This window comes from Pseudomonas sp. FDAARGOS_380 (assembly GCF_002591235.1).
Taxonomy (GTDB): Bacteria; Pseudomonadota; Gammaproteobacteria; order Pseudomonadales; family Pseudomonadaceae; genus Aquipseudomonas; species Aquipseudomonas salmasensis.
Genome location: NZ_CP023969.1, coordinates 2740590 through 2950000, shown reverse-complemented (window position 1 = coordinate 2950000; position 209411 = coordinate 2740590). Strand labels below are relative to the sequence as shown.

170 protein-coding genes, 2 tRNA genes, 1 other RNA gene and 3 pseudogenes (2 of these 176 cut by a window edge) are annotated in these 209411 nt (G+C 57.9%); 79 read left to right on the top strand and 97 right to left on the bottom strand.

Annotation, left to right across the window (positions count from 1 at the left end):
• The 9 genes from msrQ to mrcB all read right to left on the bottom strand — a co-directional run.
• On the bottom strand, positions 1–591 hold the 5' portion of the coding sequence (gene msrQ / locus CRN80_RS13890; protein WP_056785095.1) for a protein-methionine-sulfoxide reductase heme-binding subunit MsrQ. It extends 30 nt beyond the left edge of the window; the window shows 591 of its 621 coding nt (coding positions 1–591); it begins with the start codon at positions 589–591; the stop codon falls past the left edge of the window.
• Positions 591–1604: a protein-methionine-sulfoxide reductase catalytic subunit MsrP gene (gene msrP, locus CRN80_RS13885; RefSeq protein ID WP_098950362.1), complete on the bottom strand. Its 1014-nt coding sequence runs from the start codon at positions 1602–1604 to the stop codon at positions 591–593. Before msrP ends, msrQ begins: the two co-directional genes overlap by 1 nt.
• Positions 1605–1667: 63 nt before the next feature.
• Positions 1668–2525, bottom strand: a complete 858-nt coding sequence (gene pssA / locus CRN80_RS13880; RefSeq protein ID WP_032895300.1) for a CDP-diacylglycerol--serine O-phosphatidyltransferase — start codon at positions 2523–2525, stop codon at positions 1668–1670.
• A 145-nt stretch (positions 2526–2670) separates the two neighbouring features.
• A complete protein-coding gene (gene ilvC / locus CRN80_RS13875) occupies positions 2671–3687 on the bottom strand; it encodes a ketol-acid reductoisomerase (protein WP_003194132.1) in 1017 nt (338 codons plus the stop codon).
• A gap of 46 nt (positions 3688–3733) precedes the next feature.
• A complete protein-coding gene (gene ilvN, locus CRN80_RS13870) occupies positions 3734–4225 on the bottom strand; it encodes an acetolactate synthase small subunit (RefSeq protein ID WP_003176102.1) in 492 nt (163 codons plus the stop codon).
• 2 nt (positions 4226–4227) lie between these two features.
• Positions 4228–5952 carry an acetolactate synthase 3 large subunit gene (locus CRN80_RS13865; RefSeq protein ID WP_003194133.1) on the bottom strand — a complete coding sequence of 575 codons (1725 nt, stop codon included), beginning with the start codon at positions 5950–5952 and terminating at the stop codon, positions 4228–4230.
• Between the two features lie 431 nt (positions 5953–6383).
• Positions 6384–6713, bottom strand: a complete 330-nt coding sequence (locus CRN80_RS13860; protein ID WP_098950361.1) for a YqcC family protein — start codon at positions 6711–6713, stop codon at positions 6384–6386.
• A complete protein-coding gene (locus tag CRN80_RS13855) occupies positions 6713–7447 on the bottom strand; it encodes a M48 family metallopeptidase (protein ID WP_069558114.1) in 735 nt (244 codons plus the stop codon). Before CRN80_RS13855 ends, CRN80_RS13860 begins: the two co-directional genes overlap by 1 nt.
• Positions 7448–7463: 16 nt before the next feature.
• Positions 7464–9788, bottom strand: a complete 2325-nt coding sequence (mrcB, locus tag CRN80_RS13850) for a penicillin-binding protein 1B (RefSeq protein WP_098950360.1) — start codon at positions 9786–9788, stop codon at positions 7464–7466.
• 118 nt (positions 9789–9906) lie between these two features.
• Between mrcB and CRN80_RS13845 the strand changes: the two genes are divergently transcribed.
• The 3 genes from CRN80_RS13845 (at position 9907) to CRN80_RS13835 (ending at position 12376) form a co-directional block, all read left to right on the top strand.
• On the top strand, positions 9907–11463 hold the full coding sequence (locus tag CRN80_RS13845; protein WP_098950359.1) for a bifunctional aminoglycoside phosphotransferase/ATP-binding protein: 1557 nt from the start codon (positions 9907–9909) through the stop codon (positions 11461–11463).
• A gap of 92 nt (positions 11464–11555) precedes the next feature.
• Positions 11556–11900 carry a pentapeptide repeat-containing protein gene (locus CRN80_RS13840; RefSeq protein ID WP_098950358.1) on the top strand — a complete coding sequence of 115 codons (345 nt, stop codon included), beginning with the start codon at positions 11556–11558 and terminating at the stop codon, positions 11898–11900.
• A gap of 203 nt (positions 11901–12103) precedes the next feature.
• Positions 12104–12376 (top strand): TfoX/Sxy family protein, encoded by a 273-nt coding sequence (locus tag CRN80_RS13835; RefSeq protein ID WP_044268551.1) that lies wholly within the window; start codon positions 12104–12106, stop codon positions 12374–12376.
• Positions 12377–12619: 243 nt separating this feature from the next.
• Here the strand turns inward: CRN80_RS13835 and CRN80_RS13830 are convergent, their stop codons facing one another.
• The 3 genes from CRN80_RS13830 to CRN80_RS13820 are packed head-to-tail and all read right to left on the bottom strand — an operon-like array spanning position 12620 to position 15299.
• Positions 12620–13387 carry a heme ABC transporter ATP-binding protein gene (locus tag CRN80_RS13830; protein ID WP_047711787.1) on the bottom strand — a complete coding sequence of 256 codons (768 nt, stop codon included), beginning with the start codon at positions 13385–13387 and terminating at the stop codon, positions 12620–12622.
• Positions 13387–14424: an iron ABC transporter permease gene (locus tag CRN80_RS13825; RefSeq protein ID WP_032895292.1), complete on the bottom strand. Its 1038-nt coding sequence runs from the start codon at positions 14422–14424 to the stop codon at positions 13387–13389. Before CRN80_RS13825 ends, CRN80_RS13830 begins: the two co-directional genes overlap by 1 nt.
• A complete protein-coding gene (locus CRN80_RS13820) occupies positions 14421–15299 on the bottom strand; it encodes a hemin ABC transporter substrate-binding protein (RefSeq protein ID WP_032895291.1) in 879 nt (292 codons plus the stop codon). The genes CRN80_RS13825 and CRN80_RS13820 overlap by 4 nt, the downstream gene beginning before the upstream one ends.
• Before the next feature lie 156 nt (positions 15300–15455).
• Here CRN80_RS13820 and CRN80_RS13815 point away from each other — a divergent pair, with 156 nt between their 5' ends.
• Positions 15456–15773, top strand: a complete 318-nt coding sequence (locus CRN80_RS13815; protein ID WP_032895290.1) for a Rieske (2Fe-2S) protein — start codon at positions 15456–15458, stop codon at positions 15771–15773.
• On the opposite strand, the gene sfsA is transcribed toward CRN80_RS13815, so the two are convergent.
• Positions 15770–16483, bottom strand: a complete 714-nt coding sequence (sfsA, locus tag CRN80_RS13810) for a DNA/RNA nuclease SfsA (protein ID WP_014719939.1) — start codon at positions 16481–16483, stop codon at positions 15770–15772. The two genes, CRN80_RS13815 and sfsA, sit on opposite strands and share 4 nt — an antisense overlap.
• Positions 16483–17655 carry a pyridoxal phosphate-dependent aminotransferase gene (locus CRN80_RS13805; RefSeq protein WP_014719940.1) on the bottom strand — a complete coding sequence of 391 codons (1173 nt, stop codon included), beginning with the start codon at positions 17653–17655 and terminating at the stop codon, positions 16483–16485. The genes sfsA and CRN80_RS13805 overlap by 1 nt, the downstream gene beginning before the upstream one ends.
• A gap of 320 nt (positions 17656–17975) precedes the next feature.
• Between CRN80_RS13805 and dksA the strand changes: the two genes are divergently transcribed.
• The 13 genes and pseudogenes from dksA (at position 17976) to CRN80_RS13735 (ending at position 36679) form a co-directional block, all read left to right on the top strand.
• Positions 17976–18419, top strand: a complete 444-nt coding sequence (gene dksA / locus CRN80_RS13800) for an RNA polymerase-binding protein DksA (RefSeq protein WP_003194150.1) — start codon at positions 17976–17978, stop codon at positions 18417–18419.
• An 83-nt stretch (positions 18420–18502) separates the two neighbouring features.
• Positions 18503–19390, top strand: a complete 888-nt coding sequence (gluQRS, locus tag CRN80_RS13795) for a tRNA glutamyl-Q(34) synthetase GluQRS (protein WP_098950357.1) — start codon at positions 18503–18505, stop codon at positions 19388–19390.
• A 62-nt stretch (positions 19391–19452) separates the two neighbouring features.
• The gene (locus tag CRN80_RS13790) at positions 19453–19629 is read left to right on the top strand and encodes a hypothetical protein (RefSeq protein WP_003176118.1); all 177 of its coding nucleotides are present in this window, start codon (positions 19453–19455) and stop codon (positions 19627–19629) included.
• Positions 19613–22567: a sensor histidine kinase gene (locus tag CRN80_RS13785; protein ID WP_178081020.1), complete on the top strand. Its 2955-nt coding sequence runs from the start codon at positions 19613–19615 to the stop codon at positions 22565–22567. The genes CRN80_RS13790 and CRN80_RS13785 overlap by 17 nt, the downstream gene beginning before the upstream one ends.
• Before the next feature lie 22 nt (positions 22568–22589).
• Positions 22590–24026 (top strand): sigma-54 dependent transcriptional regulator, encoded by a 1437-nt coding sequence (locus CRN80_RS13780; RefSeq protein ID WP_003194155.1) that lies wholly within the window; start codon positions 22590–22592, stop codon positions 24024–24026.
• Between the two features lie 696 nt (positions 24027–24722).
• A complete protein-coding gene (locus CRN80_RS13775) occupies positions 24723–26126 on the top strand; it encodes a polynucleotide adenylyltransferase PcnB (RefSeq protein ID WP_098950355.1) in 1404 nt (467 codons plus the stop codon).
• Positions 26127–26128: 2 nt separating this feature from the next.
• Positions 26129–26614 carry a 2-amino-4-hydroxy-6-hydroxymethyldihydropteridine diphosphokinase gene (folK, locus tag CRN80_RS13770; RefSeq protein ID WP_098950354.1) on the top strand — a complete coding sequence of 162 codons (486 nt, stop codon included), beginning with the start codon at positions 26129–26131 and terminating at the stop codon, positions 26612–26614.
• Between the two features lie 364 nt (positions 26615–26978).
• Positions 26979–27779 carry a 3-methyl-2-oxobutanoate hydroxymethyltransferase gene (panB, locus tag CRN80_RS13760; protein ID WP_098950353.1) on the top strand — a complete coding sequence of 267 codons (801 nt, stop codon included), beginning with the start codon at positions 26979–26981 and terminating at the stop codon, positions 27777–27779.
• The gene (gene panC, locus CRN80_RS13755) at positions 27776–28627 is read left to right on the top strand and encodes a pantoate--beta-alanine ligase (RefSeq protein WP_032895282.1); all 852 of its coding nucleotides are present in this window, start codon (positions 27776–27778) and stop codon (positions 28625–28627) included. The genes panB and panC overlap by 4 nt, the downstream gene beginning before the upstream one ends.
• Before the next feature lie 224 nt (positions 28628–28851).
• Positions 28852–30516, top strand: a complete 1665-nt coding sequence (gene pgi, locus CRN80_RS13750) for a glucose-6-phosphate isomerase (protein ID WP_003194166.1) — start codon at positions 28852–28854, stop codon at positions 30514–30516.
• A gap of 105 nt (positions 30517–30621) precedes the next feature.
• Positions 30622–32560: pseudogene (gene acs / locus CRN80_RS13745) on the top strand (acetate--CoA ligase).
• Positions 32561–32652: 92 nt separating this feature from the next.
• The gene (locus tag CRN80_RS13740) at positions 32653–33669 is read left to right on the top strand and encodes a class I SAM-dependent rRNA methyltransferase (RefSeq protein ID WP_089042459.1); all 1017 of its coding nucleotides are present in this window, start codon (positions 32653–32655) and stop codon (positions 33667–33669) included.
• Between the two features lie 88 nt (positions 33670–33757).
• Complete coding sequence (locus tag CRN80_RS13735) at positions 33758–36679, top strand: DUF748 domain-containing protein (RefSeq protein ID WP_098950352.1); 2922 nt, start codon at positions 33758–33760, stop codon at positions 36677–36679.
• A gap of 415 nt (positions 36680–37094) precedes the next feature.
• On the opposite strand, the gene CRN80_RS13725 is transcribed toward CRN80_RS13735, so the two are convergent.
• The 17 genes from CRN80_RS13725 to rlmE form a co-directional block, all read right to left on the bottom strand.
• On the bottom strand, positions 37095–38396 hold the full coding sequence (locus CRN80_RS13725) for an IS4 family transposase (RefSeq protein ID WP_098952610.1): 1302 nt from the start codon (positions 38394–38396) through the stop codon (positions 37095–37097).
• Positions 38397–38990: 594 nt separating this feature from the next.
• Positions 38991–39611 carry a BON domain-containing protein gene (locus CRN80_RS13720; protein ID WP_047711795.1) on the bottom strand — a complete coding sequence of 207 codons (621 nt, stop codon included), beginning with the start codon at positions 39609–39611 and terminating at the stop codon, positions 38991–38993.
• A gap of 295 nt (positions 39612–39906) precedes the next feature.
• A complete protein-coding gene (gene pnp / locus CRN80_RS13715) occupies positions 39907–42012 on the bottom strand; it encodes a polyribonucleotide nucleotidyltransferase (RefSeq protein WP_003194180.1) in 2106 nt (701 codons plus the stop codon).
• A gap of 196 nt (positions 42013–42208) precedes the next feature.
• Positions 42209–42478, bottom strand: coding sequence for a 30S ribosomal protein S15 (rpsO, locus tag CRN80_RS13710; protein WP_003177875.1), 270 nt, complete (start codon positions 42476–42478; stop codon positions 42209–42211).
• A 115-nt stretch (positions 42479–42593) separates the two neighbouring features.
• Positions 42594–43511 (bottom strand): tRNA pseudouridine(55) synthase TruB, encoded by a 918-nt coding sequence (gene truB / locus CRN80_RS13705; RefSeq protein WP_014719950.1) that lies wholly within the window; start codon positions 43509–43511, stop codon positions 42594–42596.
• 3 nt (positions 43512–43514) lie between these two features.
• On the bottom strand, positions 43515–43910 hold the full coding sequence (rbfA, locus tag CRN80_RS13700) for a 30S ribosome-binding factor RbfA (protein WP_098950351.1): 396 nt from the start codon (positions 43908–43910) through the stop codon (positions 43515–43517).
• A 159-nt stretch (positions 43911–44069) separates the two neighbouring features.
• Positions 44070–46586, bottom strand: coding sequence for a translation initiation factor IF-2 (gene infB / locus CRN80_RS13695; RefSeq protein WP_003194185.1), 2517 nt, complete (start codon positions 46584–46586; stop codon positions 44070–44072).
• 27 nt (positions 46587–46613) lie between these two features.
• A complete protein-coding gene (gene nusA, locus CRN80_RS13690; RefSeq protein WP_003194187.1) occupies positions 46614–48095 on the bottom strand; it encodes a transcription termination factor NusA in 1482 nt (493 codons plus the stop codon).
• Between the two features lie 47 nt (positions 48096–48142).
• Positions 48143–48601 carry a ribosome maturation factor RimP gene (rimP, locus tag CRN80_RS13685; RefSeq protein WP_032897769.1) on the bottom strand — a complete coding sequence of 153 codons (459 nt, stop codon included), beginning with the start codon at positions 48599–48601 and terminating at the stop codon, positions 48143–48145.
• Between the two features lie 140 nt (positions 48602–48741).
• Positions 48742–48818, bottom strand: a tRNA-Met gene (locus CRN80_RS13680).
• A gap of 96 nt (positions 48819–48914) precedes the next feature.
• A tRNA-Leu gene (locus CRN80_RS13675) sits at positions 48915–49000 on the bottom strand.
• Positions 49001–49022: 22 nt separating this feature from the next.
• Entirely contained in the window at positions 49023–49406 is a 384-nt protein-coding gene (gene secG, locus CRN80_RS13670; RefSeq protein WP_003194191.1) for a preprotein translocase subunit SecG, read from the bottom strand.
• A gap of 4 nt (positions 49407–49410) precedes the next feature.
• Positions 49411–50166 carry a triose-phosphate isomerase gene (tpiA, locus tag CRN80_RS13665; RefSeq protein WP_003194193.1) on the bottom strand — a complete coding sequence of 252 codons (756 nt, stop codon included), beginning with the start codon at positions 50164–50166 and terminating at the stop codon, positions 49411–49413.
• Positions 50167–50232: 66 nt separating this feature from the next.
• Positions 50233–51570: a phosphoglucosamine mutase gene (glmM, locus tag CRN80_RS13660; protein WP_003194195.1), complete on the bottom strand. Its 1338-nt coding sequence runs from the start codon at positions 51568–51570 to the stop codon at positions 50233–50235.
• A 16-nt stretch (positions 51571–51586) separates the two neighbouring features.
• A complete protein-coding gene (gene folP / locus CRN80_RS13655; protein ID WP_032895274.1) occupies positions 51587–52438 on the bottom strand; it encodes a dihydropteroate synthase in 852 nt (283 codons plus the stop codon).
• An 8-nt stretch (positions 52439–52446) separates the two neighbouring features.
• Positions 52447–54357, bottom strand: a complete 1911-nt coding sequence (gene ftsH / locus CRN80_RS13650; RefSeq protein ID WP_032895273.1) for an ATP-dependent zinc metalloprotease FtsH — start codon at positions 54355–54357, stop codon at positions 52447–52449.
• Positions 54358–54557: 200 nt separating this feature from the next.
• Entirely contained in the window at positions 54558–55208 is a 651-nt protein-coding gene (rlmE, locus tag CRN80_RS13645) for a 23S rRNA (uridine(2552)-2'-O)-methyltransferase RlmE (RefSeq protein WP_003194199.1), read from the bottom strand.
• 107 nt (positions 55209–55315) lie between these two features.
• Here rlmE and CRN80_RS13640 point away from each other — a divergent pair, with 107 nt between their 5' ends.
• Positions 55316–55624 (top strand): YhbY family RNA-binding protein, encoded by a 309-nt coding sequence (locus tag CRN80_RS13640; RefSeq protein ID WP_003176146.1) that lies wholly within the window; start codon positions 55316–55318, stop codon positions 55622–55624.
• Positions 55625–55633: 9 nt separating this feature from the next.
• Here the strand turns inward: CRN80_RS13640 and CRN80_RS13635 are convergent.
• The 8 genes and pseudogenes from CRN80_RS13635 to grpE all read right to left on the bottom strand — a co-directional run bounded on the left by CRN80_RS13635 (position 55634) and on the right by grpE (position 66107).
• A pseudogene (locus CRN80_RS13635) lies at positions 55634–56038 on the bottom strand (MFS transporter).
• Positions 56039–56066: 28 nt separating this feature from the next.
• Positions 56067–56543 (bottom strand): transcription elongation factor GreA, encoded by a 477-nt coding sequence (greA, locus tag CRN80_RS13630; protein ID WP_003194203.1) that lies wholly within the window; start codon positions 56541–56543, stop codon positions 56067–56069.
• Positions 56540–59761, bottom strand: coding sequence for a carbamoyl-phosphate synthase large subunit (carB, locus tag CRN80_RS13625; protein WP_003194205.1), 3222 nt, complete (start codon positions 59759–59761; stop codon positions 56540–56542). Before carB ends, greA begins: the two co-directional genes overlap by 4 nt.
• 105 nt (positions 59762–59866) lie before the next feature.
• Entirely contained in the window at positions 59867–61003 is a 1137-nt protein-coding gene (carA, locus tag CRN80_RS13620) for a glutamine-hydrolyzing carbamoyl-phosphate synthase small subunit (RefSeq protein ID WP_032895270.1), read from the bottom strand.
• 259 nt (positions 61004–61262) lie between these two features.
• On the bottom strand, positions 61263–62069 hold the full coding sequence (gene dapB / locus CRN80_RS13615; protein ID WP_032895268.1) for a 4-hydroxy-tetrahydrodipicolinate reductase: 807 nt from the start codon (positions 62067–62069) through the stop codon (positions 61263–61265).
• 10 nt (positions 62070–62079) lie between these two features.
• The gene (gene dnaJ, locus CRN80_RS13610; RefSeq protein WP_032895267.1) at positions 62080–63204 is read right to left on the bottom strand and encodes a molecular chaperone DnaJ; all 1125 of its coding nucleotides are present in this window, start codon (positions 63202–63204) and stop codon (positions 62080–62082) included.
• A gap of 317 nt (positions 63205–63521) precedes the next feature.
• Positions 63522–65444 carry a molecular chaperone DnaK gene (gene dnaK, locus CRN80_RS13605; RefSeq protein WP_098950350.1) on the bottom strand — a complete coding sequence of 641 codons (1923 nt, stop codon included), beginning with the start codon at positions 65442–65444 and terminating at the stop codon, positions 63522–63524.
• Between the two features lie 102 nt (positions 65445–65546).
• A complete protein-coding gene (gene grpE, locus CRN80_RS13600; protein ID WP_003194215.1) occupies positions 65547–66107 on the bottom strand; it encodes a nucleotide exchange factor GrpE in 561 nt (186 codons plus the stop codon).
• 254 nt (positions 66108–66361) lie between these two features.
• On the opposite strand from grpE, the gene recN reads away from it, so the two are divergent.
• Entirely contained in the window at positions 66362–68035 is a 1674-nt protein-coding gene (recN, locus tag CRN80_RS13595; RefSeq protein ID WP_098950349.1) for a DNA repair protein RecN, read from the top strand.
• A gap of 85 nt (positions 68036–68120) precedes the next feature.
• On the opposite strand, the gene fur is transcribed toward recN, so the two are convergent.
• Positions 68121–68525, bottom strand: coding sequence for a ferric iron uptake transcriptional regulator (gene fur, locus CRN80_RS13590; protein ID WP_003194220.1), 405 nt, complete (start codon positions 68523–68525; stop codon positions 68121–68123).
• A gap of 98 nt (positions 68526–68623) precedes the next feature.
• Here fur and CRN80_RS13585 point away from each other — a divergent pair, with 98 nt between their 5' ends.
• The gene (locus CRN80_RS13585) at positions 68624–69151 is read left to right on the top strand and encodes an outer membrane protein assembly factor BamE (protein ID WP_098950348.1); all 528 of its coding nucleotides are present in this window, start codon (positions 68624–68626) and stop codon (positions 69149–69151) included.
• Between the two features lie 564 nt (positions 69152–69715).
• Here the strand turns inward: CRN80_RS13585 and CRN80_RS13580 are convergent.
• Together CRN80_RS13580 and CRN80_RS13575 are read right to left on the bottom strand one after the other, a co-directional pair.
• Positions 69716–70018: an RnfH family protein gene (locus CRN80_RS13580; RefSeq protein WP_034133693.1), complete on the bottom strand. Its 303-nt coding sequence runs from the start codon at positions 70016–70018 to the stop codon at positions 69716–69718.
• Positions 70011–70445 (bottom strand): type II toxin-antitoxin system RatA family toxin, encoded by a 435-nt coding sequence (locus CRN80_RS13575; protein WP_005791512.1) that lies wholly within the window; start codon positions 70443–70445, stop codon positions 70011–70013. The genes CRN80_RS13580 and CRN80_RS13575 overlap by 8 nt, the downstream gene beginning before the upstream one ends.
• A 167-nt stretch (positions 70446–70612) precedes the next feature.
• On the opposite strand from CRN80_RS13575, the gene smpB reads away from it, so the two are divergent.
• Complete coding sequence (gene smpB / locus CRN80_RS13570; protein ID WP_003176160.1) at positions 70613–71095, top strand: SsrA-binding protein SmpB; 483 nt, start codon at positions 70613–70615, stop codon at positions 71093–71095.
• A gap of 27 nt (positions 71096–71122) precedes the next feature.
• Here the strand turns inward: smpB and CRN80_RS13565 are convergent, their stop codons facing one another.
• Positions 71123–71890, bottom strand: coding sequence for an FCD domain-containing protein (locus tag CRN80_RS13565; protein WP_032895263.1), 768 nt, complete (start codon positions 71888–71890; stop codon positions 71123–71125).
• Positions 71891–72141: 251 nt separating this feature from the next.
• On the opposite strand from CRN80_RS13565, the gene CRN80_RS13560 reads away from it, so the two are divergent.
• The 7 genes from CRN80_RS13560 to CRN80_RS13530 all read left to right on the top strand — a co-directional run bounded on the left by CRN80_RS13560 (position 72142) and on the right by CRN80_RS13530 (position 81744).
• Positions 72142–73836 carry a lactate permease LctP family transporter gene (locus tag CRN80_RS13560; protein WP_098950347.1) on the top strand — a complete coding sequence of 565 codons (1695 nt, stop codon included), beginning with the start codon at positions 72142–72144 and terminating at the stop codon, positions 73834–73836.
• Positions 73837–73906: 70 nt separating this feature from the next.
• Positions 73907–76717, top strand: coding sequence for an FAD-binding and (Fe-S)-binding domain-containing protein (locus CRN80_RS13555; protein WP_098950346.1), 2811 nt, complete (start codon positions 73907–73909; stop codon positions 76715–76717).
• Positions 76718–76853: 136 nt separating this feature from the next.
• Positions 76854–77132 carry a hypothetical protein gene (locus tag CRN80_RS13550; protein ID WP_003194233.1) on the top strand — a complete coding sequence of 93 codons (279 nt, stop codon included), beginning with the start codon at positions 76854–76856 and terminating at the stop codon, positions 77130–77132.
• Between the two features lie 94 nt (positions 77133–77226).
• Positions 77227–77623: a transfer-messenger RNA gene (ssrA, locus tag CRN80_RS13545) on the top strand.
• A 185-nt stretch (positions 77624–77808) separates the two neighbouring features.
• Positions 77809–79065, top strand: coding sequence for an integrase domain-containing protein (locus CRN80_RS13540; protein WP_016973786.1), 1257 nt, complete (start codon positions 77809–77811; stop codon positions 79063–79065).
• 519 nt (positions 79066–79584) lie between these two features.
• Positions 79585–80610: a hypothetical protein gene (locus CRN80_RS13535; RefSeq protein WP_098950345.1), complete on the top strand. Its 1026-nt coding sequence runs from the start codon at positions 79585–79587 to the stop codon at positions 80608–80610.
• A 135-nt stretch (positions 80611–80745) separates the two neighbouring features.
• Positions 80746–81744 (top strand): DUF4238 domain-containing protein, encoded by a 999-nt coding sequence (locus CRN80_RS13530; RefSeq protein ID WP_016973788.1) that lies wholly within the window; start codon positions 80746–80748, stop codon positions 81742–81744.
• 217 nt (positions 81745–81961) lie between these two features.
• Here CRN80_RS13530 and CRN80_RS13525 read toward each other — a convergent pair whose 3' ends face one another.
• A complete protein-coding gene (locus CRN80_RS13525; protein WP_016973789.1) occupies positions 81962–82639 on the bottom strand; it encodes a hypothetical protein in 678 nt (225 codons plus the stop codon).
• Between the two features lie 313 nt (positions 82640–82952).
• Between CRN80_RS13525 and CRN80_RS13520 the strand changes: the two genes are divergently transcribed.
• The 4 genes from CRN80_RS13520 to CRN80_RS13505 all read left to right on the top strand — a co-directional run bounded on the left by CRN80_RS13520 (position 82953) and on the right by CRN80_RS13505 (position 91837).
• Positions 82953–85106 carry an AAA family ATPase gene (locus CRN80_RS13520; RefSeq protein ID WP_016973790.1) on the top strand — a complete coding sequence of 718 codons (2154 nt, stop codon included), beginning with the start codon at positions 82953–82955 and terminating at the stop codon, positions 85104–85106.
• 525 nt (positions 85107–85631) lie between these two features.
• Positions 85632–86252: a tyrosine-type recombinase/integrase gene (locus tag CRN80_RS13515; protein ID WP_098950344.1), complete on the top strand. Its 621-nt coding sequence runs from the start codon at positions 85632–85634 to the stop codon at positions 86250–86252.
• Between the two features lie 201 nt (positions 86253–86453).
• Positions 86454–89468: an RNA-directed DNA polymerase gene (locus CRN80_RS13510; RefSeq protein WP_098950343.1), complete on the top strand. Its 3015-nt coding sequence runs from the start codon at positions 86454–86456 to the stop codon at positions 89466–89468.
• A gap of 83 nt (positions 89469–89551) precedes the next feature.
• Positions 89552–91837 (top strand): P-loop NTPase fold protein, encoded by a 2286-nt coding sequence (locus tag CRN80_RS13505; protein WP_098950342.1) that lies wholly within the window; start codon positions 89552–89554, stop codon positions 91835–91837.
• Positions 91838–91895: 58 nt separating this feature from the next.
• Here CRN80_RS13505 and CRN80_RS13500 read toward each other — a convergent pair whose 3' ends face one another.
• Together CRN80_RS13500 and CRN80_RS13495 are read right to left on the bottom strand one after the other, a co-directional pair.
• Positions 91896–93002, bottom strand: a complete 1107-nt coding sequence (locus CRN80_RS13500; RefSeq protein WP_232620348.1) for an ImmA/IrrE family metallo-endopeptidase — start codon at positions 93000–93002, stop codon at positions 91896–91898.
• Positions 93003–93053: 51 nt separating this feature from the next.
• Positions 93054–93704 carry a hypothetical protein gene (locus tag CRN80_RS13495; RefSeq protein ID WP_031320347.1) on the bottom strand — a complete coding sequence of 217 codons (651 nt, stop codon included), beginning with the start codon at positions 93702–93704 and terminating at the stop codon, positions 93054–93056.
• Between the two features lie 297 nt (positions 93705–94001).
• Between CRN80_RS13495 and CRN80_RS31660 the strand changes: the two are divergent.
• Both CRN80_RS31660 and CRN80_RS13485 read left to right on the top strand, forming a co-directional pair.
• A pseudogene (locus tag CRN80_RS31660) lies at positions 94002–94305 on the top strand (integrase); the annotation flags it as partial.
• A 307-nt stretch (positions 94306–94612) separates the two neighbouring features.
• Entirely contained in the window at positions 94613–94900 is a 288-nt protein-coding gene (locus CRN80_RS13485) for a cytochrome c5 family protein (RefSeq protein ID WP_098950341.1), read from the top strand.
• 87 nt (positions 94901–94987) lie between these two features.
• On the opposite strand, the gene CRN80_RS13480 is transcribed toward CRN80_RS13485, so the two are convergent.
• The 4 genes from CRN80_RS13480 to CRN80_RS13460 all read right to left on the bottom strand — a co-directional run bounded on the left by CRN80_RS13480 (position 94988) and on the right by CRN80_RS13460 (position 99657).
• Positions 94988–97165, bottom strand: coding sequence for a TonB-dependent siderophore receptor (locus CRN80_RS13480; protein ID WP_098950340.1), 2178 nt, complete (start codon positions 97163–97165; stop codon positions 94988–94990).
• Positions 97166–97262: 97 nt separating this feature from the next.
• A complete protein-coding gene (locus CRN80_RS13475; RefSeq protein ID WP_016973800.1) occupies positions 97263–97676 on the bottom strand; it encodes a DUF2946 domain-containing protein in 414 nt (137 codons plus the stop codon).
• Positions 97676–98314 (bottom strand): putative natural product biosynthesis protein, encoded by a 639-nt coding sequence (locus CRN80_RS13470; RefSeq protein WP_098950339.1) that lies wholly within the window; start codon positions 98312–98314, stop codon positions 97676–97678. The genes CRN80_RS13475 and CRN80_RS13470 overlap by 1 nt, the downstream gene beginning before the upstream one ends.
• 611 nt (positions 98315–98925) lie before the next feature.
• A complete protein-coding gene (locus CRN80_RS13460; RefSeq protein WP_016973801.1) occupies positions 98926–99657 on the bottom strand; it encodes an SDR family NAD(P)-dependent oxidoreductase in 732 nt (243 codons plus the stop codon).
• Between the two features lie 755 nt (positions 99658–100412).
• Here CRN80_RS13460 and CRN80_RS13455 point away from each other — a divergent pair.
• Positions 100413–100913, top strand: a complete 501-nt coding sequence (locus tag CRN80_RS13455) for a GNAT family N-acetyltransferase (protein ID WP_016973803.1) — start codon at positions 100413–100415, stop codon at positions 100911–100913.
• A 278-nt stretch (positions 100914–101191) separates the two neighbouring features.
• Here CRN80_RS13455 and CRN80_RS13450 read toward each other — a convergent pair whose 3' ends face one another.
• The 5 genes from CRN80_RS13450 to CRN80_RS13430 form a co-directional block, all read right to left on the bottom strand.
• Complete coding sequence (locus CRN80_RS13450; RefSeq protein ID WP_090234666.1) at positions 101192–102523, bottom strand: IS4 family transposase; 1332 nt, start codon at positions 102521–102523, stop codon at positions 101192–101194.
• 143 nt (positions 102524–102666) lie between these two features.
• Positions 102667–104172: an efflux transporter outer membrane subunit gene (locus CRN80_RS13445; RefSeq protein WP_031320350.1), complete on the bottom strand. Its 1506-nt coding sequence runs from the start codon at positions 104170–104172 to the stop codon at positions 102667–102669.
• 14 nt (positions 104173–104186) lie between these two features.
• Positions 104187–107372, bottom strand: coding sequence for an efflux RND transporter permease subunit (locus CRN80_RS13440; RefSeq protein WP_016973805.1), 3186 nt, complete (start codon positions 107370–107372; stop codon positions 104187–104189).
• Between the two features lie 175 nt (positions 107373–107547).
• Positions 107548–108723, bottom strand: coding sequence for an efflux RND transporter periplasmic adaptor subunit (locus tag CRN80_RS13435; RefSeq protein ID WP_098950338.1), 1176 nt, complete (start codon positions 108721–108723; stop codon positions 107548–107550).
• A gap of 163 nt (positions 108724–108886) precedes the next feature.
• A complete protein-coding gene (locus tag CRN80_RS13430; RefSeq protein WP_098950337.1) occupies positions 108887–110161 on the bottom strand; it encodes an MFS transporter in 1275 nt (424 codons plus the stop codon).
• A gap of 356 nt (positions 110162–110517) precedes the next feature.
• Between CRN80_RS13430 and CRN80_RS13425 the strand changes: the two genes are divergently transcribed.
• The 4 genes from CRN80_RS13425 (at position 110518) to CRN80_RS13410 (ending at position 113967) form a co-directional block, all read left to right on the top strand.
• Positions 110518–111507, top strand: coding sequence for a GlxA family transcriptional regulator (locus CRN80_RS13425; RefSeq protein WP_016973808.1), 990 nt, complete (start codon positions 110518–110520; stop codon positions 111505–111507).
• A gap of 264 nt (positions 111508–111771) precedes the next feature.
• On the top strand, positions 111772–112512 hold the full coding sequence (locus CRN80_RS13420; protein ID WP_016973809.1) for an SDR family oxidoreductase: 741 nt from the start codon (positions 111772–111774) through the stop codon (positions 112510–112512).
• Positions 112513–112879: 367 nt separating this feature from the next.
• Entirely contained in the window at positions 112880–113485 is a 606-nt protein-coding gene (locus CRN80_RS13415; protein ID WP_016973810.1) for an SCO family protein, read from the top strand.
• Complete coding sequence (locus CRN80_RS13410) at positions 113485–113967, top strand: copper chaperone PCu(A)C (RefSeq protein WP_098950336.1); 483 nt, start codon at positions 113485–113487, stop codon at positions 113965–113967. The genes CRN80_RS13415 and CRN80_RS13410 overlap by 1 nt, the downstream gene beginning before the upstream one ends.
• Before the next feature lie 339 nt (positions 113968–114306).
• On the opposite strand, the gene CRN80_RS13405 is transcribed toward CRN80_RS13410, so the two are convergent.
• Positions 114307–114693, bottom strand: a complete 387-nt coding sequence (locus CRN80_RS13405) for a nuclear transport factor 2 family protein (RefSeq protein ID WP_016973812.1) — start codon at positions 114691–114693, stop codon at positions 114307–114309.
• Between the two features lie 433 nt (positions 114694–115126).
• Here CRN80_RS13405 and CRN80_RS13400 point away from each other — a divergent pair, with 433 nt between their 5' ends.
• Positions 115127–116095, top strand: a complete 969-nt coding sequence (locus tag CRN80_RS13400) for a GlxA family transcriptional regulator (RefSeq protein WP_016973813.1) — start codon at positions 115127–115129, stop codon at positions 116093–116095.
• 296 nt (positions 116096–116391) lie between these two features.
• Here the strand turns inward: CRN80_RS13400 and CRN80_RS13395 are convergent, their stop codons facing one another.
• A complete protein-coding gene (locus tag CRN80_RS13395) occupies positions 116392–117123 on the bottom strand; it encodes a DJ-1/PfpI family protein (RefSeq protein ID WP_016973814.1) in 732 nt (243 codons plus the stop codon).
• 68 nt (positions 117124–117191) lie between these two features.
• Here CRN80_RS13395 and CRN80_RS13390 point away from each other — a divergent pair, with 68 nt between their 5' ends.
• From CRN80_RS13390 to radC, 6 genes are all read left to right on the top strand, one after another.
• Positions 117192–118193: a helix-turn-helix domain-containing protein gene (locus CRN80_RS13390; RefSeq protein WP_016973815.1), complete on the top strand. Its 1002-nt coding sequence runs from the start codon at positions 117192–117194 to the stop codon at positions 118191–118193.
• A 557-nt stretch (positions 118194–118750) separates the two neighbouring features.
• Positions 118751–119080: a hypothetical protein gene (locus tag CRN80_RS31655; RefSeq protein ID WP_008436736.1), complete on the top strand. Its 330-nt coding sequence runs from the start codon at positions 118751–118753 to the stop codon at positions 119078–119080.
• A 66-nt stretch (positions 119081–119146) separates the two neighbouring features.
• Positions 119147–120115, top strand: coding sequence for a DUF932 domain-containing protein (locus tag CRN80_RS13380; RefSeq protein ID WP_016973816.1), 969 nt, complete (start codon positions 119147–119149; stop codon positions 120113–120115).
• A gap of 112 nt (positions 120116–120227) precedes the next feature.
• Positions 120228–121232, top strand: coding sequence for a YqaJ viral recombinase family protein (locus CRN80_RS13375; RefSeq protein ID WP_098950335.1), 1005 nt, complete (start codon positions 120228–120230; stop codon positions 121230–121232).
• Positions 121233–121338: 106 nt separating this feature from the next.
• On the top strand, positions 121339–122262 hold the full coding sequence (locus CRN80_RS13370) for a hydrolase or metal-binding protein (protein WP_098950334.1): 924 nt from the start codon (positions 121339–121341) through the stop codon (positions 122260–122262).
• A 46-nt stretch (positions 122263–122308) separates the two neighbouring features.
• Entirely contained in the window at positions 122309–122806 is a 498-nt protein-coding gene (radC, locus tag CRN80_RS13365; RefSeq protein WP_016973819.1) for a DNA repair protein RadC, read from the top strand.
• 99 nt (positions 122807–122905) lie between these two features.
• On the opposite strand, the gene CRN80_RS13360 is transcribed toward radC, so the two are convergent.
• Together CRN80_RS13360 and CRN80_RS13355 are read right to left on the bottom strand one after the other, a co-directional pair.
• Positions 122906–123562: an inovirus-type Gp2 protein gene (locus CRN80_RS13360; protein ID WP_098950333.1), complete on the bottom strand. Its 657-nt coding sequence runs from the start codon at positions 123560–123562 to the stop codon at positions 122906–122908.
• 349 nt (positions 123563–123911) lie between these two features.
• On the bottom strand, positions 123912–124112 hold the full coding sequence (locus CRN80_RS13355) for an AlpA family transcriptional regulator (protein WP_098950332.1): 201 nt from the start codon (positions 124110–124112) through the stop codon (positions 123912–123914).
• A 321-nt stretch (positions 124113–124433) separates the two neighbouring features.
• Here CRN80_RS13355 and CRN80_RS13350 point away from each other — a divergent pair, with 321 nt between their 5' ends.
• The 3 genes from CRN80_RS13350 (at position 124434) to CRN80_RS13340 (ending at position 129272) form a co-directional block, all read left to right on the top strand.
• On the top strand, positions 124434–125285 hold the full coding sequence (locus CRN80_RS13350) for a hypothetical protein (protein ID WP_098950331.1): 852 nt from the start codon (positions 124434–124436) through the stop codon (positions 125283–125285).
• A gap of 385 nt (positions 125286–125670) precedes the next feature.
• A complete protein-coding gene (locus CRN80_RS13345; RefSeq protein ID WP_098950330.1) occupies positions 125671–127512 on the top strand; it encodes an ATP-dependent endonuclease in 1842 nt (613 codons plus the stop codon).
• A complete protein-coding gene (locus CRN80_RS13340; protein ID WP_098950329.1) occupies positions 127509–129272 on the top strand; it encodes an ATP-dependent helicase in 1764 nt (587 codons plus the stop codon). Before CRN80_RS13345 ends, CRN80_RS13340 begins: the two co-directional genes overlap by 4 nt.
• Positions 129273–129978: 706 nt before the next feature.
• Here the strand turns inward: CRN80_RS13340 and CRN80_RS13335 are convergent.
• On the bottom strand, positions 129979–132681 hold the full coding sequence (locus tag CRN80_RS13335) for a DEAD/DEAH box helicase (protein ID WP_098950328.1): 2703 nt from the start codon (positions 132679–132681) through the stop codon (positions 129979–129981).
• 3 nt (positions 132682–132684) lie between these two features.
• Positions 132685–134466 carry a site-specific DNA-methyltransferase gene (locus CRN80_RS13330; protein WP_098950327.1) on the bottom strand — a complete coding sequence of 594 codons (1782 nt, stop codon included), beginning with the start codon at positions 134464–134466 and terminating at the stop codon, positions 132685–132687.
• A 398-nt stretch (positions 134467–134864) separates the two neighbouring features.
• Between CRN80_RS13330 and CRN80_RS13325 the strand changes: the two genes are divergently transcribed.
• Entirely contained in the window at positions 134865–135182 is a 318-nt protein-coding gene (locus CRN80_RS13325; protein WP_098950326.1) for a hypothetical protein, read from the top strand.
• Positions 135183–135334: 152 nt separating this feature from the next.
• Here CRN80_RS13325 and CRN80_RS13320 read toward each other — a convergent pair whose 3' ends face one another.
• Together CRN80_RS13320 and CRN80_RS13315 are read right to left on the bottom strand one after the other, a co-directional pair.
• Positions 135335–136270: a DMT family transporter gene (locus CRN80_RS13320; protein WP_169918608.1), complete on the bottom strand. Its 936-nt coding sequence runs from the start codon at positions 136268–136270 to the stop codon at positions 135335–135337.
• Positions 136271–136328: 58 nt separating this feature from the next.
• Positions 136329–137252, bottom strand: a complete 924-nt coding sequence (locus tag CRN80_RS13315; protein WP_098950324.1) for a hypothetical protein — start codon at positions 137250–137252, stop codon at positions 136329–136331.
• Positions 137253–137563: 311 nt separating this feature from the next.
• Between CRN80_RS13315 and CRN80_RS13310 the strand changes: the two genes are divergently transcribed.
• The 6 genes from CRN80_RS13310 (at position 137564) to CRN80_RS13285 (ending at position 142971) form a co-directional block, all read left to right on the top strand.
• Positions 137564–138082 carry an isochorismatase family protein gene (locus CRN80_RS13310; protein ID WP_098950323.1) on the top strand — a complete coding sequence of 173 codons (519 nt, stop codon included), beginning with the start codon at positions 137564–137566 and terminating at the stop codon, positions 138080–138082.
• Positions 138083–138703: 621 nt separating this feature from the next.
• On the top strand, positions 138704–138955 hold the full coding sequence (locus CRN80_RS13305; RefSeq protein WP_098950322.1) for a DUF6124 family protein: 252 nt from the start codon (positions 138704–138706) through the stop codon (positions 138953–138955).
• 128 nt (positions 138956–139083) lie between these two features.
• Entirely contained in the window at positions 139084–139617 is a 534-nt protein-coding gene (locus CRN80_RS13300; protein ID WP_050516280.1) for a hypothetical protein, read from the top strand.
• 417 nt (positions 139618–140034) lie between these two features.
• On the top strand, positions 140035–140289 hold the full coding sequence (locus CRN80_RS13295) for a DUF6124 family protein (protein WP_098950321.1): 255 nt from the start codon (positions 140035–140037) through the stop codon (positions 140287–140289).
• A gap of 106 nt (positions 140290–140395) precedes the next feature.
• A complete protein-coding gene (locus tag CRN80_RS13290) occupies positions 140396–141421 on the top strand; it encodes a hypothetical protein (RefSeq protein ID WP_098950320.1) in 1026 nt (341 codons plus the stop codon).
• Positions 141422–141537: 116 nt separating this feature from the next.
• The gene (locus CRN80_RS13285; protein WP_098950319.1) at positions 141538–142971 is read left to right on the top strand and encodes a glycosyltransferase family 39 protein; all 1434 of its coding nucleotides are present in this window, start codon (positions 141538–141540) and stop codon (positions 142969–142971) included.
• A gap of 15 nt (positions 142972–142986) precedes the next feature.
• Here CRN80_RS13285 and CRN80_RS13280 read toward each other — a convergent pair whose 3' ends face one another.
• The gene (locus CRN80_RS13280; RefSeq protein ID WP_098950318.1) at positions 142987–143475 is read right to left on the bottom strand and encodes a TIGR00645 family protein; all 489 of its coding nucleotides are present in this window, start codon (positions 143473–143475) and stop codon (positions 142987–142989) included.
• Between the two features lie 162 nt (positions 143476–143637).
• Between CRN80_RS13280 and CRN80_RS13275 the strand changes: the two genes are divergently transcribed.
• Positions 143638–145461, top strand: a complete 1824-nt coding sequence (locus CRN80_RS13275; protein WP_098950317.1) for a hypothetical protein — start codon at positions 143638–143640, stop codon at positions 145459–145461.
• A 59-nt stretch (positions 145462–145520) separates the two neighbouring features.
• Here the strand turns inward: CRN80_RS13275 and CRN80_RS13270 are convergent, their stop codons facing one another.
• Positions 145521–145838, bottom strand: coding sequence for a hypothetical protein (locus CRN80_RS13270; RefSeq protein WP_003194269.1), 318 nt, complete (start codon positions 145836–145838; stop codon positions 145521–145523).
• A 400-nt stretch (positions 145839–146238) separates the two neighbouring features.
• The gene (locus CRN80_RS13265; RefSeq protein ID WP_003194272.1) at positions 146239–148677 is read right to left on the bottom strand and encodes a Lon protease family protein; all 2439 of its coding nucleotides are present in this window, start codon (positions 148675–148677) and stop codon (positions 146239–146241) included.
• Between the two features lie 263 nt (positions 148678–148940).
• Between CRN80_RS13265 and CRN80_RS13260 the strand changes: the two genes are divergently transcribed.
• From CRN80_RS13260 to CRN80_RS13235, 6 genes are all read left to right on the top strand, one after another.
• Positions 148941–149429 (top strand): DUF3015 domain-containing protein, encoded by a 489-nt coding sequence (locus tag CRN80_RS13260; RefSeq protein ID WP_010206666.1) that lies wholly within the window; start codon positions 148941–148943, stop codon positions 149427–149429.
• A 90-nt stretch (positions 149430–149519) separates the two neighbouring features.
• Complete coding sequence (locus CRN80_RS13255) at positions 149520–151373, top strand: DUF4105 domain-containing protein (protein ID WP_094774586.1); 1854 nt, start codon at positions 149520–149522, stop codon at positions 151371–151373.
• 175 nt (positions 151374–151548) lie between these two features.
• Complete coding sequence (locus CRN80_RS13250) at positions 151549–151848, top strand: chorismate mutase (RefSeq protein ID WP_044268754.1); 300 nt, start codon at positions 151549–151551, stop codon at positions 151846–151848.
• Between the two features lie 210 nt (positions 151849–152058).
• Positions 152059–153144 carry a type I restriction endonuclease gene (locus CRN80_RS13245; RefSeq protein WP_057711063.1) on the top strand — a complete coding sequence of 362 codons (1086 nt, stop codon included), beginning with the start codon at positions 152059–152061 and terminating at the stop codon, positions 153142–153144.
• A 198-nt stretch (positions 153145–153342) separates the two neighbouring features.
• On the top strand, positions 153343–153699 hold the full coding sequence (locus tag CRN80_RS13240) for a hypothetical protein (protein WP_098950316.1): 357 nt from the start codon (positions 153343–153345) through the stop codon (positions 153697–153699).
• Between the two features lie 95 nt (positions 153700–153794).
• Positions 153795–154292 (top strand): GreA/GreB family elongation factor, encoded by a 498-nt coding sequence (locus CRN80_RS13235; RefSeq protein WP_098950315.1) that lies wholly within the window; start codon positions 153795–153797, stop codon positions 154290–154292.
• Here the strand turns inward: CRN80_RS13235 and gdhA are convergent.
• Both gdhA and CRN80_RS13225 read right to left on the bottom strand, forming a co-directional pair.
• Positions 154289–155626 (bottom strand): NADP-specific glutamate dehydrogenase, encoded by a 1338-nt coding sequence (gene gdhA / locus CRN80_RS13230; RefSeq protein WP_032895242.1) that lies wholly within the window; start codon positions 155624–155626, stop codon positions 154289–154291. The genes CRN80_RS13235 and gdhA overlap by 4 nt on opposite strands.
• A gap of 303 nt (positions 155627–155929) precedes the next feature.
• The gene (locus tag CRN80_RS13225; RefSeq protein ID WP_098950314.1) at positions 155930–157123 is read right to left on the bottom strand and encodes an MFS transporter; all 1194 of its coding nucleotides are present in this window, start codon (positions 157121–157123) and stop codon (positions 155930–155932) included.
• A gap of 95 nt (positions 157124–157218) precedes the next feature.
• Between CRN80_RS13225 and CRN80_RS13220 the strand changes: the two genes are divergently transcribed.
• Entirely contained in the window at positions 157219–158148 is a 930-nt protein-coding gene (locus CRN80_RS13220) for a LysR family transcriptional regulator (RefSeq protein ID WP_098950313.1), read from the top strand.
• Between the two features lie 66 nt (positions 158149–158214).
• On the opposite strand, the gene ettA is transcribed toward CRN80_RS13220, so the two are convergent.
• Positions 158215–159879, bottom strand: coding sequence for an energy-dependent translational throttle protein EttA (gene ettA / locus CRN80_RS13215; RefSeq protein WP_014720011.1), 1665 nt, complete (start codon positions 159877–159879; stop codon positions 158215–158217).
• Between the two features lie 285 nt (positions 159880–160164).
• On the opposite strand from ettA, the gene CRN80_RS13210 reads away from it, so the two are divergent.
• Both CRN80_RS13210 and glyA read left to right on the top strand, forming a co-directional pair.
• Positions 160165–164016, top strand: a complete 3852-nt coding sequence (locus CRN80_RS13210) for a bifunctional diguanylate cyclase/phosphodiesterase (RefSeq protein WP_098950312.1) — start codon at positions 160165–160167, stop codon at positions 164014–164016.
• A gap of 268 nt (positions 164017–164284) precedes the next feature.
• Positions 164285–165538 (top strand): serine hydroxymethyltransferase, encoded by a 1254-nt coding sequence (glyA, locus tag CRN80_RS13205; RefSeq protein ID WP_003194304.1) that lies wholly within the window; start codon positions 164285–164287, stop codon positions 165536–165538.
• Positions 165539–165664: 126 nt separating this feature from the next.
• Here the strand turns inward: glyA and yjiA are convergent, their stop codons facing one another.
• The 3 genes from yjiA to CRN80_RS13190 form a co-directional block, all read right to left on the bottom strand.
• Positions 165665–166624 carry a GTPase gene (gene yjiA / locus CRN80_RS13200; protein WP_098952608.1) on the bottom strand — a complete coding sequence of 320 codons (960 nt, stop codon included), beginning with the start codon at positions 166622–166624 and terminating at the stop codon, positions 165665–165667.
• A gap of 156 nt (positions 166625–166780) precedes the next feature.
• Positions 166781–166978, bottom strand: a complete 198-nt coding sequence (locus CRN80_RS13195) for a YbdD/YjiX family protein (RefSeq protein WP_003194308.1) — start codon at positions 166976–166978, stop codon at positions 166781–166783.
• 15 nt (positions 166979–166993) lie between these two features.
• Positions 166994–169060, bottom strand: a complete 2067-nt coding sequence (locus CRN80_RS13190; protein WP_003194310.1) for a carbon starvation CstA family protein — start codon at positions 169058–169060, stop codon at positions 166994–166996.
• Positions 169061–169234: 174 nt separating this feature from the next.
• On the opposite strand from CRN80_RS13190, the gene CRN80_RS13185 reads away from it, so the two are divergent.
• Positions 169235–169603 carry a PilZ domain-containing protein gene (locus CRN80_RS13185; RefSeq protein ID WP_094774581.1) on the top strand — a complete coding sequence of 123 codons (369 nt, stop codon included), beginning with the start codon at positions 169235–169237 and terminating at the stop codon, positions 169601–169603.
• A gap of 128 nt (positions 169604–169731) precedes the next feature.
• Here CRN80_RS13185 and radA read toward each other — a convergent pair whose 3' ends face one another.
• The 3 genes from radA to katB are packed head-to-tail and all read right to left on the bottom strand — an operon-like array spanning position 169732 to position 173273.
• Positions 169732–171099, bottom strand: coding sequence for a DNA repair protein RadA (gene radA, locus CRN80_RS13180; RefSeq protein ID WP_003194313.1), 1368 nt, complete (start codon positions 171097–171099; stop codon positions 169732–169734).
• A gap of 35 nt (positions 171100–171134) precedes the next feature.
• Entirely contained in the window at positions 171135–171674 is a 540-nt protein-coding gene (locus CRN80_RS13175; RefSeq protein WP_032895235.1) for an ankyrin repeat domain-containing protein, read from the bottom strand.
• Positions 171675–171731: 57 nt separating this feature from the next.
• Positions 171732–173273, bottom strand: a complete 1542-nt coding sequence (gene katB, locus CRN80_RS13170) for a catalase KatB (protein WP_098950311.1) — start codon at positions 173271–173273, stop codon at positions 171732–171734.
• A 287-nt stretch (positions 173274–173560) separates the two neighbouring features.
• Here katB and mscL point away from each other — a divergent pair, with 287 nt between their 5' ends.
• Positions 173561–173977, top strand: a complete 417-nt coding sequence (gene mscL, locus CRN80_RS13165) for a large-conductance mechanosensitive channel protein MscL (protein WP_019818024.1) — start codon at positions 173561–173563, stop codon at positions 173975–173977.
• Between the two features lie 42 nt (positions 173978–174019).
• Here mscL and CRN80_RS13160 read toward each other — a convergent pair whose 3' ends face one another.
• Positions 174020–174796, bottom strand: coding sequence for a ferredoxin--NADP reductase (locus CRN80_RS13160; RefSeq protein ID WP_056792028.1), 777 nt, complete (start codon positions 174794–174796; stop codon positions 174020–174022).
• Positions 174797–175242: 446 nt separating this feature from the next.
• Between CRN80_RS13160 and CRN80_RS13155 the strand changes: the two genes are divergently transcribed.
• Together CRN80_RS13155 and CRN80_RS13150 are read left to right on the top strand one after the other, a co-directional pair.
• On the top strand, positions 175243–175953 hold the full coding sequence (locus CRN80_RS13155) for a LuxR family transcriptional regulator (RefSeq protein ID WP_032895231.1): 711 nt from the start codon (positions 175243–175245) through the stop codon (positions 175951–175953).
• A gap of 140 nt (positions 175954–176093) precedes the next feature.
• A complete protein-coding gene (locus tag CRN80_RS13150) occupies positions 176094–177218 on the top strand; it encodes a class I SAM-dependent methyltransferase (protein WP_003194326.1) in 1125 nt (374 codons plus the stop codon).
• A 130-nt stretch (positions 177219–177348) separates the two neighbouring features.
• Here the strand turns inward: CRN80_RS13150 and CRN80_RS13145 are convergent, their stop codons facing one another.
• Genes CRN80_RS13145 through CRN80_RS13135 form a run of 3 tightly spaced genes read right to left on the bottom strand, consistent with a single transcriptional unit; the run spans position 177349 to position 179974 of the window.
• Positions 177349–177513, bottom strand: a complete 165-nt coding sequence (locus CRN80_RS13145; RefSeq protein WP_003194328.1) for a DUF2474 domain-containing protein — start codon at positions 177511–177513, stop codon at positions 177349–177351.
• A gap of 12 nt (positions 177514–177525) precedes the next feature.
• Positions 177526–178533: a cytochrome d ubiquinol oxidase subunit II gene (gene cydB, locus CRN80_RS13140; protein WP_098950310.1), complete on the bottom strand. Its 1008-nt coding sequence runs from the start codon at positions 178531–178533 to the stop codon at positions 177526–177528.
• Between the two features lies 1 nt (position 178534).
• Positions 178535–179974, bottom strand: coding sequence for a cytochrome ubiquinol oxidase subunit I (locus CRN80_RS13135; protein WP_003194330.1), 1440 nt, complete (start codon positions 179972–179974; stop codon positions 178535–178537).
• 316 nt (positions 179975–180290) lie between these two features.
• Between CRN80_RS13135 and CRN80_RS13130 the strand changes: the two genes are divergently transcribed.
• Positions 180291–181529: an MFS transporter gene (locus CRN80_RS13130; RefSeq protein WP_032895226.1), complete on the top strand. Its 1239-nt coding sequence runs from the start codon at positions 180291–180293 to the stop codon at positions 181527–181529.
• A gap of 129 nt (positions 181530–181658) precedes the next feature.
• Here the strand turns inward: CRN80_RS13130 and CRN80_RS13125 are convergent, their stop codons facing one another.
• From CRN80_RS13125 to CRN80_RS13110, 4 genes are all read right to left on the bottom strand, one after another.
• Positions 181659–183842: a xanthine dehydrogenase family protein molybdopterin-binding subunit gene (locus tag CRN80_RS13125; RefSeq protein WP_098950309.1), complete on the bottom strand. Its 2184-nt coding sequence runs from the start codon at positions 183840–183842 to the stop codon at positions 181659–181661.
• The gene (locus tag CRN80_RS13120; RefSeq protein ID WP_020301733.1) at positions 183839–184828 is read right to left on the bottom strand and encodes a xanthine dehydrogenase family protein subunit M; all 990 of its coding nucleotides are present in this window, start codon (positions 184826–184828) and stop codon (positions 183839–183841) included. Before CRN80_RS13120 ends, CRN80_RS13125 begins: the two co-directional genes overlap by 4 nt.
• On the bottom strand, positions 184825–185349 hold the full coding sequence (locus CRN80_RS13115) for a (2Fe-2S)-binding protein (protein WP_032895224.1): 525 nt from the start codon (positions 185347–185349) through the stop codon (positions 184825–184827). The genes CRN80_RS13120 and CRN80_RS13115 overlap by 4 nt, the downstream gene beginning before the upstream one ends.
• 96 nt (positions 185350–185445) lie before the next feature.
• Positions 185446–185892, bottom strand: coding sequence for a DUF4879 domain-containing protein (locus tag CRN80_RS13110; protein WP_098952607.1), 447 nt, complete (start codon positions 185890–185892; stop codon positions 185446–185448).
• A gap of 188 nt (positions 185893–186080) precedes the next feature.
• On the opposite strand from CRN80_RS13110, the gene CRN80_RS13105 reads away from it, so the two are divergent.
• Positions 186081–187376: an NCS2 family permease gene (locus CRN80_RS13105; RefSeq protein WP_003194342.1), complete on the top strand. Its 1296-nt coding sequence runs from the start codon at positions 186081–186083 to the stop codon at positions 187374–187376.
• Positions 187373–188452, top strand: a complete 1080-nt coding sequence (trmA, locus tag CRN80_RS13100) for a tRNA (uridine(54)-C5)-methyltransferase TrmA (protein ID WP_098950308.1) — start codon at positions 187373–187375, stop codon at positions 188450–188452. The genes CRN80_RS13105 and trmA overlap by 4 nt, the downstream gene beginning before the upstream one ends.
• Positions 188453–188566: 114 nt before the next feature.
• On the opposite strand, the gene CRN80_RS13095 is transcribed toward trmA, so the two are convergent.
• From CRN80_RS13095 to CRN80_RS13055, 9 genes are all read right to left on the bottom strand, one after another.
• Complete coding sequence (locus tag CRN80_RS13095) at positions 188567–189031, bottom strand: DUF2442 domain-containing protein (protein ID WP_098950307.1); 465 nt, start codon at positions 189029–189031, stop codon at positions 188567–188569.
• A complete protein-coding gene (locus CRN80_RS13090) occupies positions 189028–189456 on the bottom strand; it encodes a DUF4160 domain-containing protein (RefSeq protein ID WP_032895219.1) in 429 nt (142 codons plus the stop codon). Before CRN80_RS13090 ends, CRN80_RS13095 begins: the two co-directional genes overlap by 4 nt.
• A 134-nt stretch (positions 189457–189590) precedes the next feature.
• Positions 189591–190919, bottom strand: a complete 1329-nt coding sequence (locus CRN80_RS13085) for a TolC family outer membrane protein (protein WP_098950306.1) — start codon at positions 190917–190919, stop codon at positions 189591–189593.
• Positions 190916–192238, bottom strand: coding sequence for an HlyD family type I secretion periplasmic adaptor subunit (locus CRN80_RS13080; RefSeq protein ID WP_098950305.1), 1323 nt, complete (start codon positions 192236–192238; stop codon positions 190916–190918). Before CRN80_RS13080 ends, CRN80_RS13085 begins: the two co-directional genes overlap by 4 nt.
• On the bottom strand, positions 192235–193983 hold the full coding sequence (locus CRN80_RS13075; RefSeq protein WP_098952606.1) for a type I secretion system permease/ATPase: 1749 nt from the start codon (positions 193981–193983) through the stop codon (positions 192235–192237). Before CRN80_RS13075 ends, CRN80_RS13080 begins: the two co-directional genes overlap by 4 nt.
• Positions 193984–194153: 170 nt before the next feature.
• Complete coding sequence (locus tag CRN80_RS13070) at positions 194154–194774, bottom strand: heme acquisition protein HasA (protein WP_003194354.1); 621 nt, start codon at positions 194772–194774, stop codon at positions 194154–194156.
• 81 nt (positions 194775–194855) lie between these two features.
• Positions 194856–197510 (bottom strand): TonB-dependent receptor, encoded by a 2655-nt coding sequence (locus CRN80_RS13065; RefSeq protein WP_098950304.1) that lies wholly within the window; start codon positions 197508–197510, stop codon positions 194856–194858.
• Between the two features lie 200 nt (positions 197511–197710).
• Positions 197711–198709, bottom strand: coding sequence for a FecR family protein (locus CRN80_RS13060; protein WP_098950303.1), 999 nt, complete (start codon positions 198707–198709; stop codon positions 197711–197713).
• A gap of 63 nt (positions 198710–198772) precedes the next feature.
• On the bottom strand, positions 198773–199294 hold the full coding sequence (locus CRN80_RS13055) for an RNA polymerase sigma factor (protein ID WP_032895209.1): 522 nt from the start codon (positions 199292–199294) through the stop codon (positions 198773–198775).
• Between the two features lie 206 nt (positions 199295–199500).
• On the opposite strand from CRN80_RS13055, the gene aroQ reads away from it, so the two are divergent.
• Entirely contained in the window at positions 199501–199947 is a 447-nt protein-coding gene (gene aroQ, locus CRN80_RS13050) for a type II 3-dehydroquinate dehydratase (protein ID WP_003194361.1), read from the top strand.
• Positions 199947–200795, top strand: coding sequence for a shikimate dehydrogenase (locus CRN80_RS13045; protein ID WP_098950302.1), 849 nt, complete (start codon positions 199947–199949; stop codon positions 200793–200795). Before aroQ ends, CRN80_RS13045 begins: the two co-directional genes overlap by 1 nt.
• Positions 200796–200974: 179 nt before the next feature.
• Here CRN80_RS13045 and CRN80_RS13040 read toward each other — a convergent pair whose 3' ends face one another.
• Together CRN80_RS13040 and quiC are read right to left on the bottom strand one after the other, a co-directional pair.
• Positions 200975–201640, bottom strand: coding sequence for a TetR/AcrR family transcriptional regulator (locus CRN80_RS13040; RefSeq protein ID WP_014720036.1), 666 nt, complete (start codon positions 201638–201640; stop codon positions 200975–200977).
• A gap of 77 nt (positions 201641–201717) precedes the next feature.
• Positions 201718–203619, bottom strand: coding sequence for a 3-dehydroshikimate dehydratase QuiC (gene quiC / locus CRN80_RS13035; RefSeq protein ID WP_098950301.1), 1902 nt, complete (start codon positions 203617–203619; stop codon positions 201718–201720).
• Between the two features lie 226 nt (positions 203620–203845).
• Here quiC and CRN80_RS13030 point away from each other — a divergent pair, with 226 nt between their 5' ends.
• A complete protein-coding gene (locus CRN80_RS13030; protein ID WP_003194368.1) occupies positions 203846–205180 on the top strand; it encodes an MFS transporter in 1335 nt (444 codons plus the stop codon).
• Here the strand turns inward: CRN80_RS13030 and CRN80_RS13025 are convergent, their stop codons facing one another.
• On the bottom strand, positions 205181–206059 hold the full coding sequence (locus CRN80_RS13025; RefSeq protein WP_098950300.1) for a DMT family transporter: 879 nt from the start codon (positions 206057–206059) through the stop codon (positions 205181–205183).
• Between the two features lie 199 nt (positions 206060–206258).
• Here CRN80_RS13025 and CRN80_RS13020 point away from each other — a divergent pair, with 199 nt between their 5' ends.
• From CRN80_RS13020 to CRN80_RS13010, 3 genes are read left to right on the top strand one after another with little or no spacing between them, the layout of a single operon-like run.
• Positions 206259–206672 carry a lipoprotein gene (locus tag CRN80_RS13020; protein ID WP_032895205.1) on the top strand — a complete coding sequence of 138 codons (414 nt, stop codon included), beginning with the start codon at positions 206259–206261 and terminating at the stop codon, positions 206670–206672.
• A 45-nt stretch (positions 206673–206717) separates the two neighbouring features.
• Positions 206718–207605 carry a neutral zinc metallopeptidase gene (locus CRN80_RS13015; RefSeq protein WP_056791996.1) on the top strand — a complete coding sequence of 296 codons (888 nt, stop codon included), beginning with the start codon at positions 206718–206720 and terminating at the stop codon, positions 207603–207605.
• Positions 207606–208580: a hypothetical protein gene (locus CRN80_RS13010; RefSeq protein WP_098950299.1), complete on the top strand. Its 975-nt coding sequence runs from the start codon at positions 207606–207608 to the stop codon at positions 208578–208580.
• Between the two features lie 133 nt (positions 208581–208713).
• On the opposite strand, the gene CRN80_RS13005 is transcribed toward CRN80_RS13010, so the two are convergent.
• On the bottom strand, positions 208714–209301 hold the full coding sequence (locus tag CRN80_RS13005) for an HAD family hydrolase (RefSeq protein ID WP_098950298.1): 588 nt from the start codon (positions 209299–209301) through the stop codon (positions 208714–208716).
• Positions 209298–209411 carry the 3' end of an acyl-CoA thioesterase II gene (gene tesB, locus CRN80_RS13000; protein WP_032895201.1) on the bottom strand. The gene runs 756 nt beyond the window's last position, so the window shows 114 of its 870 coding nt (coding positions 757–870); its start codon lies off the right edge, out of view; its stop codon occupies positions 209298–209300. The genes CRN80_RS13005 and tesB overlap by 4 nt, the downstream gene beginning before the upstream one ends.

Genomic DNA, 209411 nt, shown 5'->3' with positions numbered 1-209411 from the left:
AGCAATAAGGCGAGGGATCCGGCGCATTACTGGGGGCACCCGCAGCAATAGAAGCAGCGCACCTATAGAAGCGTAGATAGCCCACTCCTTCAGATCCGCTCGCACTATCCATAACATGTGCAGCAAACCGAGCCCAAGAATCACATAGACCAAGCGGTGCAGCTTCTTCCAGCGGCTCCCCAACCGGCGCTGGCTGTAGCGGTTCGATGTGACGGCCAGCATCAGGAGAGCAACAAACCCCAGCGCACCCACAATGATGTAGGGCCGCTTGCTCAACTCTACACCGAGCTGCGACCAATCCAGCCCCAGGACAAACACGCAATAGGCCGCCAGGTGCAGCACGACATAAGCAAAGCACCACAGCCCCAACTGTCGACGCACCGCTATCCACCCCGCCCAACCGCTCAACTTCTGCAGCGGCGTCATGGCAAGTGTGATCAGCAATAGAATCAACGTGCCCAAACCCAGGCGATCAACCAGCACCTTGCCAGGGTCAGGCCCTAGCGCAGAACTCCACGCCTCATACAACCAGAGCAATGGCCACACTGCGGCGGCTACAAACACGCCGATGCGCCAGATGGGATAGCGCATCAGTAGTTCTTCCGCAGATCGAGACCGGTATATAAAGAAGCGACCTCATCTGAATAGCCATTGAACATCTGCGTCTCGCGCACATTCGGACTAAACAGGCCGCTCGGCAGACGGCGCTCACGCGCCTGGGTCCAGCGTGGATGATCGACCGTAGGGTTCACATTCGCATAAAACCCATACTCATCAGCCGCAATACTCTGCCAGGTGGTTTTCGGCTGCTCACTGACCAGACTGATCCGCACGATGGACTTCACACTCTTGAAGCCATACTTCCACGGCACCACCAGGCGCAACGGCGCGCCGTTCTGGTTAGGCAACTCCCGCCCATACATACCCACAGCAAGGATCGCCAGCGGATTCATCGCCTCATCCAGGCGCAGCCCTTCTACATAAGGCCAGTCGATCAAGCCGAAACTTGAGCGTTGCCCAAGCATGCTCTTGGGATCCTGAAGGGTTTCAAAACGGATGTACTTGGCTTTAGAGGTAGGCTCGACCTGCTTGAGCAACGCCGAGATGGGAAAGCCTATCCACGGAATCACCATGGACCATGCCTCGACACAGCGCAGACGGTAGATGCGCTCTTCCAGCTCATAGGGTTTCATGAAGTCCTCCAGGGCATAGCGCCCAGGCTTTGCGACTTCACCATCTATCACCACGCTCCAGGGCTGCGTCTTGAGCGAGCCCGCATTCGTCGCCGGGTCGCCCTTGCCTGTCCCGAACTCATAGAAGTTGTTGTAGTGGGTGGCGTCCTTGAAAGGCGTGATGGCCTCATCTTTGACCGTTACGGCCTGCCACTTCGTATTCGGAAGTTTTCCCGTAAACCAGTCGGGCGCCTTCCCCGGCTCGACGTCGGCATAACGCGAAGCATCACCCGCACTGGCCCAACGCGGCAAGCTGCTGGCGGCAATACCGGCAAGCGCACCGCCGAGCAGGCTGCGGCGAGAGAGGTAGAAGGATTCAGGCGTGACATCCGATTCGTGACAATCGGACGCTTTGGGTAATTTGATTAACATGGTAACTCCGCAGCGTTGGAGAACTGATGCACCAATAGACTGCGGAGTATGGGGGAAATTACATTAAGGCAATGTTTTGTCCCGACGCAGACGCAACAAGTACTGAATCGGACCCGAAGCGGCATAGGCCAGGAACGCCAGCAGCAAAATACGCGGCGGATCACTGAACACCACCGCAAACACCAGCACCACCACAAGGATGGCCACGAAAGGCACGCGCCCCTTGAGGTCGAACTCCTTGAAGCTGTTGTACTTGATGTTGCTGACCATCAGCATGCCGGCCGCCGCCACCATCAGGGCAACCAGGAACGACATCTTCGACCCCTGAATCCCGTAGTCGCTGAACGCCCAGACAATCCCCGCGACAACACCCGCCGCTGCCGGGCTGGCAAGGCCGATGAAGTAGCGTTTGTCGGCAGTCCCCACCTGGGTGTTGAAGCGTGCCAGGCGCAAAGCGGCGCCCGCGACATAGATGAAGGCAACCATCCAGCCGACCTTGCCCATGTCACCCAACGCCCAGGCAAACGCCAGCAGTGCGGGAGCGACACCAAAGGCAACCATGTCCGACAGCGAGTCGTACTCGGCGCCGAAGGCACTTTGGGTATTGGTCATACGCGCCACACGCCCGTCCAGGCCGTCGAGCACCATGGCCACGAAGATTGCGATCGCGGCAAAACCGAAGTATTTGCTGGCACTCGCCGCATCACCCGCCGCCAGCGCACTCTGGGCACTCATGGAGTTGATGATGGAGTAGAAGCCGGCAAACAGATTCGCCGTGGTGAACAGGTTAGGCAGCAGATAGATGCCACGATGCCGGACCTTGCGGCCTTCGGCGTCATGCCCTTCTTCGACATGTTCATCGATCGGCAGCATGCTTTCGGCGTCGGAAGCCTGGTTTGGCTCTTCGGGACGTTCGCTCATGGACTTTACCTTGCAACGGTGTGAAAAAAATTCGACAGATACTTGCAGCGAGTGTTCGCCTGCAAACGATGCAGCTTTATACCAGAACCGGCCCTCCAAACGAAAAAACGCGGCCTAAGCCGCGTTTTCCCTTGATGCGTTCGACTTAGTTCTTGGCTTTGTCGACGATCTTGTTGGCACCGATCCACGGCATCATGGAGCGCAGTTGCTCGCCGATAACTTCGATACCGTGAGCGGCGTTGTTACGGCGCTTGGCGGTCATCGAAGGGTAGCCGGTAGCGCCTTCGCTGATGAACATTTTGGCGTATTCGCCGTCCTGAATACGTTTCAGGGCGTTGCGCATGGCCTGGCGAGACTCGGCGTTGATTACTTCAGGGCCAGTCACGTACTCGCCGTATTCGGCGTTGTTGGAGATCGAGTAGTTCATGTTGGCGATGCCGCCTTCGTACATGAGGTCAACGATCAGCTTCAGTTCGTGCAGGCATTCGAAGTAGGCCATTTCCGGCGCGTAGCCAGCTTCAACCAGGGTTTCGAAACCAGCTTTTACCAGCTCAACGGTACCACCGCACAGAACGGCTTGTTCGCCGAACAGGTCGGTTTCGGTCTCGTCCTTGAAAGTGGTTTCGATGATGCCGGTACGACCGCCACCTACGCCAGCAGCGTAGGACAGTGCAACGTTCTTGGCATTGCCCGACGCGTCCTGGTAGATCGCGATCAGGTCAGGGATACCGCCGCCTTTGACGAACTCGGAACGCACGGTGTGGCCCGGTGCTTTCGGCGCGATCATGATCACGTCGAGGTCAGCGCGTGGCACAACCTGGTTGTAGTGAATCGCGAAGCCGTGGGAGAAGGCCAGGGTGGCGCCCTTCTTGATGTTCGGCTCGATTTCGTTCTTGTACAGCGAGGACTGGAACTCGTCCGGGGTCAGGATCATGACCAGGTCGGCAGCCGCAACAGCAGAAGCAACGTCAGTCACTTTCAGGCCATGAGCTTCAGCCTTGGCAACAGTGGCCGAGCCTTTACGCAGGCCAACAGTCACGTCAACGCCGGAATCTTTCAGGTTGCACGCTTGGGCGTGGCCCTGGGAACCGTAGCCGATGATGGCGACTTTCTTGCCCTGGATGATCGACAGGTCACAATCTTTATCGTAATAAACTTTCATGAGGTTCCTCTATATATCCAGGCCGTAAGGCCATTCGCTAATTGGGTTAGATGCTGAGTACTTTGTCGCCACGGGCAATCCCGGTGACACCACTGCGTACGGTTTCCAGAATCGAGGCCGTCCCGATCGACTGGATGAAGCTGTCCAGTTTGTCGCTGGTACCGGTCAGTTGAACGGTATAAACGCTGGCGCTCACATCGACGATCTGCCCGCGATAAATATCGGTAGTGCGTTTGATCTCGGCACGTTGGGCACCCGTGGCCTTGACCTTGACCAGCATCAGTTCGCGCTCGATGTGAGCGCTTTCCGACAAGTCGACCAGCTTGACCACTTCGATCAGCTTGTTGAGGTTCTTGGTGATCTGCTCGATCACCTCATCGTGGCCCACGGTGGTCAACGTCAGGCGCGACAGGGTCGGGTCTTCGGTTGGGGCCACGGTCAGGCTTTCGATGTTGTAGTTGCGTTGCGAAAACAGGCCGACAACACGAGACAGAGCGCCGGGTTCGTTCTCCAGAAGCAGGGAGATAATATGCCGCATGATTAAGTACGCTCCGTCTTGTTCAGCCACATGTCGCGCATAGAGCCGTCTTTGATCTGCATCGGGTAGACGTGCTCGCTGGTATCCACCTGAATATCGATGAACACCAGGCGGTCCTTCATGGCGAACGCCTCTTCCATTTTCGGCTTCAGATCTTTCAGATCGTTGATGCGAATGCCGACGTGGCCATAGGCTTCAACCAATTTGACGAAGTCTGGCAACGATTCCATGTAGGAATGGGAGTGACGGCTACCGTAGCTCATGTCCTGCCACTGACGAACCATGCCCAGTACGCCGTTGTTCAAGCAGACGATCTTCACCGGAAGGCCGTACTGCAGGCACGTCGACAGTTCCTGGATGTTCATCTGGATGCTGCCTTCGCCCGTCACACAGGCAACGTCGGCATCCGGGAAGCTCAGCTTCACACCCATGGCCGCAGGGAAACCAAAGCCCATCGTGCCCAGGCCACCGGAGTTGATCCAGCGGTTAGGCTTGTCGAACTTGTAGTACTGCGCCGCGAACATCTGGTGCTGGCCTACGTCGGAGGTCACAAAGGCGTCGCCCTTGGTCACTTCGCACAGGGTTTCGATTACGGTTTGCGGCTTGATGATGCTGCCGTCGCCCTTGTCATAAGGGAACAGGCCGCGATCACCGCGCCATTCGTCGATCTGCTTCCACCAGCTGGCAACGGATTCCTTGTTCGGCGTTTCGCCGATGTCCTTGAGCGCAGCGACCATTTCGGTCAACACGCTTTCAACAGGACCCACGATTGGCACATCGGCCTTGATGGTCTTGGAGATGGACGCCGGGTCGATGTCGATGTGGATGATCTTGGCATTCGGGCAGAACTTGCTCGCACCGTTGATCACCCGGTCATCGAACCGTGCGCCCACGGCCAGGATCACATCGGCGTGGTGCATGGTGAGGTTGGCGGTGTAGCTGCCGTGCATACCGAGCATGCCGACGAACTGACGGTCCGAACCCGGGAATGCGCCGAGGCCCATCAGGGTGTTGGTCACCGGCAGGTTGAGCAACTTGGCCAGTTCGGTCAACGGAGCGGAACCGCCGCCCAGAATCACGCCACCGCCGGAGTACAGCACCGGGCGCTTGGCCGCCAGGAGCATTTCTGCTGCCTTGCGGATTTGCCCCGAGTGCCCACGCACGGCCGGGCTGTAGGAACGCAGCTTGGCTTTTTTCGGGAAGACGTATTCGAACTTCTCGGCCGGGTTGGTCATGTCTTTCGGGATATCGACCACCACCGGGCCCGGGCGACCGGACTGAGCGAGGTAGAACGCCTTTTTCATGACATCCGGGATTTCCGAGGGATGCTTGATCATGAAGCTGTGTTTCACGATCGGCCGGGAAATACCGATCATGTCGGTTTCCTGGAATGCATCGGTACCGACCATGGTGCTAGGCACCTGGCCAGAGATGATTACCATCGGAATGGAGTCCATATAGGCAGTCGCGATGCCGGTAATGGCATTGGTTGCGCCTGGGCCAGACGTTACCAGTACCACGCCGGCTTTACCGGTGGCACGGGCGTAACCGTCAGCCATATGGGTCGCGGCCTGTTCGTGGCGAACCAGGATGTGGGTAACAGCCGGTTCCTTGAACAGTGCGTCGTAGACATGCAGCAGAGCACCACCTGGGTACCCGTAGATATAGTCGACGCCTTCGTCACGCAAAAAGCGGACGAGCATCTCACCGCCAGATAAAAGCTCCACGTTGTTCACCTCTAAAACGCCAGAATACCGTCCGTTAAAAACCGACGGGTCTTAATAGGTTTACTTCTCAACAGAGCATGAGCGACGGTGGTCGCCGACTACGTCAGCACTGACTGAGCAAGTATTGGGATCGTCCCAAGTGTTGCGGGCTTTTCCCACCCAGCGCGAGGTAACGCGTTGCGGGTGTTACAGGTCGGCGCGGATGTGCGCCTCATGATCTGCTGAGCGGGCCTGCTTCTGGCAGTCCCGATACAGCGGACTTTGGATTCTTCTGTTTCACGCCCTTCAAGTCAAGCAATAATTGCGCTTTTTTCCAACTAAGCGCATGAGAACGTAGAAGAAAGGGCTTTGAGGAGGGATAAAACTCGCCTGAATGTCGTCAAGCGGTAGAAATGTGCGCAAGACTGCCGGAAAAACCGGCAGTCAGGCAATTAACGAGCGTCGACGATCAATTGATCGAACTTTTTCAGCGCGTTACGCAAGCCGAGGCTCTCCCGCGGTCGGTCGGCGTAGACCATCTCGGCCATTTCCAGGATCCCTGACGCACTCGGCAAGGGCAGGTCCTGTTCAAGGATCTGCTTCATACGTGAGAGGAAGATCCATTGCAGCCACTGGTGGAAGTCTAGGGTATCGACGGAAAAGGGCTCGGCACTGCTGAGGGCTTCAACACTGGGGGAGACTTCATCCCACCAGCCCTGCACGCGCAGTTCGCGCTCGATCAGCAATAACTGCTCGGCAATCGCGGGGAAACGTGCATCCATCAGAGGCTGACCTTGGCTTTTTGCCGCGCCTGGGCTGCACCGGCTGCATCCCCTTGGGCGGCACGTGCATCACCGATCAAGGCCCACAGGCTGGCTTGCAGGTCTGGACGGCCATTGGCCAGGCTCAGGCCGCGACGAGCGAACTGCTCCGCCTGGGGCGCATCGCCCTGGGCCATGCGCACCTGGGCCAGGCGATAGAGCACTTGCGGCTCACGCGGCGCCACGCGCTGGGCACGTTCAAGGCTCGACGAGGCGCCATTCAAATCGCCACCCGCCTGCTGCTGCTGAGCGGTGGTGAGCAACGCCAGCACCGGGCCATCGAGTTGTTCGTCTGCCGACAACCCGCCCGTATTGGACGATGACGGAATACCGCTCGGCGTCGAAGGCATGTTGTAGGTGCCTTGGTTGACCGGCGCGGTTTGAATCGGCGTGGAGTTCACCGGCCCGGAAGTGCTCGGGCCAGGGGTCCATGGCTCGGCACTGATAGGCGCCGAGGTTGCAGCCCCACTGCCGGGCACCATCACCACGACGCCGGAATCCTGGGGAATTGCCTGGGTTGCAGCTTGGGCAGGCCGTTTGACCACGGTCTGACGGAAGCCGCCATTGGCCGAAATGCGGTCGTTATTGGAGACGGACGTGCTTGAGTCCACCACAGGGATAGAGCCGCGCTGCACGCTGGAGCAACCGCCGAGCAAAGCCAGAGCCGTAATTGCTGGAATCCACAACTTGTTCACTTGAAACCCTCTTTGCTTAATTCATCCAGCCCTTGACCCAATCCATCACCGAATCCGCGTCAGCAGGGGCACTGACACCGCACGCAGGGCCGGGTGGTGGTTCGCTGCCGCGAATATACGGCATCTGCACCGCGCCCGGACAGTTGGCATCGGAGCCTTGGCCGGTGTGCGGATCAATCCAGGCCTGCACGATATTGTCCGGCTGCGGCATGTTGAGCGGCAACGGGTCAGCCTTGCGCATGAAACTGGTCCATACCTGCAACGCGCCGGTCGCACCGGTGAACGGCGTCTTGCCGTTATCGTCGCGCCCCAGCCACACCACGGCCAGTACATCCTGGCCGAACCCTGCGAACCAGCTGTCGCGGGAGTCGTTACTGGTACCGGTCTTGCCCGCCAGGGTCAGGTTCGACGGCAGCACGCTGTAGACCGAACGCCCCGTACCCTCACGCATCACGCGCTGCATGGCGTTCTGGATCAGGTAAATGGAGCCCGCATCGAAGCGCTGCTGAATCTGGAACGGGTAGCGCTTGAGCGGCTCGCCATCGGCGGTCAGCACACTGCGAATACCGCGCATCGGCGTATTGAAGCCACCATTGGCCAGGGTCTGGTACATGGTGGTCACTTCCATCGGCGTCATGGCCGCAGCGCCCAAAAGCATGGATGGGAATGCAGGGAACTCACGCTCCACCCCCAGTCGCGCTATGGTTTTCAGGACATTTGGCACACCGACCTCAAGCCCCAGGCGCGAGGTCGAGATGTTGTAGGAATGCGCCAACCCTTGATACAGGAACACCGTGCCATGGGAGCGGCGGTCGAAGTTCTTGGGGGTCCACACTTGGCCATCCGCACCTTTGACCGACAGCGGGTCATCGGACAGCCAACTGGTTAGCGTGTACTTGCTGGGTTTTTCCAGTGCAGTGAGGTAAACCGCGGGCTTGACCAGCGAGCCAATCGGCCGCACGGCATCCAGTGCGCGGTTGAAACCGGCGAAACTGGCCTGGCGGCTGCCGATCATGGCCTGGACTTCGCCGGTTTCCGGATTGGTCACGACCATGGCGGCTTCGACTTCATCCGAACCTTTACGGCCGGTCAGGCGCTTGAAGGTGTCGTTGACCGACGCTTCGGCCTTCATCTGCAGGATGGGGTCGAAGCTGGTGAAGATCCGCAGGCCCTCTTCGGTCAAGTCTTCGTCGCGGTAGTCTTCGCGCAGTTGGCGCTTGACCAAATCGATAAAGCCAGGGAATGAGCTATCCGCCAGCTTGCCGCGAGTGGTCACACCCAGTGGCATTTTCTTCGCAGCGGCCACCTGTTCAGCGGTGGCGACGCCCTGCTGTTCCAGCACATCGAGCACCAGGTTGCGACGTTCAAGCGCACGCTCCGGGTTGCGGCGCGGGTTGTAATAGGACGGCCCCTTCACCATCCCCACCAGCAACGCGACCTGATGCAACTTCAACTCGGACAACGGCTGCCCGAAGAAGAACTGGCTGGCCAGGCCGAAACCGTGCACGGCGCGCTGGCCATCCTGCCCGACGAATACCTCGTTGAGGTAGGCCTCGAGGATTTCCTGCTTGCTGTAATGCAGCTCCAGCAACATCGCCATCATGGCTTCGGTGAGTTTACGGGTGAGGCTGCGTTCGTTGGTCAGGTAGAAGTTCTTGACCAACTGCTGCGTCAACGTACTGCCGCCCTGGGTCATCTTGCCGCCGGAGGTGTTGACCCAGATAGCGCGGGCGATCGACTTCGGCGAGACACCCCAGTGGCTATAGAAATCGCGGTCTTCGACAGCGACCAGGGTTTCCAGCAGGTACGGCGGCACCTGATCGAGCTTGATCAGGATGCGATCTTCAAGGTTTTTCGGGTAAATACCGCCGATCAGCAACGGTTCAAGACGCACCACCGGCAGCTTGGAGCCATTGAGCGACGACAGCTCAGCCACATAGTCGCCAGAGAAACGCACGCGCACCGGCTGGGCTTTTTCCAGGCCTTCGTAGAACTGGAAACCACGGGTGTTCAGGTCGACGGTATTACCGCTGACCGCCGCAGCGCCGGGGCCATTGCTCACAGGTTCGCGGCGGTAGCCCAGCGCGTCGAGTTCGGTGAGGAAATCTTCCTTGCTGAGCTTCTGGCCAGAGAACAGTTCCAGCGGGCGTGCATACACCTTGGCCGGAATGGTCCAGCGCTTGCCGGAGAATTTTTCCTGCACCACGGCATCGAGGTACACCGCAAGGCCGGCGACCGCCACAAGGCCCACCAGGCCAAGCTTGATCACCCAGCCCAGCCAAGGGCGCGGGCCGCGGGAAGGAGGTTTTTTACGGGAACGGGGAGATCGGGTTCGAGTCATGGCGGCGGATTATACGCACTTTATTGATGATCAACATGAGCCGGACAGCGGTTTGCACGACTGGCATCAGCAGCCATAATGCCCCCCATGATTTTCCCCAGACTTTGAAGGATCGCCCGTGAGCCAGACCCTGATCGCTGCCCTGCAAAACCCGGCCTTGTACCCTCATCCGGTTGACGCGTTTCAAGTCATCGAGACCCATATTTCCTGGGTGATACTGACGGGCCCCTATGCATATAAGCTGAAGAAACCGATGAACTTCGGCTTCCTGGACTTCACCAATCTGGACGACCGCGGGCATTTCTGCCGCGAGGAACTGCGCCTCAACCAGCGCCTGACCGAAGATTTGTATCTTGAAGTGTTGCCGATTACCGGCACTGCCGAGGCGCCGCAACTGGGTGGCGACGGCCCGGCCATCGAGTACGCGCTGAAAATGCGTCAGTTCCCGCAAAGCCAGATGCTCAGCACCCTGCAAGCCAATGGCGAACTGACCAGCGCGCACATCGATGAGATGGCCAAGCAGATTGCGCAGTTCCACCTCAGTGCCCCCAAAGTCCCGCAAGATCACCCGGCCGGCACGCCGCAGGAAGTAATGGCGCCGGTACGCCAGAACTTTGACCAGATCCGCCCGTTCCTCAGCGACAAGGCCGACCTGACGCAACTGGAGGCTCTGCAAGCCTGGGCCGAAAGCAGCTTCGAACGCCTCAAGCCTCTGCTTTCCCAGCGCAAGCTAGAGGGCTATACCCGTGAATGCCACGGCGATATCCACCTGGGCAACGCCACCCTGATCGATGGCCGCGTGGTGATCTTCGACTGCATCGAGTTCAACGAGCCTTTCCGCTTTACCGACGTGTACGCCGACACCGCCTTTTTGGCCATGGACCTGGAAGATCGCGGCCTCAAATGCCTGGCACGGCGTTTTATCAGCCAGTATCTGGAACTGACCGGTGACTACCAGGGCCTGGAACTGCTGAACTTCTATAAAGCCTACCGTGCGCTGGTGCGCGCCAAGGTTGCGCTGTTCAGCATGCCGAGCGAAGCCAACCCGGTACAACGCGCTACCACCCTGCGCCAATACCGCAACTACGCCAACCTGGCGGAAAGCTACAGCACCATTCCCTCGCGCTTCCTGGCAATTACCCATGGTGTGTCAGCCGTGGGCAAGAGCCACGTGGCCATGCGCCTGGTCGAAGCCCTGGGCGCGGTACGCCTGCGTTCGGATGTAGAGCGCAAGCGCCTGTTTGGCGAACAGCAGGTAGAGAACACCCTGCAGGCCGGCATCTACAATCAGGATGCCAGCGCTGCCACCTACGCACGCCTGAATGAGATTGCCGAGACGGTGCTGCGCGCCGGCTACCCGGTGGTGCTGGATGCCACGTTCCTGAAACGCGCACAACGTGACGCCGCTGCCCAGGTTGCCGAAGCCACTGGGGCGCCGTTCCTGATCCTGGACTGCAACGCCCCGCAAGCCGTTATCACCAGTTGGTTGGCACAACGCCAGGCGGATAAAAACGATCCTTCCGACGCCACGCTGGCCGTTATCGAAGAGCAACAAGCCAGTCGTGACCCGCTGACCGCCGAGGAGTTGTTGTTGAGCAAGCGTGTGGAGACCAATGAAAGCGGGACGCTCGACGCCTTGGTCGGGCATATCCGCCAGCGCCTGCCGGGCCTGTAAGAAATATTTCTTGGTCGCGTCGCCGTCTTCGGCGCGCGACCTCGCGATAGTGGCACTATACTGGCTCCATAACGCCAGCCAGAGTCGCGATCATGAGTCAGCCCAAGCTTCTTGATACCCCGCTCTACGCCCTCCTGCACAAGGACGACATTCGCGGTTTCAACCAGGAACGTCCTGAAGGCGGCACCATCGATATGCGCGGTGGTGACTTTCACGGGCTGGACCTGCGCGACCTGAACGCCACCGGTATTGACTTCACCGACGCCTATTTTCGCTCTGCCGACCTGCGCGGCCTGGACTTGCGTGGCTGCTCACTGGAAGGCGCCAGCCTGGCCCATGCGCAGATTTCGGGTGCTTATTTCCCGCCAGAACTCACGGCTGACGAAATACTCATGTCGGTCAATTTCGGTACTCGCCTGCGCTACCGCACCAAGTAACCCCACACACCGCGTGCTGACCACATCCCCGCCTGGCGGGCGCTTTGCGCCTGCCTGCGAGCGAGCGCCGTCGCGCCATTCTTATAAGCTTTTCAGCCCTTCCTGACCAAAGAACCACGCTTTTCCTACTGAGCGCTACACTCATTTTCAGGCTGCCTGGTCACGACACCCACCGCACCATTCAGCCAACGCAAGGAGGCTTGATGAACGATGAGCTGCAACACCTGAAAAACCTTGGCAAGACGTCAGCGCAGTGGCTGCATGCGGTGGGCATCCACAGCGCGTCCGACTTGCGTCGGCTGGGGGCGGTCGATGCCTACCGAGCCGTGCGCACGCGCGGGTTTCGAGCCTCGAAGGTTCTGCTGTATGCGATTGAAGGGGCATTGATGGATGTGCACTGGAACGACATACCCGCGGAGCGCAAGGAGGCCTTGAACCGTCAGTTGGAAGCGATTTCAGTGCATCAGAAGAACTAGAGCGGCACTCAAACCCAATGTTTACGGGCATTACAAACGAGCGTTTGAGAAAACTGGATGAGGCAGAAAAACAAATGTTGACTCTCAAATGAGAATCGTTATGATTATCACAACTGGTCGCGAGATCAGCCGATAACTGAAAGACCATTGGTTCGGACTCTCAGATTATCTCCTCATCAGGCTAATCACGGTTATTTGACCCGGCTCTTGCCGGGTCTTTTTTTGCCCGTGAATTAACCGGCCTCAGCGCGCAATGATCAGCGGATGCCCACGCTCCGGATGCGGCTGAACCAGCACATCCAGACCAAATACAGCCTTGAGCGGCTCAGGTTGCAGGACTTTGGAGGGCGTATCCAACGCGTGGGGGCGGCCGTTTTCCAGCAATAGAATCCGGTCGCAGTAACGCGCTGCCAGGTTCAAGTCATGCAGGATGACCAGCACCGCAGCGCCTCTGTCGGCGAAATGTCGGATAGCTTGCAAGGTGGTGTGTTGGTGCAGAGGGTCGAGCATCGACGTGGGTTCATCCAGCAACAATGTCTGCCCCGCTTCACCCGGCCATAACTGTGCCAATACCCGCGCCAGGTGCACACGTTGCCGCTCGCCGCCGGACAACGCCAGGTAACTGCGGCCACTCAGGTGGCCCACATCCGCCGCTTGCAGGGCCGCGCTGATGATTTCGTCGTCGCGCACTCGCCCGGTCTGATGAGGCAAGCGGCCCATGCCCACCACCTCCTCGACACGGAAGGCAAAATCCAGGGTGGAAGATTGTGGCAGCACCGCCAGGCGCTGGGCACGCTGCGCGCCGGTCATGTGCTTGAGCGCCTGCTGATCCAGCCAGACCTTGCCCTGATCCGGCTGCAGCTCCCCGCACAGCGCCCCAAGCAAGGTACTTTTGCCGGCGCCATTGGGGCCCAGAACGCCCAGCACTTCGCCTGGCAATAGGTCCAAGGTGATATCGGCCAGCACGGTCTTACCACCGCGCCGGATCTGCAACGCTTCTACCCGCAACATCAGGCGCGCCCTCGTAATAATAAATAGAGGAAAAACGGCGCACCGATAAACGCAGTGACAATGCCAATCGGCAGTTCCGCCGGCGCCAACGCCAGGCGCGCCACCAGGTCTGCAAACAACAGCAAACTGGCGCCAGCCAACACCGAGGCCGGTAACAACACCCGATGATCCGGCCCCGCCAGCAACCGCACCAGATGGGGTACCACCAACCCGACAAAACCAATCATGCCCGCCGCCGCCACTGCAGCGCCAACACCTAAAGCCGTACAGAACACCAGCTCACGCTTGAGCCTTTCAACATCAATACCCAGATGATTGGCCTCAGACTCCCCCAACAGCAGCGCGTTCAGCGCCTTGGCCCGGCGCGGCAACCACAGCGCCACGCCCGCACTCACCAGCAGCAAGGGCCACAACCGCGAGTAGTTTGCGCCATTGAGGCTGCCCAGGTTCCAGAACGTCAGCGTGCGCAAGGTGGCGTCGTCAGCCAAATAGGTAAAGAGCCCCACCGCAGAACCGGCCAGGGCCGTCAGCGCGATACCGGCAAGCAACATCGTCGCGACATTGGTCTGGCCATTGCGACGCCCCAGCCGATAGACCAGCGCCGTGACGCCCAAGCCACCAAGGAATGCACACAGCGACAACAGGTAGGGCCCGAAAGCATCCGGCAGCCCGCCAAAGAACGAACCACCGACAATTGCCACCGCCGCCCCCAGCGCGGCACCGCTGGACACACCGACCAAGCCAGGATCGGCCAGCGGGTTGCGGAACAACCCCTGCATCGCCACACCCGACAATGCCAGCACACCGCCGACCGCCAGCCCTAACAGGGTTCGCGGCAGGCGAATCTGCCCCAGGATCAACTCGGCCTGCTCCAACCCCTGGGCCTCTATCGGAACGCCCATCAGTTTTAGCGCAGCCCTGAGCGTGTCCACTAACGGCAGGCTGACCGGCCCCAGTGCCAATGAAAGCCAGATCGCCAATACACACAGCAGCGACAGCCCGATAAACAGCGTTTTTGGCTTAACCAGAGTGGTCATTGAGCAGGCTTAGGCTGGGACGGATAAAAACCGGCAGACAGTTTCTCCAGGCTTTGCGGCAATCGAGGCCCCAGGCCGCCTACCAGCAAGGTCGGATCCAGCTCAAAGACGCGGCCGCTCTTGGCTGCCGGCGTAGAGGCAAGGATCGGATTTTCCTTGAACAAGGCGGCACGCGCCGCGTCCCCGCTCAGGGCGCGATCGGCAAACACCAGCACCTCAGGGCTCAAACCCGCCAGCGATTCCACCGAAAACGGTTTATAGCCCACATGCGTGGCGAGATTACGCCCCCCAGCCTGCTGCAACATCCAATCAGCGGCCGTGTCCTTGCCCGCGATCAGCGGCTTGCCACCGGCATGACCGAGCAGCAACAGCACGCGTGGAGCCTTTTGCGTAGCCTGGGCCTTGGCCACCCAGTTTTTCTGCTGTGCCAGCGCCTGTTCATACCCGGCAAACAAGGCATCAGCCTTAGCCTCACTGCCGAGCAGTTTCCCCAGGTGTTCAAGGTTGCTTTTGAGCGTGGGCAAATCCGGCTGGGCCGAGAACATATCCACCTGCACCCCGGCGTTGCGAATCTGTGCCAGCACCGGCGGTGGCCCCATTTCCTCGGTGCCCACGAGGATTTGCGGGCGCAGGCTGAGAATGCCTTCGGCCGACAACTGCCGCTGGTAACCAATGCTCGGCAAGGCCTTGAGCGACGCAGGATGCTGACTGGTGGTGTCCACCCCCACCAACTTCGACTCACCGCCCAGGGCCGTCACCCATTCCGACAGCGCGCCGCCGGCACTGACCCAGCGTTGCGGCAGTTCGGAGGCATGCACCCCAGGGTTGACCAGCAGTGAGGCAACAAGCGCAATAGCGCTGGTACTCAGGCGCATAACAGGGTTTCCTTCCTAGGGCAGGGCCACTCAAGCACTCATTGATGTGACAGATAACCGCTGCCAGGCATCGTATTGAGCACCCAATCAGCTGACGGGCGAAGCAGGCATTTGATAATTGTTTGCATTTGCACGTCAAGGCACTTAAGGATTGAAATGAAGTTTCTCTGCGCCTCAAGCGACCTCGCCCCCAACAGCAGCCGCGGTTTTGATATCGATGGCCACAGGCTGTTGGCGGTGCGCCGGGACGGCATTGCGTACTTCTATCTCAACCGCTGCCCCCATCGCGGCATCCCGCTGGAATGGCAGCCAGATCGCTTCCTCGATGAAAGCGCCAGCCTGATCCAATGCGCCACCCATGGCGCGCTGTTCCTGATTGAAAGCGGCGAGTGCATCGCCGGACCTTGCGCAGGCCAAAGCCTCACCACCCTGCCCGGCCGCGAAGACGAACAGGGATTGTGGGTCGATCTCTAGTCGCCCAGCAGCACCTTCAGCCGACGTTCGACGTAAATCTCCTGCGGCGTGACCCGGACGCCATAGGCCAACACCTCTACCCCTGCAGCCTTGGCCTCACGTAGCGCTGCCGCATAACCGGCGTCGATTTCCACCGCCGGGCGCACCGCGTCGATCCCCGACAGGTTCACGCAATACAACTGCACGGCCCGTATACCGTCGCGCGCCAGGTGTGCCAGCTCACGCAAGTGCTTGGCACCGCGCTGGGTCACCGCATCGGGGAAAGCCGCCACCGAGCTGCCATCAAAGCCCAAGGTGACGCTTTTGACCTCGACAAACGCAGCGCCCTGGGGGTAATCCAGGCGAAAGTCGATGCGGCTTTTCTCCTGGCCATAAGGCACCTCACGCTTCAACGCAGTAAAGCCATTGAGCTCAGTGATCACACCGGCCAGCAAGGCTTCTTCCACCAACTGATTGGCACGCGCGGTGTTGACACACGCCAGCCGGCCCTGAGGCGTTTCGGCAATCTCCCAGGTGCCCGGCAACTTGCGCTTGGGGTCCGTAGAACGGCTGAACCAGACCTGGCCACCTTCGACCATGCAGTTGAGCATCGAACCGGTGTTAGGGCAGTGAATAGTGAGCAACTCGCCGGTAACGGTTTCGATATCGGTGAGAAAGCGCTTGTAGCGGCGGATCAGCCGCCCTTCTTCAAGAGGAGGATTAAAACGCATCAGCCTTGCCAGCTCCGCAAACCACGGGCGATCCGCTCCACCGCTTCTTGCAGCCGATCGAGGTTTTGCGTGTAGGCAAACCGCACGTGATGGCCCGCCTGGTAGCGACCGAAATCCAACCCGGGCGTAAAGGCCACATGCTCGGTTTCGAGGAAATGGCGGCAAAACGCGAAGGCATCGCCGCCGAACGCGCTGATATCGGCATACAGATAGAAGGCGCCTTCGGGTTCCACCGCGATACCGAACCCCAGCTCACGCAGGGCCGGCAGCAGGAAGTCACGACGGCGGCCAAACTCGGCACGGCGCTGCTCCAGGATCTCCAGGGTTTGCGGGGTGAAACAGGCCAACGCGGCGTGCTGGGCCATGCTTGGCGCACTGATGTAGAGGTTCTGCGCCAATTTCTCCAGCTCACCCACCGCTTCAGGCGGCGCCACCAGCCAACCGAGGCGCCAGCCGGTCATGCCGAAATACTTCGAAAAACTATTCAGGACGAAGGCGTCGTCATCGACTTCCAACACGCTGGCCGCGTCGGTGCCGTAGGTGAGGCCGTGATAAATCTCGTCGACCACCAGGTGACCGTTGCGCGCCTTGATGGCGCCCGACAGCCCAGCCAACTCGTCGCGGGTGAGGATCGTGCCGGTGGGGTTGGCGGGCGATGCCACCAGTGCGCCGACACTGTCCTGGTCCCAATGCCTGGCCACCAGGTCGGCGGTCAACTGGTAGCGTACGTCCGGGCCGACCGGCACCAACTGCGCCGCGCCTTCCACAAGGCGCAGGAAGTGTCGGTTACAGGGGTAGCCTGGGTCCGCCAGCAGCCAGTGTTTGCCCGGATCCACCAGCAAACTGCTGGCCAGCAGTAACGCACCGGAGCCACCGGGAGTGATCAGAATACGCTGCGGATCGATGCTCAAACCGTAGCGTTGCTGGTAGAAACCGCTGATGGCTTCACGCAATTCGGGCAAGCCGCGGGCGGCGGTGTAGCGGGTTTTACCGTTTGCCAACGCGGCTTGGCCGGCCTGGATGATCGGCTCGGCGGTGGTGAAGTCCGGCTCGCCGATTTCCAGGTGGATCACGTCGTGACCGGCGGCCTGCAGCTCATTGGCACGCGCCAGTAACGCCATGACATGAAAAGGTTCGATGGCGCGACTGCGCGCACTGTAGGGCTGAGCCATTAGCCTTCCTTAGACGGTGAGGACAAAATCTGGATTCTACCGAACCCTCACGGTAAAACATGCTCTATTGCCTGATTGGGGCTGCAAGTGCACCCTGCGCGCGCTCGTAAAACAGCTAAAATCAACATTCGAGGCGATACATACCCAGTCATGGCGGGCTGCTGCGGTTTGCATCCCCTTTGCCCTGGACCTCGACAACCGGGAGTAGCGCACCCTGAATCTATCTGGTAAGTTCGCCCGCTTGCAGCCGCAGGGCCGGCAGGTGTCGGTGACGTTGCAATCCTGCGCAATGGATTAGAAGAGTGAGAGGCGGTCTATTCATGTCCACCCAAGCAAAGCAACAGCAGACTCAAGGCCTCGGCGGCTTCGAACCCTATGTCGAAAAAAAGGGCGAGGAGTACATGGGCGAGCCCATGCGCGAGCACTTCACCAAGATCCTCAACAAGTGGAAACAGGACTTGATGCAGGAAGTCGACCGTACGGTTGACCATATGAAGGATGAAGCGGCCAACTTCCCTGACCCGGCCGATCGTGCCAGCCAGGAAGAAGAGTTCGCCCTCGAACTGCGCGCCCGCGACCGCGAGCGCAAGTTGATCAAGAAGATCGACAAGACCCTGCAACTGATCAAAGACGAAGAATACGGCTGGTGCGAATCCTGCGGCGTCGAAATCGGTATTCGTCGCCTGGAGGCCCGCCCAACCGCGGACCTGTGCGTAGACTGCAAGACCTTGGCTGAAATCAAGGAAAAACAGGTCGGCAAGTAACTTTGCCGAGTTGAACGAATGGAGCGTGCGAACGCTCCATTTTTGTTTCTGGCGTTTACCGGTTATGCAGTAGTATCCGGGCCATGACAGCCTCTACTTATATCGGGCGCTTCGCCCCCACGCCCAGCGGCCATTTGCACTTCGGTTCCCTGGTTGCCGCCCTCGCCTCCTACCTCGACGCACGCGCCCACCAGGGCCGTTGGTTGATGCGCATGGAAGACCTCGACCCTCCCCGTGAAGAGCCCGGCGCCCAGGCGGCGATTCTGCATGCGCTGGAAAGCTACGGCTTTGAATGGGATGGCGAACTGGTTCGCCAGAGCGAGCGGCATGATGCCTACGCCAAAGTGCTGAACGATATGTTCAACCACGGTCTGGCCTACGCCTGCACCTGCTCGCGCAAGCAGTTGGAGCCCTACAACGGGATTTACCCAGGCTTGTGCCGCAATGCCGGCCACGAACAGCAGGATGCCGCCATTCGCCTGCGCGTGCCCGAGTTGGAATACCACTTTACCGACCGTGTGCAGGGCGAGTTCCGCCAGCATCTGGGCCGTGATGCCGGCGACTTCATCATCCGTCGCCGCGACGGCCTCTACGCCTACCAACTGGCGGTGGTGCTCGACGACGCCTGGCAAGGTGTAACCGATATCGTACGCGGCGCCGACCTGCTCGACTCCACACCGCGCCAGCTTTACTTGCAAGAACTGCTCGGCCTGCGCCAGCCACGTTACTTGCATGTACCGCTGATCGTGCAGCCAGACGGCAACAAACTGGGCAAGTCCTACCGCTCCCCACCGTTGACAGCCGACCAGGCCACGCCTTTGCTGCTCAGAGCGCTGCGTGCCCTTGGCCAACAGCCCGACGCGCAGCTGCTGTACGCCAGCCCGCGAGAACTGCTGGATTGGGGCATTGCGCACTGGGACGCCACCCGCATCCCGCGCACACTGACCCTGGCCGAAGCGCAATTGAGTTGAAGGCGCTTGCAGGTTGCCCATCATCCGTTAACATCGCGGCAGATTTTTAATCAGAGGCCAACATGTACATCTATCGTTTGGTCCTGCTGCTGGTCGTCGGGATCTACCTGTTCTCCCCCGCCATCATGGATTGGTGGATCGACGCCACGGGCGCCTGGTATCGCCCTTATCTGCTATGGCTGATCCTGATCGTCGTGACCTTCATCCTGCAGAGCCAAAAAGATGCCGATGAGCTTTAGTCTCACCCAGATGCTGCTGATCAGCGCCGCCTACCTGGCTGCGTTATTCGGCGTGGCCTGGATCAGTGAGCGCGGAATGATTCCGCGGGCGATCATTCGCCATCCGTTGACCTACACCTTGTCCCTGGGCGTATACGCCAGTGCCTGGGCGTTCTACGGCACGGTGGGGTTGGCCTATCAGTACGGCTACGGCTTTCTCTCCAGTTATCTTGGGGTGTCGGGCGCGTTCCTGCTGGCGCCGGTGCTGCTGTACCCGATCCTGAAAATCACCCGGACGTACCAGCTGTCTTCCCTGGCCGACCTGTTTGCCTTTCGCTTTCGCAGCACCTGGGCCGGCGCGCTGACCACCATCTTCATGTTGATCGGCGTGCTGCCGTTGCTGGCCCTGCAGATCCAGGCGGTGGCCGACTCCATCAGCATCCTGACCCGCGAGCCCGTGCAACATCGGGTTGCCCTGGCGTTCTGCGCGCTGATCACCTTGTTCACCATCTTCTTTGGTTCTCGTCATATCGCCACCCGCGAGAAACACCAAGGCCTGGTGTTCGCGATTGCCTTCGAGTCGGTCATCAAACTGATCGCCATCGGCGGCGTCGGCCTTTATGCGCTCTACGGGGTGTTCGACGGGCCGCAACAGCTGGAGCTGTGGCTGCTGCAAAACCAGACCGCCCTTGCTGCCTTGCATACCCCCTTGCAGGAAGGCCCATGGCGTACGCTGCTGCTGGTGTTCTTCGCCTCGGCGATCGTGATGCCGCACATGTACCACATGACCTTCACCGAGAACCTCAACCCGCGCTCGCTGGTCAGCGCCAGCTGGGGCTTGCCGCTGTTCCTGCTGCTGATGAGCCTGGCGGTGCCGTTGATCCTGTGGGCCGGCCTGAAACTGGGGGCCACCACCAACCCTGAGTATTTCACCCTGGGCATCGGTATTGCCGCCAACAGCCCAGCCCTGGCACTGCTGGCCTATGTAGGCGGGTTGTCGGCCGCCAGCGGGTTGATCATCGTCACCACCCTGGCACTCTCGGGCATGGCGCTCAACCACTTGGTACAGCCGCTGTACCAGCCGCCGGCGGAGGGCAATATCTACCGCTGGTTGAAATGGACCCGACGCGCGCTGATCGTCGCGATCATCATGGCCGGCTACGCGTTTTATCTGCTGCTGGGCGCCGGGCAAGACCTGGCCAACCTCGGCATCGTCGCGTTTGTCGCCACCTTGCAGTTCCTGCCGGGCGTGTTGTCGGTACTGTACTGGCCGACCGCCAATCGCCGTGGCTTTATTGCCGGGCTGCTGGCCGGGATCCTGGTGTGGACCGTGACCATGCTGCTACCGCTGGTCGGCAACCTGCAGGGCTTCTATATCCCGTTGCTGAACATGATTTACGTGCTGGACGACACCAGTTGGCACATGGCGGCCATCGCCTCGCTGGCCGCCAACGTACTGATGTTTACCCTGATCTCGCTGTTCACCAACGCCAGCGCCGAAGAGACCAGCGCCGCCGAAGCCTGCGCGGTGGACAACGTGCGCCGCCCGCAACGCCGCGAACTGCACGCAGCCTCGCCCCAGGAGTTCGCCACGCAACTGGCCAAGCCCCTGGGCGCCAAGGCCGCACAAAAGGAAGTCGAACAGGCACTGCGCGACCTCTATCTGCCGTTTGACGAGCGCCGCCCCTATGCCCTGCGCCGCCTGCGTGACCGTATCGAGGCCAACCTGTCCGGTTTGATGGGCCCCAGCGTGTCTCAGGACATGGTCGAAACCTTCCTGCCCTACAAGGCCGGTGGCGAAAACTACGTTACCGAAGATATCCACTTCATCGAAAGCCGGCTGGAGGATTACCACTCACGCCTCACAGGCCTGGCCGCCGAACTCGACGCCCTGCGCCGTTACCACCGCCAGACCCTGCAGGAGCTGCCGATGGGCGTGTGTTCCCTGGCCAAGGACCAGGAAATCCTGATGTGGAACAAGGCCATGGAAGAACTCACCGGCATCGCCGCCCAGCGGGTGGTGGGTTCGCGCCTCAATACCCTGGGCGATCCATGGAGAGAGCTGCTGCAAGGTTTTATTAACCTGCCGGACGAGCACTTGCACAAGCAACACTTGGCCCTCGACGGCCAAACCCGCTGGCTCAACTTGCACAAAGCTGCCATCGACGAACCCTTGGCGCCAGGTAACAGCGGCCTGGTGCTGCTGGTGGAAGACCTGACCGATACACAGATGCTCGAAGACAAGCTGGTGCACTCCGAGCGCCTGGCCAGCATCGGGCGCCTGGCGGCCGGCGTGGCCCATGAAATCGGCAACCCGATCACCGGTATCGCCTGCCTGGCGCAAAACCTGCGCGAAGAGCGCGAAGAAGATGGGGAAATCACCGAAATCAGCGGGCAGATCCTCGAACAGACCAAGCGGGTTTCACGCATCGTCCAGTCGCTGATGAGCTTTGCCCACTCCGGCGCCCATCAGAATCAGGACGAAGCGGTGTGCCTGGCCGAAGTGGCGCAGGATGCCATTGGGCTGTTGGCCTTGAACCGGCGCAATTTCGAAGTACAGTTCTTTAACCTGTGCGATCCGGACCATTGGGTCGATGGCGACTCACAACGCCTGGCCCAGGTACTGATCAACCTGCTGTCCAACGCCCGCGACGCGTCGCCGGCCGGCAGTGCTGTACGCGTCAAGAGCGAGGCTTTCGAGCACACGGTCGACCTGATCGTGGAAGACGAAGGCAGCGGCATTCCACAGAACATCATGGACCGATTGTTCGAACCCTTCTTCACCACCAAGGACCCCGGTGAAGGTACCGGTCTGGGCCTTGCACTGGTCTATTCCATCGTTGAAGAGCATTATGGACAAATCACCATCGACAGCCCGGCTGACACACAAAGCCAACGCGGCACCCGTATCCGGGTGACCTTGCCGCGTCATGTCGAAGCGACGTCCGCTGTGAACTGAGACCGTCGAGAGAATTGAATCAATGCCGCACATTTTGATCGTCGAAGACGAAACCATTATCCGCTCTGCCTTGCGACGCCTGCTTGAACGTAATCAGTACCAGGTCAGCGAAGCCGGCTCGGTGCAGGAAGCCCAAGAGCGATTCAGCATTCCCACGTTCGACCTGATTGTCAGCGACCTGCGCCTGCCCGGCGCCCCGGGCACCGAGCTGATCAAGCTGGGCCAGGGCACCCCGGTGCTGATCATGACCAGCTACGCCAGCCTGCGTTCGGCGGTGGACTCGATGAAGATGGGCGCGGTGGACTACATCGCCAAGCCTTTCGATCACGATGAGATGCTCCAGGCCGTGGCGCGCATCCTGCGTGACCGTGTGTCGGCCAGCAGCGCGCCTGCCGAGCAGCGCCCCACCGGCAAGGCCAGCGCCGGCGAAAAACCAGGTGTCGACAACAGCAACGGTGAGATCGGCATCATCGGCTCCTGCCCTCCGATGCAGGACCTGTACAGCAAGATCCGCAAAGTGGCGCCGACCGACTCCAATGTATTGATCCAGGGCGAGTCGGGCACCGGTAAAGAACTGGTGGCCCGCGCCCTGCACAACCTGTCCAAGCGTGCCAAGGCGCCGATGATCTCGGTGAACTGCGCGGCGATCCCCGAATCCCTGATCGAGTCCGAGTTGTTCGGCCACGAGAAAGGTGCGTTCACCGGCGCCAGCGCCGGGCGTGCGGGCCTGGTGGAAGCCGCGGACGGTGGTACCTTGTTCCTCGATGAAATTGGCGAGCTGCCCCTGGAAGCCCAGGCGCGTTTGCTGCGCGTACTGCAGGAAGGCGAAATTCGCCGCGTCGGTTCGGTGCAATCGCAGAAGGTCGATGTTCGATTGATCGCGGCGACACACCGAGACCTCAAGAGCCTGGCCAAGATTGGCCAGTTCCGTGAAGACTTGTATTACCGCCTGCATGTCATCGCACTTAAATTGCCAGCCCTGCGCGAGCGTGGCGCCGACGTCAACGAGATCGCCAACGCGTTCCTGTTGCGTCAGGGCGCACGCATTGATCGCACCGACCTGAAGTTTGCCGCCGACGCCGAGCAGGCGATCCGTCACTACTCGTGGCCAGGGAACGTGCGTGAGCTGGAGAACGCCGTCGAGCGCGCGGTGATTCTGTCGGAGAGCCCGGAGATTTCCGCCGAGTTGCTGGGCATCGACATTGAGCTCAGTGACCTGGATGACGACGACTTCATCGGCCTGGCCCCGCAGCAGGGTGGGGCCAGCAATACCAGCCATGAACCGACGGAAGATTTGTCACTGGAAGACTACTTCCAGCACTTCGTGCTCGAGCATCAGGACCATATGACCGAGACCGAGCTGGCACGCAAGCTGGGCGTGAGTCGCAAATGCCTGTGGGAACGGCGCCAGCGCCTGGGCATTCCACGGCGCAAGACCGGGGTGGCCAGCGAAAGCTGAGGGCGCAGCCCCACAGGTAACACCTGTTGATGTGAAAAAACTGTTACCGCTGACTTTTCACGTAACAAAAGCCGGGGCTTACGGTAACGAAGCCCCGGCTTTTTTTGGCCCTCAAACCGGCAAAACCAGACCAACCCCCCGGTTTTGCTGGTCGGCGCAAAAGTTGGCACGCACCCTGCTATATGCTTAGTACAAAAACAATAACAAGCTTTGTACAAGACAATAAAAATAAGACGAATCGACTCACGCATAACAAAAACAACACGGCGGAGGCGCAGCTAACTGATTCTTTTGGAGAGGCGTTGCATTTGGGGCTTGCCCCGCAACCAGGCCGAGAACAACAAAAACTGCCCTAAGGCAGAGCCTGAACTGGTTGGATCGTAGATCAGCAACACAGCGACCAAAGCAATCCGTTTGCTCTTGACTCCCGATTGGGAGTGTCATGAAGGTGAAGCTTCGTGGCGAGGGCGATCAACAAAAACAAGAAGCCCGACACCAATAATAAAAATAGAGCACGCAACTACTTCTGGGGGAGCTTCGGCTCCCCTTGTAGTTTCCGGGATTTGACCGTCAAACGCTTGTGGCGCAATGCCTTTAGCTTGTTCCTACACCATCCCCCGACTAAATGCTAGAATCCCCGCCCATCATGCGGTCATTCTTCGTTATGGCCGAACATTCCTTCAAACAGTGCATCCCATGCTGAAGAAGTTGTTCCAGTCATTCCGTTCTCCCTTGCGTCGAACGCAACACAAACGCAGCACGCCTGAAGTGCTCAATAGCAGCCAGCATTCGCTGCAGCGCGCTCAATTCAGCCGTTATGCAGTGAACATCGTCGAACGTTTGCAGAACGCCGGCTACCAGGCCTACCTGGTGGGTGGCTGCGTACGCGACATGTTGCTCAACATCACGCCCAAGGATTTCGACGTCGCCACCAGCGCCACGCCTGAACAAGTGCGCGCCGAGTTTCGTAATGCACGAATCATCGGCCGGCGCTTCAAGCTGGTGCATATCCACTTTGGTCGCGAAATCATTGAGGTCGCGACCTTCCGCGCCGGGCACCCGCAAAACGATGAAGAGGAAGACACCAACCAGTCCTCCCGCAACGAGAGCGGGCGCATCCTGCGCGATAACGTGTATGGCACCCTGGAAGAGGACGCGCAACGTCGCGACTTCACCATCAATGCCTTGTATTACGACCCGGTCAGCGAGCGCATCCTCGATTACGCCAACGGCGTACACGACATCCGCAACAACCTGATCCGCCTGATCGGCGACCCGACGCAGCGCTACCAGGAAGACCCGGTGCGCATGCTGCGCGCCGTGCGATTCGCCGCCAAGCTCAACTTCGGCATCGAAAAGCACACCGCCGCGCCGATTCGCGAACTGGCGCCGATGCTGCGGGAAATCCCCTCGGCGCGCCTGTTCGAAGAAGTGCTCAAGCTGTTCCTTTCGGGCTACGCCGCCGACACCTTTGAAATGCTGGTGGACCTGCAGTTGTTCGACCCATTGTTCCCGGCCAGCGCCGAGGCCTTGGAGTACAACCCGACGTACACCCACACCTTGATCAGCGAAGCCCTGATCAACACCGACCTGCGCATCAAGCAGAACAAGCCGGTGACCCCGGCGTTCCTGTTTGCCGCCTTGTTGTGGCCGGCCCTGCCCAAACGCGTACTGCGCTTGCAGGACCGTGGCATGCCGCCGATCCCGGCCATGCAGGAAGCGGCTCACGAGCTGATCGCCGAACAGTGCCAACGCATCGCCATCCCCAAACGTTTCACCATGCCGATCCGTGAGATCTGGGACATGCAGGAGCGCCTGCCACGCCGCAGCGGCAAGCGCGCCGACCTGTTGCTGGACAACCCGCGTTTCCGTGCCGGCTACGACTTCCTGCTGCTACGTGAAAGCGCGGGCGAGCAGACCGATGGCCTGGGCGAATGGTGGACCGACTATCAGGACGCCAATGACAGCCAGCGCCGCGAGATGATTCGTGAGCTAGGCAGCAAAGGTGATGGCGCTGGCGAAGGCCCGAAAAAGCGTCGCCGCAGCGGTACCAAGCGTAAACGCAGCAGTGTCGATGCCTCGGGCGCTGCGGGCGAATAAACGTGGAACGTATCTACATCGGCATGGGCAGCAACCTGGCTGCCCCGGAGCAACAATTGCGCAGCGCGATCGAGGCGCTGGCGCAATTGCCTGGCACCCAGCTCGCCGGTGTGTCCGCCTTCTACCAAAGCGATTCATTGCTGCCAGGCCAACCGCGTTACACCAACGCCGTTGCGGCGCTGGACAGCCACCTGGCGCCGTTGGACCTGCTCGATGCGCTGCAAGCCATCGAGAACGATCAGGGCCGCGAACGCCTGGAACGCTGGGGCCCGCGCACTTTGGACCTGGATATCCTGCTGTTCGGTGATCGCCTGATCGACGAGCCGCGCCTGAAGGTGCCGCACTACCAGATGCATCTGCGCGCGTTTGTGCTGTATCCGTTGGCCGAACTAGCGCCGGCAGACCTGCAGCTGCCTGACGGCCAACGCTTGAGCGACCTGCTCACAGCCTGCCCATTCGTCGGCCTGGAACGCCTCCCGCAAGAATGACTCGGTCAATGTGGGAGCTGGCTTGCCTGCGATGCAAGCGACTCGGTGTATCAGCCACACCGAATGGATGCCATCGCAGGCAAGCCAGCTCCCACCTTTGATCTTCTTTGGCCGGAATACCGCGCACCCGTTGCGCAATCGCTTCAGTAACAGCGGTAACACCGCCATCGTAACAATGCGGTAACACATCCAATTGACTTCCCGTGTCCTCCTCACGACTATAGGCGTCCCGCTGCCGCCAACCCGGCGCGACAGGGCGCAATCCAGGCCTTATAAGCACTGCTTTCAAGACAGTGCGCCTGTATAAACGAAGACTCACGCGCGTTACTCGCTGTTTCCAAGCGCCTGAACGAGGACCCTTTTCATGCCAGACATTACCCTGACCACCTTGCAGAGCCTCAAGCTCAAAGGTGAAAAAATCACCATGCTGACCTGCTATGACGCCACTTTCGCCAACGCCAGCTGCCAGGCTGGCGTCGAAGTGCTGCTGGTGGGCGACTCCCTGGGCATGGTTCTCCAAGGGAATGACAGCACACTGCCCGTGACCACCGATGAACTGGCCTACCACACCGCCAGCGTCAAGCGTGGCAACAAGGGCGCCTTTATCATCGCGGACCTGCCGTTCATGGGTTACGCCACCCTTGAGCAAACCTTCCTGAACGCCGGCAAGCTGATGCAGGCCGGCGCGCACATGATCAAAGTCGAAGGTGCCGTATGGCTGGCCGAGTCGATCAGGCTGCTGGCCGAGCGCGGCGTGCCAGTGTGCGCACACATGGGCCTGACGCCGCAGTCGGTCAATATCCTCGGTGGCTACAAGGTCCAGGGCCGCAATGAAGCCCAGGCCCGCCAGATGCGCGCCGATGCCATCGCCCTGGAACAAGCCGGTGCGGCGATGATTCTGCTGGAGTGCGTGCCGAGCGAACTGGCTGCCGAAATCACCCAGGCCGTCAAAGTGCCCGTGATCGGCATCGGCGCCGGCTCCGCCACCGATGGCCAGGTGCTGGTCCTGCACGACATGCTCGGCCTGTCGATCACCGGCCACGTGCCTAAGTTCGTGAAGAACTTCATGGCCGGCCAGGACAGCATCCACGCCGCCCTGAGCGCCTACGTCAGTGAAGTCAAAAACGTGACGTTCCCAAGCGTTGAACACGGATTCTCGGCATGAACACCGTTAAAACCGTCCGCGAACTGCGGGCTGCCGTAACCCACGCCCGCAGCGCCGGCAAACGCATCGGCTTTGTGCCCACCATGGGCAACCTGCACAGCGGCCACGCCACCCTGGTGACCAAGGCCGCGCAGCAAGCGGATTTTGTGGTGGCGAGCATTTTCGTCAACCCGCTGCAATTCGGTGCTGGCGAAGACCTGGACAAATACCCGCGCACGTTGGCCGCCGACCAGGAAAAACTCCTGCAGGCCGGTTGCAACCTGCTGTTCGCGCCCACGGTCGAGGAAATGTACCCCGATGGCATGAACGGCCAGACCCGCGTCAGCGTGCCACAACTGTCTGAAGGCTTGTGCGGTGCCAGCCGCCCAGGGCACTTCGAAGGTGTAGCCACGGTGGTCAGCAAGCTGTTCAACATGGTCCAGCCGGACATGGCCGTATTTGGCCAGAAGGACTACCAGCAGTTGGCGGTGATCCGCGCCATGGTCCGCGACCTGAACATGCCCATCCAGATCATCGGCGAGCCCACCGTGCGCGCCGAGGACGGCCTTGCGCTGTCATCACGCAACGGTTACCTCTCCGAGGAGCAACGGGCTGTCGCGCCAGTGCTGTACCGCGCGCTCAGTCAGATCGCCACGGCCATCAAAGGCGGTGATCATGATTTCGCCAGGCTTCGCGCCGAGCACATCCAGCAGATTGAAGCCGCTGGGCTGCGCATGGACTACCTGGAAGTGCGCCAAGGCGTGCATCTGCGCCCGGCCACGGCTGAAGATCGTGATGTGGTGATCCTGGTCGCCGCTTATCTGGGGGCTACACGCCTGATCGATAACCTGCACCTGAACCTCGCCTGACCCCGCTTTACCCTCAACCTGTTGCCCCGACGGCTGTGCCGGTATAAAAAAGTACCGGCCACAGCGCAGACAAAGCCAAGACATATCCACACGCTAGGTTTAATGTAACTGCCCTGCGCTATGGTTAGCGCTGTCTGGAACCCAGTCCTTGCGATAAGACTGGATGTTCCGGGCTTTGAAGTGTCCTAAAGGCAGTCCCCGTAATAAAAAGGAAACCCGCAGCGATGGCGTACTACCGCACCCCTCATGACGTTACCGCGCTGCCCGCCTGGCAAGCGCTTGTTCAACATCGCCAAGCCATGCAGGATTTCAGCATGCGCGAGGCGTTCAATGCCGATCCTCAGCGTTTTTCCCAGTTCACCTTGAGCAGCTGCGGACTTTTCCTCGATTACTCGAAAAACCTGATCACCAGCGAAACCCGCGACCTGCTGGTGGGCCTGGCCAAGGAAGTCAATCTCAAGGCGGCGATCGACGCGCAGTACGCTGGCGAACCGGTCAACTCCTCCGAGGGCCGCCCTGCCCTGCACACCGCCCTGCGCCGCCCGGTGGGCGACAAGCTGTCTGTCAACGGCGTGAACATCATGCCGGACGTGCACAAGGTGCTGAACCAGATCACTGACCTGGTCGGCCGTATCCACGACGGCCTGTGGCGTGGCTACACCGAGAAACCGATCACCGACGTGGTGAACATCGGCATCGGTGGCTCGTTTCTCGGCCCGGAACTGGTCTCCGAAGCGCTGCTGTCCTACGCCCACAAAGGCGTGCGTTGCCACTACCTGGCGAACATCGACGGCAGCGAGTTCCACGAACTGACCATGAAGCTGCGCGCCGAGACCACGCTGTTTATCGTCTCGTCCAAATCCTTCAACACCCTGGAAACCCTGAAAAACGCCCAGGCCGCCCGCGCCTGGTACCTGGCCCAGGGGGGCTCGGAAGCCGAGCTGTATCGCCACTTCATCGCCGTCTCGAGCAACAATGCCGCGGCCGTGGCGTTCGGTATCCGCGAAGAGAACATTTTCCCGATGTGGGACTGGGTCGGTGGGCGTTACTCGCTGTGGTCCGCCATCGGCTTGCCAATTGCTTTGGCCATCGGCATGTCCAACTTCAAGGAACTGCTGTCGGGTGCCTACACCATGGACCAGCACTTCCTGAACGCACCGTTCGAAGCCAACATGCCCGTGCTGCTCGGCCTGTTGGGCGTGTGGTACGGCAACTTCTGGGGTGCGCAGAGCCATGCGATCCTGCCGTACGACCACTACCTGCGTAACATCACCAAGCATTTGCAGCAGCTGGATATGGAATCCAACGGCAAGAGCGTGCGCCAGGACGGCACGCCCGTCTCCACCGATACCGGCCCGGTGATCTGGGGCGGCGTAGGCTGCAACGGCCAGCACGCTTACCACCAGTTGCTGCACCAAGGGACTCAACTGATCCCGGCCGACTTCATCGTGCCGATCGTCAGCTTCAACCCGGTGTCCGACCACCATCAGTGGCTGTACGCCAACTGCCTGTCCCAGAGCCAGGCGCTGATGCTCGGCAAGACCCGCAGCGAGGCCGAAGCCGAGCTGCGTGAGAAGGGCCTGCCGGAAGCCGAAGTACAGAAGCTGGCACCGCACAAGGTGATCCCGGGCAACCGTCCGAGCAACACCCTGGTGGTCGAGCGCATCAGCCCGCGCCGCCTGGGCGCGCTGGTGGCGATGTATGAACACAAGGTGTTCGTGCAGAGCGTGGTGTGGGGCATCAATGCCTTCGACCAATGGGGCGTTGAACTGGGCAAAGAGCTGGGCAAAGGCGTGTACAACCGCCTGACCGGCGCCGAAGAAACCTTGGCCGAAGATGCTTCGACCCAGGGCCTGATCAACTACTTCCGCGGTCGTCACCGCGGCTGAAGCCGTGCATTCAAGGCCAACGTCGGTTTGGACGTTGGCCTTGAACCCTCCCGCCTCAGGGTGCATCTTTATGACTTGTCGCAAAAACAAGAATAAGGAGCGCTCATGTTCGATATCAGCACCTTTCCCACCGCCGATGCCGTCCGCCGGGCTGCGCAACTGCGTCAAGAGGACTACCAGCGCCTCTATCGCCAATCTATCGAGCAGCCAGACACCTTCTGGGCCGAACAGGCCAAGGGCTTTCTCGACTGGATAAAACCCTGGCACAGCGTCCAGCAGTCAGACATCCACACCGGTGCCGCCCAATGGTTTGCCGGTGGTCAGTTGAATGTCAGCTACAACTGCATCGACCGCCACCTGGCGCAGCGCGCCGATCAGCCGGCCTTCATCTGGGAAGGCGATGATCCGTCAAAATCCTGCACGATTACTTACCGTCAACTGCACCAAAACGTCAGCCGCCTGGCCAACGTCTTGAAAAGCCGTGGCGTGAGCAAAGGTGATCGCGTATGCATCTACATGCCGATGATTCCCGAGGCGGCCTACGCCATGCTGGCCTGCACGCGAATCGGCGCGGTGCACTCGGTGGTTTTTGGTGGTTTCTCCCCCGGACGCCCTGCGTGACCGCATTCTCGACGCCGATTGCCGCACCGTGATCACCGCCGACGAGGGCGTACGCGGTGGCAAGCCCGTGGCGCTGAAACAGAACGTCGACAAAGCCCTGACCAGTTGCCCGAATGTCAGCACGGTACTGGTGGTGGAGCGCACCGGAGCGAGCGTGACTTGGCACGAAGGCCGCGACCTCAAGTACCAAGCCGCCCTGGACGCCGCCAGCGACAACTGCCCACCCGAACCGATGGACGCCGAAGACCCACTGTTCATCCTCTACACCTCCGGCAGCACCGGCAAACCCAAAGGCGTGCTGCACACCACCGCTGGCTACCTGCTGCAAGCGGCGATGACCTTCAAGTACGTGCTCGACTACCAAGAGGGCGAAGTGTTCTGGTGCACCGCCGACGTGGGCTGGGTCACCGGTCACAGCTATATCGTCTATGGCCCGCTGGCCAATGGCGCCACCTCGCTGATGTTCGAAGGCGTGCCGAGTTATCCGGACAGTTCGCGCTTCTGGCAGGTCATCGATAAACACCAGGTGAATATTTTCTACACCGCGCCCACCGCCCTGCGCGCCCTGATGCGTGAAGGCCACGGCCCGCTGCTGGGCACATCCCGCGCCAGCCTGCGCCTGCTGGGCAGCGTGGGTGAGCCGATCAACCCGGAAGCCTGGGACTGGTATTTCAACGCCGTCGGCGAACAGCGCTGCCCGATTGTCGATACCTGGTGGCAGACCGAAACCGGCGGCATCATGCTCAGCCCGTTGGTCAGCGCCCAGCGCATCAAACCGGGCTGCGCGACACAGCCCATGTTCGGCGTACAACCGGTGTTGCTCGATGAACAGGGCAAGGAAATCAGTGGCGCCGGCAGTGGCGTCCTGGCGATCAAGGCCAGCTGGCCGGGGCAGATTCGCAGCGTCTACGGCGACCCGCAGCGCATGATCGACACCTACTTCAAGCCCTACCCCGGCTACTACTTCACCGGGGATGGCGCACGGCGCGATGAAGACGGTGACTACTGGATCACCGGGCGCATCGACGATGTGATCAACGTCTCGGGCCATCGCATTGGCACCGCCGAGGTGGAAAGTGCCCTGGTGCTGCATGATCAGGTCGCCGAAGCCGCTGTGGTGGGCTACCCCCACGACGTAAAGGGCCAGGGCATCTACGCCTTTGTCACCCCCATGAATGGCGTCGAACCCAGCGACGCGTTGAAAAAGCACCTGCTGGAGTTGGTCAGCAAGGAGATTGGCAGCTTCGCCAAACCGGAGTTGATCCAATGGGCGCCTGCCCTGCCGAAAACCCGCTCCGGCAAGATCATGCGGCGTATCTTGCGCAAGATCGCCTGCAACGAACTGGACAGCCTGGGCGACACCTCGACCCTGGCCGACCCCAGCGTGGTGGACGGTTTGATCGACAAACGCCTCAACCGGTAGCGCCAGGATAATCCCCGGCCTGTGCAGGCCGGGGTTAGCTGTTAAACTTCGCGCCCCCTTTTTCTTATTCATCTGCAAGCAAGGCGCGCTCCATGACTCCCTTGAATCAGGCGCTGCGCGCCGCCCTCGATCACCGCCAAGACCTGATCAACACGCTGCACGCCCAGGGTACGGACTGCTATCGGCTGTTCCACGGCAGCCAGGAAGGCGCTGGTGGCTTGACCATCGACCGCTACGGCCCACAATTGCTGGTACAAAGCTTCCACCAGTCCCTGGAAACGGCAGACCTGCTGGACCTGCACCAATTGATCAACCAATACATGGGCCTGGAATTGTTGCTGGTGTACAACGACCGTGCCCGCGGCAACTCGCGTATCGACCGCGAAGACACGGTGTACCGCGCCGAGCCTGGCGCTTTGGAAGACCTGGTAGGCCACGAGTGGGGCCTCAATTACCGTGTGCGTGGGCGCCACGCCGGGCAAGACCCGCTGCTGTTCCTAGACCTGCGTAACACCCGGGGCTGGGTCAAGGACCACAGCGCCGGCAAAAGCGTGCTGAACCTGTTCGCCTATACCTGCGGCGTCGGTTTGAGCGCTGCAGCAGGCGGCGCACGCGAGGTGTGCAACCTGGATTTTGCCGAGGGCAACCTGGCGGTGGGGCGTGAAAACGGCCAGCTCAACCCGCAGTTGCCGAGCATGGAGTTTGTGCAGTCCGATTACTTCCCGGCGATTCGTCAACTGGCGGGCCTGCCCATCACCCAGCGGCGCGGGCAGAAACTGCCGAGCTATCCACGCCTGGAGCAGCGCCAGTACGACCTGGTACTGCTCGATCCTCCCGCCTGGGCCAAGAGCGCTTTCGGCACCGTCGATTTGTTGCGCGACTATCAAAGCCTGCTCAAACCCGCACTGCTGGCCACCGCCGACAATGGCGTGCTGATTTGCTGCAACAACCTGGCAAAGGTCAGCATGGAGGACTGGCGTGAGCAGGTGCTGCGCTGCGCAGAAAAAGCCGGGCGCCCGGTACGCGAGTGGCAAGTGATAACACCCGGGGCCGACTTTCCTTCCAGGGACCAACAGCCTCCGCTGAAGACCCTGATCCTGCACTTGTAGGAAGTTTCCCAGCGCCCACGGTTCTTCGGAACCGAATTCCCGTGCCATACTCCAAGGCACTCTCGTTCGACACAGATGGCGTTCACCCATGCCCAAAGGATTGATCCGCGCCGTAGGCGCCTTGTTGACCGCCCTTGCTTTGTACAGCTTGCTGGGCTTTCTGATATTACCCGGCATCGCCCTTCGCATTGCCAACCAACAGTTGGCCAACTACGCCACAGTGCCGGCGCGAATCGAGCGTATCGAACTCAACCCCTTCAGCCTGGAACTGACGCTGTGGGGCCTGAAGATTGGTGAGCCGGGCAAAGAGCAAGTGGGTTTCGAACGCCTCTACGCCAACCTGCAGATCGACAGCCTCTGGACCCGCGCCCTGCACCTGGCCGATGTGCAACTGGACAAGCCCAAGACCGAACTGCTGTTCGACAAGTCCGGCCAACTGAACCTGGCGCAGCTGTTCAAACTGCCGCCGAGCGAGCCAACCCCGGCCGATCCTGATGCCAAGCCGTTCCCACTGCGTATCGACAGCATCAAGCTGGCCGGTGGTAACGTGCATTTCCAGGACTTGCGCCCCAGCGAACCCATCGAATTCCTCTACGACGAACTCGACTTCGAGCTGAAAAACCTCAGCACGTTGCCCGACGACAATGCCGACATGACCCTGGTCGCCGCGGGCCCCGAAGGGGGTCAGATCGACTGGAAAGGCAACTTCAGCCTGGTACCGATCACCTCCGAAGGCACCTTGAAGGTTACCGACGGCAAGATGAAAGCCTGGTGGCCGTATGTGCGTGACGCCCTGCCACTGGTGCTGGAAGACGGGGTGCTCAACTTCAGCACTGACTACAAATTCAGCCTGGCCAAAGAGACCGAGCTGAACCTGACCAACACCGCCGCCAGCATCGCCCCCTTTGCGATCAAGGCCCCCGATGGCCGGCCACTGGCACGCCTGGAACGACTGGACGTCAGCGAAACCACGGTAGACCTGGCCAAGCAGCAGGTGGTTGTCGGCAAGATCCGCAGCAACAAGCTGGAAACCTGGGCCACCCGTGAGGCCGATGGCCAATTGGACTGGCAAAAACTATTCGCCAGCCAACCGAGCAAGCCTGCCAAGGCATCGGAGCCAGCCGCTGCCGACGCGCCTTCGGCGCAACCGGCGGCCCCGAGCAAGCCGTGGCAAGTGCTGCTCAAGGATGTGCAACTGCGTAACTACCAGGTGCACCTGGCCGACCGCCAGGCTAAACCCGCTGTCGCGCTGGAACTGGGCCCGTTGAATGTCGACGTACAGAACTTCGACAGCCTCAACCAGAGCCCCTTTGCCTTGAAGATCGACACCGGCCTGGGCAAACAAGGCAAGATCCAGGCAACCGGCGAGGTTAACCTCAACCCCGTCAGCGCCAAGCTGAAAGTGAACACCCAGGACATCGACCTGCGGGTCGCCCAGGCCTATATCAGCCCGTTTATTCGCCTGGAATTGCGCAGCGGCATGCTGGGCAGCAACCTGGACGTGAACCTCAAAAGCACCGAGCCACTGGCCCTTCAAGTCACCGGCCGCGCCCAGGTTGACCAGTTGCATACCCTGGACACCCTCAAGACCCGCGACTTCCTCAAATGGCAACGCCTGGTGCTGGAGGGCGTGAACTACCAGCACGGCCAAAGCCTGTCGATCGACAAGGTCAACCTGTTGCAGCCGTATGCGCGCTTCATGATCAACGAAGATCGCACCACCAACATCGACGACCTGCTGATCCCGCAGCCCGCCGACAGCGGCAGCAAGTCGGCCGCCAAACCTGCCGCCAGCAACGAGAAGCCCTTGGGCATTCATATCGGCCAGATCGCGATCAACGACGGTTCGGCCAACTTTGCCGACTTCAGCCTCACGCCCAACTTTGCCACCGCGATTCAACAGCTCAACGGCCAGATTGGCACCATCGACAGTCGCCAGGCCAAACCGGCCAGCGTCGACATCAAGGGCAAGGTGGACCGTTATGCGCCAGTGACGATCAAGGGCAGCGTGAACCCGTTTGACCCGATGGCCGCGTTGGACATCGCCACCAGCTTCAAGCGTGTCGAGCTGACCAACCTGACACCTTACTCGGGCAAGTTCGCAGGCTTCCGCATCCGCAAGGGCCGCTTGAATCTCGATTTGCACTACGTGATCACCAAAGGCCAGTTGAAGGCTGAAAACAAAGTGGTGGTCGAGCAACTGCAACTGGGTGAGAAGGTCGACAGTTCCGATGCCGTCGACTTACCGATTCGCCTGGCTGTCGCCCTGCTCAAGGACTCCGACGGCAAGATCTCCATCGAACTGCCGGTAAGCGGCGACCTGAACAACCCACAATTCAGCGTGATGCCGATTGTATGGCAGACCCTGCGTAACCTCGTGGTGCGCGCGGCAACAGCGCCCTTCAAGTTCATTGGCGGGCTGGTCACCGGTGGCGGCTCTGAAGACTTGGGCAATGTGTCGTTCGCCGCAGGCTCCAGTGAGCTGAACAAAGACGCCGAAGGCGCCCTGAACACCCTGGCCAAGGCGCTGAAAGAACGCCCTGCCCTGCGCCTGGAAATTGAAGGCACGGCCGCTGCCAGCAGCGACGGGCCATTCCTGGCCGCACAGCGACTGGAACGTGAATACCAATACAACTACTACAAGATCCTCCAGCGCCGTGGCGACAAAGTCCCGGCCCAGGCCTCGTTGCTTGAAGTGCCAGAGAAGGAAAAAGCACCCTTGCTGGAAGGCATCTACCGCACCCGTCTCAAACAGCAACCCCCGGCCGAATGGAAGGACCTGGGCAGCGATGAGCGCTCGGCGAAGCTCAAGGACGGCGTGATCAAGTTCTGGAGTGGCAGTGACGTGCTACTGCGCCAGTTGGGGCAAGACCGAGCCAGCACTATCAAGGATTACCTGGTAGACAAGGGCCAGTTGGAAGATGACCGCGTGTACTTCATCGATGCGCAGCTGGGGCAGGCCGAGAAAGATGGCCGAGTGATCACTCCTATGCACCTGGATGCTGAGTAACTTCTAAGCACCGCCCATCCTAATGTGGGAGCTGGCTTGTGCGATAGCATCACCTCGGTGCAACTGAATGACCGAGGTGCCCACATCGCAGCATAGGCATCTACACAACTTTGTAGGTTGCAGCAGCCAACGGTAACCACGATGCGAAGCGAGCCGCTCTTGATCTTGATCTGCTTTTGATCTCAAGCGCCCCGTTAAACCACGCTGGCCGGAATTCGACAGGGATTTGGGGGGTAAACCGGCAGGGATGCCGGTTTAGCCGCCCCGCGCCATGGATGGCGCGTGGCGGCGGCCCCCCAAATCACTGGCGGATTACGGGCACACCGAGCCTAAGCGAGGTGCCGAGTGGTGGGGCAAGAGCGTTTTGCTTACTTTTGCGCTTTTCAAAAGTGAGCCGCTGTCAGAGCCAGCCCTTTCAAGGTCTTTTCGTTTTGGCAGCCTTGATTACCCTGTCCGTTGAAACATGCGCATTCACCGCCGTGCCTTGCACCCATGTCTTGGGTTTAGGCACCTTGGGGCCGCGGGGGCTTTTCGCAACTTGTTTGGGTTGGATGTTTCTGGCCAGCTCCAACAAACGCTGGGCCAACTTTTCCACAGGGATGGCGGGAAGATATTCCGAGGGCAGTGCAATCTGCATTCCCTCATAACCACTCCTGACCTGGACCGCCAAGTGATAGATCGAGGCTTCCCAGCCATCAGGCTGGGTCTCCCGATGGGCTTGCTCCACGCTTCGCTTGAGTACGGCCAGGACGTTGTAGGCCAACACTGCCGTAGTGAACCCGAGCAAGGCGGCCTTTGGGCTGCCGAGAGTTTCGATTTCACTTTCCAGGATCGCTTCCAGTCGCTGGAACATACCTTCAATGCTCCAGCGGCGGCGATAGAGTTGCGCGATCTGCTCAGCGCTGACGCTTTCAGGCAAGTTGCTCCAGAACATCAAGCTGCTGTCACCCGAGTCTGTTGGCGAATGAAGCGTCAGTTCGACGCGCCGACATTGGTAACCGCCTCTGACCTGGATGATCTGCTCACGCACAGAGCCTGTTTCCACAGGCACGGGTTCTTGCCACTCACCCTCTTGAATCAGGCGTGGATGTTTGGCTTGCTGGCGAATGACAAAGGACGTCTGGACCTGCTCACAAGCTTCCATTACCGGAAGCGTGCAGTAGAGTCGGTCAGCCAGCCACACCTGGCCCGGTTCAGCATTAGCCAACAGAGGCAACACGCAAACGCGCTCGCTGGCGTAGGCATCCTCACATGCCTGAAGGTCGATGACCTGATCGAGATCAGGATCGTAGACCACTACCGAAAAACCGGGACGAGCCGCACCTCGCTCCTGGCGTAAAGCCCCCAGACGCTTCTCAGTGGATGCCAGGTGATTGCCATCTACCACGCGAACCTGCCAGTCCGGCAGCATCGTCGTGCAACCCAGTTCTTTGATGGTTGGAGTCAGTCGTTGCGCACTACCGGTGACCAGAGCGCGCAATAGCGCGGGTTCAGTACGACTGATCTTGTCGTAAAGCGCCGCCAAGCTGACAGGGAGATCTTCCAGTTGCCGCGCGGCGGCGTGCAGGGATGGCTTCAAGCCCAATGAAACAAGGGACATCAGCTTGATTATGGTCGAGAACAGTAGTTCACGAGAATACTGCCGTTGCCGATGTTCTTCGAAGACCTGATCGACCCACTCAGGGGCAATAGCTTGTTCCAGCGCCAATTTGGCCATGACGCTGGCAGGTGCTTTTTTCTCGAAACGCGCTAGAACATCGGCCCACATCGTTTGGGATCCCTGAATGAAATTTCAGGGGATTTTACCGAAGACCTTGAAAGGGATGGCTGTCAGAGCGGAACCCTAAGCAGCCGTTACCGCAGCAATGGATATGTACACAATCCAACTGTGTTGACTGCCAGGCCGCCTTCGCGAGCAAGCCCGCTCCCACAGTAGGATCGTTGGAGTGTCAGGTAGCTGGGCGTCGGCTGTCAGGCCGTCTTCGCAGGCAAGCCAGCTCCCACATTTGGATCGTGGTGTGTCAGGCACATCTGCGTCGATTGGTAGGCCGTCACGGGAGCAAGCTCCCTCGCCACAGGTTCAGCGTCGCTGCGAAGTTGTGTAGACACCTATGCGTATCGCAGGCAGCTCCCACATTTTTTGGGCCTGATCATTCTGTTTCAGCCTGAAATAGAACAGGCCCCGACACAAGTGCCGGGGCCTGTAATGACCACATCCGTGTGGTCGGTCGCATGAACTCCAGAGGTGCGTCAGGTGGATATCTAACTCACCCTAAGCCGCCGCTATTCAGTCCAAACGAAACGTTCAGCATTACTCTGCTTTCAGGCCATCGGCCGATACAGCTTTAACGCCTTTGATTTTCTTGGTGATCTCTACAGCGGTTGCTTTCTGCGCAGCAGTCACAGCGGTAGGCGACGACAGGGATACAACACCCTTGTTGGTTTCAACCTTGATGTCGGTGCCAGGAATACCTTTTTCAGTTACCAGGTCAGCCTTCACTTTGGTAGTGATCCAGGTATCGCTGGTGGTCTCTTTAGCGTCGTGGGCAGCGCCTTTGGTTTTGTCGATGCCGTCAGCCTTGGTAGCACCGCCAGCCAGCAGGCCGTCAGCGGAAACTGCAGTCACACCTTTGATTTTCTTGGTGATGGCTACAGCAGTAGCTTTCTGCGAATCCGAGATAGCGACGTCGGAGGACAGGGAAACCACACCTTTGTTGGTCTCAACCTTGATGTCCGAACCTGGAATGCCTTTTTCGGTCAGCAGGTCAGCTTTGACTTTAGTGGTGATCCAAGTATCCGAAACGCTTTCCTTAGCCTTGGTCGCTTCACCGGCCGCCAAAGTCATAGGGGCTTGGGAAGTCTGAGCAAAGGCTACGTTAGCACCCATGGCCAGGGTCAGAGCGGTAGCAGTAGCGAGAGCGAACTTCTTCATACGAGTAACTCCTGTTTTATTAAAAGTCTGCAGACGTAAACCTTCATGCTGCAGCGCTACCAGGGATATTGCAGGCAGTGTGCCAAGTTACCGAGCAGATTAAATCCCTTATTAAACAATGACTTATGAAAAGCATGAATTTTCGAAATCGTGCAACTTGCATGAAGCGCATCGTGCCTGCATGCAAGTTGCGGCTTTTGGGCTGCGCTAAACAGCTGATTCTGCTTCATTTTCTTGCGCCCATAAAAAAAGGACTCCGAAGAGTCCTTTTTTTCAGCGTAAAGCCTGCGGGTGTTTAAACGCCCGAAGCCTTGGCTGCTGCAACGTCCTTGATGGACAGCTTGATACGGCCGCGGTTGTCCACGTCCAGTACCAGCACTTCCACTTCCTGGCCTTCTTTCAGAATGTCGGTCACTTTCTCAACGCGAGCATCGCTCAGCATGGAGATGTGAACCAGACCGTCTTTGCCCGGGAGGATGTTGACGAACGCGCCGAAGTCGACGATGCGCTCAACCTTGCCGACGTAGATTTTGCCGATCTCGGCTTCAGCGGTGATACCCAGGACGCGCTGGCGTGCTGCTTCAGCCGCTTCCTTGGTTTCGCCGAAGATCTTGATCGAGCCGTCGTCTTCGATGTCGATCGAAGCCTTGGTTTCTTCACAGATCGCACGGATCGTCGCGCCGCCTTTACCGATAACATCACGGATTTTGTCGGTGTCGATTTTCATCGCGATCATGGTCGGAGCATTTTCCGACAGTTCGGTGCGGGACTGACCAATGATCTGGTTCATCTGGCCGAGGATGTTCAGGCGCGCTTCCAGGGCTTGGCCCAGAGCGATCTCCATGATCTCTTCGGTGATGCCTTTGATCTTGATGTCCATCTGCAGCGCGGTCACACCTTTAGCGGTACCGGCTACTTTGAAGTCCATGTCGCCCAGGTGGTCTTCGTCACCCAGGATGTCGGTCAGGATGGCGAACTTCTCGCCTTCTTTAACCAGGCCCATGGCGATACCGGCAACCGGCGCCTTCATTGGCACACCGGCGTCCATCAGTGCCAGGGAAGCACCGCAGACCGAAGCCATGGAGCTGGAACCGTTGGACTCGGTGATTTCCGATACAACACGGATGGTGTACGGGAACACGTCAGCGGCAGGCAGCATGGCCTGAACCGAACGGCGGGCCAGACGGCCGTGACCGATTTCGCGACGACCTGCACCGCCCATACGACCACACTCGCCCACCGAGAACGGAGGGAAGTTGTAGTGCAGCATGAAGGGGTCTTTTTTCTCGCCTTCCAGGGTGTCCAGCAGTTGTGCGTCACGGGCAGTACCCAGGGTCGCAACGACCAGGGCCTGGGTTTCGCCACGGGTGAACAGCGCCGAACCGTGGGTCTTGGGCAGTACGCCGACTTCGATGTTCAGCGGGCGTACGGTGCGGGTGTCGCGACCGTCGATACGTGGCTTGCCGTTAACGATGTTTTCGCGAACGGTGCGGTATTCGATCTCACCGAAAGCCGCTTTGACTTCGCTGGAGGAAGGCTGGCCTTCTTCGCCGGACAGCTTGGCCACGACCTGGTCTTTCAACTCGCCCAGGCGAGCGTAACGGTCGGCCTTGACGGTGATGGTGTAGGCGTCGGAGATGGCAGCGCCGAACTCGGAGCGGATAGCGCCCAGCAGCTCGGTGGCTTCCGGGGCAGCAGCCCAGGTCCAGGTTGGCTTGGCAGCTTCGGCAGCCAATTCTTTAACCGCGTTGATCACAACCTGGAACTCGTCGTGAGCAAACAGTACGGCACCCAGCATCTGGTCTTCGGTCAGCTCTTTGGCTTCCGATTCAACCATCAATACGGCTTCGGACGTACCGGCAACGACCATGTCCAGGCTCGAGGCTTTCTGTTGCTCGTAAGTCGGGTTCAGCAGGTAGCCGGTGCTTTCGTGGAACGCAACGCGGGCAGCGCCGATCGGGCCATCGAAAGGAATACCGGAGATGGCCAGGGCAGCCGAGGTACCGATCATCGCAGCGATGTCCGGATCGGTCTTCTTGCTGGTGGAAACGACGGTGCAGACAACCTGCACTTCGTTCATGAAGCCTTCTGGGAACAGCGGACGGATCGGGCGATCGATCAGTCGGGAAGTCAGGGTTTCTTTCTCGGAAGGACGGCCTTCGCGCTTGAAGAAACCGCCAGGGATCTTACCGGCAGCGTAAGTCTTTTCCTGGTAGTGAACGGACAGAGGGAAGAAGCCCTTGCTCGGGTCAGCGGTCTTGGCGCCAACAACGGTCACCAATACGGTCACGTCGTCGTCAACGGTAACCAGCACTGCTCCGGAGGCTTGACGGGCGATACGGCCTGTCTCGAGGGTAACGGTCGACTGACCGAACTGGAATTTTTTGATAACCGGGTTCACGGTGTCCTACCTTCTTTGTGGCTCTTGGGGGAACTTGTCTTCTTGCGAAATTCTTGGGCAATGCCGGGAATCGGCCCGACGCTCGTCCAGGGTAAAACGTGTATCCAGATAAAACTTGAGGCTGGGAGCCTACCACGGGCCAACGGGAATCCCGATGACACGCGGCAGACAACCAACCTCTAGCGCAATCGCTTACTTAGCGACGCAGACCCAGGCGACCGATCAGAGTCTGATAACGACCCAGATCCTTGCCTTTCAGGTAGTCCAGCAGCTTACGGCGCTGGTTTACCATGCGGATCAGACCACGACGGGAGTGGTGGTCTTTACCGTTGGCCTTGAAGTGACCTTGCAGTTTGTTGATGTTGTGGGTCAGCAGTGCAACTTGCACTTCTGGCGAACCAGTGTCACCAACAGCTTGCTGATAGTCAGCTACGATTTGTGCTTTTTCTTGAACGTCGAGAGCCATGAGGCAATCCTTTTTTCAGGAAACCACCCAAAGGGCAGTTTCAACAGGCCAGGGACAAATCCCTGTATCTAAAAATGAGTGTTGACCATGCCTGTTAACAGCCACACTCGTTCGGTCATTCTGACCGAATCAGCCGACGCGGCGCGATGCGCCCGTCTTCGCTCACTTCACCGATACCGATAAAGCGACCGTTATGATCCTGTACTCGCACCATGCCGAACTTCGGGGCATCCGGGGCGCGTACCGGCTGGCCGTTGAGCCAGTAGAACGCGCTGTGCTCCGAGAAGTGCAGCAGCGGCCAATCGAGCAAACCGCTGTCCGATGGCATCAGGAAGCGATCAACCGCTTCATTGCCGCCTTCGGCATGTACCGCTTCCAACTCTTCCAGCGTGACCGTCTGGGCCAGGCTGAAAGGCCCGGCCTGGGTGCGTCGCAGTTCTGCAACGTACGCGCCGCAACCGAGCTTTTCACCAATATCTTCCACCAGGGTACGGATATAGGTGCCTTTGCTGCAGTCCACGGCCAAACGGGCAGTGTCGCCTTCACAAGCGAGCAATTCCAAGCGCGCAATAGTAACAGAACGCGGTTCGCGCTCCACTACTTCGCCCGCACGTGCCAGCTTGTAAAGTGGCTGGCCATCACGCTTGAGTGCCGAGTACATCGGCGGTATCTGACTGATTTGCCCACGAAAAGCGGGTAAGGCAGCTTCGATATCCGCACGACCAACGGTCACGTCGCGAACCTGCAAAACATCACCTTCGGCATCCGCCGTGGTGGTGGTCTTGCCCAGTTGCATCAGGGTTTCGTAACCCTTGTCGGAATCCAGCAGGTATTGCGAAAACTTGGTGGCCTCGCCAAAGCACAACGGCAATACACCGGTGGCCAATGGATCAAGGCTGCCGGTATGTCCGGCCTTCTCGGCATTGAGCAGCCAGCGAACCTTCTGCAACGCGGCATTGGAGGTAAAGCCAATGGGTTTGTCGAGCAGAATGATGCCACTGACGTTGCGACGGATACGTTTGACCTGAGCCACCGCTTACTCCTTGGCGTCGTCAGGTGTGGACGGATGCTGGCTGTCTTCAGCCACGGCGCGTTCGATCAGGGCCGACAGGTGCGCGCCACGCACGACGCTTTCGTCGTAGTGGAAGTGCAACTGCGGAACGCTGCGCAGCTTCATTTCACGGGCCAACTGCATACGCAGGAAGCCTGCGGCAGAGTTGAGCACCTTGATGCTTTGCGCGATTTCTTCGCTGTTGTCCTGCCCCATCACGGTGATGAAGATCTTGGCGTGACCCACGTCACGGCTCACTTCAACAGCGGTAATGGTGACCAGGCCAACGCGTGGGTCTTTGACTTCGCGGCGGATCAGTTGGGCCAGCTCACGCTGCATCTGATCGCCGATACGCTGGGTACGGCTGTATTCTTTTGCCATGTCTTGTTACCTGTTACTGCCACACGGTGAAACCCGTGGGGTCTGAAAGCGGCAAACGCCCGGCCTGACAAAAGCCAGACCGGGCGTTGCGTTTAGAGTCCTGACGCTGCGCGGGGCATCTGCATGCCCACACGCTGCGCGGCTCCTGAAGTGCGCGAGTTAGAGGCTGCGAGCAACCTGAACCTTCTCGAAGACTTCGATCTTGTCGCCAACCTTGACGTCGTTGTAGCTCTTGACGCCGATACCGCATTCCATGCCGGCACGTACTTCGGCAGCGTCATCCTTGAAGCGGCGCAGGGATTCCAGCTCGCCTTCGAAGATAACGATGTCTTCACGCAGTACACGGATTGGACGGTTACGGTACACAGTGCCTTCAACCACCATACAGCCGGCGATCGCACCGAATTTCGGCGAGCGGAACACGTCACGCACCTCGGCGATACCCAGGATGTTCTCCCGGACGTCGCTGCCAAGCATGCCGGTAAGGGCTTTCTTGACGTCTTCGATGATGTCGTAGATGACGTTGTAGTAACGCATGTCCAGGCCTTCCTGCTCGACGATCTTGCGAGCGCCAGCATCGGCACGCACGTTGAAGCCGAACAGTACAGCGTTGGAAGCCAGTGCCAGGTTGGCGTCGGATTCGGTGATACCACCGACACCGCCACCGACAACGCGCACTTGCACTTCGTCGTTACCCAGGCCGTTCAAGGCGCCGTTCAACGCTTCGAGGGAACCACGAACGTCAGACTTGAGGACGATGTTAAGCGTCTTCTTCTCTTCCTGGCCCATGTTCTCGAAGATGTTTTCCAGCTTGCCGGCGTGAGCACGGGCCAGCTTGACCTCGCGGAACTTGCCTTGACGGAACAGAGCCACTTCACGGGCTTTCTTCTCGTCAGCCACTACGCTCATCTCGTCGCCAGCGTCCGGCGTACCGTCCAGGCCGAGAATCTCGACTGGGATGGCAGGACCGGCTTCCTTGATTGGCTTGCCGTTCTCGTCGAGCATGGCACGTACACGGCCGTAGTTCGAACCGACCAGCACCATGTCGCCTTGGCGCAGGGTACCGTCTTGAACCAGCACGGTAGCAACCGGGCCACGGCCCTTGTCGAGACGGGACTCAACCACGACGCCACGGCCAGGAGCCGATGGAGTAGCGGTCAGTTCCAGGACTTCGGCTTGCAACAGGACTGCTTCGAGCAGTTCGTCAACGCCGGTACCCATTTTCGCCGAGACCGATACGAATGGCGTCTCGCCACCCCATTCCTCGGACGTCACGCCGTGAACCGACAGTTCGCTACGGATGCGATCGAGATCAGCGCCCGGCTTGTCGATTTTGTTCACGGCAACGACCAGAGGAACACCGGCAGCCTTGGCGTGCTGGACAGCTTCAATGGTCTGCGGCATTACGCCGTCATCCGCTGCAACCACCAGGATCACGATGTCCGTCGCCTTGGCACCACGGGCACGCATTGCGGTAAACGCGGCGTGACCTGGGGTGTCGAGGAAGGTGACCATGCCGCGCTCGGTTTCAACGTGGTATGCACCGATGTGCTGGGTAATACCACCGGCTTCGCCTGCGGCAACCTTGGCACGACGGATGTAGTCGAGCAGGGAAGTCTTACCGTGGTCAACGTGGCCCATTACGGTCACAACTGGCGCACGGGATACCGCTTCACCTTCAAACTTCAGGGACTCGGCCAGGGAATCTTCCAGGGCGGTGTCGCTGACCAGGGTCACTTTGTGGCCCAGCTCCTCAGCAACCAACTGGGCAGTTTCCTGGTCCAGTACCTGGTTGATGGTGGCTGGAGTGCCCAGCTTGAACATGAACTTGATGATTTCAGCAGCCTTGACCGACATCTGCTGGGCCAGATCGCCCACAGTGATGGTCTCGCCGATCTTCACTTCACGCACGACAGGGCCGGTTGGGCTCTGGAAACCGTGGGCGTTGCGCTTCTTCAGCTTGGCTTTACCGCGACCACCACGACGGAAGCCATCGCTTTCTTCGTCGGTGGTACGTGGGGCAACGCGTGGCGCAGGCGCTTTCTCTTTGACCGAGGCGCGGTGCGGAGCGTTTTTACGCTCGCCATCGCCACCACCACCGCGACGATTGTTGTCGTCAGCACGTGGTTTGTCCGGACGACGAGGTTCGTCGCGCTTGCGGGCGTCTGCTGCAGGAGCAGGTGCAGCGGCAGCCGGGGCAGCCTCACGCACAGCTTCAACAGGGGCGGCGACCGCGTCAGTGGCAGCAGGTTGCGCAGCAGCAGGCTGGCGACGCGCTTCTTCTTCGGCGCGACGCTTGGCTTCTTCTTCAGCCTTCTGACGTGCAGCGTTTTCTACTGCGCGACGTTCTTCCAGCTCGCGTTTGCGCTCGGCTTCGATTTCTTCCGGGCTGCGCTGTACGAAGACTTTCTTCTTGCGTACTTCAACGCTGATGCTCTTGCTACCCGCAACCCGCAGGGTGCTGGTGGTTTTGCGCTGCAATGTAATCTTGCGCGGTTCTTCCACTTTCGCCTTGTGGCTGCTCTTCAAGTGAGTCAGCAAAGACTGCTTCTCACTATCGCTCACACCTTCATCGGCGGCGGTGTGCGGCAGACCTGCCTCACGCATCTGCTGCAACAGGCGCTCTACCGGTGTTTTGACCTCATCGGCCAGTTGTTTCACCGTGACTTGCGTCATGCACTTCTCTCCTCAGGCCGCGCCTAATTACTCGAACCAATGGGCTCGGGCGGCCATGATCAACTTGCCGGCACGATCTTCGTCAATGCCGTCGATGTCGAGCAGATCGTCAATAGACTGCTCGGCCAGGTCTTCGCGGGTAATTACGCCGCGCACCGCCAGTTCCATCGCCAAATCCTTGTCCATACCCTCAAGCGAGAGCAGGTCTTCGGCCGGATGGGCGTCTGCCAGCTTTTCCTCAGTAGCGATGGCTTTAGTCAACAAACGATCCTTGGCCCGAGCGCGGAGCTCGTTGACGATATCCTCGTCAAAGCCGTCGATGTTGAGCATTTCTTCCAACGGTACGTAGGCAATCTCTTCCAGGCTGGTGAAGCCTTCATCTACCAGCACCTGTGCCAGTTCTTCATCGACTTCCAACTCTTCGATGAAGTTGCGCAGGATGTCACCGGTTTCAGCTTGCTGCTTAGCCTGGATGTCCGATTCGGTCATCACGTTCAGGGTCCAGCCGGTCAGTTGGCTGGCCAGACGCACGTTCTGACCACCACGACCAATGGCCTGAGCCAGATTGTCTGCGCCAACGGCGATGTCCATTGCATGGGCATCTTCGTCAACGATAATTGCCGCCACTTCAGCTGGCGACATGGCGTTGATCACGAACTGCGCCGGGTTATCGTCCCACAGGACGATGTCCACACGCTCACCGCCCAATTCGCCCGACACTGCCTGGACGCGCGAACCGCGCATACCGATGCAAGCGCCTTGCGGGTCGATGCGTTTGTCCTTGGAGCGGACCGCGATCTTGGCACGCGAACCCGGGTCACGGGACGCAGCCATCACTTCGATCAGGCCTTCGGCGATTTCCGGCACTTCGATACGGAACAGCTCGATCAGCATTTCCGGCGCGGTACGCGACAGGATCAACTGTGGGCCGCGGTTCTCGGTGCGGATTTCCTTGAGCAGCGCACGCAAGCGCACGCCGACACGGAAGGTTTCGCGAGAGATGATGTCTTCGCGGGCCAGCAACGCTTCGGCGTTGTTGCCCAGGTCGACGATCACGTTGTCGCGGGTAACTTTTTTCACGGTGCCAGAGATGATTTCACCCAGGCGTTCGCGATAGGCGTCAACGACTTGAGCGCGCTCGGCTTCGCGAACCTTCTGCACGATGACCTGCTTGGCGGTCTGTGCAGCAATACGGCCGAATTCGATCGACTCGATCTTTTCTTCGACAACATCGCCAACCTGAGCGCCCGGATGCGTTTGCGCAACCTTGCTTGGCCAGGTTTCGATGGCCGGATCATCAAGATCGTCCTCTTCGACCACCGTCCAGCGACGGAAAGTCTCATAGGCACCGGTGTGGCGGTTGATTTCCACACGCAGATCTACTTCGTCTTCAAAACGTTTCTTGGTAGCAGTGGCCAGGGCCAGCTCCAACGCTTCAAAAATCACGCTTGCCGGTACACCCTTTTCATTGGATACCGACTCAACAACCAGCAGTACTTCTTTGCTCATCGTACGCCTCGCCTTTCGCAAGCCATTGGATCCGCGGGATCCGCGTCTCAGTCAAAACTGGGAATAATGTTGGCCTTGTCGATCATATCGATCGGCAACAGGAACTCATGGTCTTCTACCTGCACCACGACATCCTGATCTTCTACACTGCGCAGAAGGCCCTGAAAGTTGCGTCGCCCTTCAAAGGGGGAGCGCAGCTTGATCTTCACTTGTTCACCGGCATATTTAGCAAACTGCTCGAGAGTGAACAGTGGGCGTTCCATGCCTGGCGAGGAAACCTCAAGGGTGTATTCAACGGAGATTGGATCTTCAACATCCAGCACACCGCTGATCTGACGGCTGACGATGGCACAATCGTCCACCAGCACGCCGCCCTCTTTATCGATATAAACGCGCAACATTGAGTGGCGACCTTGAGCCGAAAACTCAATACCCCAGCATTCATAGCCTAGGGCCACGACCACCGGGGCCAACAAGGCCTGCAACTCTTCTAGCTTGCTCGACACCTGAACCCCCTCGTGCATGTATGTGCATGCTGTGCAAAATAAAAAAATGGGCGAAACGCCCATCCTTGAAACGCCGTCGAACAGCGGCGTTGAAAGTGTCCAGCTAACAAAAAGCCCCTTAAAAGGGGCTCCGCTAAAACTGGTTGCGGGGGCCGGATTTGAACCGACGACCTTCGGGTTATGAGCCCGACGAGCTACCAGACTGCTCCACCCCGCGACAAAGCTGGGGCGGAAGTATACGACCGATCCCTTACAGGGTCAATGCAACCTTCCACCTACAAGAAAGCCCGCAACAGCGGGCTCTCCTGATAATTGGTACCGAGAAGGGGACTCGAACCCCTACACCCTATGGGCACAACCACCTCAAGGTTGCGTGTCTACCAATTCCACCACCTCGGCAATACAGCGTTTACAACCCTTCTTACTTCTGCTCTTGAGCTGGAGGTACGTCAGTCGCTGGAGTAGCCGACTTTTGCTCTTGAAGCACCGGGACATCATCAGAAGCCGGTTTTGCTTTTGGAACTTCCAACACTGCTGGGTTTGGCAAACCTACTTGAGTCAGCACATGAGCTTTCTCTTTAGCAAAGTAACCTAACCCTAAGCTGGTTATGAAGAAACCTGCGGCAAGTATAGCAGTAAACTTACTAAGAAAGGTAGAGGAACCTTGGCTTCCGAACACAGTATTTGAAGCACCTGCACCGAAAGACGCACCAGCATCCGCACCTTTACCCTGTTGCAACAAAACCAGAGCAACTACGCTCAGGGCAGCCAACAGATGAAAAACGACTACGACTGTTTCCAGCATTTTTTCAGTTTCCCGCGGCGCGACAGATCGCACCGAACTCATCTGCATTCAGGGAAGCTCCACCAATGAGCCCCCCATCGATATCCGGCATGCCGAACAGTTCGACCGCATTGGCCGCCTTCACGCTGCCGCCGTATAGAAGCCGCACACCTTGTGCGACTTCAGAATTCTCTGCCGCCAACTGCGCGCGGATGGCTGCGTGCACATCCTGCGCCTGTTGCGGTGTAGCAGTCAGCCCGGTGCCAATGGCCCAGACCGGCTCGTAAGCAATAACTGCTTTTGCAAATGCACCTACACCCAGCTCCTCGATGATGCTGCCCAGCTGACGCGAGACAACTTCAAGAGTCTTGCCCGATTCGCGCTGCTCAAGGGTCTCCCCAATGCACAACACCGGAATCAAGCCACAAGCCTGTGCTGCGGCGAACTTGCGGTTGAGCGTCCCATCCCGCTCGCCCATCATCTGGCGACGCTCGGAGTGCCCGACAAGCACATAGGAACAACCCGCATCAACCAGCTGACTCGGCGAAATCTCGCCGGTCAACGCGCCTTGCATCGGCTCTACCGCAGAGTTCTGCGCGCCGACCTGAATCGACTTACCTTTCAAGCCATCAACCACTTGGTTGATATGCAAGCAAGGCGGGAACACCGCGACGTCAACACCGCTAGGCAAGGCCAAGTGACGAAGGCCGTTGATCAGCTCAGCGACACTGGCGCGGGTACCGTGCATCTTCCAGTTACCAGCTACCATAGTGCGACGCATGCTGTACCCCGTCGGTCAAAGTGGGCGCAGATGTTACCCAACCACATCACCACTGGCAAGCCGAATTCAGGCGCAAACTTCAGTTACCAGTTTTGCCAGGTCTTCGGCATGGCCGCGAACCTGTGTTTCGTCCTCGCCTTCGACCATCACGCGCACCAACGGCTCTGTGCCGGACTTGCGCAGCAACACACGCCCGCGCCCCGCCATTGCCTGGGTCACGCGTTCGCAAGCCTCTTTGACAGCAGGGTGCTCGATGGGGTTTTCGCCACCGGCAAAACGCACATTGAGCAGCACTTGCGGGCACTTGCGCAGGGCTTGACGCGCCTGGGCCAGGCTCTCCTCGCGGCGACGCAGGGCCAACAGCACCTGTAGCGCGGCGATGATCGCGTCACCCGTGGTGGTGTGCTGGAAGCAGACCACATGACCGGAATTCTCACCGCCAACCAACCAGTTACGCTCCAGCAGCTCGGCGATCACGTAGCGGTCACCGACATTGGCGCGAATAAAGGGAATCCCCAGTTCTGCCAACGCCAATTCCAGCCCGAGATTACTCATCAGGGTGCCGACCACGCCACCTTGCAGCTTGTTACGCTCATGCAGGTCACGGGCAATGATGAACAACAGATCATCACCATCCACGATCGTGCCGGTGTGATCCACCATCAGGACACGGTCGCCATCGCCGTCAAAAGCGATGCCCAGGTCCGCATGCTCAGCCAGCACTGCAGCTTGCAGCTGCTCCATGTGGGTGGAACCGCAGTTGTCGTTGATGTTCAAGCCGTTAGGCTGAGCCGACAGCACGGTGACCTGTGCACCCAGTTCCTTGAAGACGCTCGGCGCCACCTTGTAGGTCGCCCCATGGGCGCAATCGACAACAATCTTCAAGCCTGCAAAATTGGTGCTGCTCGGAACACTGCTTTTACAAAATTCGATATAGCGACCTGACGCGTCGTTAATGCGCGACACCTTGCCCAGCTTGCTGGACTCAACCACCGTCATCGGCGCATCCAGCAACTCTTCGATCATCAGCTCGATCTCGTCAGGCAGCTTGGTGCCCTGCCCCGAGAAAAACTTGATGCCATTGTCATCATGAGGATTGTGGGAGGCGCTGATCACAATACCGGCTTCAGCGTGGAAGGTACGCGTCAGGTAAGCGATTGCCGGCGTGGGCATAGGGCCCAGCAGCATCACGTCGGCGCCGGCGGCGGACAGGCCGGCCTCCAGCGCGGATTCAAACATGTAGCCCGAAATACGGGTGTCCTTGCCCACCAGGATGCGACACGCGCCCATGCTACGGAACGCCATGCCTGCCGCCCAACCCAGCTTGAGCATGAAATCAGGGGTGATCGGGAATTCGCCGACCCGACCACGAATGCCGTCGGTGCCAAAATATTTCTTAGTCATAAGTGCTCCATCATTCTTATTCGGCTGATTCTACAGCAGCGAGCATGCGCACCACATCGACCGTTTCGGCGACATCATGCACACGCAAAATACGTGCGCCCTTGGTCACGGCAAGCGCCGCAAGCGCCAGGCCGCCATACAGCCGTTCGCCGACCGGGCGATTCAAGGCGAGCCCTATCATGCTCTTGCGCGAAACGCCGACCAACAGCGGGCGACCAAGGGCGTGCAAGGCTTCCATGTGTTTGAACAGGCTTAGATTGTGCTGCAAGGTCTTGGCAAAGCCAAACCCCGGATCAAGGATGATCTGTTCGGGCGCAATACCCACAGCTACACACTGGGCAACCCTCTCAGCAAGAAACCCACTCACCTCGCCAACCAGGTCGTCGTAATGCGGATTGTCCTGCATGTTGCCGGGCTCACCCAGCATATGCATCAGGCAGACAGGCAAGCCGGTTGCAGCGGCCGCATCAAGGGCGCCGTCGCGCTGCAAAGAACGCACATCGTTGATCAAACCAGCCCCGAGACGCGCGGTTTCGCGCATCACTGCCGGGGTGGAGGTGTCTACCGAGATGATGACATCCAGCTCACGGGCAATACGCTCAACCACCGGCGCCACCCGCTCCAGTTCCTCCAATGGAGAAACAACGCGGGCGCCGGGGCGGGTAGATTCCCCTCCCACATCAATCAACGTCGCACCGGCAGCCACCATTGCCTCGGCGTGGCGCAACGCTGCGTCCAGTTGGCTGAAGCGGCCACCATCGGAAAAGGAGTCAGGGGTTACATTGAGGATGCCCATGACATGCGTCCGGGCCAAATCAAGAACCCGGTTGCCGCAAGGCAACCGGGTAGAGGACAAAGCAGAAGTCATTTCAAACCTTAGTGATCAGCTGCCGGGCCGCCGATAGGCGTTTCAGGGCGCTCATTTTGCACCACAGGCGGAGTGCCCGAAGTACCCGAACCACCTTCCCAGTCACGCGGTTCACGCGGCGCACGGCCCGCCATGATGTCGTCGATCTGGTCGGCGTCGATGGTTTCGTACTTCATCAACGCATCAGCCATGGCGTCCAGCTTGTCACGGTTGTCAGTCAGGATCTGCTTGGCCGTGCCGTAGCACTGGTCAATGATGCTGCGAACTTCGGAGTCGATCAGCTTGGCTGTCTCACCCGAGAAGCTGGCGCTTTGCCCACCGCCACCACGACCCAAGAACACTTCGCCTTCTTCTTCGGCGTACATCAATGGGCCGAGTTTTTCCGACAAGCCCCACTTGGTCACCATGTTTCGTGCGATCTGGCTGGCACGCATGATGTCGTTGGAGGCGCCAGTGGTCACACCGTCGAAGCCAAGGGTCATTTCTTCAGCAATACGGCCACCATACAGCGAGCAGATCTGGCTGATCAGCGCACGCTTGGAGAGGCTGTAGCGATCCTCTTCCGGCAGGAACATGGTCACGCCCAGTGCCCGACCACGGGGAATGATCGACACTTTGTAGACCGGGTCATGCTCAGGCACAACGCGACCTACAATGGCGTGACCGGCCTCGTGATAAGCGGTGTTCTGCTTCTCTTTCTCGGACATGACCATGGATTTGCGCTCGGCGCCCATCATGATCTTGTCTTTCGCCAATTCGAACTCTTTCATCTCAACGATGCGCTTGCCAGTACGGGCAGCGAACAGCGAAGCCTCGTTGACCAGGTTTGCCAGGTCAGCACCGGAGAAGCCAGGAGTACCACGGGCGATCACAGCCGGAGCTACGTCGTCACCCATCGGCACCTTGCGCATGTGTACTTTCAGGATCTGCTCACGGCCACGGATGTCCGGCAGGCCGACCACAACCTGGCGGTCGAAACGGCCCGGACGCAGCAACGCAGGGTCCAGCACGTCCGGACGGTTGGTTGCGGCGATGACGATAATGCCGTCATTCATCTCGAAACCATCCATCTCTACCAGCAACTGGTTGAGGGTCTGCTCACGCTCATCGTGACCGCCACCCATGCCAGCGCCACGATGGCGACCAACGGCATCGATTTCGTCGATGAAGATGATGCATGGCGCGTGCTTCTTGGCCTGCTCGAACATATCGCGAACACGGCTGGCGCCGACGCCGACAAACATTTCGACGAAGTCAGAACCGGAAATTGTGAAGAAAGGCACCTTGGCTTCGCCGGCAATCGCCTTGGCCAGCAAGGTTTTACCGGTACCCGGTGGCCCCACCATCAGCACACCGCGAGGAATACGGCCACCCAAGCGCTGGAATTTGCCCGGATCACGCAGGAACTCGACCAACTCGCCGACTTCTTCCTTGGCTTCGTCGCAACCTGCAACGTCAGCCAAAGTGGTTTTTACCTGGTCTTCGGAGAGCAGGCGCGCCTTGCTTTTACCAAAGCTCATCGGCCCGCCCTTGCCTCCCGCACCGCCTTGCATCTGGCGCATGAAGAACATGAACACGGCGATAATCACCAGGATCGGGAAGCTGGCCACCAGGAGTTGAGTCCAGATGCTTTGCTGTTCAGGCTGCTTGCCTTCCACAACGACCTTGTTATCCACCAGGTCACCGATGAGACCGTTGTCCTGAATGGCAGGACGAATGGTCTTGAAGCTGTCGCCATCGTTGCGCTTACCGGTAATCACGTAGCCATCAACCGCTACGCGCTCGACCTTGCCATCCTTAACTTGCTGGATGAAGTCGGAATAGTTGAGGGTCTGCGGCTCGTTAGGGCTGGAGAAGTTGTTCATCACCGTCACCAGGACAGCCGCGATGATCAACCACAGGATCAGATTCTTTGCCATATCGTTCAATTAACTACCCTCTGAAGCAAGCTCCGCTACTGGCGCGCGCTTCGCATGATATTCACCGGCCTAACTTACTACATTACCTACAACTCTGGCAGGCGCCGTCTGTAACCCTTTGTGAAACTTTGACTACGCAATATTCGTAAAGCTTCGTGACGAAAGCGATATAAAAAAACCTATCGCCCTCCTCGAATTTCTCAAAAACGCTCTTCGCTCGCCGCGCCTTCGACGCCGCGGTAGCCACGGCACAGCAGATACTGCTCCCTGGACCGGTCACGGGAAGAGTCCGGTTTGCGGGTCTGCACCTTGTCGAACAGCTTGCGAATGTTCTTGTGGTACTCGTCGAAACCTTCACCCTGGAACACCTTCACCAGGAAATCGCCACCCGGACGCAACACCCGACCTGCCAAATCCAGCGCCAGTTCACACAGGAACATGGCACGCGGCATATCAACAGCCGGTAATCCACTCATATTGGGGGCCATGTCGGAAATCACAAGGTCTACCTGCGAATTTCCCACAGCCTCCAGGATCTCGGCCAATACCTTGTCCTCGGTAAAATCGCCGTGAACAAAGGTCACGTCCGGGATGCTGTCCATCTCAAGGATGTCCGAAGCGATCAATCGGCCTTGCCCACCAATCAGACGACTGGTCACCTGGGACCAGCCACCGGGGGCCGCGCCGAGATCGATAACGCTCATGCCTGGACGGATCAATTTGTCCTTATCCTGGATCTCCAGCAGCTTGTAGCTGGCACGGGAACGATAGCCGTCCTTTTGCGCCTTTTTGACGTAAGGATCATTGAAATGTTCTTGTAGCCACTTAAGGCTGGTTTTGGAACGGGCCACGGGCCACCTCGAAAAAATAAAACGGGTCGTGATTAACTGGGCGGTCCCGGACTCGCTCGGGTAAACTGGCCGCCGCTTTTTACAAGATCAGACGCAGGGGTCAGATTATGCCGCTCACTCAAGAGCAGAAGAAACAGTACAAATCCATTGGCCACCATCTGAAACCAGTTCTGATTGTGGCAGACAACGGTTTGACTGAGGGTGTGCTAGCCGAATTCGAGCGCGCACTGAACGATCACGAACTGATCAAGATCAAGGTCAACATCCTTGATCGCGAAGCGCGCCTGGCCGCCGTTGCAGAACTGTGCAAGGTCGGCAAAGCGGACCTAGTTCAGGTCATCGGCAAGATGGCGCTGCTGTATCGCAAGAACTTCAGCGTCAACAAGCAACTGTCGAACGTTCATCGCTTCAAATGATGAAAAGGGTCAAGGGCGTGCTTCGCGCGCCCCGCCACTCCATCCCGGCGCAGGCTGCATAACCAGCACCAGGCCAGAGAACCCTAGCACAAGATAGCTGAATAACTGCCAGCGCAACGCTTGCGGCAGCCACACATGCACCACTCAAAACATTGCGCATGCATACAGCGCCATCAACAGCAGTTGCCCGCGAATATCCCGCCACAAACTCTTCAGGCCTTCAGCCTTGACCAGCACCAACACCTGAAGCAGCACGCACGCCGCCGCAAAACCCACCAGCAGCGCACTCAATAATCCGTCGATCTCATCGATCAGCAGCGGCGCCAGGCCAATCAGGCCCAACGCCGGCAATACACCAATATGTAACAGCCATAGGCCGCCCACCCAAAGCATCTGAGAGAGCTGCCAAAGCATGGCGCCCGCACGCAGCGGGCGCCGTCTTTCAGATGTGACGAACTTCGACAATCTCGTACTCGATCACGCCACCCGGCGTCTTGACGGCCACCACATCACCCTCTTCCTTGGCAATCAAGGCGCGGGCCAGCGGCGAACCAACAGAGATCTTGCCAAGTTTGAAGTCAGCTTCATCTTCACCCACGATGTGATAGACAACGCGCTCATCAGTCTCGACGTTGGCGATCTCAACAGTGGTGCCGAAAATCACTTTACCGGTATGAGGGATGGAGGTGACATCAATGATGACCTGATTCTGAATCCGACCCTCGATGTCACGAATCCGCGCCTCAACCATACCCTGCTGCTCGCGAGCAGCGTGGTATTCGGCGTTTTCCTTCAAGTCACCCAGCTCGCGGGCCGTACCGATGTCCTGGCTCAGCTTTGGACGTACGACCTTGGTCAGATGGGCGTGTTCCTCTTCCAGGGCCTTAGCGCCCTGGACGGTCATTGGGTATTTGATCATGCCTTCAATCCTGCGTGTAGATCCTGCAAGCGACGCACGGTCTTTTCCGGACCGAACTTGAGCGCTTCACAGATAGCTTCGCCAGCAGCAATGGTAGTGGTGCAGTAAATCTTGTGCTGCAAGGCATTACGACGAATGGAATAGGAGTCCGCGATCGACTGACGACCTTCGGTGGTGTTGATGATCAGGGTGACTTCGTCATTCTTGATCATGTCGACCACATGCGGACGGCCTTCCGTCACCTTGTTCACGCGGCGCACTTTCAGGCCGGCAGCTTCGATCAGCTTGGCGGTCCCGGCAGTAGCCACGACTTCAAAGCCCAAGTTGATCAGATCGCGGGCAACCCCTGCAACCAGTGGCTTGTCGTCATCACGCACGCTGATAAACGCAGTACCCCCGGTCGGCAGCACTTCGCTGGCGCCCATCTGGGCCTTGGCGAATGCTTCACCGAAGGTATCGCCCACGCCCATCACTTCACCGGTGGACTTCATCTCTGGGCCCAGGATCGGGTCCACGCCAGGGAATTTGGCGAATGGGAACACCGCCTCTTTCACACTGTAGAAGTTCGGAATGATTTCCTTGGTAAAGCCGATTTCCTTCAGGGTCTTACCAGCCATCACACGCGCAGCGATCATGGCCAGGGACACACCGATGCACTTGGACACGAACGGTACGGTACGCGAAGCACGCGGGTTGACTTCAATGACGTAGATGTCTTCGCCTTGCAGCGCCAACTGTACGTTCATCAGGCCGACAACGCCCAGCTCCAGGGCCATCTTCTTGACCTGTTCGCGCATCTCGTCCTGGATGTGCGCCGGCAGCGAGTATGGCGGCAGCGAGCAGGCCGAGTCACCGGAGTGAACACCGGCTTGTTCGATGTGCTGCATGATGGCGCCGATGACTACATCGGTGCCGTCGCAGACCGCATCCACGTCCATTTCGATGGCGCAGTTGAGGAAGTGGTCCAGCAGCACCGGGCTGTCGTTGGAGACTTTCACCGCATCACGCAGGTAACGCTTGAGTTCTTCTTCTTCGTAGACGATTTCCATCGCCCGGCCGCCCAGTACGTAGGACGGACGCACCACCAGCGGGTAGCCGATCTTGCTGGCCGCGCGGATGGCTTCGTCTTCGCTGCGCACGGTGGCGTTCGGCGGCTGGCGCAGGTTCAGGCGCTCAACCATTTGCTGGAAACGCTCACGGTCTTCGGCACGGTCGATTGCATCCGGGCTGGTACCGATGATCGGCACGCCAGCGGCTTCGAGGGCACGCGCCAGTTTCAGCGGGGTCTGGCCGCCGTACTGGACGATCACGCCTTTAGGCTTCTCGACGCGGCAGATTTCCAAGACGTCTTCCAGGGTTACCGGCTCGAAGTACAGGCGGTCGGAAGTGTCGTAGTCAGTGGAAACCGTTTCCGGGTTGCAGTTGACCATGATGGTCTCGTACCCGTCTTCGCGCAGGGCGAGGGCGGCGTGTACGCAGCAATAGTCGAACTCGATACCCTGGCCGATACGGTTCGGACCGCCACCCAGAATGATGATCTTGTCGCGACCCGTCGGCGCGGCTTCGCACTCTTCCTCATAGGTGGAGTACATGTAGGCCGTGTCGGTGGCGAATTCCGCGGCGCAGGTGTCAACGCGCTTGTAGACCGGGAAGATATCCAGCTTGTGGCGATGAGTACGCAGGTTCTTCTCGGTCACACCCAGCAGCTTGGCCAGACGCTGGTCGGAGAAGCCTTTGCGCTTGAGGCGGAACATCAAGTCGCGGTCGATAGACGACAGACCCAGCGTCTTGACCTTCTCTTCTTCCTTGATCAGATCTTCGATCTGCACCAGGAACCACGGGTCGATCATGTTCATGCCGAAGATATCTTCGACGCTCAGGCCGGCACGGAAGGCGTCCGCCACGTACCAGATACGCTCGGCGCCCGGCACGGTCAGCTCGCGCTTGAGGATGCTCATGCTTTCCGGGTTGCTCAGGTCGAGCTTCTCGTCCAGGCCGCAAACACCGACTTCCAGACCGCGCAGGGCTTTCTGCAGGGATTCCTGGAAAGTGCGGCCGATTGCCATGACTTCACCGACCGACTTCATCTGGGTGGTCAGGCGTGCATCCGCCTTGGCGAATTTCTCGAAGGCAAAGCGCGGCAGCTTGGTCACGACGTAGTCGATAGACGGCTCGAAAGACGCCGGCATCGCGCCGCCGGTGATTTCGTTTTGCAGCTCGTCCAGGGTGTAGCCGATAGCCAGCTTTGCAGCGATACGTGCAATCGGGAAGCCAGTCGCTTTCGAGGCCAACGCCGAAGAACGCGATACACGTGGGTTCATCTCGATCACGACCATGCGGCCGGTGTCCGGGCAGATGCCGAACTGAACGTTGGAACCGCCGGTTTCAACGCCGATCTCACGCAATACCGCCAGGGAGGCGTTACGCAGGATCTGGTATTCCTTGTCGGTCAGGGTCTGTGCTGGCGCCACGGTGATCGAGTCACCAGTGTGCACGCCCATCGGGTCGAAGTTTTCGATAGAGCAGACGATGATGCAGTTGTCCTTCTTATCGCGGACAACCTCCATCTCATATTCTTTCCAGCCGATCAGGGATTCGTCGATCAGCAGCTCTTTGGTCGGCGACAGGTCCAGGCCGCGAGCACAGATTTCTTCGAACTCTTCGCGGTTGTAAGCGATACCGCCGCCGGTGCCGCCCATGGTGAAGGACGGACGGATGATGCACGGGAAGCCCAGGGTCTCGAGGACCGCGTTGGCTTCTTCCATGCTGTGGGCGATACCGGAACGCGGGCACGCCAGGCCGATGGACTTCATGGCCTTGTCGAAACGCGAACGGTCTTCAGCCTTGTCGATGGTGTCGGCATTGGCACCGATCATCTCTACGCCGAACTTTTCCAGGACGCCTTCGCGCTCCAGGTCCAGGGCGCAGTTCAGAGCGGTCTGGCCGCCCATGGTTGGCAGCAGCGCGTCCGGACGCTCTTTCTCGATGATCTTGGCAACGGTCTGCCACTTGATCGGCTCGATGTAGGTGGCGTCGGCCATGGCCGGGTCAGTCATGATGGTGGCTGGGTTGGAGTTCACCAGGATGACGCGGTAGCCCTCCTCGCGCAGGGCTTTACAGGCCTGGGCGCCGGAGTAGTCGAATTCGCAGGCCTGGCCGATCACGATCGGGCCAGCGCCGAGAATCAGGATGCTTTTTATGTCTGTACGTTTTGGCATGGGTTTGTCACTCAAATCCGCAGGTCAGTCGGCAAGCCGTCTTGAACAATCTTTGAAGAGCCTGCGGGGGCCACCGCGATCCGGGGCCGCCCGCAGGCCACTCAGTCAGCGTCGCTTGGCCATCTCATTGATGAAACGGTCGAACAGCGGCGCTACGTCGTTCGGGCCCGGGCTGGCTTCAGGGTGGCCCTGGAAGCTGAACGCGCTCTTGTCGGTGCGCTCGATGCCTTGCAGGGAACCGTCGAACAGCGACTTGTGAATGGCGCGCACGTTGCTTGGCAGGGAGGCTTCATCCACCGCAAAACCGTGGTTCTGGCTGGTGATCATCACAACGCCAGTGTCCAGGTCTTGTACCGGGTGGTTGGCACCGTGGTGGCCGTGGCCCATTTTCAGCGTCTTGGCGCCGGAGGCCAAAGCCAGCAGCTGGTGACCAAGGCAGATACCGAACACCGGAATGTCGGTCTCCAGCACGTCCTTGATGGCCTGGATAGCATAGTCGCATGGCTCAGGGTCACCCGGGCCGTTGGACAGGAATACACCGTCCGGCTGCATCGCGAGCACATCGCTGGCAGGGGTTTGCGCGGGCACCACGGTCACACGGCAACCGCGCTCGACGAGCATGCGCAGGATGTTGTACTTGACGCCGTAGTCATAGGCGACCACGTGGTAAGGCAGATCGGCAGCCTCGATAGTCGCGTGGCTGTCGGTCTTCAGATCCCACACAGTGGAACGCCACTCGTATTTCTCTTTGACGCTGACGACTTTCGCCAGGTCCATGCCTTTCAGGCCAGGGAAGCCTTGCGCTGCGGCAACCGCCGCTTCTTCAGAAATATTGTCACCGACCATGATGCAGCCGTTCTGCGAGCCTTTTTCACGCAGGATGCGCGTGAGGCGGCGCGTATCGATACCGGCGATCGCCACAACGTTGTTGGCTTTCAGGTAATCGGACAGCGACATCGTGTTACGCCAGTTGCTCGCAACCAGGGGCAGGTCACGAATCACCAGGCCCGCCGACCAGACACGATCAGACTCGACATCTTCCGGCGTGGTGCCGGTGTTGCCGATGTGCGGATAGGTCAGGGTAACGATCTGTTGGGCGTAGGAAGGATCGGTAAGGATTTCCTGATAGCCGGTCATGGCGGTGTTAAACACCACCTCTCCAACGGTTTGACCGTCGGCTCCAATGGCTTCGCCGCGAAAAATGCTGCCATCAGCAAGGGCGAGTATGGCTGGCTTAGTCAAGAAGACCTCCCGTAAATAAAGCCTGAAAGGGCGATCGCAGGTTGTAAAAAAGCGGAGTGACGTATGGACACGTCACCCCGCTTCTTCACTGAATTATTCTGCGCGCTTTTAGTGGACACACTAAAGCTGTAGCTTACAGAAAAAGGCTTTTTTGGTCCACCGCTAATGAGCCTTAAAGGCAGGGGAATGCGACAGGACGTCGCCTAGCGGGTAAAAACAGGGCCACAGGATAATCCTGAGCCCCCGTTTTAGCTACTGCTTAGTGCAGGTCCAGCACGTCACGCATGTCGTACAGGCTTGGCTCACGCCCTTCCAACCAGAGCGCGGCACGCACCGCGCCCTTGGCGAAGGTCATGCGGCTGGAGGCTTTGTGGGTAATTTCCAGGCGCTCACCTTCGGTAGCGAACAGCACCGTGTGATCACCGACCACATCACCACCGCGCACGGTCGCAAAACCAATGGTGTCACGCGCGCGCGCACCGGTATGGCCCTCACGCCCGTACACCGCCACTTTCGACAGATCGCGACCCAGCGCATCCGCAATGGCTTCACCCATGCGCAATGCCGTGCCTGAAGGCGCGTCGATTTTATGGCGATGGTGGGTCTCGATAATCTCGATATCCGCCTCATCACCCAGCACGCGCGCCGCCAGGTCCAGCAACTTCAGCGACAGGTTCACACCCACGCTGAAATTGGCCGCGAAGACGATCGGAATATCCTTGCCCGCCTCCACCAGCAACTGCTTCTGCTCGGCACTCAAACCGGTCGTGCCGATCACCATGGCCTTGCCTGCCTTGCGGCAGAAGGCCAGATTTTTCAGCATCACTTCCGGCAGGGTGAAGTCGATCAGCACGTCGAACTCGTCAGCCACCTGCTCGAGGTTGCCAGACAGCGAAACACCGATGCGGCCCAATGAGGCCAACTCACCCGCGTCCGCGCCGATCAACGTACTGCCTGGGCGAACAATCGCCGCCGTCAGCCCGGAGGCCGGCGAGCGTTGCTGCACCGCCTCGACCAGCGTCTTGCCCATGCGCCCGGCAGCGCCCATTACGGCTATACGTCGCATATTCAGATCCTTACAGGTCGCCGAAGAAGCGTTTTACACCGTCGAAGAAGCCCGTGGTCTTCGGCGAGTGGGAGTCGTCGCCTTCCAGCGAGCTGCGGAACTCTTCCAGCAGTTCACGCTGACGACGATTCAGGTTCACCGGGGTTTCAACCGCCACACGGCACATCAGGTCGCCAGCACCGCCACCGCGCACGGGCGCAACGCCCTTGCCACGAATGCGGAACTGCTTGCCGGTTTGAGTCCCCTCGGGAATCTTGAGCTTGACCCGCCCATCCAGCGTCGGAATCTCCAGCTCGCCACCCAGTGCTGCATCAACAAAGCTGATCGGCACTTCGCAGAACAAATGCTTGCCATCACGCTGGAAGATCGAGTGCTCGCGCACATTGATCACCACGTACAGGTCGCCCGTAGGGCCGCCCTGGGCACCCGCCTCGCCTTCGCCCGACAGGCGAATACGATCACCGGTATCCACACCCGCCGGCACTTTCACCGACAGCGTCTTGTACTCTTCGACGCGGCCTTCGCCGTGACAGGAGTCGCACGGATCGGAAATGATCTTGCCCTGGCCATGGCAACGCGGGCAGGTTTGCTGCACCGAGAAAAAGCCCTGCTGCATGCGCACCTGCCCGATACCGCCACAGGTCGGGCACGTGATCGGCGAGGAGCCTTTCTTCGCACCGGAGCCATCGCACGGCTTGCAGTTAACCAGCGTCGGCACACGGATATTGACACTGGTGCCGCGCACGGCCTCTTCCAGGTTCAGCTCCAGAGTGTAACGCAGGTCGCTGCCACGCTGAGGGCCGCCACGCTGACCGCCACGGCCACCGCCGAAGAAGTCGCTGAATACGTCGCCGAAAATATCGGAGAAGTTCTGTCCACCAAAACCGCCACCGCCACCACCCATGCTCGGGTCGACGCCGGCATGGCCATACTGGTCGTAGGCCGCACGCTTATTGGGATCACACAGGCATTCGTAGGCCTCATTGGCCTCTTTGAACATCTCTTCGGATTCTTTGTTATCCGGATTACGGTCCGGGTGGTGCTTCATCGCCAGGCGACGGTAGGCCTTTTTCAGCTCCGCCTCGCTGGCGCCACGCTCCACACCCAATACTTCGTAATAGTCACGCTTTGCCATAAGTCTTTGCACTCTTAAGGACGTTCGACCTGGCCCTCCTGAACCCTGCCAAACTCGTTGAGCCCCAATACAGGCCCGGACCCAACTCACGTCAATTCAACGATCCTGGTCATTACTGCTTTCAGCCAGGGACCCGGCCAAAAACGCGGTGACTGTCATTCGGAAAGCAGGAGCATTCCCGTTCACACCGCCAGCATCCGAGCGTTGTCGCATGCTGTAAAAATTCGCATACCCCAGACACGCCAACGCGGGAGCAAGCTCCCGCGCGGCGACATCCTACCAGTCACCGCTTGTGTGCGGTCAACCGGGCGACCAAGTTACTTCTTCTGGTCGTCTTTAACTTCTTCGAACTCGGCGTCGACAACATCGTCGTGCTTGGCTTCAGGCTCTGCTTGTTGCGCAGCGCCGTCAGCCGGCTGGCCTTGTTCGGCGTACATTTTCTGAGCAACTGGCGCGGAGACTTTCGACAGCTCCTCAACCTTGGCTTCGATGGCAGCCTTGTCGTCGCCTTTGATGGCGGCTTCCAGGGCAACCACTGCCGCTTCGATTGCGGTTTTCTCTTCGTCGGTCACTTTGTCGCCAGCATCAGCGATCATTTTGCGAGTCGAGTGAACCAGCGCGTCACCCTGGTTACGGGCGCCTGCCAACTCTTCGAACTTCTTGTCCGCTTCAGCATTGGTTTCAGCATCACGGATCATCTGTTGAATTTCTTCATCAGACAGGCCGGAGTTGGCCTTGATGGTGATCTTCTGCTCTTTGCCGGTGGCCTTGTCTTTCGCGCCGACGTGCAGGATGCCGTTGGCGTCGATGTCGAAGGTCACTTCGATTTGTGGCACGCCACGTGGTGCTGGTGGAATCTCAGCCAGGTCGAACTTGCCCAGGGACTTGTTCTGCGCAGCTTGCTTACGCTCGCCCTGCAGCACGTGGATAGTCACGGCGCCCTGGTTGTCATCGGCAGTCGAGAACACCTGGGATTTCTTGGTAGGAATCGTGGTGTTTTTCTCGATCAGCGCAGTCATCACGCCACCCATGGTTTCGATACCCAGGGTCAGCGGGCTTACGTCCAGCAGCAACACGTCTTTCACGTCACCGGCCAGTACGGCACCCTGGATGGCAGCACCCATGGCAACGGCTTCGTCCGGGTTCACGTCTTTACGAGCTTCTTTGCCGAAGAACTCGGTGACCAGCTTCTGAACCAGTGGCATACGGGTCTGACCGCCTACCAGAATCACGTCGTTGATAGAGCCAACGTCGATACCGGAGTCTTTCAGCGCGATGCGGCAAGGTTCGATGGTGCGTTGAACCAGGTCTTCAACCAGCGCTTCGAGCTTGGAACGCGAGATTTTCACGTTCAAGTGCTTAGGACCGGTAGCGTCTGCAGTGATGTACGGCAGGTTCACGTCGGTCGACTGAGCGGAAGACAGCTCGATCTTGGCTTTTTCAGCGGCTTCTTTCAGGCGCTGCATGGCCAGCGGGTCACCTTTGAGGTTCATGCCGCTTTCTTTCTTGAATTCGTCAACGAGGTAGTCGATCAGACGAATGTCAAAGTCTTCACCACCCAGGAAGGTGTCACCGTTGGTGGCCAACACTTCGAACTGGTGCTCGCCGTCAACTTCTGCGATCTCGATCACGGAGACGTCGAACGTACCGCCACCCAGGTCGTAAACGATCACGGTGTGGTCGCCCTTGGCCTTGTCCATACCGTAAGCCAGCGCAGCTGCGGTTGGTTCATTGATGATACGTTTTACATCCAGGCCCGCGATGCGGCCGGCGTCTTTGGTAGCCTGGCGCTGGCTGTCGTTGAAGTAGGCCGGAACGGTGATCACCGCTTCAGTCACTGCTTCACCGAGGTAGTCTTCGGCGGTCTTCTTCATCTTTTTCAAGATTTCAGCCGAGATTTGTGGCGGCGACATTTTCTGGCCGTTCACTTCAACCCAGGCGTCACCGTTGTCGGCCCTGGCGATTTTGTAAGGCACCATCTTGATGTCTTTCTGTACGACTTCTTCGTCGAACTTACGACCGATCAGACGCTTTACCGCGTACAGGGTGTTGTGCGGGTTGGTCACTGCCTGACGCTTGGCCGATTGGCCGACGAGGATTTCACCGTCGTTGGCGTAAGCGATGATCGACGGAGTGGTACGTGCGCCTTCGGCGTTTTCAATAACTTTTGCAACGCCGTTTTCCAGCACGGAGACGCAGGAGTTGGTGGTCCCCAGGTCGATACCGATAATTTTGCCCATGATTTACTCTCCCGAAACTTGAATTTGGTTGCCGCAGCAGTTGTGGCTAACTGCGGTAGCACTTAAACGCTTGACTTATAAATGGGGGCCTTGCGGCGTATTTCAAGCCTGCTCATCAATAGAAGGTGCAACGGGTGCAGGAGCCTTGCTCACCACCACCATTGCCGGGCGCATCAGGCGACCGTTGAGCTGGTAACCCTTCTGGAATACCTTGATCACGCTATTAGGTTCCAGGTCATGGCTTTCCTGCATGGCCATGGCTTGGTGATGCTCAGCATTGAACGGCTCGCCGGCTTGCGGATCGATCGCTTCCAACTGATAACGCTTCAGGGTGTCCTGGAACATTTTCAGGGTCAGCTCGATGCCTTCGCGCATTGGGCGGATGTTTTCATCGTCCGGGTTGGACAGTTCAAGACCACGCTCCAGGCTGTCGATGATCGGCAGCAGGTCACCGGCGAATTTTTCCAGCGCGAACTTGTGAGCCTTCTCTACATCCTGCTCGGCACGGCGGCGGACGTTCTGCAGATCGGCGGCAACACGCAACGATTGATCCTGCGCAGCGGCCAATTGCTCTTCGAGCACTTGCACACGAGTCGCCAGTTCATCACCGGCAGCCGAATTGGCGTCTGGAGTTTGCGTATCCTGCGTCTGTTCGTCAGCCATAGATTTCTCCTTTCAAAATCATGCGCGAACTCAACTCGCGCTTCTGCTCCGGTATATGGGGCCACAATTTTCAGGTTCAAGGGCGCAGGCGTTACCAAAAGTCTTTCGATTGACCTGGATCATTTCCTTCACGCTCATTCCACATCGCGCTAAAAAAAATCGCGACTCAAGCAAATCGAGCTAAGCGTCAGGATTGTCAGCCCCGAACAAAACACTGTATAAATAACCAGACCTAAAGCCTGGGAGCGGCCGTCATGCTCGTGCACCTGTCTGTACATAACTACGCCATCGTTGAACATCTGGATCTTGAACTGGATCGCGGGATGAGCGTAATCACAGGCGAAACCGGCGCCGGCAAGTCGATCATGCTTGACGCCCTCGGCCTGACCCTTGGCGATCGCGCAGACAGCGGCGTGGTACGCCCTGGCTCCGATAAGGCCGACATTCTGGCCACCTTCGACCTGGCGGACATCCCTGAAGCCGAGGCATGGCTGGCCGAGCGCGACCTTAATAATGAAGGCCCCTGCATTCTGCGCCGGGTGATCACCGCCGAGGGGCGATCCCGTGGCTATATCAACGGCACGCCCTGCCCACTGGGCGACCTGAAAGCCCTGGGCGAATTGCTGATCGATATCCACAGTCAGCACGAACACCAATCCCTGCTGAAAACCGATACCCACCGTCGCCTGCTCGATGAGTACGCCGGTGCCACCGACCTTTCCCGGCAAGTTCAACTGGCCGCCCAACGCTGGCGCCAGACACGCCAGGAACTGGAACGCCTTTCCAACTCCGGCGACGAACAACGCGCCCGCCACCAGTTGCTCAGCTATCAATTGGAAGAGCTCGAAAGCCTGGGCCTGGGTGAGACCGAGCTGGAACAGCTTGAGCAGGAACACAAGAACCTGACCAACGCCGAAACCCTGCTGGGCATCTGCCGCCAAGTGGTCGAGCAATGCAGCGAGAGCGACTCCGGCAATGTGCTCAACGCGCTGACGGCCAGCCTCAATCGCCTGTCCAGCGTGAACAATGCTTCTGGCTCACTGAGCGAAGCGACCACCCTGCTGACCAGCGCGCAGATCCAGGTTGAAGAGGCCGTGGGCGAACTCAATCGTTTCCTGGATCACTTCGACGCCGACCCAGAACGCCTGCAGGAAATAGAAGAGCGCCTGGACACTATTTATACCCTGGCTCGCAAGCATCGAATCCAGCCGACTGAAGTCGCAACCATGCAGCAGAAACTGCTGGATGAAATCGAAACACTCAACGCGAACGACGAATCCATCGAACGACTGGGCGAGGAGCTCGCTTCGTTTGCCCGTCATTATCAGGAAAAAGCCCGGGAGTTGAGCGCTCTGCGCCAGCAGGCAGCTACTAGCCTGGCAAGCGCCGTTGAGATGGAAATCCAACGCCTGGGTATGCCAGGCGGGCGCTTCACCATCGAGTTGCACCCCAACGCCAGTCAAGAATTGCAGCCCCATGGGCTGGAGCACGTCGAGCTGCTGGTGAGTGCCAACCCCGGCCAACCGCTCAAGGCCCTGGCCAAAGTGGCCTCCGGCGGCGAACTTTCGCGGATCAGCCTGGCGATCCAGGTGATTACCGCACAGACCTCACGGGTACCCACCCTGGTATTCGATGAAGTGGATGTGGGCATTGGCGGGCCGACCGCAGAAATCGTTGGCCAATTGCTGCGTCGCCTGGGGGATCGTGGCCAAGTGCTCACGGTGACCCACTTGCCGCAAGTGGCAGCTCAAGGGCATCAGCACCTGTTTGTGCATAAGGTGCGCGGCAGTGACGCGACACACACAGCCGTCTCCAAGCTGAACAAATCGGAACGGGTGGAAGAAGTGGCGCGGATGCTCGGCGGTATCGACTTGACCAAGGAGTCCTTGGCTCACGCAAAAAAAATGGTGGTGGCCGCGAAGGCTTGAAGCGACATTTTCCCCTCTATAGAAAGCACGAAGGCGACCCGAGGGTCGCCTTCAATCGTTTCGCAAAGCAAAACTGCGTCGATTTTTACTTTTTCTTACGGATGTACAACACGAGATTGTGGTCGACCAAATCGAACCCATGCTCCTCAGCAATCTTGTGCTGCAGCGCTTCGATTTCAGGGCTGGTGAACTCGATAACCTCATTGGTATCCAGGTCAACCATGTGGTCATGGTGACCACCGTCAGCCAATTCAAACACCGCATGACCGCCGTCGAAATTATGACGAACCACCAGCCCTGCGGCTTCAAACTGGGTCAGTACACGGTAGACCGTGGCCAGGCCGACGTCCTCGTTAGACTCCATCAGCGCCTTGTAAACGTCTTCGGCACTCATGTGGCGCTGCTCAGCAGAATCGAGCATTTGTAGAATCTTGACTCGTGGCAGAGTCACTTTGAGACCGGCTTTGCGTAGTTCGCTATTTTCAACCATGGTTAGCTTTCTCGCGGATGCTGCTTCGCAGCTTCTCTTAATACGGGTATGATCGGCGTTTACGTTGTCCCAGCCAAGATAGTGGAAGTCGCCCACCGATGCAAAACACCAAGCTCTTGCTAACCAGTTTCACCTTTGTGGGACTGCTCGCACTCGCCGGTTGTTCATTCCCCGGGGTTTACAAAATCGACATCCAGCAGGGCAATGTCGTCACGCAGGACATGATAGACCAGTTACGCCCGGGAATGACCCGACGGCAAGTACGGTTTATCATGGGTAATCCCCTGCTGACCGACACTTTCCATGCCGATCGCTGGGATTATCTCTACAGCCTGCAGCCGGGTGGCGGTGAACGCCAGCAGGAGCGCGTCAGTGTCATCTTCAATGGCAATGACCAGCTCGTGAGCCTGTCCGGTGACTTCATGCCCGGCGTAAGCCGCGATGAAGCCTTGCTGGGCAAGGACAGCGGCACCAACGTGACCGCCCCTGCGCAGCAAGCTGAAAAACCAAAATCCGAGGAACCGGCCAAGCCAGGTTCCTTGCTGGACAGCATCCAGAAAGACATCGACAACGTGGAAACCGTGCCCGTGCCGACGCCTGAGCCTCTGGACACCAGCCCGCAATAATTTTGCACTCGATAAAAAGCCCGGCATGCCGGGCTTTTTGTTGTCTGCCATTTGCATAGCTATATTGCCCACAGCATCAGCGCCTGGCTCAGCCCCCCCCCCCCCCCCTGTGGGGCTTGCTCGCGAAGGTGGTGTGTCAGTCAATTAATCTTTAACTGAACCACCGCCATCGCAGGCAAGCCAGCTCCCACATTAGCCATGTATTGCCCACAAAATCAGCGCCTGGCTCAGATCCCCTGTGGGAGCGGGCTTGCCCGCGATAGCGGTGTGTCAGTCACTGAATATTCAGCTAAACCACCGCCATCGCAGGCAAGCCAGCTCCCACATTAGCCATGTATTGCCCACAAAATCAGCGCCTGGCTCAGATCCCCTGTGGGAGCGGGCTTGCCCGCGATAGCGGTGTGTCAGTCACTGAATATTCAGCTGAACCACCGCTTTCGCAGGCAAGCCAGCTCCCACAGTTGGATCGCGCGGCTCCAGGGAGATAGGTGTCGGTTGGCAGGCAGTTACCGGTTCAGCTTCGTATGGCAGTGGTGTAGATGGCTACGCTACCCTTTGGCACGCTCAAGAATTCGCTTGCCTGGCCAATGCCGCCTTGGCCGCGCGCAGCCTGCGCACCTCTTTAGGGTCGGCCAGCAAAGGCCGATAGATCTCAATACGGTCACCGGCTTGTACGCAGCGCACCTGTGCATCCACGACGACCTTGCCAAATATACCCACCGGGCAATCAGCCAGATCAACATCAGGAAAATGCGCCGCCATTCCCGACGCCTGCACCGCTTCGCGCAAACTAGTGCCTTCAGCCACCTTTACCGCCAGCAACACCTGGCGATCCTCAGCGGCAAACACCACCTCAATCTCAACCATGCAGTTGCTTGGCGCGCTGACAGAACGCGTCCACCAGGGTATTGGCTGCCTGATTGAACAAAGGCCCCAAGGTCGCACGAACAATCGGCCCGGCATAATCAAACGACAGATCCAGGCTGATCTTGCAGGCTTTGTCCGTCAGCGCCTTGAACACCCACACGCCGTGCAGTTGAGTGAACGGCCCTTCCTGCAGGTTCATTTCAATGGACTTACCCGGCACCAGCACATTGCGCGTCACAAAATGCTGGCTGAGGCCGCCCTTGGCCACCCCCACGCTGGCAACCATGTGCTCGTCACTGCTCTCCAGAACCTCGGCCGTCGAGCACCAAGGCAGAAACTCTGGGTAACGCGCCACGTCGTTGACCAGGTCATAGAGCGCCTGCGCCGGGTAGGGCAACAGGGCCGAACGTTGAATATGCGTCGTCATGTGAGCGTTACTTCCACTGCTTAAGGCAAACATCGCGAAAGAACAGCCCAATCCGCGAGAGAAAAAAACCAAAGAACTGCCCGCATTGTCCGGGATTCATCCAACTCGCTCAAGCACACAGGTTGACCGTAGCCGACACGCTCGCAACTCCCTATAATGCCGCCCCTATGGCTAAACAAAAGAAACACCCCACAGGGACCATCGCGCAAAATAAAAAAGCGCGACACGATTACTTCATCGAACATCGGTTCGAGGCTGGTCTGGTCCTGGCCGGCTGGGAAGTAAAAAGTCTGCGTGCCAGCAAACTGCAGCTGGTCGACAGCTATGTGCTGCTCAAGGATGGCGAGGCATGGCTGCTTGGCAGTCATATCACCCCGCTGACCACCGCGAGCACCCACGTGATTGCCGACCCGGTGCGTACGCGCAAGTTGTTGCTCAATGCCCGCGAACTCGAAAAACTCGCCGCAGCCGTGCAGCAAAAAGGCTACGCGTGTATCTGCTTGTCCTGGTACTGGAGCAAGCACCTGGTCAAATGCGAGATCGCATTGGGCAAGGGCAAGAAGGAATACGACAAGCGCGACACCGAACGCGAGCGCGATTCCAATCGCGAGCTGCATCGCGCCGTGCGCAACAAAGGCAAGGAAGAGTAATCCTTGTGACGGTGTAGCCCACGCGGGCTACATCCCTTTGCGTCGCTCCGCCCGAGCCACGCGCTGAACCTCCTGGCGCACCTCCTCCAACACCTCCTGCACATACAGCAGATGCCGTGTCGAGACGTCGCGCGCCTGCTCGGCCCGCCCCTCGATGATGGCCAGGTACAAGTCCCGATGCTGACTGATCAGCATGTCGCGGGTCTCGGTACGCTGCTGGTACATGCCACCAATATTCGTCACTACGTTACGCTTGAGCAGGTCGAACAGCCCGCGAATGGTGTGCAGCAATACGGCGTTATGACTGGCTTCGGCAATCGCCAAGTGAAACCTCGCATCCGCAGCGCCCTCCTCCACTCGGCTCACCTCGTCGGCGCGCGCATAGCAATCCTGCAACGCCTCAAACGCGGCGGTCAGCCGTTCACGGTCAACCTCCGTGGCGCGTAACGCCGCGTAATAAGCACACGAAGCCTCCAGGGTCTGGCGAAACTCCAGCAGGTCGCGTTGCGCTTCGGGATTGCTTTCCAACAAGTGCAGCAGCGGATCACTGAAGGTCGAACCCAGGGAGTCCACCACATAGTTGCCACCGCCCTGGCGACTGACCAGCAAGCCCTTGGCCGCCAGTTTCTGAATCGCCTCACGCAACGATGGGCGCGACACACCAAAGCGCTCAGCCAACGCGCGCTCGGCCGGCAAACGCTCGCCCGACTTCAGCGTGCCCTCGAGAATCATGCCCTCAAGCTGCTCGACAATATCGTCAGACAAACGGCGCTGACGCACCTGATCAAACCCCATAACTCACTCTCCACCATCCCGACCACTCGCCGGGGCCCCTATTCTGGCCTATCGCCGTGCCGGCAGCACCTATCAGAACGCCTTCAATTTCGCCGATCAGAACACCCCGCCTCCCGACCTACGACCAAAGTTTCGCAGGCGGCAAATTGACACACCCCTGCCCAGGCTCTTAATCTAGCCCACAGCGATTGTAAATTGGTATTACCAATTACCCAAGCTCATCAAACAACAACAATCAGGGGCCACCCCATATGCAAACCTGGCAACAGCTTTACAGCCCACTTGGCAGCCTCGGCCTGTCCGCACTGGCCGCCGTCATTCCCATCGTATTTTTCTTCCTGGCGCTGGCCGTGTTCCGCCTCAAAGGCCATGTGGCCGGCAGCATCACCCTGGCCCTGTCGATACTGGTCGCTATTTTCGCCTTCCAGATGCCGATAGACATGGCACTGGCTGCGGCCGGTTATGGTTTTGCCTACGGCCTGTGGCCCATCGCCTGGATCATCGTCGCAGCGGTATTCCTGTACAAATTGACGGTCAAGAGCGGCCAGTTCGAAATCATCCGCAGCTCCGTGCTGTCGATCACCGACGACCAGCGCTTGCAGGTGTTGTTGATCGGTTTTTGCTTTGGCGCCTTCCTGGAAGGTGCGGCCGGTTTTGGCGCGCCCGTGGCGATCACCGCCGCGCTGCTGGTGGGCCTGGGTTTCAACCCGCTGTACGCCGCCGGCCTGTGCCTGATTGCCAATACCGCGCCCGTGGCCTTCGGCGCTTTGGGCATTCCGATCATCGTCGCCGGCCAGGTCACCGGTATTGATGCGTTCAAGATTGGCGCCATGACCGGCCGCCAACTGCCACTGCTGTCGCTGTTCGTGCCGTTCTGGCTGGTGTTCATGATGGACGGCCTGCGCGGCGTTCGCGAAACCTGGCCGGCAGCCTTGGTGGCCGGCTTGAGCTTTGCCGTCACCCAATATTTCACCTCCAACTTCATTGGCCCAGAGCTGCCGGACATCACCTCGGCACTCGCCAGCCTGATTGCCCTGACGCTGTTCCTGAAAGTCTGGCAACCCAAGCGCACCGCAGGCGCACAGATTGCCGGCGCCACCTCCAGCGTGGCGGTCACCTCCAGCGCCGGCGGCTTCGGCTTGCCCCGCAACACCGTGGTTTCGCCCTACAGCCTGGGGCAAATTTTCAAGGCGTGGTCGCCGTTCCTGATCCTCACCGTACTGGTCACCATCTGGACCCTCAAACCCTTCAAGGCCTTGTTCGCTGCGGGCGGTTCGATGTACGGCTGGGTGTTCAATTTTGCGATTCCGCACCTGGATCAACTGGTGGTTAAAGTCGCGCCCATCGTGACCAACCCGACCGCCATTCCGGCCGTCTTCAAGCTGGACCCGATTTCTGCCACCGGCACTGCGATCTTCTTCTCGGCACTGATCTCCATGCTGGTATTGAAAATCGACATCAAAACTGGTCTTACCACTTTAAAAGAGACCTTCTTCGAGCTGCGCTGGCCGATCCTGTCCATCGGCATGGTACTGGCGTTCGCCTTCGTCACCAACTATTCCGGCATGTCCTCGACCATGGCCCTGGTTCTGGCCGGCACCGGTGCTGCCTTCCCGTTCTTCTCGCCATTCCTTGGCTGGCTAGGGGTTTTCCTGACAGGCTCCGATACCTCATCCAACGCCCTGTTCAGCTCATTGCAAGCCACTACCGCTCACCAGATCGGCGTCAACGACACCTTGCTGGTAGCCGCGAACACCAGCGGTGGCGTGACCGGCAAAATGATCTCGCCGCAATCGATCGCCGTGGCCTGCGCCGCCACCGGCCTGGTGGGCAAGGAATCCGATCTGTTCCGCTTTACCCTCAAGCACAGCCTGTTTTTTGCCACGATCGTCGGGCTAATCACCTTGGCGCAGGCGTACTGGTTCACCGGTATGCTGGTGCACTGAGACCTGCACGTAATAGGGTAAGAATCGACGCCGGAGCATCCTGCCGGCGTCTGCTATTTCTGGAGGACCGATGAGCCTGCCTGCTGCTTTCCTGAGCGACGTCGCACAACTGATCCCGCAAGATCGCCGCTTCGACGACCCACTTTCCACCCTCGCCTTCGGCACCGACGCTAGCTTTTACCGACTGATCCCACAGCTGGTGATCCGCGTGGAGTCAGAAGACGAAGTGGTGACACTGCTGCAACTGGCCCAGCGCGACCGCGTGCCGGTGACCTTCCGTGCCGCAGGCACCAGCCTCTCGGGCCAGGCCATCAGCGACTCGGTGCTGATCGTGCTGGGTGATAACTGGAACCACCGCGAAATTCGCGGGCAAGGCACCCAGATACGCCTGCAACCCGGCGTGATCGGCGCCCAGGCCAATGCCTGGCTCGCACCGTTCGGGCGCAAGATCGGCCCGGACCCAGCGTCCATCAATGCTTGCAAGATCGGGGGTATCGTCGCCAACAATGCCAGTGGCATGTGCTGCGGCACGGCGCAAAACACCTACCACACCCTGGCGGGCATCCGCCTGGTGCTGGCCGATGGCAGCCGTGTGGACACCGAAGATGCCGCCAGCGTGCGAGCCTTCCGCCAGTCACATGGCGCACTGCTTGAACGCCTGGCTACATTGGGTCGCGAAACACGAGCAAATACTGAGCTGGCGGCAAAGATCCGCCACAAATACCGACTGAAAAACACCACCGGCCTGTCACTCAATGCGTTGGTGGATTTCGATGACCCGCTGGATATCCTCAGCCACCTGCTGGTCGGCTCCGAGGGCACCCTGGGGTTTATCAGTGCGGTCACCTACGACACCGTGATCGACCACCCGAACAAAGCCTCCGCGCTGATCGTCTTCCCGGATGTCGAAACCTGCTGCAACGCCGTCACCGTGCTGAAAACCCAGCCAGTCTCCGCCGTTGAACTGCTGGACCGACGCAGCATGCGCTCGGTGCAGGACAAACCGGGCATGCCTGCTTTCGTACAGCACCTATCGGAAAACGCCTGCGCACTGCTGATCGAATCCCGCGCCGCTTCGTCATCACTGCTGCACGAACAACTGACGCGCATCATGGCGTCCCTGGCGGCGTTTCCCGTGGAGAAACAAGTCGACTTCACCGAAGACCCACTGGAAAACGCCCGCCTGTGGGCCATCCGCAAGGACACCTTCCCCGCCGTAGGTGCCGTGCGCAAAACCGGCACCACCGTGATCATCGAAGACGTGACCTTCCCCGTCGAACAACTGGCGATTGGCGTAAACCGCTTGATCGCACTGTTCGACAAACATCACTACGACGAAGCCATCCTTTTCGGACACGCCCTGGAAGGCAATCTGCACTTTGTGTTCACCCAAGGCTTCAACAGCAGCGAAGAAGTCGCACGCTATCAAGCGTTCATGGACGACGTTGCGCAACTGGTGGCCGTGGAGTTCGGTGGCTCGCTGAAGGCCGAACACGGCACCGGCCGCAACATGGCACCGTTCGTCGAACTGGAATGGGGTAGCGACGCTTATCAACTGATGTGGCAGCTCAAGCGCCTGCTCGACCCCAACGGCATCCTCAACCCCGACGTGGTACTCAGCGAAGACCCGCAGATCCACCTCAAACACCTCAAGCCGTTGCCCGCTGCCGATGAGCTGGTGGATAAGTGCATCGAGTGTGGCTTCTGCGAGCCGGTGTGCCCGTCAAAAGGCCTGACCCTGAGCCCCCGCCAGCGCATCGTGATCTGGCGTGACATCCAGGCCAAAAAACGCGCAGGCGTGGACACCGCCGAACTGGAAGCGGCCTACCACTACCAGGGCATCGACACCTGCGCCGCCACCGGCCTATGCGCGCAACGCTGCCCTGTAGGCATCAATACCGGCGACCTGGTAAAAAAACTGCGCAGCCGCGAGGCCGACCGTACGAAAACCGCCGACTGGCTCGCCAGCCATTTCGCCACCGCGCTGCAAGGTGCGCGCTTTACCCTGCACGTCGCCAATGGCGCACGCATGCTGCTGGGCGCCCCACGGCTGGCCAGGCTCTCGAGCACGCTGACCAAGCTGTCCAAAGGGCAAATTCCGCAGTGGACCAACGCCATGCCACAGCCCGAAAAGGCCATCCGCTTCAGCCCGGCAGTGGCGGACGCGCGCCCGCGCGTGGTGTACCTGGCCGCCTGCGTCTCTCGCGCCATGGGCCCGGCAGCCGGCGATAAAGAGCAAATGTCGCTGTACGACAAAACCCGCCATCTGCTGGAAAAAGCCGGCTACCAGGTAGTCTTCCCCGACAACCAGGACAGCCTCTGCTGCGGCCAACCCTTCGCATCCAAAGGCTACGCCGAGCAGGCCGAACACAAGCGCCAGGAACTGATCGGCGCCCTGCTCCACGCCAGCCGCGGCGGCCTCGACCCGATCTACTGCGACACCAGCCCCTGCACCCTGCGCCTGGTGCAAGAGCTGGAAGAAACGCGCCTGGACCTCTACGACCCGGTACGCTTCATACGCACCCACCTGATGGACCGCCTCGACTTCACGCCCCAGGAAGCGCCCATCGCCGTGCACGTCACCTGCAGCACCCAACACCTGGGCGAGAGCCAGGCACTGATCGAACTGGCGCGACGCTGCGCAAAAACCGTGGTGATCCCCGAAGGCATTCATTGCTGCGGCTTTGCCGGCGACAAAGGCTTCACCACACCAGAGCTCAACGCCCACTCCCTGCGCTCACTCAAAGACGCCGTGCAATATTGCAGCGAAGGCATCTCCACCAGCCGCACCTGCGAGATCGGCCTGAGCCAGCATGGCGGCATCGACTACCACGGCCTGGTCTACCTGGTAGACCGCGTGACCCGCGCCCGCGCCCACTGACCCGGCAAAAAAACCGAACCCTCGCGCACCAGCGCAGTCATCTGCATAGGCTTCGACAAACGAGGCCCATCAGTGATGTCGCTGGCAGCGGTTGCACGCCAGCAGCGTCGAGCCCTTTTGCGCAAGGAGACACCCTATGAAGCGTTCCGCTCTTGCTGGCTTGTTCATGACCGCTGCGATGCTCGCCTCCCCCGCTTTCGCAGCCAGTGACAAAGACCTGTGCCAGATCAACCTGGACAAAATCAACAACGGCAAAGCCCTGCTCGCCACCGACACCAGCGGTAAAAGTGGCGAAATAGACACCGCCGTCTCCCAGGCCAAGGCCGCCCACGCCGCAGGTGACGAGAAGAAGTGCATCGAAATCACCTCCAAGGCCCTGCAAGACCTGCAGAACAGCGAGAAAGGCGGCCAGTAAGCGAGAGGGCCAACCTTCGGGTTGGCCTTCGCTAAGCTTTTGGCGTACACTGCACAGGCTTGTCACTCACTAAGAAACAACGAGTTACAAGCACGGGGCCGTTTAGGATTCGACGCCGGTCGCGAAACTTTAGGTGCATGCCGAGTTGGTAACAGAACTCGTAAATCCACTGTTGCAACTTCTTATAGTTGCCAATGACGAAAACTACGGCCAGGAATTCGCTCTCGCTGCGTAAGCAGCCTTAGCCCTGAGCTTCTGGTACCTTCGGGTCCAGCAATCACCAGGGGATGTCTGTAAACCCAAAGTGATTGTCATATAGAACAGAATCGCCGTGCAGTACGTTGTGGACGAAGCGGCTAAAACTTACACAACTCGCCCAAAGCACCCTGCCCTTCGGGTCGCTGAGGGTTAACTTAATAGAAACGGCTACGCATGTAGTACCGACAGCGGAGTACTGGCGGACGGGGGTTCAAATCCCCCCGGCTCCACCACTTCAACATCTAAAGACGTCCCCGGACGTCTTTTTTTGTGTCTGAAATCCAGCAAAATCAAGGCTTTAGGGTCTATTAGCGTCCATGGACGTCCAACACAATCCACGTCATCGGGTATTCCAGATGGTATTCCAAGCCCTTCGGTGGTAATTTTTGGAATACCAATTGATGTCATGGAACACCTCATGTGCGCCCAAGCCACCCGCCTCTCTGACCGCCAGCTCAAAGCGGTAAAGCCGAAAGACAAGGACTACGTCCTCAGCGATGGAGACGGCTTACAGCTGCGAGTGAGGGTCAATGGCTCTACGCTCTGGAACTTCAACTACCGGCAGCCGATTACCAAAAACCGCATCAATATGGGCCTCGGCACCTATCCAGAACTCTCACTCGCGCAAGCCAGGAAGAAGACGGTCGAAGCCAGAGAGCTTCTCGCCCAGGGCATCGATCCGAAAGAACAACGTAGCGAGTTGGAGCAGACAAAAAGGCAGGCAACCGAGCACACGTTCGAGAACGTGGCATCTGCCTGGTTTGAACTGAAAAAAGATTCGGTCACTCAGGCGTATGCCGAGGACATCTGGCGCTCGCTTACGCTGCATGTCTTTCCATCGCTGGGAACAACACCTATCTCGCAAATCAATGCCCCGAGGGTCATCGAGCTGCTGCGCCCCTTGGAAACCAAAGGCAGCTTGGAGACAGTGAAGCGACTGACCCAACGACTCAACGAGATCATGACCTACGGTGTGAACTCGGGAATGATCTTTGCCAATCCGCTCAGCGGCATTCGGGCCGTTTTCAAGAAGCCGAAAAAGCAGAACATGGCAGCCCTCCGCCCGGAAGAGCTGCCAGAGTTAATGGTCGCCATCGCCAATGCGAGCATAAAGAGAACAACCCGCTGCCTGATCGAATGGCAACTTCATACCATGACCCGCCCTGCGGAAGCCGCCACGACTTCCTGGGCTGACATTGATCTCGACAAGAAAACCTGGACAATTCCAGCGGAGCGTATGAAAAAGCGTCGTGCTCACGTCATACCACTGACTGAACACGCACTTGCTTTGCTTGAAACAATAAAACCCTACAGCGGCCATCGGGAGTTTGTGTTCCCAGCAGATAGAGATCCACGAACTCACTGCAACAGCCAGACGGCAAATATGGCCTTGAAACGTATGGGTTTTGAAGGGCGCTTGGTGAGCCATGGCATGCGTTCCATGGCTAGTACAATCCTGAACGAAAAAGGATGGGAACCAGAGCTGATCGAGGTCGCACTCGCCCACGTGGACAAAGATGAGGTGCGCAGCGCCTACAATCGTGCGGATTACATTGAGAGAAGACGCCCGATGATGATCTGGTGGAGCGAACACATCCAGCATGCCGCTACTGGCAACTTGTCGGTTTCGGCCATTCAAGGAACCAGAGGTCTAAAAGTAGTATCGATGCGTTAAACGGTAAATGTAGCAGCTTACGAAATTGCACTCTACATGATCACCACTCGTTTGCATTGCACTTGACCAGGCGCTTACATTCGACCTGATCAACTATTGCATCGGATTTGACCAGCACGCTTAGTAACCATGAACGGCAGAGAGCTGTTCATTGCCGCCGGTAGCGACAGGCAGTGATCGGCCAAAAGCAGCCAATCAATTAGGGCTGTCTCCGATTCGAATTCGATGCGGTGATGGTAGCTATTACAGTTGTGCATTGCGCGCAGTCATAGACGGCGTGGACTATGGCGGATATTGGTAAGTGGGTACGTAAATGCCAAACGCCGCCATGTATTGGCCGTTACCTATCCGTTAGACACAAATCAATCATCTCGATTACCATCTGTAGCTTCTGTCTGAGCAGCGGGAGTTCCGAAGCAGTCAATGCAAGCGACCGCCTTGCCATTCCAAGAAACGCCGCCAGGGGAAGGTCGGAGTGCTTTTTTCTAGTCGTATCACTAATAAAAGAGTGTTTGGGTTATGCAGAAAAGAGATGATGCCTTTTCCATCACAATTAATGATCCTGACTTGATTGATGAGTCTGCAATAATAGCAATGGAAACCATTAATGATGCATTGCTTTTAATATTTAAAGAGAACAGCATTTACAAGTTGTTAACTGCTGATTCAACTGATCCACAAAAAACCCAACCAGATACCGGGCACACGTATGAGAAAATAGCAGCGATTGGTGCTGCCTCTCCCTATGTAGCCCGGATCTTTCTTCAGTTTAAACGAATTATTGACCAAGTTTTTTCGGAAGACTCCATAAAGCCGAAGCTTCTGGAGCAAGTTTGGAGTCTAAACGAGCAACTACTGGTCTGTGCACAGCTAGAGTCTAATATTCGCGAGCAGCTTGATGACGTTATGCAAAAATGTGACATCATCATTGAGCAGAACAAATCCAGTCGCGCCATCCCACCGCTCGCTAAAGTTAAAAACTTAGAAAGTGACGCGAAATCTTTCCTTCTGGTCGGAAAACAGTTTTTAATAGATTGCTTCAAACTAATAAGTCTGTTTACGGACTTACCTTTGGGGGCGCGAGACGAGGCGCATTTCGATAAGCATATAAAATGGCTGCAACAGAATCGCCCTACTTTAAAAAAACTATCTTTGGCCCTAGGTAACGACCTGTTTTGGATTCGTAGATTGTCGGAGTGCCGAAATGCTATTGAGCACCCTGGGCCAGGCCAATCTCTTACGATAGAAAATACAAAGCTTCACCCAGGTAATAAATTCTCGCTCCCGACTTGGAGCTACGACCTTACAAATAAAATAAACGTACAAGAATCCTCCATCCCTATTCATCAAGAGCTTGATGCTTACCTAAATAACATGCTTTATTTTTTAGAAGAGATTCTTCTCTTTTGTATTTCCGAAAGCTTACCCGCTGATGGAGTGTTTTCAATATATCAGCACGACGAGGCAGATATAAAGCCGAACTGCCCGATTAAGTATTATGCAAGCTTAAGTTCTAAATTTTATTCAAAGCTAAAACCATCTTAACTTTACAGTGATCCAGCTGGCATCCGGGTGTGATTTCACACGCGAGCAGTCACCTCCGAGCAGGTACTTGAATTGCTGGACGGGAGGCTCGTAGGCGGAGAGCTTGCGAGCCAACACCCAATGGAAAGGACGACCATGTCGCGCAAAGACCTTGAAGCCAAGAAGCGTCACCATTACGTCTGGGCGAACTACCTGACCCGCTGGGGCCGCGGCACGAAGAATGTTTTCTACACCACGAAAACTGGAAAGATTGCCCACGACAGCGTGCGAGCCATAGTTGTTGACGACTATTTCTACAAGACCACCACACTTACCGGCATGGATGTTCAGGTGATTAAAGGCTTCTCTCGAAAAAGCCCCAACCATCTTCATCAACAGCACATGTCGTATCTTAATGACTTTCTTAAGATGCAGCATCTTGAGACCATCTACCGTAAATCTGGCATTCAGGATCAGAAAGCCGAGCTGCATCTCCATGCGATGAAGTGCAACCTACTGGAAAATCTCCACGCATCCCACGAAGAAAAGGCGTTGCCAGTGTTAGCAGCGCTCGCTGATGAAAAACTCGATGTACTGCAAGATAAACAGCACATGATCGAGTTCATGATGTTCTTCGGTCACCAGATCTCCCGCACGAAAACTTTCCGAGATGGCATGATCCAGGTTCAGCCACGGAGCAACGCCCTTGAAATTGAAGTGGCCGATGCTATGGCGCATGCATGGTGGTTCTTAAGCTACATGTTCGGGATGAGTATCGGCTTCAGCCTGTACGCAAGTCGCCACCAGGATAGGCATGCATTACTTGTGAATGACACTAGAGTGCCTTTCATCACGTCCGACCACCCTGTAGTCAACGTGCACTCTTGTGTCTCAGAGACAGAATTCGCCGCACCTGAGTACGTCGACTTCTACTACCCGATCTCGCCGAGGGTCGCCTACATCATCTGCAATTCCGAACGATTCATGCAGGGTAGAAATGAGGTTGATGAAGTTACCGTCCTGGAACTCAATACCAAAGTGGCAGCTCAATCCATGACGCACATCATCGGCGATAGTAAGAACGCAATTCTACCCTTCAAAAAGTACATCGGGCGGCGCTACAAAAGAATTCCTGATGGCCATGTCATAGTCTGACTGAACAGGCCAATCGGTCTATACTACACATCGTTACGACTCGATGACTCCCGCCACTCAGAGGCAACGGTACCCGGTGCATGAGTTCAGTCAAAACGCGCTGCTGTACCCCTCGTAACACCTGCGATACGCCCGTACGCCACGCGGATCAGGTCATAAGCGAAAAGACACCTTTTCTCATGGTGTCCCATCGCGATCTGTGAAGGTTGCAACATTGCTATCTGTTGCTACGCAGCGTCTCCAATTCAGCTGGAGTGAGCTTTTTTGTGTCGGCATATCCTTGGAGATACCAGGAAAGGATCGAGGTCGATTTCCTGAAGCAGTCCAAGACTTCAACCCAACTGAACTCAGGAAATTTAGAATCAGTGGCAGATATCTCAAACTCGATGGTTCGGGTTGCATCCTCGAAACTAGAGATCGAATCGATGATATGTGAACCTGAGAAATGCACGTATCCACAGAGTTTTTTGTAAACATCGGGAAGCCATGGGTACTCCCCTTTATGCGTTTCAACAAGGAACGCGTCTGACAGCTGCTGTTTGCCACTTCGATCTTTCATTTTGTTGATCGGCTCCCCTTTCATCACATTTGTGGCAAATGCATGCGGATCAGGTACAAGCCAGGCGGCTGAAAATCGCAGTGCCGTGTCTATGTGCATTCGCAACAATGAGCGCGCGCAGACCATATTCCAGGTCCTGACCATCGCCGCCAGAGCACTCGAGGTGCTAACACTTCGCTTAATGGCAGCGAACACCATCCAGTCCAATGGATACATTGGACTGCCAGAAGGACCGACAACTTCCATGCCTAGCTTAAGCAGCGCGTCCTTGTCTCGTTCCAGCGCCTGCAAAAGCGCTTCGACGTACTCGCTCTGCGCGGGGCGTCCATTGTCCATGTCTCAAATTCTCACGATTCAATTAGGGGCGATGCGTTCACTTTTCTAAAACTAAGTGTCGCGTTAAAAACGGAGGGCCAAAAAACCACTGGAGACTACCAGCAAATCACCGAGCGCTCTGCCTCAGGGGCAAGCGGCTGGTTCATGGACCACTGGCCGAAAGCAGCGGTTCGCAACCGATCGCTACCGACCCAGAACTGCCCTTCGCATGGAGCCGCACCGGTAGGATTGATCAAAAACCGTAATGGCACTATGAAGTCGGAAATGTTCCGCTTATCTTTGAGCTGGATTTGCTCATGCCAAGGATTGCCCAATGCTCGAAAAAATTCTGGTCCGTAACGTCTCCAGCTACTCGCCTGACGCTGCGGTGTCCATTGCCCCGCTCAAGCGCGTGAACTTGTTCTACGGCCAGAATGGTACGGGCAAAACCACCATCGGCAACTTCCTCCAGTCTCCTGGTCAGGCCTGCTATAACGTTTGTGGTGTGGAACCGGTGAAGGTTGGCCGGGAGGTACTGGTTTACAACCATGTGTTCATGGAGAAGAACTTCCATGAAGCCTCTTCTCAGCCGGGAGTTTTCACTCTCAATGAGGGCAACATTGAGGCTGAGGCCGCCTTGGCAGCAGCAGAGGCGTCAATCGTTGAACTGATGATCGCCCACGATGTTGAGATGGAGAAGGGCGTTAATTGCAAGAAGGCCCAGGACGCCGCTCATGAAGGGCTCCTGGACAGTGTCTGGAAGCCCAAGCGGGAGTTCGATGGCACCGCTCTGGCTTACTGCTTCAGGTCGCTCAACACCAGAGAACGGCTGCTGGACGCTGTCCGGCGGGTTCCGCTTGTGGCTACCACCGATACCGCCCAAGGGATGCTAGGGGAAGCGGCAGCGCTTAGTGAAACTAGCGATCAGGAAGTGCCAAACATCGCGCCCATTTCTTTCCAGGCGCATAAGCTGGAAGTTGATCCGATGCTGCAGGAGGTCATCACCGGATCGAGCAACTCCTACCTTTCTGCGTTTATTCAGCAGTTGGGAAACTCGGACTGGGTTAAACACGCACTCCGGTATCGGGCTGAGGCGGAAGACAAATGCCCGCTATGTCAGCAACCTTTGCCCCAAGATTTCTACGCTGAGATCCATAAGGTCTTCGACAAGACCTATGAGGAGCGCCTGGGTGCGCTCAGGCAACTCGAATATCAGTACCGGGGTGCGATGGATCAGCTTCTGCAACGATGCGAGGCCCCTGGTTATAAGCTTCAAGCCATTAGGCTGCATATCACTCGCCTACACGCGGTGTTCGAGAAGAACCTGCAAGCCATTGGCGAGAAGATCGCCAGTCCATCTCTTGTCACTAAGCTGGAATCCACTGAAGCACTGGTTGCTGAGTTGAACCGCGAGATCGCGGCTGAACAGCTGAAAATCGACGCTATCAATGAGCGCATCAGGAACAGAAAACAGCATGAAGAGAATATCAAGGAACGCTTCTGGCGATGGTACAGAGCTTCCTGCAATGCAGCTTTCCAGGTATTCGAGAAGGTCGACAAGGCGCAAGGCCGTCAGCGCCAGACCGCCAAAGATGAGGTTCAGTCGCTTCGGGAGCGAATTCAAGAGCTGCGCGGGGTTGTTACTCAGTCCAGAGCTGCCATTACGAACATCGATCAGTCGGTCGAGAACATCAACAATTGGCTGCGGGTGCTGGGGCTGAAGGGGTTTATGCTGATCAGGGAGGAGGGCTCGGTACCCCAGTATCGTCTTGAGCGCCCGGGCCAGACCGAAGGGGTGTTCAGAACGCTGAGCGAGGGTGAGAAAACACTGATCTCGTTCCTCTACTTCCTTGAGGTTTGCAATGGCGAGATGGACACCGCGAGTGGAATGCTCAAGCGTGATCGGATCATCGTCATCGACGATCCGATATCGAGCCTTTCCCATAACTATGTATACGATATCGCTTCGCTGATCAGACGCCAGGTGCTCATCCCAAGAGATCGGTTCAAGCAGGTGATCATCCTGACGCACAACCTGTTTTTCTTCCACGAGATGGCCAAGCTGTTGAAGGAGGATGGGGAAAAAGCCGTTGCTATGTTCCGGATCACCAAGTCTGAATACAGCTCCGTCGTGCCCATGGCGGAACGGGAAATCCAGAACGACTACCAAGCCTTCTGGCAGACCATCAAGGATGCATTGCAAGGCAGAACGTCTCCTAATGTGATGCCGAACATGATGCGCAACATTCTGGAGTACTACTTTAGCTTTGTGCACCAGGCGCCCACCCTGCGCCAAGCGTTGATGGAGCTCAGTGAGGACAAGCCGGAGTTCAGGGCGTTTTACCGTTATATCAATCGCGAGTCACACACTGACTCGGTTAACCTCACTGACTTTGGCGAGATTGATCCGGCGACCTTCATAGATCGGTTCAAGGATGTGTTCGTCAAAACGAAATTCGAAGCCCACTTCGACAAGATGATGTCGTAAACAGAGGTAACTCAGGCTGGATGTGCTTCGGGGGATATGGTCGAAGGGGCGAACATCATGGGTTTACGAGTAGCCTTTCCATACATCCGCTGATAGCATTGCGCCTGCAGCTACCACCAAAGGACTCTCCTTCCTGCCTGGCACTCAACTGCTCGCTTTGCACGTGGCGTGTAAAGGCTATCAGCGGCCCGCTGAGATCAGTTGGAGAATACGCCATGACCGATCATGGGAAAGTTGTCCTGGTTCGCCAGTACAACCGTTTCCGGTTTGGGCAGTGGGAAACCGTGTGCATGCACATGCGCTCCCTTCCGCACCGGTAATTGAACGTACCTAGGTGGTAGCTGTACTTCTTCAATCTCGCCTCTGCGTCTAGACACTCCCCACTAACTATTCAGCGTTCCTTTCGAGTTGCCCCCAACGTCCTGCTGGCAAGCAAAACACCTATATCGGACGACCGTTTTTGGCCGGTTAGCGACCGTTGCTCTGATTAGACATCCTTGTTCTTCCCCACGTGGAGGACTTGTCATGAACATCATTGCTACCTGCAGCCGTCAGCCCTGGAACAAAGGAAAACTGGTCGGGCAGAAAACCCCACTCCGACTGAGAGATATCTGGGCCATCCGAGTAAGGCTTCAAATTGCGGAAAGAACCCGAGATCTGGCTCTTTTCGATCTGGCCATCGACAGTAAGCTTCGAGCCTGCGACTTAACCAAGCTCCGCGTGCGCGATGTCGCTCATGGCGAGCACGTATCATCACGAGCCATGGTGATGCAGCAGAAAACGCAGCGGCCTGTGCAGTTTGAGATCACTGAGCAAACACGGTCTGCTCTCGCGGCCTGGATACATCGGGCCCAGCTACGCAGCGAGGACTGCCTGTTTCCTAGCCGGCTGCATACTTCAGACCATCTATCTACTCGTCAATACGCTCGTATCGTCAAAGGCTGGATGAAAGCCGTGGGCCTTGATCCAGCCATGTATGGCACCCACACAATGCGACGTACGAAGGCATCACTGATATATCGCAGGACGAAGAACCTGCGGGCGGTTCAGTTGCTGCTCGGCCATACGAAGCTGGAGAGCACTGTTCGATACCTGGGGATTGAGGTCGATGACGCCCTAGAGATGGCGGAACAGACTGAGGTTTGACCATGTATAGCGACGGTCGACGTCAGACCGTCGCTAACCGGCCAAAAGCGGTCCATTAAAGTGCCTAGTAAACTAGGGGCAGTTCAATGGTCCAGTCATGACAATCGGTCATTAGAGATAGAGTGCCTTGCAATGCTTTAGCCCACTCATGCTTGCTTTCGGTAATATCCGGGATATCTCAGGATTGCCAAAGGTTCAGAAATGGACGTCATCCAGATGTCGTTATCGCTGCACGACCTTAGCCTCGCCTATCGCAAGGCCAAGGTTGACCTCTACTACTCAACCAACCCGTCGCTGTTCGACATTGCCAACTATGAAGACGACCTGAGCAAAAACCTTACTCGCCTGAAAGAGCAGATCGAAGCGATGAACGAGGACTGGGTGAAAGACCCTGCATTTCTCGGCACTTGGACGCTGGCCCCAAAAGAAATCCAGATGGCCAAAGGAAAGCAGGATGAAAGTCTGATCTTCGCCTCACCGGAAGCCGAGTGGCTAAACGCGACTGTGGTGGGTAACCACCCCACTGCAGTATTCCGCCTCATGGCCCGCTGCAGCATCGACTTTCACGTGCTGTCATCGCTATGGATGATGGAAGTCGGCGATCTCTTCGACAAACAGCTAAGCAGCAACGTCTTTGGCAGCCGCCTGCGCCGTAACCGGCACGATGAGATCAGCACGTGGGCCCTTGGATCATTCAAACCCTATCTCAGACCCTTCCGTAAATGGCGCGACGGTGGCATCAAGGCGATGCGCACAGCCCTGAGCGAGAAGAAAAAAGTATTGGCACTGACAGCCGATGTAAGCAGTTTCTATCATGAGCTAAACCCCGGCTTTATGCTCGACGACGGCTTCCTCAAATTAGCCAAAATTGAACTGAGCGAATCGCAGTCAAAACTGAACCGCCTGTTCATTTCCGCCTTGTTGGCCTGGGCACAAGAAACGCCACTAGGAAAAGGTTTACCCGTAGGGTTGCCTGCGTCTGCAGTGGTCGCGAACGCGGCACTAATCGGGCTCGACCAGTTCATCGAGCAACAAGTAGTGCCACTGTATTACGGCCGTTATGTGGACGACATTCTGCTGGTCATGGAAAACGCCAGCGACATCAAAACCACTGAGCAGTTTTGGGAGTGGATCTTCAGTCGCGACGGCGGCAAGGACCTGCTTAAAAAAAATAACGGCTGCATCCTGTTCAAACCTGGCTATCTCAAAGAAGATCGCATCGCTTTTGAAAACAGCAAGAACAAGCTGTTCATCCTTGCGGGGTCTGCAGGTACCGCTCTGGTCAACGCCATTTCCGAACAGATCAACCAACGTGCAAGCGAATGGCGCGCGTTACCCGACCTGCCGAATTCGCCCAACACCGTGGCTACGGACCTGCTCAAAGCTACCAACCTTGCCGGAGAGCAAGCAGACAATCTGCGAAAGACCGATGCACTAACGCTGCACCGCGCCGGTTTTGCCCTCAGCCTTCGCAACTACGAAGCCTTCGAACGCGATATCCCCCCGGAGGATTGGCAAGTACACCGCCATGCCTTTTTCGCCGCAGTCATAGAGCATCTGCTCACCCCGATTAAGTTCTTCGAACTGGCTCAATACCTCCCGCGCATCATTCGCATGGCTACCGCCTGCGAAGACTTTGAATACCTAGACAAGATCATCAATGCACTTGGTGGCCTGATCGTTAAAGTAGAGAACGACTGCACTTTAGCGATCAAAAGCCTAGCCGCTGCCAACGTGCCAGCCGAGGCCCGACATTTATGGAAGCGATCCATCTGGGAAGTAACAACGCAGAGCATCGTCTCTGCGTTTCCTCCCCGCCTAAGCAAATCGGGGGCTACCGCCTGGAAGAACCAGATGACCGGTCATATGGAGAGCCTTGCCTTCGTCATCTGGAGTAACTTCCTGGACAGGCCAATGAACATCACCACCCAGCACATACAGAAGCTTCAAGCTCGGCTGTTCAGCTTCGATCTCGCCCATATCCCCTTGCGCTTTACAGGCCTGCCTCAGGAAATGGTCAGCCAGCGCGGTATTCCACTCCGTAAAAACCTCGCTACTTTTGACGCAGAAGATCTATTGCCTGACGAGATGACCGACGGCATCGCTACACTGGCGAACTGGCTCAGGCTTAAACGCGGCCCCCCGTCTGGTCTAACCTTTGCCACTCGCCCATTCAGTCTCAATGAGCTCTACCTCATAGCCCCCACGCCTTTTGCCGCCTCCAGCCGCAAGACACTGGGGTTGGTGGTGCAAGCCCTGCGCGGTTTTGAGCTGACCGAGCACAAGATGCCCCACCTCGACAAAAAGCAGGTTTTGCATATCCCGGACGGAGAACCCAAAGCAAAACAGACCATCGCTGTGGCCAGTTTGGAAACCAAAGATGAAAGCTTTACAGCCGCCATCATGGGGTGGCCCGATCCGGACGGCCTGCACCGTTACCAACGCATCAATCGCCTGATTAACGAACTGATCTCTCGGCCTGACGGCGCTGGTTACTTGATCCTCCCGGAAGTGTCTTTACCACCCCAATGGTTTATGCGTATCGCCGACAAGCTCAAGGGCCGTGGCATATCTTTGATCACCGGGGTGGAGTACCTCCATGCACCGAGAAAGCATGTGCGCCACCAGGTTTGGGCTTCGCTAACCCACGACGGTCTTGGGTTCCCTTCGCTGATGCTCTATCGCCAGGATAAACAGCGTCCAGCATTTCATGAGGAGAAAGAACTCTTTCGCCTAGCAGGCCTGCAGATGCAGCCCACTCAAGAGCAACAGTGGCAAAAGCCTCCAGTCATTCAGCATGGTGATTTCCGCTTTGCCATCATGATCTGCAGCGAGCTAACCAATATTCGTTACCGCGCAGACCTACGCGGCCAGGTCGATGCGCTATTTGTTCCAGAGTGGAACAGCGACACCGACACATTCAACGCACTGGTGGAGTCTGCCGCCCTTGATATTCATGCCTTCATCATCCAATGCAACAATCGCCGCTTCGGTGATAGTCGTATCCGCGCACCTTATAAAGACCGTTGGAAGCGCGACATATTACGAGTCAAGGGAGGTAACCACGACTACTGCATTACAGGTGAAATCGACGTACTGAGCCTGCGCCAGTTCCAGTCCAGCCACCGCTCGCCAGCCTCAGGTTTCAAGCCTGTGCCAGATGGCTTCAATGAGGACATGGCATCAGATCGGAGAGTATTGCCCAAAGGTGCCTAGACCTGACTCGATCAAGCAGGGTTGCGCATAGCGAAGCAAGAGCATCAGCGCGTAAAAACTAAAGAGATATCAAGGAGAGAGTCATGAAGTGGATTCGCAAGATTTTTGGTAAGGGCCCTGAAGGCTCAGCAGCCTCGTCGGATGCTCCGGCAGAAGAGCTTGTTGGTGAAGATCGAGAAAGCGACGATGACAGCGATCAGTACTTCTCGGACGAGCCAATCACCTCAAAACATCAAGATCGGTTCGGGCGAGCGCCTTACGCAGCGCGTATCGCTGAGACAATCGCCAGGCGCCTCGACCCCTCAAGCATCGTCATCGGCCTGTTTGGCCCGTGGGGAGATGGAAAAACTTCAGTTCTCAAGATGATGGAGGAGTCGCTAGATCAACACGGACAGGTTGTCACAATACGATTCAATCCTTGGCACTTTCCTTCCGAGGACGCGCTTTTGCGCGGCTTCTTTGCGACCCTGGCTGAAGCCTTGGGTAAGGAGCCAGCATTCAAAGAAAAAGCGGCAGCGCTGCTTGAGTCCTACGGGGGGATCCTGTCTGTCATCTCAGTCGCTCTGCCGGGTGTAGAAATCAATCCAGGGGAAGCGGCGAAGCAGATCGGAGAGTCATTATCCAAAGTCAGTCTCGATAAGCTTAAGGATCAAATTGACGCTCTTCTGGGCCAAAGCGGGAAAAGATTAGTCATCCTTATCGATGATATTGACCGGTTGGATAGACAAGAAACCCACGCCATTTTCAAGCTGGTAAAGCTCTCGGCAAGCTTCAAGTACACCTGCTACGTTCTGGCTTTCGATGACGAGGTAGTCGCTGCTGCATTGGGCGAGCGTTACGGCGCCGGTGGACAAGAAGCGGGCCGCGCGTTTCTCGAAAAAATCATTCAGGTGCCCTTGCATCTACCCCCTGCTGATCAAATGAGCCTGCGAGAAATCGCTTTTGAGGGCGTCGAACATGCTCTTAATCAAGCAGGGATTGTCCTTGACCAGCGTCAGATCGACGTATTCACTCGCCATTTTGTAGATGGCCTTGAGCCGAAGCTTGAAACTCCACGAGTCGCAAAGCTGTACACGAACGCACTCATGTTTGCACTTCCACTCGTCAAGGGGGAAGTCAACATCGCTGAGTTCATGCTTGTTGAAGGACTGAGGGTGTTGTACCCGAAGCTCCATGCCGAAATTCGCGACAACGCAGATTTGTTTTTACAAGGGGAGCCCCGCGAAGCTTTGCGAGGTTTGGAAAAGTCTCCGTCAGCCATTGATCGACTCCTCGAAACCGCAATGCCGGGTTCTACTTCAGAAGAGCGAGGCCAGATGCGAGAGCGACTTTTGAAACCTCTTTTTCCGCGAATCAGCAGTATGATGTACGGGGGAGATTGGGAGGAGCGGTGGGGGAACGAGCGAAGAATTTGTTCGAGCCGTTATTTCAAACGCTACTTCGTTTACGGGGTGCCTGAAGGAGACATATCGGATAATCATTTAACAAACTTGATAGACGCCCTCGTCACAGCAGATACCGATTCGCAGCGCAGCCTGTTGAGCTCGTATTCAAAACGCGTCATGCCGCAATTGATCCAAGCACTTCGGAATCGAGCGGACTCTCTGGATGAAGTTTCAGCGTTAGCGATCGCAATCGCCGTCGCGAGGAATGGAGATCTTCTTCCGCGCGAACGCGGAGCTCTCGTAATCGGCGGCACGATAATGTACGCGGGGATACTAATTTCTCAACTTATCAGGCGAATCCCCTTATCAGACAGGCAGTCAGCTGCTGAGGCAGTACTTGGAGCGGCGTTTCCATTGGCAATGGGAATGGAGTGCGCCCGCTGGCTCACACACTCAGCGGACAGACCAGAAGAGCGCCGAGTTCTTCCTGATGGAGCGGACGACGCTCTTTACCATTTGTTCGCTGTTCGCATCCGTGACGCGGACGATGTTGAACCGTTGTTTATGCAGGCAGGAAGAGACGCACCAAATCTTTACTGGTACTGGCAGCACGGAAGAAATCGAGAAGAGATCGAAGCGCGCTTGCGCGAGCTTTTTGATAAAGACCCAGCGAAGCTGGATGACTTCCTCGACACCTACATTGGAGAAGGATGGGAAGTGGAAAGCGGCCTGCCGGTTAGGTCTGACCTAAGGCGCGAGAGCTACAATAGTATCGCGTCAATAATTTCACCGAACTACGTTTTTGATAACCTCCGCACCCGCTACGGCGCCGAGCTAGACGCCCCTCAGTACTATCAGAATGGAGAGCCAGCGAGAATAACGGCACACCAGTTCGCCTCTATACATCTTTCTATTGTCGCTGAGCAGCTTCCTAAGCCCCAGGATGCCGACGGATCAGGTAGCGACCCTGAGCAATCTGAATGATGGCAATCAGGACGTTTCTCTGTAGAGAACCTGGATCGATCTCAAACCCCAGGACCCGCTAGCTTTTAACAAGACGCAGTTTTGGAGGGGGCGGATTTTTACCCGTTGCGCCCCCACCTCCATCCCCTCTGAGCACATTTAGCATGAGACCAAATGTCAGCTCATTGATCTCTTCGGGCGAGATTGCCAATTGTTCCGCCACATTCGTTTTCGTGATTCCTTCAGCTCGAAGCGCAGCAAATATCTTTTCCAACACTACAGAGCGTTCGTGATTGATAGGAGCAGGCTCATTCACCCGATACCCCTCTTGCGCAATCTGAATGCACAAAGTCCGGTAAGTCCAGTCAGTTGTAAGCCCCAGGCTGTGTAACCGGTAATTCAAAGCTGCAACGGAAACCGCCCACATTTTTTTGAACTTGATCAAGCTATTTAGGCTTACTGAACGCGGAGCCATCGCCAAAACGCTTGCCCTCGGCATCAGAAACGCCGAAGCGAAGGCGTTAGCCTCCCGCTCAAGATCTGGTCCTTGAGGATGAGCATGCTGATGCATCACCAGATGTCCTAACTCATGTGCAGCATCAAAGCGGCAGCGCTCTGCTGATTTGAAAGTGTTGAGAAACATGAACGGTCGCCCACCACTCCACATCGAAAATGCATCGACATCCTTGGCGTCAATGGCGAGCGAGTAGACACGAATGCCCCTGGACTCAAGCAGAAGGATCATATTCTTGATCGGCTGTTCGCCAAGCCCCCACTGAGCACGCAGAGTCTCCGCTACAACCTCAGGACCTTGTTGAGAAGAAGTCAGTTGATTGAAAGCTTCTTCCGATGATGTAAGCGCCCCTCGCTCGCTACCCAGGTCCGGAACATCGGGTTGCGGAAGATCAAACCGGCACTCCAACCATTCGTTTAACAGCAGAGCTATTGCGCCAGCCCCTAAAGCACTGTCTCTTAGAGACGCCGTCATTTTCGAAAGTGAACGGAAGCTTGCGACATCAGGCGTAGGGACTTCCGGATCATCCCCAAAAAAGAACGCTTCTGGAAATCGAAGCGCACTCGCAATCCTGGCCAAGGTCCCAGCTTCAGGCTCCTGCGTACCGCTTTCATAACTCGACACGGACCGTTCGGTCACACCGATAAGGCCCGCGAGCTCGCGCTTTTTCATCCCGCGTCTGCGTCTGGCCAGCGCGAACCGTTGTGAATTAAACATAAAAAGTCATGCGTTCTTACGACGAATTTCAATATCAATATCTGGGCCACTTGGACCGGTAATTTGAGCGAAGCTTTCATCCAAGTCGATAGCGCCGAGCAGGATTCGCTCAGACCACTCAGTGATCTTGCCTCCGTGGTCGATGCTCGATGGCCGCGAAAGCTCAAACCTGATTTCATTCTTCGCGGTGTCAGTGTGGTGTAGCAGCATCCAAGTTTCAAAGCCCTCAAGCCCAGAGAACTCAGTCTGCTGAGGAATCAAATCGGCGAACATATCCAGCTGGGAATTGTGCTGAATCGCCTCGACGGTGCTTCTTCCCTTTTTAGAGCGATTGGTGGGAGTACCGTAGGGATTGCCCACGCTTGCGTCACCCGACGCCACCGAGACCGCGAGTTTGAGGTCTGAATGGACAGTCAATGGATAGTTGGTTTTTTCATAGGCAGCCCAGCCTAAAGCGCGTGTTTGGTCGCGGAATGACCCGACGATCCAGCCCCACATTTCCATACCTGGAAAAATCGACGGATGATTTCGAGTCAACCTCACACGATGCAAATGGCCTTGATAGACAGCTTCACGAACAGCCTCATGAGACAAGCTCAACTGATCAAGGCGTGTGGTTACATCTGTCGGATCACTGAATATCTGACAAGCCTGCATAAGCGTTTACTCATGGAGTGGACTTCCGTTTATTCTCCCTCAAAAGAGGAGGAAAAACAAGAAGGCAAGTTGTTATGCTCGGTTTCAGGTTCGCCCAGTCACTCCCGGAGAGCACACACCTACAGCCCACAGGCATCTTTCTCGAAAGCTTTCTCAACGAAATTGACTACGGTAGCTAGCCCTTCTGAAAAGCGAACCAAGCCCACCGTCACCAGATCCTTTCGCAGATTTTCCCCAGGCTACTCGGTAGGTCGCGTTATCTGGAATTTCTACCAGTCCTTCAACTAGATCGACTGGCACCGGGAGTACGTGTTCCCTGCAGGACCGTAATCCTCGAACTCACTGCAACAGCCAAACCGCCAACATGGCACTGAAACGTATGGGATGCGCTCTATGGCCAGCACCATCCTCAACGAACACGCCTGGAATCCTGAGTTGATTGAAGTAGCGCTCGCACACGTCGATAAAGACGAAGTACGTAGCGCCTATAATCGAGCGGACTACATCGAGCGCAGACGTCCAATGGTGAAGTGGTGGAAGCGAGCACATCCAAGAAGCAGCTACCGGCAACCTTTCGATGTCGGCCATCCAGGACAACTGAGATAGGAAGGTCGTCTCGATTCGTTGACTGATAAAGCTCTACCGAAGTAGCGCTCATCCCCACCTGCGACAACTTGCCACAGATAGCGCGCCTGACCCTCAGGCGCACCTCAGCTCAACGATTAGGCTGTGTGGTGCGGCGGCCTGTCGCACTTTGGGTGTCAAAACACACTTATTAAACTTAATACGCCTTTCAAGATGTGCTTTCTGCCAAGCGGTGAATGCACTGGCAATGCTCGTCCGCAACGAACTGACTCCGCCCTTGCGAAGGCGTCGCGTGATTATAAAAATGCCCAACGAGGTCCACCGTGAAAAAAGTATTGGCAGCTGTTTGTTTAGTCGTACTCTCAAATGCTTATGCCGCCCAAGAGCCTGAAGCGGTGTTCAACCGCTCCTGCACTATGTGCCATAACGGACAGTCACCCATGGCTCCAAAAAAAGGTGATCAATTGGCTTGGAAACCCCGCTTGGAGCAAGGCACCGATGTATTGGTCAAGCACGTGATCGAGGGCTTCAAGGCCATGCCGCCACGGGGATTGTGCATGGACTGTAGCGAAGAAGATTACAAAGCCGTGATTGCTTGGATGTCTAAGTAAGGTTGCGGCAGGGATGGCAGCTTGCTGCCACCCACCCGCTCTTATCTACGGCCGCGGAACGACGGCATATCGATCATGATGGTGTCTTTAGAAGCGGGCCGTTAGCGTCAGGTAAGCTGAACGTGGTTGAGTGGGTAGTACCACTGGAGAGCCCATATATTGATAGGTCTCAAAGACTTTGCGACCTGTCAGGTTTACCGCCGAAACCGAGATCGTGTAGCGGTCGAAATCGTAGGAAGTCTGCGCATCCAGCAGTGCGTAGCCTGGGACGGATACCGTATTAGGTAGGGTTAACTCACGCGCGCTGAGTGCTGTAATACCAGCACCGAAGCCCAGTCCCTTGGCGGCGCCGTCAAGTATCCGATAGCGGGCTGCGAGGCGACCGCTGTGCCGCGGTACGCGAGGCAGTCCGTCACCGACCGGAATCGAGTTGTCCTCTGTGATTTCTGCCTGGGTGTAGGCGTAGTTGCCCAGCAATGAAAGAGCGGGGGTCGGTTCCCAAACCAGATCAGCTTCTACTCCGCGAGCGCGTTGTTCGCCGCTCTGCACCGAATAACCCAAAATCGCGTAGGTAGGGTCAGGATCAGGGGTGGAGACATTACGACGCGTCTGCTCGAACATGGCGAGAGTGCCAGAAATGCCCAGATCGTTGAACGCCAGTTTGACGCCCGCCTCATAATTGCGAGACAGCTCAGGCTTGGGTGTCTCGTTACCAGTGAAGTTGAACGCCCCCCTGAACCCGGTGGAATACGCCGCGTAGAGCGCGAGACTTTCGGTGAGATCATAGGTGATGCCAAATCGTGGTGTCATACGATGATATGAAGTATCTAAACCTTGCTCTTGTTGGTTGATGTCGAGCTGGGTCAATCGCAACGCCCCCAACAGATGGAAGCGGCCATAGGTTGCTTGATCCTGAACATATAGGGCCTTGGTCTCGTAACGGTTGGTCTGAGACAACATTGTTTCGGGCGTCGCACCGTAGGAAATCCCATATCCCGGATTGGCAAGGTCAAGCTCACCGATGGATTCAACGCCGGACATCCCCGAGTTGAAGTGAGTGTTGTCGTAATTGATACCAACCAGTAACTCATGATCTCCGCCCAGTGCTTCGACTTTGGAGCCTAGGTTGGTATCCAGTGTGCTTTCCCGGATGTTCGTGGGCAGGTAAAGCTTGAATATCGGGTAAACCGTGGGTGTCGTGGGATTCGGTCCCAGAAGGTCCGAATATACAAGGCTGCCATAATCACGAACTTTGCCCTCGTAATACTGAACGCTGACGGTCAGTCGTGTGTCGTCATTAAGCTCATGCGTGAGCTCGGCGGTAGTTGTTCGATTCTCGATAGTGGTGTGAGGCTGTCCGTTGGTCGCTCCTGGGTAGGCGTTGCGATCAATCTGCCCACTCAATGCTTGGGCGGCTGGCAGGCCGGAATATTCGAGCTGGCTGCGATTCTCGTATTGGCCGCGCAGTAACAGTTCAGTCTCTGGCGATAGCTGGAACGCGATGCTTGGTTGTATCGACCACTGATGGCCGTTAACGTGGTCAATCCAGCTGTCATTTTCTTGATAGTCAGCGGCAATCCGTGCGGCTACCTTGTCGCCGATGGGTGTGTTGAGATCCAGCGAAGGATTCACTGTGCCGAAGCTACCGGTGCGCATCGACAGCAGTGCACTTGGCTCGGTCTCGGGCCGTTTAGAAACTACGTTGATCAAACCACCCAGCGGTGCGCCGATACCGCCGCCGTACAACGCTGATGTTGGGCCTTTGAGTACCTCAATGCGCTCGGTGCCGATGAGGCTGGTCGGGTCGATGCTCGCTGCCGTGCCGCCAAATGCAGGCAGCCCGTTCATGTAAATTTCCGCCGGAAAACCGCGCACGATTGGCTGAGCGAACAGTGCCTCTTGCGGCTTGGTTGCTCTTACCCCTGAGACGTTAACCAGCGCGTCAGCAAGCAAATGAATGTCCTGCTCCTTGAGCATCGTTTGCGTGACAACTTGCACGGATTGCGGGACTTCGACCAGGGGCGTGTCGGTGCGAGTGGCCGACGCAGAAGATGGTGCGCTGTAGCCTTCACGAGACCCAGAAACGTTTATGGTTTCCAACGTCCAAATCTGTGATTGATCGGATGTTGGGGGTACATCCACGGCACCGTCTTGTGGGTGGGCAATGACCGGTAATGCTAGCCCCAGAAACACGCAAAAGGCATGGCGCCAACGCAGACGCGATAGATCAATGTAAAACAGCGGCCCGTTCTTGTCCGAGTACATGGGATCTTCCGATAAAGGTCATGTGAAGCAGAACGCGCAGGGGGATTCGGTATCGGCGGACTCAAAAGCCTGTCGATGCAGAGTCGGCAATGCGCGTTCAGCCAAAACTGGATGTGACGTTCAACGATCGAATCGGTGGCGCTCGGCTTCTCGCACCGAGGAATATCGGTGGCGCTGCTTGCTGGGGAATTAGGTGAGTAGAAAAAAGCTTTAACGGTGGAACATTAAGTTGAAACCTGGACAGGTTTGACTCGGCGAGAGCGGGATGCTGGAACAGAAGAGAGCAATATCCGCATTTTTCCCACACGACCAGATCATGGGTCTTGCCGGCAGAGGCATGGTGATACATCTGGCTCGTGCCAAGCATGTCGTGGCACTCCATGCCAGCCATGCTCATTGGTTGACTTTTGCCATGGGAAAGGCTGATCCCCTGACTGATCAGGGGGCCAGCAAAAATCATTAGCATGGCGAACAGGCTCAGCCGTGCTCCGATAATGTGACGCTTACGCATTAGCAGGACTTCTGCTCATCACGCGCGGCCCTCGATACCTGTGTCTGCCGCTCGTATCCGGGGATGGGCAACCAGCGTCGAAACCCGGCCCCCCCTTTCCCCGTCAGAGGACACCAGGAAAAATCCCAGAGTGCCGGTGGGAAATCCTCTTTTTCAGGGTCAACACCAGCGATAAAACGAGGCGCTACTTTCCAGTCAAACACCCTCATCGGCGAGCCCTGCCAAGCCAACACCAGTCCTCGCGCTTGGCTGTCGTCAGTGTTTATCCACCGGGCCGCTGCCGCAGTCATGAAGGCATCAATGTGTTCTTCGTTGATGTGCGCCTGATAGGTCGACGTGAGTAACCAACGGCAGACACTCAGGTAGTAAGTCCAATTCAGCGACGGATGATTGCGGTACGCCCAGGTCATAAAACTGCGAAATATGTTCAAGCCGTCTGGTGGATCTAGCTTGAGCAGCCCCGGACATACATCGAACAACGTATGCCAGTAAGGCAGCAATCTGGCATCCAGTTGAACAAAGCTGCGTGCGTTGCAGGGATAGTCTGGAAACGGCAATAGGAAGTCGCCACGACTGTTTATGTGCGACGTTTTGCTAACCAGCCGCGAAACGCCTGAAGGAATAACTACAGAGCGCATACCAGCCTCCATGCCATCGCCGCTTGCGACTTATTGAATGCAGGAAAACTGAAAGTCAGACCTTCGAGAGCACTGGATCTGCAACCGGAGTGATTAATAACGCGAGACATACTGCCTTCTCTACAAGACGATCGGACGGCATTCACCGGCAGTCGCTGCAGCGACGACCTAGCGTAAACGGACGACAAAAAACGAGCGGTGGCAGACTAATCAAGCCGGCCCCCTTGTAAGCGTTAACTGAGGGAAAGCTCGAGGATGGGCTGAGGACCAGGAGTATCCAGAGGGTTGCCTTGCAGTGCATCTCGCGACGAGAGCGCGGCTTTTGTCCGATTCGTAGTAGCAAGGTCAGGCAGAAAAGTAAGGCGATGCTCAACTTCGCCACAGTACAGATTAGGCAACAAATACTACCGGCCCAACCATGGGTTGAACGGTCAGTGAGGTCCATGCTCTGTGCCGGATTATGGCTGCCCCATGCAGAGCAAACTGACCGCCAGCAATAAGTTTGAGCCATATCATCTGCCCATGCCCTAAGCCGAATCACCACGTTGAAAACTGCTGCTACAGGACCTTTTCTCACTATGGCTTAACATTCTCAGATCCGGCCATCAACGTTAGACATGCTGGCCACCGTTAACGTGAATCTCTGCGCCGTTTACATAAGAAGCGCCACCGGTGCAAAGGAAGTAGACGAGCGAGGCAACTTCTTCAGGTTTTCCCAGCCGGTTCATCGGCACTAGCCGTTCAACGATTTCCGCAGTGCCTGCGGACAGTATTGAGGTTTCGATTTCTCCAGGTGCGATAGCGTTGACCCTTACGCCATGTCGGCCGAAATCAAAGGCCATTTCCCGAGTCAGGGCGGAGAGCGCAGCTTTGGATGTGGAATAAGCGACACCAGCGAACGGGTGCACCTTGGATCCTGCAATAGAGGTAACGTTGATGATGCTGCCTTTTGCAGCTTTCAATTCATCAAACAGCCCCCGCGCAAGGAGGGCCGTAGAAAACAGATTGACATTGAAGACCTTGATCCAAGTTGCATAGTCGGACTCCAGAACACCAAGGCGTGTCCCCTCAGGCCCCTTAGGCGAAACTCCGGCATTGTTTACCAATGCATCCAAGCGCCCGCCCAATTTCCCCCTGATGGCCGCCAGGCTGTCACTGACGCTATCAATATCTTCGAGATCAAGATGAATGTGGTTGAGTAAGCCCTCGGCCCATGGGCATTCAGCGACCCAGTCCTGGCGAGAGGCGGTGAAAATCCTCCACCCAGCGGCTTGAAAGTGTTTGACGGTGGCATGGCCTATGCCACGACTGGCACCGGTCAATAACAATGTCTTTTCGCTCATACATGCATTTACCTGTTAGAAAGTTTCGCTTTGTTTTTAGCGGTCTAGGTCAAAAAAAATCGCGATCTTCAATGTGCTACATTTGGGCAGGGCGTCATGAGTGGCCATGACTCTCATAGCCGCTTTTGTTCGCTGCAAACATCGGGTCACCCGCTGGGATCCCAAGCACTTTTTGGCCATTTCTCGTTTCCTTGCATTGAAGCGCCTGAACGGTGATGAGCGTCCTTCTCCTGGATGAGGATGAGTCAATCTTGCCGTTCGAACGTTCGACTCTACGTCTGACTACAGGAGGCGGAAACGACTTTTTTCCCTCATTACCGGTCACGGGATGACCCACTTACGGTGGCACCAAACTGCAGGTTTCTTCCGTCAAGAATCGCGGCTTCGGGGAGTTGGGCCCCAGCCCAGAATCGTAAGTTCGCGAAGGGCCAAGACCGGTCCCGGCTGGCTGCGGTTTGTAAGGCACTGCACTCGATTGGCGGCTTGTACGAAGTTGAGCTACTCGCCCGGGATATGAGCGATGGGGATCGGCGGCGCATATCTGCTTAGTTATGCAATGTGACTTCGGCGGACGCATACGAACTGACCTCACAGCTCTGTTGTAGTCCGGCCGAGGCTCCTTGTTTGGTCATTATTCGCGCTCATGGGATCTCGACAGGCTTGCATTCCATGGGCTCACTTCGTAACACTTGAGTTGCGTGCTGCCAACTCAATGGTCGGTACGCGCTAATATTTACCAATCCAAGGAGCGATGAATGCGTGTGCGTCCAGCGATAACGGGTGACTCTGAGAGCATGAGTAGAATCGCGAAGGCTACCTTTTCACTGGCGTGCCCAGCAGACACTCCAGCAGAAGAATTAGAGCGCTACATCAGCGAAAATCTGACCGCGCGTTGTTTTCAGGCCGCGCTGGATTCGTCAAACCAAGAAGTGCGAGTGTTGGAGAAAGCCGGTGATATCGTGGGTTTCAGTTTGGTCGATTACAAACCAGATCGATTAAACATCCCACTGGCGGATGGCATCCCTGAGTTGAAACGATGCTATGTCGATTCAAAACACCATGGAACCGGTGCCGCACAGCTCCTCTTAACTGAGACGCTTGCTGGTATTTCAGAACGTATCCGGCTCACGGTGAATGATCAGAATGCCCGCGCAATAGGCTTCTACCAGCGTAATGGATTTTTGACAGTTGGAGAAACCAGTTTTCAATGCGGCGATGATGTCCATCGAGACTTGGTGATGGTACGTGAACTGTAGGGTTGCGGTTTTTGCGTAAGCGTTCCGGGAAAACAGATTGCGAGACTCCTGCATTCAGGCGATCGGTGCCGAGTACCTAGGTCAGGTCGCCGGACGCTCACAATGAAAGGTCAAATCGAATGCAAACGCGTAGTCAACTGGAGTGCAATCTTGCGACAGGTAGGCACCCGTCTAATTAGGCAAGGTGTGTGAGCGGATGCTTACTGCGGTTTGGCTCTGGCTGGGAAATTTCCGTTGGGTTTGAAGCATAAAAAGCGGGTCAAGTTGACTAATGCCAGTCAGTTAAGCTGACTGGCATTTTTATTTCTGATCGGATACTTCGGTGATTTCAGCCGAATCGCCCGAGGATAAACGCGCTCCTCACGTCGATGCGGCAGCACGTAGTGCGGCGCTGAAGCATGAAGCTCGGCCAAATACTTGGGAATGTTCCCGGAACGGTCGGCGGAGACGCTGTTGATAAACCCGAGAATCGCCCAAGTGCAGGCGGTAAAGCTCATTTCGCACGGGTAAATGCCAGGACAGTGGCGACTCATTTCCACCATCTGATAGCGCAACAAGTTGTAGCCCAACAACACGCCCCACAACTCTTGCTCGATCATCTCTGGCGTCTTGCTGCGCAGCGTATAACTGCTGTTGAGCAGCGTCTGTTTCATCTCCCGAAATCCGAGTTCAATCTCCCATCGCTGGCTGTACAGATCGACGATTTCGTCGGATGGAAAGCGCAGCGGATCGGCCATCGACGTCAGGATCTGACACACCTTGCCCTTGACGGTTTTGCTCAGCAGTCGCGCGGTCAGCCGATCCGGCAACCCGGGCCATTGCTTGCGGGCCTGCGGCGAAGTGCTCAGCGAAACAATCGCATCCTGGCGCCCCAAACGCTGGATCACCTCGTACTGCGAGCCTTTTTTCAGCGGCATCAGCCAGTGGCGTTCGACGCCTGCTTGCTGCCATTGATGCAATAAACCTAACGAGTAAAAACCACGATCAAACAGCGTCAGCGAGTGATCGGGGGTGGTTTCGATCAGTTGCTCGGCCAGTTTCATTTCGTTGCTGCGGTAGCCGTCAAACGCACTTCCAATCAGCAAATGGCTGGTCAACTCCATTTGGCAGACCATGCGCACCTGAGGAAAACCGGTGTCGCCATGCTGGTTGCTGGCGGAGTCATAGCGCGCCCGATTTTCCGGCGTGTCGGGCGTGCGCCAGACAACGCCATCGACGCCCAACAAACGCAGACCGGCCCAAGTCGGATGGCCGGCCGCCTCATGCCAACTTTTCTGGGTCAAATCGAAGACTTGTCGTACAGCTTCGCTGCCCAATCTCTGACGGGCCTGAACTACGGCGCTGGGGGCCACCAACGGGCGCTGGCCCGGCAACATGATGTTCATGCGACTGACCACATCCCAGGCAGACATGCGCCGGAAGAACGCCATGGAAATCACGCACCAGAGCATCATTTCCAGCGGCAAACGACGCTTGCGCAGCGTCGCCACACCCGCTTGTTCAAGCGCCTGTTCGACCAAAGAAGGATCGATCAAGGCATCCAATCCCTCGATGGCGTTGGGGGTAGAGGCGATGTTGTGGGTCAGTTCCAGTGCCCGAGCGAGACGCATAAAAAAATCCGATGCCAGTGTAGGCATCGGATTTTGATTTTTTGCGGCCAAAGGTCAAGCGAGAAGGCTTAACTGATCGGCATTAGTCAAGTTGACCCGCTTTTTATGAGCAATTCAAAGCCGTTCAGGCTGCGTGATCACCGCTAACGCCCATTGGAGGCAATGTTAGCGTCGGCTCGGTCCCACCCCCCACCTAAGGCTCTAATCAGGCTCACCGTTGCAATGGCCTGAGTGCCAGTCAGACGACTCAGTTGCAGTTCGGTTTGTAAGACCTGGCGCTGAGCATCGATAACTTCCAAATAGCTAATTTGCCCCTCTTCATACTGAGTTTTAGAAAGTCGCTCTGTCCGTATTGATGCTGCAACAGCTTCGCTTTGATTACCTTTCTGATCATCGAGCAACCTCAGATCTGCAAGGTTGTCTTCTACCTCTCTAAAGGCCACCAATACTTGCTCCCGATACTTCGCAACCTGCTCGTCGTATCGAGCCCTTGCAGAGGCGAGATCTGCTTTCCTCCGACCACCATCAAATATCGGTAACGTCAGCGCCGTTCCCGCAAGAGGGCCTAGTAGAAAAGACCGAGTCGACCAGTCGAACAGATTCCCCAGCGATGACGACTCGAAGCCGGCGGCGGCATTTATGTTAAGCCGCGGGAAAAATGCTGATTTCGCCAATCCGATTTGTGCGTTAGCCGCGGCCATAGCTCTCTCGGCGGCAGCAATATCTGGACGGCGCTCCAGTAGGGCTGATGGTAACCCGATAGGCACCTGGGTCGCGATGGGCTCTATAGGTGAGTCAGGGAAGTCGAAGTCGGCAGGAGACTTACCCAACAACACTGCAAGACTATGTTCTGACGTCGCACGCAGCCGTGCGATCCCTACCGAGTCCGCCCTCGCGGTAGATAGTTCGTTGCGCGCTCGCGAGAGGTCAAGTTCGCTTATGTCGCCCTCTTTGAATCGCCCCTCTACTAATTTCAGGGTGTTTTCACGCAGGGTGACCGTGCGACGAAATAGTCGAAGTTGGTTGTCGTACTCACGCAGCTCGAAATAATTTTTAGCCACGTCAGCTTGGAGGGCTAACAGCACAGAACGATACAGCGCCTCGTTCTGTGCTTGATTAGCGAGCGCGGTGTTCACTTGTGAATCCACCTTCCCGAACAGGTCTACCTCGTAAGAGGCTGTCGCCTGCGCCCGCCAAAGAGTCTGCGTGGACCCACTCGCATCGTCAGACAACAATTGTGAGGCAGGAGACAGGCGTTCACGCGTAGGACCAAATCCCGCATCTAGGGACGGGAACCATCCCGCTCGGGCTGATTGGGTCAAGGCTCTCGATTGCTGTACTCGTGCGGCAGCCGCCTTCAGATTCTGATTAGCCTCTGCGGCTTGCCGCTCCAGGTCGTTTAGCACCGGATCGCCAAAGACTAGCCACCATTCCCCACGATGCTCGGCATCGGCTGGTTCAGCGTTTTTCCAGGCGCTATCTTTGGGCAATGATGCTTGCTTCTGTTCAGTCGAAGCTTCCTTGAACGCCTGCGGAGTCGGAACGTCGGGGCGGTTGTATGTCGGCTCCACAGAGCATGCTGATAGCAGCGAAAGCAGCGCTGAGGAAGTCAGCAGTCCAAAAATAGACTTTTTGGGTAATTGGATCATTCGTTTGGCTCCGATCATGCGTCCAATGCTTCCGTTGTCAGGTGAGGCGCGTCTTTTTGAGCCACGTGTACTTTGCCACCTGCCAGCGTACGCAGGACTACGTAGAAGACAGGTGTCAGTGCGAGACCGAACAGGGTCACGCCCAACATGCCGAAAAACACCGAGATCCCCATGGCTTGGCGCATTTCTGAGCCCGCACCAGTGGAAAACACCAGTGGAACAACGCCCATGATGAAGGCGATCGAAGTCATGAGAATTGGTCGGAGACGCAAGCGGCTCGCTTCAATGGCTGCCGTCAGCGGCGTGTACCCGTCATGCTCTAGTTCTCTGGCGAACTCGACGATCAAGATGGCGTTTTTAGAAGCCAATGCGACCAATACCATCAACCCGATCTGGGTAAAGATGTTGTTGTCTCCCTGCGTGAGCCACACCCCCGTGAGTGCGCACAAGATGCTCATGGGAACGATCAGGATTACCGCCAAAGGGAGGGTCAAGCTTTCGTACAGTGCGGCCAGTACGAGGAATACGAGCAGGACGCTGACAGGGAAGACCCACATACCGGCATTACCTGCCAAAACCTTTTGGTAAGTCAGCTCAGTCCACTCGAATTTTACGCCTTGAGGCAACACCTCGGCTGCAATGCGCTCTGCTGCTGCTTGGGCCTGGCCAGACGAATAGCCCGGCGCTGGGCCGCCGTTAATATCCGCTGCGGTGTAGCCGTTATACCGAACCACCATGTCCGGACCGTAGGTTGGGGTGATACGAACCAGAGACGATAGGGGCACCATTTCTCCACGGTCGTTTCTGGTTTTCAGCTGAAGGATGTCATCTGCTCGCTGACGAAACGGTGCGTCGGCCTGCACTCGTACCTGATATACACGGCCAAAACTGTTGAAGTCATTCACATACAAGGAGCCAAGGTATACCTGCATGGTCTTGAATACATCGGTAACGGACACGCCCAGCTGTTTGGCTTTCACACGGTCTAGCTCGACGTTTAGCTGCGGGAAGTTGATCTGATAGTTTGTCAGTGACCCACCAAGCTCCGGGGTCACTGCAGCCTTGGCCATGAATGCTTGAGCGGCCTTGTTAAGCTCCTCATACCCGAGGCTACCTTGGTCTTCCAGCTGCATTTTGAAGCCACCCAGTGTGCCAAGCCCGAGTATTGGAGGCGGTGGAAAGGCTGCGACATAGGCTCCTTTGATACTGGCGAACTTTTGGTTAAGGGATGCGACGATGGCCGCGGCGGACTCATCTTTCGATGTACGTTCGCTGAGAGGCTTGAGGGGGACAAAGACAATCCCTGCGCTAGAACTGTTCATGAATCCGTTAACGGACATGCCAGGGAAGCCGACTGCGTGAGCTGCGCCCGGCTGCTTCATGACTATTTCGCTCATCTGGCGAATCACTTCTTCCGTACGGTCAAGAGAAGCGCCATTGGGAAGCTGGGCGATGGTGACCAAGTACTCCTTGTCCTGCATGGGAATGAACCCAGCAGGCACAACGTTCCCCATAACCGCCGTGAGTCCCAGAAGAACCACATAAACAACCAGCATGCTGCCCTTGCGCTTAAGGACGCCTGTTACGCCTTTCGAGTATTGCTCCGAGCCACGATTAAAAACCTTGTTGAATGCTCGAAAAAAACCGCCCAGTAGCTTATTCATCACCCGCGTTAAGGCGTCTTGCTTAGCGTCGTGGCTACGCAAAAGTAGTGCGCTGAGGGCTGGAGAGAGCGTGAGTGAGTTGAAAGCAGAGATCACCGTAGAGATCGCAATGGTCATTGCAAACTGCTTGTAGAACTGGCCCGTGAGACCGCTCATAAATGCCAACGGTACAAATACAGCAACCAACGTGAGTGCGATAGCAATGATGGGGCCGCTGACCTCTTGCATGGCTTTATACGTGGCGTCCCTCGGGGTCAGACCGCTGGCTATGTTCCTCTCCACGTTTTCAACCACAACGATGGCATCGTCAACGACGATACCAATGGCTAACACCATTCCGAAAAGCGACAGGGCATTGATCGAGAAGCCGAAGGCCAGCAAGAGCGCAAAGGTACCGATGATGGACACCGGTACAGCGATCAAAGGAATGATCGCTGTACGCCATGATTGGAGGAACACAATGACGACCACGACCACCAGTGCGATGGCTTCGAGCAGTGTTTCTATAACCGCCTGAATGCTCGACTTCACGAAGCGAGTGGGGTCGTAGATAAGCCTGTAATCCAGGCCGGGAGGGAAATCAGCGCTGAGATCTTTGAGTGCAGCGCGGATTTGATCAGAGATCTCCAGCGCGTTAGCGCCAGGCAATTGGTAGATGGCGAGGGAGACGGCGGGTTTGTTGTCCAGCAGCGCACGCAATCCGTATTCAGCCGCAGAGAGTTCGACTCGGGCGACATCCCGCAGATGAGTAACTGCGCCATTCGGGCTAGTTTTGAGAACGATGTCGCGGAACTCGTCGACGGTCTTCAAGCGACCCTGGGCATTGATTGTCAGCTGTACTGCAGTACCCGGCGAAGAGGGCGCAGCACCAACGGCACCCGCAGCAACCTGAATATTCTGTTCTTGAATGGAAGTGACAATCTCCGAGGCGGTGAGATTACGCTGTGCTACCTTCTGCGGATCAAGCCACACACGCATTGCGTAGTCACCTGCCCCCCACATATCGACACGGCCAACGCCAGGTATCCGCTCAAAGCGCGTTTTGACGTTCCGTAGGCCGTAGTTTCTCAAATACGTTGTGTCGTACCGATCATTCGGCGACACGAGGTGCAGAAAAAGAACTAATGAAGAAGAGCTTTTGAGCGTAGTAACACCCAATCGTTGTACATCTTCGGGCAGTCGTGGCAATGCTTGATTGACTCGGTTCTGTACCAACTGGGTAGCCAAGTCCGGGTCAGTTCCTAATGCGAAAGTTACAGTGATGGTCAGGTTACCGTCACTGTTCGCTTGAGACTGCATGTACAGCATATTCTCAACGCCGTTGATTTTTTCCTCAAGCGGCGCAGCAACTGTCTCGGCAATGACTTTTGGGTTCGCTCCAGGATACTGTGCGCTGATTGTGACCGAGGGCGGAACGACCTCTGGATACTCAGAAATCGGCAGTTTAAATATTGCTATCAACCCTGCAAGCAGGATCACCACGGATAGTACGCCCGCAAAGATCGGACGATCAATGAAGAACTTTGATATGTTCATTAATGACTCTTTAAGTGAGGCGGCTACTTTCTCTCAGCGCTGCTTGAGGGTTAAAAAGACAACAGGACGCTTAAGGATGCACTCTGTTTTATAATCAATGCACGGACCAATAAATCCTAAGTGCCTGAGGGGCATTCATTGTTTATTGGTGAATTTTAGTTAGTGCTGTCGTGGGTCAGTGAGCGTTTCTAGCCTGAGCGTCACTTTGGGGAATTATCTTTCCTAGAACCTGCTCCCCTGGACGGACTCGCTGAATACCGCCTACCACCACCCGTTCGCCCTCTTCGAGTCCGGACGTGATAATGCGATCATTGCCTTGTAGATTTCCCAGCGCTACCGGGCGATAAACAATATGGTCATCCTTTCCCACGACCAAGACAAATCGCTTATCTTGATCGGTGCCAATTGCCGCATCATCAATAAGGAGGGCCGCGTATGGCTCACTGCCGCCCACTTTTACACGCGCATATAGCCCCGGGACCATGGTGCCATCAGCGTTGTCAAACCGTGCACGCATGCGGATAGTGCCTGAGGTAGTGTCGAGTTCATTGTCTACGGATTGGATGACTCCCCGGCGCGAATACCCTGTCTCATCTGCAAGCCCTAGATCAACCGGAACAGTAGCCTTATTGCCGAGTCTGTTGATGTACTTAAGATAAGTCTGCTCATCAGCGTTGAACTCTGCATAAATGGGGTTCACAGAGACAAGCATCGTTAAAGGCGCCGCGCCTGCTCCGGCGTTTACGATGTTTCCAAGTGTTATTTCTGCCCGCGATACGCGACCAGAAATTGGAGCTGTAATCTGGGTATGGCCGAGATCAATTTTAGCGGCATCCAGCGCCGCTTCAGCAGTCTTAAGATTGGCACTGGCCTCCAATGCTGCGTTGTTTTTTTCATCGTAGTCACGTTTCGCTATTGCATTTTCGGCAATTAGGCGCTGTGCCCTCTCCCAGTCGCTTTTCGTGTACGCGGCGCGAGCCTGAGCTGCTGCAACCTGCCCCTTAGCTCGTTCGACTTGTGCTTGGTAAGGTCGTGGATCGATGACGAACAGAGTGTCCCCTTTTTTAACCAATTGGCCGTCATGTATGTTGACGTCCGTTATGGTTCCTGCCACCAGCGGCCTAACCTCAACTTTTTCCACCGCTGCTAATCGGCCAGAATAGATTTGCCAGTCGGTAACGGTTTCTCTTTTAACGACCGCGACATCTACCTCTTGGATTGGGAGCGGGCCTTCCTGTGCTACAGCTTTCTCTGAGCTATCGACCACACTAAAGGCAATGACTCCGGAAATACAAAGCATGCCTGCCGAACAAAGTGCCAGCCTAATGCGGGGTTTGGAATTAGCGCTCATAATTACTCCGAAGTTATTCCTGTTCTAGCTTGACTGTTGTGTGAATGCCAACTTCCGATGGCTAATTCGCATGAAATATGAAATGGCGCTTCTTGGAAGCCAAGGTTTTTGCTTCTCCAGCAACACCGCGACTTTTTTTACAGTGCACGGCATGCGTGAAAAATCACGTTATCGACCTGTTTTCATTGTCTAGAACGCGTTCGCCATTGGCGATTTTTGTTCTGCGGTCGGCACGCATCCACCTTAAGGTAATAACCGCGGATACCGCGATTAGCGGAAAAACAATATTATTCATGCCCTTCCAGCCAAGTAATTGCAATATGGGGCCGGCGGCCAAAGTGGAAAATGCAGTGAATGTATATTGAATAAACTCTGCCACTCCCTGCACCCTGGACTTTTCGGAGGGGTGGTAGGAGGAAGTCAATAAGGTTGTGCCACCAACAAACATAAAATTCCACCCGACGCCTAAAAAAAGAAGCGCGATATAGAACGCGGTCAAGCTGTCCGAAAACTGTGCAATCAATCCGCAAGCTGCACTTAGTGCCATTCCCAGGAATAAAATCGGAGGCAATCCGAATAGGGCAATCAGGCGCCCAGCGAATAGTGACGGCGCGTACATACCCACTAAATGCCATTGAATAATGCTGGCGCCATCATTTATGGAGTGATTGCTGGCGACAGCAGCCAGCGGTGTCGCGGTCATGATGAACATCATCACCACGCCGCCAATAACGTTATTCGAGAGTGCCGCTAGTGAAATAGGTTGCTTGAATATTGTGAGTAATTTGCGTGGCGGCTGTTCGTGGTCATGCAGTTCCAATGGTTCTGGAAGTGCATCTTGGTAACCCAGCCAAAGTAATGCTGCGGAGGCAAGGCCCAGCAGGCATACCATCAAGTACGAGCCGGCGAATAGGACTGGGAACAAATCTGTGCTCCAACTCGCCAACAAAGGCCCAAGAAAAGCGGCGATCACTCCGCCCGCAAGCACCAACGAGATCGCGCGCGCTTTGCGATTGTCAGGTTCCGAATCTGTCGCAGCCAATCGGTAATACTGGGCAAACGCTTGAAAAATACCTACGGCGGCTGTCCCCATGCAAAACAGCCAGAAAGAGTTTAGGAAAACTGCCCATACGGAAATCAATCCGCCTATCGCGCCGGTGAGGGCACCTAGTACAAATCCACGCCGCCTACCTATTTTCTGCATCAGAGTAGAGGCGAAATATGTCGCAATCGCGCCTGCTACGGTGATGAGTGCAAAGGGTAGAGTCGCAAGCGATTTATCGGGTGCGAGCTGATATCCCGTTAAACCGGTCAACGTGAGATCGATTGCGATGGCTGCCGTGAACAAACCCTGGGCTATTGCCAGCACAGCCACATTCGACGGGCTTGATGACTTTTCTAACGCTGAAATGTCTTCCGATAATTTTGATGTGCTCATTGTGTCCGCCTCCAGTCAAGACGGTTCGAGCTGTCTGCCCTTACAACCATGACGACTCTCCTGTTGAGAAACTGGAGCATTCTCTACGTCACTTATGGCGGGAGAAAGGACTTAGTTCCCTCCTTTTTGGTCGTCGGATTACATTAGGAGCTGGTGTCACAAACAGGAAGGCTGATAGCGAAGCGGGACTGAGAGGCGAACAAAAACGATGACGTTTTTTGAGGGTTTTTTGCTCTTTTCGCCATAAAATTTTTAGAGGATGATTTGGGGCCAGCGTTACGAAAATCGGCCAATAGGACGCTGGCGGGGAACAGTAATTCCGAGCAGGATCTATGATTTTTTAAGAAGGTAATTCCATGCGTGACATCGCTTTCCTGGTCTTTCCCGAGTTTCAGATTCTGGATCTCAGCGGTCCGCTGGCGGCCTTTGAGATCGCTAAAGAGATTGGGGTACCAGATCCCTACTGCTGTTCGGTGGTTTCGTTGTCGGGCGGTCCTGTGATGAGTTCGTCTGGTCTAGAAGTAAGGAGTCAGAAGATCAGATCAAGCCCGTACGATACGTTGATAGTGGTCGGCGGTAAGGCTTTTTCCAAACCCTATGACCTCCCCATGGTGTCGGACCACCTCGCTAATGCGGCCGCGAAAGGTACTAGGCGAGTTGCGAGTGTTTGCACCGGGGCTTTTCTATTGGCTTCGGCGGGCCTGTTAGACGGTCGCAGGGCTACTACACACTGGAGGCAGACCGCGCGACTGCAACGCAATTTTCCGAAGGTGCGGGTACAGCCCAATCATATATTTACGAAGGATGGTGGCATCTGGACGTCTGCTGGCATCTCTGCGGGAATCGATCTGGCGCTGGCCATGATTGAGGAAGATCTGGGAAATGCTGTTTCCCATGAGGTCGCCCGCGCCATGGTCGTGTACCACCGTCGGCCAGGAGGGCAGTCACAATTTTCAGCCATGGCCGATATGGAGCCGACGACGGATCGCATGAGGGAGGTGCTTTCCTACATGCGAGAGCATCTAAACGAACAGCTATCAACAGAGCATTTGGCATCAATTGCTTGCCTCAGCTTGCGCCAATTTGGTCGAGCCTTTCTGCTGGAAACGGGGGAAACACCCGCTAAAGCTGTGGAGCGTTTGCGTGTCGAGGTCGCGAGGCTGCGCGTTGAACGTGGGGCGGAACCGATCGAACTGATAGCACACTCGGTTGGCTTCAAGGATCCGGAGCGGATGCGCAGAGCCTTCATCAGAGTTATCGGGCACCCTCCTCAAAGCATCAGACGGCTGGCCGCACATCAGGGTGTTAGCGCTTATGAGGTTACGGTTGAGGCTGAAGTGTCTTAACTGCCCGCTCAGGGTTCATTGCGCTCGGCGCAATCCCCGTTGCAACGGCGTATTTGAGCGCTGTACCGAAAGTCTATTCCTCTTAAAGCCGCCTCATCAGTAGATTCTAATTTCGGAAGGGGAAACAAGTTCGACTAAACCGTATGGCGTAAATCGAGGGGACTAAGTCGTTTTGCAAAGCGCTAGTGACGCTTAAGCTTCAGCTTCTGGGTTTAGTGACCCCGAATGGTCGCGGTAAATCTCAAATCTACTAATGGGACAGTCATGAAAGAACTTTCAGGCAAACGTGCATTCATCACTGGCGCTGCACGTGGTATTGGCGCAGCTATCGCTATCGAGTTGGCAGAAAAAGGAGCTGATATTGCTTTCAGCTATGTTCGCTCTGGGGATGCGGCGGAGGAACTGGCCAGAGAAATTGAGGGATTGGGTGTTAAAGCCTTCCCTATCCAGGCCGATAGTGCGGATCCCCAAGCAGCTACGCGTTCTGTACATGAGGCAGCTAGGCTTTTAGGAGGGTTGGACATACTAGTAAACAATGCGGGCGTCGCTTTTATTTGCCCGCTAGAGACAATGCCGCTGGATCAGATAGACCAGATCATCGCCGTAAACATTAGAGCAGTGATCTTGGCTTCTCAAGCAGCCATTACCTATCTTGGAGAGGGCGGAAGAATCATCAATATCGGTTCCTGTCTGGCGGAGCGTGTGGCCTTCGAATCGGTCACAGTCTATTCCATGTCCAAGTCCTCCCTACTTTCCTTTACACGAGGACTTGCTCGTGAGCTAGGACCGCGTGGCATCACCGTTAATACTGTGCATCCTGGACCTACGGACACTGATATGAACCCAGCCGATGGTGATGGTGCCGATGCGATGAGGGCTCATTCAGCATTAGGCCGATACGGTACTGGGAAGGATGTCGCAGTGGCGGTCGCGTTCATCGCAAGCCCAAGCGCTAAACACATCACCGGCACCGGGTTAAGCGTGGACGGGGGCGTAAACGCGTAGTCCTGATTTATCTACCTACAGACTCTCTGACTAGTTACCCCAGGCACCTTGCTAGTAAGACTGAACGCCATTACGGGGCTAAAGAACTTGGTAGTTCGGGCTGATTTCCAGCAGTCATTCTAGTTGGGTGGCCGGGGAACTTAAATCTTCTTTTCGCGAACGCCTGGTTAGACGAACCACGTTTTACAGTTGAGGCGCCGTCAAAAGCATTAGAGACAACACCCTCAATTCAATCGCACTAGTGATCAGCTCGACCTGAACCGATGTATTTATCCATCGGCAGCACATGATCAATGTATGAAGTAATAATTCAAAGAAGACTTGCTAATCCAATTTTTGGTTTTTTCGTATAAAGAGGCTTGAATCAATGAGCGTTTTGTTGACTCGCCGTAAGGTAATTTCAGGTATGGGACTTCTAGGTATCGGCATGCTGGCAGGATGCGATACCCGAGGTGAGCTATCGTACAAATACGGCAAAGACTTAAGCAATAAAATTCTTGGGCGCACATTCCGGCTAAAAGACACCGACGGCGAGGTAAGAACGCTTTCAAGCTATCGAGGCGTGATGCCCATGATTTTTTTTGGATTCACTCAATGTCCGGCAGTCTGCCCCACCGCCTTGGCTCGTGCAGTTAAAATCAAAAAAATGATGGATAAGGACGGCTACTTTCTTCAGGTTATCTTTATTACGCTCGATCCCGAGCGGGATTCACCAGCCGTCCTAGACGCCTATGTAAAAACTTTTGATCCGTCATTTATCGCTCTTTACGGAACGCTAGAAGAAACAGCGGCTACAGCCAAAGAGTTTGGCGTGTTTTACGAGAAAGTACCGATTGGGTCAACATATACACTTACTCATTCATCGACAAGCTATGTGTATGACTACCAAGGAACGCTACGCCTTGGATTTTCTCAAGCACTTTCGGCACAACAATGTGCAGAAGATCTGATTACACTCATGGAGATTTGCTAATGTATTCAGGTCCAGATTTTACCAATATAAATCAACACGTTAAACAGATGGTACTTGGGTTTTCTCTACTAGGGCTGGCTTTCCAGGTTTCAGCCCAAACGCAGATAGAGGGCGCATGGGTTCGCGCGACAGTGCCAGGACAACAAGCGACTGGTGCGTTCATGACGATAACTGCAAGCAGCGACAGCAAGCTGCTCAGTGCCCAGTCACCGGTGGCGAAAATCGTGCAAGTTCACCAGTCGACAATCAAGAACGACGTGATGCGCATGCAACCAGTAGAGTTCGTCGCCTTGCCTGCTGGCAAAGCAGTCATCCTGGATCCCCACAGCTATCACATTATGCTTATTGACCTGGTGAAACAGGTAAAAGAAGGTGACCAGGTGCTTGTGAATCTTACGGTAGAGAATGCCAAGGGCGAGAAGGAATCGATCAAGGTTGAGGCCACCGCGCGAGCTTTAAATATGGCTGATGACGCAAAATGAATCGATAGTTTCAACGATGAGCGCCAGTAGATAAAAGTGGCTGACCGTGACGAGCGTTTAAACTGGGCGACGCCGCCAGCCACGTTGTCGGATTCGCTGGCCGCGTTTATCGAGTAGATTCGGCATGAAGCTAAGGCAAAGAGTTTTTTTGCCTTAGCTACCTTCGTGCGTGTAACACAACAAAAAATTGCTGGCTTATCTCAGGTGACCTCGCGCGCGACCCTTGTCTGGTTGCGATGCACCTCAGGTTAGCGCGTTCAAGCCTTTTAGCATCGGCTTAGAGGAAGAGGATCTTGCATCTGACGGGCTAAATTTATCCGATGCGGCTCCGTCGCTTGCTTAGGCGTATCGTTGGAATATCTTCGAGATTATTTTCCACTGACCGTCGATCTTGAGCAGCGAAAGAAAGTCGTGGAAGCTCGCGCCCAAAACGTCATTCTCCATGTCCACTCGGACAACTGCAGCCGTGGGTGCGATAGCCAAGATATCCAGGCGACTGCGGGTGTTCGGCGAAGCGCCCAGTGCTTTGAAGAAACTAGCAAATACAGGAACAGCTGGACCTTGAAGCAGCTCATCGCCGGTGTAGCCCCACATTATCGCGTCTTCGTGGAAGGCTTTCTCAATTCCAGCGATGTCCCCAGAGCGATAACCGTCAATATAAGCTTGAGCTGCCTGAATTACATCGTCGTATTCAGTCGTGGCGACTGGTTTTATATGCAAAGTCATGTTGAACCCTCGTAGCTGCCTAGCGAAATGTGCGTGTTTATGGGCCTCGCAGAGTCACGTACCGCGATCACCAAAATGTTTGCTACAACGAGTGCTCCTCCCCTGGCTTGGAGACGATGCATTCATACGTAGCGGGCCCACTCCTGAGTAAGCGTACTCAAGCCGTTGCGTTACAAGCATTGGACTAAAACATTGGTGATTCTTAGTGCTCTACTGCGCCGCCTGCGAACCTGTAAAAGCGAGCATTACAACCGTCGCTCATGGTGTGCGTGTCACCAACTTTACGTAGGAGTATAGGAAACGAAAACGACGTTTATCCCTCACTTTAAGCCAATAAATCTCGCTACTAAAAGCCATGAAGGGCGCCAGGCTCCGTGGTATTACACTAGGGTTCCCGTTAATCTGAGACTTAAAACGCTGGAGCTGAGCTGCGATGTACCGAATTGGATTTTTTGTCTGCCCTGGTCATGATGCCCTCGATCTTGCTGGGCCACTGTCTGCATTCAATCAAGTGGCGACGGCTGTTGGTCATAAGCCGTATGAGCTTCGTGTCGTATCGCACTCCGGAGGATCGGTTATTGGTAATTCAGGCCTTCCGGTCGAAACTACTCCAGTTTGCCAGCACACCTTTGACACCGTGATTTTTGTGGGTGGCGAAGTCGAGCCAATGCTGACAGCAGAGAATCTCGCCGCAGCAAGGCAATTGATCGTCAACGCTTCGCGAGTCGCCAGCGTGTGCACCGGGGCGTTCTTGCTTGCGGAAATCGGGCTGTTGAACGATCGGCGGGCCACGACGCACTGGAATCACACCGCACTACTGCAATCGCGTTTTCCCCGCATCAAGGTTGAGGGGGACAATATTTTTATTGAGGACGGGCACATCTGGACGTCGGCCGGCATCGCTTCCGGGATCGATCTGGCCCTCGCCCTGATTGAGAAAGATATGGGCGTGAATGTAGCGCGCGATGTCTCCAGATTGCTGGTCGTTCCATATCGACGGCCTGGTGGCCAGTCACAGTTTTCCGCGATGTCACAAATGGAGCCAGAGTCAGATCGCATCCGTATTGCGCTGAAATTCGCGAGAGAGCATCTGGCCGAGGAGTTGCCCATTGAGAGACTCGCCGATGCGGCGAGATTGAGCCTGCGACAATTCGGACGAGCGTTCCGCCGAGAGACAGGTGAAACACCAGCTAAAGCAGTGGAACGCTTGCGCGTCGAAGCGGCGTGTTTACGTCTGCAAGAAGGCAGCGAGCCGATCGAGCAGATTGCTCAGGCGGTCGGTTTTACTGACCCAGAACGAATGCGTAGGGCGTTCGTTCGACTGCATGGATATTCACCGCAGTATGTCCGCCGCGAGAATCGGTTGAGTGTTGAGTGCTCGATAATCAATAGCGGTACATAGCGAAGCCGAACTCATCCTGGATGCACCCGCTGACTTATGGCTCTTGAGAATGCTGAATCCATTCATTCAAAAGGAGCCGAAACGTGCGAAGGATTGTAAAGATGGCATTCACGTGGGTGCTTACAAGTGGGCCACTAATGAGCCAACTCTAAACGTAAACCCCCCGTGCGTAGGTACGCGCGGGGCTATGTGCTTGAACTTGACGCCAGCTTAGGAACTGACCCTAGAGCGACCCCGCGGCATGGCGCAGAAATGACTGATCAAGGTTCGCCGAGAACAATGTTACAGAGCAACGATCACGCGGGAGCTAGTTTTGATAACTGCGCTCGACGCTTCATATGCTCATTCGCGACTCTCACAGCCTCGTCAGTTCTCCCCCACAGCCCCTTTATCTGTGCGACGATCTCCGGCCGCGCGGTACGTGGATTCCCCGAGTTCATTGTCGGCTGCGGGTCGTACTCGAGCACAAGCTGAGTAAACTCTGCCGCATCCTGGCCTTTAAGCTCGCCGATGACCTTCAGCGCAAAGTCGATACCTGCCGTTACACCGCCACCTGTGATTCGGTTCCTGTCGACGCATACCCGTTCGTAGCTCGGTTCGATACCCAGTGCGATAAGGGGTTCGTAGAAAGGCCAATAGGTCGCTGCACGGTAGCCCTCCAATAGTCCCGCCATAGCAAGAAGTACAGAGCCTGTGCATACAGCGGTTACATAGGTGGCAGTCTTGCCTGCGCGAGCAATAAAATCGAGCAGCTCCTGGTCCTTCATGATTTCAGGCGTTCCTCCGCCACCTGCGACAAACAGCACGTCCAGGTTATCTGGAACGTCATCAATCGTGATCGTGGGGTTCATGGTGACGCCCATATCCGTGGGAACGGGCTCCAGGGTCTTCCAGATTATGTGGGTTTTGGCATGAAGGCCGAATGCCGTCTGTGGGCCGGCCAAGTCCTGCAGAGTGAAACCAGGAAAAATCACCATGCCAATCTGCAGTTGGCGGCCTTCACTCTCATTGCTCATATCATCAGACATTACCGTCTCCTCTCTTCGTACTTGACTGAAAGAGTATTCCTGCCGGACGCTGCACGTGAGTGGCTTAAATGACATCAAGCGATCGTTTTCTGCCAGTTATTTTGATTGTGAGAGCGGAGGTCGACGCCGTGCATAAAATTGCGGTTCTGGTATTGAATGACGTGGTGCCGTTGGACTTTGGTATCGCTTATCAGGTTTTCGCTTTGGCTTCTCAGGTTGATGGGAGCAAAGCTTACGAGGTGGAGGTGTGCGCACCCGAGCGGACAATTCGGGCCACTGGTTTTGATATGCATGTGCGGTACGGCCTCGACCGTCTTGAGCTGGCCCACACCATTGTCATTCCCGGGTGTGAAGACCCGTTTGGAGAGGTTCCAGAGGCGGTAAGAATTGCTCTTCGCCAGGCACATGCTCGTAGTGCAAGATTAGCGTCAATCTGCACAGGAGTTTTTATCCTTGCCGCGAGCGGTCTTCTAAGCGGAAAGCGCGTCACGACGCATTGGCGCTTCGCCGAGGACTTGGCCAGGCTTTACCCAGAGATAACAGTAGAACCTAATGTTCTATTCGTTGATGAAGGTAGCATCGTGACTTCGGCGGGTGCGTCAGCAGGATTGGATATGTGTTTGCATCTCGTGCGACGCGATTATGGTCAGTCTGTTGCGGCAAATACTGCCCGTCTAGCGGTCGCGCCTCTGTACCGTGATGGTGGTCAGGCCCAGTTTATTCGTCAGGAGCTTCCAGGCTCTCCTACGAGCTTGGCGCCGTTGATCGAATGGATACGGGACAATTTGAACAGTTCGCACACGGTCGATAGTCTTGCGGCTCGCGCCAACATGAGCTCCCGCACCTTCGCTCGGCGATTTCAAGAACAGACTGGTACTACTCCTTTACAGTGGCTTCTGACCGCTCGTATTGATCGAGCGCGTGCATTGCTTGAGGAGAGCGAGATATCGATTGATCAAACGGCATTTCTTTCCGGATTCGGGTCTGCGGTGACCTTCCGGTCGCGGTTCCGAAAAGTCGTTGGCCTCACGCCAACTGAGTACCGTCGTCGTTTCAGCTCAGTAAACTAAAATCCAAATACCCGCAGACCATGGGTTTGGATTTTCAGGACGACCGACACGCTCACATTGATGCGTCAATCGCCAATCCCGCTGGCGATCAATGACAGTACCTCGCTCGGCACATTTTTCGGGGCACAACAAATTCGGGGTGGGAGCGCTGTAGTTTCACTACGGCGAATCAAGAACTTCCCATGGACAAATGCTAGAAAATCATGCCCATATGCCAGCACCTTAGCCTGAGTCTTTACTGTCGTAACGCTGGGCGCTATCAATGGATTTCTGGTCCGAGAGACCCGATAGTCGGTCAGTTGTAGGGCGGGTTTGCCTCATACTCCCTCCTGCTCGAGTGTCGCACTGTTCAACTGCTGATCTTGCCAGGCCGCGCAGGTCAGCCCAGTGCCTTTCCACCGTCCATTCTGTATGACCATTGGCTGTGCGCCCGTGGATAATCAAAAATATTTCAGACCTATATCACCTCTATGAACGCCCGCCTGTATCGACTGCAGTTGGGATTTTGGCGTGCCTGCACTTCGCTTAGCACGCTCATCATTTGAGAGGATCTGCGTATGTATAGCCCTTGCCCAAGTTGTAACTCTGGACGCATCGTCACGAAAAATATTGGGAAACAAGCAGGCGGTTTGATCGGTGCCGCAGGCGGCGCCGCCAGTGGTACAGCTGGCGCTCTGTCCGGCGCCGAAGCTGGAGCTGTTTTAGGTGTCGCCGGAGGCCCAATAGGCATCGCGATCGGGAGCGTCGCTGGGGCGATTTTAGGGGGGTTGTTTGGAGGGGTCGCTGGCGGTATCGCCGGGGCCACGCTCGGTGAACAGATCGATGACAAGGTACTGAATAACTATCAATGCCTAGAGTGCGGTTACAGCTTCAGCGCTAATCGCTAAATCATCGAGTCAGCCCCTGTTTCTCATGCAAACAGGGGCTTCCCCTTTGTCAAAGGACCTATTCCCATGGCTCATCTCATTGAACAAATGGCTTATGTTGGCGCAACTCCCTGGCACGGTCTGGGTAGTCGCCTTTCTCCGAAACAACCCATCGAAATCTGGCAGCGCGAAGCGGGTATGGACTGGAAGATCCAGGACAGCCCGGTGCATTTCAAATCCGATAGCATCGGTGCACTTGGCTCAATTCACACCTTCCCTGACCAGAAGGTTCTCTACCGCTCCGATACTAAGGCCCCGTTGTCCGTGGTTTCTCAGCGCTACCAGGTCGTGCAGCCGCGCGAGGTCTTGGAGTTCTATCGGGACCTCACTGAAGTATCGGGTTACGAGCTGGAAACGGCCGGCGTACTCAAAGGCGGTCGCAAGTTTTGGGCGCTGGCCCGCACTGGCCAAGGAACGACCTTGAAAGGCAACGATCAGGTCAATGGTTATCTCCTGCTGGCCACCTCCTGTGACGGTACCTTGGCTACCACGGCCACACCTACAACTGTGCGGGTAGTTTGCAATAACACGTTGACTATTGCGCTGGACGGTTCGTGCAAAGCGATCAAGGTGCCGCACAGCACGCGCTTCGATCCACAGGCAGTAAAAAAGCAACTCGGTATCGCTGTCTCGCAATGGGACAACTTCATGCACCGGATGCGAATGCTATCTGAACGCAAAGTTCAGTGGCATGAAGCCATGGGATTCTTCATGAACGTGCTGTGTGATGCCAATCCGAACATGCCACTACCGGCAGTACTTCCCAACGAGCGGGCACTACGCAAGGTGCAATGCCTGTATGAAGGTCAGGGTCGCGGGTCAACCCTGGAGTCAGCTCAAGGAACCGCCTGGGGCCTGCTCAACGCCGTGACGGAGTACGTCGACCACGAACGCCGTGCGAGAAGCATCGAGTACCGTATGGACTCTGCCTGGTTCGGGCAAGGAGCACAGCTCAAGCAACGGGCGCTGGAGGCGGCGCTACAACTTGCAGCTTAGGCCTAGTTTTCACTGTCCTCATAAACCCCTTCCCCATTCTGTTCTTCCACTCCCTAAACGCCTGATCAGCTTCGTGCTGGTTGGGCGTTTTTTATGCCTCAAGGAAATGATTATGAGCACTCAATCCCTACTAAATCTCAGAACTAAACCCCGTCCTGCCTTACGCTTGGTCGGCACCAAACAACTGCCGCGTGAGGACTGGTTGACCGTGCGCAAGCAAGGCATCGGCAGTTCGGATGCCGCCGCCGCTGTGGGCCTGAACCCTTATAAATCACAGCTGGAACTCTGGATGGAAAAAACCGGGCGTGACACTTTACTGCCCATGATCGATCCGCAGGATGAGGAAAACCCCGCGTACTGGGGCAACATCCTGGAGCCGATTGTCGCATCCCACTACACCCGGCGCAGCGGTCATCGGGTCCGCCGGGTCAATGCGGTTCTGCAGCATCCTGATCCCAAACTGGCCTGGATGCTGGCCAATATCGACCGTGAGGTTATCGGTGCGTCAGAAGTGCAGATTCTCGAATGCAAAACCGCCGGCATAAACGGCGCACTTCTCTGGAAAGAAGGCGTGCCCGAGTATGTGCAGTTGCAGGTCATTCACCAGTTGGCCGTGACTGGCAAGCAGGCGGCGGATGTGGCGGTACTGCTCGGAGGTCAGCATCTGGAAATTCATCGCATTGAACGCGATGAGTCACTGATAGCTCGGTTGATTGACCTGGAACGGCTCTTCTGGGATTACGTCGTCAGTGACACCCCGCCGCCAGCAGACGGTTCTGCCTCGGCGGAGCAAGCTTTGCGCTGTCTGTATCCGCATGACAATGGACAAATCCTGGATTTTAGCCACGACACACTGCTCTGCACGGCCTTTACCGAACTGCAGAACGTGCGCAAGTCGATTGCTCTGCAGGAGAAGCAGGAAGCTCAGCTCAAGCAAACGTTGCAACAGGCCATGGGCGATGCCAGTCGGGCGACCTTCGCGACCGGCAGCATCACGTGGAAGAAAGCCAAAGACAGCACGGCCCTGGATATCCCCCGCCTGCTGAAAGAAAAACCCCACCTGCAAGTACGCTACTCGACCACAAAAACCGGCAGTCGACGTTTTCTGCTGGCCTGAACGCTCGCTCGCGCTTCCCTTATTCCCATGCCCTTTCTCTCCAACGCCACCCTGGCCGTTTACGCGGTCTCGGTGGCATTTTTATTTCAGATACAGGAGAACTCCCATGCTCAAAGGTTTAGCCATCACTCCGCCGATTTTGGGCCGAATATCCATTGGCAAGCTCGTCGAAAAGAACGGCAAGCGTCTACCGGAAAAGGACGATCAATTCACCCTTACCTCCCAAGTACAGAGCCGTGACGGCTGGCTGCTGCACCCCCTCAATGAGGAGCTGCGTAATGGCCAGGACGGCAAACTGCGCAGCATTCCGATCCGGCTGCTGTTCAACGAGCCGGACCTCAACTTTCGAGCCGACTACAGCCTGTTCGACCGCAACACTGGTCGCCCGCTGTGCGTCGGCAATGGTGAGACCTGCAAGCGTCTGACCAAGGATGGCATTCAGTCGTTGCCCTGCCCTTCCCCGGATGGCTGTTCACTGGCCCAAGGCAGTGCCTGCAAACCTTACGGCCGGCTCAACGTGGTGATTGGCGATGACGATCCACTTGGCAGCTTTGTCTTTCGCACTACCGGCTACAACAGCATCCGCACCCTCGCAGCGCGACTGCATTATCTGCAAGCCATCTCCGGCGATCGACTGGCCTGCTTGCCGCTGGAGTTGCGTCTTCGCGGTAAGTCCACTCGCCAAAGCCACGGTGTACCGATTTTCTACGTAGACATCACGGTACGCAGCGGTCTGGGCATGGAGGATGCCTTACTTGCAGCCAAGCAATTGGAGGAGACCCGTCAAGCCGCAGGCTTTGACCAGAGCGCCTTGGATCAAGCGGCACGGCAGGGTTTTAACAATGGGGCCTTTGAGGACACCGTGGAGGACACAGGTGCCATCGTCGAGGAGTTCTTCCCTGTCATTGAAGATCAGCCCAGCCGTATAGAACTCACCCCCCCTCCACCGGCAGCGCCTGCCAAACCCTCACTTGCCCAGAAGCTGGAATCGCGAGCCTCGCAGCACAAAAGCAGGTCTTCGGTTCAGTAGCCATCAACTCTTCTGCGTTCTTCCCTATTCGCTCAGGAATACCCGAATGAAATATCACAAGCTGATAGCCGGTGAAACAATCGGTACCTATGTCATGGAATCCCCGGTTACCGAGGCTGACATCCTGCAGATGGCACAACAATTGGCAATGAGCCGTCTGTCTAAAGGCCGGGCATTAACGGAGCCAAAGCAGGTTTTTAGCCACCTGCAAACACTGCTGCAGTACCACGAGCACGAGGTCTTTGCGCTACTACTGCTCGACAGCAAACATCGAGTGATTGCCTTCAGGGAGCTATTCAGAGGCACACTGGATGGCGCCAGAGTCTACCCGCGAGAAGTGGTCAAGATTGCGTTGGAGCACAATGCGGCAGCGGTGATTTTGGTACATAACCATCCATCCGGCGACCCTGAACCCAGCCAAGCTGATCGCACGCTAACCCAGGCGCTCAAGAATGCCCTCAGCATGATTGGCACCCAGACGTTGGATCACATCGTTGTAGGTCATGAAGGCTGCGTATCGCTGGCTGAACGAGGTTACCTTTAACTCCAATGTACACACCGTCCGATGGACCGCCTTTGGCATTGCCAGGGTGGTCGTCGGCACGGTGTCCTTCTATTTTTTTGTCGTGATTCAGCGTTGTGCTCAGGTTCTGCTGCACCCGAAACCATGGGAACCATCCCCAAAAACCTTCGTGCTCGACTTACACAGGTAGCTCGCACGATGGAAGAAGGCTGCCTGTCCGGCTATCTCGTCGCGATACAAGTGATAGTAAGGATTTTGTGGAATCTCGACCAATCCCCTGACAGCCTCTACTGATAACCCTAAAGCGCTTGCCCACGCTCCTTCCAAGCGATTAAACATGTTGTCTCTGCCTGATTCGAGCTTACCCAGCGCATTGAATGCATCGTAGTTCAGCAAGATCGCAAAGTGATGATGTGGTCGCGCGTGCTGCCCTTGTTCCCTAGCCCAGACGTAACGCACCTTGGTGTCGTGAGCGTACTTATTCACAAGTTTCGCCATTTGGCGATTGTGCTTGATTTTGGCTTTAAAGGATTCGATGAAGCGGTCAATAACTTCGTTCGTGAAAGCGTAATCGGGCAATTGACTGTTAGCTGGTAGCCGCAGGTCAAACCTGAATGCGAACACACGAGGGTACTGATTAAGCGCTCGAGATACCGTCTGATGAAGACGGTTTAGGTACTCTTGGATGAAAGGCCCCTTATCCACTTGCACGGTCAAGCCTTGATAAGAACCTTCGTAGTGAAGGGTTAAATTCGTGTTGCCTGGATATCTAGCCATGATGGAGCTCCGAGTATTTAGTTTCATATAGTCAGGCCCACTAGTACATTTTTACTTACACCTAAGAATGCAGAGCACAGTACTGCTCTGCTTAGAGTGCCTACATTCCTTCCGACACACCCCTACACCTAATCAGTACAGACAAGCCAAACTCACAATAGAGAAACTGTATAAGCATAGTACCAATACCGAAACTTTCTAACGATACAACACCAGACAAAACACTCGCAAACCCTGTTAAAAAAGATAAATTACAGAGAAACAACAACTCTGGAAAAACACCATGAAGGATAGTTCCTTCATGGTATTAACTAGAACCTATCCAGTGAAAGGCAAACGCAGCAGATCCTCAAGCATCATTCTCCACCAACCGATCCCGCTCTTTAACTTTACTTAGTATCCAATCGTGAACTTCACTTTCCAGCCAACCCACACAACGGTCCCCCAAGGAAATAGGTTTGGGAAATAAATCTCCCGAAATAAACTTGTAAATCGTAGATCTAGCAAGGCCAGTTAGATCCATGACCTCTTTCAACCGAATTATCCTCATGAACGCAGCTCCTGTATTCGTCCAGAGGATTGGCAAGCCCAGTAAAAATTAACGTGCTACAGACTCTACCCCTCACCCAAAGGAAGAACCTGGCGAGGCAACCTTGGCAAAGCAGCACACCTAATGGCAATCAAACGCAAAAATTGCTTGTGAAATGGAGGTTGCTCCACTTCGCCAGATCGCCGCATAAAAAGGCTCATCACCCCAGTAAACACTTAATAACCGTTGCATCCTATCTACTAGAGACACTCTTGATTGACACTTGTACAATGTTAGAGTACACCTACATTCTTACTTAATTTACGCTAGAAGGACTCTATAGTGGCACTACACATCGAAGACGATCTTTCTCAAGTTCTTGGTGAGACGGAATACAGTGAACGCCACGATATATGGCTGTGGTACACACTTTCATTCTTTGAAACCACATTTAATCCAAATGACTACTTTGATACTGGCATGAGAGAAAAAATGGCCAGTTACTTAAAAACTAGACCATGGAGAGTCGGCGAGCTACTGAAAGAAAGACAGAAGCAACTCGTCCACAAGAAAGATATTGAATGGATAATAGAAGACCGTCGTGCAACAGAGTGGGCGACAAGAGAAATACAAATCTCAACCGAACACAGCCAACTTAATTACTACTTTTACCTCTCAGGGAAAGACCTTCCTTTAGCGATCCTCGACGTATGGCAAAAAGATATAACTCAAAAAACAACACTACTAAGACATCTTGAACAGCGATGGAAAAGACACAAAACAAACGACAAAATGTATGCCTGGTTTAAAGGTGACGACCAGAAAAGCCAATTCGCTTGGGACTGGCTAACAAAAAATCTCTTCGCCGCCACACTTGGATTCACACCATTCGAAAAATTCGAAGACCTTTTGATTTTTTTTGACAGGGCGAACTACTCACAAGAACAAAAAGAACTTTATATAGGAAAAATCAAAAAAGGATGGACTCAAAAAAAATACAGAGAAAATCTAAAAGGAAAGGCTCAGTACAACTTTGTTCTTTCAGACAAGGCAATTGAAAGCCTCGAAAAACTGGCAAGCCACCATGAAGTAAGCCGAGCAAGAATTTTAGAAATCTTGATAGAAATGGAGACAGAAAAAAATGACCACATACCAGAACGAATCAGAACTTCACAACTACTTAAAAATTTATGACTAAAAAACAGCACCACTCTTTTAAGTTTATCCATTACTGAAGCGATAACTCTATCTGACGAAAACACTCGACTCATTACTTAGTACTTTGCCTAACGATTTGAGGGAAACGCCCGGCTAGAGCAATACCACCTTTTTTGATCGCCCGTTTGTTTAAGTGCTCTAAGGAGCTATAGATAGCTATGTGCTTCTTTAGCTCTATAAGACTTGGATTACCCAACCTTTCCAGTCTATGCCGAGTTACAGGCATCCCACACTGCGGGTGACAAACGTGATAGAGCGCGCCAGTATGGTGCCACTACGAGAGGTGCGACGCACAACTCAAAAACCGTACGCGGGGATAGCCGTTATCCCCGTTAGCACTCGCAATCTAGGGAAGGGCTATATGCGGCTGAGTCGAATTACGATCAAGAACTTCAGAAATTTCAAGCACCTCGACGTGAACTTGGGACAGCACGCGGTGGTACTGGGCGAGAATAAGGTGGGAAAGACCAATCTGCTCTTCGCCCTACGGATGATCCTGGACCCTACCCTACCTGACTCCGCGCGGCGGCTGCGTCTTGATGATTTCTGGGATGGTCTGCCCAGGCCGCTGAAGGACGATGATGTAATTGAAATCTCAGTTGAGTTCAGCGAATTCGAGGACAGCGTAGAGCTGCTTGCTGTACTTGCCGACCATTTGGTTAACCCCGCACCGATGGTGGCAAAGGTCACGTATCGCTTCCAACCTATTATGGGCATTGATCGCGCCCCTCGCGGCGAGGCGGATTATGAGTTCGTCCTTTTCGGAGGCAATCGCCCTGAGAATTCGGTTGGATACGAGTTGAGACGTTGGATGCCGATGGATCTGTTCCCAGCACTTCGAGACGCTGAGTCAGACCTTGCTCGCTGGACGCGCTCTCCGCTACGGCCGTTACTGGACCGGGCGGCGCAGACCATCGACGAGGATGACCTCCAGGAGATTGCTGACGAAGTACATGCAACGACATCCAGGATTGCAGCCTTGCCCGAACTCGCTGACGTTGTGACGCAGGTCAATGGCCAGCTCACAGAAATGATTGGCGAGATGCATACGATCGAGACGGCTCTAGGCTTTGCCCCAACAGATCCTGAGCGCTTAATCCGTGCACTGCAGATGATGATCGACGGCGGCAAACGAGGCGTAGCGGAGGCAAGTCTCGGCTCCGCCAACGTGCTGTACCTTGCGCTGAAACACTTGGAGCATCAGTACCTAGTGGAAGAAGGGGAGCGGCAACATACGTTCCTGGCGATTGAGGAACCTGAGGCGCACCTACACCCCCATCTGCAGCGCCTGATCTACCGAAACTACCTGAAGGAGCGAGATGAGGATGAGCGCAGTTCAGAGCTGCGCAGCATTCTGCTCACGACCCACTCGCCGAACGTCGCGAGCGTCGCTCCACTCTCAAACGTGGTCGTTTTACAAAGCATCCGTAAGGAAGGACATACCGTTGCAAGATCACTTGCGGGAATCAAACTCAAGGTCGCTGACCGGGAGGATCTGGAGCGATACCTGGACGTCACACGCGGTGAACTATTCTTCTCGAAAGGCGTAATTCTTGTAGAGGGTGATGCGGAAAAATTCCTCCTTCCAACCATGGCACGTCTTTACGACAAGTCGTTCGATTTTGATGCCATGGGCATAACTGTTTGTTCAATCGCCGGAACCAATTTTGCGCCCTATGTGAAGCTGCTGGCCCCCGAAGGACTCGATATTCCGTTCGCTATACTTACTGACTTTGACCCCAAAGGCTCGGAGGTAAGCCAAGAAGACGACGACCCGGAAGCCAAACATATAAGTGATAGTTACGGGAAAAGCCGCGTGATAAACCAAATCATGCGGGCTTTGCTTCCCCCAAAGACTTGGGACGATCTCACAGGAAATAATTTGCTAAAGCTTGCGCCGTCGCGTGGAGTCTTCCTAAACGAATTTACTTTTGAGGTCGATGTCTTCAACGCCGGCGCCGAGGAGCACTTCCAGAAGACTGCCAAAGGGCTATCGGCTAACAAGAAGATGCACGCACGCTTCAAAGCTTTGGCTGAAGACCCTGATTCTTTGGACGAAAAGCTATTTCTCAAAGACATTGACTCCATCGGCAAGGGGAGATTTGCCCAACGGCTAGCTTCCACGCTGCGAGCCGCAGACGACGATGTGTGCCCTACCTACATTAAAGATGCTTTGGAGTACATGAGGGAGAAGCTGCGATGAGTGCTGCTAGACCCGAGTATCTGGCTGCTGCTGACGACCTACGCGGCAATGATGACCAATGGGCGGCCTACGAGTCGGCAGGTAACTGCGTCATTCTGGCTGGCCCCGGCAGCGGTAAGACCAAAACCATTACAGTGAAAATCGCCAGACTGCTTGCAGAGACGGTGCATCGACCACACCGCATCGCATGCATAACGTACAGCAATGCCTGTGCGTCTGAGTTGAGATCAAGGTTGAACAAGCTCGCAGTTGAGGATGGCAATCGCATTCTCATCTCCACGGTGCACTCATTCTGTCTGACAGAGCTCGTACTGCCGTACTCGAACTTGGCAGGTGTGGCAGTGCCAGAGCCATTGGCAGTAGCGACACCTGCCGAAGCCACTCGGATTTTCAACACGGCATACGCCTCGTTACATAGGGGATATCCGAAGAGCTACGTCCGTATGGCGTGTGACAAGTTACGACGGACGATTCCAGATCGTAACTCGGCCGAGTGGAAAGCATGGTCTTCATACGAAACGCAAATTGTCGAAGCCTATGAAGATCTGCTCTTGGCGAAAGGGCAGATCGATTTCGACGGTATTGTGCTTGCTGGACTAGAGTTGGTTGAGAAGCACGAATGGGTGCGCCGTGCAATACGGGCAAAATATCCAGTTGTGGTGATAGACGAGTATCAAGACCTTGGCCTACCGCTGCACCGCATTGTTCGAGCCTTTCTGGATGCGAACGTTCGGATCATCGCTGTAGGTGATCCGGATCAGTCGATCTATGGATTTACCGGTGCCAACCCCGCTTTGCTAAAGGCCCTGGCGCAAGACGCGCGTATTGAGCCGGTCACCCTGAGGCTGAATTATCGCTGCGCCGATCGCATCATCACAGCATCAAGGTCGCTTTTTCCCGACCGCGCGGATTTCCAGTCTCACGATGACCGACAAGGAGAGATTATTATTCACAGGCTTGAACGCGACCTCGCCGGTCAGGCGAAATATGCGCTCGAAACGCTCGTGGCAGCTCTGCTCGACGCAAATGACACCTGGTCCCCAGGTGACATTGCCTTGCTTTATCCGAGCAAGGTTGAAGGTACTGAGATCGCCAAGGCAGCTGATCGCCTACAAATGCGGTACTTCCGCCTAGACAGTGGATCACCGATCAAACGCACACGCTTAACCGAGTGGCTCACCGAGGCCGCGCGATGGTGTGCCGGCGGCTGGGAAACCGGTGAGGTACAGCTTTCCCATTTGCTCAAAGCTTGGCGGCGCTTGCAACGGGGCGGAAACACTGAGACTCAGCTACACCAGTCTCGCAAACACCTGATCTCAGCTCTCTTCGCGTTAAGAGATGGCGCTTTGTCGCTTCATGAATGGCTAACCTCCTTAGCTACGGCCGTTCTGAACGACATGCTTCACGGCGAGCCAGGCCTGAGCGACGAGATCGATAACCTTAAAGATCTTATTGAAGCTGCCGCTGATGGCGGGGAGCTTGAAGACTTCACTGTCCAGATTTTTGGTAATCAGGGAAAGAGCCCGGATCAAATTAACCTTATGACGCTTCACAGCTCAAAAGGGTTAGAGTTTCAGGCAGTGATCATGCTTGGGCTGGAAGAAGGCGTGGTCCCAAGCAAATACGTTAAGACGCCCGAAGCATATGAGGAGGCCGCGCGCCTGTTTTATGTGGGTGTTACCCGCGCCAAGGCGCAGGTACATTTAGCGTTCGATAGGGTCGAGTCTCCCTTTATCACCACAATCCGAACGGCGACCTAAATGCGCTGAGGATTGCCTGATCCTAGGGAGCACATACGCGATGACAATCAGGCACCTGCTGACTCGCCAGAGCGAATGAAGACATGAACAAGCGTCAGCAATTGCTTTCAAAAGCCGTTGGTTGCGCTCAAAAGCGAAATCCGAATTACAGCTATGGAATCGGGCATTTGTCGAGGTAAAGGCGGGAATCTAAGGACATTCGCAGTTGGTATTCCAAAAGGTATTCCAATAGAAAATAAAACCGTAAATAATCTTTTATAATCAGCAGGTTAAAAGATCTGTTCAGATTACCCCGGCACCAAAACAACGAAAAAAGACGTCTTTGGACGTCTTTTTTTGTGTCTGGAATTCAGTGAATACGGTATGAAAAATAAATCAGTCCCCCTTTTCCTTTGGTCGCCTTAGCAATAGACCTGTTCGGCTGCTTGCTAAAGTGGATCAGATCTCTCATCACTGCGCAGCACTGAGCTATAGCCTTCCACACCCGCCCAGCATGTATAAACTAGCATGAGCAGTCCTTGGCTGCTCATGCTGGTATTCTCGTCCTTTTTCTTTGATTAAAAATTTTCTTGAACGCTAGTCAGACAAACGCTCTGCAGGAATTTTTCAGACGCTGCAGAGGTTTTTGCGACGTGCCCCCAAGGCAATAAGAGTAAGGCTACTCATCGCCAATAAGCGCTGCGAAGTTGGGGGGTCAACCCGATCCTCACTTCAAATACTCCTCAATCCATTCCCAACACTTATCCTTGACCATCACAAAGCGACAGGTGCCTTCCGATAAGTTGGCCCACAAGCCTCCGATCAAGCGGTCGTCCTCTGCGTTGCTCCAGCGATCTGCGCCCTTGTACTCCACGATGAGAATCGGTCCCGAGCAGCCTTCAACGTCAGGTAGCTGACACAGGAAATCTGGATAGAAACGCCCATCCGCTTTCTGCAGGAAGAAAGAGCTGCCTTCACGCCTTACGAGGTTACGCACCCAAAATTTGATGCGCCCCTGCTGAGCCCAGGTGTCTAGCTTGCAGGCGCATTCGAACTCCTCCTTGCTGTCAAAGTCCCCGATGCGCCCGTAGAAATGCTTTCGGAAATCGAAATGTCCGAAACGCCAGTCATAGTCACGGCTTGGCGCATATGCCTGCGCATGGAACTCGAATGCATACTGGTCGGTTACTGCAACGCGTGCGGCTGCGTCGTCACCAAATAGCGCTTGCTGGAAAGCCTGGCCGACCGCCCGTTTACGCAGTTCGCGGATTCGAGCCTCCACCTGATTGCGGATCAGAAATTTCTGCAAGTTGACACGGGCCAGGCTAAATCCATCGCGTATCATCAGCTCTTGCAGCCAAGCGGCAACGAACGCCTGCTTGCTCGAATGGGTCAGCGATGGCTCGGGCAGATTCCGACACAGCCAGGCGGCCAGGCGCACCTCGTCCCAGTTTTCAGGCTGATAAATGAGGCCAAGATCGCGCTGCAGCTCCGGCAGAAAGCGCGATATCAGCTTGCCGCTGCCATCGATATCAATTTCTCCGCCTTCAGCCACCTGCAGTGCGGCGCCGAGCGCTGACAGGTCGCCCGCTGTAGGTGCTGCGTCGTAGGGCGAAAGCTCCCACGGATACTCCAGAACTTCGGGGTCATCGAAGAGATGCAGTTCACCCTGCACGCGCAGAGCAAGCTGAGGTACCCGGAGACGCTCGCCCATTTCGGCAGGCGTTAGGAAATATTCGATGGCGGTCGTGCGGCTGACTTCAGCCGCTTGCTCAATGGCCTGAGTGGCGGACTCAGATTCGACCGAAGCCTTTAACGCGTCGGTCTCGTCTTCCGTGAGCGGCGTAGTGATGGTCAGCGTATTGAGCTTTCCGTCCCAGCTCACCTTGTCACGCACCGGCTTCGGTACACTTTTCAGATTCGGCTTTTCTGCAAGCGTGACCACCACAGGATGAACCACCACACGCCCGGCATGCCCCTCTAGATCCAATCGCGACTGTTCAGCCTTGGCGGCAATGACGAACTCATTTACATCGCGCCGTTCAAAGCCGGCGCCAGCCACCAAACGATCACGCAAGGCTCCCGCCGTCTCGGCAAAATTGCGCGACACCACGAAGGCATAAGACTGGTTTAGCGGCCTAGCTTGCCGATGACTGGCATTGGGCTGACGCAACACGCGGCCCAGCAGCTGCTCGACGGCGGTAGCGGAAGAAAGGGAAGCCATGCTGACCAGAATATAAGCGAAGGGGCAGTCCCAGCCCTCGGCCAACGCTTTCTGCGTAATAACGAATTTCACCGGACAGTCCGGATCAGCGATCCCGCGCTTGTAGTCGGCGTCGATCTGCTCTAGTCCTTTTTCTTCGCCCGTCGCCACCACAATCTGTTCTTCAGGAATGCCGTGATTGGTGATCAGCTCCTGGCGGACCTTATCGAAATCCAGTGTTTCGACACCCGCACGACGAGGCTCCGACTGAATGAGTACGAGGGGTCTTAAATAGGGCGCACCGGCCCGTCTCTCATCATCGGCCAGCTTGTGCAATGCATCGCGACGGCCGATAGCATCGGCCAGGCACTGTTGCCAGTTGGGCTCGGTTTCCAGCACCACCGGCAGCTTGATCATCTCCTCCGCCTTCAATTCGGCGGCAGAAACGCTATGCAGTACATTGCTGGGCGTGCGCTCCAGATCCGGCGTTGCCGTCAGCTCAAGCACGCCGCTGGGGCGAAAGCGCGCCAACATGTCGAAGGCCAGCTCAGTGCGGCTGTTGTGCGCCTCATCGACGACAACAAAGGGGCGACGCAGGCGCAGTACGTTTGCCAGCGAATACGGTGTCGTGCGCTCCGTCCCTTCGCCATCGCTCAGCAGCTCTTCGCGCTGCGCGTGAGAAAGGTTATCGAAGTGGTGCATCAGGGCGCCGCTGCTCTGATACACCTTGCGGCATTCTTCTTCCTCTACTTGGAAGGCCTGGCGAGTGGCGACGATCACCGTGGTGGAGGTGTCCAGCGTGGCGCGGGTCACGCTCTTGGCCTCGTCCAGATCCATCACTGTGACCGGTCCGGTCTCGCGCAGTGCGACGTTGTAGGGGTGGCTCCCTTCTTTCAGCGCCTTGATCGTTTGCTCACGGATCGGCCTACTGGGCACTAGCCATAGAATCACGCTGTGCTCGCAACGAAGCAGGTGGGTGTTGACCAGCGCCACGCTCTTGGCCGCCAGCCAGGTCTTCCCACCGCCGGTGGGCACCCGCAGGCAGAAATACGGCATATCGCTCGGGAAGCCCGACAGCGGATTGTATGGGTTGCCTTTGCCCCACAATCGCTCGGTAGTTGTGAAAAAGGCCGTCGAGGGCGAGGCCAGCTCGTGACAAGCCTTAAAATAGCACTCGACACTATCGAGCACTTGCTGCTGGTAAATTTTAGGAACGAATCCGCTCATCTCTCACACCTCCAGCGCGTAAGGGGTTTGCTTGAAGGTGATGCCCTCGCGGGCAGCACGGCTACCAAGGCGATTGGCGGTGGCGTAAATCACTTTGGAACCGGCAAACTTAGGCAGTATGTCGAGCACCGGACCGGTCAACACATTGCCGCCGGCCACCGACTTGTCCTTGAGAATGCCGTTGTACAGCAGGTAAATGGCGCGGCCTTCATGTAAGCCCAGCAGTGGGCTGTCGGCCGTACCGGTAAAACCCGTGCCGGTTTCAGCGAACCAAACGAATTCGGCCAGCTGCGCGAAGGTCACGTCACTGCGTATTTGGCCATCGGCGTTGAAGAGAGGGTGCTCACTTAGGCGGCAGTATTGAAAACCGCTGCCTAAACCTGGCATGTCCTCTTCAACATCAAGCTCGCCAGTGACAACCAACTCTCCGTCCTTTACTTCTTTTTTTATCCTGGTGAACCGCTGCTTCTCAGCTTCCTCGATCAAAGAAACTTTTTCGAGTATTTTGCTAGCATTTCGGAAGCTACTGAAAGTCACTCTCTCCCGTAACAACTCGTCACGAGACGTACCTACAAATGAATATCCAGACACAACCTTAGACACTCTCTTTGATGTGACCTGTTCCGCTACTTGTTTCTCGACCTCGATGAGTATGAATTTTCTGGACCCTCCATCCCGGGCATTTTGCTTCAAAACAGCATGTGCCGTTGAGCCGGAGCCAGAAAACGAATCCATGACAATAGAATCCTTATCAGTCGCCACCTGAATTATTCGCTGAATAAGCTGCCAAGGCTTCGGCGTATTGAACAGCTCTAACTCTTGCTCACCAAGAATATCGCGCAACTCAGTTTTTGCGCCGGAGTTAGTCCCAGCGAAGCGGTGCTCCCACCATGTTGATGGAACAACTCCTTCTTTCGCCTCGTCAAGAAACTTCTTGATTCGCGGGCTGTTATTTTTGGACTTACCCCACCAGACTCTATTATCCCTATCTAATTCCCAAAGCTTTTCTTCGCTCATTCGCCAATATGTGCCGCGCGGCGGGCCTTTTATTACGTTCCCGCCCGGACAAGTTATGGAATACAGCCCTTTACTGTAATAATTCCTCGACTGCAGAGCATTACTGGTCCACTCACCGCGCTCGTCATTATCGGAATTAGAATAACTTTCTTCCGCAGAGGTGCTTCGAGGCGAAAGATTACGCACCCACTTATCTTTTTTCTTAGCGTACACAATGACGTAGTCGTGCATTTCAGAGAAATGCTTGGCACTATTCTTAATGGTGAAAATTTTTTGCCAGACAATAGTTGCCACAAAATTATTCGATCCAAAGACCTCATCCATGAGAACTCGAAAAGGTCCGATTTCATTATCATCTAACGATATAAAAATTGCGCCATCATCCCGTAGAAACTGCCTTAACATGACGAGTCTTGGATACATCATGCTCAGCCAGCGGTCATGGCGATCTAAGGTTTCACCTTCCTTACCTACGATATCGCCTAGCCACTTGCGTATCTCGGGGCTATTAACATTATCGTTGTACATCCAGCGCTCGTTGCCGGTGTTGTAAGGCGGGTCGATATATATGCATCTTACCTGCCCGGCATAGCGTGGCAGCAGAGCCTTGAGCGCGTGAAGGTTGTCACCTTGCACGATGAGATTACCGCTGTCCTTACCGTGATTGTCGCCACAGGAAAGTTCTGCCACCGGCTCCAGCAGGCGGAAAGGGACATCCTTGTGATGCTTGACAACGGCTTCCTTGCCGATCCAGTTCAATGTGGGCATTTAGCCTTCCTTTATTGCATGCGCGATAAAAGTGGCCTTTATCGCAACTAAGCCCGCCGCCATGATATACCCATGGCGATCTAAATAGGGTTCGTGAGCAAACTGCCATGGCTCGCCGAAAGAAGCGGCAAACTAACAGATTGACGGTAGCCCGGCGAGCCTGAAAAGCTGGTCGTCGTTTACTACCGCTCGCCATGAGCCCAGCCAGGCGAGGGGAGGCGGCCCTTGCGGGCTTCGCCAAGGAGGAGAGTCAGCCAGCGTGCATAGGCCCAGTCATCCCCCTCACTGGCGCGAAAAAGCTCCGGGAACTGGCGCACGGCTGCGCCATCGCCTGTGCCGTACCCACCTAACGGCGGTAACTATCGCGGGCCTAAGCCCCGACAAACGAGGAAACGCTCATGGACGCTTCCGCACTGCAATCACTCAAGCTCGGGATTATTTCAGCCACCGGCCTCTCAAGGGATGCCTTGCATATCTATGTAGGTCTGGCATTGCTGGTTGCTGCCAGCTGCATCACTCGAAAAACCCTGGGTTCCTTCAGCTGCTGGCTGGTCGTGTTAGCGGGGGCGAGCCTCATCGAGCTGTTCGATCTTATGGATGATAAGGCGAGCTTGGGATACTGGCGGTGGGCCGCGAGTCTCCATGACATCGCCAATACACTGTTCTGGCCAACGGTTTTGTGGGTGGCCTATCGTTTCAGGTTGATTAAGTTCTGATCAGCGCTGTAGTTCGCCTACGTAAGGCCAAAAAAGAGTAAGCCTATTCAAATTACCCCGACCCACCACTTCAACAGAACAGGACGTCCTTGAACGTCTTTTTTGTGCCTGGAAATCTGCTATTCGTCATACCTACCCGCCATCTCAATCAGTCAAACCTGCACCTTCACCCCCTCGCGATCCCCCTGAGCCATCACCCTCACCGCAATCGAAGCACCGGCCAACAGCCCAACAATCCCCAGAACCTCAAGACCGGTAGGCAAGCGCTGCTCGGCGATCAGCCCAAAGGCGACTGCGAATATGGTTTCCACTGAAATAAGCTGCCCGGACAGGGCCATCGGTAGCCGTTGGCTGGCAAAATTCCAGGCCCATGCGCCGCCAACGGAGGCAACACAGGCCAGCGCCGCTGCGGCAGCCAGCACCGGCAGGGTGTTGCCCAAGTGCAGGTCCAAATGCGGATAGGTGTACAGGTCCAATACGAGCCCGAACGGCACGAACACGACCACGCTCAGACCGGCGCCGACCATCATCAGGCCGGTCCAAAGGCCCGCGTGTACCTTGGGGATTTTCGCCAGCATCTTCTGGTTGAGTATGCTGAACATCAGCCAGGTCAGCACCGCACCCACGGCGTAGCTGACCGCGACCAGGTAGGAGGTCAGGTCATTGTCTAAAACACCGACCAAGGTGCCATAGTTTGCCGCGACCAACCCGCAAACCGCCAGGATGATTGGGACAGCGAGGCTGCTCCAGGTGGTGGTGCGCTCGATCATATTGCCCGCGACCGCAATGATGACCGGTGTAGCGCTCAGGAATGCCGGTGCGATGATAGCGCCGCCATTGAGCACGCTGCCCATGATGCAACCGATATACACCGCATAGCCAAGCACGCCCAGCAGCCCGGCGTTGAGGATTGAGCGCCTGCTTAAAGCAGGGTCGCCAGGCCAATAGATACGCAGCATCACCAGCCCGATGCAGCCGGATACGATGAACCGCAGGGTAATGAAGTCAATCAGACCGAACGCGCCCATCATGTAGGGCGATAGAAAATTAAGCGCCCAGCTGAAGGTGGCAAATACCGCAGCTGCCACCCCCAGCGCGTAGGATCTGGACATTAGCGCTCCTCTGCAGGCGACCGTTGCGGGGGCATCAGATGACAGGTCCACAATACGTGGAAGTGCGAATTTCCTCGCCGTCATTGATGTCGATAAATTGCGAGCCATAGGCGGTCTGGGTCGGCCTGCCCCAGTTGACCCCCATTCCTACGCCGCCACCGCTTTCAGACTCGCCTTCGAACATCGTTTTGTCCAATCGTGAACGCCAATCGAGAAAACGCATGGTCACCGCCAGTCGAGTCGCGAGCGGGCCTGGCAAGAGCGGTTCAGAGCGGTGCCACATCGATTTGGTGAACAGCAGTACGTCGCCCAATGCAAAATCGTCCTGGGTTTTATACGCTTCAAACAGGTCTGTGAGCAGGCTGGGGGTTTGGAACACAGCTCTCAAATGCGCGGAAAAATCCTCCACGGCAACGCCGGCAACCATTCGTTTGGAAAGCAGGCTTGCCATCTGGAAATTCGCCTTCGCGGAGTAGATGTCTTCGGCTAAATAAGCCATGCCCCCGCCTTGGCCTGAATTGTCGATAGGATCCAACGGGATCCACACGCTGAAGGCTGCGTCCTGAGGGCGGATGTACCTGAAACTCAGGGAATCGTAGTGCCAGGCAAAACCCTCTTTATGCGGGGTAAGCTCGAAACTCTGGGACTCGGTCATGATCAGCGGATGCCCGATTAACGTCACCAAGGCCGTCCTGAAAGCGATCGAGGAATAGATGTTCTTCACCGCATCGGTTGTCCCCAGATCGTAGGTCAACCGGCTGAAGGAGTCCCCATAGGCAGACTTCGACTCCCGTGCAGAGATCACTTTCGAACGGGCCGCCTGCTTCAAGGATTGAATGGCGTGCTCAGATAATAAGCCTTTGAGTTTGATAAACCCCTGGCGACGAAATGCTTCGATTTCGTCGCTGCTGAGCGAGAGGTGGTTAACAAGAGACAGGTCCTTTTCCTGGGATTGCATCAGCGTGGCCTCCTTTATGCCAGCGTTTGAACTCAAGCATGCAATAGGTGGGCGCTGGTAACTTGAACTCATACGACTGTTTTGCGCACTGAGGCGACATTGGACGGTGTGTTGCCAGCCGGCGGCGATATTGCTAGTGTCAGCTCATGAGTACCTATTGCCTCACCTCGACAACCACCACCACGACCGCTGAAAGCGGAGCGTGCGAGGTGTCGTGAGCCAATAACCAACGAACTTCAAAGGCCCGCCAGCGATGGACAGGGCCTTTTTTATGCCTTGTGTCGCTGGTTCACACGCAAGGAGAGGCACCCATGTACGCCCTGTTGATACTGGATATCCAAGTCGGACTCATCCACGGCCCGGAAAAACCCTGGCACTGCGACGAGCTGTTGGAAACGCTCAACACCCTGATGGACAAGGCCCGCAGCGCAGGCGCGCCGATTTTTCTCGCGCGTCACATCGGCCCCGCTGGCTCGCCAATCGAATCGGGCAGCCCGCTTACGCTGATTGCACAGGAACTGAAGTTGCTGGGTGGGGAAGTGGTGTTCGAAAAGCGTCGGCCTAACGCTTTTGCGATGACTGACCTGGCTGACAATCTGCGCGCTTGCGGCGCCACCGGCGTGGTAGTCACTGGGATGAAAACGCAATACTGCGTCGACAGCACCTGCCGCGCCGCGCGTGATCTTGGCTTCGAGGCGGTGCTTATCGCCGACGGTCATACCTGTTCTGATACGCCCTTGATGAAAGCCGAGGCCATCGTGGCTCATCACAATGCCACGCTCAATGGGCCGTTCTGCCAGTTGGTTCAGGCTGAGGACTGGAGCTTTTAGCAGAGGTTTCCGGAGGAAAGAAAGTCGCCAGAGCAGTGCTTCGGAATTTTCCCGCAATATGGCGCGCTGTTGGTGAACTGGTCAAACTTACCTATCGCGAATAACCTGCGACTGTTGCCGCTATGGCAGCGTCAAGCTCGACGATAGCCCCATCTCGTCCTGGACGCTCAGGCAGCGACTGAACAAAACCCTCTACCAGCTCAGTACAGCGCGCAGGCAATTGTTAGAACCTGCCCAGCAGTCCTGAGCTTTTTTTCGCCTGGCAAAAACACACCAGTAATAATCATGAATCCAGGCTGAACCCCGCAGGGCCGAGCTTCGGAATTTTCCCGCAAGTTGCCGCGCTGTTGGTGAACTGGTGCAATCCACTTCACAACGCTAACTTCTCTGCGTCGCTGATGATCAGCGACCGGCTTTGACAGGCCGAAAAGTGTAACCTTTCACACCCCGTGATAAGACGGCATGCTTACGCATTCCGCTCCGTTCATGGCGGCTGTACGTGGGGCATCTTCGGGTGCGCCGGGTTCCTACACTTCCGGTCTGTCAACCCGCGTACAGCTGCCACCTATTCTGTTTGACAGCAGGGGGAGGCAGCTCCTTGAACAGTGTAGGAGCTTCATCGTGAAAAAAATCACTCCCAATCCCCCCACCGCCAGCCTCTTCACACTCTCTCCAGACATTCCCTGCGAAACCCTCCTGATCCAAGCCAGCGAAACCCTCGCCTCTCTCAACGCCATGACCACCGACCTGGCCTTCGAACTGGAAGGCGCCAACCGTCACAAGCTGTTAGCCGCTCAGCAACTCACCGTGCTGGGTGAGCTGTTGGTTGAGCGGGTGCTGGTGCTCACCCAAGACAGGCAAACCTTCCAGTAACCAAAAGGCCGAGGCGCGTTCAGCGGCTCGGCCTTTTTCTGTCATGCGTCTCAGACATCCAAGCGCATCACTGCCATCATTTCCCCCGCCGCGGCCCTCAAAGCATTGATGACAAGGACGAACTCCCATTGAACAAAAACGCCTACGCCTTCGTAATACCGGTCGCCATTGGCATGCTGGTGTCCATGGCGCTGGTGCTGGCCTGGGTATTCGTTATCTGGCCGTCTGTGCACTTCAAGCCGTTGGCCGAGAAGATCTGCCTGATCGCCTCGCCGGTGCTGGCAATTGTGCTGATGCTCTATGTGTGGCGCGTCAGGAAAACCGAATGGCTGCGTAAAAAGCCCCTGGACCGATTGAGAATTTTTCTCGGTACGTTCATCGCAAGTGCCGTGGCCATGATCTCCCTGCTAGCAGTGGTCATCCTTCTTACAAGTGCGACGCTCAGCACCTACACAACCCAGTACGAATACACAACAGGCGGCAGCCGTAGTTGCTCGGGCATCCTGGTGTTCGATACGGAAGTGAACAAGCAGATCAAGATCTGTCATGTGGGCGGTAGCGGTGATCAGGGCTGGGCGACGGTGGAAAAGCGCAGCGGGCCCTTGGGAATTGTGGTGACGAACGCAACACCTGCGCTCAATATTTCCCCATCCGTTCACTAAAGGCACCAACACCGGGGCGGTGCGGGCCGTTCTGCCAGTTGGTTCAAGCTAAGGACTGGAGCTTTTAACAGAGCCTGACGACGGGGGAGGTCAACGGGGCCGGGCTTCGGAATTTTCCTGCAAGTTGCCGAGCTGTCGGTGAACTAGCGCACTCAGCCCAACAAGCCTAGCCTTCCCCCTGTCGCTGCAAAATCAGCGACCGGGTTTAGCAGCTCGGTTAATATCAAGGCCTGCAAAGCCACCATCCGTTCGAGCGATGCATTCAGCATCCGCTGGTTCGTATCATGGCGGCTGTGCGTGGGGCACTTTCGGGTGCGCCGGGTTCCTTGATTCCTGGTCTGCTAACCCGCGTACGGTCGCCACCCTTTTCGTTTAGCAGCGATGTCTGGCGACTCCATCAATCAAGGAGTTTGAGCCATGAAAAAAATCACCCCCAATCCCCCAACCACCCTCTTCACCCTCGCTGAAAACATCCACCCCGAAACCCTGCTAATCCAAGCCAGCGAAACCCTCGCCGCCCTCAACGCCATGACCACCGACTTGGCTTTCGAACTTGAAGGCGCGCACCGCCACAAGTTGCTGGGCGCCCAACAATTGATCGTTCTGGGTGAGCTACTGGTAGAACGAGTCCTGAACACCCAACCATTCACTACCCAGACGCCACAGCCCTAAAACACGAAAAAGGGCGAGACGCCTCAGCGCATCTCGCCCGCTGGCATCCCCTCACACTTCCCATTACCCTGACGGCCTTTATCAGACAACCGGAAGTCAGATACCCGTGTTCAAGCCCTTCGCCGTCATCGCCCTCTCCGTCATGCCTTTACTTGCCACCGCTGCCGAGTTGGACGGGGTTTGGCAAGGTACTTTGGGCAAGTCCGCTATCAACGTGTGTTTCAACGGCGCCGACGGCGAGCATGGCAGTTATTACTACCAGCGCATCCGTACCCCGATTCAACTGACCCAGGCCAACGACAACGCCCCTTGGGTGGAGGAAGGCAACACCGGTTTCTGGGCCCTGCAAAAACCTCAGGGCGATACCCTTTCTGGTGCCTGGAGCAAAACCGATGGCGGCACGCCGCTGCCACTGGCCCTGCGCCGCATTGGTACGGACGGCTGCGGCAGCGATGCCTACAACGCGCCCATGGAAGCCGCGCCGCTGCCGATCAAGACTGAGAAGAAAACTTTCCACAACCACACCTACCAGCTCAAGACCCAAGGCCCCCGCGTCACGCTCAAGCTGGAGGGTGACGGCCCGGCAGTGCAGAAGATCAACCAGCAGCTCGCCGCTCTGGCCGTCAATGACGAAGATCTGACCGACTATTTTTATGAACGGCGTGAATACCTGGGTCGAAACGGCTCGGTCTATACCAGTGAAATCGAGGTTGAGCCTGCCTATTGGTCATCGCAATTTCTCACCGTGCGGTTCTACCGCTGGGCCGCAGGCCAAGGCGCCATGGGCATCAGTTGGGGCCTGCACTCCTGGAACCTGCAAACCGGTGACAGTGTGGACCCATGGACCTGGCTCGGCGGCCATCAGCAATGGTCTGACGCCTATTCCGGCCATTTGAAGCTGCCGGCCGCCTTCAGCACTTGGCTGGCCAAGCAAACCACCACCGACGAGGGCTGCCCGGCGATCACCGATTACTCCATCTTTCACCTCAGCTTCAACACCCAGGGCCTGCAACTCTCGACACCGGCCAATGGTGACGGTTGCGACAACGACTTGGCCTTCACCTGGGAGCAGTTGGAGCCGGTGCTGACCGAACAAGGCAAAGCGGCAGTGCCCAGTTTGAAGCTGCCTTGATCCTCCGGAGAAAAACCCCACGGCCGTTCACCAAAGGTTAAGAATCGCGCTCGTATACTCCCTGACTACCCATGACCGGTCGCCCGATCGGTCTCATGCCTCGGTAGCCAGACTCCATGACGCGCCCCGCTCCCCTGCTGCTCTTGCTTGCTGCTCTGTTGTTCTTCTTCGCCCTCGGCAACCACGAGCTGCAAGGCTCCACCGAGGCTCGGGTGTCCGGGATCGCCATGGCGATGCACCTGGACAATGACTGGGTGGTGCCGCGCCTGTTTCGTGAACCCTTCCTGGAAAAACCGCCCCTGAGCCTGTGGCTGGATGCCGGGGCAATTCGCCTGTTTGGCGCCAGCACCGGGGCGGTGCGCTTGGCGTCGGCGTTTGCCGGGCTGTTCAGTATGATGCTGTTGTACGGGATGCTGCGTCGGTTCGGGCGGCCGCAGACGCTGGCGTTCAGTGCCGCGCTGATCCTGGCGACCATGGCCAGTTATTGGGGCAATGTGCGGGGTGTGGGTGAGGATTCGTTGCTCAGCCTCGGTGTCACCGCCGCCCTGCTGGGGTTTTACCAGGCGGTACGGCCCGAGCGCGCAGGCTCGAGCACCTGGGCCTGGGCGTTGTTTACCGCCGGGATGGTCATCGCTACGTTGAGCAAGGGCGTGTTGGGCCTGGCGATGCCGGGCATTGTGATTTTTGTGTACCTGCTTTGCACCAGCCTGATGGATAAGCGCCTGCGGCTGGGCGATTGGCTCAAGCCGGCGCTGTTAACGTTGTTGGCGTTGGTGCCGCTGCTGATCTGGCTGGGGTTTCTGTTTCAGCGCGGTGGGATGCAGGCGGTGGGTGAGGTGTTATGGACCAATAGCGTCGGGCGCTTCAGTGGTTCGTTTGTCGAAGCCGGGCATTACGAGCCTTTCTACTATTACCTCGCCAAACTGCCTGAGGCCTTCCTGCCCTGGAACATCCTGGTGTACCTGGGCCTGTGGCACTTCCGCAAAAGCCTGGTGCGCAACCGCTACCGGTTGTTTTTCAGCGTGTGGCTGGTGGCGCAGTTCACCCTGCTGACCCTGGCTTCCAGCAAACGCACGGTGTATTTGATGGCGCTGACGCCAGCCGCGGCGGTACTGGCCGCCGAATATGCGCGGGTGTTGCTGGAGTGGGCCAAAGACCATAAGCCGGGGCTGTACCGTTATCATCGCCGCATTATTGGCGGGGTTTTCAGCCTGGCCATCGCCTGCTACCTGAGCGCGGCCTTCTGGTTTGCGCCCAAAGCCGACGTACGCCATTCATTCGTACCGGTGATGAGTCAGATCCAGACCCTGCAAGACGAAGGCAGGACGGTGGCGATGTATCAACCCAACGAGCGCATCGACGGCGCCAGCGTGTTCTACCTGCAGGCCTACTTGCCGATCCTGAACACCGAAGCCGAGCTGCGCGCCTTCCTCAGCGCCAAGCCCGGCAACGTGGCGTTGACGGACCACACCGACCGGCTGAAAGCGCCGGTTACGGTGATCAAGCAGATGGCAGTCAACCGCCAGCCTTACTACTTCGTGGAGCAGTAAGGCCAGCGCGTGGCCTTAATGCTTGGTGAGCTTGTCCAGGTAGCCCATGGCAAACGCCGAGACCACGAACGTCATGTGGATGATCACGTACCACATCAGGTGCTCTGGATCGACGTTCTTGGCGTCCATGAAGATGCGCAGCAGGTGGATGGAGGAAATCGCCACGATGGACGCCGCCACTTTCATCTTCAGCGACGAAGAGTCCATGGTGCCCAGCCAGTTGAGCTTTTCCTTGTTCTCGTCGATATCCAGCTGCGAGACGAAGTTCTCGTAGCCGGAAATCATCACCATCACCAGCAAGCCGCCGACCAGGGCCATGTCGATCAACGACAGCAGCAGCAGGATCACTTCGGCTTCCAACATGGTGAAGATGTTGGGAATCACGTGAATGATTTCCTGGAAGAATTTCAGCGCCAGGATCAACAAGCCCAGGGACAGGCCCAGGTAGATCGGTGCCAGCAGCCAACGCGAGGCGTACATCGTATTTTCGATAAAGCGTTCCATTGAATCTCACACAGCTTGGCTAAAAATGGCGCCGAGTATACCAGCCGCCACCTGGCCCCTGTCACCGCGAGAAAACTGACCCAAGTGGCATCTGTAAGAGAATTTTTCTGCTAGTGTCGAGACCATTCACTCGGCTCGATGATGTCGGACAGGAAGACTCAGATGATGGATGTGCGATCCCCTTTGGCCGCTCTCGGCCTGTGCGCGGCGTTGCTGATGGCCAGCGGCTGCTCCCCCAAAGAAGAGCAGAAGCAGGCGACCCTCGAAGAGAAAACCACAAAGTTCGAACAGTCTCTGGACAGCATTCAGGACCCCAAGCTGCGCGATGCCATTGCGGACCTGGGCGGCTCGCTGCTGTTGCTGGAACGTGCGCGCGTCAAGCTCGCCAGCAAGCCCATCGAAGCCGAATATGGCGAAGACAGCCTGGCCCTGCTCAAGCATTACCCTACGCCCCAAGCGCTGGTGGACACCTACATCAACGGCCTTTTCGTACTGCGCAAAGCCTCGCATTCCGACTACCTCACGGATTTGCAGCCGGTCTTCCCGTTCAACTTCAACGCCCCGGACCAGTTCCCCTTCCCCCATGGCCTGGAATGGCAGTCGGTCACCCTGAGCAACAATAAAGTCATTCCCTTCCAGCCGGAATGGTCAGAAACCGACCCCGGCATCCAACTGAGCCCCAGCAGCTCCAACCTAACCAACCCCGACGACCTGACGGTGACCTACCCGTTTATCGAAGGCATCGAGACGGAAAACAAGAGCCAGCCACAACCCATCAGCCTCAAGGGCGCGGTGGAGGTGATCACCCCGGGCAAGGTGCTGACGTTCGACCTGACCCAACAAGACGTGGGCCATAAACGCACCGACGGCAACATCACCCTCAACCTGCTGACGCTGGAAAAGAACTACGCCGAGATCGAACTGACTAACAGCCAGCCCCTGGCCGCCGAAGTCGGCGATGCGTCACCCAACCCGCTGCTGGTACAGGCGCGGGACAGCACCGGGCAGTTTCTGACCCGCTCAGGTTCGATCAACGAAAGTGCCGCACAGGTGGCGTTCTATGAGAAACAACTGGCCGAGATGCAAAAACAGACCGCGTGGTCCGACGCCTTCGATAAACAGCTCACCGACGCGCAAAAAGCCTTCGAACGCCAGCAGACCAGTCATTACGCCAAGGTGTACTTCAACGGGTTGATCGATAACCTGCAGGTCAATGTGCTGGATTTTTCCAAGGCCACGCTCACCCGTAAAGACCTGGACCTGCCGGTGATGCGCTTTGACAGGAACAGCCTGCAAAAGACCGTGCAGGCCCTACCAATGCCGGTCACGGTGTATGACGACGGCGCCGCCAGTTGGCTCAAAGATGCGTCGATGACCGAGGATCAACTGAAAAACAGCGTCACCCTCAGCCAATCGACCGAAGACGCCAGTGCCGCAAAAATCGTGTTCGACCACCCGTTCACCTTCAATGACGACCTGGTTGGTGCCGAGCGCAATAACAGTGACGCGCCTATCACCTTCTTCACCGCCGACGACAAGGGCGAACGTGGCGAACCCATTGAGCTGCCGACCGAAGCGTTTGAGCTGAATGCCGCCAGCGGCACGCTGACGTACGACCTCAACCTGTTCCCGGAAACCCCGGCGTATGTGGTGGGCTCGGTACCGTTGTTTTTGGCCACCATCGAGAAAGCCACGATTGACGCCGCCAAGCTGCCCAAGGGTTTGTCGCTCAAGGACAACGCGCTGATCGTCGACCAAAAGGACTTCCCCGCCGACAGCTGGCGCTTCTACGCCAAGGATGCCAGCGGCAATTACCTCAAGGAGATCCTCGGTGTCAGCCACCGCGCCGAGGAATACGGCACGGCGATGTTTGACGTGCATTATTTCTACGGCCAGCCGACCACGCTGGAAAGTTACCAGCGCACCGACCTCAGCACCGTGCAATACGGTTTTGAGGTGAAGCTGGACAGGCCTGAGAGCAAATAGCCCTGGGTGGACGCGGAGCGTCCGGGGCGGCGTTACCACGCGGAGCGTGGGAACGATCCTCAGAGGGCCAGCCGCTCCTGGCCGCCATTGAGTTGGCGCAGATGGGCCTGCAGGTGCAGGCACCAGATCTGCGGCTCGTCCATTTGCTCGTAGCCGTGCAAGGTCAGGCTATCGACGATGGTGCCCAGCATACGTTCTGCCACGAAAGGCCCATGGAACGGGCCCTGGGATTTGACAGTGGAAGGCTGTTCGCCCGACATGCCGGCGGCAAATAGCAGCGTCCACATCCCGTTATCCCCGGCCAGAGGGCGAATGGAGCATTCGATACGGGTGACCAGGCCCAGGCACTGGCGGGTAAGGCAAAGGTTGCGCGACATGGCGGCGACCCTCGGTAGATCGGTGTTCAGCCCCAGCGCACGGCGAGGCTGTTTCTATCCTGCGACTCCTGTGGATATCCCTGACTCTGAGAATAGAATAAAAACGCGACAAACCAAGGTTGTAGAGACCAACGGGCGTTGGTCCCAGGCGAGAGTCAATTTTGTGGCACGCTAAACGTCCCAAATACACCACGGACCACTGTGGGAGCTGGCTTGCCTTAGTGCCAGTCAGTCAAAGCTTTTTTGTAGGAGCGAGCTTGCTCGCGAAAAACTCACAGGCGCCGCGTTCATTCAGCAAGCACGCGTTATCGTTGACGTTTTTCGCGAGCAAGCTCGCTCCTACAAAAGGCGATGACCGCTTAACTGACTTGCCTTAAGGCAAGCCAGCTCCCAACAGCAATCAGGTCGGCTTGGCTTCTGCCAACGCCTGCTGCGCCAGCTCTTTTTCCGCCTCCTTCAAATCCTCCTCGCTGATCATTTCGGCAATCGCCCGCAAGCGCTCCACCACCCGCGCATTCACGGTGCCTTCCGGGAACTGCCCCTCGGCGTCCGGCTCACCGGCATCCTCGCCCACCAGCAGGCTCAACGCCTCATCCGCCTGGCGCACCGCATAGATATGGAATTGCCCAGCACGCACGGCCTGCAACACCTTCTCGTCGAGCATCAGCGTGGCGACGTTAGCCTGAGGGATGATCGCCCCCTGCTCACCGGTCAACCCGCGGGCTTCGCAGAGGCGGAAGAAGCCTTCGATCTTCTCGTTGACCCCACCCACCGCCTGCACTTCACCAAACTGGTTGATCGAGCCGGTAATCGCAAAACATTGCTTGAGCGGCGTCTTCGACAAGGCCGAAATCAAGGTGCACGCCTCGCCCAGGGACGCACTGTCGCCGTCCACATACCCGTAGGACTGCTCCAGGGCGATACTCGCGGAAATCGCCAACGGGAATTCCTGGGCATAGCGGCTGCCCAGGTAACCGGTGAGGATCATCACGCCCTTGGAGTGAATCGGCTGGCCGAGGTTAACTTCGCGCTCGATGTCGACAATGCCGCTGCCGCCCGGGTACACCGTGGCGGAAATCCGCGCCGGCACGCCGAATGCCGAGTCGCCGACCTCAAGCACCGTCAACCCGTTGCACTTGCCCACAGCCGCACCGGCGGTGTCGATGAGGATGACGCCGGCGAGCATGTCGTCGAGAATCCGCGCCGATACGCGGCCGGTGCGCGTGGCCTTGGCCTTGAGGGCGCGCTCGATGTGCCCGGCATCGGTCATCTCATCGCCCGCCAGGTGGCGAATGAAGTCCGCCTCGCTCACCAGCTGGAACAAATCACCAATACGCGCCGACAAACGGCCCTGATGTTCGGCCAGACGTGCGCTGTAAGTCGCCAAGCGCGCCACCGCGTCCGAGGTGAGCGGCGCCATGCCTTCTTCCGAGGTACGGGTTTTGAGCAACTGGGCGAACTGCTCCAGGCTCTCGTCGACCATCGGGATGTCTTCGTCGAAGTCCACCAGTACGCGGAACATCTCCTGGAAGTCCGGGTCTGCGTCCTGCAAGGCGTAATACAACTGGCGCGAACCGATGATGATCACCTTGACCTGCAAGGGAATCATCTGCGGGTTGAGGGTCACCGTGGCCAGGCGGCCGAGTTCGCCCAGGGGCGATTCCATCTTCAGCTTGCGCGATTGCAGGGAGCGCTTGAGCGCATCCCACACAAACGGCTCGCTGAGCATTTTTTCGGCTTCCAGGATCAGGAAACCGCCGTTGGCGCGGTGCAAGGCGCCGGGACGCAGCTGGCGATAGGTGGTGTAGAGCGCGCCCTGGTCGGTGCTGTATTCGATACGGCCGAACAGGTTGTCGTAGGTCGGGTGCGGTTCAAACACCACCGGCGCGCCACCGTTGACCGAGTGTCCTACCACCAGGCTCGGGCAGTATTGCTCTTCGAGCAGCTTGCGCGCCTGGGCGTCGGTCTTGGCGTCGTCCACCAATTGCTCCACCACGGTTTTAAGCAGGTACACCTGCATGGCTTGCAGGTAGCCACAGACGCCGGCGTTTTCTGCGTATTTTTCCGACAACGGCGCCAGCAAAGGTTGTAGGGCCAGGGTGATGGTTTCTTCGTTGAACTGGCGCAGCTGGTTGTTGGACTCGCGCTTCCACTGCGGCAGGCTGGCCAGCTCTTCGTTGAGGCGCTCTTCCAGCTCGGAGATATCGGTGTGGAAGCGCTCGCGATCGGCTTCCGGCAGTTGCGAAAACTCCGCTTCGTCCAGCGCCTTGCCGTCGAGCATCGGCGTGAAGGCGATGTTGGAGCTGTCGCGGTACAGCGCCACGTCTTTTTCCAGGGCCAGGCGTTCGATCACGTCCAGCGCCTTGTCGTAGCGCTGGTTGAACGCCCGGTCGATGGCGCTTTTACGCTGTTGATACGTCGGGTGTTCGAACACCGCCGGGAAGGTGGCGACCAGGTTATCGACCAGGGCGTTGATATCGGCAATAAACGCCGCGGCGGCGCCACCTGGCAATTCCAGGGCGCGGGGCTCGCGGGGCTCGTCGAAATTATTCACATAAACCCAGTCCGCCGGGGTTTGCAGGCGCTTGCCTTCGGCTTTCAGGTAGCGTTTGACGAACGAAAAGCGGCCGGTGCCCGGCTCGCCCATGACAAACACGTTATAACCGGGGCGTGGCATGGCCACGCCGAACTGCAAGGCTTCAACCGCACGTTCCTGGCCAAGCACACCGCGAAAGGGCTCCAAATCATTGGTGGTCGAGAAGCTGAACTGTTCAGCGGAGAAAGGGCGAGTCAGCGCTTCGGGCGCTAGACGCAAGCTGGCAGCAACAGGATCAGGCATCGGGCTTCCTTACATCAGGCGGGGCAGATGGGGCATTCTGGCTCCCGGTTGATCGCTCTGGCAAGGCGCGCTTTCGGGAAAGCATAGACACGGCACGCGTCCTACAAAAAAATCGCCCGCCACTGAATGTTTATAAAAAAACACGGAACCCTGGGAACGTGCCTAAACTCCAAACTGCGCGGGTTGGACTAATAACTGGCCCCTAGGGTGCGTTGAGCACCTGAACCCTTGTCCATTGGTTTGCACACAAAGAGAACAAAGCTATGAAACGGATCCTTCTTGGTACTCTCTTCACCGTCGTCTCCCTCAATGCAATGGCAGAAGCACCAGGTGGCCCGAACTGCGGTTGGGGCAACATGTTGTTTGAAGGCCAGCGCGGTACTCCGGCCCACTTCCTCGCCTCCACCACCAACGGTACTTCGGGTAACGCCACCTTCGGCATGACCTCGGGCACCAACGGTTGCAGCACCAACAGCGCCCTGTCCTACGGCGGCAAGTCCTGGATTGCCATGAATGGCATGATGAACGAGCTGTCCGAAGACATGGCCAAAGGCAACGGCGAAGCGCTGACCACCTACGCGGTGGTACTGGGTGTTGCCCCTGAAGATCGCGAGCACTTCGCGGCTGTGACCCATGAACACTTCCAGCAGATCTTCAGCAAGGCTGACGTGACCGCTGACGACGTGCACAACAACACCATTGCTGTACTGAAAAGCGATGCCCGTCTGGCGAAATACGCAACCCAGGCTTAAGCTCGACCTGCCCGCGCCTTTCGAGGCGCGGGTACTATTTTTGGACCCGCCTCCCCCTTGGGTCTCACTTTTTTGACTTAAGTTGCCCCTATGCTCAAACGCTTTGCCTGGTTGGCACTCTTCGCCTGCGCCCCGCTGTACGCGGCCCCGCACCTTGATGATCAACGTTTGCAGCAACTGGCCAATGATCCGTTCTGGCTGTCGCTGGGGCACTACGAAGCCGGCAAAGTCAGTGGCTGGCGCAGCTATGTCAGCGACAAGAAATTCTTCCTCGCTCCCGATGGCGCACACCATCCGGATGCGGAACTCAAGGCCACCGTTGATGCGCTGTATGCACCGGCCAGCCTGGGTGAAAAGCACGCCCAATGTGTTTACCCCGCACGTACCCGCTGGCTCAAGGCGCAGTTGCAACTCAACGACCTGCCCGCGCTGGAATGCAAAGAGTTCACCCAGTGGTTCAAGGACGTCGCGCCCCATAGCGCAGTGATGATCTTCCCGGCGGCCTACCTCAACAGCCCGTCGTCGATGTTCGGCCACACCCTGCTGCGCATCGACCAGGCCGACGTGCAAAGCAACAACACCGCCCTGCTCAGCTATGCGATCAACTTCGGTGCCTATATCGAAGGCTCCGACAACAGCATCCTCTACGCCTGGAAGGGCCTGATGGGCGGTTACCCCGGCCTGTTCGCCCTGGTGCCTTACCAGGAAAAACTCTCGGAATACCGTAGCCTCGAAAACCGCGATTTGTGGGAATACCGCCTGAACCTCACCGAGGTCGAGACCAAGCGTATGGTCGAGCACGTGTGGGAGCTCAAGCAGATCCAGTTCGACTACTTCTTCTTCGACGAAAACTGCTCCTACCGCCTGCTCGAGCTGCTGCAAGTCGCCCGCCCCGGCCTGCGCCTGACCGAACAGTTCCCGCTCACCGCGATCCCTACCGACACGGTCAAAGCGGTAAAAGACGCAGGGCTGGTAGAGAAGATCGACTATCGCCCATCCCGTGAACGTGAACTGCTGGAACGCGCCAAGCCACTCGATAGCGATGAGCAACAGTGGGTGCTGAACATCAGCGATGACCAAAAGCAACTGCAGGAGCCTGCATTCAAAGCCCTGCCCCGCGAGCGCCAGGCACTGATCGTGGACGCCGCTTACCGCCTGGGCCGCTACCGCGCCAACGGTTTGGAACGCGATGCGACACGCTCCCAACGCAGCTTCGAACTGCTGCGCGCAATCAACCAGAACCCGGCGCCCGACCTGAAGATCACCCCGCCCGGCCTGCCGGAAAACGGCCACGAGTCGCGCACCTGGCAAGCCGGCATCGGCACCCGCGGCGACAAAGCCTTCGGCGAATACGGCCTGCGCATGGCCTACCACGACCTCAACGACAACGCCGAAGGCTTCCCCCTGGGCGCGCAGATCGAAATTTTGCAAATGAAATTGCGCCAGTACGAGGGCAATCACTGGCAGCTTCAGCAACTGGACCTGGCCACCATCCGCTCGCTGACGCCACGCAATGCGCTGCTGCAGCCTTGGTCGTGGCAAGTCACCGGCGGCCTGGAACGCGTGCCGGGCAAACACGACGACGAAACCCTGGTGGCCCACGTCAACGGCGGCGCCGGTGGCACCTGGCAACTCTCCGACGACATGCTCGGCTTCGCCCTCGGCACCGTGCGCGTGGAGCACAACAACGACTTCAGCGAAGCCATCTCCCCGGCCGCCGGGTTCAACACCGGCGTGCTGTGGAAAAACCCGTTGGGCAACCTGAGCCTGGAAGCCAAGGGCGACTTCTTCACCAACGGCGAAGTGCGGCGCAGCATCAGCCTCAACCAGCAATGGGAACTGTCACGCAACCTGGGCCTGCGCTTAAGTGCCCAGCGTGAGTTCAGCCACCTGTCCACGCCGGTAAATGAAGTGATGCTTGAGCTGAAGTGGTACCACTACTGACTCAAGCCTTACAACGTTCAAAATGTGGGAGCGGGCTTGCTCGCGAATGCGGTGCGTCAGGCAAATAATCAATGACTGACACTGCGCATTCGCGAGCAAGCCCGCTCCCACATTTGGCCCGTGTATAGTCAGCCCTACCGCATCGCACCTCGCCAAAATCAGGAGTTCCATCGACATGACTGTTGCCTGCACCACCCTTGAAGAAGTGCGTGAAAACATCGACCGCCTCGACCAACATATCGTCACATTGCTGGCCGAACGCGGCCACTTCGTTTCCCAAGCTGCACGCTTCAAAAAAGACACCGATGACGTGAAGGCCCCACAACGGGTTGAACAAGTAATCGCCAAGGTGCGGGCATTATCCGAGGTAGTGGGCGCCAACCCTGAGGTCACTGAGCAGGTCTATCGCGCGATGATTGCTGCATTTATTCAACAGGAATTGGCTGAGCATGCCGCGCTCGGAACAGCAGGCTGAAATCAATCAAATTTCTTTGCCTGCATGGAAGTTCTAAGCCCCTCATTAACTCTTTGAAAAACAAGTAGAAAACTTTAACCGTTTTTTGAGCCTTTTACCTGTGAAAACTTATTCCTAATGACCTAGCTTTATGAAGGTTTGCGTCTAGTCTTGGTTGGATATCAAACTGCCATCAACCTAAACACGGATCCGAAAGGTAAGAGGCTCACTATGGATTTTTTTGAAAAGCTCACCAGTCTGGCAGCAAAGGTTCGATTGCAAGGCCCGGCCATTCAAACAGAAGAGGCTACAAAAAATGCCTTCGTAATGCCTTTTATCAACACGGTGCTGGGCTACGACGTGTTCGATCCACTGGAAGTAATGCCTGAATTTGTATGTGATGTTGGAACGAAGAAAGGCGAGAAGATCGATTATGCGATCATGAAGGACGGTGAGGTGCAAATACTCATCGAATGCAAAAAGATCGGCGAGTCCCTGAGTATTAATCACGCCTCGCAGCTCTTTCGATATTTTCACGTCACAAGCGCAAGAATATCTATCCTCACCAACGGTCAGGTCTACAGGTTCTTTACCGACTTGGACGCCCCCAATAAAATGGACGAAAAACCGTTTTTGGAACTGGACTTACTGGATATCGATGAATACTCAGTACCTGAACTGATCAAGCTCACCAAATCAGCTTTCGATGTCGACTCAATCATCAATGCTGCTGGGGAATTAAAATACGTCAGCCAATTGAAAAAGCTCATCGGTACCCAAGTCAGCAAACCAGAAGATGATTTTGTGAAGTTTTTCGCCTCCCGTGTCTACGAGGGCGTAATCACACAAAAGGTTCGCGAGCAATTTTACGAACTGACCCGTAAAGCGTTAGCCCAGTTTCTGAATGATCAAATCAACGATCGTCTGAAGTCCGCAATGAGTGGCGTTATTCAACCCTCGCTAGCATCAATACCCGTGACAAACAGCGCGAAGGCAGACGCACAAGACCGAGATGAAACAGAAGATAAAATCCTGACGACGCTGGAAGAGCTGGAGGGTTATCACATTGTCCGGGCCGTTGTACGCTCAGTGGTCGATGCAAAACGAATCGTACAAAGGGATACGCAGAGCTATTTTGGAGTTCTGCTAGACGATAACAACCGTAAGCCGATTTGCCGTCTTCACTTCAATCGCAGCCAGAAATACCTCGGGATATTCGACGAGGAAAAAAATGAAACGCGGCATGCGATTTCGTCCATCGATGAGATTTACGAATACGCCGATCAACTGAAAAAGACAGTGGGTTATTACGACTGACACCTGAAAGCAGGCTGGTATTAGCGCAACCCCACACCCTGTACCTATGGCGAGACAGATTGCTCCATCTCCATAGGTACAGCGTCGACTTCGAACGGCGAGTGAACCAAACACCCTTCTCACCTTTTCTTCACACCGCCCCAACAAATCCCCTTCTAGACTCTCCTTATCAGCCGTAAAACGGCCAGGGAGTACGCCATGTGGCGGTATGCGGTCATGCTGTGCGCGGTGGTGGGGTTGTCGGGTTGCCAGTCAACCCATCAAGAATTGCTGGCCAAGGGGTACCCACCCGCCTTCGCCGACGGTTTTGACGACGGTTGCAGCAGCGGTCGCCAGGCCGCTGGGGTGATTACCGGGGAGTTTCGCAAGAATGTGCCGCGCTATCTGAAAGACCGGCCATACGCCGAAGGTTGGGAAGATGGGTTTCGTCAGTGCAAGGCCATGCGCGAGAGCCAGGAACTGCGCGATTACGAGGAAAACCGCTGGGACGACCGCGAACGCGATTGGCAGCAGGAAAAAGATCGTGACGCCGCCAAAGCCTATCGCTCGCGCTGATCGTGACGCGGAGCGTCACAGGATGCATTCCCACGCGCAGCGTGGGAACGATCAGCCCGCGAACGTGGCCCAACTTCCATAGGAAGGAGAACGCCATGAGCCGAGCTTTTGTAAATGAAGACAACGCGGCGGCCCAGGCCGATCAGCCGGTGGAGCGCCAGGTCAGCGAGCAGCCCAACCGCCTGACGGCGCAAGGGTTGGCGCAGTTGCAAGCCAAGGTGGCGCAGTTACAGGGGCAGCACAGCGACGAAGCTGCCAAGGGCGAGCAGGCTGATAAACAGCGCCAGGCTGACCTTGAGCGGGATTTACGCTACTTCAACCAGCGGGTGCAAAGCGCCCAGGTAGTCGCGCCGGCCACGTCCACCGACAAGGTACAGATCGGCAGTTGGGTCACGTTCGCCAACGAGCAGGACGAACAGCAGCGCATCCAGTTAGTCGGCGAAGACCAGGCCGATGCCAACGCAGGCTTGATCAACTGGGGCTCGCCCCTGGGCCGTGCCTTGTTGGGCGCCCAGGTGGGCGACGAGGTGCTGTGGCAGCGCCCCGTCGGCGATCAGTTGATCGAAGTGCTGCGCATCGAGCCTGAGGCTTAGACGATGCCTTGGGCCAGCATCGCGTCAGCCACTTTCACGAAGCCTGCGATGTTGGCGCCCTTGACGTAGTTGATGCGGCCGTTTTCTTCCCCGTAATGCACGCAGGCATGGTGGATCGACTGCATGATGTTGTGCAGCTTGCTGTCCACTTCGCCTGCGGTCCACAGCAGGCGCATGGCGTTCTGCGACATTTCCAGGCCGCTCACCGCCACACCACCGGCGTTGGACGCTTTGCCCGGCGCAAACAGGATGCCCGCGTCGATAAAGATATCCACAGCCTCCAAGGTGGTCGGCATATTGGCGCCTTCGGCCACGCAGAGGCAGCCGTTGCGCAGCAGGGTGCGCGCAGCGTCGGCGTCGAGTTCGTTCTGGGTGGCGCAGGGCAGCGCGATATCGCAGGCCAGTTCCCAAGGCGTCTGGCCTTTGCGGAACTCCAGGCCGAAACGTGTGGCCAGTTCACTGATACGCCCGCGCTGTACGTTTTTCAGCTCCAACAGGGCGGACCATTGTTCTTCGGTCAAACCGCTTTCGGCGTACAGGGTGCCTTCGGAGTCCGACAGGGAAATGACCTTGCCGCCCAGGTCCATGACCTTGCGCGCCGCGTACTGCGCCACGTTGCCGGAGCCGGACACCGCCACCCGTTTGCCTTCGACGCGCTGGCCTTGGCGCTTGAGCATTTCCTCGGCGAAATACACACAGCCAAAACCGGTGGCTTCCGGGCGGATCAAGCTGCCGCCGTAAGTCATGCCCTTGCCGGTCAGCACCGAGGTGAATTGATTGCTCAGGCGTTTGTACTGGCCGAACAGAAAGCCGATTTCCCGCGCGCCCACGCCGATATCGCCGGCCGGTACGTCCACGTCCGCACCGATGTGGCGGTACAGCTCGCTCATGAACGCCTGGCAGAAACGCATCACTTCGGCGTCGCTCTTGCCCTTGGGGTCGAAATCCGAGCCGCCTTTGCCGCCGCCCATGGGCAGCGAGGTCAGGGAGTTTTTGAAGGTCTGTTCGAAGGCGAGGAATTTCAGCACGCCCAGGTTGACCGAAGGGTGAAAGCGCAAGCCGCCTTTGTAGGGCCCAATGGCGCTGTTCATCTGGATACGGAAACCGCGATTGACCTGGACCTTGCCGTGATCATCCACCCACGACACCCGGAACGTGATCGCGCGCTCCGGCTCGCAGATGCGCTCCAGGATGCCCGAGGTCAGATAGTGCGGGTTGGCTTCAAGAAAGGGCCACAGGCTGCGCAGGACTTCTTCTACAGCCTGGTGGAATTCCGGCTGGTCCGGGTCGCGTTTCTTGAGGCGGGCAAGGAAGGAGTCGACGGATTCGGTCATGAAAAGTCTCGGCAAATTGATTGTTGTTAAACAGAGATTGAGCCGGACTTTATCAATTCGTTTCGCACCGCGACAGGGCAAAATGTCGCCTTTGTGAAATTAAATGGTGCAATAAGTATAAATAACTGCCTTTTTTTGCCCTTAAATGGGGATTTCACTCTGGGTTTTGCACCAACAGGGAGGCCGCTATCGCAGGCAAGCCAGCTCCCACATGACCGGTGTACTCGATCAAATGTGGGAGCTGGCTTGCCTGCGATAGCGGTGGTGCAGTTACAGATGCATAGTCCTTTATTGGATGAAAAATCAGGCCGATTTGCCGCGCTGTCCGGCGATCAGGGCCTGGGGCGTTGCCGGCTTCCAGCCCAGCAGGGCAATCGCCAGCGACAACAGCTGAAAACCTGCGACCAACGCCACGCAGCCCGGCCAGCCCCATTGATTCCAGAGCATGGCCGGGACCACGGCGCCGGCGCTGCCGCCCAGGTAATAGCCGGTCAGGTACAGCCCCACGGCGCCGGATTTGTCCGGGCCTGCCGTGGTGGCGATATACGCATTGGCGGATGCCTGTGCCAGGAATACGCCGGTCGAGCTCAGGGCCAGCCCCAGCACGATCAGCCACAGGGACGGCAACAATGTCAGCGCCGAGCCACAGATGCCGAGCGCCACAGCGCCGGTCAGTAACTGCGATTGTGGGCGAGATTTGCTCAAGCGACCCGCAACAGGAATGACCACCAGCGCCAGCAGGAACACCGCATACAAAGTGCCCAAGGCCGCAGCGCCCAGGTTGAACGGGGCCTGGCTGAGATACAGCCCGGCATAGGTAAAGGTTGCGACTTGTGAGAACAGCACACAAAAACCGACGCCATAAGCCGCCAGCAAGGGTTTGCGCAGAAGCCGGCGCACCCCGCGCATGCCCACGGCCGCAACGCCGGGCCGCGCCACCGGGTTGGCCGGCAACAGCCACACAATCAGCAGGCCGACCAGCAGGCTGATCACCGCCAACAGTTCGAAGGCTTCGCGCCAGCCCACATATTGGGTCATGACACCCGAGACAAAGCGCCCGGCAAACCCACCGAGCACCGTACCCGCGACGTACAAACTGGTGATCTCGGTAACGCTGGCCGCACGCCAGCGATCGCCGATATAGGCCACGCTGGTGGCGAACACCACGGGGATCAACATCCCTTCGACAAAACGCCACACCAGCAGCTCGGCAAAGCTGTTCACATAGGCCGTCAGCAGCGTCGGCAGCGCCAGCAGCAACGCGGCCACGGCAATCACCGTGCGTTGCTCGAAACGTCGGGTCAGGCGCCCGACAAACGGCGCAGTCAGCGCCACGGCCAGCGTGGTCACCGTGATGCTCCACCCTGCCTGCCGGGCGCTCACCTGGAAGCTTTCGGCAAACGCAGGCAGGATGCTCTGTGTCGCATAAAGATTCAGAAACGCCGCACAGCCACACAGGAACACGGCGAAGCGGGCGTGAGGCAAGCGCGGGTTCATGTGATCTCTCGTCTTATAGTCGAGGATGTTTATAGAATACCCAGCGCAGGGAATACCAATACCGAATTCGGACCGATCAATACCCAGGAAACAGAATGCTTGATCTACGCAAGTTACGTTACTTCCTGACGGTCGCCGAAGAGCTGCACTTCGGCCGCGCAGCCCAGCGCCTGCACCTTGCCCAGCCGCCCCTGACGCGGCAGATTACGGCCCTGGAAACCGAGCTTGGCTTTCGCCTGTTTGACCGCACCAGCCGCACGGTCACACTGACCGCCCAAGGCCAGCACTTTTTGCCCTATGCCCGCGCGGCGCTGGAGCACGCCAGGCTTGCACAAGACATCGCCGCCAAACTGGCCGCCGGCTCGACCGGCCAACTGGTCGTAGGCTATGCCAGCTCGATCGCGTTGTCGGAACTCTTCAGCCAAACCCTGCAAGCCTTCGCCCAGCGTTTTCCCGATGTGCAACTGACCCTGGTGGAGAGCGCTTCCGGCAGCCTGCACACACACGTGCTGGACGGGCGCATCGACGTCGGCATGAGCCGCCTGCTGCCGGAGGCCGGGCAAACCGGCGTCGAGGCTTTGTCGTTGGGGCAAGAACCGCTGGTGGCGGCGCTTTGCAGCGACAACCCGCTGGCGGATCAGGACGAAGTCACCCTCGCCCAGCTCAGTGAGTACCCGTTGATTCTGTTTCCCAGCGATTACGGTTCGGGCCTCAACGGCTCCATCGAGCACCTGTATCAACGCCGCGGCCTGGCGCTGCGCCCGGGCCCAGCGGGGCGCCAGATCACCTCGATCATCGCCCTGGTGGCGGCAGGCCAAGGTGTTTCGCTGGTGCCCCAGTGCACCCGCACCCTGGCCAGGGAAGGCGTGGTCTACCGCCCCTTGGCAGACCCCGAAGCCTGGGTACACCTGCTGATACTCACGCGCTCACCGTCACGCTCATTGTTGGTCGAGGCCTTTATGGGAGTGGTCGAAGAATTGCTGCGCAGCCGCCCTGCCCTGGCGTCTACAACGCTCCCGGCATAACGCAGGCAAAAAAATACCCCTGCGTGAGGGGTATTTTTTCAACAGGCTGCTGCGGCTATTGCAGCATCAGGCCAGTTTTTTGTGACGCACACGGTGCGGCTGGGCAGCGGCCTCACCCAAGCGCTTCTTACGGTCGGCTTCGTACTCGGTGTAGTTGCCTTCGAAGAACACCGCTTGGGAGTCATCTTCGTACGCCAGGATGTGGGTCGCGACGCGGTCAAGGAACCACCGATCGTGAGAGATCACAATGGCGGCGCCCGGGAAGTCCAGCAGCGCTTCTTCCAGGGAACGCAGGGTTTCAACGTCGAGGTCGTTGGACGGTTCGTCGAGCAGCAGGACGTTGCCGCCCTCTTTCAGGGTCAGGGCCAGGTGCAAGCGACCACGCTCACCACCGGACAGGTCCTTGACGAACTTCTGCTGGTCGCCGCCCTTGAAGTTGAAACGACCGACGTAGGTGCGCGACGGGATTTCATAGTTGCCGATGCGGATCTGGTCGGAACCGTCGGAGATCTGCTGGAACACGGTCTTGCTGCCGTCCAGGTCGTCGCGGCTCTGGTCCACACAGGCCAGTTGCACGGTGTCACCGATCTCGATGCTGCCCGAGTCCGGGGTTTCCTTGCCCATCAGCATGCGGAACAGTGTGGATTTACCCGCACCGTTACCACCGATAACGCCGACGATCGCGCCTTTTGGCATGGCGAACGACAGGTTGTCGATCAGCACGCGGTCGCCATAGCCTTTGGTGACGTTCTTGAACTCGATGACCTTGTCACCCAGGCGCGGGCCAGCCGGGATGTAGATCTCGTTGGTCTCGCTGCGCTTCTGGAATTCCTGCGACTGCATTTCTTCAAAGCGTTGCAGACGAGCCTTGGATTTGGACTGACGGGCCTTGGCGCCTTTGCGCACCCACTCCAGTTCTTCCTTCATGGCTTTTTCGTGGGCCGATTGCTGCTTGGATTCGGCGGCCAGACGGTCGGACTTGGCTTCCAGCCAACCGGAGTAGTTGCCCTCGTAAGGGATACCGGCGCCGCGGTCGAGTTCGAGGATCCAGCCGGCGACGTTGTCCAGGAAGTAACGGTCGTGCGTGATCGCAACCACGGTGCCTGGGAAGTCGTGGAGGAAATGCTCCAGCCAGGCGACGGAATCGGCGTCCAGGTGGTTGGTCGGTTCGTCGAGCAGCAGCATGTCAGGGGCCGACAGCAGCAGGCGGCACAGGGCCACACGACGCTTCTCACCACCGGACAGGTGCTCAACCTTGGCGTCCCAGGCTGGCAGGCGCAGCGCATCGGCGGCGACTTCCAGTTGGCGCTCCAGGTTGTGGCCATCGCCCGCTTGCAGGATCGCTTCAAGCTTGGCCTGTTCGGCGGCCAGCTTGTCGAAGTCGGCATCCGGTTCGGCGTAGGCGGCGTACACCTCATCGAGGCGGGCCTGGGCGTCCTTGATCACGCTGACGGCTTCTTCGACCACTTCACGCACGGTCTTGGTCGGGTCCAGAATCGGTTCTTGCGGCAGGTAACCGATGTTCAGGTCCGGCATCGGGCGCGCTTCGCCTTCGAACTCGGTGTCGACGCCTGCCATGATTTTAAGCAGGGTGGACTTACCCGAACCGTTGAGGCCGAGCACGCCGATCTTGGCGCCTGGGAAGAAGGACAGCGAAATGTTTTTCAGGATTTCCCGCTTCGGCGGAACAACTTTTCCCAGCCGATGCATGGTGAAGACGTATTGAGCCATGGTGAACCTAGCGTCAGTGACTGATGAATTAAGCGGACGAAGCCCGTGCCAGGCCATGCGCCGCGCGGGCCTTTGACTATCATCAATGCCAGCGAGCAAAAAAAGCCTGAATGTCTGGGGCTGGAACGCCCCCGCGTAACCGGCAAAGCTACCTGAATGCGCTGGGGCAGTCCAGCCAGGCAGGACTGGCACTTTGCCACAACTCAAGGCATGCTAGCCGCCCTTCGGGCGTCCGGCTTATAGTGCACGTCGCGCGCCAGTCCAGCCAAACCGCAGGATCACAGTTTGTCCAACGTCACGCCGCCCACGCCCTTGCGCGCCGCTCATATTGCGCCGGGAGCGCCCCTGCACGGCACCTTGAAAGGCGCGTTGGCGACGCTTGTCCTGCTGTTGCTCGCCTTATTGTTCTGGCAGTTGCTTGACCAACTGCAGCAAAACCAGAAAAACCAACAGCAATACACCATCGACTACAGCGCCGACCTGGCCGAGCAGATCAGCCAGAACATGGCCCTGAGCGCGCAGATCGCCCTGAACCTGCTGCCCATCCTCGAACCACCGCGCACTGCCGAACAGCAACAGGCCTTGATGCGCTCCCTGCAGCGCTCCTTGCCAGACTTGCGCAGCTTCGCCCTGCTCGCCCCCAGCGGCGCCCTGATCAGCGACACTGCCCAAGGCAGCCGAGACAGTGCCCTGCTCGAAGACCTGGTCAAGCGCAGTCACGCCCAGTCCTACTACCTGAGCAACGACAACGACGGCACGGTCATCTATCTGTTGCTGCACCAACCCAGCGGTGGCTCCAAGGTGTACTGGGCCTTGCGCCTGGCGCCCAATTATCTGGCCAACCTCACGCGCCAGGATGTCCAGGGCCAGCGCCCGATGTGGGCGATCGAGAACAACCTGAACCACCGTGTGGTCAGCCGTGACAGCGGGATGCCGGCGCAGTGGTCCGGCGCCCTGACGCCGGAAGAATTGAACCGCAGCGTGCTGGTCACGCCGTTGAGCAAAAGCGATTGGCAACTGCGCGGCATGTTTGACCGCGGTGCGGTGCTGGAACAGCTGCTGCCGGCCTTTATCGGCAAGTGCCTGCTCGGCCTGGCGTTTTCGCTGATCCCGGTGATCGTGCTGCTCAACATGCGCCGCCGCCAACGCCAGGTGAATGAAGGCCGGCGACGCTATCAGGACATCTTCGAAGGCACCGGCGTGGCCTTGTGCGTGCTGGACCTGTCGGGGCTCAAGGCGTTTTGCGACAAAACCCAGGTGCAAAGCCGCGAGCAGTTGCACGCTTGGTTGCAGGCCAACCCCACGCAGCGCAAGCAACTGCTCAAGGAGTTGCGCGTCACCGAGGTCAACCAGATGGCCGTGCGCCTGCTGAACGTGGCGTCCTGCGAGCAGGCCTGGGAGCGTCTGATCGATGATTGCCCACGCAATGCCACGTCCATCGGCTATCAGGTGCTGGAAGCCGTACTGACCCGGCAAAAACAGCTGGAGCTGGAAATCCAGCTCAACGACGTGGTCGGCAACGAACAGTACCTGTGGCTGGTGATGCGTTTGCCGGAGCAGCAGGATGACGTCAAGGCCGTGATCCTCAGCATCAGTGACATCACCAGCCGCAAGCTGATCGAGTTGTCGCTGGTGGAGCGTGAAAGCTTCTGGTCGGATGTGGTGCGCACCGTGCCCGATCACCTGTATGTGCAGGACGTGATCAGCCAGCGCATGATTTTCAGCAACCATCATCTGGGCCACACCTTGGGCTACAACAAGGCCGAGCTGCAGCAAATGGGCGAGTACTTCTGGGAAATCCTGCTGCACCCCGAAGACGCCGAGCATTACCACGACTTGCGCCAGCAGCAACGCCAAGCCGCTTACACCACCCAACTGCACTGCCAACTGCGCTTTCGCCACCGCAATAACCAGTGGCGCCGCTTCGATATCCGCGAGCAGGCCCTGGCCCGGGATACGTCTACGGTGGTCACTCGGATCATCGGCGTGGCCAAAGACATCACCGACCAGATCGAGGCCAGTGAATCGCTGCGCGACAGTGAACAGCGCTACCGGATGCTGGCCGAAAGCATCAGCGACGTGATCTGCTCCACCGACAGCCAACTGGCCCTCAACTACATCAGCCCCTCGGTCAACACCGTGCTGGGCTATGACGTGGACTGGGTGTTCAAGAACGGCTGGCAATCAATCGTTGCCAACCCGCAGCAGTTGACCGGCATTTACAGCCTGATGGAGCAGGTCAGCCGCGCCCTCGGCAACGCCGAGGCCTTGAACACCTTGCGCGATGAAGTGCAGACCCAACTGTTTCTGTTCGACTGCCTGCGCGCCGACGGGCGCAAGGTGCCGATAGAGCTGCGCCTGGTGCTGGTGTGGGATGAACATGGCGCGTTTGAAGGCATCCTCGGCGTGGGCCGCGATATCAGCCAGCAACGCCGCGCCGAAAAAGACCTGCGCATGGCGGCCACGGTATTCGAACACTCCACCTCGGCGATCCTGATCACCGACCCGGCCGGTTACATCGTGCAGGCCAACGAGGCGTTCAGCCGGGTCAGCGGCTATGCGGTGAGCGATGTGCTCGACCAGTTGCCCAATATGCTCACCGTCGATGAGCAGCAGGAAGCCCACCTGCGTTATGTGCTCAAGCAATTGCACCAGCACAGCACCTGGGAAGGCGAGGTGTGGCTCAAGCGTCTCAATGGCGAGCATTACCCGGCCTGGGTCGGCATTACTGCGGTGTTCGACGACGAAGGCGACCTGGCCAGCTACGTGTGTTTCTTCAGCGATATCAGCGAGCGCAAGGCCAGTGAGCAGCGCATCCACCGCCTGGCCTACTACGACGCCCTGACCCACTTGCCCAACCGCACGCTGTTCCAGGACCGCCTGCACACCGCGTTGCAGTCCGCCGAACGGCAGAAGTCGTGGGTGGTGCTGATGTTCCTCGACCTCGACCGCTTCAAACCGATCAACGACTCCCTCGGCCACGCGGCCGGCGACCGCATGCTCAAGGAAATGGCCACGCGCCTGCTCGGCTGTGTGGCCGAAGACGACACCGTGGCGCGCATGGGCGGCGACGAATTCACCCTGCTTTTGCAACCACGGGTCAGCCGCGAAATGGCGCTGAACCGTGCGATCCATGTGGCCGAGCAGATCCTCGCCAGCCTGGTCAAACCCTTTGTGCTGGAAGGCCGCGAGTTCTTCGTGACCGCCAGTATCGGCATCGCCCTGAGCCCGCAAGACGGCAACGAGCTGAGCCAACTGATGAAAAACGCCGACACGGCGATGTATCACGCTAAAGAACGCGGCAAGAACAACTTCCAGTTCTACCAGGCCGACATGAACGCCAGCGCCCTGGAGCGCCTGGAACTGGAAAGCGACCTGCGCCACGCCTTGGACCAGAACGAATTCGTGCTGTATTACCAGCCGCAATTCAGCGGCGACGGCAAACGCCTGACCGGCGCCGAAGCCCTGCTGCGCTGGCGCCACCCGCGTCGCGGGCTGGTGCCGCCTGGGGACTTTATCCCGGTGCTGGAAGAGCTCGGGCTGGTGGTGGATGTGGGCGACTGGGTGATCAGCGAAGCCTGCCGCCAGCTCAAGGCCTGGCACCAGAACAAAGTGCGCGTGCCTAAAGTTTCAGTGAATATTTCGGCACGGCAGTTCTCCGACGGCCAACTGGGCACGCGCATCGCCACCATCCTCAAGGACACTGGCCTGCCGCCGGCGTGCCTGGAGCTGGAGCTGACCGAAAGCATCCTGATGCGCGAAGTCAACGAAGCCCTGCAGATCCTCGCCAGCCTGAAGAACCTGGGCCTGAGCATCGCGGTAGATGACTTTGGCACCGGCTATTCATCGCTCAACTACCTCAAGCAATTCCCCATCGATGTGCTGAAGATCGACCGCACCTTCGTCGACGGCCTGCCCTCGGGTGAGCAGGACGCGCAGATTGCCCGGGCGATCATTGCCATGGCCCACAGCCTGAACCTGGCGGTGATTGCCGAAGGCGTGGAAACCCATGAGCAGTTGGACTTCCTGCGTGAGCATGGCTGTGATGAGGTGCAGGGCTACCTGTTCGGGCGGCCGATGCCGGCGAATCGGTTTGAGGTGCAGTTCAGTAATGATGCCCTCTTCATGTTTGACTGAAAGCTGTGGGGGGCTTAGGTTTTTTTGTAGGAGCGAGCTTGCTCGCGAAAAACTCACAGGCGCCGCGTTCATTCAGGATGCACGCGTTATCGTTGACGTTTTTCGCGAGCAAGCTCGCTCCTACAGAAGAAGGCGATGGGGCCAGTACCGACACCGCCCCCCCCAGATGAACCCCACTTGTCCGCGACATGATGTCCTTTCATATGCCATCTAAAACCCATTGGGTTAGAATGCCCTCCTTTTCTGCCCCCGATCCTTGAGGACCGCCATGTTCAGCCGTGATTTGACTATTGCCAAGTACGACGCCGATCTCTTCGCCGCCATGGAGCAAGAAGCCGTGCGCCAGGAAGAGCACATTGAGCTGATCGCTTCGGAAAACTACACCAGCCCTGCGGTGATGGAGGCTCAAGGTTCGGTTCTGACCAACAAGTACGCCGAAGGCTACCCAGGCAAGCGCTACTACGGTGGTTGCGAGTACGTCGACGTGGTTGAGCAGTTGGCCATCGACCGTGCAAAAGAACTGTTCGGCGCCGATTACGCCAACGTTCAGCCCCACGCCGGCTCCCAAGCCAACAGCGCCGTGTACCTGGCCCTGTTGCAAGGCGGCGACACCATCCTGGGCATGAGCCTGGCCCACGGCGGTCACCTGACCCACGGCGCCACGGTTTCGTCCTCCGGCAAGCTGTACAACGCCGTTCAGTACGGTATCGATGCCAACGGCCTGATCGACTACGACGAAGTTGAGCGTCTGGCCGTCGAACACAAGCCAAAAATGATCGTGGCTGGTTTCTCTGCCTACTCGCAGATCCTGGATTTCCCACGCTTCCGTGAAATCGCCGACAAGGTTGGCGCCTACCTGTTCGTGGACATGGCCCACGTGGCCGGCCTGGTGGCTGCGGGCGTTTACCCCAACCCAGTGCCTTACGCTGACGTGGTCACCACCACGACCCACAAGACCCTGCGCGGTCCACGTGGCGGCCTGATCCTGGCGCGTGCCAACGCCGAGATCGAGAAGAAGCTCAACTCCGCCGTTTTCCCGGGCGCCCAAGGCGGCCCGCTGGAGCACGTGATCGCGGCCAAGGCGATCTGCTTCAAGGAAGCGCTGCAGCCTGAGTTCAAGACCTACCAGCAGCAAGTGGTCAAGAACGCCAAGACCATGGCCAGCGTGTTCATCGAGCGCGGTTTTGACGTGGTGTCCGGCGGTACCGAAAACCACCTGTTCCTGCTGTCGCTGATCAAGCAGGACATTTCCGGTAAAGATGCTGACGCTGCCCTGGGCAAAGCCTTCATCACCGTGAACAAAAACTCCGTACCGAACGACCCACGTTCGCCGTTCGTCACCTCCGGCCTGCGCTTCGGCACTCCGGCTGTGACCACCCGTGGTTTCAAGGAAGCTGAGTGCAAGGAACTGGCCGGCTGGATCTGCGACATCCTGGCCGACCTGAACAACGAAGCCGTGATCGACGCGGTACGTGAGAAGGTCAAGGCCATCTGCAAGAAGCTGCCGGTATACGGCGCGTAATACCAAGAAGCCCACTGTAGGAGCGAGCTTGCTCGCGAAAAACGTCAACGATAACGCGTGCATCTTGGGTGCATGCGTTGCCTGTGAGTTCTTCGCGAGCAAGCTCGCTCCTACAAGTGGGCTTTTTTATGCCTGATAGATCCGCTCAAAGCCTTGGCGGATCTTGTCTTCCGGCAGCTCATCGGCAATAAACACAATCACACTTTCGCGCGCCTCGCCCTCGGCCCATTCGGTATCCCAGTCGAAGCCATAGAGCTTCAACACGCCCTGGAACACCATGCGTCGATCCTCCCCGGCAATATTCAGCACGCCTTTGTAACGCAGCAGTTGCTTGCCATGGTCCTCCAGCAGTTCGTTCATGAACTCGCTGAGACGGTCGATATCCAGCGGCTGGTCGGTGCGCAGCACCAGGCTGGAAATACGGTCGACCGAAGGCGCTGCACTGACCGGGCGCAGGCTCATGCCGGCATTGAGGTTGAAACCGCGCACATCCAGCAATTCGGCCAGGTCAATCTTGCCGTGGTCTACCACGCGAATCGGCGCACGGCGGTTGATGCGGGTGAGGCGCTGGCTGAGGGCGTCGAAGGTGGCGTCGTCTACCAGGTCGCGCTTGCTCACCAACAAGCGGTCGGCAAAGCCGATCTGGGCCTGGGCGATGGTCTGGGTCAGATGATGCTCGGCGTGGGCCGCATCCACCAGGGTGATGATGCCGTCGAGGATATAGCGCTCGCGCAGTTCTTCGTCGATGAAAAAGGTCTGGGCCACCGGTGCGGGGTCGGCCAGGCCGGTGCATTCGATCACCAGGCGGTCGAAGGCGATCTCGCCGCTGTCCAGGCGTTCAAGCAGTAGGTATAGGGCCTTGGTCAGGTCGGTATGGATGGTGCAGCACACGCAGCCGTTGGACAGGGTCATCACTTGCACCGGCTCGTCGCCCAGCAGTTGGGTGTCGATACCGGCGTCACTGAATTCGTTTTCGATCACGGCGATTTTCAAGCCGTGCTCGGCTTTGAGCAGGTGGCGCAGCAAGGTGGTCTTGCCGGCGCCGAGGAAGCCGCTGAGGATGGTAACGGGGATGGGAGAGGACAAAGAGATTCTCCTGAAAAATGGGGACGCAAAAACAACTGTAGGAGCGAGCTTGCTCGCGAAGAACGTCAACGATAACGCGTGCTGTCTGGATGCACGTGGTGTCCTTGGGTTTTTCGCGAGCAAGCTCGCTCCTACAGGTAAGGCAGTTTTACCAACTTAACAGCACTTGGGCCCACCCTTGCCGCCGTAACGGGCTTCCTGGCGTTCCCGGAAGAACGCCTTGTAGTCCATCACCGGCTTGTCCGGGTGTTTGGTTTGCATATGCTCGACGTAGGTGTCGTAGTCGGGCATGCCGACCATCAGGCGGGCGGCCTGACCGAGGTATTTACCGAGGCGACTGATGTCATTGAACATGTTTGCAATCCTCGTTTACGCGTCTGGTACAGCCTGGAACGGGGCTTCTTTATCCGTACGCTCTTTGTTGCCCCAGGCGGCGACACCCACCTTGAGCGCATAGAACAGGATGCTGAACACCACGAACAGGAACAGCGCCGTCAGCGTTGCGTTGGTGTAGGCGTTCCAGATCACGTGCTGCATCTGGTCGATGCTCTTGGCCGGGGCCAGGATCTGGCCGTTAGCCAGGGCATCGCTGTACTTCTTGGCCAGCGACAGGAAGCCGATCGCCGGGTTGGCGTCGAACAGCTTGATGAAGCCCGCAGTCGTGGTACAGATCAACAGCCACACTGCTGGCAACATGGTCACCCAGATGTAGCGCTGACGCTTCATCTTGATCAGCACAACGGTCGCCAGCATCAGCGCGATACCCGCCAGCATCTGGTTGGAGATACCGAACAGCGGCCACAAGGTGTTGATACCACCCAGCGGGTCGATCACGCCTTGGTACAGCAAGTAGCCCCACATCGCCACGCAACCGGCCGTGGCGATCAGGTTGGCAGTCCAGGACTCGGTACGCTTGAGTGCCGGCACGAACGAACCCAGCAGGTCTTGCAGCATGAAACGACCGGCACGGGTACCGGCGTCGACCGCCGTGAGGATGAACAGCGCTTCGAACAGGATCGCAAAGTGGTACCAGAACGCCATGGTGTTTTCACCCGGCAGCACACTGTGCAGGATCTGCGCGATACCCACCGCCAACGTCGGCGCACCACCGGCACGCGCCAGGATGGTGGTTTCGCCGATATCGTGGGCCACGGCAGAGAGCGCCTCAGGCGTAATGGCAAAGCCCCAACTGCTGACCGTCTGCGCCACGGTAACCACGTCGGTGCCGACAATGGCGGCCGGGCTGTTCATGGCGAAGTACACGCCAGGCTCGATCACCGAGGCGGCAACCATCGCCATGATGGCCACGAACGACTCCATCAGCATGCCGCCGTAACCGATGTAACGGGCATGGCTTTCACTGGCCAACAGCTTGGGTGTGGTGCCCGAGGAGATCAGCGCATGGAAGCCCGAGACCGCGCCACAGGCAATGGTGATGAACAGGAACGGGAACAGGCCGCCCTTCCACACCGGGCCGGTGCCGTCGATGAACTGGGTGAGTGCCGGCATTTTCAGGTCAGGCATGGTGACCAGGATGCCAATCGCCAGGGCGATGATGGTGCCGATTTTCAGGAACGTCGACAGGTAGTCGCGGGGCGCCAGGATCAGCCACACCGGCAGCACAGCGGCCACGAAGCCGTAGCCGATCAGCATCCAGGTGATCTGGATACCAGTGAAGGTGAACGCCTTGGCCCACACCGGGTCAGCGGCAATCTGCCCGCCCAGCCAGATCGAACCCAGCAGCAACAGCACGCCGATGATCGAGATTTCACCGATGCGGCCCGGGCGGATGTAGCGCATGTAGATGCCCATGAACATCGCGATCGGGATGGTCGCCATCACCGTGAAGATGCCCCATGGGCTCTCGGCCAGGGCCTTGACCACGATCAGCGCCAACACCGCGAGGATGATGATCATGATCAGGAAGCAGCCGAACAGCGCGATGGTCCCGGGAATGCGGCCCATCTCTTCGCGAACCATATCCCCCAGGGAACGGCCGTTACGACGGGTGGACAGGAACAGGACCATGAAGTCTTGCACCGCACCGGCCAGCACCACTCCGGCAATCAGCCAGAGGGTGCCGGGCAGATAGCCCATTTGCGCCGCCAGCACCGGGCCGACCAACGGGCCTGCACCGGCAATCGCCGCAAAGTGGTGACCGAAAAGAATGTGTTTGTTGGTCGGCACATAGTCCAGACCATCGTTGTTGACCACCGCAGGGGTTGCCCGCCGAGGGTCGAGTTGCATCACGTTGTTGGCGATGAACAGACTGTAGTAACGGTACGCAACCAGGTAGATGGCCACTGCAGCGACCACAATCCACAAGGCGTTGATCGCCTCGCCGCGGCGCAAGGCCACTACGCCCAGGGCGCACGCTCCTACAATTGCCAGCACCAGCCAGGGTAAGTGGCGTAGCAGGCTATTATTATTTTTCATTTTTATATTCCAGCCAGGGTGGACAGAAAGGACAGCCAGCCCGAGTTTAGCGCTACTGGCCTCAAAGACCAGCCCCCTACGTTGGTCTAGAGCCTTCAACCGGTAAAAAAAGCCGAAATAATCACCCCCTGATGGCCCGGGGCTACACTCCTCCCATTCACAGAGGGCTTTACCATGACCGAGCATGCGTCTGAACGTCGCCGTTTTCGCCGGATTGCTTTTGATGCCACGGCCGAACTTCGGCAAAACGGCAGCGAATGGCCGGTGAAACTGCTGGATCTATCACTCAAGGGTTTGCTGGTGGAACGACCGGACGACTGGAAGGGGAATAAAGCGCTGCCCTTTGATGTCGACATACGCCTGGACCAGAAGACACATATAAAGATGCAAGCGCGGCTGACCCATGAAGATCCTGGGCAATTGGGCTTTGTGTGCAAACACATTGATCTGGACTCGATCAGCCATTTGCGCAGGTTCGTTGAGTTGAACCTGGGTGATGAGCAAGAGCTGGAGCGCGAGCTGGGCGCCCTGCTGGAGATCTAGCTGGCAACATGAATCAAGGGTGGGAGCTGGCTTGCCTGCGATGGCGGTGTATCAGACAAGGATGGGTAAGCTGACCCGCCGCTATCGCAGGCAAGCCAGCTCCCACAGGGTTTCAGCAGTGTTGCGGATTATTCGAACAGCGCATCCAACGCCTGCTCCAGCCGCGTCACAGCAATGATCTGCAACCCCGGCGGCGCCTCCTTCGGGGCATTGCCCTTGGGCACAATCGCCCGTTTGAAGCCATGCTTGGCCGCCTCCTTCAAGCGCTCCTGCCCACTCGGCACCGGGCGTACTTCGCCCGACAAACCCACCTCGCCAAACACCAGCAAGTCATGGGGCAACGGACGGTTACGCAGGCTGGACATCACCGCCGCCATCAACGCCAGGTCGGACGCGGTCTCCAGCACCTTGACCCCGCCCACCACGTTGAGGAACACATCCTGGTCGTGGGTCGGAATGCCGCCATGCCGGTGCAGCACCGCCAGCAACATCGCCAGGCGGTTCTGGTCCAGGCCCAGGGTGACGCGCCGTGGGTTGGCCAAATGGCTGTCATCCACCAGCGCCTGGACTTCCACCAGCATCGGCCGGGTGCCTTCCCACGTGGCCATCACCACGCTGCCTGGGACTTCTTCCTGGGCGCGGGTGAGAAAAATCGCGGAGGGGTTCGAGACTTCTTTCAGCCCCCGGTCAGTCATGGCAAACACACCCAGTTCGTTGACGGCGCCAAAGCGGTTCTTCACCGCCCGTAGCAGGCGCAGGCGACCGTCGGATTCCCCTTCGAAATACAACACGGTGTCGACCATGTGTTCCAACACCCGTGGCCCGGCCAGTGCGCCTTCCTTGGTGACGTGGCCGACCAGGAAGATCGCCGTGCCGCTCTGCTTGGCGTAACGCACCAGCAGCGCCGCGCTTTCGCGCACCTGTGACACGCCGCCGGGTGCCGATTGCAGTTGTTCAGTGAAAATCGTCTGGATCGAGTCAATGACCATGACCTTGGGCTTTTCGATGCGCGCCGTGGCGATGATGCTTTCGATGCAGGTTTCGGTCATCACCCGCAACTGATCCTGAGGCAAGCCCAGGCGCCGGGCGCGCATGGCCACTTGCTGCTGGGACTCTTCGCCGGTGACATACAGCGCAGGCATGCGGCTGGCGATGCTGCACAGGGTTTGCAGCAGGATCGTGGATTTGCCGATGCCAGGGTCACCGCCGATCAGCACCACCGAGCCGTCCACCAGGCCACCGCCCAATACCCGGTCCAGTTCGCCGGAGGCGGTGGAAAAGCGCGGGATCTCTTCGACGCTGACTTCGGCCAGGGTCTTGATCTGCGCCTGTTGCCCGGTCCAGCCGGCCCGGCCGGTGGGGGCTGCGGCACCGCCACTCTCGATCATGGTTTCAGTCAGGGTGTTCCAGGCGCCGCATTCGGAGCACTGGCCCGCCCATTTGGGAAAGGTCGCGCCGCACTCTGTGCAGCCGTACATGCGCTTGGCCTTTGCCATATGAGAACCTCCAACCGAAAAACCGCGATGATAGCTCAGCGCGACGCTGGGGTCCGGATTTCGCCATTAGCCAAACGTGAAGCGCTGTTACCCACCGGGTCCTCGGCGTTCAGGTCGGCGCCTTTGGCTTGCAGCGCCCCCAGCAACTCGACGCGCTTGAATAACCCGGCGTACATGGCGGCGGTCTGCCCTGCGCCGTTGCGTTGGTCAGGGTTGCAGTCGGTGGCCAACAGGCGCTGGGCGATTTTCAGCTCGCCTTTGAAGATGGCGCCCATCAACGCTGTGTTGCCGCGCTTATCCTGCACACAGGCGTCGGCGCCGGCATCGAGCAGACGCTCCACATACGGGCCCTGGCCGTGATAAGCAGCCAGGATCAACGCGGTGTAACCCTTGTCGTCCTGGGTATTGAGACCGTAGCCGGACTCAATGAAGGTGTTGAGCATGTCGAGGTCGCCACGACGGGCGGCGTCGAAATAGTAGTCCTGCAACTGCGCCTTGAGCGCCACCGGGTCGGGAGACTCGGCATGGGCAGCGAAGGCCAGCATGGCCATCAGTAAACCGATAGAGATGCGCATAGGGTGTTCTCCTGCCAAAGGTCGACGCCCGTGAAGGCGCCGACCGCAACCAACGAATCAGTCAGTCAGTTTTTGCGCCAGCGCCGTCACGCGAGCCAGGTCGCCCTTGGCGACTTTGGCGACGCCGGTGCCGTATTCCGGATCCGCTTTGTAGAGGAACGACAGGATGATGTGCTTGCTCTCATCATCGGTGGTGGCCAATGAGCCGCCGAAGTTGTTGATCAAGTCCTCGCGCTCTTTCTTGGTGTAGGAACGGTACAGATCACCGGCCTGCTTGAAGTTCTGCTCACGCTGGATCTTCGCCTGCTGGGTGCTGCCCGCCAGCGGCGCCTGGCTGTAGCGCGCGGTTTGTGGCTCTTCGCGTGGCAACAGGCGGCTTGGTTGGTAGTTCACGCCGGTGGTGGTCTTGCCGAAGTTCATCGCGCCGTCCTGGTTGCCGTTGTTGACGGTGACCCGTGGAGCGTTGATCGGCAGTTGCAGGGCGTTCGCGCCCAGGCGGTACATCTGCGTATCGGCGTAGGAGAACACCCGGCCTTGCAGCAAGCGGTCTTCCGACGGCTCGATACCCGGTACCAGGTTGGCCGGGGCCATCGCCACTTGCTCGGTTTCCTGGAACACATTGGCCGGGTTGCGGTTCAGCACCATTTGCCCGACTTTGCGCTCGGGCACATTCGGCCAGATCTTGGTGGCATCCAGTGGGTCGAAATCAAACTTGGCCAGGTCTTCAGGCTTGAGCACCTGCACATACAAGTCCCACTTAGGGAAGTCGCCTTTGTTGATGTGCGTGACCAAGTCATTGGTCATATGGCTGTAGTCACGGCCTTGCACTTCGCTGACTTGTTTTGGATCCAAATTCTTGATGCCCTGCAGGCTCTTCCAATGGAACTTGACGTAGTGCACTTCACCTTTAGTGTTAATCAACTTGTAGGCATGTACACCATTGCCGTCCATTTCGCGGTAACTGGCTGGGGTGCCGGAGTCCGAGTACAACTCGGTCAGTGTACGAGTGGACTCTGGAACATGGGAGAAGAAGTCGAAACGACGCGAGTCATCGTCCAGGTTAGTGCGCGGGTCCGGTTTAAACGCATGGACCATGTCCGGGAACTTGATCGCATCGCGAATAAAGAACGTGGGGAAGTTATTGCCGACCAGGTCCCAGTTACCTTCGGCGGTATAGAACTTGGTGGCGAAGCCCCGTGGATCCCGCAGCGTTTCCGGGGAGTGGTTGCCATGCACCACCGCCGAGAAGCGCACGAACACCGGCGTGGTTTCACCGGCGGCGAATACCTTGGCCTTGGTCAGGTCGCTGAGGTTGTCGGTCACGGTGAAGGTGCCATGGGCGCCCGTGCCGCGTGCGTGCACCACGCGCTCTGGAATGCGTTCGCGGTCGAAGCGCTGCAGCTTCTGGATCAGTTGCACATCCTGCAGCAACACCGGGCCATTGGCGCCGGCGGTCTGGGAGTTCTGGTTATCACCGACGTTGGCCCCGTTATCGCGGGTCAGGTTGGCGGCTTGTACGGAGAGGGAAAGCAGGCTGGCGGTCACCAGTGCCAGCGCATGGCGCGCCGACACGGGCCTGCGGCTGATTGGAGTGTTCATCGAGGTTTCCTCTGGTTTTTTTAATGCACATTCAGTTGTGCTTGCCAGAGGCTAGTGACCTGCGAGTCAGAAGATAAATAGAAAAACACCACAGGTCCGATTAAGAAAATAATCTGGTAACTCGCTGAAATAGCCGGTAATTCGCGCGCGACTGGTGGCACTTTGCAAACTATTTGCGATTTAATGTGTCGATAAAAATCGACAGTGTTAACAGTTGTGTCGAGCAAGCGCTGTTCGACTGAATTACACTGACCTCCACCCTCCTCAACTGTAACAAGGAATAACCTATGGGCGTGATCAGTGAGTTCAAGGCCTTCGCGGTCAAAGGTAATGTGGTCGACATGGCCGTCGGTATCATCATCGGTGCTGCCTTCGGCAAGATTGTTTCCTCATTTGTAGGCGACGTGATAATGCCTCCCATCGGCCTGCTGATCGGTGGCGTGGACTTTGCCGATCTGGCCGTCACGCTCAAGGCCGCACAGGGTGATGTACCCGCGGTTGTGCTGGCCTACGGCAAGTTCATCCAGAGCATCATCGACTTTGTGATCGTCGCGTTTGCAATCTTCATGGGCGTGAAGGCGATCAACCGTCTCAAGCGCGAAGAGGCCGTGGCCCCAAGCCTGCCGCCGACGCCGAGCAAGGAAGAAGTGCTGCTGGGCGAGATCCGCGATCTGCTCAAGGCACAGAACAACAAGCCGCTTTAACCTGCGGATGCAAAAAAAGGCGCCTCGTAAGGCGCCTTTTTTCTACCAGTAGTTCTCTACCGCCACCTGGCCAGGCCGTCGGCTCAGGCTCAGTTGCATGTCCCGCTGCTTGAGCAACTGGCGCGTGTCATCGACCATCTGCGGGTTGCCGCAAATCAGTACGCGCGAATCCTGCGCCGTCAGCTCCACGCCGGCGGCCCGCTCCAATTCGCCATTTTCGATCAGGGCCGTAATACGCCCGTTCAACGCGCCCGGATGCAGCTCGCGGGTAACGATGGGAATGTAGGTGAGCTTGTGGGCGTAGTCGGCCAGGTACTCACGCTCACCCAGCGTGTTGATCAGCGACTGGTAGGCCAGTTCCTTGGCTTCCCGGGCGCTGTACACCAGGATGATGCGCTCGAATTTTTCCCAGGCTTCGAAGTCCTGCAGGATCGACAGGAACGGCGCAATGCCCGTACCGGTTCCCAGCAACCACAGGTCACGCCCGTCGACAAAACGGTTGAGGGTCAGAAAACCCGTGGCCTGGCGCTCTACCAGCAAGGTATCGCCCACCTTCAGGCGGCTCAGTTCACTGGTGAACTCACCACCGGGGACCACGATGGAAAAGAAATCCAGATGCTCGTCAAACGGCGAAGACACGATGGAATAGGCACGCCACACGGTGCTGCCATCCGCCTTGGTGACGCCCAGGCGCACAAACTGGCCGGCGGTAAAACGAAAACCGGCATCGCGGGTGGTGCGCAAGGTGAACAGGCTGGGGGTCAGCGATTGCACATCGAGCAGGGTCTGGCGGGTAAATTTCTCAGCACTGGCCGTCATGGGGGGCTCCGTTTTGCACAGGCCGTTAGTGTCCCTCAAAACAGACCGCGCAAACACCGATGATTGATACTGGCTTTGCAATCGCTGAAGGCTCGCGCAGCTGGCGCGCGCGTTTTTGAGCCAGCCAGGGGCTACACCATGGGCGCCTCAGTGGAACTAATTATTTGGCTATTAATTCACCCCGAACACCTCACTAGATGAAACAGCACTTACAACGACATCATTTTGATACTGTTTTTAAGACATTAAAAACGTTGAAAAAACTTCCGCTGCCAAGTGCCCTTATACAAAACTCCAAGCCTTGTACAAAACCGGCGTGCGAAACAAACCCCGTAAGTAAAATATTTTTCAGACTCAGTTGTAGGACTTCCCCTACACTTGTTTTCGAGTTGCATTGGGAGATCAGGACGTACCCAAGTCACACAGAAACCTATGGAGAGTCACCGATGGTCAATTGGCATAACACCCGGCTGCCCAAGCTGGAAGGCGAGAGTGAAATCACCAGTGTGTTTGAGATGGTGATTAACCACACCTATGAGCTGGGTTTCGAATATTGCTCTTTTACGATGAGCTCCCAGTCACAAGACACTCAAACAAAACCCATTCTATTCAATAACTATCCAAACGAATGGAGCCACATTTATAAACAAGCACACTACTTCGATGTAGACCCCGTTGTAACCCACTGCAAAAATTCGGTACTGCCCATTCTCTGGGAGCAAAAAACCTTTGCCAACACCCCCCAGTTGTGGGAGTTGGCCCAGTCCTGCGGGGTGCATTTAGGCTGGACCCAAGCCGTGCATGATTTCCAGGGTGTATTCAGCATGCTGACCCTGGTTCGCAGCAAGGGCGAGGTCAGCCCTGAAGAGCTTTACGAAAAAGCCGGCCAGGTGTTGTGGCTTTGCCACGCGATGCATGCGGTCGTCGCGCAGAAGTACGCCGACGCGCCCGACATCAAAGCGCCCAGCAAATTGACCGCCCGGGAAACGGAAATCCTCAAGTGGTCTGCGATGGGCAAGACGGCCTCCGAGATTGCCGCGATTCTTTGCCTGTCCGAACGCACCGTGGGCTTTCATATCAGCAGTACCTTCAAGAAGCTGGGCGTGCATAACAAGATCCAGGCGGTGCTGCGTGCCGCTAAAGCCGGGCTGTTTTAACCTACGCAAAACACCGCATGTCATCGCGTTGAAAAAAACGTAACATTTACGGCCAATTCTGAGTGTTGAGGGTGCGCTTCCCATGGTTGCCCCGCCGTTCACTCAGACGGTCCGTCGATTACCCAGAGCCTTGCCCCGCCATGCCCCTGCTTGACAGCCCTTTCGCCCAGCTCGACCTGATTCGTCAGCCAGAGCAACACAATGATCCGCTGCAAGCCTTCGATGCCGCCGACGAATACCTGCTCAGCCACCTCGCCGCGCAGCAGCCTACTGCCGCCACCCGCGTGCTGGTCCTCAATGACAGCTTCGGCGCACTGGCGGCCAGCCTTCAAGGCCAGGTGCAGGTGACCTCCAGCGGTGACTCGTTCCTCGCGGCCCAGGGCCTGGAAAAAAACCTGGTGCGCAACGGCAAACCCTTTGATGCCGTGCCCTTCATACCGGCCAGCCAGCTTGCGACCGGGCCATTCGATCGCGTATTGATCCGCGTGCCGAAAACCCTGGCGTTGCTGGAAGAACAACTGATCCGCCTGCAAGGGCAACTGGCGCCCGGCGCCGAGGTGATCGCAGGTGCGATGGTCAAGCATTTGCCCCGGGCTGCGGGCGAATTGCTGGAGCGTTACATCGGCCCCATGCACGCCTCATTGGCGGTCAAAAAAGCGCGGCTGTTGATCGCCAGCGTCGAGCAGCGCCCTGCTGCGGTTTCGCCCTACCCAACCCGCTATACCTTGGATGCGCCCGTCATCGAGTTGCGCAACCACGCCAACGTGTTTTGCCGCGAAGGCCTGGACATCGGCACCCGCGCCTTCCTGCCGCACCTGCCAAAAAACCTGGGCAGCGCCCGCGTGGCGGACCTGGGCTGCGGCAACGGCGTACTGGCGATTGCCAGCGCCCTGCACAACCCCGATGCGCATTACACCTTGGTGGATGAGTCGTACATGGCGGTGCAATCGGCCGCCGAAAACTGGCAAGCCGCCTTGGGTGAACGGGACGTCACCGTGCAGGCCGGCGACGGCCTGGCCGGCCAGGAGCCGCAGTCACTGGACGTGGTGCTGTGCAACCCACCGTTCCACCAACAACAAGTGGTCGGTGACTTCCTGGCCTGGCGCATGTTCCAGCAGGCACGCGAAGCGCTGGTGGTCGGTGGCGCCTTGTACATCGTCGGTAATCGTCACCTGGGCTACCACAGCAAGCTGGCGCGGCTGTTCCGTGGCGTCGAGCAAGTAGCGGCCACACCCAAGTTCGTCATCCTCAAAGCGCGTAAATAAAAACCCCTGCTTACTTGTAGGAGCGAGCTTGCTCGCGAAAAACGCCAACGATAACGCGTGCTTACTGAATAAACGCGGCGTCTGTGAGTTTTTCGCGAGCAAGCTCGCTCCTACATTATTGGTATTGGGGTCAGTGGGTGCTCAGGCCTGCTGCATTCATGAACATGCGCATCAGACTGGCCACCACGAACAGGGCCAGCACGCTGCCGGTCCAGATCATCGCCAGCCACCCCAGGCGCCGCCACAATGGCTGCTTCTCGGCCTGTTCAATCTCGTGCAACGAAGGTTTGGACATGTTTCAACCCTCCTAGTGATAGCCATCTTCGTGGGTGACCTTGCCGCGGAACACGTAGTAGCTCCAGAAGGTGTAGCCCAGGATGAACGGGATGATGAACAGCGTGCCCACCAGCATGAAGCCCTGGCTTTGCGGCGGCGCGGCGGCATCCCAGATCGATACGGACGGCGGGATGATGTTCGGCCACAGGCTGATCCCCAGGCCGCTGTAGCCGAGGAAAATCAGCACCAGCGTCAACAGGAACGGCGTGTAGTGCGCGTTACGTGCCACGGCGCGGATCAACCCGTACATGGTGACCAGCACCAGGATCGGCACCGGCAGGAACCAGAACAGGTTCGGCAGCGTAAACCAGCGCGAAGCGATTTCCGGGTGGGTCAGCGGCGTCCAGATGCTGACGATACCAGTCACCGCCAACACCACGAAGGCCAAAGGCCGCGCCAGGTTGTGCATCTGCTCCTGCAACTTGCCTTCGGTCTTCATGATCAGCCAGGTGCAGCCGAGCAAGGCATACGCCACGATTAGCGCCACACCGCAGAACATCGTGAACGGCGTGAGCCAGTCCAGTGAGCCGCCGGCGAACTGGCGGTTCACCACCGGGATGCCGTCGATAAAGGCGCCCAGCGCCACGCCCTGGAAGAAGGTCGCCGCCAGCGAGCCGCCAATAAACGCCTTGTCCCACAGGTGACGCTTGTGGTCCTTGGCCTTGAAGCGGAACTCAAAGGCCACGCCGCGAAAGATCAGCCCGATCAGCATCAGGATCAGCGGCAGGTACAGCGCCGACAACACCACCGAATAGGCCAGCGGGAACGCGCCAAACAACGCCGCGCCGCCGAGTACCAGCCAGGTTTCGTTGCCGTCCCATACGGGCGCCACGGTGTTCATCATCACGTCACGGTCGACTTTGCCCGGGATAAACGGGAAAAGAATGCCGATCCCCAGGTCGAAGCCGTCCATGACCACGTACATCATGATGCCGAAGATGATGATCACGGCCCAGATCAGCGGAAGATCAATACCCATCTCAATTCCCCTTGTGCTGGATGTGGTCGTGGTCGTTATCACTGCCATCGTCGGCAGCGGACAACGGACGTGCCGGGGTGCGTTTCTGGCCAGGGCCGCCGTGGGCTGGCTCGGTACTGTCGTGGGTCACGGGGCCTTTGCGCACCAGGCGCATCATGTAGCCCAGGCCCGCGCCGAACAGCGCGAAGTACACCACCACGAACAACACCAGGGTAATGGTCATCTGCGTCAGGCTATGCCCGGAGGAGGCATCCGCCGTGCGCATCAAGCCGTAGACCACCCAGGGCTGGCGACCGATTTCGGTGGTGAACCAACCGGCCAGAATCGCAATCAGGCCAGATGGGCCCATCCACAACGCCAGGTACAGGAACGGTTTGGACGTGTACATCTTGTCGCCCCGGCGCAGCCACAGGCTGAACAGACCGGTGAAGATCATCAGGAACCCCAGGCCGACCATGACCCGGAACGACCAGAACACAATGGTCGAGTTGGGACGGTCTTCAGGCGGGAACTCCTTGAGCGCCGGCACTTGCTTGTCCAGGGAGTGAGTCAGGATCAGGCTGCCCAGGTACGGAATCTCGACCGCGTATTTGGTTTTCTCGGCTTTCATGTCCGGCCAGCCGAACAGGATCAGCGGCGTGGGCTCGTTGCCGATATTTTCCCAGTGGCCTTCAATCGCCGCGATTTTGGCCGGCTGATGCTTGAGGGTATTGAGGCCGTGGAAGTCGCCAATCACCGCCTGGATGGGCGCAACGATCAGGGCCATCCACATCGCCATCGAGAGCATTTTGCGGATCGCCGGGTTGTCCTTGCCGCGCAGCAGGTGCCAGGCCGCCGACGAGCCGACGAAGAACGCCGTGGCAACAAAAGCAGCCGTGGCCATGTGCATCAGGCGGTAGGGGAACGACGGGTTGAAGATCACTGCCAGCCAGTCGGTCGGGATCACGCGGCCATCGATGATTTCAAAGCCCTGGGGCGTCTGCATCCAGCTGTTGGAGGCAAGAATCCAGAACGTGGAGATCAGCGTACCCACAGCCACCATCACCGTGGCAAAAAAGTGCAGCTTGCGCCCCACCTTGTTCCAGCCAAATAACATCACGCCCAGGAAACCGGCCTCGAGGAAGAAGGCCGTGAGCACTTCGTACGTCAGCAACGGCCCGGTGACGGCGCCGGCGAAGTCCGAGAAGCGGCTCCAGTTGGTGCCGAACTGGTAGGCCATGACCAGGCCCGATACCACGCCCATGCCGAAGTTGACGGCAAAGATCTTCGACCAGAAATGGTAGAGATCACGGTAGGTATCGTTATGAGTCTTGAGCCACAAGCCCTCCAGTACCGCAAGGTAACTGGCCAGGCCGATGGTGATCGCCGGGAACAGGATGTGGAATGAGATGGTGAACGCGAATTGAATTCGGGCGAGATCTAGCGCCTCCAAACCGAACATAAGTCTTCCTCTGTCAGGTAATACCGGCTGCTGGCTGGGAGCCTGCACCCACTGCCCCCACGGATATGGAGTGTGGCGAATTTCAATTCGTTTCTTTTATTACCCATCGCGTGGGGAATCTGGCCTTTCGACCACCAGAACAATCCCGGGGCAGGTTTTGATCTGGATCAAGCATCGTTGAAAGAGTAGTCCCATTTTTGCTGTAGGACTGTGTGGTCTTTTGCCGCGTGACAGCTTGCCTCAGCTCAGTTCTTGCAACTATTTGTTACAGCTTGATGCTAATCTCGCCCTTCTCCCGTTGCCGACCTGATTGCCGATGCCCAGTGAACCTGCGTTGCTGTTACGTCACCACCGCCCTTTTATCGCGTTCTGGCTGGCGCGGATCTTTACCGCCAGCGGTTTCCAGATGCTCACCGTGGCGATCGGCTGGAACCTCTACCAACTGACCGGCAATGTGCTGGACCTGGGCCTGGTCGGCCTGGTGGAATTCGTGCCGCGCGTGCTGTTCATGCTGCACACCGGGCACGTGGCGGATCGCTATGAACGCCGCCGGGTCGCAGCCATCTGCCAGACCTTGCAGGCGCTGATTGCCTTGTCCCTGGCCATCGGTGGCCTGACCGGCAACGTAACCCGCGAGATGATCTTTATCCTCGCCTTCCTGCTGGGCGCCGCCCGTTCATTTGAAATGCCCACCACCCAGGCGCTGTTGCCGAGCATCGTGCCCAGCGCGCTGTTCCCCCGCGCCGTGGCGGCTTCGCAATCGGCCCAGCAACTGGCGACCATCGTCGCACCGGCCGTGGGCGGTTTGCTCTACGCCTTTGGCAGCGTGTGGGTGTACGGCCCCACCGTGGCGCTGTACCTGATCGCCTGCGTGCTGACCCTTAACCTGCCCGCACGCCAGACCCCGCTGAACAAAGCCAAGGCCACCCTGGACTCGCTGCTGGCCGGCATTCGTTTTATCCGCAGCCGCCCGGACATTCTCGGCGCCATCTCCCTGGACCTGTTTGCCGTGCTGCTGGGCGGCGCCACCGCGCTGTTGCCGGTGTTCGCCAAGGACATCCTGCTGACCGGCGCCTGGGGCCTGGGCCTGCTGCGGTCGGCGCCGGCCGTGGGCGCTTTGCTGATGTCGTTATGGCTGGCGCGCTTTTCGGTGGACCGCCAGGTGGGCCGCGTAATGTTCACCGCCGTCGGCGTGTTTGGGGTGGCAACCATTGCCTTTGGCCTGTCGACCTCGTTCTGGTTTTCCCTGGCGGTGCTGGTGGTATTGGGCGCGGCGGACATGATCAGCATGGTGATCCGTGCGTCGTTCGTGCAGTTGGAAACGCCAGATGAAATGCGCGGGCGGGTGAGTGCGGTCAATGGCCTGTTTATCGGTGCGTCCAATCAATTGGGCGAGTTCGAATCCGGGATAACCGCCCACTGGTTTGGCACCGTGCCTGCGGTGGTGATGGGCGGGGTTGGTACGCTGGTGGTGACTGGGGTGTGGATCAAGCTGTTCCCGACCCTGGCTAACCGGGATCGCATGCATGTGCCGGTGGAAGAAACCAAGCCATAGGCGTCACCGCCCGACCTGATGTGGAATACAGTCAATGTGGGAGCGGGCTTGCTCGCGAATGCAGTGTGTCATTCCGTACATCACTGACTGAACCAACGCATTCGCGAGCAAGCCCGCTCCCACATTTTTTTAAAGCACCTTATCCAAGGTAATCGGAAACTCCCGAACCCGCTTGCCGGTGGCGTGGTAAACCGCATTCGCCACCGCCGCCGCCACCCCGACAATACCGATTTCCCCCACGCCCTTGGACCCGAGCGCGTTGACGATCTCGTCGTGCTCTTCGACAAACAGCACATCAATCTCGCCAATATCGGCGTTCACCGGGATGTGGTACTCGGCCAGGCTGTGGTTCATGTAGCGCCCCAGTTCATGGTCCACCTGGGTCTCTTCATGCAGGGCCATGCCAATGCCCCACACCACGCCGCCGAGGATCTGGCTGCGGGCCATCTTGGGGTTGACCACGCGCCCGGCGGCAATGGCGCTGACCACACGGCTGACTTTGATGGTGCCAAGGTCTTCATCCACCCGCACTTCGACGAACACCCCCGAGTGAGTAGCGCTGGCATAACCCTCGCGCTTCTTGTCGGGCTGGCTGTCGACCTGTACCTCCAGGGCCTCTTCACCGCTGTCCTTGACCAATTGCGCCAACGACACGCTCACGTCACCGCCGTGTAGCTGGCCGTCTTCAAACCGAACCGAATCGGCATCCTTGAATACCGGGTACGTCTGCCGGGCGATCTCCAGTAACCTGGCATTCAGCGCTTCGCACGCTTGCTGCACGGCTGTGCCGACGGACGAGACGGTAAACGAGCCGCCCTGCAACGGCGCGGTGGGCAATGACGAATCGCCCAGCACAAAGCTGATATCGGCCATGGCCACGCCACTGGCCTGGGAGGCAATCTGGGTCATTACCGTGTAGGTGCCCGTGCCGATGTCGGTGGTGGCGCTGCTGACGGTGAGTTTGCCGTTGCTATCGATGTGGGCCTTGGCACTGGCCTTCATCTGCATGGCTTCCCACACCCCGCCGGCCATGCCCCAGCCGATCAATTGGCGGCCGTCACGCATGCTGCGCGGTTCCGGGTTGCGCTGGCTCCAGCCGAAGCGTTCGGCGCCTTCGCTGTAGCACTCGCGCAGGGCCTTGCTCGACCAGGGTTTGTCTTCGTTCTGGTTACGTTCGGCGTAGTTGATCAGGCGCAATTGCACCGGGTCGATGGCCAGGGCGCAGGCCAGTTCGTCCATGGCGCACTCCAGGCCAAGCACACCTAGCGCGGCGCCGGGGGCGCGCATATCCAGCGGAGTAAACACATCCAACGGCGCCAGCTTGTAGGTCAGTTGCACGTTGTCGCAGTGATAGAGCATGCCGCTCCACTCCACCACGTGCTCGCTGAAATCCTCGAAGCGCGACGTCTGGCCAATCGCGGTATGCCCCAGCGCCAGCAAGCGCCCATTGGCGGCGGCGCCCATCTGCAAGCGCTGCAAGGTGCGCGGGCGATAGCCGAAGGTGAACATCTGCTGACGAGTCAGGGTAACGCGCACCGAGCGCTTGAGCGCCATGGCCGCCATCACCGCGAGCGGCAATTGGTATTGCGGGCGCAGGCCCGAACCGAAGGCGCCCCCGACAAAGGCAGCAAAGATGCGCACCTGGTGCTTGTCCAGGCCGAAGACTTTTTGCACGTAGGCCTGGCAGTTCTGCGGGCCCTGGGTCTTGTCATGGATATGCAGGGTGCCGTCGGGCTGATACAGCACGGTGCTGGCGTGAGGTTCCATCGGGTTGTGATGCTCGATGGGCGTGCTGTAGTGCAAGTCCAGACTGATTGCGGCACCGGCCCACTCAGCGTCGAAGTTGCCTCGCGGTTTGGGTGGGGTCTGGGGCGACGGGTGCGCCGCCGCTTGCTGGGTGAGCAGGTCGGTTTCGAAGGCTTCAGGCGCGTAGTCGATCTGCACCAGCGAGCCGGCGTGCCGCGCCAGTTCGAGGTTATCGGCAATCACCAGGGCCAGGGGCTGGCCGCTGTAGAGCACGCGGTCGTTATACAGCGGGCGAAAAGGCGAGCCATCGGCCGCATCGGCATCGGCGAACGCCTCGTCATAGCTGGCGATTTTCGGTCGATTGAGGTGATGGATCACGTCCACCACACCTGGCAGCGCCAACGCCTTGGATGCATCGATGCGCAGCACCCGGCCTTTGGCGATCGAACTCGACACCACGCTGCCATGCAGCAGGCCGTCCTCGGGAAATTCACCAGCGTAACGCGCTTGGCCGGTGACCTTGAGCAGACCGTCGACGCGGTCCAGGGGTTTGCCGATGGCGCTCATGGCTGTTCTCCTGCGACGGCGGCGTCGCTCAGGGCACGAATGATTGCGCGCCGGGCCAGCTTGACCTTGAAGCCGTTGTGTTCCAACGGTTCGGCGTCTTGCAGCAGGGCGTCGGCGGCGGCGCTGAAGGTTTCGCGGCTGACCGTGCGGCCGATCAGCAAGGCTTCCACTGCGCGGTCACGCCAGGGTTTATGGGCCACACCGCCCAAGGCCAGGCGCGCGTCGATGATTTCATCACCGTCCAGCTCCAAGGCGGCGGCCACCGACACCAGGGCGAAGGCATAGGAGGCACGGTCGCGGATTTTCAGGTAGTGGCTGTGGCGGGCCAGATGATCGGCGGGCAGTTCAATCGCGGTGATCAGCTCATCGTCGGCCAATTGGTTGTCACGTTGCGGCGCATCGCCTGGCAAGCGATGGAAGTCGGCGAACTCGATCACCCGCGCGCCGCCGCGTCCTTCTACATGCACCCGCGCCGCCAGCGCCGCCAGGGCCACGCACATGTCCGAAGGATGGGTGGCCACGCACTGTTCACTGGCGCCGAGGATCGCATGGATACGGTTCAAGCCGTTGCGCGCCGGGCAGCCACTGCCGGGCTGGCGCTTGTTGCACGGCACCGCGGCGTCGTAGAAGTAATAGCAACGGGTACGCTGCAACAGGTTGCCGCCGGTACTGGCCATGTTGCGCAACTGCGGCGACGCCCCGGCGAGGATGGCCTGGGACAGCAACGGGTAACGCTGCTCGATCAGCGGGTGCCAGGCCAGGTCGGCGTTGCTCACCAGCGCACCGATACGCAGGCCACCCTCGGCGGTCTCTTGAATGTCATGCAGCGGCAAGCCGGTGATGTCGATCAGGTGCTCGGGATGGCTGATGTTTTCTTTCATCAGGTCCAGCAGGTTGGTGCCACCGGCGATAAAGCGCGAGGCGGCGCTGCTCATTTGAACGGCCTGCTGCACATCGGTCGGCCTGCTGTAGTGAAAGGGGTTCATGACTCACCTCCCTGGCGACGGCAGGCCGGCAGCGCGTCTTCAATGGCATCGCGGATATTGTTGTAGGCGCCGCAGCGGCACAGGTTGCCGCTCATCAATTCCTGGATCTGCGCACGGTCGTGGGCGCGGCCTTCATTGGCCAGGCCCACGGCAGAGCAGATCTGGCCGGGGGTGCAATAGCCGCACTGGAACGCGTCGTGCTGGATAAAGGCCTGTTGCATGGGGTGCAGCTGGTCGCCGTCGGCCAGGCCTTCGATGGTGGTCAACTCGGCACCGTCGCACATCACGGCCAGGGTCAGGCAGGCATTCACGCGTTTGCCGTCACGCAACACGGTGCAGGCGCCGCACTGGCCGTGGTCGCAGCCTTTTTTGCTGCCTACCAGGTCCAACTGTTCGCGCAGCAAGTCCAGCAAGGTAGTCCAGGGCAACACGTTCAGTTGGCGAGCCTGGCCGTTGAGTGTCAGGCGTATCGGGTGGGCGACGAACGGCTGGGCCGCCGCGCCATTGGGGGTCGCGCTCATAAACACCTCACGGGTTGGTGTACGTCCGCGGCGTTCAGGAAAATCGCCGTCTTAGGGGTACGACTTCCCGGTTTTTTGAGCGTTCAAGATGATTGATCAGCGGATATTGAGCTGGGCTTTCAGGGTGTTTTGCGGTGGGTTGATCGAGGTATTGGTGAATTCGAACCAGCCCTGGGCCTGGACATTCAGGTCGAACACATAGATGTAGCCCATCAAGGTGCCCACGCCGCTGCACGCCTCACTGATGTTGCCGACCTGGCACACCGCTGTGCGTTGCCCATTCAACTCGGCGCCGTTGAAGCGGCCCATGGGGCTGTTGCCCAGGCCGACTTCCATCACCGAGACCTTGGTGGGCCCGCGGTGCTCGCACATCTGGGTGGTGTTGACCCGCTCCGGGATCGCTTCGCTGCAGTTGGCCGATTCCACCTTGAACACCCGCACCTCGCTCAAGGCCGGTGCAGTCGCGCCCCACGCCGGTGCCGCGCCCAGCCACAGGCCGATACTGGCGATCAGGGCTAGACTCCACGGGTTGGCTTTTTTCATGCTGTCGATGACCGGCTGTTGAACGTCGGCGCAGTATGCCTCAAGCCCATGCGCCACACAGCCTCGGCTGCTGGTATGATGCGCCGCTTTTTCCGATCCTCTCTGAATCCACAAGCGCTTGGCGCAGTTTGTGCTTTGACTTAGAGGTCAACAAATCACGACGCACAATAGCGTCACAGGGAGCCGGCATGCTGGAAAAGCTGTTTCAACTCAAAGCCCACAATACGAATGTGCGCACCGAGATTCTCGCGGGGATCACCACCTTCCTGGCCATGGCCTACATCCTGTTCGTGAACCCGAGCATCCTCGGCGAGACCGGCATGGACAAGGGCGCGGTGTTTGTCGCCACCTGCCTGGCGGCGGCCATTGGTTCGACCGTGATGGGCCTGATCGCCAACTACCCGATTGCTCTGGCACCGGGCATGGGCCTCAACGCCTTCTTCACCTACACCGTGGTCCTCCACATGGGCCACACCTGGCAGGTGGCGCTGGGCGCGGTGTTCATTTCGGCGGTGCTGTTCTTCCTGCTGTCGATCTTCCGCATTCGTGAGTGGATCATCAACGCCATCCCCCTGCCGCTGCGCTCGGCGATTGCCGCCGGCATCGGCCTGTTCCTGGCGCTGATCGCCCTGCATAACGCCGGTATCGTGGTGAGCAACCCAGCGACCATGGTGGGCCTGGGCGACCTGAAACAACCGGCACCGATCCTGGCCACCCTGGGTTTCGTGCTGATCGTCGCGCTGGAAGCCCTGGCCGTACGCGGCGCAGTGCTGATCGGCATCCTGGCGGTGACCGTCGCTTCCATCGTCCTGGGCTTCACGCCGTTCATCGGCGTGACTTCGGTACCGCCGTCTCTGGCCCCGACCTTCCTGCAGCTGGATATCAAGGGCGCGCTGGACATCGGCCTGGTCAGCGTGATCTTCGCCTTCCTGTTCGTTGACCTGTTCGACAACTCCGGCACCCTGATCGGCGTCGCCAAGCGCGCCGGCCTGATGGGCAAGGACGGCCATATGCCGAAAATGGGCCGTGCGCTGATTGCCGACAGTACCGCCGCCATGGCCGGTTCCCTGCTGGGTACCTCGACCACCACCAGCTACATCGAATCGGCCGCAGGCGTGAGCGCCGGTGGCCGTACCGGCTTGACCGCCATCGTGGTCGCGATCCTGTTTTTGCTGGCGCTGTTCTTCTCGCCACTGGCCGCCAGCGTACCGGCCTACGCCACCGCGCCAGCCTTGCTGTTTGTGGCGGTGTTGATGAGCCAAGGCCTGGCCGAAATCGACTGGGACGACATTACGGTGGCAGCGCCGGTGGTGATCACCGCCCTGGCGATGCCCTTCACTTACTCCATTGCCAACGGCATCGCCTTCGGTTTCATCGCCTGGACCGCCATCAAGCTGCTTTCGGGCCGCTACCGTGAGCTGAACCCGGCGCTGGTGATCCTGTCGATCCTGTTTGTGATCAAGCTGGGCTGGTTCAACGCATGACTTTTGACGCCGCAAGCTACACCGCTCAACTGCAAGACAAGGTCACGCGCCTGCGTGACCTGCTGGCACCGTTCGACGCGCCCGAGCCGCAGGTCTTCGACTCGCCGCTGCAGCACTTTCGCCTGCGTGCGGAGTTCCGCCTGTGGCGCGAAGGCGGCGAGCGCCACTACGCGATGTTCTCCCAGGAGGACAAGCGCACGCCGATCCTCATCGAAGAATTCCCCATCGCCAGCCAGCGCATCAACCAGTTGATGCCGCAACTCAAGGCCGCCTGGCAAGCCAGCGCTGCCCTGAGCCACAAGCTGTTCCAGGTGGAGTTCCTCACCACCCTGGCCGGCGACGCGATGATCACCCTGTGCTATCACCGCCCGCTGGACGAGCACTGGCACACTGCTGCGAACAAGCTGGCAGCCGAACTGAATGTGAGCATCATCGGCCGCTCCAAGGGCAAGCGCGATGTGATCGGCCAGGACTACGTGGTGGAAAAACTCGACGTCGGTGGCCGCACCTTCAGCTACCGCCAGCCCGAAGGCGCCTTCACCCAGCCCAACGGTACGGTGAACCAGAAGATGCTCAACTGGGCCTATGAAGCCTTGGGCGATCGCCCGGACGACTTGCTGGAGCTGTATTGCGGCAACGGCAACTTCACCTTGCCGCTGGCGACCCGCGTGCGCAAGGTGCTGGCCACCGAGATCAGCAAGACCTCGGTGAATGCGGCCTTGAGCAACCTGGATGAGAATGGCGTGGATAACGTCACCCTGGTGCGTCTCTCCGCCGAAGAACTCACCCAAGCCTTGAATGAAGTGCGCCCATTCCGCCGCCTGCACGGCATCGACCTGAAAAGCTACGAGTTCGGTAGCGTCTTCGTCGACCCGCCCCGCGCCGGCATGGACCCGGACACCTGCGAGCTGACCCGGCGCTTCGACAATATCCTGTACATTTCCTGCAACCCGGAGACGCTGGCGGCGAACATCGCGCAGTTGCACGACACGCACCGGATTACCCAGTGCGCAATGTTTGACCAGTTCCCGTGGACGCACCATATGGAATCGGGTGTGTTGCTGACCCGCCGATAAACCTGCAGGGTAGGCGCGAGCTTGCTCGCGAAAAACGTCAACGATAACGCGTGCTTCCTGGATGAACGCGGTGCCTGTGGGTTTTTCGCGAGCAAGCTCGCTCCTACCGTTTATTCAAGTGTCCGTTGTCTCTGGGGGCTGCGGGACTTCCTTGCGTGGCCGGCCACCCTTCTTGCCATTGGCGCGAGCCGCTGCGGATTTGGCCGCGCTGCTTTTGCGGCCATTGCGCGATGCCACCAGGCTGGTTGCCAGGTCCATCAGCGGCTGGCTTGTAGCGATCAGGCCAGTGATGGAAACATCCAGGTCCTGCGCCTCACAGCTAATCGCCTTGCCACCGAACGTCACTTCCAACTGCTGGAAATCCTGCGCTGAAAACCCTTCGAACTCCGGCAGGCCAGCCACCGGCAACACGACGCGGCTGCCATCGCTGAAGCCAATGGAGAGGCTGTCGTTTTCATAACGCACGTTGCTGGCGTTGGCGTACAGACGTTTCAACTTGCGCCCACGGGCGATTGCCTTGTCAACGTCGGCTTCAGTGAGAGGTACATAAGGTGTGACTTTGGCTTTTATGATTTTCATAAATTAATCCCCACGCAATCTGGCGCTCTTACCAGATTCAAAATTGTCCGTTGCGCTACGACGTCGTGCCTGGCGCTCGCGATGACGTAGACACCTTGTCGAATGACCAACCCCGCGACCAACTCGCCAGCGTCCCAATTCCAGGAATGATTCTCCAGGCAAACCGTCTGCAGTTTTTCCCACCAAATCCTGCGTGCCCGTGCCAAGTAGTGCCGCTGCATGATCGCCCCTCGTATCTCTTTCAGAAGTGCTAGGGGTGGCCGCCTCCGTTCAGGCTCTACGTCCCACAACTCAACTTCCCCATCCAGGAAACTGAAACGAAACCGTGCATCCCATCCCTTGCCCCTGACATGCACATGGGGCGGGCAATGCTCATCCCTGAAAAACACCGAAATGACATAGCCTTTGTAAGCACCTACCCTCATCGTAACCCATCCGTTAGGTTATTTTCCGCCAGGTAACAATTTCCCTCTGCCACCCGACAACCGGCTCCTATTCCCGAAGCTGTTTCACAGATTAGTCACCACAAAAAACCCGGCGAATGCCGGGTTGTAACCACTCATGCCGAGGGTTGGAAATACCCGGCCAGTGCCCGCAAGTCCTGCTCGCTCAGCAACCCCGCGTAATACTTCAACTGAATGCGCGCCAGCAGGTAGGCATGCCGGGCATTGGCCAGGTCACGCCGGGCGATGAACAGTTGTTGTTCGGCGTCGAGAACGTCGAGGTTGACCCGCTCGCCGCCACTGACGCTTTTCTGGGTGGCGGTGACCAGTGCCGTGGCGGACCTGACTGCCATTTCATAGGCCCGCACCTTGGCCGCGCCGCTGGTGTTGAGGTTGAATTGCTTGCGCAACTCCACCAACGTGGCAGCGGTTTGCGCGTCCAGCTCGTATTGGGCCTGGGACAGTTGGTTGGCCGCCTGACGGGTGGAGGCCGAGACCGAGCCACCGGCAAACAGCGGCAGGCTGACCTGGATGCCGACGCTGTTGGTGTCGTACTTCTGGTTGTAGCTGCTTTCTGAATCGGAATGGGTCTTGCGGCTGGTCGCGTACAGGCTGACCTTGGGCAAGTGCCCGGCGCGCTTGCGTTCCACTTCATAAGAGGCCACGTCGAGCGCGTGGTGCTGGGACTTGAGTTCAGGGTTGTTGGCCATGGCCAGTTCACGCCAGGTTTCGAATCGGTTGGGCTCAAGCGGCGCGATCTCAAATGGGCGCGCCAGGGGCGCCAGTTCTTCGATTTGCAGCGGCTGGCCGACAATGGCTTCCAACTCACGCAAGGCACTGTCCTGGGCATCCACGGCTTCGATCTCTTCGGCCTGGGCCAGGCTCAGTCGCGCCTGGGTTTCGAGCACATCGGTACGCGTGCTTTCACCGCCTTTGAGCAGACGGTCATTGAGCTGCAGGCGCTCGGCAAACGCTCGTTTCTGGGCACGGCTCAATTCGATGCGTTCTTGTGCCAGCAAAGCCTGGCTGTAGGCGCCCAGCACCCGCACGGCCAGCTCCTGGCTCTTGCCGCGAAAACGCTCATCGGCCATCAACGCCTGGGCGGTGCCTTGGCGAAAACGCGCATAGGCTTCGTAATCGAGCAGCGGTTGCTGCAAGGTCAGGGCCGCGGCGTAGCTGCGGTAATTGCGGTCGCTGGTGACGTTACCCAGCGCCGTGCTCTGGGTGACTTCGGACTCATTGCGCGAGTTGTTGTAGCTCCATGACAGGTTCGGCAGCAGCGCCGCCCGACCGATCACGCGGTTTTCTTGCCCGGCCTCCCGCGCCTGAATCGCCGCTTGAAAGGTTGGATCGTTGCGCAGCGCCAAGTCATACACATCCAACAACCCCAGGGCGTGCGCCGCCGGTGTACAGCTTAAACAGAGGGTGAACAAAAACGCCTTCATTCTTCCACCAGGGCCATATGGGTGCGATCCAGCAAGGGTTTGAACAGGTAGTTGAGCATCGAACGCTCACCGGTCTTGACGAAGGTTTCCACCGGCATGCCCGGGCGGATCTGCACGCCGTCCAGTTGCTGCATGCCCGCCGCGCTGACCTGGGCCCGTAGCGTGTAATACGGTTCATCGGTGCGCTCATCCACCTGGCGATCGGCCGAGACCAAGGTGACTTCGCCCGCCACCCGTGGCGTGGTGGACTGGTTGAACGCCGAAAACATCAATTCAACCGGCAAACCCGGGTGCACCTTGTCGATCATCTGCACCGGCACCCGTGCTTCCACCAGCAGTGGCTCGCCCTCGGGCACGATATCCATCAGCGCCTGGCCGGGCTGGATCACCCCGCCTTCGGTGTACACCTGCAACCCCACCACCACGCCAGACGCCGGTGCGCGGACCAGGCTGTTGGCCAGTTCGAATTCGGCAGAGGCCAGGCGATTGCGCAAGTCGTCGCTGCGGGTGCGGGTCTCGGCCAACTGGCTGCGCAGGTCCTTCTGAAAATCTTCACCCAACTGACGGATGCGCAAACGCAGCTCCAGCACTTGGCGCTGCAACTGGCCGATACGCCCGACATCCTCGGCAATAGCGCCGTCGATTTGCGCATGCAGACGCTCGCTGTCGAGCAGGCGATTGCGCGGGATGTAGCCGTCGCGCGCCAACTCGCGCAGCCCTTGAAGTTGCTCATTCAACGCCGCGCGCTGCAAAACCTTGCTTGCCTGGGAGGCCCGCGTGCCGCGCAACTGCGCCTCAAAGCCAGCGATAGTTTCACGCAGGCCCGCCTGTTCGGTAGCCAGTGCCTGGGCACGACTGTTGAATAGCTGGCGTTGCAGGCTCAGGGTATTGGCGGCGTCGGGATCGGCCAGCAGCTCGGGGCTGAACACAATGGTCTGCAAGCCTTCACTCTCGGCACTCAAGCGCGCTTCGCTGGCCAGCGACGCCAGGTATTGACTGCGCAGTGACTGCATTTGCCCGCGCAACGGGGTTTGCTTCAAACGTAACAGCACCTGGCCGGCGCTGACCCGGTCACCGTCACGCACCTGGATACGCTCGACGATCCCGCCCGCCGGGTGTTGCACCGTCTTGCGATGCCCCGACACCATGACCTTGCCCGGCACCGCCACGCCCTTGTCCAGCGGAGCCAATGCCGCCCAGCCGAGGAACCCGGCAAAGCCGCCGAGCACCAGCCACCAACCCAGGCGTGAGTATTTTTTGTCATCCAGCGCCAGCACGTTAGACGGGTCACTGAGCAAAATGGGCTTGCTCTGGCTCATGCGGGTTTTCCTGCACCGAGGCGGTAGCTCATGCTCATGGTCGAGACCGGTTTGTTTGCCGCAGTTTTTTGCCGCGCCTCCAGCACTCGCGCTGTGGGGCCGAACGCTTGCATCTGGCCATCCTTGAGGATCAGCAACTGGTCGGTGAGGCTCAGCACGTTGGGTTTGTGGGTAATCAGGATCAAGGTGCGGCGCTGCTGCTTGAGCTGGGTGATCGCCTGCAGCAACGCCTGTTCGCCCACTTCGTCGAGGTTGGCGTTCGGCTCGTCCAGCACGATCAGTGCCGGTAACCCATACAGCGCACGCGCCAGGGCCACCCGCTGCTTTTGCCCGCCGGACAAGCCCGCGCCGCCCTCCCCCAGTTGCGTGTCGTAGCCCTGGGGCAGTTGCAGAATCAATTCATGCACGCCGGCCATTTGCGCGGCGGCGAGGACGGTGTCGGCCTCCACCGCTTCAAAACGCGCGATGTTCTGCGCGATGCTGCCGGCGAATAACTGGATGTCCTGGGGCACGTAACCGATATGCGGGCCGAGTTGTTGCTTGTCCCACAGGGCCAGGTCGGCGCCATCAAGGCGCACCTTGCCGGCCAAGGGTGCCCAGGCCCCCACCAGCACCCGCGCCAGGGTGGACTTGCCGCACCCCGACGGGCCGATAACACCGAGTACATCCCCCGCCGGCAGGCTGAAACCCAGGTTTGCCAACGCCGGACGTCGGCTGCCGGGCGCGCAGGCGCTGATCTGCTCCACGCTCACCTGGCCCTTGGGCACGGGCAGGCTCATGCGCACCGGCCGCGCCGGGTTATCTTGCAGCATCAACGACAAACGCTCATAGGCCAGGCGCGCCGAACCCCATTGTTTCCACACGCCGATTAACTGGTCGATGGGGCTGAGCACACGTCCCATCAGGATCGAGCCGGCAATCATCATCCCCGGCGTTATGTCGCCGTTGACCGCCAACCAGGCGCCCAGGCCCAGCACGAGTGATTGCAGGGCCAGGCGTACGCCCTTGGACCAGGCCGTGACCACCGCAGTCTTTTCACTGGCCAGGTTCTGCTGCACCAGAAACGCCTGGTGCTGGCTGAACCAACGCCCGCGCAAGGTGGCGAGCATGCCCATGGCTTCAATGGTGTCGGCGTTGCGCAGGTTGGCCGTGGCCTGCTGGCTGGCGCTGATCGACAGTTGGCTGGCCAGGGCCATCGGTGCCTGGCTGACATAATGATTAGCCCAGGCCAATGCGATCAGAAGCAACGCCCCACCCAATGCCAGCAGGCCCAGCCAGGGGTGGAACAGGAAGATCACCAGCAGGTACACCGGAAACCACGGCGCATCGAAAAAGGCGAACAACGCCTGGCCGGTGGCGAACTGGCGCAAGGTGGTCAGGTCGTGCAGGGCCTGGCCCGCCGCCTGGGTGCCGCCCTTGAGCTGGGCTTCATAGGCGGCGTCGAATACACGCTGGTTCAAGCGCATGTCCATCTGCGTACCGAGGCGAATCACCACCTGGCTGCGCACCCACTCCAGCGCGCCCATCAAGCCGAAGAGGCCGAGGATCATCAGCGTCAGCATCAGCAGGGTCATCTGGTTGCCCGAGGCCAATACGCGGTCGTACACCTGCAACATGTACAGCGCCGGGGCCAGCATCAGCAGGTTGATCACCGCCGAGAACAGGCCAATGTTGAAGAAGGCGCTTTTATAGGCGGTGAGTGCAGCCAGCATCTCATTCGCGCGCTTGGCACCGGGCCGAGTCATGAAGGGCATCCCATTGAAGAGTCAAGCAAGGGCCCGCCCGGTGCGTTGACAGCACCTGTGGCGCGCCCACAGAATTTGCAGCCGCCGCCGCCCTGGCCTGCAAGCACTCGGGCGGCGACGGTGTTCGAGCAAGGCCGATGAAAGAGCGATCTTTCATCGGCTTTTTTGCATCAGGCGGCCAGGGCGAAGTCGTGCGGCGCGTCCTGAATACCCACCAGGCCCACATCGGCAGCCGCAAATGCAGCCGGCTCCTGATGGGCCACACCGGCAGCGGCCAGTTGATCGAAGGTGGAGTTGACCGACAGGCTTGGGTCGATGCCCTTGAGCAGGGTGTCGATGGCCGAGGCCAGCGCCGAACTGTCGCCACTCATCAGGCCGTACACGATTTTGTGCACCTGGCCATCGCGGCCTTCGGATTGCAGGCTCGACAGGCCCAGGTTGGTGAAGCTGACTTCCTGGTTGGCGATGGTGTAGCCACCGCTGCTCGCGCCGCCGGCGAGGGTATCGCCCAGGGTCAGGCCGTCGAGCGAACCCCACAGCGTGTGGGTCGGCGGATTGAACAGGGTGTAATGCAGGCTGCCTTCAGCCACCACTGCCGCATCGCTGACGCTGCTTGTCACGCCATATTGGGTGCCATCGAACGGCCCCGGGTTGAAACCACCGGTGTTCACACCCTCTTTCACCGAACCTTCACGGTGGTTGAGATCACCAAAGTAAGCCGACCAGTCGTTCAGGTATTGGGCGACGGTGCTGGCGGCGTAGGTCGTGCTGTATGAAATAGAAATGCTCATGCAAAACTCCAAGTCATTGGGTGGTCACTCCCCAGCAAGCCGGTGCCTGCTGTGGTTTTGCCCGTCACTGGGCAAAAGCGGTCAGAACTGATATTCAACGGTGCCCTGCACGGTGCGCCCACGGCCCAGGGTGAAGGCCAGCACATCCCCGAGCGGCACCAGGTAGGCGCGGTCGGTGACGTTTTCCATGGCCAGGCGCAGGGTCAATTGGTCGGTGGCGCGGTAGCTGCCATACAGGTCGTAGACGGTGTAGGGCTTCCAGTCAGCGGGGTAGACGCCGGTTTGCGAGGTGGTTACCCCGGCGGCGCCCTTGACGTAGTAGCCGGCGCTGTAGCGGGCACGCACACCCACGTCCAGCTTGCGCTCAAAGAACCGCGCGCCCAGCGTGGCGGTGCCGCGGTCCATGGGCATGTGTTCGGAGGAGCCGAGGATCGCGCTGCAACCCACGCCGGCATTGGCCGCGTCGTCCGGCACCATCGCGTCTACCGGTGCACGGTTACCCGGGCGTTTCTGGGTCTTGGTCACGCCGCCCAGCCACGCGGTTTTGCTGCAGAACTTATTGCTGCCAAGCATGCGCGTGTAGTTGAACTGGCCGTAGGCAAAACCGGCGTCGTAATCGAGTTGGTATTCAAGCCCCCGAAAACGCGTGGTCTCCAGGTTGTTCACATAGGCCGCACTGCCGATATTGACGTTGCCATAACCCGGCGGCTGTACGCCCAGGGCCATATAGGAAAAGTCATCGACCCGGGTGTTGAAGTAGGACACCTTCATGCCCACGCGATCATCGGAAAACAGCAGGTCTTCCTTGAGCACATTGAAGCCGACTTCCCACGCCGTAGACCGCTCCGGCTTCAGGTAAGGGTTGGGGAAAATCGACTCCGAACCGCCGCCGTGGGGCCGGCCGCTGACCATGGTTTCGGTCACTGCCGGCGGGCGCCAGCCCTTGCCATAGGTGGCGAAGAGTTGCAGCCAATCCACACCCGGCTTGACCGACAAGCCAAACGTCGGCGAAAAACGGCCCTCCTCGCGATCCACATCGTAAGTGGTGGGCACACTGATCTGGCGAGTGGTGCCGATGATGAAGGTGCGGGTGTTCAAGCCGGTATCGCCGCGCAGCCGATAACGGTCATAACGCAAGCCGGCGTTGAGATTCAGCCAATCGTCATAGTCGAAATCCAGGCGCCCGAACAGGCTGCCCATGGCGCGATCACCTTTGGGCGTGATGCTCTCCGCCGCCGAGGCCGTCAGCGCCGAACCCGCCTCTACCCCCTGGTTGGAGTCCGGCCGAACCTTGTCGTAGAAAAACTCCAACCCATAGTTGGCCTTGAGGGTGGCCAGTTCCGTCAGGGCAAAGGTCGAGAGGTTCTGCGCCTGTACGCCGTAGGTATTGGTTTGATAGGTGACGTCGTAAGCCTTGCTGATACCCCGGGCCAGGGTGGATTGGTCGTTGCGGGTATCGACATGGTAGAGCTTGGCCTTGAAGTCGATCAGCGGGTTGTCTGGCGCATAGCTGTAATCAAGCGCGAAGTTCTGCGCCTTGACGTTGCTGCTGCCGAGCTTTTCCCATAACTGGGGCTTTTCGGCGGTCATCATATTGACGTCGTCGTAGTCGACTTCGGTGACCAGGTAGCTCAGTTGCAGGCGCTGCTCAACCGGAAGATTAAGCCCCAGCTTGAGCAAGCGTGAACGCATCACCGAGCCCGAATAGGCAACGGTGGAGTTCTTGATCCGCTCCTCACTGGCCGGCATGTACGCCGCGCCGCTACGCAGCTCGCCAATGCTGCCCCGGGTGCCGGGGTTGTAATCGCCGAGGTGACGCTCGCTGGCGGCCACCAGCATGTCCCAGACATCGGTGCCCACCGCAAACGCCGAACTGCCGATAAAGTGCGTGCCGTTGCTGCGCCCACCCAGCCCCGAGGTGAGCCGAATGCGCCCGCCGATTTGCTTGCCATCCTTGAGCAAATCAGCGGCTTCAAGCGTGCGGAAGTTAGCCACCCCGCCAATCACCCCCGCACCGCCCTGGGTGGAGGTCGCGCCCTTTTCGATCACCACCTCGGACAGCAACTGCGGGTCAACATACAGCGTGCCATTGCGTTGCTGGTGACCACTTTGCTGGTAATTCTGGCGCATGCCATCGACCGACATATTGACCCGGCCATAGTCCTGGATACCGCGGATATTCACCGACAACCCTGGGTCTTGCTGGCTGACAGCTGAGTAGACGCCCGGCGCCTCTTCCAGCATCTCGGCGGCATGACGCGGCGGGTTGCGATCCAGCTGTTCGCGCCCCACCACACTCACCGAGCGTGGGGTTGAATACACCCAATCCTGCGGGTGCAGGCCGGTGACCGTGGTGGTGGCCAAGGCCAGGGCACCGGCTTGTTGTTCCACCCGGGTGAGGGTGACCTGGTGATCGCCGGTAAAGCGGTACTCCACCGGGGCGGCGCCGAGCAGGCGGCCCAGGCCTTCCTGCACGTCAAAGCGACCCTTGAGCGCGGTGCTGCTCAGCCCGTGCAGGCGCTGGCTGTCGAACAGCACCTGCAGGCCGGCCTGGTCAGCGAACGCCAGCACCGCACTGCCGAGGGATTGCGCAGGAATATCGAACGTCAACACGGCGGACTGGGCCGTGGCAACTGGAGGCTGCGCATAGGCCGGGACGGCCACGGTGAACAACCCCAGGTGAATGGCCAGGGCTAAGCGGCTGCCGGTGATACGCCCCTTGGTGAGTGCTGACATTGGTGGTGATCCCTGCGCTGAGCATTTTTTGTTTATGCGAATACTTCTCACCTAGCAAGACGTGCGAGGCGCGGGAAGTCAGTAATATTTTTTGCAGGAGCGAGCTTGCTCGCGAAGAACGTCAACGAAAACGCGGTGCCCTGGGTTTTTTCGCGAGCGAGCTCGCGCCTACAGGGGCATCGGTTTTTAACGGGGGAAGGTCAGTAGATCAGGCTGAGGCCAGCCAGCTCCACGCGTTGCACTTGAAGCTCTTGGGTCAGGGTGGCCAGGGCGCTGTCGAGCATGTCCAGGCGGAAGACGCCGCTGACTTCGCGCTCGCCCAGGTCCGCGTTAGCCAACACCACACGCCCGGGGCGGTAACGGTTGAGTTGCTCGATGACCTTGGCCAGCGGCTGCCGGTCGAAGATCAACACACCACGGTGCCAACTGGTGGCGCGATCCACATCAAACTGATCCAGGCTGACCACCCCGTCCTGGGGGCTGTAGCGCGCAGCCTGGCCCTGTTGCAGGACCTGCTCGGCAGGGCCGTTTCTGGGTGAAGCCGGCACTGACACTTCGACGCTGTGTTGCAGCACACCCACCCAGGCCTGGCTCTCGCGTTCACGTTCGACCACAAACCGTGTGCCCAGCGCCCGGGTCTGGCCGCCGGCACTGTGCACCACGAACGGTCGGGTTTCTTCGCCGGCCATCGGCGCCACCTGAAAAATCGCCGAGCCCTGGAGCAGGTTGACGCCGCGCTGTACGCCGTCGTACTCAAGGCGAATGGCGCTGTCGGAATCCAGCTCCACCACGCTGCCATCGGCCAGGTGCACCGTGCGCACTTCGCCTTTGTGCGTGACGTAGTCGGCCTGCAAGCGCAGCAAGGCATCCGGCCCGCGTACCCAGCCGATGCCCGCCGCCACCACGATCAGCGCCACGGCGGCCGCACGTTGCCACGGCCGTCGACGTTTGGCGCGGCGCAAGGATGTAGCGGCCGCGGGCGGGCGCTGTCGGTGTACAGCCTCGTCCTTGTGCACCTCGCCCAGCGCCGCCCAGGTCTGCTCGGCAAACCGCAGGGCCGCTTCGTGGCGGCTGTCGCGGGCGATCCACTGGCGCAGTTCGGCTTGTTCCTGTTCGCTCAAGGCACCGGCGTGCAGACGCACCGCCCACTCGGCGGCCGCCTCGGTAATGCTGTGCTGTTGCGGTCCCTGGCTATTCACGTGTGAATCTCGAATTCTCGTTATATAGACGCTGTGACGTCTGGCCTGGCGTATTTCGGTAATTCATTGGTCGGATGGCGTCACCTCGCCTTCCTGCAAGCGCTGCATCACGTACGCCAAGGCCTTGGCCAGATGCTTTTGCACGCTGCTGTCGCTAATGTCCAGATGCCGGGCGACCTGAGCGTGGGTCATGCCTTCGATACGGTTCAAGCGGAAAATCTGCTGGGTGCGCGCCGGCAATTCCGAAAGCGCCTGCTTCAATGCCTGCCGCTGTTGCTGCGCCATTGCCTGAGCCTCCAACCCGGCCACGTCATCTTCAATCTCGGCCAGCGCCTCGTGGGGCACGGTGTCGGTCTTGCGCCGTGCTTCCTGGCGAATATGGTCGATCAGCAGATTGCTCGCCGTTCGATAGAGATAACCCTGGGAGTTGTCGATACGCTCACCGGCCGGTTTTTCTGCCAGGCGCAGGAAGCTCTCCTGCACCAGGTCTGCGGCCAGTTGCGGGTCCCGTACCCTGCGGGCCAAATACCCGCGCAGCGTATCGGCGTGCTTGAGAAACAGGCCCTTGAGATCCACGTCCGACAAACCGACTCCCTGGAATGTTAAGGAAACAGGCGGGCATCTTAAGCGTTGTCGAGAATGATTTTCAATTGATATCTAATCCGATTGAGCCTAGCGTTTGCCTTGATTAAACGTTCGATCACCGAACAGAACCGCCGCCATCCATTGACCAAATTAACCAACCAGTACATTTTGACTCCACAACCAATAAGAACTGTGGAGAAGCCTCTATGCCGCCCATCGTGCTGGTGCTCAACGGCCCCAACCTCAACCTGCTCGGCACCCGCGAGCCTGCCACTTATGGCCATGAAACCCTGGCCGACATTGCTGCCCTGTGTGGGCGCAGCGCCGACAAACTCGGGCTGACCATCGAGTTTCGCCAGACCAACCACGAGGGCGAATTGCTTGACTGGATCCACGCGGCCCGCAACCGCTGCGCCGGTATCGTGATCAACCCGGCGGCCTGGACCCACACCTCGGTCGCGATCCGTGATGCCCTGGTGGCCAGTGAAGTGCCGGTGATCGAAGTGCATTTATCCAACGTGCACGCCCGTGAAGCCTTTCGTCATCACTCGTTTGTGTCACCGATCGCCAAGGCCGTGCTGGCCGGGTTTGGCAGCCATGGCTACCACCTGGCCCTGGAACATTTCAGCCATACGCTGAAGGGACGCACCTGATGAAACCACGCATTCTCGCCGGCCTGATCGGCGCCGGTATCCAGGCCTCACGCACCCCGGCGCTGCACGAACAGGAAGGCGACGCCCAGGGCTTGCGTTACCTGTATCGCCTGATCGACCTGGAGCCGCTGCACCTGGACCTCAACGCCCTGCCAGAATTACTGCGGGCCGCCGAGCTGATGCACTTCACCGGGCTAAACATTACCTACCCGTGCAAGCAGGCGATCCTGCCGCTGCTCGATGAACTCTCCGATGAGGCCCGGGGCATTGGCGCGGTCAATACGGTGGTGTTCAAGGATGGCAAGCGCATTGGCCATAACACCGACTGCCTGGGGTTCGCCGAAGGCTTTCGGCGCAACTTGCATAACGTACCGCGCCAACGCGTGGTGCAAATGGGCGCCGGTGGCGCGGGCGCGGCAGTGGCCCATGCACTGTTGGCAGAAGGTGTGGAGCAGTTGAGCATCTTCGATGTCGACCGCACCCGCGCCCAGGACCTTGTGGATAACCTTGCCCGGCAGTTCGGTGCCGGTAGCGCTCAAGTCGGCAGCCACCTGGAAAACGCCATGGCCGAAGCCGATGGCCTGGTGAACACTACGCCGATGGGCATGGCCAAGCTGCCCGGCACGCCGGTGCCAGCCGCATTATTGCGGGCTGAATTGTGGGTAGCGGAGATCGTGTACTTCCCGCTGGAAACCCAACTGCTACGTGACGCTCGCGCCTTGGGTTGCCGTACGTTGGATGGCGGCAATATGGCGGTGTTTCAGGCGGTGAAGGCGTTTGAGTTGTTCTGCGGTGAAATGGCGGATGCAGACAGGATGCTGGCGCATTTCCAGAGCATGAATACCTAGGGATGCAACCCCATCAAAATGTGGGTGTGCCCCAACGCTGTAGGAGCGAGCTTGCTCGCGAAAAACTCACAGGCGCCGCGTTCATTCAGCAAGCACGCGTTATCGTTGACGTTTTTCGCGAGCAAGCTCGCTCCTACAACATTGGGGCAAGCTGAATTCGATCTTGAAAACGGGTGTTCTCAGGCTTGCAGGTAGCGCAACACCGACTCGCAAATCATCTCCCGATGGCGCTGCTTGATCGCCTCATCCGACAGCTCGATCTGGAAAATCTCGCTGAAGGTGTGCCGGTTGGACACCCGATAAAAGCTGAACGAGTTGATCAGCAAGTGCACATCCAGCGGTTCCAGCCCTTCGCGAAACAGCCCCAACTCAGCCCCGCGGCGCAAGGTCTCCCCCAGCCCTTCCAGGATTTTGCTGTTCATCGCCTTGATGGTCTCGGTGCGCTTGACGTACTCGGCGTTGTGGATATTTTCGATGCTGACGATGCGCACGAAGTCCACGTTCTGGTCGTGGTGATCGAAGGTAAATTCCACCAACCGGCGAATCGCCTCACGGGGTTCCAGGGCGGTGAGGTTCATGCGCGTTTCGGTGTTGCGGATATCGCCGTAGAGCTTCTCCAGCACCTCGACGTATAGCTGCTCCTTGCTGCCGAAGTAGTAATAGATCATGCGCTTGGAGGTATGGATGCGCTCGGCGATGGCGTCCACGCGTGCGCCGGCCAGGCCCTGCTGAACAAACTCGACAATGGCTTCTTGCAGAATATTTTCGCGGGTCTTTTCCGGATTGTTCTTGCGACTCTTGCGCGGTGCGTCAGCTACCGCGGGGAGATCGGGACTCGAGGTCATGGTGCGCTCACGGCCATTGTTGTGCAGGCGCTGATTATGGGCCGCGGCGCTCCCCGAAGGAAGCACCCACCCTGCCCTTATAAACGGGCCTGGCGCACCGCACCGCTGCGCGACTTGGCCATCGCCGCCAGACGCACCGCCACGTTGGCCGCGCCGTAGCCGGCATAGCCGTGCTTGCGCTGGATGATCTCGAAGAAAAACCGCCCTTCGAACGGTTCGGTGTACACATGAAACAGCTCACCGCCCTGGGCGTCGCGGTCGTACAGCACGTTGTAGTACGCCAGCTCGCTGAGGAACTCATCGTCAAAATCGAAGCGCGCCGCCAGGTCGTCGTAGTAGTTGAGCGGGATATCCAACAGCGGTACACCGGCTTCCTTGGCCCGGCGCACCTCAGCAAAAATGTCCGCGCAGTCAAAGGCAATATGGTGCACACCCGAACCGCGATAGCTGGAAAGCGCGTGGGAAATCGCGGTGTTGCGGTTTTCGGAGATATTCAGCGGCAGGCGGATCGAGCTGCAGCGGCTGCGCAATGCACGGCTTTTCACCAGGCCGTAAGGGTCGGGCAACACCACTTCATCGTCGGCTTCGAAATCCAGCAGGCTCTTGTAGAACAGCACCCAACTGTCGAGGCTGTCGGCCGGCAAGGCCATGGCCATGTGGTCGATGCGCAACAAGCCGCCGCTGGCGGGTGTGGCCGCCTGCAGGTTGAAATCGGTGTCGTACAGCCCGCCTTCGCTGGGGTCGACCAGGTAAATCAGGCTGCCGTCCGGCGCACGTACGGCGGCCAATTCCAGCTCGTTGGGGCCGACCAGGCCGCGATAAGGCTGGCCCTTGTAGGCCACCGCCCGCTCCAGGGCCTTGGCACTGTCCTTGACCCGCACCGCCGTGGCGCATAACGACGGGCCATGGGCCTCGAAAAAGTTATGGGCGAAGGAATAGGGTTCGCAGTTGAGGATCAGGTTGATATCGCCCTGGCGCAACAGGCTCACATTCTTCGAGCGATGCTGGCCGGCCTTGGCGAAACCCAGGCGTTCCAGCCAATTGCTCAGCTTGGCGCCGAGGCTTTCATCCACGGCAAATTCCAGGAATTCGATCCCGTCGTACTCGCTGGCCGCCGGGGTTTCAAACAGGATGTCCACCGGCGCAGCGGGGGCTTCCTGCGCCAGGCGCTGGCGGGTTTTTTCTTCCAGGTACAGCAACGAGCGCAATCCGTCCGCCGCATTCGCACGGGTCGGCGCGGCGCGGAAGCCATCGTTGAAAATTTCCAGGGACAAGGGCCCGGTGTAGCCACTTTTGATGATCGGCGCGAGAAAGCCCGCCAAGTCAAATTCGCCCTGGCCTGGGAAGCAACGGAAATGCCGGCTCCACTCCAGCACATCCATGGCCAGGATCGGTGCGTCGGCCATTTGCACGAAGAAAATCTTGTCGCCGGGGATCTGGGCGATGGCACTCGGGTCGCCCTTGAGCGACAAAGTGTGGAAGCTGTCGAGCAACACACCGAGGCTCGGGTGGTCGACCTGACGCACCAGGTTCCACACCTGCTGCCAGGTGTTCACATGCTTGCCCCACGCCAGGGCTTCATAGCCGATGCGCAGGCCGCGCTTGCCGGCGTGTTCGGCCAGCAGGCTCAGGTCATCGAGCAGAATACGTTCGTCGCCCACGCTGTCGGCCGAGGTGTTACTGCACACCAGCACCAGGTCGGTGCCCAGTTCCTGCATCAAATCGAATTTGCGTTCGGCACGTTCCAGGTTGCGCGCCAGGCGATCGCGGCGGCAGCCTTCGAAGTCGCGAAACGGCTGGAACAGGGTGATGGCGATGCCCAGGTCGGCACACATCTGCCTGACTTCCCGGGGGCTGCCGTCGTAATACAACAAGTCGTTCTCAAAGATCTCCACCCCATCAAACCCGGCGGCGGCAATGGCTTCGAGTTTTTCCGGCAGGGTGCCGCTCAAGGACACAGTGGCAATAGAACGTTGCATGGAAGACTCCCGGCAATTGTTGTTTGTGGCAAATTATTCGCCCCCAGCCTACAGGCAGCAATTAAAATGTACGAACCGGTTAGTTTTTGGTGCGATTATCGAACACTAAGCCCCTTTGGCGAATTGACGACTTTTTAGCCACTGCGCACCATCGACCGGGCAATTCGTTCACGTAACAAAGACCCAGAACACACCATAAGAATTTCAAAAAACGGGTACAAACCTCATGCCTCTGCAAAATCCAGCCCTGGCCGCGCGCCCGGGCAACCCGCACGCCGGTATCGGCGACAAGATCCGCGGTGCCCTGGCCGTGGGTAAAACGCGCTGGGGCATGCTGGCCCTGGTGTTCTTCGCCACCACCTTGAACTACATCGACCGCGCCGCCCTGGGCGTGATGCAACCGATCCTCGCCAAGGAAATGAGCTGGACGGCGATGGACTACGCCAACATCAACTTCTGGTTCCAGGTCGGCTACGCCATCGGCTTTGTGCTGCAAGGCCGCTTGATCGACCGGGTTGGCGTCAAACGTGTGTTCTTCTGCGCCGTGCTGCTGTGGAGCCTGGCCACCGGCGCCCATGGCCTGGCCACCTCGGCGGTCGGCTTTATGGTCTGCCGGTTTATCCTCGGGCTGACCGAAGCGGCCAACTACCCGGCCTGCGTCAAGACCACACGCTTGTGGTTCCCGGCGGGTGAACGTGCAGTGGCCACCGGCATCTTCAACGCCGGCACCAACGTCGGCGCAATGATGACGCCCATGCTGCTGCCGTTGATCCTGCACGTGTGGGGCTGGCAGGCGGCGTTCCTGTGCATGTCGGCACTGGGCGGTATCTGGCTGGTGCTCTGGGGCTTGAAGTACTACAACCCGGAAGACCACCCCACCGTTAAACAATCCGAATTGGACTACGTGCAACAGGAAGTCGAACCGGAACAACCCCGCGTGCCGTTCAGCCGCATCCTGCGCATGCGCGGCACCTGGGCCTTCGCCCTCGCCTACTCGCTGACCGCGCCGGTGTTCTGGTTCTACCTGTATTGGCTGCCGCCGTTCTTGAACCAGCAATACAACCTGGGCATCAACGTGACGCAGATGGGCATTCCGCTGATCATCATTTACCTCACCGCCGACTTTGGCAGCGTGGGGGGCGGGATCCTTTCGTCATTCCTGATTGGCCGTGGGATGAACTCGATCAAGGCGCGGCTGTTGTCGATGCTGCTGTTCGCTTGCTGCATCGTTGGCGTGATCATGGCGGCGGGCTCCAGCCAGCTGTGGGTCGCGGTGTTTGCCATCTCCCTGGCCATCGGCGCGCACCAGGCCTGGACCGCCAACATCTGGAGCCTGGTGATGGACTACACGCCCAAGCACATGATGAGCACGGTGTTCGGCTTCGGCGGCATGTGCGCGGCCATCGGCGGCATGTTCATGACCCAGATCGTCGGCCATATCCTCACGGTGACCAACAACAACTACACGATCTTGTTCACCCTGATCCCGGCGATGTATTTCATCGCCCTGGTGTGGATGTACTTCATGGCGCCGCGCAAGATCCCAACCGTAGACGTTTAACTAACGCCGCCGCTGCTGCCAGGCAGCGGCCAACCCGCTCATGCAGATCACCCCGATACCCACTATCGTGGTCATATCGGGGGTATGGCTGAACACCAGCCAGCCCAACAATCCCGCGAACACGATCTGGCAATAGCCAAACGGCGCCAGCAAAGCCGGCGCCGCGAAGCGGAACGCCTGGGTGAGCATCAAGTGCGCGGTCATCCCGCAGGTGCCCAGCGCCAGCATCATCACCGCGTGCCACAGCGTCGGCACTTGCCAGAAGAACGGCACCATCGCACTCATCACCAAGGTGTTGCACAGGCCGGCGAAGAAGTTGCTGGTGGTCGGGCTGTCGTATTGGCTGAGGATGCGCGTGAGCAACTGGTAGAAACAGAAGAACAACGCCGAGCACAGCGGCAGCAATACCGCTGGGGTAAACAACTCGCCGCCGGGGTGGATGATGATCACCACGCCGATAAACCCGCAGATCACCGCCAGCCACTGGCCACGGGTCACGTGCTCACCCAGCAACGGCACCGACAGCGCCGTCACCAGGATGGGCGCCAGGAAGTTCACCGCCGTGGCTTCGGCCAACGGGATGTAATGCAGCGCCGTGGTAAAGAACAGGCTGGTGCCCAACAGGCATAGCGCCCGCACCACCTGCATGCCCGGCCGCTTGCTGCGCAACACGCGCAGGCCCGATTGCGGCAGGAAGATCCCGGCCATCAGCAAGGTGTGCACCATGTACCGCGCCCACACCACCATCACGATCGGGTAGAACCCGGCCAGGTATTTGGACAAGGCGTCGTGGCTGGAGAACAGGAACGTCGCCAGCACAATCAGCAGGATGCCTTTGAACGGATGGTTGACGCCGGAGAGCGGGGTACTGACTGTCATTGAATTCTCTTGTGTGGCGAGCGGGACGCTGAGCACTGAACCAAGTAGCGCTCAACCCGGTAATCTAGCAGCCGGGCCGGAGTCTGCCCCAAGAGCATAACCAAACACCGGGCGAACAGCGCACTAAATCGATGGATCCGAGTCCAACGCTGCACGCTCGCCCCGGCGTTGCACACTTTTTAACCAAGGCCTTGCCGCTATGAAAAAAATCCTCTTTGCCCTGTCTGCCCTCGCCCTGCTCGCTGCTTGCGATAAAGCCCCGAAAGAAGCCCCCAAGCCCGCGCCCGCTTCCGTGCAAGCGACTCTGGTGCCAGAGACCCCGCCCACCGATAAATGGGTCGGCAAGTGGATCGGTGTCGAAGGCTTGCACCTGACCATCGCCAAGGACGACAGCATTGGCCGTGGCCACTACCTGCTGACCATGCAATACGGCCTCGACGCCGATGACGCTGGCACCTTCAAAGGTGAAGCCACTGACGACGGCATCGCCTTCACCCGCCCCGACGGCCCGCAGCTGTTGCGCGCTGGCGATGGCGCCGCCACCGGCTTGAAGTGGCTGGCAGATAAAAAAGACTGCCTGATCGTTGCCACTGGCGAAGGCTATTGCCGTTAATACCGACCATAATCAATCACGGTTAGCACACAGAGGATTGCTCCCATGCTATGGAAAAAAGGCCGACGCAGCGACAACGTGGTGGATGCCCGTAATGACAGTGGCGGCGGCGGTGGCGGTATGCGCTTCGGCGGCGGCAAGGGCCTGAGCCTCACGGCCATCGTGCTGATCGTCGGCATTGGCTGGTTGACCGGCCAGGACCCGATGCAGATCCTCGGCCAATTGACCGGGCAGATGGAACAGGCGCCGTCGGTCAGCACCCAGCCGCGTCAAGCGCCGCCAGCCAACGATGAGCAAGCCGACTTTGTGCGCGCTGTGCTGGGCGATACCGAAGACACCTGGGGCCAAGTGTTCCAGGAAAACGGGCTGGCCTATAAGAACCCGAAACTGATCCTGTTCCGTGGCCGGGTCAACTCTGCCTGTGGTGGCGCCACCTCAGCCAGCGGCCCGTTCTACTGCCCGGCTGACCAGCAGGTGTACCTGGACCTGGACTTCTTCCGGGAAATGTCGCAACGCTTCCAGGCCGCCGGTGACTTCGCCCAGGCCTACGTGATCGCTCACGAAATCGGGCATCACGTACAAACGTTGCTGGGCATCTCGTCCAAGATCCAGACGGCGCGCCAACAGGGTCGGCAGATGGAAGGCGACGGTGGCCTGCTGGTTCGCCAGGAACTGCAAGCCGACTGCTTTGCCGGCGTGTGGGCCAACCATGCGCAAAAACGCCTGAACTGGCTGGAACCCGGCGATATTGAAGAAGCCCTGAACGCGGCCAATGCCATCGGCGATGACCGCTTGCAGCAGCAGGGCCAGGGACGCGTGGTACCGGACTCCTTCACCCACGGCACCTCGGCCCAGCGCGTGCGCTGGTTCAAGACCGGCTTCGCCCAGGGCCAGATCACTCAATGCGATACCTTCGCGGCCAAGAGTCTTTAAATGATCAAACGATTGGGGTTACTGCTGGGTGTGCTCGTGTCCTGCTGCACCTTCGCGGCCGAACACGGCGTCAAGGTGGTCAGCCCCGATCGCTTTCATCTGGAGGCCGGCGACCTCAGCCTGGGCCTGAGCCAGGATTGGCGCCAACCGCTGCCCAAGGTCACGCGCGCATTGATCATCGTGCATGGCCGCCTGCGCAATGCGCAAACCTACCTGCAAAGCGGCATCGACGCCGCCGAGCATGCCGGGGCGGGCGGCAGTACGCTGGTGATCGCGCCGCAGTTTCTCAATCAAACGGACGTGAAGCGTAACCACCTGGACGATCAGGTTTTGCGCTGGAAGGGCAACGACTGGATGGCCGGCGAAGCGTCCACCGGCCCAGGGCAGATCAGCTCTTATGGCGCTCTGGACCAGATCATCAAGCACTTGGGCAACCGCAAACTGTTCCCGGCACTGAAAGAAATCGTGGTCGCCGGGCATTCTGGCGGCGGCCAAGTGGTGCAGCGCTTCGCCCTCACCGGCCACGACCACCCATTGCTGAACACCGAAGGCATCCGCCTGCGGTATGTGGTGGCTAACCCGTCGTCCTATGCGTACTTCAGCCCGCAACGCCCGGTGAAGTTCGATGCGACCAGTTGCCCGGGCTTCAACGATTGGAAGTACGGCATGCAAAACCTGCCGGATTACGTGGGTGACCGAGGCGCCCAGCAACTGGAACAGGCCTACGTGTCACGGGATATCACTTACCTGCTGGGCCAGCAGGACACCGACCCCAACCACCCGGCGCTGGATAAAAGCTGCGAAGCCGAGGCCCAGGGTGCGTACCGGCTGATTCGTGGCCACAACTACTTTGACTACCTCAAGCAGCGGCATCCGCAGTTGGCTCACAGGCTGGTAGAAGTGCCGGGGGTGGGGCATGACGGGGACAAGATGTTTACCTCGCCAGAGGGAGAAAAGGTGCTGTTCGCCCAGTAATCACTGACGAAACCCAATAAAAAATGTGGGAGCTGGCTTGCCTGCGATAGCGGTGGGTCAGTCGACACGCTATCAACTGACAGTCCGCTATCGCAGGCAAGCCAGCTCCCACATTTGATCTCTGTCGCCTGGGTTAGATCATTCGGCGCAGCGCCGCACAATCCTCGGCATGCCAATCCGCCAACTCCGGCCACGGGTTGTCCGGCAAGTTCACCAACACCGTCTTGGTCCCCGCCGCCCGGCCACAGTCCAGGTCAAAGCGATAATCCCCAACCATAACCATCTGGCTCGGTGCTACGTTCCAAGCCGCCGCCAGCTTCAGTAACCCACCCGGGTCCGGCTTGTGCGGCGCATCATCGCGCCCCAGCACATCCTCAATGGCAAAGCAGTCCGCCAGGCCTATCGCTTCCAGGGTGATATGCGCCAATTCCCGCGCATTACGGGTCAGGATCCCCAAGCGATAACCGCGCCCGGCCAATTCCCGTACCAGCTCAACGGCACCTTCGGCCGCAATGGAACCCAGCGCCAGTTCGCGCTCATGCTCCAGCAACCAGGCATGTTTGGCCTCTGCGACATCTGCCGGCAATGCCGCGAGGTGCGTGAGAATGTCGTCTTCAGGCGGGATCTGCAGCGCCACGCGGATAGCCGCAAAATCATGCACCGCCACCGTGAGCGTGCCGTCCATGTCGAACACCCAGTGCTTAACGTCGCAAAGGCTCATGCCCAATCCTTGCGATGGCGGATCAAACCTTCCTGGGTCACCGACGCCACCAGTTGCCCGGCGCGGTTGTACACGCTGCCCCGGGAGAAACCTCGGGAATTGCCGGCCCA

Coding starts and splice junctions, on each gene's coding strand:
- msrP (WP_098950362.1), bottom strand. CDS start 1,604: ATGTTAATCAAATTACCCAAAGCGTCCGATTGTCACGAATCGGATGTC.
- pssA (WP_032895300.1), bottom strand. CDS start 2,525: ATGAGCGAACGTCCCGAAGAGCCAAACCAGGCTTCCGACGCCGAAAGC.
- ilvC (WP_003194132.1), bottom strand. CDS start 3,687: ATGAAAGTTTATTACGATAAAGATTGTGACCTGTCGATCATCCAGGGC.
- ilvN (WP_003176102.1), bottom strand. CDS start 4,225: ATGCGGCATATTATCTCCCTGCTTCTGGAGAACGAACCCGGCGCTCTG.
- CRN80_RS13860 (WP_098950361.1), bottom strand. CDS start 6,713: ATGGATGCACGTTTCCCCGCGATTGCCGAGCAGTTATTGCTGATCGAG.
- mrcB (WP_098950360.1), bottom strand. CDS start 9,788: ATGACTCGAACCCGATCTCCCCGTTCCCGTAAAAAACCTCCTTCCCGC.
- CRN80_RS13840 (WP_098950358.1), top strand. CDS start 11,556: ATGAGTCAGCCCAAGCTTCTTGATACCCCGCTCTACGCCCTCCTGCAC.
- CRN80_RS13835 (WP_044268551.1), top strand. CDS start 12,104: ATGAACGATGAGCTGCAACACCTGAAAAACCTTGGCAAGACGTCAGCG.
- CRN80_RS13830 (WP_047711787.1), bottom strand. CDS start 13,387: ATGTTGCGGGTAGAAGCGTTGCAGATCCGGCGCGGTGGTAAGACCGTG.
- CRN80_RS13825 (WP_032895292.1), bottom strand. CDS start 14,424: ATGACCACTCTGGTTAAGCCAAAAACGCTGTTTATCGGGCTGTCGCTG.
- CRN80_RS13820 (WP_032895291.1), bottom strand. CDS start 15,299: ATGCGCCTGAGTACCAGCGCTATTGCGCTTGTTGCCTCACTGCTGGTC.
- CRN80_RS13815 (WP_032895290.1), top strand. CDS start 15,456: ATGAAGTTTCTCTGCGCCTCAAGCGACCTCGCCCCCAACAGCAGCCGC.
- sfsA (WP_014719939.1), bottom strand. CDS start 16,483: ATGCGTTTTAATCCTCCTCTTGAAGAAGGGCGGCTGATCCGCCGCTAC.
- CRN80_RS13805 (WP_014719940.1), bottom strand. CDS start 17,655: ATGGCTCAGCCCTACAGTGCGCGCAGTCGCGCCATCGAACCTTTTCAT.
- dksA (WP_003194150.1), top strand. CDS start 17,976: ATGTCCACCCAAGCAAAGCAACAGCAGACTCAAGGCCTCGGCGGCTTC.
- gluQRS (WP_098950357.1), top strand. CDS start 18,503: ATGACAGCCTCTACTTATATCGGGCGCTTCGCCCCCACGCCCAGCGGC.
- CRN80_RS13790 (WP_003176118.1), top strand. CDS start 19,453: ATGTACATCTATCGTTTGGTCCTGCTGCTGGTCGTCGGGATCTACCTG.
- CRN80_RS13785 (WP_178081020.1), top strand. CDS start 19,613: ATGCCGATGAGCTTTAGTCTCACCCAGATGCTGCTGATCAGCGCCGCC.
- CRN80_RS13780 (WP_003194155.1), top strand. CDS start 22,590: ATGCCGCACATTTTGATCGTCGAAGACGAAACCATTATCCGCTCTGCC.
- CRN80_RS13775 (WP_098950355.1), top strand. CDS start 24,723: ATGCTGAAGAAGTTGTTCCAGTCATTCCGTTCTCCCTTGCGTCGAACG.
- panB (WP_098950353.1), top strand. CDS start 26,979: ATGCCAGACATTACCCTGACCACCTTGCAGAGCCTCAAGCTCAAAGGT.
- panC (WP_032895282.1), top strand. CDS start 27,776: ATGAACACCGTTAAAACCGTCCGCGAACTGCGGGCTGCCGTAACCCAC.
- pgi (WP_003194166.1), top strand. CDS start 28,852: ATGGCGTACTACCGCACCCCTCATGACGTTACCGCGCTGCCCGCCTGG.
- CRN80_RS13740 (WP_089042459.1), top strand. CDS start 32,653: ATGACTCCCTTGAATCAGGCGCTGCGCGCCGCCCTCGATCACCGCCAA.
- CRN80_RS13735 (WP_098950352.1), top strand. CDS start 33,758: ATGCCCAAAGGATTGATCCGCGCCGTAGGCGCCTTGTTGACCGCCCTT.
- CRN80_RS13725 (WP_098952610.1), bottom strand. CDS start 38,396: ATGGCCAAATTGGCGCTGGAACAAGCTATTGCCCCTGAGTGGGTCGAT.
- CRN80_RS13720 (WP_047711795.1), bottom strand. CDS start 39,611: ATGAAGAAGTTCGCTCTCGCTACTGCTACCGCTCTGACCCTGGCCATG.
- rpsO (WP_003177875.1), bottom strand. CDS start 42,478: ATGGCTCTCGACGTTCAAGAAAAAGCACAAATCGTAGCTGACTATCAG.
- rbfA (WP_098950351.1), bottom strand. CDS start 43,910: ATGGCAAAAGAATACAGCCGTACCCAGCGTATCGGCGATCAGATGCAG.
- infB (WP_003194185.1), bottom strand. CDS start 46,586: ATGACGCAAGTCACGGTGAAACAACTGGCCGATGAGGTCAAAACACCG.
- nusA (WP_003194187.1), bottom strand. CDS start 48,095: ATGAGCAAAGAAGTACTGCTGGTTGTTGAGTCGGTATCCAATGAAAAG.
- secG (WP_003194191.1), bottom strand. CDS start 49,406: ATGCTGGAAACAGTCGTAGTCGTTTTTCATCTGTTGGCTGCCCTGAGC.
- tpiA (WP_003194193.1), bottom strand. CDS start 50,166: ATGCGTCGCACTATGGTAGCTGGTAACTGGAAGATGCACGGTACCCGC.
- glmM (WP_003194195.1), bottom strand. CDS start 51,570: ATGACTAAGAAATATTTTGGCACCGACGGCATTCGTGGTCGGGTCGGC.
- folP (WP_032895274.1), bottom strand. CDS start 52,438: ATGACTTCTGCTTTGTCCTCTACCCGGTTGCCTTGCGGCAACCGGGTT.
- ftsH (WP_032895273.1), bottom strand. CDS start 54,357: ATGGCAAAGAATCTGATCCTGTGGTTGATCATCGCGGCTGTCCTGGTG.
- CRN80_RS13640 (WP_003176146.1), top strand. CDS start 55,316: ATGCCGCTCACTCAAGAGCAGAAGAAACAGTACAAATCCATTGGCCAC.
- greA (WP_003194203.1), bottom strand. CDS start 56,543: ATGATCAAATACCCAATGACCGTCCAGGGCGCTAAGGCCCTGGAAGAG.
- carB (WP_003194205.1), bottom strand. CDS start 59,761: ATGCCAAAACGTACAGACATAAAAAGCATCCTGATTCTCGGCGCTGGC.
- dapB (WP_032895268.1), bottom strand. CDS start 62,069: ATGCGACGTATAGCCGTAATGGGCGCTGCCGGGCGCATGGGCAAGACG.
- dnaJ (WP_032895267.1), bottom strand. CDS start 63,204: ATGGCAAAGCGTGACTATTACGAAGTATTGGGTGTGGAGCGTGGCGCC.
- dnaK (WP_098950350.1), bottom strand. CDS start 65,444: ATGGGCAAAATTATCGGTATCGACCTGGGGACCACCAACTCCTGCGTC.
- grpE (WP_003194215.1), bottom strand. CDS start 66,107: ATGGCTGACGAACAGACGCAGGATACGCAAACTCCAGACGCCAATTCG.
- recN (WP_098950349.1), top strand. CDS start 66,362: ATGCTCGTGCACCTGTCTGTACATAACTACGCCATCGTTGAACATCTG.
- fur (WP_003194220.1), bottom strand. CDS start 68,525: ATGGTTGAAAATAGCGAACTACGCAAAGCCGGTCTCAAAGTGACTCTG.
- CRN80_RS13585 (WP_098950348.1), top strand. CDS start 68,624: ATGCAAAACACCAAGCTCTTGCTAACCAGTTTCACCTTTGTGGGACTG.
- CRN80_RS13580 (WP_034133693.1), bottom strand. CDS start 70,018: ATGGTTGAGATTGAGGTGGTGTTTGCCGCTGAGGATCGCCAGGTGTTG.
- CRN80_RS13575 (WP_005791512.1), bottom strand. CDS start 70,445: ATGACGACGCATATTCAACGTTCGGCCCTGTTGCCCTACCCGGCGCAG.
- smpB (WP_003176160.1), top strand. CDS start 70,613: ATGGCTAAACAAAAGAAACACCCCACAGGGACCATCGCGCAAAATAAA.
- CRN80_RS13565 (WP_032895263.1), bottom strand. CDS start 71,890: ATGGGGTTTGATCAGGTGCGTCAGCGCCGTTTGTCTGACGATATTGTC.
- CRN80_RS13560 (WP_098950347.1), top strand. CDS start 72,142: ATGCAAACCTGGCAACAGCTTTACAGCCCACTTGGCAGCCTCGGCCTG.
- CRN80_RS13555 (WP_098950346.1), top strand. CDS start 73,907: ATGAGCCTGCCTGCTGCTTTCCTGAGCGACGTCGCACAACTGATCCCG.
- CRN80_RS13550 (WP_003194233.1), top strand. CDS start 76,854: ATGAAGCGTTCCGCTCTTGCTGGCTTGTTCATGACCGCTGCGATGCTC.
- CRN80_RS13540 (WP_016973786.1), top strand. CDS start 77,809: ATGTGCGCCCAAGCCACCCGCCTCTCTGACCGCCAGCTCAAAGCGGTA.
- CRN80_RS13535 (WP_098950345.1), top strand. CDS start 79,585: ATGCAGAAAAGAGATGATGCCTTTTCCATCACAATTAATGATCCTGAC.
- CRN80_RS13530 (WP_016973788.1), top strand. CDS start 80,746: ATGTCGCGCAAAGACCTTGAAGCCAAGAAGCGTCACCATTACGTCTGG.
- CRN80_RS13525 (WP_016973789.1), bottom strand. CDS start 82,639: ATGGACAATGGACGCCCCGCGCAGAGCGAGTACGTCGAAGCGCTTTTG.
- CRN80_RS13520 (WP_016973790.1), top strand. CDS start 82,953: ATGCTCGAAAAAATTCTGGTCCGTAACGTCTCCAGCTACTCGCCTGAC.
- CRN80_RS13515 (WP_098950344.1), top strand. CDS start 85,632: ATGAACATCATTGCTACCTGCAGCCGTCAGCCCTGGAACAAAGGAAAA.
- CRN80_RS13510 (WP_098950343.1), top strand. CDS start 86,454: ATGGACGTCATCCAGATGTCGTTATCGCTGCACGACCTTAGCCTCGCC.
- CRN80_RS13505 (WP_098950342.1), top strand. CDS start 89,552: ATGAAGTGGATTCGCAAGATTTTTGGTAAGGGCCCTGAAGGCTCAGCA.
- CRN80_RS13500 (WP_232620348.1), bottom strand. CDS start 93,002: ATGAAAAAGCGCGAGCTCGCGGGCCTTATCGGTGTGACCGAACGGTCC.
- CRN80_RS13495 (WP_031320347.1), bottom strand. CDS start 93,704: ATGCAGGCTTGTCAGATATTCAGTGATCCGACAGATGTAACCACACGC.
- CRN80_RS13480 (WP_098950340.1), bottom strand. CDS start 97,165: ATGTACTCGGACAAGAACGGGCCGCTGTTTTACATTGATCTATCGCGT.
- CRN80_RS13475 (WP_016973800.1), bottom strand. CDS start 97,676: ATGCGTAAGCGTCACATTATCGGAGCACGGCTGAGCCTGTTCGCCATG.
- CRN80_RS13470 (WP_098950339.1), bottom strand. CDS start 98,314: ATGCGCTCTGTAGTTATTCCTTCAGGCGTTTCGCGGCTGGTTAGCAAA.
- CRN80_RS13460 (WP_016973801.1), bottom strand. CDS start 99,657: ATGAGCGAAAAGACATTGTTATTGACCGGTGCCAGTCGTGGCATAGGC.
- CRN80_RS13455 (WP_016973803.1), top strand. CDS start 100,413: ATGCGTGTGCGTCCAGCGATAACGGGTGACTCTGAGAGCATGAGTAGA.
- CRN80_RS13450 (WP_090234666.1), bottom strand. CDS start 102,523: ATGCGTCTCGCTCGGGCACTGGAACTGACCCACAACATCGCCTCTACC.
- CRN80_RS13445 (WP_031320350.1), bottom strand. CDS start 104,172: ATGATCCAATTACCCAAAAAGTCTATTTTTGGACTGCTGACTTCCTCA.
- CRN80_RS13440 (WP_016973805.1), bottom strand. CDS start 107,372: ATGAACATATCAAAGTTCTTCATTGATCGTCCGATCTTTGCGGGCGTA.
- CRN80_RS13435 (WP_098950338.1), bottom strand. CDS start 108,723: ATGAGCGCTAATTCCAAACCCCGCATTAGGCTGGCACTTTGTTCGGCA.
- CRN80_RS13430 (WP_098950337.1), bottom strand. CDS start 110,161: ATGAGCACATCAAAATTATCGGAAGACATTTCAGCGTTAGAAAAGTCA.
- CRN80_RS13425 (WP_016973808.1), top strand. CDS start 110,518: ATGCGTGACATCGCTTTCCTGGTCTTTCCCGAGTTTCAGATTCTGGAT.
- CRN80_RS13420 (WP_016973809.1), top strand. CDS start 111,772: ATGAAAGAACTTTCAGGCAAACGTGCATTCATCACTGGCGCTGCACGT.
- CRN80_RS13415 (WP_016973810.1), top strand. CDS start 112,880: ATGAGCGTTTTGTTGACTCGCCGTAAGGTAATTTCAGGTATGGGACTT.
- CRN80_RS13410 (WP_098950336.1), top strand. CDS start 113,485: ATGTATTCAGGTCCAGATTTTACCAATATAAATCAACACGTTAAACAG.
- CRN80_RS13405 (WP_016973812.1), bottom strand. CDS start 114,693: ATGACTTTGCATATAAAACCAGTCGCCACGACTGAATACGACGATGTA.
- CRN80_RS13400 (WP_016973813.1), top strand. CDS start 115,127: ATGTACCGAATTGGATTTTTTGTCTGCCCTGGTCATGATGCCCTCGAT.
- CRN80_RS13395 (WP_016973814.1), bottom strand. CDS start 117,123: ATGTCTGATGATATGAGCAATGAGAGTGAAGGCCGCCAACTGCAGATT.
- CRN80_RS13390 (WP_016973815.1), top strand. CDS start 117,192: ATGACATCAAGCGATCGTTTTCTGCCAGTTATTTTGATTGTGAGAGCG.
- CRN80_RS31655 (WP_008436736.1), top strand. CDS start 118,751: ATGTATAGCCCTTGCCCAAGTTGTAACTCTGGACGCATCGTCACGAAA.
- CRN80_RS13380 (WP_016973816.1), top strand. CDS start 119,147: ATGGCTCATCTCATTGAACAAATGGCTTATGTTGGCGCAACTCCCTGG.
- CRN80_RS13375 (WP_098950335.1), top strand. CDS start 120,228: ATGAGCACTCAATCCCTACTAAATCTCAGAACTAAACCCCGTCCTGCC.
- CRN80_RS13370 (WP_098950334.1), top strand. CDS start 121,339: ATGCTCAAAGGTTTAGCCATCACTCCGCCGATTTTGGGCCGAATATCC.
- radC (WP_016973819.1), top strand. CDS start 122,309: ATGAAATATCACAAGCTGATAGCCGGTGAAACAATCGGTACCTATGTC.
- CRN80_RS13360 (WP_098950333.1), bottom strand. CDS start 123,562: ATGGCTAGATATCCAGGCAACACGAATTTAACCCTTCACTACGAAGGT.
- CRN80_RS13355 (WP_098950332.1), bottom strand. CDS start 124,112: ATGAGGATAATTCGGTTGAAAGAGGTCATGGATCTAACTGGCCTTGCT.
- CRN80_RS13345 (WP_098950330.1), top strand. CDS start 125,671: ATGCGGCTGAGTCGAATTACGATCAAGAACTTCAGAAATTTCAAGCAC.
- CRN80_RS13340 (WP_098950329.1), top strand. CDS start 127,509: ATGAGTGCTGCTAGACCCGAGTATCTGGCTGCTGCTGACGACCTACGC.
- CRN80_RS13335 (WP_098950328.1), bottom strand. CDS start 132,681: ATGAGCGGATTCGTTCCTAAAATTTACCAGCAGCAAGTGCTCGATAGT.
- CRN80_RS13330 (WP_098950327.1), bottom strand. CDS start 134,466: ATGCCCACATTGAACTGGATCGGCAAGGAAGCCGTTGTCAAGCATCAC.
- CRN80_RS13325 (WP_098950326.1), top strand. CDS start 134,865: ATGGACGCTTCCGCACTGCAATCACTCAAGCTCGGGATTATTTCAGCC.
- CRN80_RS13315 (WP_098950324.1), bottom strand. CDS start 137,252: ATGCAATCCCAGGAAAAGGACCTGTCTCTTGTTAACCACCTCTCGCTC.
- CRN80_RS13310 (WP_098950323.1), top strand. CDS start 137,564: ATGTACGCCCTGTTGATACTGGATATCCAAGTCGGACTCATCCACGGC.
- CRN80_RS13295 (WP_098950321.1), top strand. CDS start 140,035: ATGAAAAAAATCACCCCCAATCCCCCAACCACCCTCTTCACCCTCGCT.
- CRN80_RS13285 (WP_098950319.1), top strand. CDS start 141,538: ATGACGCGCCCCGCTCCCCTGCTGCTCTTGCTTGCTGCTCTGTTGTTC.
- CRN80_RS13280 (WP_098950318.1), bottom strand. CDS start 143,475: ATGGAACGCTTTATCGAAAATACGATGTACGCCTCGCGTTGGCTGCTG.
- CRN80_RS13275 (WP_098950317.1), top strand. CDS start 143,638: ATGATGGATGTGCGATCCCCTTTGGCCGCTCTCGGCCTGTGCGCGGCG.
- CRN80_RS13270 (WP_003194269.1), bottom strand. CDS start 145,838: ATGTCGCGCAACCTTTGCCTTACCCGCCAGTGCCTGGGCCTGGTCACC.
- CRN80_RS13265 (WP_003194272.1), bottom strand. CDS start 148,677: ATGCCTGATCCTGTTGCTGCCAGCTTGCGTCTAGCGCCCGAAGCGCTG.
- CRN80_RS13260 (WP_010206666.1), top strand. CDS start 148,941: ATGAAACGGATCCTTCTTGGTACTCTCTTCACCGTCGTCTCCCTCAAT.
- CRN80_RS13255 (WP_094774586.1), top strand. CDS start 149,520: ATGCTCAAACGCTTTGCCTGGTTGGCACTCTTCGCCTGCGCCCCGCTG.
- CRN80_RS13250 (WP_044268754.1), top strand. CDS start 151,549: ATGACTGTTGCCTGCACCACCCTTGAAGAAGTGCGTGAAAACATCGAC.
- CRN80_RS13245 (WP_057711063.1), top strand. CDS start 152,059: ATGGATTTTTTTGAAAAGCTCACCAGTCTGGCAGCAAAGGTTCGATTG.
- CRN80_RS13240 (WP_098950316.1), top strand. CDS start 153,343: ATGTGGCGGTATGCGGTCATGCTGTGCGCGGTGGTGGGGTTGTCGGGT.
- CRN80_RS13235 (WP_098950315.1), top strand. CDS start 153,795: ATGAGCCGAGCTTTTGTAAATGAAGACAACGCGGCGGCCCAGGCCGAT.
- gdhA (WP_032895242.1), bottom strand. CDS start 155,626: ATGACCGAATCCGTCGACTCCTTCCTTGCCCGCCTCAAGAAACGCGAC.
- CRN80_RS13225 (WP_098950314.1), bottom strand. CDS start 157,123: ATGAACCCGCGCTTGCCTCACGCCCGCTTCGCCGTGTTCCTGTGTGGC.
- CRN80_RS13220 (WP_098950313.1), top strand. CDS start 157,219: ATGCTTGATCTACGCAAGTTACGTTACTTCCTGACGGTCGCCGAAGAG.
- ettA (WP_014720011.1), bottom strand. CDS start 159,879: ATGGCTCAATACGTCTTCACCATGCATCGGCTGGGAAAAGTTGTTCCG.
- glyA (WP_003194304.1), top strand. CDS start 164,285: ATGTTCAGCCGTGATTTGACTATTGCCAAGTACGACGCCGATCTCTTC.
- CRN80_RS13195 (WP_003194308.1), bottom strand. CDS start 166,978: ATGTTCAATGACATCAGTCGCCTCGGTAAATACCTCGGTCAGGCCGCC.
- CRN80_RS13190 (WP_003194310.1), bottom strand. CDS start 169,060: ATGAAAAATAATAATAGCCTGCTACGCCACTTACCCTGGCTGGTGCTG.
- CRN80_RS13185 (WP_094774581.1), top strand. CDS start 169,235: ATGACCGAGCATGCGTCTGAACGTCGCCGTTTTCGCCGGATTGCTTTT.
- radA (WP_003194313.1), bottom strand. CDS start 171,099: ATGGCAAAGGCCAAGCGCATGTACGGCTGCACAGAGTGCGGCGCGACC.
- CRN80_RS13175 (WP_032895235.1), bottom strand. CDS start 171,674: ATGCGCATCTCTATCGGTTTACTGATGGCCATGCTGGCCTTCGCTGCC.
- katB (WP_098950311.1), bottom strand. CDS start 173,273: ATGAACACTCCAATCAGCCGCAGGCCCGTGTCGGCGCGCCATGCGCTG.
- mscL (WP_019818024.1), top strand. CDS start 173,561: ATGGGCGTGATCAGTGAGTTCAAGGCCTTCGCGGTCAAAGGTAATGTG.
- CRN80_RS13160 (WP_056792028.1), bottom strand. CDS start 174,796: ATGACGGCCAGTGCTGAGAAATTTACCCGCCAGACCCTGCTCGATGTG.
- CRN80_RS13155 (WP_032895231.1), top strand. CDS start 175,243: ATGGTCAATTGGCATAACACCCGGCTGCCCAAGCTGGAAGGCGAGAGT.
- CRN80_RS13150 (WP_003194326.1), top strand. CDS start 176,094: ATGCCCCTGCTTGACAGCCCTTTCGCCCAGCTCGACCTGATTCGTCAG.
- CRN80_RS13145 (WP_003194328.1), bottom strand. CDS start 177,513: ATGTCCAAACCTTCGTTGCACGAGATTGAACAGGCCGAGAAGCAGCCA.
- cydB (WP_098950310.1), bottom strand. CDS start 178,533: ATGGGTATTGATCTTCCGCTGATCTGGGCCGTGATCATCATCTTCGGC.
- CRN80_RS13135 (WP_003194330.1), bottom strand. CDS start 179,974: ATGTTCGGTTTGGAGGCGCTAGATCTCGCCCGAATTCAATTCGCGTTC.
- CRN80_RS13130 (WP_032895226.1), top strand. CDS start 180,291: ATGCCCAGTGAACCTGCGTTGCTGTTACGTCACCACCGCCCTTTTATC.
- CRN80_RS13125 (WP_098950309.1), bottom strand. CDS start 183,842: ATGAGCGCCATCGGCAAACCCCTGGACCGCGTCGACGGTCTGCTCAAG.
- CRN80_RS13120 (WP_020301733.1), bottom strand. CDS start 184,828: ATGAACCCCTTTCACTACAGCAGGCCGACCGATGTGCAGCAGGCCGTT.
- CRN80_RS13115 (WP_032895224.1), bottom strand. CDS start 185,349: ATGAGCGCGACCCCCAATGGCGCGGCGGCCCAGCCGTTCGTCGCCCAC.
- CRN80_RS13110 (WP_098952607.1), bottom strand. CDS start 185,892: ATGAAAAAAGCCAACCCGTGGAGTCTAGCCCTGATCGCCAGTATCGGC.
- CRN80_RS13105 (WP_003194342.1), top strand. CDS start 186,081: ATGCTGGAAAAGCTGTTTCAACTCAAAGCCCACAATACGAATGTGCGC.
- trmA (WP_098950308.1), top strand. CDS start 187,373: ATGACTTTTGACGCCGCAAGCTACACCGCTCAACTGCAAGACAAGGTC.
- CRN80_RS13095 (WP_098950307.1), bottom strand. CDS start 189,031: ATGAAAATCATAAAAGCCAAAGTCACACCTTATGTACCTCTCACTGAA.
- CRN80_RS13090 (WP_032895219.1), bottom strand. CDS start 189,456: ATGAGGGTAGGTGCTTACAAAGGCTATGTCATTTCGGTGTTTTTCAGG.
- CRN80_RS13085 (WP_098950306.1), bottom strand. CDS start 190,919: ATGAAGGCGTTTTTGTTCACCCTCTGTTTAAGCTGTACACCGGCGGCG.
- CRN80_RS13080 (WP_098950305.1), bottom strand. CDS start 192,238: ATGAGCCAGAGCAAGCCCATTTTGCTCAGTGACCCGTCTAACGTGCTG.
- CRN80_RS13075 (WP_098952606.1), bottom strand. CDS start 193,983: ATGACTCGGCCCGGTGCCAAGCGCGCGAATGAGATGCTGGCTGCACTC.
- CRN80_RS13070 (WP_003194354.1), bottom strand. CDS start 194,774: ATGAGCATTTCTATTTCATACAGCACGACCTACGCCGCCAGCACCGTC.
- CRN80_RS13065 (WP_098950304.1), bottom strand. CDS start 197,510: ATGTCAGCACTCACCAAGGGGCGTATCACCGGCAGCCGCTTAGCCCTG.
- aroQ (WP_003194361.1), top strand. CDS start 199,501: ATGCCGCCCATCGTGCTGGTGCTCAACGGCCCCAACCTCAACCTGCTC.
- CRN80_RS13045 (WP_098950302.1), top strand. CDS start 199,947: ATGAAACCACGCATTCTCGCCGGCCTGATCGGCGCCGGTATCCAGGCC.
- CRN80_RS13040 (WP_014720036.1), bottom strand. CDS start 201,640: ATGACCTCGAGTCCCGATCTCCCCGCGGTAGCTGACGCACCGCGCAAG.
- quiC (WP_098950301.1), bottom strand. CDS start 203,619: ATGCAACGTTCTATTGCCACTGTGTCCTTGAGCGGCACCCTGCCGGAA.
- CRN80_RS13030 (WP_003194368.1), top strand. CDS start 203,846: ATGCCTCTGCAAAATCCAGCCCTGGCCGCGCGCCCGGGCAACCCGCAC.
- CRN80_RS13025 (WP_098950300.1), bottom strand. CDS start 206,059: ATGACAGTCAGTACCCCGCTCTCCGGCGTCAACCATCCGTTCAAAGGC.
- CRN80_RS13020 (WP_032895205.1), top strand. CDS start 206,259: ATGAAAAAAATCCTCTTTGCCCTGTCTGCCCTCGCCCTGCTCGCTGCT.
- CRN80_RS13015 (WP_056791996.1), top strand. CDS start 206,718: ATGCTATGGAAAAAAGGCCGACGCAGCGACAACGTGGTGGATGCCCGT.
- CRN80_RS13010 (WP_098950299.1), top strand. CDS start 207,606: ATGATCAAACGATTGGGGTTACTGCTGGGTGTGCTCGTGTCCTGCTGC.
- CRN80_RS13005 (WP_098950298.1), bottom strand. CDS start 209,301: ATGAGCCTTTGCGACGTTAAGCACTGGGTGTTCGACATGGACGGCACG.